Here is a 220,142-nt window from a genome sequence, read left to right as displayed (position 1 = left end):
GAGCAAGGCCCATGCCCGAATGGCCGTTTTCACCTGGATTGAAGGCTGGTACAACCCTCGGCGCCGACATAGCGGCCTGGGCTACCTCTCACCCCTGAACTTTGAAAGGAGCAACGAAGCCTTGTTTGATGTTGTCGACGAGGCCGTCGTGCATGTCGATACAACACCCAAAACGGTTTGAGAATCAAACCAGTATCCGTCCACGAAAGTGGGTCAACTCCAGTTCGATTGGTTTATTCGGTCTAGCTTCGCAACAAGGTCTTCTGTTCTCAAATGGGTATAGCGCTTCAGCATCTGCATAGATTTGTGGCCGCTGATAGCAGATACCTCTTGATCACTGAAACCATACTCAACAAGGCGGCTTACAGCCTCGTGGCGAAGATCGTGGAAGTGGAAGTTGTGGAACCCTTCCTTTGCCAGAATTTGGCGCCAAACACGATCATATTGCCACGGCCTCCGTTTGCCATCGCGGCCAGGCTCGCCGAAAAAGATAAGGCGCGTATCGTCAGGGCGCACGGGGTTAGAAATTGCCTCTAACATCACCTCGGTAGCCCGGCGACTGAGAGGTACGGTTCTTGATTCGCCGTTCTTAGTGTCAAGAAGCCTTGCGATGCGGCGCTCCATATCCACATGCTCCAGCTTTAATGAAGTTATTTCGGATCGACGCATGCCCGTCTCAATGGCCAATTCCACAATCCACTTCAACATGGGATTACTGTGCGCGGCCACTGCAGCTAGCAGTCTTGCCTCTTCACCATCATCCAAGCGCCGGTCACGGGCCGCACCTGGTGCGGGTTTACGAACCAGGCGCACCGGGTTGTAAACGAGTCCTACGCCCCATTCACGCATAGCCACGGTGTACAAATGGCCCAGCAGCGCCAAGTCAAGCCGCACTGTGTTGGCGGCCTTGCCGTCGACCAAACGCTGATCACGAAACTTGGCCACTAGGTCGGGTGACACAGCGCTCATGGAATACGCACCAAAAAACTTCTTCAGAGCGGCAGTATGTGATCGCTCACCGAGCTGGGTGCAATGCTTCTTGGTCGGTGTAACTTCGGTTGCGTAACGCTCCAGCGCCTGGGCCAAGGTCATGCGATCAGCGGACTGTCGGCGGATGTACAGGCCGCGCACCATTTCGTCCTCAGTCGTTCGCGCCCAGTCGTCAGCGTCCCGTTTGACGCGAAAAGTCTTGATGGTGGGAGGAAAGCCACGCTTGCGGATGATGGCTTTCCAGGTGCCAGAGGGGGTTTTGATAATGCTTGCCATGAGGTGCCTTCGGTTCACTGTACCGAAACTGTTACCTCAGGGGCTATGGTGAATAGCCTTGCCTACAACAGCGCAAGCCGTAAGCTGTTGATTCCATTAGAAATTAAATGGTAGGGCGTGAGTGACTTGAACACTCGACCAAAGGATTATGAGTCCTCTGCTCTAACCAACTGAGCTAACGCCCCGAGCCAACAATTGTATGTGCTTACTTGCGGTGGCTTAGGGCATTGGTCACCAGTTTCGATGTGATGTCCACGATCTGGATCATCCTGTCATAAGGCATTCTTGTGGGCCCAATGACGCCAAGTGTCCCGACGACCTGACCATCGACTTCATACGGAGCAGTGACCACCGAAAGCTCTTCGAATGGCACTATGTGGCTCTCTCCTCCTATGAAAATTCGAACTCCATCGGCCCGATTGGACACATCGAGCAGCCGCAGTATTTGCGTTTTCTGCTCAAAAAGGTCAAAGGCCCGCCGGAGATTCCCCATGTCATTGGAAAAATCGCTTACAGCAAGCAGATTGCGCTCACCAGAGATCACCACATCATCCTGCGACTGCGCCATAGCTTCTGATCCAACGTTGACCGCAGCCTGCATCAGTGACCCGATTTCCTCCCGAAGCTGATCTACCTCGGTTTTCAAGCGTTCACGCACTTGCTCCATGTCCATTCCGGAGTAGTGAATGTTCAGGAAGTTTGCAGCCTCCGCCAAGTGGGACTGTGAATGGTCCACATCCGTAAAGATCACCCGATTCTGCACATCTCCTTCCGGCGAAACGATGATGACCAACAGCCTTTTTTCAGACAATCTTAAAAATTCGATATGCCTGAATACCGAAGCACGCCGAGGCGTCATGACTACGCCTACAAACTGTGAGAGGCTTGACAGCAGGTGCGCAGCGTTTGCAATCACTTTCTGTGGTTGCTCAGCGGCAAGCTGCGGGGAATAAAGCTGCTCTCGCTGCACCGTCAACATGGTGTCTACAAACAGGCGATAACCCTTTGCAGTAGGGATTCGTCCAGCAGAAGTGTGAGGACTGGCGATCAGCCCAATCTCTTCCAAGTCCGCCATCACGTTGCGTATGGTGGCAGGGGAAAGATCGAGACCTGACGCGCGTGAAAGCGTACGCGAGCCGACAGGTTGCCCATCGGCGATATAGCGCTCTACGAGCGCCTTGAGCAACAACTTGGCACGGTCATCCAGCATTGAATCATTTTAATGATCTAATTTCCTAATGAAGCTCAGGTTCAAACGGGTTGCTCTTTTTGGCAAATATCAGCCACACATCTCGAGCGTCGTCTCGGAAGGCTCACGCAATGCCGTGCGCGAGGTTGCACAGTTCCTTGCGGATGAAGGCTGTGAACTCGTCCTGGAACAGGATACCGCCAAGAACACTGGTATCTCTGACTACCCGATGATGGAAGTAGAGCAAATCGGGGAGGAGTGCGACCTGGGTATGGTGATCGGAGGAGACGGCACCATGCTCGGGGTGGGCCGGCAGCTAGCCCCCCACCGAACGCCGCTGATCGGCATCAATCAAGGCCGGCTCGGCTTCATCACCGATATTCCTTTGGATGAGCACGCCTCTGCATTGAAACCTATGCTCCATGGGGAATATGAAGAGGATCTCAGACCCCTGATGCATGCCTGTGTGATGCGGCAAGACATATGCGTCTTTGAGGCACTGGCGCTCAACGATGTGGTGGTGAATCGCGGCTCTACTTCTGGAATGGTTGAACTACGAGTGGAAGTGGGCGGGCATTTCGTGTCCAACCAGCGGGCGGACGGGCTCATCATTGCGTCTCCCACCGGATCTACTGCCTATGCGCTGTCAGCCGGAGGCCCCATGTTGCACCCGGCGATCCCAGGATGGGTCATGGTTCCAATCGCACCTCACACACTCTCCAACCGCCCCATCGTGCTACCAGACACCGAGGTTGTAGTCACGGTCGTTGGAGGCCGTGACGTGAGCGCAAATTTTGATATGCAGTCGCTTGCGGCGCTGCAGCATGGAGATCGGATCGTCGTGCGACGATCGCAACACTGTGTGCGCTTCTTGCACCCTCGTGGCTGGAATTACTTTGCGACCTTGCGCAAAAAACTACGCTGGAACGAAGGAGGCTCATAGATGGCGCTGAAACGGATCGCATTGCGCGATTTCGTGATCGTGGACAGGTTGGAGTTGGATCTGCAAAAAGGATTTACCGTTCTAACGGGAGAGACTGGCGCAGGGAAATCAATTCTGATCGACGCATTGCAGATGCTTCTCGGCGCGAGAGCAGATTCAGGAGTCATCCGTGAAGGGGCAGAGCACACGGATATTTGTGCAGAATTTGATTGCCCGTTCAGTTTGACGAGTTGGTTGGAAGATGCCGGCATTCCGCAAGAAGACGGGCTGCTCCTTCGCCGCACCATTGATCGGCAAGGAAAAAGCCGGGCATGGATGAATGGCATTCCAGCGACGGCAACACAGATGCGAACTGTCGGAGGGCACTTGTTGGACATCCACGGTCAACACGCCTGGCAAAGTCTGATGCGTCAAGAAGCGGTCCGAAGCCTTTTGGATGCTTATGGAGGCGTCGACACCGCAACGTTGGAGCCTCTTTGGAGCCGCTGGCGGGATGACCGCAAGGCATTGGCCCAAGCAGAGGCTACCCAACACACGCTTCAGCAGGAGCGCGAGCGACTGCAGTGGCAAATTAACGAGGTCCAGAAGCTTGGACCCGGGCCCAATGAATGGGATGAGCTGAACACGCAGCACAGTCGCATCTCCCACGCACAAGCACTGCTAGACAGTGCCCAGAAAGCCCTGACAACGCTTGAAAGCGAAGATTCTGGCGCACTGGGTCAGCTGAGTCTTGCATGCCATCTATTGCAAGCGCAGCAACACCTGGACCCCGAGTTTCAATCTGTGGCGGAAGTACTTCAATCGTGTCTGGATCAAGCTGCTGACGCAGCGCACTCTTTGCAAAGCTATCTTCGGCACATTGAATTGGATCCCGATCGGCTGCTGGAATTGGACTCTCGCATGGCGCTGTGGGTTTCGTTGTCGCGCAAATACAAGCGCGCACCCGAAGATTTGGCGATGTTGCTGCAAGGGTGGAGGACAGAACTGGCAAAGCTGGATACAGCTGCAGATTTGGAATCCCTGGGCGAAGCAGAACGTGCAAGCGCCGCGGCCTATTCAAAAGCAGCGCTGGTTGTATCACGCAAGCGCGCCAAGTCAGCGCCGCTGCTTGCCCAATCGATCACTCAAGCCATGCAAGGACTTGGCATGGTCGGCGGACGATTTGAAGTACTTTTAGAAACGACACAAGAACCTGGCATGCATGGAGTCGACAGTGTCTCTTTTCTGGTTGCGGGGCACCCCGGTGCGACGCCTCGACCAGTGGGAAAGGTCGCTTCAGGCGGAGAGTTGTCACGCATCTCGTTGGCGATCTCGGTTACCACCAGTCAGCTAGGACAAGCTCCTACTCTGATTTTTGATGAGGTTGATTCAGGAGTGGGAGGCTCTGTGGCCGAAACCGTCGGGAGACTGATGCAACAATTAGGTCGCGACCGGCAAGTGCTGGCGGTCACTCACCTTCCGCAGGTCGCTGCCTGCGCAGACCATCACCTGATCGTGGCGAAGACGACTCAAGGCGACAACACCACCAGCCATGTGGTCGCGGCCAAGGGAGACAAACGGGTGGCAGAGATGGCACGGATGCTCGGCGGCGAACGTCAATCGCGTGCGACCATGGCACACGCTCGGGAAATGCTCAACGGCAGCAAATCCCTGCTTGGCAAGGCATAAGTCATGGCACTCGAAGTCGTATTGATCACAGGCATGGCGGGATCCGGAAAATCCGTGGCTTTGCATGCATTGGAAGATGCAGGCTACTACTGTGTCGACAACCTTCCCCCTGAATTGCTCGCAGCATTTGTAGCCCTTGAGCACCAGCATCACGGAAACCGAATTGCCATTGCCATGGACGTTCGCAGCGCGACAGCCTTGCCACTGGTGCCTCAGCAGTTGCAACGGTTGCGGAGCGAAGGGGTGGTGGTCCATTCGTTATTCTTGGACGCCACCACCGATACTTTGATAAGAAGATTTTCGGAAACCCGGCGGCGGCACCCACTCTCCAGGGACGAATGGACAGAAGGCCAGCGTGCCTTGCTGCAAACCATCGAACTTGAAAGAGAGTTGCTAGCCGAGTTGCGTGAGCAATCCCATGTCATTGACACCAGCGCCATCCGAGCCGCCCAATTGCAGGGGTACGTTAAAAGCCTCATGCCAGCTTTGCCAGGCCAACTGACGCTCGTCTTTCAATCCTTTGCATTCAAGCGCGGGGTACCTGTGGACGCGGACTACGTCTTTGACGTGCGCATGCTGCCAAATCCTCATTACGAACCTGCTTTGAAAGCGCTGACAGGCAAGGATCAGCCCGTTATCGATTATTTCCAGCGGCAAGCGGATGTAGAACTCATGCGACAACACATCGCCCAGTTTCTATCGCATTGGCTGGAACCTCTAGCGCTCAATCACCGAAGTTATGTCACCGTTGCCATTGGCTGTACGGGTGGGCAGCACCGCTCAGTTTATCTGGTCGAAAAACTGGCATCGCATTTCAGCCAGCGCTGGACAACACTGCGGCGCCATCGAGAGCTGGACGGGTTGTGAACCATACCCGTTCCGAGACGAGGTCCTGACTGTTCACGACAAACCCTTCAACAATTTTCGAATGGGGGTTGGCAAACCTAGATGCTCCAATTCGGCGGGTTTGAACCACGCCCCTTCTATCGGCGCGTCCCATTCCTTTCTCCAACAGATCTGAACCGGGTGCAGATGCAGATCGCGATGAGTCAGAACATGGAGAAAGGCGTCAGCATCCTGAAATGTGACGGGCCACGATTTCACTCGCTCCTGTAATTCCGCACGCTCGGTGAAAACAGGCAAACAGTGCAAGCCGGCCCAGATTCCGGTTGAGGGCCGCTGCTCCAAAAAAACGCGTCCATCCTCATTCCGAAGCAGCATCAACCACCACGATTCTGCGCGGCGCAAAAGTTTACGGGTGCGCACGGGATAGCGTTCAGGATCACCATCGCGACGTGCCTTGCATTGCAGACTCAGCGGGCAGACCATGCAAGCTGGCTTTTTGGGCGTGCACAAACTCGCACCAAGATCCATCAATCCCTGTGTGTAGCGAGGCATTGCATTGTGAAGATCGCTTTTCGGCAGCAAGCCTTGAGCACGATCCCACAAAAGACGTTCGTTTTTAGAAATCGCCAAGTCTTCGGAAAATCCAAGGACACGTGTCAGCACCCGGCGAACATTCGCATCCAATATAGGCACACGCTCGGAGAAGCAAAAAGAAGTGATCGCGCCTGCCGTTGACCTGCCGATTCCCGGCAGTTGCGAGAGAGCTTCAGCTGTCGGAGGAAAGTAGCCTCCATGTATCTCGACAATCTGCTGCGCACAGCGGTGGAGGTTTCGCGCACGGCTGTAGTATCCGAGCCCGCTCCAAAGAGCCAGAACCTCGCCCTCTGAAGCCGACGCAAGCGACTGCACGTTTGGAAACTTTTCGAGAAATCGCTCGTAATAGCCTAGAACCGTGACCACCTGGGTTTGCTGCAGCATGATCTCTGACAACCAAACCCGATAGGGATCGCGAGTTTGCTGCCAAGGCAAGTGATTCCGACCATGCACTGCCTGCCACCGAACTACGTCGGTGGCAATATCCAACGTTTCACTCATGCCAAGGCGGCTTGCTGGCTAGCCTGTACTTCTTCAGACCGGCGAACTCCAGCGAGCTGCTCGGTCATTGCGTTGAGGCGAGTTTCCATGTGAATCAAGTCTTGCTCAGCCATTTCAATCTCTGCAATGCGCTCGACTAATCCACTCGCCGCTTGTTGAATCCGGTCTACGGCTTCTATGCGCCGAGCAAAACTTCGCTTGCGCTCCCTTAGCTGGGCGTCCAACTGGGCGGTTGCGGACTTGCTCCACAACTCCAGATCATTAGCAATCGATTCGAACACCGTCCGAAGCCGCATACCCAGTGCCCGCACCAATCTTTGGGCGAACTCCGGCTGCGCTAACTTGAGCGCATTGCCCATACTTAAATACTGCAGATGGCGCTGTTCTATTTGCGCAATCTCCTGCATGAACGGTTCCAGTTGAGGGGTCGGCGGCACCTGCAATGAGAATCCAAAATCTGTATTCAGTTGACGAAACGTGCCCCCCAGCATGGCGTGAATTTCAGTGCCCGAGAACTGGGCCTTATCCACGATGCCTCGCAGCCGTTCAAAAGTGTCTGCGTAAATTTTACGAACTCCCAATTTCAAGCCCTTTTGCTGCAACGCATCGGTCAAGTAGCTCAGTTCGGTCTTGAGTGAGCGCGCACCCAACTCATGGAAAATATCGCGCAGCAATTTCAAATGCACCGCTCGCACCGCCTGAATCTTGGCGGTGCTCATTTCAAACTCCTTTTGCTCCTGCTCGATCCGGGTTCGCATGGAGTCGATGACCGATGCATTCTTGCCCCGCAAGCTTCGCAACTCCAACATCTGATCATCCAAATCGCGGCGGCGGATATTGATGACCCGGGAGGTCTCCATTCGCAGGCTCGCGATACCCGCTCCGACGGCCGAACGGAGAATGGATTGGCGCTTTCCCATCACGCCCTGTGCCAGCGCTTCTTCAAGAATTGGCAAACCACTTCGCTCCAACAGCAAGTCGTCGCATTGAATTTTTGCGATCAATCCTTTTTGCGCAGAAACCAGCATGACGTTATCTTGCGAAATGCCCAGCATGTCGGCAGACGTCAAACGCTGGCGCTCAAGTTGTTCCTGAACCTGCTCTGGCGAATTGAGCGTGTCCCACAGTGTGTCGATTTTATTGAGAACGACCAACCGGGCATCAGCGCTTTCAGCCGGCGCAGTCAAATGCTCACGCCAGATCGACAGGTCAGAGCGGGTCACACCGGTATCAGCTCCCAGAATAAAGACCACTGCATGCGCCTGTGGAATCAGATTGATGGTGAGCTCAGGCTCTGCACCTACTGCGTTCAACCCAGGAGTGTCGAGAATCACCAACCCTTGTTTCAACAAAGGATGCGGAATATTGATGATGGCGTGCCGCCACATCGGGACTTCTACGAGTCCGGAAGCATCCAGAACAGGATTTTCTTGCGGCAGATCGTCATGCCAAAACCCGAGCGCTCTCGCTTCTTCTAATGTGACGCGTCGGACTTCCGCCACCTTTTCAAGTGAGTGGGCCAATTGCGCAGCGTCACTGATATCTAGTGGAATCTGAACCCATCGTTCAGGTTTGAGACGCCACTCGGCCAGACCTTGTACATGGAGCCGGGTGTCGATGGGCAATAACCGCAAGCTGACAGGCATGACGGGGTCATAACCCAACTCGGTGGGACACATCGTCGTTCGGCCGGCACTGGCAGGCATGATGCGGCGGCCATAGTCCGCAAAGAAAATGGCATTGATCAGCTCGGACTTACCGCGGGAAAATTCCGCAACGAAGGCCACCATGACTTTGTCGCTGCGAACCTGACTCTCCAGCCGCTGCAGCTTTTCGCCGACAGCAGCGTCCATTAGAGAGTGCGACGTCATCCAATCGGCCAACTGCTTCAGTTGAAGCGCAAATGCGCGGCGCCACGCACCATGCTGGTCGAACTGCTCGTTAAAAGAAGGTCCCACTTTGCTCCCGAATGTCGCTGCACCCCCACGGGCGAGGGCCTGCACAAAATATAGCACCCTACGAACTCATCGAAGCCTGTCACGGGCGGGGGCTTCACCCCTAACTCATCCCTTCTGACAACGCATGCAATAGTAAGTGCTTCGTTGGCCCTGCCGAATCATGCGGATGATTGAGCCACAAGTGCTACATGCTTCGTCCTGCCGTCCATAAACATGGGCCTCCAACTGGAAATGGCCCTCACTGCCATCGGCGCTCGCAAAGTCACGCAGCGTGCTGCCTCCACGTTCTACAGCCCTTGTCAGCACTTGCCGAATCGCTGCATGCAACCGTCGCACACGCTCCAAACCAATGGTTGATGATTTCGCCGTGGGTCGAATTCCCGCCAGGAAAAGCACTTCGGATGCGTAGATGTTTCCAACGCCCACTACTACTTTTCCACCGAGAAGGACCTGTTTTACTGGTGAACGGCTGGCACGCAGGCCCGCGAAAAGGCCGTCGACCGTGAATAGATCTGAAAGAGGCTCGACACCCAGGGTGCTGAGCAGCTTTCTGGCCACGGGATCGTCTTCGCCTTCTGCCCATACCACCGCCCCGAATCGCCGGGGATCACGCAAGCGCAAAGTGCCACCGGTCGTCCTCATTTCAAAGTGATCGTGCAGCCCAATAGCGCCAAGATCATGGCCCAAGCGCAAGCTCCCCGACATGCCGAGGTGCACCAGAAGCAATCCGCTATCCAAATCCAACAAGAGGTACTTACCTCGGCGCCGCACCTGGATGATGGTGCGGCCAATCAAGCGTTCCGGTGGATAGCCGAGAGGCCACCTCAACGGCTTGCCCAGCGCAACGGATTCGATCACTGCCCCTGACAGACCTTTCGCGATGCTGAGTCGCGTGACTTCCACTTCCGGCAACTCAGGCATGCCTGCACGCTCCACAAAGACCTCGGACCATGGATTATTATGGGTCGATGGCGCAATTACATCGAATCTGGACCGTTACCCTGGCGTGCATCATGGTGATGGGAGCTCTCTCCGCACAGGCGCAAAACACGCCGCCCAATCCGCAAGCGGACTCCCGGGAGTCTCAGGAATCCTCCAGCGATGCCACTGCGGCATTGGATGCCGAACTGTTTTACGAAATTCTGTTGGGGGAAATCAGCACCACAGGGGGCGACCCCGGGACGGGCTACTCGCTCATGCTCGAGGCAGCCCGGCGCAGTGGCGACGGTCAGCTCTACCGTCGAGCCATTGAGATTGCGTTGCAATCCCGCTCGGCTGAATATGCACTCGCGGCCGCGAAGGCCTGGAAAGAGGCAAAGCCTCAATCACGAGAGGCCAATCGCTACGTACTGCAAATACTCATTGCACTTAATCGAACCGAAGAGACTTCGAATTTGCTCAAGCAAGAATTGGCGCAGTCACCCGCTCGCGACAGGGCGATGACGCTGCAGGCCATACCCCAGCTTTACGGGAGAGCGAGTAACAAGGCCATGGCAAGCAAAGTGGTCGAGCAGGCGCTGGCCGACCAACTCGTCAATCCAGCATCTGCACCCTTGGCTTGGATCACCGTGGGCCGAATGCGCCTGGCTGCTGGCGACAAAAAAGGCGGTTTGGAGGCCGTGCGCCAGGCGCAAACATTGGAAGCGCCTGCCGAAGCAGTGGCCCTGCTGGCCTTGCAGCTGCTCGAAGCCGGTGAGACGGAAGCCGAACCGTTGGTGGCACGCTATTTGGCCGGCATGCCCAAGCCGGAGATTCGAATGGCGTACGTCAGGGTTCTGCTGGATTCTCAACGCTATGCAGAAGCGTCCAAGCAGGCCGACTTGCTTACGCAAAGTACGCCGGACATGGTGGAAGCTTGGCTGATCCAGGCCACTTTGCATCTGCAGGCAAATCGTCTCGATGAAGCAAAGGCGTCGCTGCTTCAATTCCAAAAACTGCTTGAGTCTTTGCCCGAAAGCGATCCACGCCGGGCGGCGGCGACCAAGGCGTTTTTATTGCACGCGCAAATTGCAGAAAAGCACGGCAATCTGGCTGAGGCCGAAGAATGGCTGGGAAAGGTTGGAAACTCTGCCGAATTGCTGACGGTACAGAGCCGCAGAGCATCCCTGCTGGCCAAACAAGGCAAACTACCCGAGGCCATTGCACTCATTCGTGCCTTGCCAGCCAAGACCGCCCAGGATGAGCGAATGAAGTTGCTCGCCGAGGTCCAACTTCTGCGCGATGCACAACGCTACCGGGAGGCTTACGAAGCACAAGGCAAGGCGGCAGCACTGGCACCCCAGGACAACGAGTTGGCCTACGGCCAAGCCATGTTGGCCGAAAAAGCAGGCCTGTTGGACGAGATGGAAAAACTGCTGCGCGAGATCATTGCCCGCCAGCCAGACTATCACCATGCTTACAACGCCTTGGGGTACTCATTGGCAGAGCGAGATATTCGCCTGCCCGAAGCTAAGCAATTGATTGCGAAAGCTTTGGAATACGCTCCTGGAGATCCCTTCATCATGGACAGCCTGGGATGGGTGGAGTTTCGGCTCGGCAACCGAAAGGAAGCCGTACGCCTGCTGGGCGATGCATTCAAAGCCCAGCCCGATCCAGAAATTGCAGCCCACCTGGGAGAGGCGCTCTGGGCGATGGGAGAGCGTGATCGGGCAGCAGTGGTCTGGAAAGAAGGTTTGCGGCTGAACAAAGACAACGACACGCTGCGACAAACCCTTAAGCGTCTCGGAGCAAACCCTTGATACGACAAATGGCCACGGGCTATCGCCCTGCTTTCGTCAAGACTCACTGGTCCACATGGCGCGCCGTGCTGGCGATAGTGATGACACTTCTTGCGACCGGTTGCGCGCAGCAGGCTCGCGTAAGCCATCAGCAAAGTCCACAAGCGAATGCTTGGAGTGGCCGACTTTCACTCCAAGTCGATGACCCTGCTGCTCAGCCATTGAATGCAGGCTTTGAATTGAGAGGCCAGCCAGCGCAAGGTGAATTGACGCTGCTCAACCCCTTTGGCAATGTCATCGCCAAGCTGATTTGGTCTCCAGGCAGGGCCACATTGACCAACGGCAACGAAACGCGCGAGTCAGACTCATTGGACACACTGGTATTGCAACTCACAGGCAGCACAGTCCCTGTGACTGCCTTGTTCGGCTGGCTTCGCCAGGAGCCTGCAGTGGCCGAGGGATGGGACGCCGATCTGGAAGGAATGGACCGCGGCAGGCTAGTCGCTTATCGCCGCAGCCCACTGCCCCAGGCCACGCTGCGCATTGCACTGGACCGCTGACAGCATGCAATCGCTGCATGACGTGCCAGCGCCGGCCAAGCTCAATTTATTTCTTCACATCACTGGGCGACGGGCTGATGGCTATCACTTGCTGCAGTCGGTATTCATGCTCATTGATTGGTGCGACGTACTGCATTTCGAACGGCGCAGTGATGGGCAGGTCAGCCGGGAAGACCTGTCGCAAGCATTGCCGCCGCAAGACCTTTGTATTCAGGCCGCCACGGCATTGCAGAAGGCGACAGGATGCAACCTGGGAGCGCATATCAGCGTTGAAAAGTGCATACCAGCCCAAGCCGGCATGGGTGGAGGATCTTCGGATGCCGCATCCACCTTGCTGGCGCTCAACAGGCTTTGGGACCTGCACCTGACCCGAACCCAGCTGGAACAAATCGGACTGTCGCTTGGGGCCGACGTGCCCTTTTTTTTACGCGGCAGGAACGCTTGGGTCGAAGGAATTGGTGAGACAATACGCCCGCTTGAGAGAGAGCATGCACTGCCAAGAACACAATTCCTGGTAGTCAAACCAGAAGCGGGATTGGATACGAAATCGATTTTTTCGCACCCTTCTTTAAAACGCGATTCTGGCTATGCTACAATCTTAGGCTTTGCTGCAGCACACTACCGATTCGGAAGTAATGACTTGCAGCCGGTTGCTCAGGCACTGTGTCCCGAAGTGAGTCAGGCCCTCGATTGGCTTGAATCAAAAGGGTTGCAAGGACGAATGACTGGCTCTGGAAGTGCAGTGTTTGCGCAAATGCCACATGCGGTTAACTTGCAAGACGCCCCGGGCGCATGGCAAGTGAGGGCATGTGGAAATCTGATGATTCATCCTCTGGCAGGATGGGCTTCAGACGAAGATTTCGGTTGATTGCTTTCGGCAATTGACCTGTGTAGGGGAGTCGCCAAGCTGGTTAAGGCACCGGATTTTGATTCCGGCATGCGAAGGTTCGAATCCTTCTTCCCCTGCCAAATCCTTTCGCACACGGGCATTTTTTTAGACTGCTGGGTCGCTCATGCAAGCCAATCACCCCGACTTCATGGTTTTCACCGGCAACGCCAATCCTGGGATGGCGGCTGATATTGCCCGGCACCTCGGTACTACGCTCGGTGCAGTGGACGTAGGCCGTTTCTCTGACGGCGAAGTCACCGTCGAAATCAAGCAAAACGTTCGTGCCCGCGATGTATTCGTTGTGCAATCGACCTGCGCGCCGACCAACGAAAACCTCATGGAATTGCTGATCATGGTCGATGCGCTCAAGCGCGCTTCGGCTGAGCGCATCAGCGCGGTGATTCCCTACTTCGGGTATGCCCGACAAGACCGCCGTCCCCGCTCCAGCCGGGTGCCCATCTCCGCCAAGGTAGTGGCCAACATGCTGCAGGCCGTGGGCGTCGCCCGCGTGCTGACGATGGATCTGCATGCAGACCAGATCCAGGGCTTCTTCGACATTCCGGTGGACAACATCTACGCATCGCCCGTCCTGCTGGGTGATCTGCGCCAAAAGCAGTACGACGACCTGATCGTCGTGTCGCCTGACGTGGGCGGCGTGGTTCGTGCCCGCGCGCTGGCCAAGCAACTCAACTGCGATCTGGCCATCATCGACAAGCGCCGGCCCAAGGCCAACGTGTCGGAAGTGATGCATGTGATCGGTGAAATCGACGGCCGTAACTGCGTGATCATGGACGACATGATCGACACCGCCGGCACGCTCGTGAAGGCCGCCGAAGTGCTCAAGGAGCGTGGCGCCAAAAAGGTGTATGCCTATTGCACGCACCCTATTTTTTCGGGCCCGGCCATCGAACGCATCGCCAAAGGCTCCGCGCTCGACGAAGTGGTCGTGACCAACACCATCCCCTTGAGCGAAGCCGCCAAGGGATGCGCCAAGATTCGCCAACTCTCCGTGGCACCGCTGATCGCAGAAACGATCCAGCGCATTGCCAAGGGTGAGTCGGTGATGAGTCTGTTCTCGGACCAGGACAATCTTTTCTGATCTTATTCCGCCCTCGCGCGGATTGGATGCCAAGCCTCCTTCGGGAGGTTTGTTCGTTCGGGAACACAAGCAGACCCGCTGCCAGGTGGCACGTGTCTTTTTCAACAGGGTCTGAGCTGGTCGCGGCCGGCCCTTACAGGAGCTAACTATGAACTTCGTCGCTTTTGAGCGCGCCAAGCAAGGTACGGGTGCGAGCCGCCGTCTGCGCAACACGGGCAAGACGCCCGGCATCGTCTACGGCGGTGCAGCCGAGCCACAACTGATCGAGATCGACCACAACGCTCTGTGGCACGCCCTCAAGAAGGAAGCCTTCCACTCCAGCGTGCTGGACATGGAAGTCGCTGGCACCACCAGCAAAGTGCTGCTGCGTGACGTGCAATACCACCCCTACAAGCAACTCGTGCTGCACATCGATTTCCAGCGCGTGGATGCCAAGACCAAGCTGCACATGAAGGTGCCACTGCACTACAGCGGCGCTGAAGAATCCGACGCCGTGAAGGTGGACAAGTGCCTGGTGAACCCCGTCGTGAACGAACTCGATGTGTCGTGCATGCCTTCCGACCTGCCTGAATTCATCGCTGTGGACCTGTCCAAGCTGAAGAAGGGTTCTTCGCTGAACCTGAAGGACATCAAGCTGCCCCGCGGCGTGAGCGCTGTGATCCGTGGCGGCCAGAACAACCCCGTTCTGGTGTCGGTGACGAACCCTGTGGTCGAAGTGGAAGCGCCTGCTGCCGACGCAGCAGCGCCCGCCGCCGATGCCAAGGCCGGCAAGGGCAAGAAGAAGTAAGCAAGCAAGCAAACAGCACTGTCGTATTCCGACAAGCAAGGGGCAGGCAGCGTTGCCGCTCCTTGCGGGCCGCTTCGGCGGCCTGCTCCCAACGGCCCCTCATGCGGGCCGTTTTTCTTTGGCGCACACGGATAATCGCGGACACCATGATCAAACTGTTTGTGGGCCTGGGCAATCCAGGGCCCGATTACGACGCCACTCGCCACAACGCCGGATTCTGGTGGATCGATGCGCTCGCCCGTGAGCTCAAGACCACGCTGGTGCCCGACCGCAGCTATTACGGTCTGGTGGCCCGCACGAGCGTTCACGGGCAAAGCGTGTGGTTGCTGGAGCCCCAGACGTTCATGAACCTCTCGGGCAAATCGGTGGCAACGCTGGCGCGGTTTTTCAAGATCCAGCCGGATGAGATCCTGGTGGCGCATGACGAACTGGACATCGCTCCAGGCCAGGTGAAACTCAAGCGCGGCGGCAGCCATGCCGGCCACAACGGGTTGCGCGACATCCATGCGCAATTGGGGTCTGCGGACTACTGGCGCCTTCGCATCGGCATCGGCCACCCGGGCATCAAGGCGGAAGTGGCGAACTGGGTGCTCAAAAAGCCCTCCCCCGACCATCGCACGCTGATCGAAGACAGCATCGCCCATTCCCTGAAAGCCCATCCGGCCATGCTGGCAGGCGATATGGAAAAGGCCACGCTGCTGGTGCACACGACCAAGCCTCCACGGCCCAAGCCACCCCGACCCGAAGGCATTTAGCTATTATTTTTATAGCTAACAATGCTTACTGAATAAGCGCTGGTGGCATCCAGCGCCTGGACTATCCGGCCGAACCCTGTGCAGGCGCCTGCAGGCGTTCGTACTTCTGAAAGAGGGTTTCCCGGCTCTCGACGTGTTGCGGGTTGACCGGAATGCACGCCACGGGGCAGATCTGCACGCATTGCGGCTCATCGAAATGGCCCACGCATTCGGTGCACTTGGCGGGATCGATTTCGTAGATGGCCTCGCCCAGGTAGATGGCCTGATTGGGGCACTCGGGCTCGCACACATCGCAGTTGATGCACTCGTCGGTGATCATCAGCGCCATGGCTGTCTCCCTGCGAGGGCCTGGAGGATGCGGAGTGCGGAAGTCATCGGGCGATTATCCCTGCGGCGGCATGCCCCTGGCGCAGGCGGGGCGGCGATGTGCTGCGCGCCGATCACTTAGACGCCCCTCCCGCACGGCGGCGCCAAGCCATCGGCCCACCGAACACACGCGACAGGCACGGCGCCCGGGCGCTGGCCTTGGCCGGCCATTTGCCGCTATGCTGCCATTCACGCCGCCCTGCCCCTTCCGGCAGCCCGGACGCCCCTGGCGCCCTTCAGAACCACCCCATGGGACCCTTCCTCCTCAAACGATTGCTCACGCTCGTCGCCACGCTGGCCGGTGCGTCGGTGGTCGTGTTCGTGGTGCTGGAGATCCTGCCCGGCAATGCGGCGCAGATGCTGATGGGGCCGGATGCCTCGCCCGAGGCCGTGGCCGCCCTGGCGGCGAAGCTGGGGCTGGACCAGCCCGCACTGCAGCGCTACGGCCACTGGGTGGGCGGGCTGCTGACGGGTCAATTGGGCGACAGCTACGCCTACGGCACGCCGGTGCGGGACCTGGTACTGGAGCGGCTGGCGCTCACCGTGCCGCTGGCGCTGATGGCCATGGCCATCACCACCGTGCTGGCGCTGCTGGCGGGTGTGTACGCGGCATCGCGCCACAACCGCTGGGGCGATGTGGGCGTGATGGGGCTGGCGCAGATCGGCATCGCCATTCCGAATTTCTGGTTCGCCATTTTGCTGATCCTGCTGTTTTCGGTGAAGCTGCAGTGGTTCTCGGCGGGCGGATTTCCGGGCTGGACCGAGGAGAGCGGCGGCAGCCCGCTCGAGGCGCTCAAGGCACTGCTGCTGCCGGCAATTTCGCTGGCCGTGGTGCAGGCGGCGATCCTGGCGCGCATCACGCGTTCGTCGGTGCTGGAGGTGCTGCGCGAGGACTTCGTGCGCACGGCGCGCGCCAAGGGCCTGTCGCGGCGCGCGGCGCTCTGGGGCCACGTGCTGCGCAACGCGATGATTCCCGTGGTGACGGTGATGGGCCTGCAGTTCGCCAACCTGCTGGCGGGCACCATCGTGGTGGAGAACGTCTTCTACCTGCCGGGCCTGGGACGCTTGATCTTCCAGTCGATCGCCAACCGCGACCTGATCGTGGTGCGCAACTGCGTGATGCTGCTGGCGGCCATGGTGATCGTCGTGAACTTCGTCGTGGACATTCTTTATGCGGCCATCGATCCGCGCGTGAAAGCCAGCGACCTGTAATGCCCACACCCGCCACACCGTCCTCTCCTGCCATTGCTGCCGCCCCCGCCACCGCGCCCGGCACGGCGCCTTCGGGATGGGCGCGGGCGCTGCGCCACCGCAGCTTCGCCATCGGCGCGGTGCTGTCGCTGCTGCTGGTGCTGGCCGCCCTGGTGTCGTTCGCATGGACGCCCGGCTCGCCCTACGACATGGACATGGAGGCCAAGCTGCTGCCCCCGTCGGCCGCGCACTGGCTGGGCACCGACGCGTTCGGGCGCGACGTGGCTTCGCTGCTGCTGGTGGGTGCCCGCAATTCCATCCTGGTGGGAGTGATCGCGGTGGGCATCGGCCTCACCATCGGCACGGCCCTGGGGCTGCTGGCGGCGGCGCGGCGGGGCTGGGTGGAAGAACTCATCATGCGGATGGCCGACTTCACCTTCGCATTCCCGGCCATTCTCTCGGCCATCATGCTCACGGCCGTGTTCGGGGCGGGGGTGGTCAATTCGATCATCGCCATCGGCATCTTCAACATTCCCACGTTCGCGCGGGTCACGCGGGCATCGGCCAACGCGGTGTGGTCGCGCGAGTTCATTTTGGCGGCGCGCGCCTGCGGCAAGGGCCCCTGGCGCATCACGATCGAGCATGTGCTGCCCAACATTGCCGCGGTGCTGATCGTTCAGGCCACGATCCAGTTCGCGCTGGCGATCCTGGCCGAGGCCGCGCTGTCGTATCTGGGCCTGGGCACGCAGCCGCCGCAGCCTTCCTGGGGCCGCATGCTGAGCGAGGCGCAGACGTTGATGTTCCAGGCGCCGCTGCTGGCCGTGTGGCCGGGCGTGGCGATCGCGCTGGCGGTGCTGGGGCTGAACCTGCTGGGCGACGGCCTGCGCGATCTGCTCGACCCGCGCCTGGCGCGCCAGCGCTGACCGACATGGACCGCACCGTGACGCCCGCCATGCCCCTGCTCGAAGTCTCCGACCTGCACGTGCGGCTGCACACGCACCGCGGCCCGGCCGATGCGGTGCGCGGCGTCGGCTTCACGCTCGAACGCGGCGAAACACTGGGCCTGATCGGCGAATCGGGCTGCGGCAAATCGCTCACCGCGATGGCGCTGATGGGCCTGCTGCCGGACCGCGCCACGACCCGCGGCAGCATTCGCTTCGACGGTGCCGAGATGCTCGGCCAGAGCGAAGCAGCGCTGTGCCGCATTCGCGGGCGCCGGATCGGCATGGTGTTCCAGGAGCCGATGACGGCGCTCAACCCCGTGCACACCATCGGCCGGCAGGTGGCCGAGCCGCTGCGGCGGCACCTGGGGCTGTCCGCCGCCGCCGCACGCACGCAGGCCGTGGCGCTGCTGGAGCGCGTGGGCATTCCCCGTGCGGCGCAGCGATTCGATGCATTTCCGCACCAGTTCTCGGGCGGGCAGCGCCAGCGCATCACCATCGCGATGGCGCTGGCCTGCGGGCCGGACCTGCTGATCGCCGACGAGCCCACCACCGCGCTGGACGTGACGGTGCAGCAGCAGATCCTGGGGCTGATCGGCGAACTGGTGGCCGAGCGCGGCATGGCGTTGATCCTGATCTCGCACGACCTGGGCGTGATCGCGCAGAACGTGGACCGCATGCTGGTGATGTACGGCGGCACGGTGGTCGAGCGCGGCCCGACGGCGGCGGTGTTCTCGGCCATGGCCCACCCGTACACGCGGGGGCTGTTCGCGGCCCGGCCGCGGCTGAATGGGGCATCGGGGAGAGGCGCCGCTGGCACGCGCGTGCGCCTGCCGACCATTGCCGGCACCGTGCCGGAGCTGGTGGACCTGCCGCCGGGCTGCCCCTTCGCGGGCCGCTGCGGCTTCACGGTGCCGGCGTGCTACCCGGCCCTGCCGCCCGCCGTGCCGCTGGGCGACGACCATTCGGCCCGCTGCATTCGGCTGGGCGCGGTGGCCGCCGCAGCGCAGGAGAGCCGGGCATGATCCTGGGAAATACTATCAAAACCATAGCATCAAAGGCAATAAGTACTAGGGCATCGGACCAATTTGACACCGAGGAGCCTCCTCTGCTGCAGGCCACCGGCCTGGTGCGCGAATATGCCCTGCCGCGCGAGCGCCTGTGGTCGCCTCCGCCCACGGTGCGGGCACTCGACGGGGTGAGCTTGTCCATCGCGCCCGGCCGCAGCCTGGGCGTGGTGGGCGAATCCGGCTCGGGCAAATCGACGCTGGCGCGCCTGGTAATGGCGCTGGATGCGCCCACCTCCGGCAGCGTGCACCTGCTGGGGCGCGATCTGCACACGCTGCCCGCAGCCGAGTTGCGGGCAGCGCGCCGCGATTTCCAGATGGTTTTCCAGGACCCCTACGGCTCGCTCGACCCTCGCCAGACGGTCGCACGCATCGTGGCCGAGCCACTGCAGGCGCTGCATGCCACGCCGGATGCGGCGAAGGTGTCGCGCGCCGAACAGCGCGAGCGGGCCGGCGAGGCGCTCGCCCAGGTGGGCCTGCGCACGAGCGATCTGGACAAGTACCCGCACGAATTCTCGGGCGGGCAGCGCCAGCGCATCGCGATCGCCCGCGCCATCGTCACGCGGCCCCGCCTGGTGGTGGCCGACGAGCCGGTGAGCGCGCTCGATGTGTCGGTGCAGGCGCAGGTGCTGAACCTGCTGCAGGACCTGCAGGAAACCTTCGGCATCACCTACCTGCTCATCAGCCACGACCTGGCCGTGGTGAACCACCTGTGCGACGAAGTCGTGGTGCTCTACCAGGGCCGCATCGTGGAGCGTGGCACGCCCGAGGCACTGTTCAGCGAGGCCGAACACCCCTACACCCGCGCGCTGGTGGCCGCCGTGCCGCCCATCGCGCCCCGCCCGGCCCGTGCGGCGGCCGTCCCGCTGCGCGCCGATGGGCAGCGGGTGTAGTAAAAAGCCCCTTGGCCGCTGCCTGCCCGATGCCTTCCGGCCCGCCCCTGGTTTGTTCCTTTCGGAGAATCCGCCCATGCTGAACCGTCGCACCGTCCTCGCCACCGGCGCCCTGGCCACCGTGCCGCTCGCCACGTCCCTGCAGGCACTGGCCCAGGGCAAGAAGGACGCCGTCACCCTCGCCATGACGCTGGAGCCCCCGGGGCTGGACCCGACGGCCGGCGCGGCCTCGTCCATCGGCGAGATCACGCTGTACAACGTGTTCGAGCCGCTCACCAAGATCAATGCGGACGGCAGCGTCTCGCCGCTGCTGGCCGAAAGCTGGGAGGTCTCGCCCGACCTCAAGACCTACACCTTCAAGCTGCGTGCAGGCGTCAAGTTCCACAACGGCGCGCCATTCAACGCGGCGGCCGTGAAGTTCTCGTTCGACCGCGCGGCCGGCGAAAAGAGCACCAACAAGGACAAGCGCACCTTCGCCAACCTCACCACGCAGGCGGTGGACGACCTCACCGTCGTGGTGATCAACAAGGACATCGACCCCGACCTGCTCTTCGTGCTGGGCCAGGCCACCGCGGTGATCGTCGAGCCCGGCAGCGCCGATGCCAATGCGACCAAGCCCGTCGGCACCGGCCCCTACCGGCTCGAATCGTGGAGCAAGGGCGCCTCGGTCACGCTGGCGCGCTGGGACGGCTACCGCACGGCGAACGCCGTGCACATCCGCCGCGCGACCTTCCGCTTCATTTCGGACCCGGCCGCGCAGGTGGCGGCGCTGATGGCGGGCGATGTCGATGCGTTCCCGCGCGTCACGCCGCGCAGCGTGGCGCAGTTCAAGGCGAATCCGCGCTTCCAGGTGATCGTGAGCGGCTCGTGGGCCAAGACCATCCTGGCCATCAACCAGCAGAAAAAGCCGCTGGACGACGTGCGCGTGCGCCGCGCCATCGCCGCCGCCATCGACCGCAAGGCCGTCATCCAGGGGGCGGGCGATGGCCTGGGCGTGCCCATCGGCAGCCACTACGTACCGGGCGCTTTCGGCTACCTGGACACCACGGGCATCAACCCCTTCGACCCCGAAAAGGCGAAGAAACTGCTGGCCGAGGCGGGCGTGAAGACGCCGCTGGAGCTGACCATGACGCTGCCGCCCACGCCCTATGCGCGCCAGGGCGGCGAGGTCATCGCGGCGCAGCTGGCCAAGGTGGGCATCGTCGCCAAGCTGCAGAACGTGGAATGGGCGCAGTGGCTCAGCGGCACGTATGGCAACAAGAACTACGACCTGACCCTCATCTCGCACGTGGAGCCGTTCGACCTGGGCAACTTCGCCAAGCCCGATTACTACTGGGGCTACAACTCGCCCCAATTCAATGCGCTGTACGAGCAGATCAAGAACGCCGCCCGCCCCGCCGACCGTGCACGCCTGCTGGGCGATGCGCAGCGCCTGCTGGCCGAGGATTCCGTGCACGCCTTCCTATACCAGCCGCAGTGGGTGACCGTGGCCAACAAGAACCTGCGCGGCCTGTGGAAGGACATGCCGATCTTCGTGAACGACCTGTCGGCGCTGTCGTGGTCATGAGCGGATCGCCCATACCCGACGCCATGCCCGACGCCACGCCTGCGCTGCACGACCTGCCCGCCCACGCCCTGATCGACGCCTACCGCACCCACCGCCTGTCCCCGGTGGAGGTGACGCAGTCGGTGCTGGACCACATCGCGCGGTGGGAGCCCCACCTGTGCGCCACCTACCTGCTGCGCCCCGAAGCGGCGCTGGAGCAGGCCCGCGCGAGCGAGGCGCGCTGGCTGCGCGGTGCACCGCAGGGCCTGCTGGACGGCGTGCCCGCCACCATCAAGGAAAACATCGCCACCCAGGGCGATCCGACGCCGCTGGGCACGGCGGCCACGGTGCTCACGCCCGCAGCGGCGGATGCGCCGCCGGCCGCGCGCCTGCGCGAGGCCGGCGCCGTGATCGTCGCCAAGACCACCATGCCCGACTACGGCATGCTGTCGTCCGGCCTGTCGAGCTTCCATGCGCTGGCGCGCAACCCGTGGGATCTGTCCAAAGGGCCGGGCGGCTCCAGCGCGGGCGGCGGCGCGGCGGCGGCAGCGGGCTACGGGCCGCTGCACATCGGCACCGACATCGGCGGCTCGCTGCGCCTGCCCGCCAGCTGGTGCGGCATCTTCAGCCTCAAACCCAGCCTGGGCCGCATTCCCATCGATCCGCCCTACACCGGCCGCGCCGCCGGCCCGATGACGCGCACCGTGGCCGATGCCGCGCTGATGATGCAGGTGCTGAGCCAGCCCGATGTGCGCGACAGCATGGGCCTGCCGTTTCAGGACATCGCCTGGCACGATTTCGCCCGGGGGCCCGAGCGGCTGCGCGGCCTGCGCCTGGGACTGCTGCTGGATGCGGGCTGCGGCCTGCCGGTCGATCCCGAAGTGCGCGCCGCCATCGAGCAGGCCGCGCGGTGGTTCGAAGCGGCGGGCGCCCACGTCGAGCCGATGAACCCGTTCATGACGCAGGGCATGCTCGACGGCATGGACCATTTCTGGCGCATGCGCTCCCATACCGATCTGCAGACGCTGCCCGAAGCGCGGCGCGCGCAGGTGCTGCCCTACATCCGTGCCTGGGCCGACAGCGCTGCCGGGTTGTCGGGCACCGCCGTGTTCCACGCCAGCCAGCAGTTCCATGCGACGCGCGTGGTTGCGGTGCAGGCCTGCGGTGCGTTCGACTACGTGCTCTCGCCCGTGGCGCCCATGCCGGCCTTCGCGGCCGAGCTGCCATCGCCCACCAACGACCCGCTGCGCCCGCTGGAGCACATCGGCTTCACGGTGCCGTTCAACATGTCCGAGCAGCCGGCCGCGTCGGTGAACTGCGGATACACGGCCGCAGGGCTGCCGATCGGGCTGCAGATCGCCGGCCCGCGCTTTAACGACCTGGGCGTGCTGCAGGTGGCCCATGCCTTCGAACAGATCCGTGCGCCACAACGGCCCTGGCCCCAGCCCCCCGGGGCGTGAGGAAGGCGCCCTGTTTTCCTTCACCCTCACCCTTCGCTCTCCCGACACCACGGCCCGACCCCGCAAATGGACACCTTTCTCCTGGCGATTCTCATCGCCACCGGCACCTACGCCCTCAATGCCCGCCAGCAGCGCCGGCGCATCGCGCTGCTGGCGCGCCACCTGGCCAATTACCAGATCGAAAAGCTCATGGAGAACCTCACCGAGGGCTACCTGCGTGCACTGGGCGAGAGCGATCCGCAGCGGCGCGACCAGATCTGGAGCCTGCTGACCACCACCGAATCGCAGTTGACCGACCAGTTCAACCGCTTCACCGCCGAGTTCTCGCGCATGGACCCTGCCGTGACCCGCGTGAGCCGCATTCCGGTGGCCGTGCCCTTCGCGCACCAGTTGTTCGCCTCGGCCTCGTTCGACATGCGCAAGGCCCTGCTGGTGCATGCCCAGGGCATCGCCCGCGCCGTGCGCAACGAGATGGGCCGCGAGGCGCGCGACAAGGCATTCACGCTGTCGGCAGAACTGTTCCTGATGCAGCACACCTGCCACTGGTTCTGCAAATCGAAGACCGTGGCCTCCGCCCGCATGATGGCGCGCCACCAGACGCCCTACGACCAGCTCGTGGCCTCGGTGGCGCCCGAAACGCGCAAGGCGTATCTGGCCCTGGTCAACGGCTGAGCGCCCTGCACCCCCACAGCCGCTGATGTCCGTCCCGCCATCGCCTGCGCACCCGTCTCACGAGGCATCCACGGGCCTGGCGCCGCGCGCTGCCTGGGTGATGCTGCTGGCGCTGGTGTCGGGCTTTGCGCTCAGCCAGGCGTTCCGCACGATCACCGCGATCATCGCCACCGGCCTGCGCGCGGAGTTCGGCCTGTCGGCCGCGGCGCTGGGGGCGTTCGCCGGGGCATTCGCTTTCGCGTTCGGCACCATGCAGCTGTTCATGGGCATCGGCATCGATCTGTTCGGCGTGCGGCGCACGCTGCTGGCGGTGTTTCCGCTGGCGGTGGCGGGCGCCCTGCTGTCGGCCATGGCGCCCGGCTACGGCACCGTGCTGCTGGGCCAGATGCTGATCGGCGTGGGCTGCGCGCCGGCTTTTCTGGTGTGCACCGTGTTCATCGCGCGGCACTTTCCGGCCCACCGGTTCGCGGTGGTGTCGGGCGTGGCGATGGGCGTGGGCGGCCTGGGCATGCTGTTCACCGGCACGCCCCTGGCCTGGCTGGTGCAGCAGGCGTCCTGGCGCTGGGGCTTCGGCGTGCTGGCCGGCCTCGCCGCGCTGGCGTGGCTGCTGATCTTCTGGAAGGTGCGCGAGCCCCGGCGGCCCGGGGACGGCGCGCCGCGCGAATCCGTGGGCGCGGCCGTGCGCGGGTTCGGCGCGCTGTTCCTGCTGCCGCACACGGCGGGCATCGTGCTGCTGGCGCTGAACACCTATGCATCGTTCCTGGCGCTGCGCGGGCTGTGGCTGGGGCCGCTGCTGATCGAGCGGCACGGCTTCACGCTGGTGCAAAGCGGCAACGTGGCCGTGGTGGTGTCGCTGGTGTCGCTGTTCAGCCCCGCGCTGTTCGGCCGGCTCGACCCCGGCCCCACGCGGCGCCGCCGCTGGATCGCGGGCTTCACCATGGCGCTGGCGGTGCTGTTCCTGGCCATCGGCTTGCTGCACCAGGTGTGGCTGGACGTGGCCGGCGCCATCGGCGTGGGCCTGCTGTCGGGGTACATGGTGCTGCAGTACGCCGACGTGCGCGCTGCCTACCCCGCAGCGATGACAGGGCGCGCCATGGCCGTGTTCACCATGGCGATGTTTCTCGGCGTGGCGCTGATGCAGTGGCTCACCGGCGTGGCCGCGGCCATGGCGGCGGCGCACGGCGTGGAACCGTACACGGCCGTGATGCTGACGATCGCCGCGCTGCTGGCCGCCGGCGTGCTGGCCTTCCTGCGGCTGCCCGCGCCCTCCCACGCCTGAACCGGTGCGCAGCGCAGCCGCGATGAGGCATATCAGCAAAATCGGCCTCCAGCGCAATTAACACTAGGGCATGTAGCTATCAATTACATAGCAACTACAAAGAGCTGGTGCTGGACCCATCGCCCCGGTACAGCCAGGGCACGTCGAGCAGGCGCTCGCCCAGCAGCCGCAGCGACGCATCGCGCGCCCAGCGCACCGGGCCGGTGGCGTGGAAGATCCGGCCGTTGCGCGTGGAACGCGCCTGCACGCGGGCGTTGCGTTGCCAGCGGTTGAGGGCGTAGCGGCGCAGCCGCAGCGGCACATCGAGGTCGTGCATGGCCAGCGCGCGCTGCAGCTCGGCGGCATCTTCGATCGCCATGCCGGCGCCTTGTGCCAGGTAGGGCCGCATCGGATGGGCCGCATCGCCCAGCAGCGCCACCCGGCCGCGCGCCATGTCGTCGGCGCTGCGCACGGGAGGCCGGTCGCACAGCGGCCACAGCCGCCATCCGCCGCCCGCGTCGGCAACGCCCCGCACCGCCTGCTGCAGCGCGGAGCACGTGCCGCGCAGCGCAGATTCGAGGCCCGTGGCATTGGCTGCGTGGTCCCAGCCTTCCAGGTCCTGGGGTGCCGGGCCCTGCACGATCACCACCAGGTTCTGCAATTCGCCGCGGCGCACGGGGTACTGCACGGCATGCAGCCGGGGGCCCAGCCAGGCGGTCACCTGGCGGGTGCGCAGGACATCGGGCAAGGCTTGTTGCGGCACCAGCGCGCGGTAGGCGAGATGGCCCGTCACGCGCGGCGGCACCGGCCCGAGCAGGCTGCTGCGCGTGCGGCTCCACAGGCCGTCGGCACCGATGAGCGCGTCGCCCTCCACTTCCTTGCCCCGGCTGGTGCGCACGGTGACGACGCCCTCGGCGTCGGTGAAGCGGTCGATGCCGTGGGCGAGCGAAATCTGCGTGTCGGTGTATTTGCCGACGGCCGCCAGCAGCAGCCCGTGCAGATCGGCGCGGTGGATGGTGGCGTAGGCCGCGCCATAGCGCTCGACCGCGGTGGACCCCAGGGGCAGCACGGCCAGTTCGGCGCCGCTCAGTGCACTGCGCACCTGCAGCCGCCCGGGAAACGCCGCCACCGACTGCAGCCGGTGCTGAAGGCCCCAGGCCTGCAGGCGGCGCACGACGTTGGGGCCCAGTTGCACGCCGGCCCCCACCTCGCTGAACGCCTCGGCGCGCTCGTACAGGCGCACGTCGCACCCCGCGCGGGAGGCACCCAATGCCGCCGCCAACCCGCCGATGCCGCCGCCGGCGACCAACACCTGTTGTTTCTGCATGCGGCGATTGTGCCCGCCGCGCCGTGGCGGCCATTCAGTCAGATCAAGGAACGACCCTGCGGCCGGACGGCAGGGTAGTGGCCGGTCAGCAGCGGCGCAGCGCTCTCAAAGCGCGGGCCGTACCGCGCGCTCCAGCACCGTGACAGGTGCGGGGCGCCCGAAGAGATACCCCTGGAACGCATGGCAGCCATGGCGCTGCAGGAACTGCAGCTGCCCGGTGGTTTCCACGCCCTCGGCCACCACATGCAGGTCCAGGCTTTGCGCCAGGGCGAGGATGGTGCGCACGATGGCGGCGTCGTTGGGATCGGTGAGCACGTCGCGCACGAAGCCCTGGTCGATCTTGAGCTGGTTGATCGGCAGGCGCTTGAGGTAGCTGAGCGACGAGTAGCCGGTCCCGAAATCGTCCAGCGAGAAACCCACGCCCTGCGCACGCAGCAGTTCCATGCGGGTGATCACGTCTTCCACATCGGTCAGCAGCAGGCTTTCGGTCAGCTCGATCTTGAAGAGCCGTGGCTGCGCCCCGCTCTCGCGCAGCGCGTGCAGCACCTGGTGCACGAAATCAGGTTGGCGGAACTGGCGCACGCTCACATTCACCGACAGCACGAGCTGCGCGGTGGCCGCGCTCCGGCTCCAGGCCACCAGTTGCTCGCAGCCGCGTTCCAGCACCCACTGCCCCAGTTGCACGATGAGCCCGCTCTGCTCGGCCACCGGAATGAACTCGGCGGGCGACACGATGCCGCGCTGCGGGTGCCGCCAGCGCACCAGCGCTTCGGCCCCGAGCATCTGCCCGCGCCGGTCCACGATGGGCTGGTAATGCAGCACCAACTCGCCTGCCTGCAGGCCGCGGCGCAGTTCGGCCTCCAGCGCGGCCCGCGCACTGACGGCGACCTGCATTTGGGGATCGAAGAACCGCACGGCGTTGCGGCCGGCCGCCTTGGCCTGGTACATCGCCATGTCGGCATGCTTGAGCAGGTCGTCCACGCTGCCGGCGGCTTCACCGAAGAGCGTGAGGCCGATGCTGGGCGTGCTGTGGTGGCTGATGCCATCGAGCAGATACGGCAGGCTCAACGCGCTGCCGATCTTGCGGGCCAGTTGCGAGGCATCCGCGCTGGCAGCCCACGACTCGGCGGGCAGCCCTTCGGCAAGCACCACGAACTCGTCGCCGCCGAAGCGCGCGACGGTATCGGTCTGGCGCACGCAGGCCTGCAACCGCTGCGCCACCTGCACGAGCAGCCGGTCGCCCATGTCGTGGCCCAGCGTGTCGTTCAGGTCCTTGAAGTTGTCCAGGTCGATGAACAGCAGCACGCCGTGCCGCCGCGTGCGGCCGACGGAGACGGTCGCGCGGTAGAGCCGGTCGATCAGCATGCGGCGGTTGGGCAGGCCCGTGAGCGCGTCGAAAAAGGCGAGCCGCTCGATCTCGGCCTCGACCTGCTTGCGGTCCGAGATGCTGCGGCCCACGCCCCGGTAGCCCTGGAAGCTGCCGGCATCGTCGAACACCGGCACGCCGCTGATCGACACCCAGTAGGCCGCGCCGTCCGGCGACAGCCGCTGCAATTCGAGGTCGCGAAACGGCTCGCGCGCATCGAGCAGGCGGCGGTGCGCCTCCCAGTCTTCCGTGGCCATGTTGAGGGCGCCGATCTCCCAGCGGGTGCGCCCCACCACCTCGCCCGGGGCCATGGTCTGCGTGCTGCGCCCGCCCACGAAATGGATGAACCGGTACGAGGTGTCCTGCTCCCAATACCAGTCGGACGACAGATCGCTCAGGCTGCGAAAACGCGCCTCGCTCACCCGCAGTTCCGCCTGCGTGCGGACGTGCTCGGTCACGTCGGTGAAAGTGCGCACCATGCCTCCGTCGGGCAGGGGCGTGGTGTGGACCTCCAGCGTGCGGCCGCTGCGCGTTCGGCGCCAGTACACATCGGGCGGCGGCAATTCGCCACCGCTTTGCACATAGGCCTGGCCCTGCCGGTCGACGAGCCCGGCGCCTTCGCCGAAATCGCCGCGCTCCGTCTGCACGCGCTTGACCTGCATCGGCGTGGGCCGCGCGTCGAACAGGGCGCGCGGCAGGTCCAGCAGCTCCAGCAGGCGGTCGTTGTAGACGGTGATGCGGCCATCGGCGCCCACGGTGTACAGGCCCTGGCTCATGCTGGCCAGCGTGGTCTGCAGCAAGGCCCTCTGCGCCCGCAGCTCTTCGGCCCACGGCAGCGTGGACGCGATGGCGGCGGCGGCATCGGGAAGGGAAGATGGGGCGGCAAAGGATCGGTCCAGCAGCGCAGCGAGGCGCTGCGCCAGTTCCGGAAGGTGGGCGTTGCCAGCGGCGCGCAGCACGTAGTCCCCGGCGCCGTGCCGCAGTGCGCGGGCGGCCAGGGCTTCTTGCGCGGGCTCCAGGCAGAGCATCAGCGGCTGGAGGCGGGCCTGCGCGGTCCAGCCAGGCAGCGACGTGGCGTCGCGGGGCACGCACAGCACCAGAGCGTGGCCGTCGAAAGCGCCGAAGGGCGGTGTGGGACTTTCAGGCACATCCAGCACGTCCAGCACATCCCAATCGGGCCGGTGGCGCGCCAGCCATTCGCGCTCTGCGGGCGCACTCGACGCATGGGCATCGATCCAGCCGATGCGGGCACGGCCCACGCCGGTCGGCAGCGGCAAGGCTGCCGCCGGAGCCAACGGCCGAGCGGGCACCGCGCTCATGCCGCAGTGACCTCGGCGGCGGACTCAGGCAGATCGCCGGGCAGTTGCTGGTCGCGCTCGAACTGCGCCACGATGCTCGGCCGCCCGAACAGGTAGCCCTGAAAGCCTTCGCAACCGTGCAGTTTCAGGAAGGTCAGCTGGCCCGCGGTTTCCACGCCCTCGGCGACCACCTGCAGATCGAGGCTCTTGGCCAGCGCGAGGATGGTGCGCACGATGGCCGCGTCGTTGGGATCGGTGAGCACATCGCGCACGAAGCTCTGGTCGATCTTCACCTGGTCCAGCGGCAGGCGCTTCAAATAGCTGAGCGACGAATAGCCGGTGCCGAAGTCGTCCAGCGAAAAGCCCACGCCCTGCTTTTTGAGCTGGGCCATGCGCTGGATGGCGTCTTCGATGTCGCCCAGCAGAAGGCTTTCCGTCAATTCGAGCTTGAGCCGCTGCGGGTTGGCGCCGGTGCGCTGCAGGGTTTCCAGCACCTCGGCCGCGAAGGCCGGCTGCCGGAACTGCCGCGCGCTCACGTTGACGGCGATGGTCAGGCGTTCGGTCTCGGGATGCCGCGCCCATCGCACGAGTTGCTGGCAGGCCGATTCCAGCACGAAGCGGCCCAGCGGCAGGATGAGGCCGGTCTGCTCGGCCAGCGGAATGAAGTCGGCGGGGCTGATCATGCCGCGCTCGGGGTGGCGCCAACGCACGAGGGCCTCGGCCCCGCACAGCTGCGTGCGGTGGTCCACGATGGGCTGGTAATGCACGGCCAGCTCCTGCCGCGCCAGGCCCTGGCGCAGATCGGCTTCGAGGTGCGAACGCGCATGCACCTGGGCCTGCATCTCGGGATCGAAGAAGCGCTGCGTGTTGCGGCCTTCCGCCTTGGCCTGGTACATGGCCAGATCGGCGCGCTTGAGCAGTTCGTCCACGCTGCGGGTCTGGTCGCCGAACAGCGTGATGCCGATGCTCGGCGTGCTGTAGTGCTGCTGCGTGCCCAGCATGAAAGGCTGGTTGAGCTGCTGCAGCAGCTTGTCGGCCACGTGCTCGGCCTGGGTGGCCGCTTCGGTCAGGTCGACATCGAGGTTCTCCAGCATGACCACGAACTCATCGCCGCCGAAGCGCGCGACGGTGTCTGTCGCTCGCACGCAGGACACCAGGCGCGTGGCCACCTGCGCCAGCAACTGGTCGCCCATGTCGTGGCCCAGCGTGTCGTTCAAATCCTTGAAGTTGTCCAGGTCGATGAACAGCAGCGCACCCAACTGGCCGCTGCGCTGGCAGGCCGCGCTGGCGCGCTGCAGGCGGTCCAGCAGCAGCCGGCGGTTGGGCAGGCCGGTGAGCGCATCGAAGAACGCCAGCAACTCGATCTGCTGCTCGGCCTTTTTGCGGTCGGTGATGTCGCGGCACACGCCCAGCAGCCCGGTGACGTGGCCGTGCAGATCGCGGATGGGCGTCTTGATGGTTTCGAAATACCCCTCGTACCCGTCTTCCTTGAAGGTGAGCGTTTCTTCATACACGAGGGGCTGCCATGCGGCCATGGCCCGCTGGTCGAGCTGGCGCACGCGCTGCGCCTCCACTGCCGGCATGAGTTCGTCGTCGGACAGGCCGATGATGTCGCGCTCGCGCCGCCCGATGAAGCGTTCGAACACGGGGTTGCACGACAGATAGCAGCCGTTGGCATCCTTGAGGAACACCACGTCGGGAATCGCGCTCACCAGGCTGGCCAGCCGGGTGCGCTGCTGTGTGAGTTCGAGCGCCATGCGCTTTTGCTCGGTCAGGTCGAAGGCGAACACCACCACGGCCACGGTGCGGCCATCGGCCGAGATTTCTGGCACCAGCGTGGTGTGCCAGAACTGGGCGCCATGGCTCTTGGGAATGCGGTGCTCGAACACCACGGTCTCACCCCGCAGCGCGCGGTCGAAATGCGGCTGGATGGGCTTCATCAGATCGTCGGGCAGCACATCCGCGATGCGCTGGCCTTGCAGCTCCTCGACGGTGCGCCGCAGCCAGTGCGCCTGGGAGGGGTTGATATAGACGATGCGCAGGTCGCGGTCCAGGCGCGAGACGCCGCCCGGCAGATGGCTCAGCAGGCTGGCCAACTGCACTTCGTGCGCACGGCTCAGGTCCTGCGCTTCGCGCTGCTCGGTGACGTCGGTGAGCACGCCGTCCCAGATCACGCGGCCCTTGTCCAGCGGGCGCGGGGTGGAGCTCATCCGCATCCAGCGCCACTGCCCATCCGCGCGCCGCATGCGGACGACGGCTTCGCCGACTTCCATCGCGCGGTAGGAGGCCTCGTCGGACGCTGCGCAGGCCAGCCGGTCCTCGGGCGCCATCTGCTCGAAGAACAGCGTGGCGTCCTTCACCACGTCTTCGGCGGGAATGCCGTTCAGGCGCTCGATGGCGTCGCCCATGTGCACGAAATGCCATCGGCCGTCCGCTTCGCGCACCCGCTGGTACAGCACGCTGTCGGGCAGGTTACGGCCCAGCAGCTGCAGCCGGCCTTCGCTCTCGCGCAGGCGGGCCTCGGCCTCCCGCACCCGGGAAAACGGCATGCGAATGCCGGCGATGAACACGGCCTGGAACATCAGCGCATAACCCAGCACCCGCAGCGCATGGGCGAAGGTGTCCACGAACAGCGGATGCAGCGGATAGATCAGCATGGAAAATTCAGCCGCCGCCAGCGCCGTGGCCGCGCTGGCCATGATGCGCCGGCGCCCCTTGCCCCGCCCGGCCGGCGCATTGCGGTCCAACCGGTACATCGACCACGCGGCAAACGCCAGGATGGCGCCCAGCAGCCCGTTCGCCACCATCGTGACCGGATCGTCATGGGCCAGGGCAAGCTGCTCGGGCAGGCCGCTGGAAGCGGACCACACCAATACCAGAGACACCCCCGCGGACCCGACCGCCCAGGCCCGGCCCGGGCCACGCGCAGACACCCTCAGGGCGAACAGCAGCAAAGTCAGCGCTTCGGCCGCACGGGCCAGCCAACCGAAATAGGCAGAGACGTCCTCTCGCGCCAGGAAACCCATGTTCTCCATCTGGTGGAGCAAGACCGAGTGCAGGAAATTGCAGACCGCCGCCGTGGCCAGCCCGGCCACCAGCACGTTGGCGCGGCCCTGCTGGCTGTCGTCGAGCATGTGCAGCGACACCGCCACGGCCAGCAGGCCGATCAGCACCACCACCATGTCGAGAAAAGGCTCCAGGCCATGCAGCCCTTGCAACCCCGGCCCCAGCAGCTGGACCACGGGCACCAGCAGCAACGCCAACACCGCCACCACCAGCATGAGCGTGACTGCGGGCGCTTCCGACAAAAGCGCCCGCACGATGGCTCGTGTGACCGGGCGTTGGGATGGGAACGTCATGGCGGCGGGGTACCTCTGCGCGACTTACCTGAACATATCGTCACAAGTGTATCGGGCCGCCGCTCCGGTGTCCGCATGACCCCTTGCTCAAGCGCTCAACAGTTGACGCAGCACGTACGGAAGAATGCCGCCAGCGCGGTAATAGTCCACCTCGATCGGCGTATCGATGCGCAGCGTGACGGTGACCTGCTGGCGTGAGCCGTCGGCCCGTTGGATCGTCAAAAGCGCATCGCTTTGCGGTGTCAGTGCCGGGTCGGGAACCACGTCGATGGTCTCCTTGCCGGTCAGCCCCAATGATTCCCAGGAGTCGCCCGACTTGAACTGCAGCGGCAGAACGCCCATGCCCACCAGGTTGGAGCGATGGATGCGCTCGAAGCTCTTGGCCACCACGGCCTTGATGCCCAGCAATTGCGTGCCCTTGGCGGCCCAGTCGCGGCTGGAGCCCGTGCCATATTCCTCGCCCGCGAAGATCACGGTGGGCGTGTCTTCGGCGATGTACTTCATGGCAGCATCGAAGATGAACATCTTCGTGCCCTGCAGCGGCCCGTCGTTCTGGAACAAGGTCACCCCGCCCTCTTCGCGCGATCCGTCCGCAGTGGCGGGAATCATCAGGTTCTTGATGCGCACGTTGGCGAAGGTGCCGCGCATCATCACGTCGTGGTTGCCACGGCGCGCGCCATAGCTGTTGAAGTCCTGCTTCATCACGCCGTTGTGCAGCAGCCACTGCCCTGCCGGCGAAGTCTCCTTGATGGAGCCAGCGGGCGAAATGTGGTCGGTGGTGATCGAGTCGCCGAAAAGCGCCATGATCCGCGCGCCCACCACCGCCTCGGATACCTTGGAACCATCGGCACCGTCGGGCCGCGCCTGCGCTTGCAAGGTGAACTTCGCGAAGAACGGCGGCTCGGCGATGTAGGTGCTGGCGGGCCAGTTGTAGGTATCGCCCGTCACGCCCTTGATGTTGTTCCACAGCGCGCCTGGATCGGTCTTGACCTTGCCGTAGTTGTCGCGGAACGCCTTGCCGTTCATGGCGAAGCGCATCAGCGCGTTGATTTCATCGCTGGTCGGCCAGATGTCGCCCAGGTACACGTCGCGCCCGCCTTTGCCCTTGCCCACGGGCTGCGTCATCAGATCGCGCATCACCGTCCCGGCGATGGCGTAGGCCACGACCAGCGGCGGGCTGGCCAGGAAGTTGGCCTTGATGTTGGGGTGGATGCGCGCCTCGAAATTGCGGTTGCCCGACAGCACGGCGGCACAGACCAGATCGTTGCTGGTGATGGCCTCGTTCAGTTCGGGCGCCAGATCGCCGGCGTTGCCGATGCAGGTCGTACACCCGTAGCCGGCCAGCGCGAACCCCAGCTTTTCAAGGTACGGCAGCAAGCCGGTTTCCGTCAGGTATTCGGTCACGATGCGCGAGCCCGGAGCGAGCGAGGTCTTGATGTGCGGCTGCACCTTCAGTCCGGCCTCCACCGCTTTCTTGGCCAGCAGCCCGGCCGCCAGCAGCACGCTCGGATTGGACGTGTTGGTGCAGCTGGTGATGGCCGCAATCAGCACATCGCCGTTGCCGATGGTGGGGTCCGACCCCTTGGAAGGCAGGCGCACGACCGCGTCCGCATGGGTGACGGCCAGGGGCGGTTTGTTGTGCTCCATCTCGACCAGAAAGCGCGGGCCGCCTGCCGGTGCGGGTTTTTCCGCCGGCACGGCCTCGCTCACGCTTTCGTCACCCCGGTGTATGTGGTGACGCGTGTGCAGCAGTTCGGCGGGGCGGTTGAAGCCGTTTTCTCCTGCCGGCTTGCTGAACAGCGTGACGAAATCGCTGCTGACCTTGCCCAGTTCGATGCGGTCCTGCGGGCGCTTGGGACCAGCCAGGCTGGGCGTGACGTCGCCCAGGTTCAAGCGCACCACCTTGGAATAGTCGATCTCGCCCGCCAAGGGCACGCCGAACAGGCCCTGTGCGCGGAAGTAGGCTTCGAAGAACTCGATCTCACCCTGCGTGCGCCCGGTGCCCCTGAAGTATTCGATCGTCTTTTCATCGACGGGAAAGAAACCCATCGTCGCGCCATATTCGGGCGCCATGTTGCCGATGGTGGCGCGATCGGGCAGCGAAAGCGTGCGGGTGCCTTCCCCGAAGAATTCCACGAACTTCCCCACCACCTTGTGCTGGCGCAGGATCTCGGTCACCGTCAATACCAGGTCGGTGGCGGTGACACCTTCGCGCAACTGGCCGGTCAGCTCGAACCCCACCACGTCCGGGGTGAGGAAGTAAACCGGCTGGCCCAGCATGGCCGCTTCGGCCTCGATGCCGCCCACGCCCCAACCCACCACGCCGATGCCGTTGATCATCGTCGTATGGCTATCGGTCCCGACCAGCGTATCGGGGTAGTACACGTCGCCGTCGCCCTTGTGCACGCCACGCGCCAGATATTCCAGGTTGACCTGGTGGACGATGCCGAACCCTGGCGGCACCACGCCGAAGGTGTCGAAGGCCTGCATGCCCCATTTCATGAATTCGTAGCGCTCGCGGTTGCGCTGGAACTCGAGCTTCATGTTCAGGTCCAGCGCTTTTTTCGTGCCGTAGTAATCGACCATGATCGAGTGGTCGACCACGAGATCCACCGGAACCAGCGGCTCGATTTTCTTGGGCTTCTTGCCCAGGCGCTGGGCCACGCTGCGCATCGCCGCCAAGTCGGCCAGCAAAGGCACGCCCGTGAAATCCTGCAGCACCACACGAGACACGACGAAGGGAATCTCGTCCTTGCGATCCGCCACGGGCTGCCACCGCGACAACTGCTCCACATGTTCCGCCGCGACCTTTCTGCCATCGCAATTGCGCAAAACCGACTCCAAAACGATGCGGATCGAAACCGGCAGGCGCTTCACCGTCGGGAATTGCTTGGCAAGGGCCGGAAGCGAATAGAACTTTCCACTTTTGCCGGACCCGGTCGTCAAACTCTTCAGGGTGGATGCGAAAGCGTGGCGGAGAACTGGGGGTGACATCGAGGCCATGTAGTGCGACTCCTGTGGGGACGAGAGCGCCTATTCTGGCAGTCCTACCCATCGATGCAATCGTGGGGTAATCAATGGCGAAGCGCGCTGACATCGAATGATGCGTCTGCAGAAAACACCAACCGCTGCGAGCGCTGCCGTCCTACAGGGTGGGAATACTTTTGCAGCTGGTGCAAAACATATTCATTAGTGCCAAAACCACCAACAAAATACCACCCTGTGGAATTTTGATTTTTATTCGCGATTTGGTTCGGGAACTTTCCCAGGAATCCTACTCAGCCATAGCCATCGCTAATCAACCCGGATTGCCGATTCTCCAAAGAGAGATGCAATGGCGGCGATATGCAAGGCACTGAAAAGGCATTCCACTTCATGTCCGCGTTTGTGAAGTATTTATGGCTATGAAAACAGCCCGCCAAAGCGGGCTGTGATTGCCGATCAGTGAACGGCATCGGGCTCAGGCAACGCATCGGGCGTGCCTGCTCCGAGGAATGAGCAATGCGCGAATTAAATCGCGAATTGCTCGCGGTCTTGGTTTTGAATCCACTTAGGCGCCTTGCCACGGCCCGTCCATGTCTGGCCGGTGGCAGGATCGCGGTATTTGGGAGCGACCTTGACGCCAGCGCTAGCGCTGCGAGCGCGTCCTGCGGGAAACACATCCTGGGCGGTCAAACCATACTCGGCCACCAGATTGCGAACCTGATTGATGGCGTCAGACAATTCACGGCGGCGCGCTTCGCTAATTTGCTGCTCAAGTTCTTCACGTTGTTTCAGCAGGTCTTTGTAGCTAGTGCTCATGGTAGTGATGTAGTGATTAATATCGAAGGCTGCATTATAGGGAGCTTTTAATATCGTGCAGGAAAAAATAGAAAATCAATCCCCCATCCATTGAATCGCCGAATTTTTGCATTTCATGGAACTCTGCCACAAGGACCATCTCGAAGAGCGCGCTTGAACCAGGAAGGGCTCGCTGCGCCTTTTCATTACCTTGCGCCGATGGCGGCGCGTCACAATGCGGGTTTACACACATTGGGACGGCGATGGCGCTCTACTGCATCGGGGATATTCAAGGCTGCGACACTGCATTGCAGAGCCTGCTCGACCACATTGGTTTCTCGCCCAGCCGGGATACGGTTTATCTATTGGGCGATCTGGTGAACCGGGGGCCCGCCTCTGCCGCCGTGCTGCGCCGTTGCATGCAGGCGGGAGACAGCCTGCGGAGTTTACTGGGCAATCACGATCTGCATTTATTGGCCGCCGCCCACGGCGCACGCAAATCCTCCCGCCGCGACACGCTGGAGCAGGTTCTAAAAGCACCAGACAGTGAGCGGTTGCTCGAATGGCTCAGGCAGCAGCCGCTCGCCCGTGCGCATGTGCATGCTGGCGAGACCCTGCTCATGGTGCATGCTGGCGTTTTGCCGTCGTGGTCGATCGAGGATGCGCTGGCCTATGCGGGCGAAGTGCAAGATGTCTTGCAGGGACCGCAGCTGCGGGATTTTCTCCACGCGATGTATGGCAATACGCCCGATCGTTGGGATAACTCACTGACCGGAACGAACCGCTTGCGCGTCATCGTCAATGCGCTGACTCGACTGCGTTTTTGCACGCCCGCGGGGGTCATGGACTTCGAAAGCAGCGAAAGTGCCAATTCAGCGCCAGCGGGCTTGGTCCCGTGGTTCGACGCCCCGCAACGGAAAACCCAGGACACGCTGGTGACGTTCGGGCATTGGTCCACCTTGGGCTGGATGAACCGACCGGACCTGCTGGGGCTGGACACGGGGTGCGTCTGGGGAGGCTGCCTCAGCGCGGTCAGGTTCGGCAGCACGCTCTCCGAGCGAGAGCACTGCCACGTTCAGTGCGAGGAAGCGCAACAACCCGGTGCCTGAGCAGCTGGACCATGGCCAACAGACAGTGCGCACGGCACGGCGCACGACTCTGTTCTGTCATCCCCTTATCATTCAAGCTAGGTCATCCTGGCCTGAAGACGCCTCTCACTGGGATGAAGTTTCTGACTGTTCCTCGGCCTTGAACAGGGCAGCCACCTTGCGTTTGGGCTTGATGTTGGCAGAGATACCGCTGCGCGCCGGTTGGGCCTTGGCCGCCGACTCCCAATGCGGTGCGGCATCGATTGCCGGGACTTCGTACGGTTTGTCGAAGAAAGGGTCGCGGGCAACCGGGGCGGTGCGGTAGCTGCTGCGGGGCTCGCGGGAATCGCCGCTGCGCTCGCGGCGAGGGGCTTCGCGCTGGCCATCCTCGCGCCAGGCCCTTTGCCCATCGTTGATGCGGCCGCGGGGACGGTCTTCCTCGTACTCCAGGGCTTCGAGATCGATCTTCTTCTTGATGAGCTTTTCGATGTCCGCCACCAGGCGCGCATCGCTGTTGGACACCAGTGTGACGGCCAAGCCGGAAGCGCCCGCGCGACCCGTACGACCGATGCGGTGCACGTAATCTTCGGCATTGAACGGCACGTCGAAATTGAATACGGCCGGAACGTCCTTGATGTCCAGGCCCCGGGCAGCGACATCGGTGCACACCAGCAGATCGACCTCGCCTTGCTTGAAGGCATCGAGCGCTTTCAGGCGTTCGTCCTGGCTCTTGTCGCCGTGCAGTGCAGCAGTCTTGAGGCCCTCGCGCTCGAGGCTTCGCGCCAGGCGGGCGCAGCCCAGCTTGCTGTTCACGAAGATGAAGGCTTGCTTGAGTCCGCGTGTCTTGAGAACCTGATGGATGGCGCGGCGCTTGTCGTCGTCATTGGCGCTGTAGAAACGCTGCTCCACCGTGGACGCGGTTTCGTTGGGGCGCGCCACTTCGATGGTGATGGGGTCTTGCAAATAGCTGCCGGCCAGCCGCTTGATCTCGGGGGAGAACGTGGCGCTGAACAGCAGCGTGGTGCGCTGCTTCGGCAGATAGGACAGGATGCGCTGCAGGTCTGGCAAAAAGCCGATGTCCAGCATGCGGTCGGCTTCGTCCAGCACCACATATTCGACCTGGTTGAGCACGGCATTCTTGGCTTCGATGTGGTCCAGAAGCCGTCCGGGCGTGGCGACCAACACCTCGACGCCTTTTTTCAACTCCAGCGTCTGCGGCTTCATGTCCATGCCGCCGAACACCACCATGCTGCGCAGCTTCGTGTACTTGGCGTACATGGCGACCTGCTGGGCCACCTGATCGGCCAATTCGCGAGTGGGCAGCAGCACCAGCGCACGCACCGGGTGGCGCGCCGGAGAGGTCGAACTGTTTTCGTGCTTGAGCAGGCGCTGCAGCAAAGGCAGCGAGAACGCGGCGGTTTTTCCGGTGCCCGTCTGGGCGGCGCCCATCACGTCTTTGCCGGTCAGGACGACCGGGATGGCCTGCTCCTGAATGGGAGTCATGGACTCGTAGCCCATTTCGGCCACAGCGCGTGCCAGCGGTTCAGCCAGCGATAAATTGGAGAAAGAACTTGTCATTTAGCCCGCTATTGTCGCACCAGGGGCTGCAATGGGCGTTTTTTCGGGTAGGCGTTTAGCCGTGGCGACAGCCTTGCTATTCAATCGATAGCACACGATGCTGATGGAGCATGCGCTGCATGCATCACCGCACGGCTGAGCCAGCACGGCCGATTGCTGCATGCGCGCTACAGACTGCGCGACGAGAACGTGTCGCAAGCCTTCACATTACCGTTTTCCAGCCCCGTGTGGAACCACCGCTGGCGCTGGGCACTGGTGCCGTGGGTGAAGCTGTCCGGCACCACGGCGCCGCCTCCCGCGCGCTGCAAGGCATCGTCCCCGATCTTGGCGGCGGCATTCATGGCTTCTTCGACATCGCCCTGCTCCAGAATCTGCCGGGCGTTCTGCGCGTGGTGTGCCCAGACCCCGGCAAAGCAGTCGGCCTGCAGTTCCAGGCGCACCGACAACTGGTTGTATTGCACCTTGCTGACGCGGCCGCGCATCTCGTCGACCTTGGCGCTGATGCCCATCAGGTTCTGAACGTGATGGCCCACCTCGTGGGCGATCACATAGGCCTGCGCAAAATCTCCGGGCGCACCCAGGCGGTTCTTGAGGGTTTCATAAAAACCCAGGTCGATGTACACCTTGCGGTCGCCAGGGCAATAAAACGGGCCCATGGCAGCTTGGCCCGTGCCGCAGGCCGTCGGCGTGGAGCCGCGGAACAGCACGAGCTTCGGGTCCTGGTAGGCGCTGCCGCTCTGGCGGAAGATGCCCGTCCAGACATCTTCGGTGTCGGCCAGCACGGTAGAGACGAAGCGCGCCATCTTGTCATCCGCAGGCGGCCGATGCGCCGGCGCCTGCTGAACCTGGGCGGGAGGGCCTCCACCGCCACTGAGCAATCCCAAAATGGTCAGGGGATTGATGCCGAAGATCCAGCCGCCCAACAGCGCGACCACGATGGTCCCGATCCCGATGCTGCGCCCCCCGAACACCGGCATGCCGCCGCCTCCGCCGCCATCGCGGCGGTCCTCGACGTTGTCCGATTCGCGATTGCCTTCCCACTTCATACGATTCTCCTGCGTGCCGCCATGGGCACGACGCGCCGGATATTACGCCCGCGCCGCAAACACGGCGCATGCCGCGCGCTGCCGGTGCGGCTCAAGGCTGCTGCTCGCCAAAAGCGGGAGCATCCGCAGCGGCGTAGGTCATGGCAGGCGATGCCTGCAGGCCCCGGGCCACCCAGCTGGACTGGCGCTCTGCCGCATGCTGCACCTGCACCTGCCCCTGCACCACCCAGCCCAATGCGGCGAGCTGCCCTACGATCACGACGGCACCGATGACGATGGGCCAGGGGCGCCGTGGTGCGGGGTGGCTAACGGGAGGATGAAAATCGTCGTGCATGCAAAGCCTCTTGATGGGAATGAGATCGATGCTACCCATGGCAATGCCGCCTAAAACCCGGCGAACAACGTGCAAAAGCGTAGGACGGTGGCGGTGGGGCGGCGTAGGGCTCGAGCGTTCAGGCCAGGCCCCGTGTACCGGCACTCAGTGGGGCAACAGCCACCCGGACCGGGCTCCAGCGCCTGACACCGATCAAGTCAGCGGGTGCACCAGTGCATGCTGGCGGCTGCGGGTTCTGCGTCTTCGAAGTATTCGGAGAGCTCTTGAACCAGGGCCTGCAGCGCGCAACCCGGCAGGGTGCGGGCTCGCTCGATCTGCTGCAGCGCGTAGCTGCGGTCCCCCAGCATCATGGCGGCACTGATGCAATGGCCCCGAGCGGCCATTTGCAGCAGAAACGCGTCAAGCGTTTCAGCGGGCCAGTAACGGGACAATCCCCCCGAGCCGTGCAGCACCCGCGAAAGGCCCGTGCGCTCGGCCTGAAAAGACGAAACAGCGTGATGGGTAGCGGGCATGGTGGACTCCTCTGAAAGCGTTCTGCGCAATGTTTACAGCATCCAACCAGATGCAACACAGAACCTTGGGCGAATGGTAAGGAGCCCTCCGAGACGAGGCTTGCAGCGAAAAAGCCGACGCGGTGTAGGACGCAGCCGCCCTGCAAACAGACCCGTCAGGCCCTGGGCAGGGTCACGCCGCTTTGGCCCTGGTACTTTCCGCCCCGGTCCTTGTAACTCACGTCACAAACTTCGTCGCTTTCGAAGAAAAGCACTTGCGCGCAGCCCTCGCCGGCATAGATGCGGGCCGGCAGCGGCGTCGTGTTGCTGAACTCAAGGGTGACATAGCCTTCCCATTCGGGTTCGAAAGGGGTCACGTTCACGATGATTCCGCAGCGGGCATACGTGCTCTTGCCCAGGCAGATGGTCAGCACATTGCGGGGAATGCGGAAGTACTCGACAGTGCGCGCCAGAGCGAAGCTGTTGGGAGGAATGATGCAGCTGTCGCCCTCGAAGTCGACAAAACTCTTTTCGTCGAAGTTCTTCGGGTCCACCACGGTGCTGTGGATATTCGTGAACACCTTGAATTCCGGCGCGCATCGAATGTCGTAGCCGTAGCTGCTGGTGCCGTAGCTGATGATCTTGCGGCCCTCGGCCTCGCGGACCTGATTGGGCTCGAAGGGCTCGATCATGCCGGTCTGCTCCGCCATGCGGCGAATCCACTTGTCGCTTTTGATGCTCATTGCTCAACTCCTGCTGGGCCGCCATTGTAGAGAGGACGCGCGCGGCAGCACACTATATTTTTCATAGCTGCCCACGCTTTACCAACGTGCGCCGGAGGCCTATTTGGCTTGTGAAATCACGGTGCGTTCGATGACGCGGTCGTCCCCCAGCACGATCAAGGCGAAGAGCAACTCATCCAGATTGGCCGCGTGTGCGGTCTTGCGGGCCAGGAGCGGCGTCGCGCCCGGGTCAAGCACCACGAAGTCTGCTTCGCAACCCGGTTGCAGATTGCCGATCACGCCCGTCAGGCCCAGGGCCTGCGCTGCGCCCGCCGTGTGCTGCCACCACAACGCCTGCGGCGACAGCGACAGGCCGGGCTTGGTCTGCCCTTCCCGCCCCACGTAGTAGGCGGCGAGCATGGTGTGAAAGGGGCTGAAGCTCGTGCCGCCGCCCACGTCGCTCGCCAGCCCGTAGCGAAAGCCGACCCGGTCGGCCCCCGCATAGTCGAAGAAACCGCTGCCTAAAAAAAGGTTGCTGGTGGGACTGACGGCGGCCACGGCCCCGGTGTCGCGCATCAGGGCGCGGTCGGCATCGTCGAAATGGATGCAGTGGGCGTACACGGCACGCTCACGCATCAGGCCGAAATCGTCGTACACCGCCAGATAGCTGCGGGCCGCAGGGAACAGTTCGCGGGCCCAGCGGATTTCGTCCTTGTTCTCGGCCACATGCGACTGGACCCAGACGTCGGGGTAGCGGGCGGCCAATTCGCCCGCGCCGCGTAACTGGGCCTCGGTGCAACTGGGCGCGAAGCGCGGCGTGATGGCGTAACCCAGCCGGTCCTTGCCGTGCCAGCGGCCGATCAGCGCCTCGGTGTCCAGCAGCGACTGCCGGGTTTCGTCGCGCACGCCGTCGGGTGAGTGGCGATCCTGCAGCACTTTTCCGGCGATCAGGCGCAACCCGCGCGCCTGGGCCTCGTTCATCAGCGCGTCCACCGATGCGGGGTGCGAGGTAGCGAAGGTGAGCGCCGTGGTCACGCCGTTGCGCAGCAGCTCGTCCAGAAACACGATCGCCACACCTGCGGCATAGGCCGGATCCGCGAAGCGCGATTCGTGGGGAAAGGTGTAGTTCTCAAGCCAGGGCAGCAGGCCGTCGGCAGGCGAGCCGATCACGTCGGTCTGCGGGAAGTGCATATGCATGTCGATGAACCCTGGCGCGATGATGCGGCCGGACCAATGCACCACCGGCCATTGCGCGTACTCGGGCGCCAGCGCATGCCAGGCACCGGCGGCCTGTACAAGCTGGCGCCCCTGGGCATCGGGACCGACGGCGAGCAGGCCGTCTTCTTCATACAAGGCCGAATGGTCATCCGCGAAACGCAGCAGGCCGGAGCGATAGATTTGCATGGCGGCAGCTTACCGCCGTGCCGCCCGCTTTTCATGCGCCGCAGCGCATGGACTGCATACGGTTGGCGCTACACCGCAAGCCGCTCCAGCTGCAGCGTGTGTGGGAGCCTCCCCGCTGGCGGACCGGAGGGCATCCGGCCCAGTTGGCCCGCGATGCATTGGGCGTGCAGCGCCAGCCGCTCGATGGCGGACACATAGAACAGCGAGCCCTGCGTCAATGCGCCGATGGCAAACAGCCCCGGCTGGCCGGCCACCTGCAGGTTCTGCACATCGACCGCGATTCCCCCGAATTCATGCTGGCGAATCAAGCCCCGGTCGATCAGATTTTCAAGCAGCGGCGAATCGATTCGTGCCAGATTGCCTGCCACGCCGGTCGCATCCAGAATGCCGTCGAGTTCCAGCGCTCCGTCTGCGATTTCTACGCGAAACCCCGGCCGCCCTGCACCCGGTTGGGTGGCCCGGTAACCGGAATGGACCGTCAGGCGACCGCTTTCGAGCAATGCCTGCACCTTGCGCGCATTGTCCAGCGGCATGGGATGCCGGTAGCTCATCCACAAGCCTTGGTATTTGCGGAAAAAGCGGCGTTTCTGGTCGGGCCGCAGGGCGGCCCAGCAGCGGTCGATATCCTCTTTGGTGGCGTCCAACTGCCATTGCCAGTCCCGCACGGACTGAGCCGCCGCGATTTCGCGGCCGATCCGCAAGAGCGGATCACGAATCGTCATGAGCCCCGGGTATTCGCGCTCGTAGGGCCCGCTCTGGCGGAACCAACGCAGGAAGCCGCGCAGCGTGTCGCCGGCATAGCGTGGCCCTGGGCGAACCGGAGGCACGGCGGGCACGGCACCGCGAACCAGCGGCAACTGGCCGGAGTGGGAGTACATGTGAATGCGCTCCACACCGAGCCGGCCCAGCAGCAGCGCCATGTCGATGGCCGTGAGCTTGGTGCCCAGAATGCCGATGCGTGCGTTGCGCGGCAGCTCTGCCTTGATGGCATTCAGGTCGTGATAGGGATTGGCGTGGTAATGCGCAGCGCCCGGGAACGGCGACCTTTTCTTCAAATGCCCCATCGCCAGCACGACCTGGTCCACTGGCCAGGCGTGGTGCGCAGTGGCCACATGGAAACCGCTGGTACCGCATTCAATGTCGGTCACCGTCTGCGCAATGCGCACGAGCTTCACGCCGCGCGCGGCGAGCGCGTCTTCGGCCTGCCGGGCGACGTTCTGCAGATAGGCGCCCATGAGCGACCGGCGCACGTAAGAGCCCTGCCCGCCCGGCGGCGCGTTGCCGGTGCATTCCAGCCAGCGATCAAAGCCGTCGGGCTGGCCGGAATCGACGCTCAGCAGGGACGACGCCATGTTGAGAAGGAACTCACCATCGTTGGTGTCTTGTCCGTAGGGCAGGCCTGGACCGAACCCGCCGGCCTCGTCGAAAAGCAGTACCTCGGAGATACCGGCGCGGTGGCTTGCACGGCTGAGCGCCTGCATGACGAGGGTGCCGCTGCAGCCGCCCCCGATGATCGCGATCCTAGCCATGGTCGTAGGTCTCCCTGCTGGCGGCCCGGGCAGACGCCGGGCGTGGACGCTGCGGATGCCATGCCCGCCGCATCACTCGCGCTCCACCGCAGTGGCCAGCACTGGCATGCGAACGCCCATGGCCGAGGGGGTATGGGACGGAGCACCATGCTTGGCGAAATGCTGGCGCAGCAGCATGTCCGCGCGCAGCGAGGGGGCTGCGGTCTGCAGCAACGCCACCAGCTCGACCAGAGAGGCTGGAGCGCCTTCCAGATACCGGCGGATGGAGTGGCCATCGTGCAGCCGCGCCGGATCCTCCCGCAGAACCACCCCCGCCAGGCGGAGCAACAGCTTCTTTTGTTCGCCCTTGCGCAGGGTCCAGTGGGCTTCGGTATAGCGGAACGCCTCGTCATCGCGATGCGGGATCAGGGGCGCCAGGCTCCAGGTGCCGCTGGCACTGCCGCAGAGGTAATCCGGCGTCGTCGTGCCCGCCACGCTGCGCACGTCGTTCAGCGCCGTGACATCGACGATGGGCGTGCCCAGGACGGACAGGTTCACATCGCAGGCCGACGCGAACGACAGAGCGACAGCGCGGTTGAAAATTTCTTCCTGCTCCTGCACCGAATACCCCAGCCGCTTTAGGTCTGCCCGCGCGGCATTGTCGATTTGCTGGATCGTCGCGATGCCCGAGCTGTGTGCCAGAAAATGCAGCCGCGCCAAGTCTTCGATGCCCTGAAACGACAGCCGATCCGCCGGGCGACCATCGCGGTTCAGCAGCCGGCCCGCCGCGTCGCGTTCCACCAGGCCTGCAGCGTTCCAGGCCAAGGCCTGCGGCTGAGCGACCAGCCGGGGCAGCACCACGCGCTCGTAGATGAGGCGTGACGAATGGCTGACCACCTGCGGATGCACCTGCGTATTCAACGTGAACCGGTTGTGCAGCATGCTGGATTCGATCAGCACCGTGCCGCAGGCGTCGATGCCGGCATGGGCGATGCCCAGCACTTCAGCAGCCGACTGCGTGCGCTCCAGGAACCGCGCGAAGGTGGCCGTTAGTCCGGTGGAGAGCTTCAGGCCCTCGGGGTAATGCGTGGTGGGCGTGCTGGGCAGGACGACCCACGCCCCGCGAGCCACGGCGGCCTGCACCGCCGCAATCTCCATGTCGGGCGGAATCGCCAGGGGCCCGCTGCGGGGCGCGTCGCGGTAGATGCGGATGCCCGCGCTCTTGGCCTCGGCTTCAGAGTCCTTGTCCGCCCGCAACGCCACCGTCCGCTCGTGGATGGCCTCGAACAACACGGCCATGGCGGCGCTGTAGCCCGCATGGCGGCGCACCGCGGTATGCACGATGTCGGTCCGGTCCTCGGTGTAGCGGCACGGAATGGATGTGAGGAACTCCAGAAACCGCAGCTCCTGACCTTTGAACTGCGCGGGACGCACCTGATAGGCATGTGGCGGCAGACCCGCTTCGATGGCCATCGCTTGCAGCGCCGCATCCCACAGTCCGCCGGGCCGCTGTTGCTCTACCAGTAGTTCACGCACGAAGTTCAGCGCCTGCAGCGGATAGACGTATCGGAAGGCTCCTGCCCCTTCGGCGGGATAGCGGTCCCGTTCTTCCACGAAAAAGCGCGCGTACAGACCGTGATCGCGCAACGCGGCCAGTGCGAGGTCGCCCGCCGCCTCGACCTGCCGATCCGCCGGCAGACGGGCTGCATCGGCTTGCAGCGCCGCCAGAAACCGCGACTCCCGCGCCGCATAGCCGGGCTGCAACTGTGCCAGAGCAGCGAGCACCGAGCCGGCCATCGCTCTCGGACGCGCCAAGGGTTCCGTGGCCGCGAGCGGCTGCAGCCGCGTGATCGCCTCCTGCAGCAGTGCGACGTCCGGATGGGGCATGTCCAGCGCCACGCGCGCTTCCTCGGCGGTCAGCACGGTGGCACCCAGGGCCTGCAGTTGCTCTCGCACATAGCGCACCTGTTCTGCCGTGGTGCCGCGGCGCCAGCCGCCGGCCATTTCCGCATCGGGTACGTTCAACGCGTCTTCCAGGCCCACGCGGACGCCATCGAGGCCGAGAGCCACTGCCAGGCGTGCCAGCAGCACGATCATCGGGCCGGGCACGAGGGCAGACACCTTGGCCCCCGGACATTCGCTGCGGATGCGGTCCACCACCGGCCGCAACGATTGCACGGCCCGGGCCAGGGCATGCTCGAAGGCCTCCGCAGAACCTTCGGCCAACAGGCGCAGGATGTCCTTGCGCTCGGCTACAGGCAACAGGGAGTCGTCCGCCACTCCGCCCTCCGGCAGGCGCCGGTGCTGGTCCACCCCCACCACCAGCATGAACATGACAGGCGTGCCCACAGACCGCAGGTCGGCCTGATACGCGCCCAGCGCACTGCCCAAGATGGCGCTGTTGAACACTTCGACCTCCGGCCGCACCTTCCATTGCCGGCAGTGCGCGGTCTGCGCCGCCAGGAAGGCCGGCGGGTTTTCGTAGCCACCGCCCGCCTGGAAGATCACCGGCCCCGGGCTGAAGGACCCCATCTCCGGCACGCGTTGCTGCGCGCCGTAAGCCCGCAGGTGCACCCGGCGTACAGGGCTTTCGAAATCGGCGGCACCGCCCCGCACGCTGGTGGACAGGTTGAGGATGGCCGCAGGCGCCAGCTGGTGCAGCCGCGGCACGATGGCCGCGTACTGCGCCTCGTCGATGTGGTTGGCCTGCCGCCCCAGACGCACCGGGCTGGCCACGCCAGGCACCTGCAGCGTCTGCTGGCCGCTGCAGTCCCGCGTGTGCAGATGCACGATGGCGGCGCCTTCGCGCACCGCCGCCACGCTGTGCGCGACGATGGCTTCCGGCGTGATCGGCAGATGCGGCGATGCCGTGCGTCCGGGGTTCCAGCGGCCTTCGCCGCACTCCACCCAGCCGCGCCCGCGCAGCATTTCCAGCACCTGCGGCGCCTCGCTCTCCAGCGCGGCCACCAGCGCAGGCGGCAGGTAGCTCTCGATGCGGTTCTCGCGCCATTCCAGATCGCCGCAGCCGGCCGCTGTCCAGCCCTGGGCGGTCAGCGTCAGCACCAGTTCGCGCGCAGTCTTCACCGAGGCGATGCAGCGCAGGACAGCGCCCGGCAGATGGCGGCGCACATCGGCGTCGCCAGCGCGGCGTTCCTGAACGGATGGCGCACTCATATCACTCATATCACTGGCAGTCACCGAAGCTTCCAGGCCGTCGCTCAACGCCAGGCCACCGGCGGGCACCGGCTCCCAGCCATCGGCATCCAGATGGGCGGCCAGGCCATTGCCCTGCGCCTGTGCGGCGTCGATGGCGTGGCCGGGCAGAAACTTCGGCGCTTCGGCCAGGGCGTGCTGTGGAACGGCGCCCACTGGCGCAGCCGTGATGAATATTCGCATCAACCTTCCCCTTTTTTTGTGGATTCGCCGGGGGCGCCACTCTGACAGGGCACCCCAAGCGACGCGCGCCGGGCTGGCACGTCGGTCGCATTACAGCAACGGCCGTGCGGCAGCGACACTACCCATTCGGGTAGTTGCCAGGCCGCTGCGGATGTGAAGCCATGCCACGAAAAAACGGCAACGGCCCGGCGCCGGCATCACCGCCGCCGCCAGGCCGCTGGGGGGATCGAAAAGCGCGCGCCGCGCGCTATGCCGTGCTCGACGCCTGCGCGGCAGCCTGCTGGGCGCAGACCTCGCGCAGCGCGGCCACGAACAGCGATTGCTCTTCGTAGCGCGCCCCTTCGACCCGCTGGAACAGCGTGATCGGCGGCAGCGTCCAGCCGAACCGATGGGCGACGATGCCCACGCCAGCGATGCGCGCCAGTTCCTCGGCGATGTCCGCGGGCACGATGGACACCGCTTTTTCATTGGCGGCGATCAATTCGCCGATGAGCTTGGACGACAGGCTTTCGACGAAAGGCGCAGGCGGTGCAACCCCTGCACGCAAGAAAAAATCGGTGATCTGCTCGCGCATGGGCGTCTGGCGCGCGCCAAGAATCCACTCCAGCCGGGCCAGCTCCTGCCAGGCCAGAGGTTGGCGCCCGAGCCGCGCGGCCAGGCGGCGGTGGGTGATGAGGCGCGGCTCCTGGTGGTACAGCACCTCGTGCTCCACGCCCTGCATGTCCAGCACCGCGGAGGCCCGGCCGATCACGCAGTCCAGCTCGTGCTGGCGCAGGCGCTCCAGCAGGCGGTCGCTGGTGCCTTCGTGGACCGTGACCGTCACCTGCAGGCCTTGCGGGCGTGTGCGGCCGATGGCAGCGGCCAGCAACCGCCCCGACACGAAAGGGATCACGCCTACCTGCAGGTGCGCTGCACGGCCCAGGCCCACGGCCTCGATATCGCGCACCCAGTGGCCCAGGTCTTCCAGCATGGCCCTGGCTCGGGCGATGACCATGTCGCCCAAGGCAGTGGGTGCCATGCCCCGTGCCGAGCGTTGGAACAGCGCGCCGCCGAACATGGCCTCCAGCTCGGCCAGCGCATGCGTGACGGCCGGCTGGCTGGTCGCCATGTGGTGCGCTACACGGGTGAGCGAGCCGTGCTCGGCAATCATGCGCAGCAGCACCAGGTGGCGCATCTTGAGCCGCGAGGCGAGCCGGGCTTCCATGTCGGACAGGATCATGGGTACGTCCTCCGGTATATCGAATTACTTATGGGGCAATACTAATTTAGAAAGATTGGTTCATGAGACTTCGCCACAATCCTGGCCCATCGGCGGCGGTCCTTCTTGCAGGCCCGGCGCCTTCCGAGAATGAACACATGGGGGAGAGGCGCGCAATGGAGACGATCTACTGGGTGGTGGGCATCGGGGCCGTGGTGGCCGGGTTCGTGCAGGGCCTTTCGGGCTTTGCGTTCGGCATGGTGGCCATGTCGTTCTGGGCATGGACGCTGGAGCCGCGCCTGGCGGCGACGCTGGCGGTGTTCGGTGCGCTCACCGGCCAGATCGTCGCGGCGGTGTCGGTGCGGCGCGGGTTTGACGTGCGCACGCTCGCTCCGTTCGTGCTGGGGGGATTGTTGGGCATTCCGCTCGGCGTGGCGCTGCTGCCGCGCCTGGACATGGTCTGGTTCAAGACGCTGCTGGGCGCGCTGCTGGTGCTTTGGTGCCCGGCCATGCTGATGGCCAAGCGCCTGCCCCGCATTCAAAAAGGCGGGCGCCTGGCCGATGGCATCGTGGGGATGGCCGGCGGCGTGATGGGCGGCATCGGCGGCTTCACCGGCACGCTGCCCACGCTGTGGTGCACCCTGCGCGGCTACGAAAAGGACCAGCAGCGCGCGGTGATCCAGAACTTCAACCTGTCGATGCTGATGGTCACCATGGCCACGTACCTGGGCACCGGCGTGGTCACGCGCGACATGCTGCCGTTCTTCGCGATCGTGGCGCCGGCCATGCTGGTTCCCACGCTGCTCGGCACGCGGCTGTACATCGGGCTGAGCGATGTGGCCTTCCGGCAGATCGTGCTGGGCCTGCTCACCGCATCGGGCGCGGCACTGCTGGCCTCGTCGCTGCCGCTGCTGGCGGCACGCCACCTGTAGCGGCAAAGGGAAAGGGTCTCGAGAATCAGCGCTGCACGCCCTCGACCAGCCAGTTCATCTGCAGAATCTGCGCGTCGGTCAGCGTCCGGCCCGCAGGGATGACCTCGCGGCCGGCGTTGTCGCGCACGGGCGCTGCCCCCGCGCGGAACGGGTGAAAGCGACCCTGGGCGATATCGTCCTGCCGCGCCAGCACCTCGGCCTTCACGGCGGGAGGCACCTTGGGGCCGAAGCCTTCGACGCGGATCATGCCTTCGCGCACGCCGCCCCAGAGGTTGCCGCTTTTCCATGTGCCATCGGCCACGGCGCGCACCCGCTGGGTGTAGTAGCCGCCCCACTGGTGCGTGACGGCGAGGACCTGCGCGTCCGGCCCGGTGCGGCGCATGTCGGAGTGGTAGCCGATGGCGAGCTTGCCGCGCTCCTGCGCCGCCGCCATCACCGCCGTGGACCCGGTGTGGAACGCCACCACGTCCACGTTCTGATTGAAGAGCGCCATGGCCGCGTCGCGCTCCTTGGGCGGGTCGAACCACACGTCCAGCCAAACGAGCTTGACGGTCGCCTTCGGGTTCACCGAACGCATTCCCAGCGTGAATGCGTTGATGCCCTGCAGCACTTCGGGAATCGGGAACCCCGCCACATAGCCGGCCACGTTGGTGCGCGTCATGCGCCCGGCTGCGATGCCGGCAAGGTAGCGGCCTTCGTAGTAGCGCGCGTTGGCCGTGGCCACATTGGGCGCGGTCTGGTAGCCGGTGATGGATTCGAACTTCACGCCGGGGTAGTCCCGCGCGACCCGCAGCGTGGGCTCCATGTAGCCGAAGCTGGGGGTGAAGATGATCTGGTGGCCCGTGGCGGCCAGATCGCGGATCACGCGCTCGGCGTCCGCGCCCTCGGGCACGTTCTCGACGAACGTGGTGCGCACGCCTTGGCCCAGGGCGGCCTCGACGGCCTTGCGGCCCTCGTCGTGCTGCCGCGTCCAGCCCGCTTCGGTGATGGGCGAGACATAGACGAAGCCGGCCTTGACCACGGCCGGGGATGCGGTCTGGTCGGCTTGACCGGCTTGGCGGTTCTGGGAATGGGCGTGCGAAAGCAAACAGCAAGCGGCCACGAGCGTGGCAGCGAGGTTTTTGTACATGGTGGTCCTCTACATGGTCCCGGGGATGAAAACGCGAAAGGCGGCCGGGACAGCCGCCTTTCGGGGAGCGAGATTGTAGTCAGGCCTGCCGGTTCGCAGGCCCGAGGGGCCATGCCGCCATGTCCACGTCACGCACCCCGTCTTCAGGTTTTGAATGAAAAGTGCTGCCAGCGCAATCAATACGCCGGCATGCAGCTATATATTTGATAGCAACCGAATTTTCACGGCCCGCGATACGCCAAGGGATGGCCGCCGCGGGCGAGCCTCAGGCGAAACCCGCCGCAAGCACCCCGCGCGCTTCGCGCACGAACTCCGACTCCCCCGCCTGCCTGTGCCAGCTTCACTTGCTGCTTGCCATGCAGGTTCTGGAACCAGGCGGTCTTGTTCTCGGCCGGCGGGCGTTGATTGGGCTGCGGTGATCTCCAGGGCAATTTGCCAGGGTCCACGGGTGCGATGGCACGGGCAGCCGGGTACCGCTGGAAGTAGGCGTGCAGAGCCGCCAACGTGGCCGCCCCAGGTGCCTGTCGCCAGGCACGAATCAATTCGCGCAGTTCGCCGGCACGCTTTTCCAACTCCCCCTGCGCCTGATCGTGGCGGGCCAGTATCTCTGCGCTCACGCCCTGCGCCTGCAGAGGCTGGCGCATCGAGGCAAAGTCGGCCAACACCGCATCGGTGTCGGCATCGATCGCCGCCAAGAGTGCACTGATCTGCACTTGATCGGATTCTTTGGCTTGGTCTGCGGTCAGCTCGGCTTTTGCCGCGTAGGCCTTGGCGCGGCCAAGTCTGGCTGTTTGGTCAGGCTGCCGACTGGTACGCGCTTTGGCTTCTTTGAGCAGCTCATGCACCCGGGTCAGGTTGCGACTGGTGCGCTCGGTCGCCATCGCGCCGGTGCCTACCAAAATTCAAAGAATAATCATTTCACTCATTCTTGGAAGAAATAAATCGCTCATAAATAAGCAACACCAACCATACCAGAGCGCTTAGAAAAACTTGCAAATGAACATTTGCGACAAAAGACACAACAAGCCATATAAGAAAAATCGCCAATATTATAGCGAAACATCTTTTTGCAGTAGGGGTCATAAAATCAAGAGAGAACAACATTGAGATAGCTAAACAAAACAAATAGCACTGCACCAACAATTGGGCCACCCCATATCGCCGCTAGTCCTGCAGACATTTCTCCGTGGGCTAAATTGGCCAAAAAAGCCCTAAAATCATTTTTATCCAGCTGCATAGCAAGAATAAGCTGCAACACGCCAAGAAGCACAAGTAAAACCGCGGTCAAATAGCTAGCAAACAACAAGAAAAAGGGAAGCAATACAAAATACAAACCAACAGCCAACAAAAGTCCCCCTATTACCAATGCAATCCACCCTCCATTAGCCCCGCCCTCAATCGTATATGCCCCCGCGCCTGTCGTCGGATCAATCGCGGTATACCCAGCCCCAGTCCACCCGCTCTGCGTAATCGGGCTTTCGTGAATAGTCACCTCATACCCCGCGTCCAGCGACTGCTGCACCCGGCTCTGCGTGTCATAGCTGTGCGCCGATAGCGCCATGTTCACGATATTGGGGTTGTCGTTGTAAACCTTCTGCGTGATGGTGTAAATCTTCTGCCCCTGCGATGCCGCAATCCCCAGGGCCTTCACTGCCGATATCCCCTGCGGGCAGTCCTGTAGGCCGGCCGTTGGATTAGGGTTCCCCTGAAGATTGCATTTCTGCGGGTCATTGAAGAACCGCTCGGGCACCGCATGTTCCAGCGCGCTCATGTACTGGCCCCGTAGCCGGTTGTAGGCCACCCACTTCCTGTCGTCGTTGTCCTTGGCCCAGCCGACGCTCCGGATGTGCCCGATATCGATGTTCACCCCAGGGAACGTCACCTTCCTCACCACGCCCCAGCTATAGGTCGGCTGGGCTACGGCATGGAACAACCCATAAGACAGGCCCGGGTTTTCAACCATTCCGGCCTGGTTCTGGCTCAGGCGGTTATGGCTCTCCGCCGCTGCAAACCAGCTCCAGATCACTGCAGTGAGCAGGTCCCCACTGATTTGCTCTCCGCTCAGGTTCTGCAGGTTGTTGGCTTGCAGCTGGGTTTTGGTGTTCTCCAGCCTTGCCTTGAGGCTGTCCAGTTGCCGGGCGCTGATGCCCCCTGCGCTGATGCCGATGGCCGTGGCCTGGCCCGCCACATGGCTTTGGTCCGGCGTCAGGTCCCACTGCGTGGGGTCGTACAACTGGGTGAAGCCGCCCTGTCCTTGCAGATCGGATCCCAGGGTGACCACGCCTGTGCCTTGTGCCACCACTTGCCCATCCAGGGTCATTTGCGGCTTCAGCTTGACGAGGTAGCCCGGCAGGCTGCTGGGCAGTTGGTCTGCACGCATGGGGCTGCCGTCCGCATTGGGCTTGGGCAGAAAGCTGGCGATCAGCTCTGCCGTGGCCTGATCGGCGGGCGCGTAGCTCAAGGTCAGGCGTTTGCCTGCCAGCCGGCTGGTGGGGGCCGTGTAGCTGAGCAGTTCGTTACCCCAGCTGTCGCTCAAGCGGTAGGTGAACTGGTGCTGCAGGCCGTTTGGAACCGCAGCGCTCTGCTGGCCTGCCTGAATGATCGCCAGCGGGGTGATACCGCTCAGCACGCTGTGCACGGTCTGCGCAATGATCTTCCTGCCGATGACGTCGCCCACGGTGGCATTGGGTTTTTGGGTGTCGATGTGGGTCTTCAGCCGGCTCTGGTAGGTGTCCAGCTGCGCTTGGATGGCCGCCTGGTTGAGGTTCTGCACCCAGCCCTCTTGTTCGTTGATGGTGGCACCGCCTTGGGCGGCATTCAGCAGCGCCTGTGCGTCCAGTGGCACTGCGGCCTGCAGGTCCATGCCCGCCGCATAGGCGTATTGCTTGACGCTGGCATCCAGCGCCACCCAGGCATTCAGCGCTCCATTGGGATGGTTGTGCTGGTCCGCCGTCGCATTCCTGGCACCCCGCCCAGGCGCCCAGTTCACATAGGCCTGCACCCATGCGTGCTCCAAGCGGATGCTCTGGACCGTCCCGCCCTGGACGCTGCCCCGCGCTGCAATGCCGCCCTGGTTCATCAGTTGCAGAACGGTCTGTGCGTTGGTTGCTCCGCCCACCCAGTTCATGGCCTGCACGGCAGGGATTTCCACCGTGCCGAATTGATAGCGTGCAGGAATGCCCGCCGCGCGCAGGAGCGCGATCTGCAGGCTGGCGATGTCGATCGCATTGCCGCGCTGTTTGTCCAGGGTGTCCTGCGCGCTCTGAATGGCCCCCCAGGTCGGGACCCATTCGATGGTGTTGCGCACCCAGTTCTGAATGGCAACGGGGTTGTTGCCCAGTTCCTGGGCTTTGGCGCGGACGGCGGCCGTGAGGGTGACTTCCGGTGTTTCCGCCAGATCCTCAGGGGTCGGCGCTTGTCCGGGTTCGGGGGGGATGGTGAACTGTAAGCCGATGCCGTTTCCCCCGCCCGCCTGTGCCAGCTTCACTTGCTGCTTGCCATGCAGGTTCTGGAACCAGGCGGTCTTGTTCTCGGCCGGCGGGCGTTGATTGGGCTGCGGTGATCTCCAGGGCAATTTGCCAGGGTCCACGGGTGCGATGGCACGGGCAGCCGGGTACCGCTGGAAGTAGGCGTGCAGAGCCGCCAACGTGGCCGCCCCAGGTGCCTGTCGCCAGGCACGAATCAATTCGCGCAGTTCGCCGGCACGCTTTTCCAACTCCCCCTGCGCCTGATCGTGGCGGGCCAGTATCTCTGCGCTCACGCCCTGCGCCTGCAGAGGCTGGCGCATCGAGGCAAAGTCGGCCAACACCGCATCGGTGTCGGCATCGATCGCCGCCAAGAGTGCACTGATCTGCACTTGATCGGATTCTTTGGCTTGGTCTGCGGTCAGCTCGGCTTTTGCCGCGTAGGCCTTGGCGCGGCCAAGTCTGGCTGTTTGGTCAGGCTGCCGACTGGTACGCGCTTTGGCTTCTTTGAGCAGCTCGTGCACCCGGGTCAGGTTGCGGCTGGTGCGCTCGGTCGCCAGCGCGCCGACCGGCTGCCCCGCACGCGCCTGCTCCAGCTTGGCCTGCTCAATGCGCTGCTGCCATTGGGCCAGCCGCTGCATTTGCTGCTGGGCGGCTGCGGGGACAGCGGCAGGACCTTCCCGGGCCAGCACGCTCAAGGGTTGGAGCGCCAAGGCCAGTTGCGCCGCCATCACGATGCGGGCCACAGGGCGCAGCCAACGATGCCACGCGACTCGGGTGTTATGGGGGGCACGCAGGCTCGGAGTCATGTCGTTCATTGTTCGCTTTGAAGGGGAGCACGCGGGGGCATGCGGCGCCGCGCGATGCCATGCGCCGCTGCGGGCATCAGGAAAAGCAGCGCGATCAGCCATTGCCAATCGAGCGGCACCGGCTGGATTTCGACAGGCGGCTGCCCGCCTGGGGCCATGAGCGTGAGGGTGGTTTGTGCCAGGGGTTGCTCGTTCCCTGCCATCTCGATGGTGGCGGCCACCGGCAGCACGCTGCCTGCGGTGCCTGACGCGACCCAGTTCCAGCGGTACTGGCCACCTGCACCCACGGGCAATTGCACGCCCGTTTGGGTGAAGACAGCGATGGGGGTGCCGCTGGTGGGGTCCAGCACCCGCACGCGCACGGTGCCTCCCGCAATGGCCGAGTTGCCGTTGTTGACCAGACTCAGTTGCAGCGCCGAAGAAGCGCCGACGACGACAGCGGCAGGGGCCGCCGTGAGTTGGCCCATGATGCCTACGCCACTTTGCAAGGCGTCCTGAACCACGAAGCTGGTGGTGCTGGACGCCAGTTCGACATCTGCAAGGCCCGCCCGAACAGTCGACTTGGCGCCCATCGCCATTCGGTTGCTTTTGTAGTTGGCCGAGCCGAAGAGCTGGATGCGCACCTGGTAGGTGCCTGGCACCAGGCTACCGGCCTGGAGGTAGTAGCCGTACTTGCGCTGGCTGCGCGGGCTGGCCTGGGCGATGTCTTCGGTATGGACGAGCACGACCTGCCCGTCGGGCGCGATGACCTGCGTGATTGCGCGCAGGTTTTCCTGCAGCAAATTGGCACTGAGATTGGCAACCCGCGAATCGATGAACACGGTGTGCGCAACGCTGTAGCGGCTGCGGTCCGTACTTGCGCGGGCACTGTTGAGGCTGTTGTCTGCAGCCCCCGCCCCTGCACCCGCTTTGACGGAGAAGGAGGCGCCTGCACTGCCATACACCAGGCCTTGCAGCGTAACGAGTTCCGCCCGCACCTGGTAGTCACCGGCGAGCACGGCCGCCGTCGACCAAAGTGCCCGCACCTGATCGCTGGTCGCAGGTTGCAACTGAGCGGCCATTCCCAGCGGCAGCATGTCCACGGACTTGCCGGCCGCATCCAGCACCGTCAACCGTACGAGGGCGTCGCGGACAAAACTTCCCGCGTTGTGTACCGTCGCTGTGAAGTTGGCGGTGTCCGCTTCCGCGTAGATCGGTTTGTCAGTGGTCACCGCGATGAGCAAATTGGTGGCGATGGAGCCCAGGTCGGCCGCTGCCACGTTGTTGCCGCGATCGAAGTCCGAGAGGGTGTGCCCGCCCGTGCCGTCGTCGTCGGCAACGATCCACACGGTGCCCATAGCGCTGAGTTGGGCCAGCGGCCGAGTGGGGACGATCGCCAAATCTTCGTAGGCGCCCATTGGCAACACGCTTTGCGTGACGCCTTGAGCCACCAGGGCTTGCGCCGCCGGCTGGCCCAGGGCGGGGTCGGTGCTGTAGATGGCCACCGGGGTGCCTGCGGGCACTTTGTAGGAACCGGCATTGCCCACCCGCACGATGATCTGCGAGAGCGGCTGCGCTCCTTTGTCCACCACGCGCACGTAGCTGGCCGTGATGTCGGCGACGGCCCGGGGGTCCGCATCCATGCGCCGGTTCAGCCGGAAGGTGTTGTGGCTCTTCCAACTGGGCTCGGGGTCGCGGGGAACGCTCAGGTCATCGTTGATGTTGTTGATGTTGTAGGCGTGCTGGTTCCAGAGGCTGCGCGTGGGCACCCATGCGTTGTTGACGTCTTCAAAAGCCCGAACGCCGTGAAAACGTTCCGTCGCATTGATGAGCCAACCGAAGTCGTTGGCCACGACCAGCATGTCCGAGTGTCCATCCGCATCGACATCGACGACCACCGGATACTCCAGCGTGGTGTCCGACGTGTTGGGCTGCTCCCACAGCACTTCGCCTGTCGGCCCCTTGAAGACGCGCAGCTTGATTTCATCGGCATAGAGCACTTCGGCCACACCGTCGCCGTCGAAATCGAAAACGGTCGAACCCGTGATCTGCGAAGACCAGTCCTGCGACGCCTTGCTCCACAGCAGCGACCCGTCGCCCCGGAACACGGAATACGCGTTGGAGCCCGCCACACCGATTTCCGGGATGCCGTCGCCATCCATGTCGGCAATGGTGGGTGGGCCGCCTGTTCCTCCGCCAGGCAGAGCAGTCGTCCACCGGACCTGGCCGTCCGCACCGATGAGCGAGAGTTGGCCCGAATGGACGATGGCAATGGAAGGCTGCTGGCTTGCGTCGAAAGAGGCTACAGCCGTGTATCCGTCCATGGGGGCCTGCCACACCAGCGCCCCCTCTGCGGAATAAAGCGAGCCTCCGAAAATCACGTTGGCATTGCCGTGCCCCTGGATGTCGGCCGCAACGGGGATGGAAAAGCCCCCGTTTCGTTCGTAGGACGTACCGACATAAGGACCATTGGCACGCCACTTGGTGGTGCCGTCGAAGTTCAGGACAGTGAGACCGAAAATGACTTCCGGCTTTCCGTCTCGGTCGATGTCCGCTACATATGGCGCTCCCCACGGGGGAGAACCGGAACTGGCAACGGCCACCTCGGAAACCCACCACCGCTCGCCGGTGTGGCGAAAGGCCACGACGCGGTAGTCCCGCGTGATGGCGATGATTTCCGGCTTGCCGTCACCATCGAGATCCGCCAACGCCAGATTGGCAATCGCGGAAATGGAGTCGTCACGGATGGACAGCAGGTGCGCGCCGGTCTTGCCATCGACCACGCGGATCGTCGCTGCGTTGTTGTACCCCTGCGAGGCCGTGAATGATGTGAACGCCACCGCAGGCATGTCCTGCTCGTCCAGGCGTCCATCGCCGTTGGTATCGACGATGCGCCCGACAACGGGCGCCATCATGACCTGGTTGTAATCCGGGTACGGCGAGTTGCTCCCATCCCAGTGCCACTTGAGCTTGGGCGAGAACGCTGCGGCCGAGGGAGTGAACAGCACATCCTGCGCGCTGGACCGCACGTTGTTGAGCTTGTTGCCCTCAGGGATGGACCCTGCGGGATCAACGATGACATGGATCGGTGCATCCCGGAAAGGCAGCATGCCCGCCACCGCGATTTCCAGTGTTTGGGATTGTCCCGAAGCCAGCGCCGCAGAAAGCGTTGCCTGGCCGAGCACAGCGTCCGTGCCAGGGTTGTATTCGCCGTTGCCGTCCATGTCCAGGAAGGCAAGCACTGGAACGTTCGCCGGGGCCGGTTGTGCGCCTGCGTTGCGTATCTGCACCTGCAGCGCACCGAGGACGCGCAGCGTCTGCGGGTCGGTCTGCAGGGTGTGGCGCCTGACGGCTTGCACCTGCAGGTCCACGGCCAGCGCTGCCGTTTGCGGGGGGCGCAAGCGCAGTTGTCCCAGGTCGCTACTCTGCGCAGGCTGCAGCAAATAGCTGGCTGTGACGCCTTCATAGCCAGCGGCAGTGACGGTGAGCTGCACGCTGGACCCGTCCAAACCGCCGAGTTCGAATCGGCCATCGGTGTGGCTTGCAAGGGTGCGCACGATGCCGGTGCTGGTCGTGGCGGACAGTTGTGCCGCTGCAATGGGCTGGTTGTTGCGAGCGTCCACAACGATGCCGCTGAGGCTGGCACTGTTGGCCTCTGGAGGACTTTGGTTGCCTGCGTAGAGTCTGGGGGAATACTGAACCGCTGTGTTGCTTTGTGAACTGCAGGAGAGCCGGGTGTTGGCATCGGCAGAGCTGTAACCGGCCTGACTGACGCTGATGCGTGCATCGCCCGAAACCAGACCGGCCAGCACATATGCACCATCGGCGTTTGTGAGTGTCGTGCCGGTATTAGCGCCGCTCAGAGCGACGATGGCGCCGGCAACGGGCGATGCGTCGGCGGCGTTGGTGACGTGGCCGGTGATGCGGCAATCGGTGGTGCCGCCCGAACCTCCAGGCGGGCTGGCCACCAGGCCGGGCGAGAAGTCCAAGGTCTGCCCAGCCAATGCGTTCGCCTGGCCAGAGGCGTCGTAATAACCATTTTTGGATGCGATGACGCTGACGTTGCCGGGTGCGACATTGCTGATCAGATAACGGCCTGCCGCGTCGGTGGTGGCGCTCAGCGATTGGGCCGGTACCGTGACGGTCACTGCACTCAAGGGAACGCCGCTGGAACTGTCTTTGATGCTCCCGCTGATGACTGCGGTGCTGCTGCTGCCAGACACCAGCATCTGCAGGATACCCAGGTCCGTCACAAGGCCTGCGCGCAACGTTACGGATGTTTGGACGGTGCTGTAGCTTGGGGCACTGCCGGTCAGGGTGTAGGCGCCAGGGGTCAGTCCTGTCAGAAGAATCCGGCCAGAATCGTCGCTCAATCCAAGGATACCGCTGCTTCCCGGACCTGTGAACTGTACTGCGGGGATAGGTCTGCCATTGCGGGCGTCCACGAACTGCACACGCAGCGCAGACTGGACGGGATTGATGGCAGGACGCTCCGTCAATACGAGAGCGCGCAGGGCCAGCGCCGTGGCCCAGGGGTCATTGCTCCCCCAAGCCCCGCTGGGCTCCTGCGCTGCCAGTAGCCAGTCCCTTACGGAGGGGCCCATGGCCGGCAGAGCACCGCTGTAAGGGTGGACGGCTTCGTAAACGAGTGCGGTTAAGCCAGCATCGGATCTCCAATGCCCGCCAGGGTCGGCTTGACCCAACAGGTAAGTGGCCGCTTTGTCGGCAATGGCTGCTGCGATAGCGGAACGTTGACGGTGTTCTAGAAGGCCACGCAACACGAGGGCCGTGCTCAATAAATCACTACTGCCACCCACGGTAAAGCTGCCATTGGTAGCCTGTTGCCTCAATAGCCAAGCCAGGGTGGGCTCGGCCTGACTCGCGCTCCACGGCGTGGCCAAGGCTTGCAGGGCCCAGCCCGTATCTAACGTATTTGTACCGCTGAGGCTGTCGTATGTGGCGAATCCGCCGGAGGCTGCACGCCGACCTTGAAGCTCAGGGGTCCTAGGAATCTGGGTTTGCTGCTGCTGCAGCCACTGAGTGCATGCCAGCACTTCCGTCGCAGTCTCGGCCAATGGCACTGCATCCAACGCGGCCGTCAGCGAGGCAGCCCTGGATGTATCTGAAAATTCCAGCAGCGTACGGGCAGCTTCACACTGACTTTGTAATGCGGTAGCGGAACCGGAAGCACTTGCCAACTGGCCCGTCGTCTGAACCTGATTCTGAAGCCATGCCACGCCACTGGCAGCGCCCGCCCAGGAGAAACCTGTACACGCCCAAATTACTGAGAAGTCAGTAACTTGGGGAACATTGATCGCCTCGAAAACCGCATGAATGCTGGCTTTCTTGTCTTGGCGTGCTCGGCAAGTTACCGTCTTATGAGTAAAGCCAAGCACACCCAATACCGCACGGCCCTGGCCGTCCGGTTGATTCCCGTCGTACGCATTTGAGATCCTTTAGTCTCTCTCCATGCGCATGAAAAGCGTCGTCGGCCGAATCTGAGCTGACTACCGCCCCTAACCGCAGATGCAGAGTCGTTGCAATTTTTTATTGCCGCGGATACTAGCGATAACGATTGAAATCATCTGTGACAAATTGTTTTTAGCCTATCAAATCTGCCAGCAGGGTAGCTTTTCACTAATGGATGAAACGGTATCTTCAACGCAATTGCAGCAATCAATGACACACAGCTATTTTTTAATAGCAATCCCTATGAACTCGGTTTCCTAGCCAAAACCCGCCGCGAGCACCCCGCGCGCTTCGCGCACGAACTCCGACTCCCCGGCCCGCGGCGGCAGCAGATAAAAGCCCGCCTGCGGCAAGGCCGGCAAGCCGTGGGGCGCGGGCAGCATCCGCACGCCGGCGCACAGTGCCGAAGCATTGAGGCATGCCACGCCCAGGCCCGCCGCCAGCGCCGACTGCAGCCCCGCCACGCCCGAGGCCAGCAGCGCGATGCTGTAGGGCACGCGGCGGCGCTGCAGCAAGGCCACGGTGAACTGGTGCAGCGAGCAGCTGTCGGGCAAGGCCAGCAGGCGCAGCGGCTCGCCCCGCGCGCGGGACAGGCCGGGCGCGGCCATCCAGTGCAGCGCCTCCTGCCGCAGCAACGAGGCCTTGGCGGCAGGGTGTGCACGGGCCGCGCCGACTGCCGCGCGCGTGGCAGGCAAGGCCATGGTCACCGCCACATCGAATTCACCGCCGGTATAGCCCGCTTCGACCAGGCCGCTTTTCTGCACGGTGACCTGCAGCCGCACCAGCGGGTACTGCGCTTCCATGCGCGCCAGAAGGCCGGCCAGTTCGGCGGGGCGAAAGTAATCGGTGATGCCCAGGCGCAGCGTGCCCTGCAGCGCCACGCCATGCAGATCGCGCCAGGCCTCTTCGCTGAGCGCGAGCAGCTTGCGCGCATGGCCCAGCAGCCGTTCGCCGGCCGCCGTGGGCTGCACACCGGCCTTGGAGCGCAGCAGCAAGGACTGCCCGGCCTGCTCCTCCAGCTTGCGCAGTTGCTCGCTGACGGCGGACTGCGACAGAAACACCCGGGGTGCGCCGGCCGTGAGGCTGCCGGCGTCGATCACGGCGGCGAAGGTGCGAAGCTGGTCGAGGGGGAAGGTGTTCATGGCGGCCGATCCATCCACCGGGTAAACCGATGGATGGTATCCGTATATCCCGCTTTTCAAAAGGATGAAGCCCGCCAAGAATCAAGGCATTCGCAACCCACCACCGAGGAACGCACCATGCCCCACACCGTCATCCACCTCTGCGGCCCCGCCGATGCCGCCCTCGCCCGCCGCGCGACCGATGCGGTCGCCGAGATCACCCAGCGCGTGCTGGGCAAGGCGCTGCCCGTCATCGCCACCACGGTGCAATTCATCCCCGCCGAGCAGTGGTTCATCGGCGGCGCGTCATTGGCGGAACTGGGCCAGAGCACATTCCACCTGGACATCAGCATCACCGATGAAACCAACACCAAGGCCGAGAAGGCGCGCTACCTGCGCGAGGTCCACGCGGCGTTCTCCGACCTGTTGCCGCGCCTGCACGAGGTGAGCTACATCCACCTGATCGATGCCCGTGCCGCGGCATACGGCTACGGCGGGCGCAGCCAGGAATGGCGGCACCAGCAGGCCGGCGTGTAGCGCCCTGGCGCCGGCCGATGGCGCTCAGCGCATCGGGATGACGAACACCCGGCGGCGCGGCTCGCAGCCCGGTCCGTCGTAGGGCGTGCTGTCGCGATCCCAGCCGGGGCCCGGCGAAACCTGGGCGCAGACGCGTTTGCCATCGACCTTGCTGCGCCAGAAGTACCAGGGCGCCGGCGCCGACCAGGCCGCGCCGGCAAGGCATGCGGCCGCCACGAACGCAGCGCAGCCGTGCAGCGCAAGGGCCCCGAACTGGCGGGCGGAGCGGCGGTCGGGCAACGAAGTCATGGCGATCAGAAAAGGTCGAAGCGGGGTTGGAAGGGGCTTTGGCTGCATTGTGGCCCCGCCGCCTTCCAGCACGTTCACCGGGCCGCTGCGGGCGCGCCCGCAGCGCGTTCGGGCCAGGGCGCCGAGACAATCCAGCCCTCCAGCGGGTCCAGGCCCGGCGGCAGCCCATACAGCACGTCGCCTTGCTGGTGGCGCTGCAGCGCCCAGGCAGCCTGCACCAGGCACAGCACGGCGTCCAGCCGGTCGCCGCTGGCGTCGTCCACCAGCGCGTCGCGCTGCGCGTGCGTGAGCTTGAGGCGCAGTCCCAGCCGGGTGGCGCCGTTCTCCAGCGCGGTGACCAGGTCCTTGCGGGCGATGAGGCGATCGGGCGTCTGCTTGGCACGGTCGTCGCTCTTGTAGCTGCGCCGGGCCAGGATCTCGCGGGCCAGCAGGCCGGGATAGGCCTCCAGCGCCACGCGGCCCGGATCGCCATCGTGCAGGCCGGGCAGGTGCACGCCGGCATCCAGCAGCAGCGGAACGCCCGCGTGCAGCATGTAGGCGACGGGTGGGTTGACCCATTTCATCGACGGGCTGGAGCCCGCCGAGCCGTCGGTGGCGCGGTGCGCGAACTTCGCCCCCACCGGCCGCGCGTCGCAGAACGCCGCGAAGGTGTCGCGGATCTGCGCGCGGCTCAGGCTGCGGTAGTGGTGAATGCTGGCCTGCCAAGTGAGCGGCCAGTTCAGGTGCGACAGCAGTTCGCGCGGCAGCCCGAACGGCAGGTCGAAGCCGCCCACCCAGGCGCGCGGCCCGGCCAGCCATTGGCCGAAGCCGGCCAGCGTGTCGAAGCGCTCCAGCCCCGTCAGCACGACGCGCGATCCGGCCAACTGGCCGGTGGCGAGCACGATGGGCTTGGCCCGGCTCGGGCTGCTCGAAAAGTCGCAGCCGATCAGCATCGGCAGCACTGGCGCCACCGTTGGCGGCAGCAGGGCATTCGGCGTGTTCATGCCGAAGCTAGCCCAGCGCGAGAGCGGTCACGCCCGCAGCGATCAGCGCGGCGCCCGCGATGCGCGCCGCGCGGTCGCCCTCGCCCAGCAGGTGCCCGCCGATGAGCGCGGCGAACAGCATCGACACCTCGCGCGCCGGTGCCACGTGCGACAGTGGCGCCTCCTGCATGGCGTAGAGCACCAGCACGTAGGCAACCGGGCTCACCAGCGCCACCAGCAGGGCGAACCGCCATTGCACGCGCCACAGCACCCGCGCGGCCGGCAGATCGCGCAGCACGAAGGGCGCCAGCATGGCCACGCGCACGAAGTTGCCCATGTCGTCCACCAGGATCGGCGACATGCGAAGCACCTTGACCGCATAGCCGTCCACCACGGTGTAGCTGGCGATGAAGGCACCGGTGAGCACGCCGTAGCGCATGCCCGCGTGCAACCTGTGCCGCGCCGCCGGATCGTGCGCGGCGCGCAGCAGCGCCGGGCCGCCCGCGATCAGGAAAACCCTGCCCACCACGCCCGCGATGCCCAAGCCCCCCAGCCAGGAAATCCGCTCGCCCAGGAAGGTGATCGCGACGAACGAGGACAGCAGCGGGCCCGAGCCACCAGCCCAGCGGCGCCCAAAGCACCATCATCAGCACCGAGGTGAAGCAGGCGAAGCGTGAATCGCCGCCGGCCTTCTTGGCCGCGATGTTCCAGCAGGCATGGATGAGGCCGGCCAACAGGATGAGCGCGAAAGCGTTGAGGGTCACGGCGCCGAAAGAAGCAGGAAGGAACGAACGAAGAAAGAACGGATGGGACGGCCCGAATGCAAGAGGCCGCAGCGCATGGTGCCTGCGGCCTCGGGGCGCGGAACGGGCGAGAAAGGGACGAGGGCGGCGCTGGCGATGCTAGGCGCGGCCGATGATGGACGCAGTCGCCATCAGCTCTTCCAGCAGCGCGAACGACACGCGGCCCGACACCGAATACGGGTCGAGCTCGGGCTTTTCGGAGTATTTGAGCAAGATCGAATGGTTGACCCGGGTGAGGTTGACCTGGCCCATGGTCCAGCCGCCGAAGCGCCGCTCCTGGATTTCCTCGAAGTGCAGCAGCTCCACATCCTTGTGGCGCGGGTCTTTCTGGATGTGGCCGTAGAGGTCGCTCACGGCGGAGCGGCCGCCTTCGATCGCCTGCAGGAACACGCCCCCGCCGTAGCAGAGCACGCCGGTGATGCCGCAGGTCGGGTTGTGCTGGCGCGACTGGCTGAGGATGGCTTCGATCGCATCGGGAGACGGGTCCACGGCACGGCTGGCATAAAGCAGGCGAACGAGCATGTCAGTTCCTTCCGGGAATGAGCGACAGGAATTCGCGGCGCAGCGCGGGGTCCTTGAGGAACACGCCGCGCATCACGGAGTTGAGCATCTTGCTGTCCATATCGCGCACACCGCGCCAGGACATGCAGAAGTGGCTGGCCTCCATCACGATCGCCAGGCCGTCGGGCTGGGTCTTTTCCATGATGAGGTCGGCCAGCTGCACCACGGCCTCTTCCTGGATCTGGGGGCGGCCCATGACCCAGTCCACCAGCCGCGCGTATTTCGACAGGCCGATGACGTTGGTGTGCTCGTTGGGCAGCACGCCGATCCAGATCTTGCCCATCACGGGGCAGAAGTGGTGGCTGCAGGCGCTGCGCACGGTGATCGGGCCGACGATCATCAGCTCGTTCAGGTGCTCGGCGTTCGGAAACTCGGTGATCGCCGGCTGCTGCGCGTAGCGGCCCTTGAAGACCTCGTTGAGGTACATCTTGGCGACGCGCCGCGCGGTGTTCTGGGTGTTGTGGTCGGTGGCGGTGTCGATGACCAGGCTGTCGAGCACGCCCTGCATCTTGGCTTCGACCTCGTCGAGCAGCTGCTCCAGCTCGCCGGGTTCGATGAACTCGGCGATGTTGTCGTTCGCATTGAAGCGCTTGCGTGCCGCGGCCAGCCGTTCGCGGATTTTGGTGGAAACGGGCGTGCCCTCTTCGGGCGGCGCGTCGTTCGAGTCGGCGGCGAGTTGTCTGAACATGGGCGGCATCGTACCAGCGAATGCCCGCCCTGGCTTGCTGAGTGTTTTTGGCCTCCAGCACATATTCCCCTAGGGAGCATAGCTATCAAAACAATAGCAACACCCCGAAGCTGCGCCAGCTCAGTAGCGGTTGCCGGTCACCCAGAGCGCGGCCCGCATGGTGGCGAACGCGATGCGGTCCAGCGCGCGCTGGCGCCAGGGGCGCTCGGCATAGGCGCGCGGGTCCATGCGCTGGCCGGCGTGCTCCATGGCATGCACCAGGCGTTCGCGCAGGTCGGCGGCGAAGCCCGCGTCCTCGATCACCACGTTGGCCTCGCGCGCCAGCAAGAGCGACAGCGGATCGAGGTTGGACGAGCCCACCGTGGCCCAGGGGTGTTCGCCCAGTGCATCCACCACAGCCACCTTGGCGTGCAGGAAGCTGGGCGAGTATTCGTGGATCTCCACGCCGGCCTTGAGCAGCGCGCCGTACACGGGCCGGGCCGCGTGGTACTGCATGAAATATTCGTAGCGGCCCTGCAGCAGCAGGCGCACGCGCACGCCGCGGCGCGCGGCCAGCACCAGCGCGCGGCGCAGCTTGCCGCCGGGCACGAAATACGCGTTGGCGATGATGATCTCGTGCCGCGCATTGCCGATGGCGCGGCGGTAGGCGCGCTCGATGCGGCTGCGGTTGCGCAGGTTGTCGCGCAGCAGCAGCGCCGCGCGCATGCCGAGGCCTGCCTCGGCCGTGCGTTGCTGCGCGCGCCGTGCGCTGCTGGCGGCCCGAAGATCGCGCAGCGCATCGGCCAGGCGGTAGCGGCGCGCATCGCGCACGGCTTTCAGGCGCCACCAGATCTGCTCCATGGCCTCGTTGGCCTGCTCCACCAGCCGCCCCTCGACCCGCACCGCGAAGTCGAAGCGCGGCGCCTCCAGAACGCCGTGGTTGGGGTCGTGCAGGTCGTCCAGCACGTTGATGCCGCCGCAATACAGCACGCAGCCATCGACCACGCAGAGCTTGCGGTGCAGGCGGCGCCAGCGGCGCGGCAGCAGCAGGCCCAGCCGCCCGACCGGCGAATACACCTGCATCTGCACCCCAGCGGCCTCGAAGCGCTCGGGCCAGGGGCCGGGCAGCGAGCCGGTACCCACGCCGTCCACCACCAGGTGCACGCGAACGCCGCGTTCCGCCGCGCGCACCAGGGCCTCGGCAATGACGGCACCAGTGCCGGTGCAGTCGAAGATGTAGGTCTCGAACTGGATGTCGGACAGCGCGGCATCCATGTCCTCCACCAGCGCGGCGAACAGTTCTTGCGATCCCTGCAGCAGGCGAACGCGGTGGTCTCCCCCCAGCCCGGCGGATTGCGACATGGTCAGCGCCCCCCGCAGTTCACAGGCGGAACTCGGCGATCAGCGGCAGGTGGTCCGACATGCGCCACCAGATGCGCCCGCGCGGCACGTGCAGCCCCAGCGGCGTGAGCCCGCGCACGTACACGTGGTCGAGCTGCACCATGGGCAGGCGCGCCGGGTAGGTGAAGGTGCGGGGCGCCTCTTCGTACTCGTACAGCCCGCAGGCCGCCAGCGCCCGCTTGACCTGCAGGCCCCAGTCGTTGAAGTCGCCGGCCACCACCAGCGGCTCGTCCGGCGGAACCTCCCGGGCGATGAAGCGCTGCAGCTGCGCCACCTGGCGCACGCGGCTGCCGGGAATGAGCCCCAGGTGCACCACGATGGCATGCACGCGGCGGCCGTGGATTTCGACCTCGACATGCAGCAGGCCGCGCTGCTCGAAGCGGTGGTCGGAGATGTCCTCGTGCTGGTGGCCGATCACCGGCCAGCGCGTGAGCAGCGCGTTGCCGTGCTCCCCATGGCGGGTGACGGCATTGGTGCGGTACACGGCTTCGTAGCCCTGCGGCGCCAAAAACTCGGCCTGCGGCATGTCGGGCCAGCGCTGGAAGTATTGCTGCTCGCGGCGGTGCATCTTGCGCACCTCTTGCAGGCACACGATGTCGGCGTCGAGTTGCTCCACCGCGTGGCCCAGGTTGTGGATCTCCAGGCGGCGGGCGGGGCCGAGGCCCTGCACCCCTTTATGGATGTTGTACGTGGCAACGCGCAGGATGTCGGAAGATTCCATGGCGCGATTGTGTCGCAGGCGCGCGTCGCTTCGGTGGCAGCGGGGCGAAGGGGGTGCTTTTCCCCACTCGCGCGAACGGGCCGCAGCCTACACTGTGCTCTTTGTTACATACGGAACGCGCGCCGCACGCCATGGCCACCGCCAAAGAACCAGACTCCACGGAACCCCAGGCGCTGGTGATCGACAGCAACGCGACCTCGCGCAGCATTCTGGTGGCGCAATTGCGCGAATACGGCATCCAGCGCGTCGTGCAGTGCAGCCGGGTGCAGGACGCGCGCAGCCGCCTGGAGCACACCGTGTTCGACTACGTGCTGTGCGAGCAGTATTTCGCCGAATCCGGACAGTCGGGCCAGACGCTGCTGGACGATCTGCGGCGCGCCCAGATGCTGCCGTTTTCCACCGTGTTCTTCATGGTCACCGCCGAGGCGTCTTACGCCGCGGTGGCCGAGGCGGCCGAATCCGCGCTGGACGGCTACCTGCTCAAACCGTTCACGCCCAGCGCGCTGTTCGAGCGGCTGGGCTCGGCGCGCCTGCGCAAGACCCACCTGCGCCCCATCTTCGACGCCATCGGGCGGGAGGACTTCGAGGCGGCCGCGCAGCTGTGCGTGGAGCGATTCGAGGCGCGCAAGCCTTACTGGCTGTATGCCGCTCGCATCGGCACCGAGCTGCTGCTGCGCCTGGCCCGCCACGACGAGGCCCGCACGCTGTTCGAGGCCGTGATCGAGGCGCGCGCCCTGCCCTGGGCCAAGCTCGGTGTGGCGCGGGCGCAGATCGAATCCGGCCAGGCGCCGCGGGCCATCACCACCTTGCAGGGGCTGATCGGCGAAGACGCTTCGTTCGCCGACGCCTACGACGTGCTCGGGCGCGCGCAGGTCGAAATGGGCCACTTCGAAGACGCCATGGCCACCTACCGCACGGCCAGCAGCCTCACGCCCGACTCGGTGGTGCGCCAGCAAAAGCTCGGCATGATGGCCCACTACATGGGCGACCGCGAAACGGCGGCCAAGGCCCTTTCACGGGCGGCCGTGCTGGGCATCGACTCCAAGCTCTTCGACTACCAGTCGCTCGTGCTGCTGGCGTTTTCGCATTTCGCGGGCAACGACCGCAAGGGGCTGGAGCGCTGCATGGCCGACTTCGCGCGCATCATGGAGCGCCATGGCGACAGCCGGCGGGTGCAGCGCTTCAGCGAGATCGTGCGCACGCTGCAGCAGATGCAGCAGCGCCAGTTCGCGCAGGCCGTGGCCGAGGTGCGGTCGATGGTGCGCGAGATCGGCAGCGGCGATTTCGACTACGAGGCCGCCTGCAACCTGAGCAGCCTGCTCGCCGTGCTGGCCGCCACGTCCATCGATCTCAGCGAAGGCACGGCCTGGGTGACCGCCATCGGCATGCGCTACGCCAACACGCGCGGGTTGTGCGAACTGATGGCCAATGCCTGCCAGGCCTACCCCGACTATTCGGACATCGTGCGCGGCTGCCTGCCGCAGATCAACAAGACCGCCGAGAACGCGGTGGCGTTGAGCCTGGCGGGCGACCCCGGCGGCGCCGTGGCCCAGTTGCTCGACTGCGTCGACACCACGCTCAACACCAAGCTGCTCGACATGGCGCAGCAGATGCTGACCCGGCATGCCGGCCGGTTCGACGACGCGGCGGGCCGGCAGGAAGCCATCGATGCGCTGCGCACCCGCTGCGGCACCACCACCCCGCGCGCGGTGCTGGGCCAGGCCACCGAACGCAAGCCGGGCGAACTGGTGCTGCGCGTTTCCAGCGCCGCCACCGCGCCCGCTGCGTCCGGCGCGTCCACCGCACCGGGCACGCCGCCCTCCACGTCATCCTCGCCTTTCCCGTCGGCCGCCGAACCGGCCGATCTGGCCGCGGTGCTGCGCCTGCGGCCGATGTAGCAGCGCCCGTTCAGGCGGGTGGCGCGAACCGGGGCAGCATCAGGCACGCCTCGGCATTGGACGGCGAAAAGCACGCGAGCGCAGCATCGCGCCACGGCAGCCATCGCCAGGCCACGTGCTCGCGCGGGCTCAGCACCACCGGCGTGCGCGCCGGCACGCACAAGCCGAACAGGCGCTCGCGGTTGCGCACCACGCCCGGGGCGTAGCGGTGCAGCCATTGCGGCCAGATGTCATAGACGTTTTCCAGCGCCCAATCGGTCAGCACGCAGCCGGGGGCACGGGCATCGATGCCCGTTTCCTCGAAGACTTCGCGCACCGCCGCGTCTTCGAAAGGCTCTTCGGGCCAGTCCTTGCTGCCGGTGACCGATTGCCAGTGGTCGCCGCCGCCCGCGCGGTGGATCAGCAGCACCTCCAGCGCCGGGGTGTGGATCACCACCAGCACCGACTCGGGGATCTTGAAAGCACCGGGCAAGCCGGTCACGCCGCGGCCGCCAGCAGGGCCTGCAGCGATTGCGGGGGCGCATCCGCCAGCGCGCCGGCCGCACAGTGCTGCAGCCACTGCGGCGAGATGCGGCACAGCATGGTCCGGCCGGCCGGCTGGCCGAGGGCCGCCGCAGTGACCACCGGCACGACCGCATCGACCAGCGACACCGCGCCGGCCGCCGAGCCCACGCTGACCGGTTGCAGCGTGCCGCGATCCAGCTCCAGGATGGCGCCGAGCGCATCGACCCGCAGCGCGAATTCCTGCACCCGCCCATCGTCCAGCGTGGCACGCACCACCACGATCTGCCGGTTGGGGTCGCCCCCGCGCGCGGCCGGCAAAGGCGCTCCCCCCTGGGCTGGCGCGATCACGCTGCGCAGGTCCACCACCGGGCACACCCGCTGGCCGATCTGCGCCAGGCCGATGAATGGCGCGCGCAAGCCCCCCGCGTGCAGCACCATGGCATCGGGCGCGGCCTCCACCACCGAGGCGGCCTCCAGCCCGAACCACTGCGCCCCCATGCGGAAAGAAGCCAGCTGCACGCTGTGCGACGCATCGGCCCGGCCGCCGGGCTGCGTGGACAGGGCCGGCGCCAGCGGCACGGCCGCGTGGTGCCGGCACACGTGGCGCAGCACCGTGCAGCCCAGGCCATGGTCGTAGCCGTCCTGTGCGCGGAACTCGCGGTAGCCCTGGCCACGCGCGAACCCCAGCGCATACAGGTCGTGTCCGAACACCGCCATGCGAGAGTCCGAAGGGCCCGGCGCCACCTGCGGCGAAGCAGCCACCGCCGCCACCGCCGCATCGCCCGCGGCGCAGACCACCGCCCCTTGCGCATCCACGAAAGCCAGTACGTCCTGCGGGCCCGCGCCCACGGCGCAGTCGGCGAGGATGGAAGACAGCTGCTCCGCCGCATCCCACACGATGGCGATGCCGCCCAGCACCGGCCCGCCAGCGCCGCGGCTGCCCCGGTCGGAACGTCCTTCAGCGCGCGCTTCAAAGCGCGCTTCAACGTGCGCGCCGCCCCTCACCGCTGCGGCATAGACGAAGGTCGGCCCTTGGCCGTAGAACCGGCTCGGCCCGTAGCGGCTCACCACATAGCCCTGGCTGCCCTGCAGGCGCAGGCAGCGGCCCACCCATTCCTCGTCGAGCTGCGCCCCCATGTGCCCGGCCTGATCGGGCCGCGACACGGCCACCACGCGGCCCTCGCGGTCGAACAGCACCAGGCTGGCATACACGGTGTAGAGGCGGTTGATCTCCTGCAGCACCGCCGTGGCCTGCGCGCAGGCGCGCGTGCCGGCCTGCAGGGTGAGGGCGAACTGTGGCGTCAGCGCCCACCAGCGGCAATCGTTGGCGCGCTCGTACAGGTTGCGGTCCAGGATCTGCATCGCCAGCGAAGCGCGGCCGCGCGCATCGCTCAGCAGCGAACGTATGACGACGCCGTACAGGTCCTGCAGCGCACTGGCAAATGCCGAAGCCGTCTTCCGGGCGGTCGCGCCGATCTCGGACAACAGCGTCTTTGCGAACTGCAGCTCGCGCGGCGCCGCCGAATCGCCGCCCAGTTGGTGCAGGTCCAGAAGGCCGTTCCACACCGACCGTTCGAGCGCCGACTGGATGGCCGCCGAGCGGCCGGGAATGTCGCGCAGCTCCTGCGACAGCACGTCGGCATGGCCGGCCAGCTCGACGGGAAAGGCATCGGCCGGGTCTTGCGCGGCCTCGTCGAAGGCCACGTCCAGCGGCAGCAGCGCCAGGCCTCGCCAGCCGGGACCGGCATAGCCCTGGAACCCCTGCGTTTCGCGAACGGCCATCAGGCAGCGCCGGCTGGCGTGGCTGATGGGCTGCACGCCCGCCATGGCCGCTTGCGGCAGCCTCCAGCCCGACGGCAGCTGCAGCGAGTCGCTGGAAAGGAGCACGCGGCCTTCGGCGTCCACCAGCGCCAGCACCGCGTCGCCACCCTGCCCCGGCTGCGCGCCCCCGCCCTGCACCGATTCGAAGATGGCCGGCATCTCGTCGGCCAGCTTGAATTGCAGGCACAGCACGCCCACCGCTTGCCCCCCGGAATCCACCCGCTGGGCGTACACGAGCGTCTTGCCCGCCTCGCCGGTGAATCCATGCACCGCGTGATGCTCGGCATAGGGCGCGTGGCTTTGCAGCACCGATTGCAAGAAGGCGCGGTCTGCCTGCGCCTGCGGCGGCGATGCCAGCGGGTCCACGGCCTGCAGTTGCGCACACAGCCGGCCAGCAGTGTCGAACAGGAAGATGTTGCCGTACACCGTGTATTTGTCGGCGTACTCGCGCAGGCGGGCTTCGATGGCGGGACGGGTCTCAGGCGAGGGATCGCCCAGGAAGGCGGCCACGCCCACGTCGGTGGCGAAGAAACCGATGTCGGCCGTGCGCTCGAAAAGATTGCGCACCAGCACGTCGATGCACACCTGGGCGCGCGCCGCGATGTCGGCGATGCGGTTTTTGAGGGCCTCGCCCGCCAGGCCGCGCAGCAGGTCGGCCGACAGCGCGGCGAAGTCCCTGCGGGCCTGCGCCAGATCGGCCCCGGAAGACGCCTTGGCCGACAGCAGGGACAGGGAAGACAGCAGGGACAGATGGTCCCATGCGTTCTCGACCAGTCTCAACTCTTGCCGCTGATGCTGCGCCGCCGGCATGTAGCGCAGCCACTGCTCGGGGAAGGCCGTGAAGGGAGACGCGTGAGACACAGGAAGTCCTTTTGCCTGGGCAATGGCCCAGATTGTGATGCATGCCCCGAGGGCGCCGCGCACCGTCGGCATGGGGGTTTGCCCTCTGCCGCGCAGGCTGGCGGGCAGGATCTGGCCGTGTCGGCAAACCCTCCGCAGCGCGCGGTGCGATGCGCCTTGCCGTGAGCACGATGCATGCCACGTGCATTCGTTCGCCATCCAGAGCCTCGACGCCCCGCATTCCGGCCACGGCCGGATGATGCCCCCTCGCCGCCAAAACGCTGCCATGCCACTGCGCCGCCGCGCTCGGTCAGCGGCTCGGTCAGCGGCTCGGTCAGCCGCCCGCAGCCTTGCGCGCCGTCGCCACGGGCGGTGGCATTTCCTTGGCCTGCAGCGCGCGCACCTGCGTGACCAGTTGGTTGTGCGCATCGAGGAACGCCGCCGCGATCACCTTGCCCTCGTTGGTATTGCTCCAGCCGGCGCCCGCTGCGCCGCCGAGCTTGCCGAACACCAGCCCGCCCACGCCCAGATCGGTGGAGCGCGCCGCGCCGGTGGCGGCCGCCACCTGTTCCGTGGTTTCGTTATCCGACAGCAGCAGCGCGGTCTGGGCTTCCTTGAACTTGACTTGCTCCACCAGGCCGGCCAGGCCCGCAATGTCGCGCAGCACGGGAATCATGGCGATCACGCCGGACAGCCCGCGCCCCGCGTCCTGCTCGCTGAAGGTCAGGCTGGGCGTAAGCGTGTACTGCGCTTCGTAGCCCCGGCCCTTTTGCACGGTGGAGTTCTTGCGCAGCACGCCCGCGTCTTTCAGGTCCTGCTCCTGCACCGTGCCGCGCAGGCCCGCCGAGCGGTCCACGACGCGAAAGCACCCGCTCTGCTGGGCCAGCAGCTTGACCAGCGGCACCGGCGAGGCGGGCAGCTGGTAGCCCGATCCCATGATGTAGCCGTTCGGGTTCTCGGCCAGTGCCAGCGTGGCCACGGGCGCATCGCACCGCACCAGTTCACGCGCCGCGTTCTTCGCGCCTTCCGGCCCGGCCGAGCCCGAGACGACCGAGCCGCCCTGCCCTAGTTCGGTCTTCTTTTCGCCGCAGCCGGCCAGCGCGGCCACGAGGGCCAGGGCCAGCCCAGTCATTGCACGGGTTTGCATAAACGCCTCTTCCAAAAGAAAAACAAAAAAGCGGCAGGAACATGGCGCTCCTGCCGCTTCGAGTGGGACGGATTCAACGAACCCCGCTCATCCGGATCAGACGGCCTTGACGGCGTCCGGGTTGCGCAGACGGATGTGCAGCTCGCGCAGCTGCTTTTCGTCCACAGGGCCGGGTGCCTGCGTCAGCAGATCCTGGGCGCGCTGGGTCTTGGGGAAGGCGATCACGTCGCGGATCGACTCGGCGCCGGTCATCAGCGTGACGATGCGGTCCAGGCCGAATGCCAGGCCGCCGTGCGGAGGGGCGCCGTATTGCAGGGCATCCAGCAGGTAGCCGAACTTGTTGCGCGCTTCCTCGGGCGTGATCTTGAGGGCGTCGAACACCTTCTGCTGCACGTCGGCCCGGTGGATACGGACGGAGCCGCCACCCATTTCCCAGCCGTTGAGCACCATGTCGTAGCCCTTGGAGATGCATTTTTCGGGCGCGGTGACCATCCAGTCCTCGTGGCCGTCCTTCGGTGCGGTGAACGGGTGGTGCACGGCGGTGTAGCGCTGCGACTCCTCGTCGAACTCGAACATCGGAAAGTCCACCACCCACAGCGGCGCCCAGCGGCTTTCGAACAGGCCGTTCTTCTTGCCGAACCCGCTGTGGCCGATCTTGATGCGCAGTGCGCCGATGGCGTCGTTGACGACCTTTTCCTTGTCGGCGCCGAAGAACAGCAGGTCGCCGTCCTGCGCGCCCGTACGCTTCAGGATCTCGGCGATGGCCGCGTCGTGGATGTTCTTCACGATGGGCGACTGCAGGCCATCGCGGCCCTTGGCCAGTTCGTTGACCTTGATGTAGGCCAGGCCCTTGGCGCCGTAGATCTTCACGAACTCGGTGTAGCCGTCGATCTCGCCGCGCGACAGGCCGCCGGTCTCACGCGCGCCGCCCGGCACGCGCAGGGCCACCACGCGGCCGCCCTTCATGTTGGCAGCGCCGGAGAACACCTTGAAGTCCACATCCTTCATCACTTCGGTCAGCTCGGTGAATTCGAGCTTCACGCGCAGATCGGGCTTGTCGGAGCCGAAACGGAAGGCCGCTTCCTGGTACGTCATGACCGGGAAATCGCCCAGGTCCACGCCGATGGTGTTCTGGAACACCGTCTTGATCATGCCCTGGAAGATGTCGCGGATCTCTTCTTCCGTGAGGAACGAGGTCTCGATATCGATCTGGGTGAATTCGGGCTGGCGGTCGGCGCGCAGGTCTTCGTCGCGGAAGCACTTGGTGATCTGGTAGTAGCGGTCGAAGCCCGCCACCATCAGCATCTGCTTGTACAACTGGGGCGACTGGGGCAGCGCGAAGAACTGGCCATCGTGCACGCGGCTGGGGACCAGGTAGTCGCGCGCGCCTTCGGGCGTGGACTTGCCCAGCATGGGGGTTTCGATGTCGATGAAACCGTTGGCATCGAGGAACTTGCGCACTTCCATCGACACGCGGTAGCGCAGCATCAGGTTGCGCTGCATGTAAGGGCGACGCAGGTCCAGCACGCGGTGCGTGAGGCGGGTGGTTTCCGAGAGGTTTTCCTCGTCGATCTGGAAGGGCGGCGTGACCGAGGGGTTGAGCACGTTCAGCTCATGGCACAGCACTTCGATCTTGCCGCTCTTGAGGTTGTCGTTGGTCGTGCCTTCGGGGCGCTCGCGCACCAGCCCCTTGACCTGCACGCAGAACTCGCTGCGCACGCCCTCGGCGGTCTTGAACATCTCGGCGCGATCGGGGTCGCACACCACTTGCACGTAGCCTTCGCGGTCGCGCAGGTCGATGAAGATCACGCCGCCATGGTCGCGGCGGCGGTTGACCCAGCCCGACAGGGTGACGGTTTGGCCCAGGAGGGCTTCGGTGACGAGACCGCAGTAGTGGGAACGCATGGCCATTGGGAGTCTTCCTGCGCCCTCGTGGAGCGCGACAAGGGTTTTTCGCGCGCCCGCGCCAAGCGGACGTGCGAAGAGGGTGTTTATCGGGAGTCGGGCGGCGTGAGATCCGGGGGCGCGACCACCCCCATGGAGACGATGTACTTGAGCGCCGCATCGACGCTCATTTCGAGTTCGATGCAGTCGCTCTTGCGCAGGATCACGAAATAGCCGCCCGTCGGATTGGGGGTGGTGGGGACATACACGCTGACGTACTCGTCACGCAGGTACGCCGCCACCTCGCCGCTGGGGGTGCCGGTGATGAACGCCACCGTCCATACGCCCTCGCGCGGCCACTGCACCAGCACGGCGGTGCGAAAGGCGTTGCCGCCTTCGGAAAAGAGCGTATCGGACACCTGCTTGACGCTGGAGTAGATCGAGCGCACCACCGGGATGCGGCTCACCAGGGCATCGCCCCACTCCACCAGCTTGCGCCCCGCGAAATTGCTGGTGAGCGCGCCCACGGCCAGCAGGATGCCCAGCGTGAGCAGCACGCCGAAGCCGGGAATGTGAAAGCCCAGCAGCTTGTCGGGTTGCCAGGCGCCCGGCAGGATCTGCAGGGTCTGGTCGAGCGTGCTCACGATCCAGTTCAGCACCCAGGCCGTGATGACGCCGGGAACGATGACCAGAAGGCCGGTGAACAGCCATTTGCGCAAAGCGGACATCCGGGGCCGTTCAGTTCTTCTTGGTGTCGGAACTGCTGGCGGCCGGTGCGGGCGCAGGCGCGGGAGCCGCGGCTTCCTTCTTGGGAGCGCCGTCGCCGCCGGGTGCCGCCGCAGGCGCGGCGCCATCGGAGGCCGCCGCATCGGGCTTGGCGCTGCCAGCGCCGCTGTTGCCGCCCCGGAAATCGGTCACGTACCAGCCGGAGCCCTTGAGCTGAAATCCGGCGGCGGTCACTTGCTTGGAAAAGGCCTCGGCCCCGCAGGCCGGGCACACCGTGAGCGGCGCGTCGGACATTTTTTGCAGCACATCCTTGGCGTGGCCGCAGGAACCGCATTTATAGGCGTAGATAGGCATCTTGGAGCGTGTGCGATGGAAAGTGCAAAACCTTCAATTATAGGCACCGTGCCCGAGGCCCCTCACGCCTGCTCCACCCCTGCCACCGGGTGGTGCGAAGCGCGCACGTTGCGCAGCCCCTGGGGCGCCAGCGAGCCGACCAGCATGCCCGCGGTGGCGGCCAGAACGCCCGCCAGTTGCGGCGGAAACACGGCGCCCACGGGCGTGGCCAGGAACACGAGCCAGGTGGACAGGCCCGCGGCGATCGCCAGGAGGGCGCCATGCGTCGTCGCGCGCTTCCAGTACAGGCCGAAGACCAGCGGCACGAAGGCCCCCACCAGCGGCACCTGGTACGCGCCCGACACCAGTTCGTAGATCGACGTGCCCTGCATGTGGATCGAATAGGCCAGCACGAAGGCGCTGAACACGAGCGTGCTGATGCGCATGGTGCGCAGGCGGTCGCGGTCGGTGCCGTTCGGGCGGAACTGGCGCCAGATGTTCTCGGTGAAGGTGACGCTGGGCGCCAGCAGCGTGGCCGACGCGGTGGACTTCAAGGCCGACAGCAGCGCACCAAAAAAGAACACCTGCATGATGAACGGCATCTTCTGCAGCACCAGGGTGGGGAGCACCTTCTGCGGATCGTCCTTGAGCAGTTCCGCCGTTTCGGCCGGCATGATGATCAGCGCGCTGGCCACCAGGAACATGGGCACGAAGGCGAAGAGGATGTAGCAGATGCCCCCGATCACCGGGCCGCGCGTGGCGGCCTTGATGTTGTTGGCCGACATGACCCGCTGGAACACGTCCTGCTGCGGAATGGAGCCGAACATCATCGTGATGCCCGCCGCGATGAAGAAGAGGATGTCGTGCAGCTTGGGCTCGGGCAGGAAGCGGAACAGGTCGCGGCTGCTGGCCAGCTCGATCACCTTGCCGGCCCCGCCCGCCATGTTGCCCGCGAACACCGCGATGATGGCCAGGCCGCCGACCAGGATGATCATCTGGATGAAGTCCGTCACCGCGACCGACCACATGCCGCCGAACAGCGTGTAGGCAAGGATGGAGATCACGCCGATGGTCATGCCCATCGGAATGCCGATGGCCCCGCCGGACAGCAGGTTGAACACCAGCCCCAGCGCCGTGACCTGGGCCGACACCCACCCCAGGTAACTCAGCATGATGATGAGCGAGCACACGACCTCGACCACCCGCCCGTAGCGCTCGCGGTAGTAGTCGCTGATGGTCAGCAGCGTCATGCGGTACAGCCGCGCCGCGAAGAACAGGCCCACCAGGATCAGGCAGAAGCCCGCGCCGAACGGGTCTTCCACCACGTTGCCCAGCCCGCCTTCGATGAACTTGGCCGGAATGCCCAGCACCGTCTCGGAGCCGAACCACGTGGCGAAGGTGGTCGTCACGATCATGTACAGCGGCAGATGCCGCCCGGCGATGGCGAAGTCGGCCGAATTCTTCACCCGCCGCGCTGCCAGCAGGCCGATGGCGATGGTGATCAGCAGATAGACAATGACCAGGGTCAACAGCACGGCATGCTCCTCGTATGTCGCGTAGGGAGGGGTGTAGGGGGAAAAGCGGGCAGGGAAAGGCTAGAACAGCCGCACGCGGATCAGCAGCTGCATCGCCAGCAGCCCCAATACAAATCCCATGCCACCGTAGATCAGGCTCTGCAGCAGGCGGTTGGTGCGCTTTTGCGCCGCCAGCAGTTCCAGCAGCTCGCGGCGGTGGTCGTGCGGCCGTTCGCGCAGATAGCCGTGCAGCAGGCGCGGCAGTTCGGGCAGCATCTTGGCGAAGCGCGGCGCCTCGGCGCGCAGCTCGCGCCACAGGCGCTGCGGGCCCATCTGGTCGAGCATCCACTTTTCCAGGAACGGCTTGGCCGTGCTCCACAGGTCCAGGTCGGGGTCGAGCTGGCGCCCCAGGCCCTCGATGTTGAGCAGCGTCTTTTGCAGCAGCACGAGCTGCGGCTGGATCTCGACCTGGAAGCGCCGCGACGTCTGGAACAGCCGCATCAGCACCATGCCGAGCGAAATCTCCTTGAGCGGCCGGTCGAAGTACGGCTCGCACACGGTGCGGATCGCCGCCTCCAGCTCGTTCACGCGCGTGGTGGGGGGCACCCAGCCGCTTTCGATGTGCAGTTCGGCCACGCGCTTGTAGTCGCGGCGGAAGAACGCCGTGAAGTTCTGCGCGAGGTATTCCTTGTCGAACTCGGTCAGCGTGCCGACGATGCCGAAGTCCAGCGAAATATATCGCCCGAAGGTTTCGGGCTCCAGGCTCACCTGGATGTTGCCCGGATGCATGTCGGCATGAAAGAAGCCGTCGCGGAACACCTGGGTGAAGAAGATCGTGACCCCGTCGCGCGCCAGCTTGGGAATGTCCACCCCCGCAGCGCGCAGGCGTTCGATCTGGTTGATGGGCACGCCCTTCATGCGTTCCATCACCAGCACCTCTGCGTGGCAGAAGTCCCAGAGGATCTCGGGGATCAGCACCAGTTCGAGCCCCTGCATGTTGCGGCGCAGCTGCGCGGCGTTGGCGGCTTCGCGCACCAGATCCAACTCGTCGTGCAGGTAGTTGTCGAACTCGGCCACCACCTGGCGAGGCTTGAGCCGCTTGCCGTCGGCCGACAGGCTTTCCACCCAGCCGGCCATGAGGCGCATGAGGCCCAGGTCGTTCTCGATCACCGGCAGCATGCCCGGGCGCAGCACCTTGACCGCCACCTCGCGCTCCACGCCCTTGCGGTCGCGCACGACCGCGAAGTGCACCTGGGCGATGGAGGCGCTGGCAATGGGCACCCGGTCGAACGAAACGAACACCTCGGCCAGCGGACGGCGAAAGGCACGCTCGATGGTGGCCACGGCCACATCGGGATCGAAGGGCGGCACGCGGTCCTGCAGGCGCGCCAGCTCGTCGGCGATGTCAGGGGGCATCAGGTCGCGCCGGGTGGACAGCACCTGGCCGAACTTCACGAAGATCGGGCCCAGCCGCTCCAGCGCCTCGCGCAGGCGCTGCCCGCGGGGCGCGTCCAGGTTGCGGCCGACCGACACGATGCGTGCCACCAGGCGCAGCCAGGGTTTTTGAAAGCTCGTCAGGACCAGTTCATCCAGCCCGTAGCGCAGCACCACCCAGACGATGGTGATGCCGCGAAAGAAACGCCTCATGGTGCGAATCGGTCGGTGCCACCGGCCTGGCCGGCCGACGAAGCCCGGCGGGCGCCGACGAACTGGCGCAGCGCCTGTGCCGCGCGCCGCGCGGCCGAACCCACCGCATGGGCCGGCGCATCGCCGATCACGCGGGCCAGGTCTTCCTCGACGTCCCAGCGCACATGGTCCACCAGCCAGTTGATCTCGGCCGCCAGCTGCACGTCGCCTTCGATGCGGATGCCGGGCTTGTCGCCCCGCAGCGCGGTCTGCGCGAGGGACAGGGGCGAGGTCTCGGTCACCTCCAGGCGCAGGTCCGGCACCAGGGTTTCAGGCGCCAGATCAAGGAGCCCCGCCGGCGTGATCTGCAAGGCCATCGAATACACCCGCCACTGCACGCGGGCCACGCGCCCCTTCTGGCGCACGAGGCGGTCCATGGCCTCGGGCTCCTGCATGAGCACATGGTTGAGGAAGAGCACCATGCGGTGCTGCACCTCGTGCACCAGCCACTGCGGTGGCTGCGGACCTGCGGCGATGCGCTCGAAAAGCCCATCCAGGAATGAAAAAGGGGACTGTGTTGCCATAGTCCCCGATTATTCCCCGAACTGGGCGCGGCACCGAGGGCTTTACCCCCGCGCCCGCCGCGCCATTGCGGCCCGGCCTTATTGCAAGGCCTGCACGCCGGCCACCAGCCAGCCGCTGCCACCGGTCTTGGGCTTGGTCATGTTCCACACTTCGCGGAACGGGCTCGGGCCTGCCGACAGCTCCTCGCGGATCATTCCGGAGAACTCCACGCTGGCCATGTAGCCGTCGCCCAGGTCTTCGATGCCCAGCAGCTGGGCTTCCAGCATGACCACATCGGTGTGGTTGGGCTGGCTGGCGCCGCGCAGCGATTCGCGCTCGCTCAGCTGGGTGCGGATTTCCTCCACCATGCTGTCGGTCATCATCGAGCGCAGTGCGGGAATGTCCGAACGGTCCCAGGCGCCTTGCAGCGTGATGAAGTTGCGCTTGGCTGCGTTCAGGAAGCCTTCGGTGTCGAAGCCCTCGGGCACGCCCCAGTTCTGCGAGCCGGCTAGCGCCGAGCCGATCACCACGCCCGAGCCGCCGCCGCTTTGGCGGGAGGCATCGAACGCCATGCTGCTGCGCTCGAACGGCCGGGCAGAGGCGTCGTTGCCGACGTTCTGCGGGCTGTACTGGCGCGGCATCTGCGCTTCGGCGGGCGAAGCGGCCCCGGCACCGGCACCAGCGCCCTGGAAGGCGAACGGCGAGTTGCCCGCGCCGCCGCCTTCAGCCGGCTTGCGCGAACGCATGAACATGCGGAACGCGGCGAACGCGCCGAGCGCCAGCAGCGCGATCAGCAGGAACTGCCCGAAGCCCGCGCCCAGGCCCAGCGAGTGCGCCAGCCAGGCCAGACCCAGGCCTGCGGCCAGGCCGCCGAGCATCGCGCCCCAAGGCTTCTTGGCGGCGGCGGCCGGAGCCGCTGCCGGCGCGGCGGCGCCGGGCTTGGCGGCGGCAGCGCTGTTGACGTTCTGCGCCGGTGCGCCGGGAGCGGCAGGCGGCGGCGCGGCGGACTCGCGCTGCGTCACGTTGCTCGACTGCTTGCCGACGGACTTGGCGCCACCCATGCGGCGGGCATCCGCGTCGGCATGCACCATCACCATCATGGCGACCAGCGCCATGGACCAGATCTTCATCATGTCATCTCCAATTTATTGATCGGTGCCCGCTGCCAGCGAACACGCAAGAAGGCTCAGCACTTGATTCCAACATGCAAAGCGACGATTCCCCCCGTCATGTTGTGATAGTCCACATGCCCAAAGCCATTTTTCTGCATGAGGGTTTTGAGTTCTTCCTGGCCCGGATGCATGCGGATCGACTCGGCGAGATAGCGGTAGCTGGCATCGTCGCCCGCCACCATCCGGCCCAGCCGGGGCAGCACCTTGAACGAGTACCAGTCGTAGGCCTTTTCCAGGGGCTTCGCCACCTTGGAAAATTCCAGCACGAGCAGGCGGCCGCGCGGCTTGAGCACGCGGCACATCTCAGCGAGCGCCTGGTCCTTGTGGGTCATGTTTCGCAGGCCGAAGGCGACGCTCACCGCGTCGAAGTGGCCGTCGGGAAAGGGCAGTTGCTCGGCGTCGCAGACCAGCGTGGGCAGCACCACGCCAGCGTCGATGAGGCGGTCGCGCCCCACGCGCAGCATGGCTTCGTTGATGTCGGTGTGCACCACCTGGCCCGATGCGCCGACCTTCTTGGCGAAGGCCCGCGACAGGTCACCCGTGCCACCCGCGATGTCCAGCACGCGGTTGCCTTCGCGCAGGTTGGCAACCATGACCGTGTAGGCCTTCCATGCGCGGTGCAGGCCACCGGACATGAGGTCGTTCATGACGTCGTACTTGGATGCGACGGAGTCGAAAACGCCGCGCACGCGGCGCGCCTTTTCTGCCTCGTCGACCGACTGGAATCCGAAATGCGTGGTGCTCATTCCGCGATGCTAGGGGCGCGCGCCCCGCTCGTACAGCGACAACCCCGCGCCTGCATGGGGCATCTGTCGCAATTTGGACGCTCGGCCCGCGCAGAGCGGGCCCGTCGCCGTCAGTGCGCGCAGCCTCCAGAACCGTGCGAATGGCCGCCACCGCCGCGCTTGGGCGGCATCGGCGTGTCGCGGTCGGCGCCCGCCTCGGCCAGGCGGCGCAGGTAGTCGGCCCACAGCGCGTCCTGGCGCTGGCCGAGTTCATACAGGTAGTCCCACGAGAAGATGCCCGTGTCGTGGCCATCCGAGAACGTGGGCTTGACCGCGTAATTGCCCACCGGCTCCAGCCCCGTGAGCGTGACGTGGCGCTGGCCGGTCTGCAGCACCTCCTGCCCCGGCCCGTGGCCCTGCACTTCGGCGGAGGGCGAATACACGCGCATCAACTCGAACGCGATGCGGAAGGCCGCGCCGTCCGAGAACACCACCTCCAGCACGCGCGATGCCTCGTGCACCGTGATCGACTGCGGCGTGGGTGCGCCGGCTTTCAAACCTGCCATGGAAATCCTCTGTGCGTTTTTTGCGTTGCGCCCGCTGCGGGCGGCCCGATGGAACCAGCGCGGGATTGTCCCACCGCGCCCTGGCCGGGCCGGCAGCAATCCCCGCGCGGCCTGAAGGCCCGTGGCGTCAAGCCAGCTGCGCCAGCCGCCCGGCCATCGCCGCCTCGGCCGCGGCCAGGCGGGCGGCCACTTCGGCCTCGCGCTCGGGTGCGCGGTCGCGCTGCGCCGGGGCCCACACGGCGCCGGGGAAGTGGCTGTCCCATGCAAAACGCGCGATCACATGCCAGTGCAGGTGCGGCACCATGTTGCCGAGCGCGGCCAGGTTGATCTTGTCGGGCTGCAGGTGGACGCGCAGTGCGGCCTCCACCGCGGCCACCGCCTCCATGCAATGCACGCGGTCTGCCGCAGCGAGATCGGTGAACTCCGCCGCATGCGCCGACCACACCACGCGGTAGAAAGCCGGAAAGCCGGCTTCCTCGGCGCGGATCACCCGCAGCTTCTGGCCGCGCCACACCAGCGCGCCGCCCTCGCCATCGCACAGCGGGCAGTTCGGCGTGGTGGACGCAGCAGGCCCATGGGCCGCCATCAGACCAGGACCCGCTCGATGCCGCCCGCGTTGGCGCGCTGCACGTACTCGGGCATCCAGTTGTCGCCCAGGATCTCGCGCGCCATCTCGACGACGATGTAGTCGGCTTCCAGCAGGCCGTTGTTCAGGTCGTCCTGGTAGCGGTTCAGGCCCTGCAGGCAGCTGGGGCAGCTGGTCAATATCTTCACGTTCTCCGTCGGGGCGACGGCGCCGCTGGCGCGCAGCGCGGCCTCGCCCTTGCGGATCTCCTCTTCCTTGCGAAAGCGCACCTGGGTGGAGATGTCGGGCCGCGTCACGCCCAGCGTGCCGGACTCGCCGCAGCAGCGTTCGCTCTTGGTGACCTGCGGGCCGACCAGCGCCTTCACGGTCTTGACCGAATCCTGCAGCTTCATCGGGTTGTGGCAGGGCTCGTGGTACAGGTAAGCGCCCTTGCCCTGCAGCGTCACGCCCTTTTCCAGCAGGTATTCATGGATGTCGATGATGCGGCTGCCCGGGAAGATCTTGCCGAAGTCGTAGCCCTGCAGCTGGTCGTAGCAGGTGCCGCAGCTCACCACCACGGTCTTGATATCGAGGTAGTTGAGCGTGTTGGCCACGCGGTGAAAGAGCACCCGGTTGTCGGTGATCATCTTCTCGGCCTTGTCGAACTGGCCGCTGCCGCGCTGCGGGTAGCCGCAGCACAGGTAGCCCGGCGGCAGCACGGTCTGCACGCCCGCGTGCCAGAGCATGGCCTGCGTGGCCAGGCCCACCTGGCTGAACAGGCGCTCCGATCCGCAGCCGGGGAAATAGAACACCGCCTCCGTCTCGGCCGTGGTCGTGGCCGGGTTGCGGATGATGGGCACGTAGTCCTTGTTTTCGATGTCCAGCAGAGCACGCGCCGTCTTCTTGGGCAGACCGCCCGGCAGCTTCTTGTTGATGAAGTGCACCACCTGCTCCTTCACCGGCGCGGTGCCGACCGTGGCCGGCGGGCGCGCGGTCTGGCGGCGGCCCACCTTGCGCAGCAGGTCCACGGCGATGCGCTGGGCCTTGAAGCCCACGCCGACCATGGCGCTGCGCATCAGCTTGATGGTGTCGGGGTTGGTGGCGTTGAGCATGGCCATCGCCAGCGCGTTGCCCGGGCGGAAGGTCTTCTTGCCCATCTTGCGCAGCAGGTTGCGCATGTTCATGGTCACGTCGCCGAAGTCGATCTTGACCGGGCACGGCGTGTAGCACTTGTGGCACACGGTGCAGTGGTCGGCCACGTCCTCGAACTCCTGCCAGTGCTTGATCGACACGCCCCGGCGCGTCTGCTCTTCATACAGGAAGGCCTCCACCAGCAGCGAGGTGGCGAGGATCTTGTTGCGCGGGCTGTACAGCAGGCTGGCGCGCGGCACGTGGGTGGCGCACACGGGCTTGCACTTGCCGCAGCGCAGGCAGTCCTTGACCGAATCGGCAATGGCGCCGATGTCGCTCTGCTGCATGATCAGCGACTCGTGCCCCATCAGGCCGAAGCTCGGCGTGTAGGCGTTGGTCAGGTCGGCATACATCAGCGAGTTGCGAGCCGAACCGGGCTCCCGCGCAATATCCACTAGGGCACATTGCTCCTGATTTCGTAGCAACTTGCCTTTGTTGAAGCGCCCCTCGGGGTCCACGCGCTGCTTGTAGTCGGCGAACGGCTGCAGCTCGTCGTCGGTCAGGAACTCCAGCTTGGTGATGCCGATGCCGTGCTCGCCCGAGATCACGCCGTCCAGGTGGCGGGCCAGCACCATGATGCGGGCCACGGCTTCGTGCGCCGTCTGCAGCATGTCGTAGTCGTCGCTGTTGACGGGGATGTTGGTGTGCACGTTGCCATCGCCGGCATGCATGTGCAACGCCACCCACACGCGGCCCTTGAGCACGCGCTGATGGATGGCGGCCGTCTCGTCCATGATGGGTTTGAACGCCGCCCCGGCGAAGATCTTGGACAGCGGCTCGCGCAGCTGGGTCTTCCAGCTCGCCCGCAGCGTATGGTCCTGCAGTTGCGGGAACAGCGTCTGCACATCGCGCAGCCAGCCCGTCCACAGCGCGCGCACCTCGCCCACCAGCGCCACGGCCTGGCCCACGCGGTCTTCCAGCAGTTCGGCGGAGGGAATCTCGTGCGCGTCGTCCTGGCGGCCCAGCGGCAGGTTGCCGCGCAGGAAGAAATCTTCCAGCGCATCGCACAGCTTGAGCTTGTTGCGCAGCGACAGCTCGATGTTGATGCGCTCGATGCCGTCGGTGTACTCGGCCATGCGCGGCAGCGGAATCACCACGTCTTCATTGATCTTGAAGGCGTTGGTATGGCGGCTGATGGCCGCCGTGCGCTTGCGGTCCAGCCAGAACTTCTTGCGCGCTTCGGGGCTGATGGCGATGAAGCCTTCGCCCGAGCGCGAATTGGCCAGGCGCACGACCTCGCTGGTCACCCGCGCCACGTCGTCGGCGTTGTCGCCCGCGATGTCGCCGAACAGCACCATCTTGGGCAGCCCGCCGCCGTGCCGCTTGCTCTTGGTGGCGTAGCCCACGGCCTTCAGATAGCGGTCGTCCAGGTGTTCCAGGCCCGCCAGCAGCACGCCGCTGCGCTGCTGCTCGGCGAACATGAAGTCCTTGATCTCCACGATGCTGGGCACCGCGTCCTTGGCGTTGCCGAAGAATTCCAGGCACACGGTGCGCGTGTGCTCGGGCATGCGGTGCACCACCCAGCGCGCGCTGGTGATGAGGCCGTCGCAGCCCTCTTTCTGGATGCCGGGCAGGCCCGACAGGAACTTGTCGGTCACGTCCTTGCCCAGGCCCTCCTTGCGGAAGGTCTTGCCGGCGATGTCCAGCCGCTCGGTGCGGATCGGCGTCTTGCCGTCGGCCTCGAAATACTGCAGCTCGAAGCTCGCCACCTCGGCGTCGTGGATCTTGCCCATGTTGTGGTTCACACGGGTCACTTCCAGCCACTGGGCATCGGGCGTCACCATGCGCCAACTGGCGAGGTTGTCGAGCGCGGTGCCCCACAGCACGGCCTTCTTGCCGCCGGCGTTCATGGCGATGTTGCCGCCGATGCACGAGGCCTCGGCACTGGTCGGGTCCACGGCGAACACGTAGCCCGCGCGCTCGGCCGCATCGGCCACGCGCTGGGTGACTACGCCGGCCTCGGTCCACACGGTGGCGACCTCGCGGTCCATGCCCGGCAGGCGGCGCATTTCCACCTCGGTCATGGCTTCGAGCTTTTCGGTGTTGATGACCGCGCTGCGCCAGGTGAGCGGAATCGCGCCGCCGGTGTAGCCGGTGCCGCCGCCGCGCGGAATGATGGTCAGCTCCAGGTCGATGCAGGCCTTCACCAGCGCGGCCATCTCGGCCTCGGTGTCGGGGGTGAGCACCACGAACGGGTATTCGACGCGCCAGTCGGTCGCATCGGTCACGTGGGACACGCGCGAGAGCCCGTCGAACTTGATGTTGTCCTTGGCGGTGTGCCGGCCCAGGCGCTTTTGCACCTGGCGGCGCAGCTGGGCGGCCTCCACGAACGTGGCGTCGAACTCGGCGATGGCGCGGCGGGCGGCGTCCACCAACTGGCCCACGAGCTGGTCGCGGCTGGAATCGTCGGCCGGCGTGCGGCGCTTGCCGATCTCGGCCAGGCGGTGCTCCAGCGCATCGACCAGCAGCTTGCGCCGGTCGGGGTTGTCCAGCAGGTCGTCCTGCAGATAGGGGTTGCGCTGCACGACCCAGATGTCGCCCAGCACTTCGTAGAGCATGCGGGCCGAGCGGCCGGTGCGGCGCTCGCGGCGCAATTGGTCGAGCACGTCCCAGGAGGGAGACCCGAGCAGCCGGATGACGATTTCCCGGTCCGAGAACGAGGTGTAGTTGTAGGGAATCTCTCGCAGGCGGGCGGGCTCGGCGGCCTGCGCCTGCAGGGCAGCCAGCGCTATGGGAACGTTCATGGGGTCAACCTGGGTCGGGCGCGTGGGGCGCCCCTGTGCCTCGGGGCCGCGATTTTATGCCAGGGCCCAGGGCGGCCCGGGGCGTTCTCGGGCACCACCGAAGGCCAGGGCGCCGCACAAGCCGCATTTGCTACTATTTTCATAGCAATATCCCGGCATATTGATTGCGCTGGAGGCCTTTTTGGCTCTGACCAAAAAGACCGGCCGGCCGTACCCGAAGCCGCCAGCCGGCAGGGACCTCAGAACAGCACGCGGCTGCGGATCGTGCCCGGCACCTGGGCCAGCTTGTCCTGCGCCAGGTCGGACGACTGGGCGTCGATGTCGATCACCACGTAGCCCACCTTCTCGTTGGTCTGCAGGTACTGGGCCGCGATGTTGATCTGGTTGTCCGAGAAGATCCGGTTGATCTGCGACAGCACGCCCGGCACGTTCTGGTGGATGTGCAGCAGCCGGTGCTTGCCCGGGTGGGCGGGCAGCGCCACCTCGGGAAAGTTGACCGACGAGATCGAGGTGCCGTTGTCGCTGTACTTGACCAGCTTTTCGGCCACTTCCAGCCCGATGTTGGCCTGCGCCTCCATGGTGGAGCCGCCGATGTGCGGCGTGAGGATCACGTTGTCCAGCCCGCGCAGCGGCGACAGGAACTCGTCCTTGTTCGTGCGCGGCTCGACCGGGAACACGTCGATGGCGGCGCCCAGCAGCTTCTTGGCCTTGAGCGCCTCGGCCAGCGGCTCGATCTCCACCACCGTGCCGCGCGCGGCGTTGATGAGGATGCCGCCCGGCTTCATCGCCGCGATCTCGGCCGCGCCGATCATCCATTGCGTGGAAGGCAGCTCGGGCACGTGCAGGCTCACGATGTCGGCCTGCCCCAGCAGCGCGTGCAGCGAAGGCGCCTGGCGCGCATTGCCCAGCGGCAGCTTGTTGACCACGTCGTGAAAGATCACGTGCATGCCCAGGCCCTCGGCCAGCACCGACAGCTGCGTGCCGATGGAGCCGTAGCCCACGATGCCCAGCGTCTTGCCGCGGATTTCGTAGGCGTTGTCGGCCGACTTGAGCCAGCCGCCGCGGTGCGCCACCGCGTTCTTTTCGGGAATGCCGCGCAGCAGCAGGATGGCCTCAGCCAGCACCAGCTCGGCCACCGAGCGGGTGTTGGAATACGGTGCGTTGAACACGGCGATGCCGCGCTCGCGGGCGGCGTTCAGATCCACCTGGTTGGTGCCGATGCAAAAGCACCCCACGGCCACCAGCTTGTGCGCATGGGCGAAGACCTCGGCCGTCAGCTGCGTGCGCGAGCGGATGCCCACGAAGTGCGCGTCGGCGATCTTGCGCTTGAGTTCATCGTCGGGCAGCGCCCCGGAGAGGGCCTCGATCTGGGTGTAGCCCGCGCCGCGCAGCACGTCGATCGCGGAAGGGTGGATGCCCTCGAGCAACAGGAACTTGATCTTGCTTTTGTCCAGAGATGTTTTGGCCATGGAAAGGTCCGGGAGGATCGGGAAACGAAGAATCGGATGGGGCGGGACGTCAGCCCCGACCGGAGGCCCCAGAACGGGGACACAGATCATTGTGCACTGCACAAAACCCTGCTGGCATCTCCGCGATTCGCCAAGCTGGTGCGGCGGATGAGTCGCCAAGGCGACTCGGCCTGTCACGGATTGGTCACGAAATTGCCATTTTTCACGCCCGTTTAGGCGCGATTGCGGGCCCGCCGGCGCGACGGGTTTCCCCGCTTGATCGCCATGCGGGCCTATGCGACAACGACACATTCGTGTCACGACATGCGTCCTACCATCGGCGCTTCGTGCATTTCGTACCGATTCGAGGAGTTTTCATGCAATTCAAGCATTTGGCGGCGGCGGCTGCCATTGCCGCGTCCTTCTGCGCCACGGCGCAGGCCCAGACCGAGATCCAGTGGTGGCATTCGATGACTGCGGTCAACGGCGAATGGGTGAACGACCTGGCCAAGCAGTTCAACGAAAGCCAGAAGGACTACAAGATCGTGCCGACCTACAAGGGCACGTACGACGAATCCATGACGGCCTCCATCGCCGCCTTCCGCGCCGGCAACGCGCCGCACATCCTGCAAGTGTTCGAAGTGGGCACCGCCACGATGATGGCCAGCAAGGGCGCCATCGTGCCCGTGGGCAAGGTCATGCAGGACGCGGGCGCCCAGTTCGACCCGGCGGCCTACATTCCCGCCGTGGCGGGCTACTACACGGCCCCCAACGGCCAGATGCTGAGCTTCCCGTTCAACAGCTCCACCACCATCTTCTACTTCAACAAGGACGCCTTCAAGGCGGCCGGCCTGCCCACCGACAAGGCGCCCACCACCTGGCCCGAAGTGGTCAACGCGGCGGCCAAGCTCAAGGCATCGGGCCACAAGTGCCCGTTCACCACGGCCTGGCAGAACTGGACGCAGGTCGAGAGCTTCTCGGCCTGGCACAACGTGGAGTTCGCCAGCAAGTCCAACGGCCTGCAGGGCCTGGACGCGCGCCTGAAGGTGGATTCGCCACTGCACGTGCGCCACATCGAAAACCTGGCCAACATGGCCAAGCAGGGCCTGTTCGTCTACAAGGGCCGCGGCAACGTGCCTGAGGCGAGCTTCGTGTCGGGCGAGTGCGCCATGATCAACACGTCTTCGGGCTTCTACGGCAACGTGGCCAAGAACGCCAAGTTCGCCTACGGCCTGGCACCCCTGCCCTACTACCCCGACGTTCAGGGCGCTCCGCAGAACACCGTGATCGGCGGCGCGAGCCTGTGGGTCATGGCTGGCAAGAAGCCTGCCGAATACAAGGGCGTGGCCGAATTCTTCAAGTTCATCTCCACGCCGGAAGTGCAGTCCGCCAGCCACAAGCGCACCGGCTACCTGCCCGTCACCAAGGCCGCGTACGAGCTGACCGAAAAGTCGGGCTTCTACCAGCAGAACCCCGGCACCGACGTGGCCGTGACGCAGATGATCCGCAAGGTCACCGACAAGAGCCGCGGCATCCGCCTGGGCAACTACGTGCAGATCCGCGCGATCGAGGACGAAGAGCTCGAACAGGTGTGGGCCGGCAAGAAGACCGCCAAGGAAGCGCTGGACACGATCGTCAAGCGCGGCAACGAACAGCTGGAGCGTTTCCAGAAGGCGAACAAGTCGTAGTCGTTTTAAACTGAACGTTTCGCCAACCGTAAAAAGCAGAGGGGTCAACCCTCTGCTTTTTGCTTTGGGAAGCGCCTATTTCTCTCAACCTTCCGCCCCATGGAAAAACGCGTCCGCTTCAAATCTGCATGGCTGCCCTGGGTGCTCATCGCACCGCAGATGGCCATCATCCTGGTCTTCTTTTTCTGGCCGGCCAGCCAGGCGCTGGTGCAATCCATGCAGTTGCAGGACGCCTTCGGCACCTCCACCGAATGGGTGGGGCTGGAAAACTTCAAGCAGTTGTTCAGCGACGGCAGCTATGTCGAGTCGTTCAAGACCACCGCGATGTTCTCCGTGCTGGTGGCGGGCATCGGCATCACGCTGTCGCTGATGCTCGCGGTCTTCGCCGACCGGGTGGTGAAAGCCGCCATGTTCTACAAGACCATGCTGATCCTGCCCTACGCCGTGGCGCCTGCCGTGGCCGCCGTGCTGTGGGTCTTCATGTTCTCGCCGTCGCTGGGCGTGGTGGCCTATGGCCTGGAGAAAGTCGGCATGCACTGGAACCACCTGCTCGATTCGGGCCAGGCCATGACGCTGATCGTGATGGCCTCGGTGTGGAAGCAGATCTCCTACAACTTCCTGTTCTTCCTGGCCGGGCTGCAGTCGATTCCGAAGTCGCTCATCGAAGCCGCGGCCATCGACGGTGCCGGCCCATGGCGCCGTTTCTGGACGGTGCAGTTCCCGCTGCTGTCGCCCACCACCTTCTTCCTGCTGGTGATCAACGTGGTGTACGCGTTCTTCGACACCTTCGCCATCGTCGATGCGGCCACGCAGGGCGGCCCCGGCAAGGACACGGCGATCCTCGTTTACAAGGTTTATTACGACGGCTTCAAGGCCATGGACCTGGGCGGCTCGGCCGCGCAGTCGGTGGTGCTGATGCTGATCGTCGTCGCGCTCACGGTGGTGCAGTTCCGCTACGTCGAGAAGAAAGTCCAATACTGATGATGCCGTCCGGAGCACCCCACCATGGTTGAACGCAGCCCCACCCTCGGCATCCTCGCGCATGCCATCATGATCCTCGGCGTCGTGATCGTCGCCTTTCCGCTCTACCTGGCCTTCGTGGCCTCCACGCACACCGCGCAGGAAATCGTGCAGGCGCCCATGCCGCTGCTGCCCGGCACGCACCTGTGGGACACCTACAAGGCCGCGCTGTTCGGCCGCGACGCGGGTGCGGGCTCCACGGCCCCGGTCGCCCGAATGATGTGGGTCAGCCTGGTGTCGGCGCTGGTCATCACGTTCGGCAAGATCGCGATCTCGCTGCTGTCGGCGTTCGCCATCGTGTACTTCCGCTTTCCCTTCAAGGGCCTGTGCTTCTGGCTGATCTTCATCACGCTGATGCTGCCCGTGGAAGTGCGCATCGGCCCCACCTACCAGGTGGTGTCGGACCTCGGCATGCTCAACAGCTACGCCGGCCTGACCGTGCCGCTGATCGCCTCGGCGACGGCCACGTTCCTGTTCCGCCAGTTCTTCCTCACGGTGCCGGACGAGCTGGTGGAGGCCGCGCGCATGGACGGCGCCGGGCCCATGCGGTTCTTCAAGGACGTGCTGATTCCACTGTCCAAGACGTCGATCGCCGCCCTGTTCGTGATCCAGTTCATCTACGGCTGGAACCAGTACCTGTGGCCGCTGCTGGCGACCACCAGCGAAGACATGTACCCCGTGGTGATCGGCATCAAACGCATGATCGCCGGCGGCGACGGGCAGAACGAATGGAACATCGTCATGGCGACGGCCATCCTGGCCATGCTGCCGCCCGCCGTGGTCGTCATGCTCATGCAAAAGTGGTTCGTCAGGGGCCTCGTGGACACCGAGAAATAACGACCACGATCAACGATCAAGACCACCGATCGATCCGACAAGCATCCCCAAAAGATATGGCATCCCTCTCGCTTCGCAACGTCATCAAGCGCTACGGCGCAGGCCCCAAGGCCAACCAGGTCATCCACGGCGTGAACGCCGAAATCCAGGATGGCGAATTCATCGTGATCGTCGGCCCCTCGGGCTGCGGCAAATCCACGCTGCTGCGCATGGTCGCGGGCCTGGAAGAGATCAGCGGCGGCGAGATCGCCATCGGCCCGCGCGTGGTGAACGACCTCGAACCCGCCGAGCGCGACATCGCCATGGTGTTCCAGAACTACGCGCTGTACCCGCACATGACGGTGTACGACAACATGGCCTACGGCCTGAAGATCGCCAAGGTGCCCAAGGACGAGATCAAGACGCGCGTGGACAAGGCCGCCAAGATCCTCGAGTTGGGCCATCTGCTGGAGCGCAAGCCGCGCGAGTTGTCCGGCGGCCAGCGCCAGCGCGTGGCCATGGGCCGCGCCATCGTGCGGCAGCCGCAGGTCTTTTTGTTCGACGAGCCGCTGTCCAACCTGGACGCCAAGCTGCGCGCGCAGACCCGCCTGGAAATCCAGAAGCTGCACCGGAACTTAAGCATCACCAGCCTGTTCGTCACCCACGACCAGGTCGAGGCCATGACGCTCGCCCAGCGCATGATCGTGATGAACGGCGGCGTGATGGAGCAGTTCGGCACGCCCGAAGAGGTCTATCACACGCCCGCGTCCACCTTCGTGGCCAGCTTCATCGGCTCGCCGCCCATGAACCTGCTGAAGAACGCCCCCGGTGGCAAGGACGGCGCCATTCTCGGCGTGCGCCCGGAGCATCTGGACATCGGCGACGACGGCTGGGCCGTGCAGGTCGAGACGGTCGAACTGCTGGGCGCCGAGCGCCTGGTCTATGCCCGCATGAACGATGAATCGCTCATCGTGCGCGTGGAAGAAGGCACGCACTCGCCGCAGCCCGGCGACACCATCCACATCGCGCCGCGCATGGCGCGCCTGCACTGGTTCGACGCCGCCACCGGCAAGCGGATGTGACGTGACGTGCGCCGCCAGCGACACTGCACCCGCAGCGGGGCCCGTGCTGGCGACGGTGCCCGTGCTGGCGTCGCTCGACCTGGACGAGAGCGCCGCCTTCTACGCCGACCGCCTGGGCTTCACGCCCCGGCTGCGCACCGGGGACTACCTCATCGTCGAGCGCGACGGCTGCGAACTGCATTTCTGGCACTGCGCCGAGCGCCACATCGCCGAGAAAACCTCCTGCTACGTGCGTGGCGATGCGCGCGAGCTGTATGTGATCGACCCGCACGGCAACCTGCTCAAGTTCGGGGAAAGCACATGAAGCACGGCGCCTGAACGCAGCGCTCCCCATCGACCGCCTCACTGACATGACCTCATCCTCTCCCGCCGTTTTCGCCGCCGACTGGCCCTATCCCCGCTGGATCGCCCACCGCGGCGCGGGCAAGCTGGCGCCCGAGAACACGCTGGCCGCCTTCCGCCTGGGGGCGCACCACGGCTACCGCATGTTCGAATGCGACGCCAAGCTCAGCGCCGACGGCGTTCCCTTTTTGCTGCACGACGCCACGCTGGAGCGCACCACGACTGGCACCGGCACGGCTGGCGAGCAGCCCTGGAGCGACCTGTCGCGCCTGGATGCGGGCGCCTGGCACTCGCGCGCCCACGCGGGCGAGCCCCTGCCCACCCTGGAGAGCGTGGCGCGCTATTGCCGGGCCAACGGCCACCTGCTGAACATCGAGATCAAACCCACGCCCGGCACCGAGGAAGAAACCGGCCGCGTCGTGGCCTCGCACGCCGCCCGCCTGTGGCTGAATGCCGCCGTGCCGCCGCTGCTGACCTCGTTCCAGGTGCGCGCCCTGTCCGGCGCGCGCGATGCAGCGCCCCTGCTGCCGCGCGGCCTGCTGCTGGACACGCTCACCCCCGGCTGGCTGGACACCGCGCAGCAACTCGGCTGCGTGGCGGTGGTCTGCAACCACGCCCTGTGGACGGCCGAAACCGTGGCCCAGGTGCACGGCGCCGGCCTGCGCGCACTGAGCTACACGGTGAACGACGAATGGGCCGCGCAGCGCCTGATCGACCTGGGCACCGACGGCGTCATCACCGACCGGGTGGACCTGTTCAGCCCCGCGCAGTGATACGCTTTCGGGTTCTCGTCAGCACGGACCCGCCCTTGCCTCCTTCCTTTTCACGCATCCCGCCCGGCCTGCGCACCGGACTCTCCGCTCTCTTGCTCCTGGCCTGCCTGCTCATGGGCCTGGCAGCCGCCCACCCCGCCTCGGCCCAGGACCGCGCCGGGGCGGCCGCTCCCGCTTCATCCGCCAGCGCCACCGCCGCCGCGCCGCGCGCGGGCGACCCGGCCCCCCCGTCGGTGGACGACCTGCGCAAGCAGCTCGATGCCGTTCCGAAGAAGCTCGATCCCGACGACGACGGCCGCAAGCGGGTCAACGAGGTCTATGCCATCGGCACCGCGGCCGAGCAGCTCGTCGCGCAGCGCACCGAAGCGCTGGCCGATCTCGACACCCGCCTGGCCGGCCTCGGCCCCGCGCCGGAAAAAGGAGCCCCCGCCGATGCCCCCGATGTCGCCCAGCAGCGAGCGGCGCTCGCCAAGCAGCGGGCCGTGGTCGATGCCGACCTGAAACTCGCGCGCCTGATCGTCGTCGATGCGGACCAGCGCAGCGCCGACCTCGTGCGCCAGCGCCGCCAGCAGTTCCAGGACGCGCTGACGGCCCGCATCGACTCCCCGCTCGGCCCCACCTATTGGCGCGCCCTGCGCAACGCCTGGCCCTCGGACACCGCCCGCCTGTCGATGCTGGCGATCGAAGCGCGCCAGGCCCTGGAGCGGGCGATGGAGCCCGCCCGGCGAGCCACGTTCCTGGGCAGCCTGGCCGGCGCGCTGCTGCTGGCCGTGCTGGGCAACTGGGTGGCCAAGCGCGTACTGGTGCGCGTGGCACCGACCCGGTTGCCATCGGGGCGCCTGCGGCGGTCGCTGCTGGCTGCGGTGTCGGTCGTGGTACACGTACTGCTCATCGGGCTGGCCGCGCAACTGGCGCTCAGCGGCGTCGATGTGGGCGACAACCTGGGCGAGCGGCTGCACGGCCTGGGCAGCACCGCCGTGCGGCTGGCGATCTTCGCGTCGTTCGCCATCGGCCTGGGGCACGCGCTGCTGTCGCGCCGGCGCAGTTCGTGGCGGCTGCCCTCGCTGTCCGACGACCTGGCCCGGCGCCTCAGCCCCTACCCGTGGTGGATCGCCATCGTGGCCTCCACCAGCGGGCTGGTCACCGAGATCAACACCGCCGTGGGCGCCAGCCTCGCGGCCGAGGTGACCACGCAGGCCGTCACGGCGCTGCTCGTGGCGCTCATCGCCATCGCCTGCCTGCGGCATCTGCATTCGCCGCCCGTCGCCAACAAGGACGATGCTGCCAGCGGCGAAAAGCACCATGCGGCAGACAGCGCTGCGGCCGCTGCGCCCCGCCCGCTGTGGGTGGGCTTGCTCGTCGCCTGCGCGGGCTTTGCGTCGGTGGCGACGCTGGTGCTGGTCGCCCTGGGCTTCGTGGCCCTGGCCAGCACGCTCGCGCGGCAGATGGTCTGGAGCGCGATCGTCTTCGCCACCGCCTACCTGCTCTACCAGTTGGCGGACGACGTGTGCGAAGCGGTGATCTCGTCCAAGGGCAGCTTCGGGCGCCGCCTGCACTCGGGCATGGGCATCGACGCGAGCGTGCTCGACCAGGCGGCCGTGCTGGGCTCGGGCGTGCTGCGCGTGGTGCTGTTCTTCTACATGGTGATCGCGCTGATGGCCCCTTTCGGCACCGACCCCGGCGAGGTCTTCCGGCGCGGCAGCAGCCTCAACAACGGGCTGCAGGTGGGCAACTTCGCGTTCGCGCCCCAGGCCCTTTTGACCGCGCTGGCCGTGGTCGCCGCGGGGTTCGTGGGCATCCGCGTGCTCAAGCGCTGGCTGCGCGACCGCTACTTTCCCAACACGACCCTGGAGCCCGGCATGCGCAGCTCCATCGTCACGCTGCTGGGCTATGTGGGCACCGTGCTGGTGGTGGCGGCCGCGCTGGCGGCCCTGGGCATCAGCGTGGAGCGCATCGCCTGGGTGGCGAGCGCGCTGTCGGTGGGGATCGGCTTCGGGCTGCAGGCCATCGTGCAGAACTTCATCTCGGGCCTGATCCTGCTGGCCGAGCGCCCGGTGAAGGTCGGCGACTGGGTGGTGCTGGGCGACACCGAGGGCGACGTGCGCCGCGTGAACGTGCGCGCCACCGAGATCCAGCTGGGCGACCGGTCCACGGTGATCGTGCCCAACTCGGAATTCATCACCAAGACCGTGCGCAACATGACGCTGACCGGCGCACCCGGCCGCGTGCTGCTGCGCCTGCCCGCCCCGCTCGATACCGACGCGCAGCGCATGCGCGAGGTGATCCTGCAGGCCTTCCACGCGCACGAGGGCATCATGGACGAGCCCGAGCCCATCGTGCAGCTGGAAGGCATCCTGAACGGCACGCTCACCTTCCTGGCCATCGGCTACGTGAGCAACCCGCGCAATGCGGGTGGCGTCAAAAGCGACCTGCTGTTCACCATCCTGGACAATCTGCGCGGCGCGGGCCTGGCGCTGTCGCCGCCAGCGACCACGTCGCTCGCCTACCCCACGCCGACCTCGCCCACCGTGGCGGTGCCGCAGCCGCAGGGCAGCAACGGCCCTGCCACCACGGTGGTCTGACCCAGCCGCGGAGACAACGCTGCCGGGGCTCCAGGGCCTTTGGAGACTGTGGGACTGCGGGACTGGCATGACCGACGGATCGGATTGCTATTAAATAAATAGCAATATCCCCTAGTCGATCATGCGCTGGAGGCCTGTTTGGCTTGAAGCCCTTTTTTCAATCCAGCTTGGCGCCGGACTGCTTCACCGCGGTGGCCCATCGCGGCATTTCGGCCGCCAGGAACGCCGCGAACGCATCCGCGCCCAGGTAGGCCGGATCGGCGCCCTGCGACACCATGCGGTCGCGCACCTCGGGCGACTGCAGCACCTGGCCGAAGGCATCGCTCAGCTTGGCGACCACGTCCTTGGGCGTGCCGGCCGGGGCCAGGAAGCCGTAGAAGCCCACCACCTCGAAGCCCTTGAGCCCGCTCTCGATGGCCGTGGGAACGTCCGGCATGGCCGGATTGCGCTGCCGGCTGGTCACGGCCAGCGCGCGCACCTTGCCTTGCTTGTGGTACGAGGCCGCCTGCGGAATGCTTTCGGCCATGAACTGCACCTGGCCGGCCATCAGGTCGGTGAAGGCCGGGGCGCTGCCGCGGTACGGGATGTGCACCATGAAGAGGCCGGTGGCCGTCTTGAACATCTCCGGCACCAGGTGGCTGATGCCGCCGTTGCCCGCCGAGCCGAAGTTGACTTGGCCGGGCTTGCCGCGCGCGTACTGGATGAATTCGGGCAGCGTCTGCACCGGCAGCTTGGGGTTGACCAGCAGCGCCAGCGGCTGCATGGCCGTGCGCGCGATGGGCGTGAAATCCTTCAGCGTCTGGTACGGCAGCCGGCTGTACAGCGCGGGGTTGATCACCATCACGCCGGTGTTGGCCAGCATCAGCGTGTGGCCGTCGGGCGCCGCCTTCATCACGTCCTGCGCGCCCACCGTGCCGCCAGCACCGGATTTGTAGTCCACCAGCACCGGCTGGCCCAGCACGGCCTGCAATTTATCGGTGAGCAGGCGCGCATGCTGATCGAGCGGACCGCCGGCAGGAAACCCCACCACGATGCGGATGGGCTTGGACGGAAAGCCCTGGGCCAGGGTGGCCACGGACAGGCACGCCAGGGCGGCGGCAGCCAGACAGTTGCGCAGGCGCATTCGAAGGTCTCCTTTTGGTTTTTCGAAAGGCCGCAGCTTAGAACCAGCCCTCCTTGCTTCTTTTCTGCGGCGTCTCGCTGCTGATGTGCTTCACCCCCGGCCCCGCCGTGCTGCTGGCGGTATCGAACTCGGTGGACGTGGGGGCGCGGCGAACGGCGTTCAGCTCGCTCGGCAGTTCGCTCGGCATCTTCGCGGTGTCGGGGCTGGCGATGATCGGCATGGGGACCATCCTCAGCATGTCGGCGAACGCGTTCCTCGCGATGAAAGTGGCGGGCGCGATGTACCTGATCTGGCTGGGCGTCAAGCGCTGGCGCAGCAAGGACGCGCTCATCGGCAGCGATGCGGGCCAGGCGCCCATCGAGCGGCGCGAGCGCAAGAACTGGCAACTGGTGGCGCAGGGGCTGGGCGTGTCGCTGACGAACCCCAAGGCGATCCTGTTCTTCTCGGCGCTGTTTCCGCAGTTCGTCGTACCGGGCGAGCCCCTGTTCACGCAGTACCTGCTGCTCACGACCACGTTCGCCGTCTGCGCGCTGATCTCGCACGCTTTCTATGTGGTGCTGATTTCGCGGGTCAAGGGGCACATCGTGGCGCGCGCCAAGCTGTTCAACCGCATCGTGGGCGGCACCTTCATCGCGCTGGGCCTGGGCCTGCTGAAGACGCGGCACAAGCTGGGCTGATCCGGGCTGATCGGGCTGGCCGCGCTGCCGGCCCGGACGGCCAGGTGCTCCCAAACCCGAAACGCAGGCTTTTCAGCGCCAGCCGCGCAGCAGGAGCCACTGGGTGGTGGCGCAACCGAGGGCCAGCGCCGCGTAGGTCAGCATCTTTCCGTCGCGTCCCCACCACGCCAGCCCCGCCGCGAGGATGACGCAGCCCACCGCGAAATTGAGCGCCACCTGGGCCGCCATGCCGCGCGTGGCAGCCCGCTTTCGCAGGAAGATCCTGCAGCCGCCCACCAGCAGCAGCGCCACGGCCAACGCGGGCAGCACGAAATTCAGCAGATGGTTGACGGCGGACAAAGCATCCATGGACATGACCCAGATCAAGACTATTACGAGCATAGCCCCCGGCATGGGGCGGGCAATTTTATAATCGCGGCTTATGGCAGTCTGGGCCCTTGGCATCAACCACACGACCGCGCCGCTCGATCTGCGCGGTCGTTTTGCGTTCGCGCTCGATCAGATCGCGCCCACGCTCCAGGGTTTGCGCCAATCGCTGGGCGGCACGAGCCGCCACCCGAGCGTCGAAACGGCCATCATTTCCACCTGCAACCGTACCGAAATCTACTGCGCTGGCGGCGAGCCTGCGCTGGACCACACGCTGGGCTGGCTGGCCGAAAGCGGCGGCGTGAGCCCCGCGCTCCTGCGCTCGCACTCCTATTCGCTGGAAGACGGCCTCGTGGCACGGCACGCCTTCCGCGTGGCCAGCGGGCTCGACTCCATGGTGCTGGGCGAGGCGCAGATCCTCGGTCAGATGAAAGACGCCGTGCGCGCCGCCGAAACCGCCGGCGCCCTGGGCACCACGCTCAACCAGCTCTTTCAGCGCAGCTTCGCCGTCGCCAAGGAAGTGCGCACCAGCACCGAGATCGGCGCCCACAGCATCAGCATGGCCGCCGCCGCCGTGCGGCTGGCGGGCCAGTTGTTCGAGGACCTGTCCGAAATCCGCGTGCTGTTCGTGGGCGCGGGCGAGATGATCGAGCTGGCCGCCACCCATTTCGCCGCCAAGAACCCCAAGGCCATCGCCGTGGCCAACCGCACGCTGGAGCGCGGCGAAAAACTCGCCACGCGCTTCGGCGGCGAGGTCATGCGCCTGGCCGACCTGCCCGACCGCCTGCACGAATTCGACGCGGTGGTGAGCTGCACCGCCAGCAGCCTGCCCATCATCGGCCTGGGCGCCGTGGAGCGCGCCCTGAAAAAGCGGCGCCACCGCCCCATGTTCATGGTCGATCTGGCCGTGCCGCGCGACATCGAACCCGAGGTCAAGGCGCTGGAAGACATCTACCTCTACACCGTGGACGATCTGGCCGGCGTGGTGCAGACCGCCCAGGCCCACCGCCAGGCCGCCGTGGCGCAGGCCGAGGCCATCATCGACGCGGGCGTGCAGAGCTTCATGCACTGGATGGAGCTGCGCAGCCCGGGCATTGGAAGCTCCGGCGGCGTGGTGCCGCTGATCCAGCAGCTCAACGCCCAGACCGACGAATGGCGCGCGCTGGAGATCGCCCGCGCCAAGAAGCTCCTGGCCAAGGGCGAAGACATGGATGCGGTGCTGGAGGCGCTGTCTCGCGGACTCACGCAGAAGATGCTGCACGGCACCCTGGCCGAACTGCGGGCCGGCGACGCCGAAACCCGCGCCCAGACGGCGCAGACCGTCTCACGCCTGTTCCTGCGCTCGCAAAGCAAAACCGGCCTGTAGCGACGCGGCTGCGCGGCCTTCGGGCCAAACAGGCTTCCAGCGCTTGATCCATGAGCGCAAGCAGCTACAAAAACCGTAGCAAACCAATTTCCCCCGACGATGAAGCCCTTTCTCAGAACCCAGCTGGAGCGCTATGCCCAGCGCCTCGAAGAACTCGACTTTCTGCTCTCGCGCGAGGACATCATGTCCGACATGGCCCAGTACCGGACCATCTCGCGCGAGCACGCCGAAGTCACGCAGATCGCAGGCCGCTACGTCCGCCACCAGCAGCGCGAGGCCGACCTGGCTGGCGCCCGGGAAATGCTCGCCGACCCCGATATGGCCGAGATGGCGCAGGAAGAAGTCGCCGCCGCCGAGGCCGAGCTGACGCAGCTGGAAGACGAACTCCAGCGCCTGCTGCTGCCCAAGGACCCCGACGACGCCCGCAATGCCTTCGTCGAAATCCGCGCGGGCACGGGCGGCGACGAATCCGCCCTGTTCGCCGGCGACCTGGCGCGCATGTACACGCGCTACGCCGCCAACGTGGGCTGGAAGGTCGAAATCATGAGCGCCAACGAGAACGAGATCGGCGGCTACAAGGAAGTCGTGCTGCGCGTGGAGGCCGGGGCTGGTAACGGCCCCTCCGGGTCCGGCGCCTACGGTGCGCTGCGCTTCGAATCCGGCGGCCACCGCGTGCAGCGCGTGCCCGCCACCGAGACGCAGGGCCGCATCCACACCAGCGCCTGCACCGTGGCGGTGATGCCTGAGCCCGACGAGCACCAGGCCATCACGCTCAACCCCGCCGACCTGCGCATCGACACCTTCCGCGCCAGCGGCGCCGGCGGCCAGCACATCAACAAGACCGACTCGGCCGTGCGCGTGGTCCACCTGCCCACGGGCATCGTGGCCGAATGCCAGGACGGCCGCAGCCAGCACAGCAACAAGGCCAAGGCGCTGCAGGTGCTGCAAGCCCGCATCCAGGAAAAGGAGCGCAGCGAGCGCGCCGCCAAGGAAGCCGCGCTGCGCAAGGGGCTGATCGGCAGCGGCGACCGCAGCGACCGCATCCGCACCTACAACTTTCCGCAAGGCCGGTTCACCGACCACCGCATCAACCTGACGCTCTACAAACTGCTGGCCATCATGGAAGGCGACCTCGGCGACGTGCTGGACGCCCTGCGCCATGCCCGCGAAGCCGAGCAACTGGCCGACCTGGAAACATCGGCCTGAGCGCGCCCTGGCGAACACGACCGGCCCCGCAGCCAGATTGAACGCCGAATCGCCCCGTCGCCGGCGTCTTCATTGCCTGCACTGCTATTGATTTCATAGTGACCACTTCCCCGACACTGGCCCAGGCACTGGCCCAGGCACTGGCGCAGGCCCATACCCTGGGGCTGGCGCGCATCGACGCCCAGTTATTGCTGCTGCACGCAATCGGCCGTCCCGACGCCGGTCGCGCCTGGCTGCTGGCGCACGACACCGATGCGTTGCCCGATTCCGCACAGACCGCCTTCCTGGCGCTGTGCCAGCGCCGCGCGGCGGGCGAGCCGGTGGCCTACCTCACGGGCCGCAAGGAGTTTTATGGGCTGGCGCTGGAGGTCGATGCCCGGGTGCTCGACCCGCGCCCCGACACCGAAACGCTGGTGGACTGGGCGCTGCAGGTACTGCAGCCCATCGCCGCTCCCCGCGTCGCGGATCTCGGCACCGGCAGCGGAGCCATCGCCCTCGCGCTGCAAAGCCAGCGGCCCGAGGCGCAGGTGCTGGCAGTCGATGCCAGCCACGAAGCGCTGGAGGTGGCCCGCGCGAATGCCCAACGGCTGGGTCTGCCCGTGCGCTTTGCACAGGGCGACTGGCTGTCCGGGCTGGCGGAAGGCGCGTTGTTCGAGGCCATCGTCTCCAATCCGCCCTACATCGCTGCCGACGATCCGCATTTGGCCGCCCTCACCCACGAACCGCTGCACGCCCTGGCCAGCGGCGCCGACGGCCTGGACGATCTTCGCACCATAACGGGGCAAGCCCTCCCCCATCTGGTGCCAGGCGGCTGGCTGCTGCTGGAGCACGGCTGGAACCAGGCCGAGTCGGTGCTGGCGCTGCTGAGCGCAGCCGGCTTCGCCGAAGTGCAAAGCCGCACCGATCTGGCCGGCCACGCCCGCTGCACCGGCGGCCGCCGGCCGGTCGCTGGATGAACGCTCGCGCGGCATTGGAAAGCGCCGCACCGTCCCCATGTGAGCGGGAGCGCTGCCGCCAGGGCCTTGACGCGGATGACCGCAGCCTGCCAAAGCCTTCGCCGACAGTGAAATAATCACGCCTTGCCGCCGATCCACGGCCATTTCCAGGAGCAACCCATGAGCGACACCCAGCAACGCATCGACGCCCTCGTCAAATCCAACGACATCCTGCTGTTCATGAAGGGCAGCGCGAGTTTTCCGATGTGCGGCTTCTCCGGCCGCGCCATCCAGCTCCTGAAGGCCTGCGGCGTGGACCCCAAGAGCGTGGCGACCGTGAACGTGCTGGACGACCCGGAAATCCGCCAGGGCATCAAGGAATACAGCAGCTGGCCCACCATTCCCCAGCTCTACGTGAAGGGCGAGTTCATCGGCGGCTCGGACATCATGATGGAGATGTACGAGTCGGGCGAGCTCAAGCAGGTGCTGGGCGCGCAGGGCGAATGACCCGGCAGCCCGCACATGCGGGACTTGCCTGACCGAAAGCCGCCTTTTGGCGGCTTTTTGCATGGGCGCAACAAGGCCGGGTTGACGGGGTTTTTCCGCCGTTGAGGGTGGGCATGTTGTGTGCTTGAATGGATGCGTGACTTCCCTCAAACAGGAGCGCGCCATGACGACACACAGCCTTGTTCCGCAAACGCCGGCCCTGAGCATGCCGGTCGCCCAGATGCGCAACGTGTTCCACCCCAACGACGTCGAGCGCAAGCTCACGCGGCTGCAGGACAGTGGAAGCCAGCGCGAATACGAGAATCTGCGCTCGGTGTATGAACGCATGCTGGAACGCGGCCCCGAGCGCTTCCAGGTCAAGCCCGCCGGCGTGCCGGACATGGCACACCTCTACGACCAGTTGCCCAACTTCACCGACGTGCTCGACGACGTGAAGCGCCATGTGGCCCTGGCGCAGGACAGCCGCGACGGGCTCGAAGTCACGCCCATGCTGCTGCTGGGGCCGCCGGGCATCGGCAAGACCCATTTCGCGCGGCACCTGGCCGAGTTGCTCGGCACCGGCATGAACCTGGTGCCCATGAGTTCGATGACCGCCGGCTGGCTGCTGTCGGGCTCGTCGTCGCAATGGAAGGGCGCACGGCCCGGCAAGGTGTTCGAGGCGCTGGTAGAGGGCGAATACGCCAACCCCGTCATCGTCGTGGACGAGATCGACAAGGCCGCCAGCGATGCGCAGTACGACCCGCTCGGGGCGCTGTACGGCCTGCTGGAGCACGACACGGCGCAGAGCTTCACCGACGAGTTCGCCGAGGTCGCCATCGATGCGAGCCAGGTCATCTGGATCACCACGGCCAATGACGAGCGAGGCATTCCCGACCCCATCCTCAACCGCATGAACGTGTTCGAGGTGCAAGCACCGACGCCGGAGCAGGCCCGCGCAATCGCTCGCATCCTGTACCAGGGCATCCGCAACGGCCACGACTGGGGCCGCATGCTCGACCCCGAGCCGCAGTCCGACGTGCTGGACCAGCTCGCGCAGATGCCACCGCGCGAAATGCGCCGTGCCCTGATGACCGGCTTCGGCAATGCGCGCCTGCAGCGCCGGGGCACGGTGGAGGCGAGCGACCTGCCGCGCGGCGGCGCCGGAAAATCGCGCATCGGCTTCCTGCAGTAGCGCACCGCCTCGCCCACCTGCCCGCCCCGTTTCGGGCGGAACGGGGGGCGTGACGGGGAAGCTACACTCGGCACGCTGGCGCACGGCACGATCATGGCGGCGCCTGACGTCCCATGACCCTCTCCCAAAGCCTCTTTGTCATCGGCCTCCTCATCGTGGCCAGCGCGTTCTTCTCCATCGCGGAAATCTCCCTGGCGGCTTCGCGCCGCCTGCGCCTGCGCCAGATGGCCGACGAGGGCGACAACCGTGCCGACCGCGTCATGCGCATGCAGGAGCAGCCGGGCGACTATTTCACCGTCGTGCAGGTCGGGCAAAACGCCGTCGCCATCCTGGGCGGCATCGTGGGTGAAGGCGCGCTCAGCCCCCATTTCACCGAACTGTTCGCCTACTGGCTGAGCAACCCGCGGGCGGAGACGGCGGGCTTCCTCGCGTCGTTCACCATCATCACCTCGCTGTTCATCCTGCTGGCCGACCTGTTCCCGAAGCGGCTGGGCATGGCGAACCCGGAGCGCCTGGCACTGCGCGTTTCGGCGCCCATGAAACTGCTCATGACGGTGCTGCGGCCCGTCGTCTGGCTGTACAGCCGCGGCGCCGACCTGCTGTTCCGCGTGCTCGGTCTCTCGTCGCTGCGGGACGACCGCGTGACCTCCGACGACATCCTGGCCATGATGGAAGCCGGCGCCCGCGCGGGCGTGCTGGCCGCGCGCGAGCAGCAGGTGATCGAAAACGTGTTCGAACTGGACACGCGCATGGTGGGCAGCGCCATGTCGCAGCGCGACCGCATCGCGTACTTTCTGCGCGACGACCCCGACACCGTGATCCGTGCCCGAATCGCCGAAGAGCCTTTCTCGACCTATCCCGTGTGCGATGGCGACATCGACCACGTCGTGGGCTACGTGGACGCCAAGGATCTTTTCCAGCGCGTGCTGAACAACCAGCCCATCTCGTTGGCCGACGAAGGCCTGGTGCGCAAGGTGCTCATCGTGCCGGACCGGCTCTCGCTGTCGGAGGTGCTGGAGCAGTTCCGGCAGGTCCATGAAGACTTCGCGGTCATCGTGAACGAATACAGCCTGGTGGTGGGTGTCGTCACCTTGAACGACGTCATGAGCACGGTGATGGGCGACCTCGTGGTCGGCCCGGCCGACGAGGACCAGATCGTGCGTCGCGACGAGAATTCGTGGCTCATCGACGGCGTCACTCCGGTCGAAGATGTGCTGCGTGCCCTGAATCTGGACGAATTGCCCCACGCCGAAGAGTACGAAACGCTGGCCGGCTTTCTCATGGTGATGCTGCGGCGCGTGCCGCGCCGCACCGACAGCGTGAACTGGGGCGGCTACAAGTTCGAAGTGCTGGACGTGGACAGCTACCGCATCGACCAGGTGATGGTCTCGCGGCTGCAGGATGCGAACGGCGTTGCCATCGCACCCAGCAGCACCGCCTGAAGGGTCACGCCTGCTTCGCCTCCAGATCGCCGCCAGCCAAGCGGCTGGCAAGCGCTGGGTCAGGCAGCTGCGGTCGTGATGCGATCCTGGAAAATCCAGTTTCGCTGCGCCGCGAACACCGCATCGGGGTATTGCGGCCGGCCACGGCTGCCGTTGTACCGCCCCAGCGTCATGAACAGATCGCCTCGCTCACGGTCCAGGTAGTGGCGCAGGATCACACAGCCGAAGCGAAGGTTGGTCTGCATGTGAAACAGCTTGCCCGGATCGCCGTCCCCGATCACCCGCGTCCAGAACGGCATCACCTGCATGTACCCGCGCGCGCCCACGCTGGACACGGCGAACTTGCGGAATGCGCTTTCGACCTGCACCAGGCCGAGCACCAGCGACACGTCCAGGCCTGCCCGCTTGGACTCGTACCAGACGGTCTGCAGGAAATCCCGGCGTACTTCCCATTCCGGCTTGCGGCGGCGCAGCCGATCGCTCATGGTGCCGAGCCAGCGCAGGTACAGCAACCTGGCTTCGGTCGTACCGAACTGGGGCTCGGGCGGCGCCTGATTCAAAACGGCGGAGCTCAGCGCAGTGCGCACTGAATCGATCAGCGGCTCCTCCAGTTGTCCCCCCGCGTGCGCGGCCTGCGGAGCAGCCAGCCAGGCGGCAGGCCCCGCGGACAAGGACACCAGGCAGGCGCGGCGCGAAACGGCCCCGGCCCCTCCTTGCATGGCGCTCATGGCGTCAGCCGGCCCTTGACGTGCGCCAGAATCTCGGCCGTTGCGACTTTCGTGGCCGCAGTGTCGCGGCGGTGCTGGTATTCCAGTTGCCCTTCCTTGAGGCCACGGTCGGAAATCACCACGCGGTGCGGCACGCCGATCAGCTCCCAATCGGCGAACATCGCGCCCGGGCGCTCGCCGCGGTCGTCCAGCAGCACGTCCACCCCGGCCGCCAGCAGATCGCCGTAGAGCTGCTCGGCCGCGGCCTTGACCTCTGCGCTGCGATCCATGCCGATCGGGCACACCACCACCGTGAAAGGAGCGATCGCATCGGGCCAAATGATGCCGCGATCATCATGGTTCTGTTCGATGGCGGCGGCTGGCAAGCGGGTGATGCCGATGCCGTAGCAGCCCATCTCGAAGAAGGCGGGCTTGCCGTCCTCGCCCAGGAAGGTGGCGTTCATGGCTTTGCTGTACTTGGTGCCGAGGTAGAACACATGGCCGACTTCGATGCCGCGCTCGATGGCGAGTTCCCCTTGGCCATCCGGCGAGCGGTCGCCCGCCACGACATTGCGCAAATCCGCCACCAATTCGGGCTCGGGCAGATCGCGCCCCCAGTTCACGCCCGTCATGTGGAAATCAACGGCATTGGCCCCGCAGATCCAGTCGGCCATCACGGCCACTTCGCGGTCCACCACCAGTTTCACCGGTTTTTGCAGCTGCAGCGGGCCCAGATACCCAGGCTTGCAGCCGAAATGGTCTTCGATCTCCCCCACCGTGGCAAAGCGGAAACCCGCCAGACCCGGCACCTTGGACACCTTGATCTCGTTCATGTCGTGGTCACCGCGCAGCAGCAGCAGCCAGACCTGCGTCTTGACGATCTCGCCCGCTTCGTTGGTCTCGTCGGTGGCAAGCACCAGGGATTTCACGGTGGTCTGCAGCGCCACGCCCAACAGCTGTGCCACATCCGCGCAGGTGCTCTTGCCGGGCGTGGGCGTCTTGGCCAAGGCCATGGTCGCTGCTGGACGCGGACCAGTCGGTGCCAGCGCCTCGGCTTTTTCCATGTTCGCAGCGTAATCGCTCCGGGGACAGTAGACGATCGCATCCTCGCCCGTGGCGGCGATGACCTGGAATTCTTCGCTCAGGTCGCCACCGATCGCGCCGCTGTCCGCAGCCACGGCACGGTAGGTCAGGCCGAAGCGGTCGAAGATGCGGCGGTAGGCCTGAGCCATCACTTGGTAGCTGGCCTTGGCCGCGTCTTGGTCACGGTCGAAGGAGTACGCATCCTTCATGGTGAATTCACGACCGCGCATCAGTCCGAATCGCGGACGGCGCTCATCCCGGAACTTGGTCTGAATCTGGTACAGGTTCTTGGGCAGCTGCTTGTAGCTGCGCAGCTCTTGGCGTGCGATGTCAGTGACCACTTCTTCGCTGGTCGGCTGAATCACGAAGTCGCGCCCGTGCCGGTCCTGAATACGCAACAGTTCAGGGCCCATCTTGTCGAAACGGCCGGTTTCCTGCCAGAACTCCGCAGGCTGGACGACCGGCATGGCCACCTCCACGGCGCCAGCGCGGTTCATTTCCTCACGAACGATGGCCTCCACCTTGCGGATGACGCGCAACCCCATGGGCATGTAGTTGTAAATGCCCGCGCCCAGTTTCTTGATGAGGCCGGCCCGGGTCATCAGCTTGTGGCTGACCACTTCCGCATCTGCCGGGGCTTCCTTGAGGGTGGATACGAAAAATTGGGACGCTTTCATTGGGGGGATTTCATGCAATTGCGCCCGGTCTGCTTGCTGCGCACAAGGCGCCGTGCATAATGGTCACAGTTTAAAAAATTGGGGTTAGATTATGCTTGACCGGGACGGCTTTCGGCCGAACGTCGGCATCATCCTGCTCAACCAGAAAAACCAGGTATTCTGGGGCAAGCGCATCCGTACCCACAGCTGGCAGTTCCCGCAGGGCGGCATCGACCGGGGGGAAACTCCCGAGCAGGCAATGTACCGCGAACTGCACGAAGAAGTGGGATTGCAGCCGGGCCATGTGCGCGTGGTTGCCCGTACCAGGGACTGGTTGCGCTATGAGGTGCCTGACCGGTACATCCGCCGCGATGCACGCGGACACTATAAGGGCCAGAAGCAAATCTGGTACCTGCTGCAGTTGCTGGGGCACGACTGGGACTTGAACCTGCGCGCCACCAATCATCCTGAATTCGACGCATGGCGCTGGAATGACTATTGGGTTCCGCTGGACGTGGTGGTGGAGTTCAAGCGCGGCGTGTATGAAATGGCGCTGACCGAACTGGCTCGCTTTCTGCCACGCCATGAGCAGCGCAATCGCTACCTGCGCAGCGGCATGCGCTCCCGAGAAGGCGAAGGTCTTCCAAGCGGCATGCCGATGCACCGTGCAGGCTCGCTACTGGTCAGCCCGTGCATGGAAATGCCCCCTGGCGCCAGCTTCGACCCTGACCCTCAAAAGAGCAAGTCACCGTCAGCGCCGGCCGAGCAAGCCGCTGGAATCCAGCTTTCTCCCGTTCAGTTGTCGCCTAAGTTGGTTTGAGGTTTGCTGCTTTTCCTCTGGAGAGGCAGCAAACATCTTCGAACAGCGCCACACATCAGTAGGCCAGAGCTGCAAGAACCATGTTGTCACGGTGCACCATTTCCGGCTCCGCAACATAACCCAGCAGACGCTCGAACTCCGTGGAAGGCTTGCGGCACAGCAACCGCGCCTCTGCACTTGAATAGTTGGCCAGGCCGCGAGCCACCTCCACGCCGGCCTCATCACGCACGGCGATGACATCGCCCCGTGAAAAATCTCCCTCCACCGCGACCATGCCGATCGGCAAAAGACTCTTGCCCTCCGCCCGCAATTTGGCGGCCGCTCCAGTATCCACGGTCACGGAGCCTCTGAGCTGCAAATGGTCCGCCATCCACTGCTTGCGCGCCTGCTTCTTCTGCGTCTGTGCCACCAGAAGGGTGCCGATCGCCTCCCCTTGTGTCAGCCGTACCAGCACGTCGGTCTCCCGCCCCCAGGCTATGACGGTCGAAGCGCCTGAACCCGCAGCCCGCTTGGCAGCAATGATCTTGGTGATCATGCCGCCCCGGCCAATGCTGGAACCCACGCCGCCCGCCATGGCCTCCAGGGAAAGATCACCTGCCTGGGCCTCGTGCACGAATTGCGCGTCGGGGTTACGCCGGGGGTCTGCCGTGTAGAGTCCCTTTTGATCCGTCAAGATGATCAAGGCATCCGCCTCAATGAGGTTCGCCACTAACGCGCCCAAGGTATCGTTGTCGCCAAACTTGATTTCGTCAGTGACCACCGTGTCGTTTTCGTTGATCACCGGCACCACACCCATGCGCAGGAGCGTGAGCAAGGTAGATCGGGCATTCAGATACCGCTCCCGATCGGCGAGGTCAGCGTGGGTCAGCAACACTTGCGCACTGCCCAGCCCCTGCTCTCGCAACTTGGTTTCGTACATCTGCGCGAGCCCCATCTGCCCGACCGCAGCCGCCGCTTGAAGTTCGTGTATTTCATGAGGACGAGTCGCCCAGCCCAATCGTTTCATGCCTTCCGCGATCGCGCCGCTGGAAACCATGACCACCTCGCGCCGAGCGCCCGATTCGCCACGCGCCAGCGCAGCCAACTGGCGGCTCCATTCTCCAATCGCCGCCTCATCCAAACCACGCCCTTCGTTTGTCACGAGGCTGGAGCCCACTTTGACAACAATGCGGCGTGCATCACGCAATATGCTGGAAACCATATGAAGGATAGTGACTGCTAGCGCACATCAGGCATGCGCGAGCAGCTATTAGATGAAGAGCATTAGCGAGGCGGAATCTTTACTCTGGCTGATCGCTGACAAACCGTGGATCCACTTCCTCGGGCACCTGCTCCGCTTTTTGCTGCGCTTGCACGTGCTTGAAAATGGCGTGGATCAAGGATTCGCAACCTTCGCGCGTCAATGCTGAAATCTCAAAGACGGGCCCCTTCCACTTGAATCGCTTCACGAAGTCTTTCACACGGGCTTCGCGCTCTTCCGTTGGAACCATGTCGAGCTTGTTCAGCACCAGCCACCGCGGCCTTTCATAAAGCCCCATGTCATATTTTTTGAGTTCGCCCACGATGGCCTTGGCCTGTGCGACAGGATCCACCGCCTCATCGAACGGCGCGACATCAATGACATGCAGCAGAAGTCGAGTGCGCTGCAAATGGCGCAAGAACTGGTGCCCGAGCCCAGCCCCCTCGGAAGCACCTTCGATCAGCCCAGGAATGTCTGCGACAACGAAGCTTTGCTCCGGACCGACACGAACCACTCCCAAATTTGGGTGGAGCGTCGTGAACGGGTAGTCTGCGATCTTCGGACGTGCATTGGAAATGGCAGCGATCAGCGTGGATTTGCCAGCATTGGGCATTCCCAACAGACCCACATCGGCAAGCACCTTCAGTTCCAGTTTCAGGCTCTTTCTCTCACCAGGCCATCCAGGCGTTTTTTGCCGCGGCGCACGGTTGATAGCGCTCTTGAAGCGCATGTTGCCGAATCCGCCATCGCCTCCCTTGGCAATCGTGATCACCTCGCCCGGCACCAACAATTCGTAGAGCACCTCGCCCGTTTCCGAGTCGCTGATGATGGTGCCCACCGGCATCTTGAGCGTGATGTCGTCGCCAGCGGCGCCGAACATGTCAGAACCCATGCCGTGTTCTCCACGGCGGGCTTCATACCGCCGCGAATACCTGAAATCGACCAGCGTATTCAGATTTGGATCGGCCACAGCAAAGACGTGCCCGCCCCTGCCGCCGTCCCCACCGTTGGGTCCGCCGAACTCCTTGTATTTTTCATGCCGGAACGACACACAACCATTGCCGCCGTCTCCGGCAGAAATGTCGATAAAGGCTTCGTCGACAAACTTCATGGGTATCCAGTTTACAAAACAGAGTCGAGAAAGTACGCGGCATGGCCATCCGCGGCAAGCACTTCCAAAACGACAAAGCCCCGACAGATCGGGGCTTCGAAAGCATCTAAGGACGGGCTTTAGGCCGGCGTCACATTGACCGTGTGCTTGGACAGTGCGCCCTTGGTGCCGAATGACACGTGGCCCTCGACCAGCGCGAACAATGTGTGGTCTTTGCCAACACCAACGTTCGTACCGGGATGAAAGCGCGTGCCGCGCTGACGGACGATGATCGAGCCTGCACTGATCAATTCGCCACCGAAAGCCTTCACACCGAGCATCTTGGGCTTGGAATCACGCCCGTTTCGCGTAGAGCCGCCGCCTTTTTTCTGTGCCATGACATCAGCTCCTTTTAACCGGCAATCGCACCGATTTGCAGTTCAGTGAACTGCTGACGATGGCCTTGGCGTTTCTGATAGTGCTTACGACGGCGCATCTTGAAGATGTGAACCTTGTCGTGCTTGCCGTGCGCCACGACAGTCGCCGTGACGGTTGCGCCGGACACCAGGGGTGTACCAACCTTGATTTCAGCGCCGTTGCCGACAGCCAAAACTTGGTCGATCACAATTTCCTGGCCTACGTCCGCAGCAATCTGTTCTACTTTAATTTTTTCGCCGGAAGCAACGCGATACTGCTTGCCGCCGGTTTTTATGACCGCGTACATGTAAACCTCTTTTGAATGAGTTCCGTGGACGAATTTCCACAGAGCCTGCGACTATAGCACGGGTGCTTTTTTTAGCCAAGTTGCCAGAATTCCGCCTCGTGACGATTTCACGGACTTTAAGCCCCCAGAAAAAGGAATGGCCACCAGCCTGGGACAAAGCGATTCCTATAATCCGCTTTTCGTCGCTGCACACGATCATCTTGTCCACAACCACCTCCAGCACTTCAGCAACCCTTGCTCTGATCGCCGACGATATGCACGAGGTGGACAAAGTCATCGCCGCCCGGCTCAACTCGTCCGTCTCTCTTGTTGGAGACATCGCGCGTTACATCATTTCCGCTGGCGGCAAGCGCTTGCGGCCAGCGCTACTGCTGCTGATGTGTGGATCGCTGGGATACAAAGGCTTCCAGCGTTTTAACTTGGCCGCAGTGGTGGAGTTCATCCATACCGCAACTTTGCTGCACGACGACGTTGTCGACGAGTCCACTCTGCGGCGAGGACGCGCTACAGCCAATGAAAACTTCGGGAATCCCGCCAGTGTGTTGGTTGGCGACTTTTTGCACTCTCGCGCCTTCCAGATGATGGTTGATGCGGATGACATGCGCGTGATGCAGATCCTTTCTGAAGCCACCAATGTGATCGCAGAAGGTGAAGTCCAGCAACTCATGAACACCCATGACGCCACGCTGGACGAGCAAGGCTACCTTGAGGTCATCCGATCGAAAACGGCCAAGCTTTTTGAAGCAAGTGCACGTCTGGCCGCCATTCTTTCCCGCAGTTCACCAGAATTGGAGCGAGTCTGCGCGGACTATGGCCAAGCACTTGGAACCGCTTTTCAAGTCATTGATGACGTGCTGGACTACGACGGCGATTCGACCGAGATGGGGAAAAATCTTGGCGACGATCTTCGCGAAGGGAAGGTGACTTTGCCTCTGATCATTGCCATGCAGCGCGGCACCTCTGAGCAACGGTTACTGATCGAAAGCGCGATCCAAACGGGGGCTGTAGAAGAACTGCCAGCCATCGTAGAGATCGTCAAAAGCACTGGCGCACTTGAAGCAACGCGAAGTGCTGCTGCACTCCAGGCGCAGCAGGCAATTACTGCAGCCCAGCAATTGCCACCCAATCACTATACAGACGGCTTGCTACAATTAGCCTCGCAGCTACTGGAGAGGCGACTTTAATTACCGCTCCATTCGGGGTGTAGCTTAGCCTGGTAGAGCGCTACGTTCGGGACGTAGAGGCCGGAGGTTCGAATCCTCTCACCCCGACCACTTCAGCGTACAGCTTCGTGGTTTAGGCGCACTCCCTCGACTTGAGCCATGGCCTGAACACTTCAGCAATGTTAGGATGGTTTCCTTTCCATCCACATGATGCTGCTGGTTACATGGCCGTTGATATCGCACCCAAAGAAGGCGCCGCAATTGCCTTGCCCGGCTTAGGCCGAGCATTGATGTCAGCCGGCAAGCTGAGTCAAAAGTCAGCGGAAGACATTTTCCGCAAATCACAAATCAGCAAGACCAGTTTCATTGCTGAGTTGACAGGGTCTGGAGCGGTTTCAGCGGCAGAGCTTGCTCATACTGTCTCTGCCGTGTTTGGCGCACCTCTGCTGGATTTGGAGGCAATCGATCCTCTTCGCATTCCTAAAGACCTGCTTGACCCGAAGATTTGTCAAGCCTATCGCGTTGTAGCGCTCAGCAAGCGCAACAATCGGTTGATTGTCGCCACGGCAGACCCTACTGATCAGGAAGCTGCGGAAAAGATCAAGTTTACAACCCAGATGGGGGTTGACTGGATTATTGCGGAATACGACAAGCTGTTGAAACTCGTCGAAGCCAATACCAAGTCGGTTGGCGAATCGATGGAGAGTCTTTCGGGCGGCGGCGATTTCGAATTTGATGACGTTAAGGTAGAAGAAGCGCCGGACAACTCAGACGCAGGCGCCAATGAAGTTGAAGACGCGCCAATTGTCAAGTTTCTTCATAAAATGCTTTTGGATGCATTTAATATGCGCGCCTCCGATTTGCATTTCGAACCCTACGAACACCAATACCGAGTCCGATTCCGCATCGACGGAGAATTGAGGGAGATCGCCTCCCCGCCGATAGCCATCAAAGATAAGCTGGCATCGCGCATCAAGGTTATCTCGAGACTCGACATTTCGGAAAAACGCGTTCCACAAGATGGGCGAATGAAGCTCAAAGTCGGACCTGATCGTGTCATTGACTTTCGGGTTAGCACATTACCGACTCTCTTCGGCGAAAAGATCGTTATCCGGATTTTGGACCCGAGCAGTGCCAAATTGGGCATTGATGCCCTTGGATACGAGCCTGAGGAAAAAGAACGCCTCATGCATGCAATCGGGCGCCCATACGGCATGATATTGGTAACAGGGCCGACGGGATCAGGGAAAACCGTTTCTCTATACACCTGCCTCAACCTGCTTAATAAGGCAGGCGTAAATATTGCAACCGCTGAAGACCCTTCTGAAATCAACCTGCCGGGTGTTAATCAGGTCAATGTCAATGAAAAGGCTGGGCTGACTTTTGCCACTGCACTGAAATCATTCCTGCGCCAAGATCCTGACATCATCATGGTCGGTGAAATCCGCGACCTTGAAACGGCAGATATTTCCATCAAAGCCGCCCAGACGGGTCACTTGGTTCTTTCCACACTGCACACCAACGATGCTCCGACGACGCTGACCCGAATGCGCAACATGGGTATCGCGCCCTTCAATATAGCGTCTAGCGTAATTTTGATCACTGCTCAGCGCTTGGCCCGCAGGTTGTGCCCAATTTGCAAAGCCCCCGCAGACATTCCACATGAAACACTGCTTGAAGCGGGCTACAAGGACGATGACATCGACGGTACATGGGTGACATACAGGCCGGTGGGCTGCTCAGCTTGCAACAATGGCTATAAGGGGCGGCTGGGCATTTATCAAGTGATGCCGATTTCAGAAGAAATTCAACGCATTATTTTGAGAGATGGCAGTGCGCTTGAAATTGCAAAGCAGGCAAAGGCGGAAGGTGTACGCTCCTTGCGCGACGCGGGCCTTCACAAGGCCAAGATGGGACTGACTTCTTTAGAAGAAGTATTGGCCGTTACAAACGAATAAGTGAGTCGCGAGGAATACTATGGCAACCGCCGCATCGAGGGATATCAAGGACTTCGTCTTCGAGTGGGAGGGCAAAGACAGAAGTGGCAAGATTATTCGTGGAGAAGTTCGCGCTGCTGGTGAAAATCAAGTCCAAGCCACATTGCGCAGGCAAGGTGTATTGCCAACCAAGATTAAAAAAAGGCGCATGCGCTCGGGCAAGAAGATCAAGCCCAAAGATATTGCATTGTTCACCCGTCAGATGGCCACCATGATGAAGGCAGGTGTCCCGCTGCTGCAATCCTTCGACATTGTTGGTCGTGGCAACACAAATGCTAGCGTGACGAAACTGCTCAATGATATTCGAAGTGATGTTGAAACGGGAACATCGCTTAACGCTGCATTCCGCAAATATCCCATGTATTTTGACAGCCTCTACTGCAATCTAGTGGAAGCTGGAGAAGCAGCCGGTATTTTGGAAGCCCTGTTAGATCGATTGGCCATGTATATGGAAAAAACTGAGGCCATCAAATCGAAAATAAAATCTGCGTTGATGTACCCTATTTCAGTGATAATCGTTGCCTTTGTAGTGGTGACGGTAATCATGATTTTTGTAATTCCAGCATTTAAAGAAGTTTTTACATCCTTTGGAGCCGAACTACCTGCACCGACCCTTATTGTTATGGGAATTAGCGAGGTATTTGTAAAGTGGTGGTGGTTGATTTTTGGAGTATTGGGCGGGGGTTTTTACTTTTTTATGCAGGCGTGGCGACGCAGTGAAAAGATGCAGATATTTATGGATCGATTGTTATTGCGCATTCCTGTTTTTGGAAGCCTAATCGACAAATCCTGTGTAGCCCGTTGGACACGCACTTTGTCCACGATGTTTGCAGCAGGTGTTCCGCTTGTCGAAGCACTAGACTCTGTCGGAGGAGCTTCTGGCAATTCCGTCTATTCCATGGCCACGGAAAAGATCCAGCAGGAAGTATCCACCGGGACCAGTCTGACTGCGGCAATGGGCAATGCCAATGTGTTTCCGTCAATGGTGATTCAAATGTGCGCCATTGGTGAAGAATCTGGTTCGATCGATCACATGCTGGGCAAGGCTGCTGACTTTTACGAAGCCGAAGTCGATGAAATGGTCGCAGGGCTTTCCAGCCTGATGGAACCCATCATCATCGTGTTTTTGGGAACTCTGATCGGTGGCATCGTGGTTTCGATGTATTTGCCAATCTTCAAGCTGGGCCAAGTGGTGTGATGGAACTAGGGGTATGGGGAAACGCGGCTCTCCTAGGCCTCTTGGGCCTGCTGATCGGCAGTTTCCTGAATGTAGTGATCCATCGCTTGCCCAAGATGATGGAGCGCCAATGGGCAGCCGAGTGCGCGGATTTTGTAGCGCAGACAGAAAACAATAGTGCGGCATTGGAGGGGCCTACGGAGACGGTCGCGAGAGCCGTCGAATCGTTCAACTTGTGGGCCCCACCATCACGCTGTCCATCATGCGGGCATGCCGTCCGATGGCATGAAAACATCCCAGTCCTGAGCTATTTGTGGCTCCGAGGCCGATGTTCTGCGTGCAAGTCACGGATCAGTCCCCGATACCCTTTGGTCGAGTTGGCTACGGGCTGTCTTTTTTTCTTCTGCGGCTGGCATTGGGGATTGACTCTCACGACTGCAGCATGGTGCGGCTTTTCAGCCGCCTTGATGGCTTTGGCCTTCATCGATTGGGACACCACGCTGTTGCCTGACTACATTACGTTGCCGTTGCTCTGGGCAGGCTTGATTGCCTCGGCATTGCAATGGACGGCCGTGCCACTGTTCGTATCGGTCATGGGTGCCGTGGCAGGTTATCTTTCACTTTGGACGGTTTACTGGGCTTTCAAACTCGTCACAGGTAAAGAGGGCATGGGGCACGGCGACTTCAAGCTGTTTGCCGCGCTGGGTGCATGGTTCGGTTGGCCGGCTTTGGTGCCCATCATCCTCATCGCATCGGTGATTGGGGCCTTTGTTGGCATCGGCATGAAATTCGCTAGCCAATTGCGTGAAGGCGGATACATCCCCTTCGGTCCTTTCTTGGTCGGCTCGGGCCTTGCCGCGATGGTATTTGGACCAGAAGCCATTCTGCAAGGATTGCTGCGCAGCCTCGGGCTTTGAACATGGAGCCGAAACGGCAAACAGCCCTCCGCTTGGGATTGACCGGGGGCGTCGGCAGTGGAAAGAGCACGGTCGCTCAGATGTTGGTGGCCCAAGGTGCTGTACTGATCGACGCTGATCACCTTTCGCGCCAGGCGACGACACCGCTCGGAATTGCCATCGGCCCAATCCGTCAGGCCTTCGGAGACGAACTCATTGACGAGCATGGAGCAATGCACCGCGAGCGGATGCGAGAGCTGGTGTTCAACGACCCACTGGCACGCCAACGGCTGGAAGGCATCATTCATCCCTTGGTGAGCCAGGCAGCACAGGCAATGGCTTTGCATGCAGCCCAGAATGGCGCTGCCATCGTCGTCTTCGACATTCCCCTCCTGATCGAGTCGGGGCACTGGGTGAAGCAACTCGACCGGATTCTGGTCGTCGATTGCTCGACAGAAACACAGATTCAACGCGTTCAGCAGCGTAATGGCTTGCCGCGCGCCACGGTAGAAGGCATTCTGGCAGCCCAGGCATCGCGCAAGGATCGCCGGGAGGCGGCAGACATCGTGCTGCACAACGATGGAGTCACCCTGCAAGGGCTCCAATCGGCAGTGCTGCAGATCGCCCAGCGGTTCGGGCTATGATTCGCGGCATACCGGACGCGCGAAGCTGGCAGCGCCAGCCGTGTGCCCCAGGAACCCTGCAGCGTGATCCTTTACGAATATCCCTTCAACGAACGACTAAGAACCTATTTGCGGCTTGAGCAGCTGTTTCGCCGCTTGGGGGAGTTGATTCCGCGCCACCATCCGCTGGACCATCACTATGCTTTGGTGACGGTCTTCGAAATCATGGATGTCGCAGCGCGCGCTGATTTGAAATCGGATGTGCTCAAGGACCTGGAAAAGCACAAGCACCAGCTAGATGGCTACCGGGGCAATCCGTCGATTTCAGAAGCCGTGCTGGATGGAATCATTGCGCAATTGGATCGCTGCTTCGCAGGGCTGAATGCGCAGACCGGCAAGGCAGGCCAAGCACTGGCAGAGAACGATTGGCTGATGAGCATCCGCAGCCGGGTCGGTATCCCTGGAGGCACTTGCGGTTTCGATCTGCCCGCGTACTACGCGTGGCAACACCATTCACCAGAAAAGCGGCAACATGATCTGGAGTCCTGGGCGACCACGCTGGCACCGCTGGCAGAGTCCCTCTATGTGCTTCTCAAGCTGCTGCGTGATTCGGGAGTGCCGCAAAAGGTGGCGGCGGATCACGGGCAGTTCCAGCAAACCTTGCCCCAAGGCCGTACTTTTCAGCTACTGCGCCTGCGCATTGATCCTTCGCTGGATCTCATTCCGGAAATCAGCGGTAACCGTCTGATCGTCTCGGTGCGGTTGATGCGCCAGCATGCCGACGGAAAATTGCACGCGGCCAATGAAGACGCCGCTTTCGAACTGACACTGTGCGCTTGAACGCCTCCCGACCATGAGCCGTTCCCTGCCACAGTCTCCCGACCTGCCCGGGGCCAAATATGTAACGTGTCCCGCCTGCCGGGGCAAAAGTCTGTACAGCCCGGCCAATCCCTTCCGTCCATTTTGCAGCGAGCGCTGCAAACAGATCGACTTGGGCGCCTGGGCGAGCGAAGAGTTTCGCGTCCCGACCGAGGCGCCACAGGAAGAACTGGAATCCTCCGAAAGACTCCCGCACCTCCCTCAACTTCCTCCGGGTTCTTGGGAAAAATAGCCTCCCGCGCTTATTCCATAAGCGCAAGCAGCTATTATTTTTATAGCAACCCAAGAGCTGCGGGATTGAAAACTTCGCCTCGCTCTTGGGCCAGCCATTCGAGCACGGGATACGCACCCGGAAGCACCGGGGCGACTTGCAATGGCCACTGCTGCCAAGCCATGGTCTGGCCTTCGCGCATTTCAAAGTCGCCCTGCCAATCCCATACCTTGCACCAGTGCAACCGAACCAGGGCGTGGGGATAGTCGTGCTCCGTCACCTTCCACACGGACGCGGCGTCGATGGTCACTCCAAGTTCCTCGATCAGTTCACGGCGCAAGGCTTGCTCTACGGTTTCGCCGGCCTCCAGCTTGCCGCCGGGAAATTCCCAGTAGCCGGCATAAGGCTTGCCTGGGGGACGGGTGGACAGCAGCATGGCACCATCCGCCCGCAGCAAAATGCCGACAGCCACTTCGGTATGCGCTCTGGCTTGGATTTCTGCCGCCACATCAACCATGCTGCCGCCCCGCATAGTCGCGCGCAAACTGATAAGCCACCCGGCCGCTGCGCGAGCCCCGCTCCAGCGCCCACACCAACGCCTGTGGACGTGCTGATGCAATCTCGCTCTCGCCAACGCCCAGCGACGACAGCCATTGCGCGACGATGGCCAGATATTCATCCTGGCTGAACGGATAGAAGCTGACCCACAAGCCAAACCGCTCCGACAGCGAAATTTTTTCTTCCACTACCTCGCCGGGGTGCACTTCGCCATCTTCCGTATGGGTGTACGAAAGGTTTTCCTTGAGGTACTCGGGCAACAGGTGCCGGCGATTGCTGGTGGCATACACCAGAACGTTCGGTGTGGAGGCGGCCACCGATCCGTCCAGGATCGACTTGAGCGCCTTGTACCCCGGCTCTCCCTCTTCGAAACTCAAGTCGTCGCAATAGACGATGAATTTCTCAGGCCGGTCAGCCACGACCTCAACGATGTCAGGCAGGTCCGTCAAGTCCGCCTTGTCTACTTCGATGAGGCGCAGGCCCTTCGGCGCATAGGTGTTCAGACAGGCCTTGATGAGCGATGACTTTCCGGTACCACGGGCTCCGGTCAGCAGCACGTTGTTGGCCGGGCGGCCTTCAACGAACTGCTCGGTATTGCGCTGAATCTTTTCCTTCTGTGCGTCGATTTCCTTCAGATCGTCCAGCCCCATGCCAGCCACGTGGCGCACTGGCTCCAGCGTGCCATGGCCACCGCTGCGCCTGCGATAGCGCCATGCGATGGAGGAAGACCAATCCGGTGCAGACAAGGTCTGAGGCAGCACGGCTTCGATGCGGGAGATCAATTGCTCCGCCCGCAGCATCAGATGTTCGAAAGCTTGATTCATAGGGTTCGTGGCGGGCAGCGGCATCAGGACCGGTAATCGGCGTTGATCGTCACGTACTCATGGCTGAAGTCGCAGGTCCACACGGTGTCTGCAGCATCGCCACGGCCCAGTCCCACGCGGACGGTGATCTCACTTTGTTTCATGACACGCTGGCCATCTTCCTCACGATAGCTGGGGTTGCGCCCGCCTTGGGTCACCACATGAACGTCATCCAGATGCAGTTCGATGAGGGTCTGGTCCAGATCGCCAATGCCCGCATAGCCCACAGCCGCCAAAATGCGGCCCAGGTTCGGATCGCTGGCAAAAAACGCCGTTTTGACGAGCGGCGAGTGGGCGATCGCATACGCCACCAGCCGGCATTCCTCAGCCGTCTTGCCAGCCTCGACACGCACGGTAATGAATTTGGTGGCACCCTCCCCGTCGCGCACGATGGCCTGCGCGAGCTTTTGAGCGACCTCCAGCATCGCGGCCTTGAGCGTTTGCCCTTCTGCGCTGTCCATCGACACGATCGGCACATGGTTGGCCTGCTGGGTGGCGATGGCCACGAACGAGTCGTTGGTGGACGTGTCGCCATCGATCGTGACCCGATTGAACGAGCGGTCCGCCAGTTCGCGCAGCAGTGGCTGCAGCAGTGCGGGCTCGATACGCGCGTCGGTTGCCAAAAAACCCAGCATGGTGGCCATGTTGGGGCGGATCATGCCCGCGCCCTTGCTAATGCCCGTTACCGTCACGGTGGTGCCGCCGATTTCCACCTGGCGGCTGAACGCCTTGGGCAAGGTGTCGGTGGTCATGATGCCTTCGGCAGCCTGCGCCCAATGGCCAGACTGTGCGTCTGCAATGGCGGCAGGCAGCCCCGCCTCGATCCGTTCCACCGGCAGCGGTTCCATGATCACGCCGGTGGAAAAAGGAAGCACCTGCGATGGCGCCAGCCCCAGCAGGCCGGCTGCAGCCTGGCAGGTGGTGCGTGCCCGCGCCAGCCCTTCCGCTCCCGTGCCGGCATTCGCGTTGCCCGTATTGATCACGATGGCGCGGATGGCCTGGCCGCCGGCCAGGTGTTCCCGGCACACCTGCACCGGTGCTGCGCAGAAGCGGTTTTGCGTGAACACGCCAGCCACCGTGGCGCCTTCGTCGATCAGCAGCACGGTGAGGTCGCGGCGGTTGGCCTTGCGCACCCCGGCCATCGCCACACCCAGGCGTACGCCAGGCACAGGGTGCAGGTCTGCAGGATTCGGCGCGATCAGATTCACGGGCATGGCAATGGGTCTCGGCTGGTGAAGGAGGAAATAGGAAAGGAAGGAAAAACTGGAAAAACGATGATTCTAGGGGGCCGCCTTGGGCCCCGACTGCACCGCATTCCCGTCGGGCAGATGGATCAAACCCGTGTGGAAATCGTATTCGAACACTTCGCCGTAGCGCCCCCACTCGATGACCGTTCTCAGCACGCGTTCTGCCTCGGCGGCATCCAAGCTTTCGTGCAGCAGGCGCAAAAAGGGCTTTTCCGGCAGCTGGCCGGCAGGGTCTTGCTCCAGGCTGTGCCGCATGTGGGCCGCCAGAGGCACGTGGGCCAGCAATTGCTGGCCGAACAGGGGCTGACGCACGGTGTTGGGCGCTTGCACGTAACGTTGGCCGAGCGCGGTGAGGTGCAGGTCTCCATCGGCCAGTTGCGCAAAGCCCAGCAGAGCCAGCGCCTGGGCCAGAACCAGCAACTCGTCGTCGGCCAGCCCTGCCTCTTCAGCGATGCGTGGCAGGTCGGCGCGGCCGTTGAAAGGCGCTTCGGACAGGCGCTCCAGCAACCCCTCCATGCGTCCCACGTCGGCGGCCGGCAGTTGGTCGGCAAGATGCATGCGGGCCGGCTCGGCCGTGGGCCGCCCTGTACCGGGCTGGCGCGCCGTCATGAGGCCATAGACCTCATCGATGAGGGCGCGTACCTCCAGGCTGTCAGGATGGCGGGGGCGGGGCAAGCGAATGGGCAGCTCGGCGCGTACCCGGCCCGGATTGCTGGCGAACACCAGAACCCGGTCGGCCATGAGCACTGCCTCCTCGATGTTGTGCGACACGATGAGCATCGCTCTCGTGGGCATGTTGCCGCGGCCCCAGAGTTCGAGGATGTCATCGCGCAGCCGCTCGCCCGTGAGCACGTCGAGTGCCGAAAACGCCTCGTCCATCAGCAGCACTTCTGGTTCGACCACAAGAGCGCGCGCAATGCCGACCCGCTGGCGCATGCCACCGGACAACTCGCGGGGCAACGCCCCTTCGAACCCCGAAAGCCCGATCAGCTCGATCGCGGCGCTGGCCCGGCGCGACCGCTCGGCGGGCGGGACGCCCCGGGCCTCCAGGCCAAGCTCCACGTTCTGCTGAACGGTCAGCCAAGGAAACAGCGCAAACGATTGAAACACCATGGCAATGCCGCGTGCCGGGCCATACAGCGGCTGCCCGCGATAGCGCACGTCGCCGCTGTCCACCGGAACGAGACCGGCCAGGATGCGCAGCAGCGTGGACTTGCCTGAACCCGATTGGCCGAGCAGCGCGACGATCTCGCCGTCCTGCAGCACGAGATCCACGCCCTCCAACACCGACCGTGCGGTGCCGTCGCTGGAGCGAAAGGATTTACCGACCTGAATCAGTTCTGCGATGGGGGACCCGGATGACATTTCCATTCTTTCCTTCCAAGCCTCAGGAATGCATGCGGTTTTCCGCCATTGCATAAAGGCGCCGCCACACGAAGTGGTTCATGCCCATGACGAACACGCACATCACTCCGATGCCCAGCGCGATGCGCGGGAAGTCGCCGATGGCGGTCATGTGGGCGATATAGCTGCCCAGTCCATCGGCCTGCAGCGTGGTGTCGCCCCATGTCACGTACTCGGCCACGATGCTGGCATTCCATGAGCCACCGCTGGCCGTGATGGCGCCGGTGACGAAGCTGGGAAACACCGCCGGCAGCAGATAGCGCCGCCAGCGCAACCAGCCCGTCAGCCCCAGATTCTGCGCGGCGTAACGCAACTCGGAAGGCACGCTGGAAGCTCCGGCGATGACGTTGAAGAGCAGATACCACTGCGTGCCCAACACCATCAGCGGCGCAAGCCAGAGGTTCGGATCGAGGTGCCAGCGGACGATCAGCACCACGGCCAGCGGGAACATCAGGTTGGCCGGAAACGCCGCCAGGAACTGCGCTACCGCCTGCAGCCGGCCTGCCCAGCGAGGATTCATACCGATCCAGACACCCACCGGCACCCAGACCAACGCGGCCAGCAGGATCAGCACCACCACACGCACGAGCGTGTAAGTCCCCAGCACGAAGACGTGCCCTACCTCGCCCCAGCCGACTTCGCTGTGAATGAAGCGAACGAGCCAGATCACCGCCAGCATGACGGCCGCAGCCAGTGCAGCGTCCCCTGCGCGAGTGAGCGCCGGATGGGGCATCGACGGCCGTGCACGGATCGAGGTGCCATCATGGCGCCGCCGCAACCGCGTGAGCGACCACTCCAGCGGCACCACGAATACCGCCGCCACCCGCTTGAGTTGCGCCGTGCGCCGCATCCAGGACAACAGCCAGGAGGTGGGCTGTGCCTCGCTGCCGCCTTCTTCGAAGCGGAACTTGTCCGCCCAAGCGATCAGGGGGCGGAAGAACAATTGGTCATACAGAACGATGCCTACCAGCATGCCCAAGATGGCCCAGCCGATGGCACCCAGGTCGCGCGCCTCGATGGCCAAGGCGATGTAAGAACCCACACCCGGCAGCTTGATGTCTTGGTGCGACACCGAGATGGCTTCGGAAGCCACCACGAAAAACCAGCCGCCCGACATCGACATCATCATGTTCCACAACAGGCCCGGCATGGCAAAGGGAAGCTCCAGCCGCCAAAACCGCTGCCAGCCCGAAAGCTGGAACACGGCGGCGGCTTCGCGAAGCTCGGCCGGCACCGTGCGCATGGACTGGTACAGGCTGAATGCCATGTTCCAGGCTTGGGACGTGAAGATGGCAAAAATAGCGGCGCATTCGACGCCGAACAGATTGCCCGGGAACAGCGCGATGAACCCCGTCACCGTGATCGATAAAAAGCCGAGGATGGGGATGGACTGAAGAATGTCCAGAAGCGGCACCATCACCCGCTCCGCCGCGCGGTACTTGGCGGCAAGGGCGGCAAAGATGCAGGCAAACACCAGCGAGGCACCCAGCGCAATGAACATGCGAAGCGTGGTGCGCAGCAGGTAATACGGCAGCATCCAGGGGTCCAGCGACAGCGCAAGCACATCGCCGACCTGATAGGGGCGAGCCATCTGCGAACCGCCCCAGGCAAGCGCGAACAGCACCGCCAGCACCAGCGGAAGCAAGGCCCAGTCCCATCGGTTGCCGCCGGCCTCTACCACCTGCCGCGGGAAAAACCGCTTGTCGATCATCCTTGCGCCCTTCTCCCTGTGACGCGAGCCAGCCTAGCGTGTTTTCATGACGGGTCCAAGACGCAGCCCTGGCCTGCCACGCCATGCCTGCCCTGCAGGCAAAGCGCATGATTTCCGCCCCGCATTCTTTGCGCAACGGCAAGGACCTGTCAGTCGAGCCGGCCGTGGCAGCTTTTGTACTTCTTTCCGCTGCCGCATGGGCAAGGATCGTTGCGGCCCACGCGGGGCACGTCGCCGGTGGAAGCATCTGCAGCCATGGCGGCTTCGGAGCGGACCTCGACCTCGCCGGTTTCGGTGGGCGCGGTGTAGGTCACGTTGGCGATGTTCTCGGCGCGGCTCTCCAGCGCCTCGGCGGCTTCGTCGAGTTGTGCCGGGGACTGCACCTGCACCGTCATCAAAATCTTGGTGACTTCGTTCTTGACCTGGTCGATGAGTTGGCGGAACAGCTCGAACGCCTCGCGCTTGTATTCCTGCTTGGGCTGCTTTTGCGCATAGCCGCGCAAATGGATGCCTTGGCGCAGATAGTCGAGCGCTGCCAGATGATCACGCCAGTTGGAATCGAAGCTCTGCAGCAGCACGGCACGTTCGAACTGGTTGAAGTTCTCCTGCCCCACCAGGCCGACCTTGGCCTGGAATGCAGCCTTACCGGCAGTGAGCACTTTTTCCAGGATTTCTTCGTCCGTGATCGCGTGCGCACTATCGACCTCTTGCTTCAACGGCAACTGGATCTGCCACTCTTCCGCCAGAGATTTCTCCAGCGCCTGCAGGTCCCACTGCTCTTCTACCGATTCGGCCGGCACGTATTGGCGCACCAGATCGGTCAAGCAGTCTTCCTGCATATTGGCGATCAGGCCCGACAGATCGGTCGCGTCCAGGATCTCGTTGCGCTGCTGGTAGATCACCTTGCGCTGGTCGTTGGAAACGTCGTCGTACTCCAGCAACTGCTTGCGGACGTCAAAATTGCGGGCTTCGACCTTGCGCTGCGCCGATTCGATGCTGCGCGTGACGATGCCGGCTTCGATGGCCTCGCCGTCGGGCATCTTGAGCCGGTCCATGATCGCCTTCACGCGGTCGCCCGCGAAGATGCGCATCAGCGAATCGTCCAGGCTCAGATAGAACCGCGAAGAGCCAGGATCGCCCTGGCGGCCCGAACGGCCACGCAGCTGGTTGTCGATGCGGCGCGATTCGTGGCGTTCTGTGGCAATGATGCGCAGGCCGCCCAGTTCCTTGATTTTTTCGTGATCGCGCGTCCACTGCGCACGCACTTCTGCCAGGCGGCTTTCCTTGGTGGCAGCGTCAAGCGACTCGTCGTTTTCGATGGCCGCCAGCGCTTTTTCGATGTTGCCGCCCAGCACGATGTCAGTGCCGCGGCCAGCCATGTTGGTGGCGATGGTGATCATTCCCGCGCGGCCCGCCTGCGCGACGATGTCGGCCTCGCGGGCATGCTGCTTGGCGTTCAGCACCTGGTGCGGCAAGCCTTCTTTTTGCAGCAGCTGGTCGATGATTTCCGAGTTCTCGATCGACGTGGTGCCCACGAGCACCGGTTGGCCGCGCTCATGGCACTCGCGAATGTCCTTGATCGCCGCTTCGTACTTCTCGCGCGTTGTCTTGTAGACCCGGTCGAGCTGGTCATCGCGCTTGCTGGGGCGGTTGGGCGGAATCACCACGGTTTCAAGGCCGTAGATCTCCTGGAATTCGTACGCTTCGGTGTCGGCCGTTCCGGTCATGCCCGCCAGCTTCTTGTACAGGCGGAAATAGTTCTGGAACGTGATGGACGCGAGCGTCTGATTCTCGGCCTGGATGCCGACGCCTTCCTTGGCCTCGACAGCCTGGTGCAGCCCTTCGCTCCAACGGCGGCCCGACATCAGGCGGCCCGTGAATTCATCGACGATGACGATCTCGCCATCCTGCACCACATAGTGCTGATCGCGGTGGTACAGATGATTGGCACGCAGCGCCGCATACAGGTGGTGCATGAGCGTGATGTTGGCGGGATCGTAGAGCGAGGCGCCTTCAGCGATCAGCCCGCGGCTGGCCAGCACGCGCTCAGCCGTCTCGTGGCCTTGCTCGGTCAGGAACACCTGATGCGTCTTCTCGTCGAGCGTGAAATCACCCGGCTTGGTCACCCCTTCGCCAGTGCGAGGGTCGGCCTCGCCTTCTTGCCGCACCAGCAGCGGCACGACCTCGTTCATGGCGATGTACATCGCGGTATGGTCTTCAGCCTGGCCGCTGATGATCAGCGGCGTACGGGCCTCGTCGATCAGGATGGAGTCCACCTCGTCGACGATGGCGAAGTTCAGCCCGCGCTGCACCCGGTCGCGCGACTCGTAGACCATGTTGTCGCGCAGGTAATCGAACCCGTACTCGTTGTTGGTGCCGTACGTGATGTCCGCCTGATAGGCGGCCTGCTTTTCCTCACGCGGCGCTTGCGGCAGGTTGATGCCGACGGTCAGGCCGAGGAAGGTGTACAGGCGCCCCATCCACTGCGCATCGCGGTTGGCGAGGTAATCGTTCACCGTCACCACATGCACACCATCGCCCGACAAGGCATTGAGGTACACCGGCAGCGTGGCGGTCAGCGTCTTGCCCTCGCCCGTGCGCATTTCAGAAATCTTGCCGTAATGCAGCGCCATGCCGCCCAGCAGCTGGACGTCGAAATGCCGCATCTTCATGATCCGCTTGGAGCCTTCGCGCACCACGGCGAACGCCTCTGGCAGCAGGTCATCCAGCGATTCGCCCTTGGAGACGCGTTCCTTGAACTCGGCGGTCTTGGCGCGCAGCGCCTCGTCACTCAGCTTTTCGTAGTCGGGCTCCATCGCATTGATGCGGGCCACCGTCTTGCGGTATTGCTTGAGGAGCCGGTCATTGCGGCTGCCGAATAGTTTGGTGAGGAAATTGGTGGCCATGCGAGCAGGACCGCGCTCCGTGCCCGAAGGCGCAAGGCGCGACCAGAATCCCTAAAGAAGAAGTGAGTTCAGGTGGGGCTGCGTTCTCGGGTTGCAAGTTGTGCAACCGTCGGCGGCAGTTCCGGACCGCAGATTTTACCTGCGCGGGGTGAGGGACTGGGCATCGGCCTTCTGGAGCGGTCCGGCACTCGCCAGCCGGGTCGATGGCGCCTGGGCGCCGGCCATGAGAAATTTCTGCGGATCTTGTGGCACGCCTTGCACGAGAACCTCGAAGTGCAGGTGCGGGCCCGTGGAGCGGCCTGTGGTGCCCACCTCGGCAATCTTCTGGCCACGGCGCACCAGATCCCCGCGCTTGACCAAGGTTTTCGAAGCATGTGCGTAGCGTGTGACCAACTGGTTTCCGTGGTCCACCTCGATCATGTTGCCGTAGGCGGGGTGGTATTCCTGCGCGACGACCACGCCGCCGGCGGCGGCCAGAATGGCCGTGCCGGTGTCCGCCTGAAAATCGAGCCCGGTGTGCAGCGCCGAATGGCCAGTGATGGGATCGATGCGCCAGCCGAACGCCGAACCGGGCAGCTTGCCCAGCACCGGGGCTTGGGTGGGCACCATGTGCTTTCGGATGTGCTGGTCGAAAAGCCGTGACTCGACCACCGTCATCAAGTCCACGCGGCGGTCGGTGAGCTGGGCCAGATCGTCCAGCGTGCGCTGCAGCTCCTGCATGTCCATCGGATGGCCCGAAACCAGCGCCCCACCCTGCCCCGGCGGGCGCGACAACTCAGACGCCGGCATGCCCGCCAGCCCCAGCACACGCTCGCCCAGGGATTCCAGTTGCATGACCCGCGCCTGCATCTCGCCGACCTTGCGCGCCATGGCGTCGAGATTGGCCCGCATGAAACGATCGCGCTCTTCCATCTCGTCTTTGGCCACCAGTTTGACCAGCGAACCGATGACGGGCCAGCCTTCGCGTGCGCCTTTCAGGAAAACCCAGTGATACAGCATGGCCGCCACCAGCATGATGGTGAACGACACCAGCAGGCCTGCCGCCATGAGCCGTGTCCCCGTCAGGTGTATGGCCCGGCTTCGCGCCAGCCGGGCGTCCGTGATAATCAAGTGCACTACATTTCTCCGCGCCGCGCGGCGCATTGCCATGAACCGCCGTCACCAAGCCGTCACCCTGCTTCAAGCCACGGAGAAATCCCCCACGTTGGCCAAGCTGGCGGCGCTGACACGCGAATCCACGGAGCGGCTCAAGGCCGTCGAGCTACTGATCCCAGCCACATTGCGGCCCGCCATTCAGGCAGGCCCGATCGAAGGCCCGACGTGGTGCCTGCTGGTGCGCAGCAACGCAGCGGCAGCCAAAGTGCGTCAGTTGCTGCCTGCCTTGCAGGCGCATTTGCGCAGTCGGGGGTGGGAGGTTAACTCCATTCGCCTCAAAATCCAAACCTGAAACCCGCAAGGGAAGGCGTGGCAAAGGGAGTCAAAAAAAGATGGTGCCGATTGTCGGAATCGAACTGACGACCTACCGCTTACAAGGCGGGTGCTCTACCAACTGAGCTAAATCGGCGAAGGATGCATTCTAGCCGCGCGAAAGGCGGTGAAGCGGCCAAAAACGCTATTTGATGCGTTTGAGCGAAGGCCGCCCGCCACCACCCGGCGATGCTGGCCGAGGTGGCGTGCCACCATCGTCCGGCGGCGAATCGGTCGAGACGAGTTGCACCACCCGCTCGTCCGGGCCTGCGGAAGGCTCGGTTTCTGCGGGCGAAGCCGCCGCGGAAAGCACCGTGGACGACAGCACTCCACCTTCGCTGGGCTCCAGCACGTCCACCGGCGGGGGAAACGCCATGCCCTGACCATTCTCGCGCGCGTAGATGGCGATCACGCGGCCCACAGGGACCATGATGTCGCGCGGCTTGCCGCCGAAGCGGGCCTTGAATTCGATGAAATCATTGCCCAGCTGCAACGCACTGGTGGCGTCGTAGCTGATGTTCAGCACGATCTCGCCATCCTTTACATACTCGCGCGGCACCTGGACCGATTCGTCCACCCGCACCGCCACGTAAGGCGTCAGCCCGTTGTCGGTGCACCACTCGTACAAGGCCCGAATGAGATAAGGGCGAGTGGAGGTGGAATCCTGGGCATTCATCATGGTGGCGTGCGAGAAGGAAGATCGCGCAATTACTTGCGCATGACTTTTTCGGAAGGCGTCAGCGCTTCGATGTACGCAGGACGCGAGAAGATGCGCTCAGCATACTTGAGCAGCGGCGCGGCGTTCTTGCTCAGGTCGATGCCATAGTAGTCCAGGCGCCAAAGCAGCGGCGCAATGGCCACGTCCAGCATCGAGAAATTCTCGCCCAGCATGTACTTGTTCTTGAGGAACACGGGAGCCAGCTGCGTGAGGCGGTCACGGATATGGGCGCGGGCCTTCTCCAGTGCCTTTTCGTTGCCCTTGGTCGCGCGCGATTCGAGGATGTTCACGTGAATGAACAGTTCCTTTTCGAAGTTCAGCAGGAACAGGCGCACACGGGCACGGTCCACCGGGTCGCCGGGCATCAGTTGCGGATGCGGGAAGCGCTCGTCGATGTATTCGTTGATGATGTTCGATTCGTACAGGATCAGATCGCGTTCGACCAGGATCGGCACCTGTCCGTAGGGGTTCATCACGCTGATGTCTTCGGGCTTGTTGTACAGGTCCACATCGCGGATTTCGAAGTCCATTCCCTTCTCGAACAGAACGAAACGGCAGCGATGGGAGAAGGGGCAGGTCGTACCCGAATAAAGCACCATCATGGTGAGAGACTCCTAAAAATCAAAAAGAGTGGGCGCAGGATGCGACCACTCTGTAAACCTGAGCAGCGCCAGTCCGGCGCCGCAGGCGGTAGGTGCGATTACTTGATGTCTTTCCAGAAAGCCGCGTTCAGCCTCCAGGCAATCACCGTGAATACACCGAGGAAAATCAAAACCCAGACGCCGACGCGCAACCGGGTATTTTGCGCCGGCTCGCCCATCCACTGCAGATAATTGACGAGATCACCCACGGCTTGGTCGTACTGGAGGGGGCTCATTGTGCCCGGACTCACTTGCGTCCAGCCTTTAAAGACCTCCGTCTTGTGACCATGGCTTTCCTGCTCCTCGAACACCGGGCGGCGATCGCCCTGCAGTTGCCAGAGCACATGCGGCATGCCGACACTCGGGAAGGCGAGATTATTCCACCCCGTGGCCTTGGTCTCGTCGCGGTAGAAAGTGCGCAGGAAGGTATAGAGGTAATCAGCACCCGTTCCGCCCTGGCCGGCACGCGAGCGGGCGATCACCGTGAGGTCGGGCGGATTGGCGCCGAACCAGTCCTTGGCCTGGCGCGGGTCGATGGTGGACTTCATGGTCTCGCCCACCTTTTCGGTGGTGAACAGCAGGTTGTCCTTGATCTGCTGGTCGGTGAGGCCGATGTCCTTGAGCCGGTTGAAACGCATGAACGCGGCCGAATGGCAGCTCAGGCAATAGTTGACGAAGAGCTTGGCACCGTTTTGCAGCGAAGCCGTGTCATTGGTCTGGACGGGCGCCTTGTCCCAGGCGATGCCGCCTTCGGCAGCTTGTGCGCCCGTGGCGATGCCGAGGGCCGCGATCAGCGTGAAGATGATTTTTTTCATGAATGCGTCTCCCGCTCAATGCGCCGTGAAAACCACGCGATCCGGCACGGGCTTGGGTTCGCCGAGCCGGCTCCACCAGGGCATGAGCAAGAAGAATCCGAAATAGAACAGCGTCCCCACTTGCGACACGCGCTCGCCTAGCGGCGACGGCGGCTGCACGCCCAGATAGGCCAGTGCGACGAAGTTGATCACGAAGATGCCGTATAGGTACTTGTGCCAGCTGGGACGGTAGCGGATCGACTTGACCGGGCTCATGTCCAGCCATGGCAGGAAGAACAGGATGATGACCGCCCCGCCCATCACGACCACGCCCCAGAACTTGGCGTCGATCGACAGCATGAGCGCGATGGCCGCCGCCGCGATGGCCACCACCGCCACCTTGACGAAACTCGGCAGGCGGCCCTTGACCACGCCGAAGCCGGCAGCGAGCACCACGCAGGCAATCAGGGCGTACATCATCTCGCTGGTGATGGCGCGCAGCATGGAATAAAACGGCGTGAAGTACCAGACGGGCGCGATGTGCGCGGGTGTCTTGAGCGGATCGGCCGGAATGAAATTGTTGTACTCGAGGAAGTAGCCACCGAACTCGGGCGCGAAGAACACCACGGCCGAGAAGATGAACAGGAAGACGCACACCCCGAAGATGTCATGCACCGTGTAGTAGGGGTGGAACGGAATGCCATCGAGCGGATGGCCCTTTTCGTCCCGGGGGGCGTTCGGGCCCTTGATTTCGACGCCGTCAGGGTTGTTGGAGCCCACGTCGTGCAGCGCCAGCAAATGCGCCACCACCAGGCCCAGCAGCACCAGCGGCACGGCGATGACGTGGAAGCTGAAGAAGCGGTTCAGCGTGGCATCGCCCACCACGTAGTCGCCGCGGATCAGCAGCGCCAGATCAGGGCCGATGAAGGGGATGGCCGCGAACAGGTTCACGATCACCTGCGCGCCCCAATACGACATCTGGCCCCAGGGCAGCAGGTAGCCCATGAAGGCTTCGGCCATCAGCGCCAGGAAGATGGCGCAGCCGAAGATCCACACCAGTTCGCGTGGCTTGCGGTACGAGCCGTAAAGCAGCCCGCGGAACATGTGCAGGTACACCACGACGAAGAAGGCCGAGGCACCCGTCGAGTGCATGTAGCGGATGAGCCAGCCCCACGGCACGTCGCGCATGATGTACTCGACCGACTCGAACGCCTTGGCAGCGTCGGGTTTGTAGTGCATCACCAGGAAGATGCCGGTGACGATCTGGATCACCAGCACCAGGAGCGCCAGCGAGCCGAAGATGTACCAGAAGTTGAAGTTCTTCGGAGCGTAGTACTCCGACATGTGAACGCGGTAGGCATCGAACGCGGTCGGAAACCGGTTCTCGAACCAGTTGGTGACTTTGGCGCCGGCGGAGGCGTTGGGGGAGATGTCCTTGAATTGGTGGGCCATGTCGTGTTCCCTCATGCCTTCTTGTCTTCACCGATCAGGAGCTTGGTCTCCGACAGGTACATGTGGGGGGGCACTTCCAGGTTGTCCGGCGCGGGCTTGTTCTTGAACACCCGGCCGGCCATGTCGAACGTGGAGCCATGGCAAGGGCACAGGAAACCACCCTTCCAGTCGTTGGGCAGCGAGGGCTGCGCGCCAGGCACGAACTTGTCCGAGGGCGAGCAGCCCAGGTGGGTGCAGATACCCACGGCCACCAGGATTTCAGGCTTGATGGAACGCGCCTCGTTGCGGGCGTATTCAGGGGTGAGTTCGCTTTGCTTGCGCTCCGACTTCGGATCGGCCAATTGCGCGTCGAGCGAGGGCAGCGCCGCCAGTTGCTCCGGCGTGCGCTTGATGATCCACACGGGCTTGCCGCGCCATTCGACCGTGACCTTTTCGCCCGGCTTGAGATCGGAAATATCCACTTCGACCGCGGCGCCTGCCGCCTTCGCCTTTTCGGAAGGCTGGAACGTGCTCACGAACGGTACGGCAGTCGCTACGCCGCCCACGGCACCAGCGCAGCCAGACGCAATGAGCCACGTCCTCTTGCTGGAGTCGATTGGAGTTTCACTCATGGGTGTCCTCGTTGTACTTCGCTGGTGGGGTCAATCGCGGAATTGTAGCGGAGTGAAAATGGGTATTCCTAGGCGTTAACACCCTTAAACCTGGGCAATACTGGCAGGGTTTTCAGCTATATCAAGGAGGGTCGAAATGGGCATTGCACAAGAATTCCGAGAGTTCGCGATCAAGGGAAATGTGGTGGATCTGGCGGTCGGCGTGATCATCGGCGGCGCGTTCGGCAAGATCGTGGACTCGGTCGTCAGCGACCTGATCATGCCGGTGGTGGGGCTGGTGTTCGGCAGGCTGGATTTTTCCAACCTGTTCGTGGTGCTGGGCACCGTGCCCCCGGGCGTTCCGCAGACCCTGGATGCGCTCAAGAAGGCCGGAGTCCCCGTGCTGGCCTACGGCAACTTCATCACCGTGGCGGTCAATTTCCTGATTCTGGCTTTCATCATCTTCATGATGGTCAAGCAGATCAACCGCCTGAAGCGCAAGGCACCGCCGCCGGCACCCGCACCAGTGGCCACGCCGGAAGACATCGTGCTGCTGCGCGAGATCCGCGACAGCCTCAAGCGCTGACAGGCAGCGGGAACCGTAACCGTAACCGGAGCCAGAAGCCAGGAGCGGGCTGCGGCGGCCGCTGCCGCCCCGTCCGAGCGACGGCTCAGTGGGCGGCGGCCAGCCGGCGCGCCATGCGCACGGCTTCGATCAGGCTCGCAGCGTCGGCCACGCCCTGCCCCGCGATGTCGAACGCCGTGCCGTGATCGGGGCTGGTGCGGACCAGCGGCAGTCCGAGCGTCACGTTCACGCCCTTGTCCACGCCCAGGTATTTGACGGGGATCAAGCCCTGGTCGTGGTACATCGCCAGCACCGCGTCGAACTCTCCGGGGCGCTGCGGCATGCTGCGCGCCCGCATGAAGATGGTGTCGGGCGCGTAGGGGCCATGCGCGTCCACGCCCTGCTGGCGGGCAGCCGCGATGGCAGGCGCGATCACCTGCCTCTCCTCAAGGCCGAACAGGCCGCCCTCGCCTGCATGCGGGTTCAACCCCGCCACGCCGATGCGCGGTGCGCGGCCCAGGCTGCGCAGCAAGGCTTGGTGGGTGATGCGCAGCGTGTCCAGCACATTGGCAGGGGTGACGGCGTCGATGGCTTCGCGCAGCGAGACATGGATGCTCACCAGCACGGTGCGCAGCTCGTCGCTGGCCAGCATCATTCGCACCGGCATGTCTGCGAGCGGCACGCCGGCATGGCGCGCGGCCTCGGCCTGCAGCAACTCGGTGTGGCCCGGAAAATCGACGCCCGCCGCGCTGAGGGCTTCCTTGTGCAGCGGCGCGGTGACCAGCGCGGCAATTTCGCCGCGCAATGCCGCCCGTGCAGCCCACACCACGCAGTCGGCGGCGGCACGGCCCGCTGGAGCGCTCACCTCGCCGAAAGGCAACGGCCCCGGCAGCCCTGGCAGGCCCAGCACCGGCATGCAGCGCGGCGGCACGCCGGCCACCTCGGCCGGCGTTGCGATGGTGGCCACCGGCAGCAGCGGCTCCCCCGGCCGCGCGATGCAGCGCACGGCACGGCGCAGCGTGGCCAGGTCGCCCACCACGAAGCAGCCGCGCAATTCTTGGGGCGCATCACGGAACGCCTTGGCGACGATTTCGGGGCCGATGCCTGCGGGGTCGCCCTGGGTGATCGCCAGGGGAGGCAGCAGCGAAGCAGTAGCGACCGAGGGCATAAAAGGGCTCCAGCGCAATAAAATCAACGGCGTATTGCTATAAATTTAATAGCAATCGAACGCGCAGGCATCGCACTGCAACGCCTTACCCGAGCACGCCCGAGGTCAGGCGCACCACGCGGTCGCAGCGCGCGGCGAGCGATTCGTCGTGGGTCACCATGACGAAGGCCGTGCCTTTGTCTCGCGCCAGTTGCAGCATGAGCTGGAAGACGCCGTCGGCCGTACTGCGGTCGAGGTTGCCGGTGGGCTCGTCGGCCAGCACGCAGGCAGGCCGCGTGACCAGCGCCCGAGCGATCGCCACCCGCTGGCGCTCGCCACCGGACAGTTCGGCGGGCCGGTGCTGCACCCGCCCGCCCAGGCCCACGGCCGTGAGCATTTCGACCGCCTGCGCCACGCAATCGGCATACGGCATGCGGCGGATGCGCAGCGGCATGGCGACGTTGTCCTGCGCGCTGAACTCCGGCAGCAGGTGGTGGAATTGGTAGATGAAACCGAGGTGCGCGTTGCGCAGCTGCCCCTGGCGCTGGGCCGACAGCGTGTCGAACGCCTCGCCCTTCAGCTGCACGCGGCCGGCGGTGGGCGCATCCAGCCCGCCCAACAGATGCAGCAGCGTGCTCTTGCCCGAGCCCGAGGCGCCGACGATGGCCAGCGTTTCGCCCGCGTGCACGTCCAGGTCCACCCCTTGCAGCACGGTGACGTCGAGCCGTCCCTCGGTGAATCGCTTGGTCAGGCCCCGGGCCTGCAGCACCACGGGGCCACGGCCCAGGCGGGCCGAAGCGCTCCGGGTTTCGAGCACCGGCGTGCCCGTGGCGGCCCCGCCCTGTGCGAAACCATGGGGCAGCGTGCCGGGCGTGGACGAATCATTCATAGCGCAAGGCCTCCGCGGGGTTCACGCGGCTCGCGCGCCAGCTCGGATACAGCGTGGCCAGAAAGGCCAGCACCAGGGAAATGATGCCGATCGGCAGGATGTCGCTGCTTTGCGGCTCGCTCGGCATCTTGCTGATCAGGTAGATGTCTTTGGGCAGGAAACTGGCGTTCAGCGCGCGCTCGATGGCCGGCACGATCACGTCGATGTTCGTGGCGATGCCCAGGCCGAGCAGCAGGCCGGCCAGCGTGCCGATCACGCCCACCATGGCGCCCTGCACCACGAAGATGCCCATGATGCTGCCGGGGCTCGCGCCCAGCGTGCGCAGGATGGCGATGTCGGCGCGTTTGTCGGTCACCGTCATCACCAGCGTGGACACCAGGTTGAAGGCCGCCACCGCCACGATCAGCGTGAGGATGATGAACATCATGCGTTTTTCGAGCTGCACGGCGGCAAACCAGGTGCGGTTTTGCTGCGTCCAGTCGCGGATCAGCAGGTCACCGCTGAGCGAGTGCGCCAGTTCCTGCGCCACCTGGGGCGCACGGTGCAGGTCCTTGAGCTTGAGCCGGATGCCGGTGGGGCCTTCCAGCCGGAAGATGCGCTCGGCGTCCTCGTGGTGCAGCAGCACCAGCGCCGAGTCGTATTCGTAGTGGCCCGAACTGAACGTGCCCGCCACCGTCATCTGCTTCAAGCGGGGCACCACGCCGGCAGGCGTCACCTGTCCGCCGGGCGCGATCAGCGTGACCGCATCGCCCAGCCGCACGCCCAGGGCGCGGGCCAGTTCGCTGCCCAGCACCACGCGGAACTCGCCCGGCACCAGGGCCTTGAGGGCCTCCACGTTTTCCGCGGCCAGGTCGGTCACGTCGGCTTCGCGCAGCGGATCGATCCCGCGCACCAGCGTGCCCTTCATGTCCTCGCCGCGCGCCAGCAGGGCCTGCGCCGCCACGAAAGGCGCGGCGCCGACCACCTCGGGATTGGCCTTCGCCTCGGCCAGCGTGCGCGGCATGTCCACCAGCGCAGCGCCGTGCGGCGCGAAGATCTCGATGTGCGAGACCACGCTGAGCATGCGGTCGCGCACTTCTTTTTGAAAGCCGTTCATCACCGACAGCACGATGATGAGGGCCGCCACGCCGAGCGCGATGCCCAGCATGGAGACGCCCGAGATGAACGAGATGAAGCCATTGCGCCGGGTGGCGCGCCCGGCCCGGGTGTAGCGCCAGCCCAGGGCCAGTTCGTAGGGAATTTGCATGGTGTGGTGGAAGGCCCGCTGCCGCTCTGGAAATGTCGGCCACTGGGCGGCGCCGATTGTGGCATCCCGGACAATAGGCCCATGTCGGACACCCCCCATTTGCTCATTCCGTTTGCCGCCAGCCCCTCCGACGGATGCCAGCACGCCTTGCAGGACCTCGCCCTGCCCCACCTCGACCGGCTGCTTTCCCGCCTGCCGCCCCCCGTCACCGACGCTGGCGACGAGACCGATTTCATCCCCCCACACGAGCGCGCCCTGGCACGCCACCTCGGTCTGCCCGCCACCAACAGCACCGCCCCCTGGGCCGCCTGGCACCAGCGGCAGGCGAGCGACGGCGGCGGTGACGGAGCAGCCCGCGCCTTCGTCGCCCCGTGCGAGTGGCGCGTGACCACCGAACACGTCACCGTCGGCGACCCGGACGCGCTGGGCCTGGACGAGGCCGCATCGCGCGAACTGCTGGCCATCGTGGCGCCCTGGTTCGCGGAGGACGGAATCGAGCTCGCCTACGAGCGGCCCACGCGCTGGCTGGCGCGCGGCGCCGTGTTCGAAGGGCTCGCCACCGCTTCGCTCGACCGGGTGATCCAGCGCGACGTGCGGGCCTGGATGCCCGACGCCGCGAAGGCCCGCGTGCTGCACCGCCTGCAAAGCGAAATGCAGATGCTGCTCTACACCCATGCCTTCAACGACGCCCGCGCAGCGCGCGGGCTGGGGCCTGTCAATTCCTTCTGGGTGCACGGCACGGGCTCCCTGCCCCCTTCCGTTTCCGCCGCCGCGCCGGCCCCCGCGCCTGAAATCGAAATCCCCCTGACCCTGCGTGACGCGGCCCTGGCCGAGGACTGGCGCGCCTGGCGAGCCGCCTGGCAGGCGCTGGACAGCGGTCCGGTCGCCCGCCTGGCCGACCGAGTCGCCGCCGGCGGTGCGGCCCAGCTCATCCTGTGCGGCGAGCGCAATGCCCTCGCCTGGCGCACGGGCCCCCGCGGCTTCGCGCAGAGGCTTCAGAGCCTTTTCAGGCCCCAGCGCTTTAAAGACGCCGGCACATTGCTATGAAAATAGTAGCAAGAGACATTCCCCCCCGCGCTGCCTGGGCACTGGAGCAAGCCGGCGTTCATCCCCTGCTGGCGCGGCTGTATGCCGCCCGCGGCGTGTGCGCCAAGGACGAACTGGACGACGGCCTGGCCCTGCTGCTTGCCCCCGACACCCTGCACGGCACGCGCGAGGCTGCGGTGCTGCTGGCCGACGCCATCGCGCAGGACCGCCGCCTCGTCGTCGTGGCCGACTACGACTGCGATGGCGCCACCGCCTGCGCCGTGGCGGTGCGCGGCCTGCGGCGGCTGGGCGCGCGGCAGGTGGACTATCTGGTGCCCGACCGCGTGGCCGACGGCTACGGCCTCACCCCCAGCATCGCCCGCCGCGTGCATGAGCGGGGTGCCGACATGCTCATCACCGTGGACAACGGCATCGCCAGCGTGGACGGCGTGGCCGAGGCCAAGGCGCTGGGGCTGCAGGTGCTCGTCACCGACCACCACCTGCCCGGCCCCACGCTGCCGCTGGCCGATGCCATGGTCAACCCCAACCAGCCCGGCTGCACGTTCGAGAGCAAATCCATCGCCGGCGTGGGCGTCATGTTCTATGTGCTGATGGCGCTGCGCGCCGAATTGCGCCAGCGCGGCGTGTTCGACAAGGCCAGCCAGCCCAAGCTGGAGCCGCTGCTGCCGCTCGTTGCCCTGGGCACCGTGGCCGACGTGGTGCGCCTCGATAGCAACAACCGCCGCCTGGTCGCCCAAGGTTTGCGCCGCATCCGCGCGGGCGCCATGCCGGCGGGCATCGCCGCGCTGTTCGACGCCGCGGGCCGCAAGGCCGCCGTGGCGACCACGTTCGACTTCGGCTTCGCCCTCGGGCCACGCATCAACGCCGCAGGGCGGCTGGCCGACATGACCCTCGGCATCGAATGCCTGCTGACCGACGACCCCGGCCGCGCCGCAGAGCTGGCCCGCACGCTCGATGCCATCAACCGCGAACGCCGCGAGATCGAAGGCGGCATGCGCGAGCAGGCGCTGCTCATGGCCGAGAGCCTGTTCGAGGAAGGCGCCGAGCCCCCGCCCGCCATCAGCGTGTTCGACCCCGACTTCCATGAAGGCGTGGTCGGCATCGTCGCCTCGCGCATCAAGGACAAGCTGCACCGCCCCACGTTCGTCTTCGCCGCCAGCGCCGCGCCGGGCAAGGGGCATGAACTCAAGGGCTCGGGGCGGTCCATTCCCGGCTTTCACCTGCGCGATGCGCTGGACCTCGTGGCCAAGCGGCACCCGGGCACGCTGCTCAAGTTCGGTGGCCATGCCATGGCGGCCGGCTGCACGGTGGCCGAGGAGCACTTCGCCACCTTCGAGCGCGCCTTCGCACAGGTGGCCCAGGAGTGGCTGGACGCCGCCACGCTCACCCGCAGGCTCGACACCGACGGCCCCCTGGCCCCGGAATACTGCCGCGCGGACATGGTGGACACCCTGCACCGCGAGGTCTGGGGCCAGGGCTTCGCGCCTCCCACGTTCAGCGAAGAGGTCGAGGTGCTGTCGCAGCGCCTGGTGGGCGAGAACAAGCACCACCTGTCGCTCAAGTTGCTCCACCAGGGCAACCCGGTGGACGGCATCTGGTTCGGGCACACCGAGCCGTTGCCTTCGCGCGTGCTGCTGGCGTTTCGGCTGGATGTGAATGAATGGAAGGGAGAGCGGAGAGTGCAGTTTCTGGTGGAGGGCGCGCAGTTGTGAGAAAGCCCTGACCAGGTCGAAGCGCAGCCCTGCGGGCGCAGTCGCTGCCGGGGCCTTTCATTTAAAAAAGACCCCATGCCGGCGGATTGATTGCCTGGTTAGCTATTGATTTCGTAGCAAACGGCCCCTGCGGCCTTGGCGACCCGGGCGCCGGCCGCAGGGGCTTGCGGCAGGCTTTGCACGTGGCCCCGCTGTCCGGATCTTCAGAACGTTTCCCAATCGTCTTCCGAGCCCGATGCCGGCCGCGCCGCAGCCGCACGAGGGGCCGCAGTGCTGGCGATACGGGGCGCGCTTGCGGGTGCGGCAGGCGCCTTGGACGCAGCCGCCGCGGCTTGTCGGGCGGAGGCCGCAGCGCTCGTGCGGAGGGCCGACGATGCGAGCGCTGCTGGAGCAGCAGTCTTTCGGGCGGTTGCCGGCGCTGCGGCAGAGCGGTTCAGCGCCGCGGCAGGCGCTGGACGCGGCGCGGTGGCCCGCACCGGTGACGCCATCGGGGCCCTTGCCACGGCCACCGTCCCGACGTTGAACACCGACACCACCTGCGACAGGCGCTGCGCCTGATCGCGCATGGCGCTCGCTGCGGCACTCGACTGCTCGACCAGGGCCGCGTTTTGCTGCGTCATCTGGTCCAGGTTGCTCACGGCCTGGTTCACCTGCGCGATGCCATCGCGCTGCTCGGTGGATGGGGCGGTGATCTCGCCGATCAGGTCGGACACGCGGCGCACGCTGCCCACGATTTCTTCCATGCTCTGGCCGGCCTGCGCCACTTGCTGCGAGCCCGATTCGACGTTCTGCACCGAGGTATCGATGAGCAGCTTGATTTCCTTGGCGGCCTCGGCCGAGCGCTGCGCCAGGCTGCGCACTTCGCTGGCCACCACGGCGAAGCCCCGGCCCTGCTCACCGGCCCGTGCGGCCTCGACGGCCGCGTTCAGCGCCAGGATGTTGGTCTGAAAGGCAATGCTGTCGATGACGCCGATGATGTCCCCGATCTTGCGCGAGCTGTCGGTGATCTGCTGCATGCTCGTGACCACCTGGCCCACCACTTCGCCGCCCCGGCCGGCGGCCTGCGCGGCCGTGGATGCCAACTGGTTGGCCTGCCGTGCGGTCTCGGCCGACTGGGTGACGGTGGCGGTCAGCTCTTCCATGCTGGCTGCGGTTTCTTCGAGGTTGGCGGCCGTCTGCTCGGTGCGGGCCGAGAGGTCCTGGTTGCCCGTGGCGATTTCGCTGGGGGCCGACGAAACCGATTCCACCCCCGAGCGCACCTCGGCCACCACGCCGCGCAAGCGCGCTGCCATGGCGGACAGCGAGCGCAGCAGGTGGCCCAGCTCATCCCTGCGTTCGTCAAGCACCTCCACGGTCAGATCGCCCTCGGCGATGGCGTCGGCCAAACCCAACGCGCGGTCCAGCGGCAACGTGATGGATCGCACCGTAAGGCGTGCGAGAAACACACCCAGCAGCACCACCAGCGCAGCGATGCCGGCGCCGACCCAATGTGCCCGTTCCCGCTGGCGCCGCCCCTCGGGCCAGCTGGGTCATGCCTTTCCAGCGCAATGCCAGCGAGATGCGGTCTTCGTTGGCCTGCACGTTGGCAGTGGTTTCTGCATCGACGCGGGCCGTGTAGTTGACCAGGGCATAGACCAGCACGAGCATGCTGCCCATGAGGCCGGGGATGATGAGCCACAGCTTGCGGCTGACGGAGAGGTTCTGGAAATTCAGGGGATGCGAAGGAGGAAATGAAGCGCATGAGCGCACGGCAATGGGGTCTAAAGCGCCGCCTTTCCCGTGCGCGCACTCTTTTTTACATTTTTCCCATCCCCGGGGTATGGCGCAGTGGGGTTTTCCGTAGCTATCTCCATATTGCGACACAGGTACGGCCTACCAGTCCTAGAATCGCCACGTGTCCATACTTCTCAACGCCGACCTGCACTGCCACTCCGTGGTTTCCGATGGCACGCTCACGCCGGAAGAGCTCGCGGCCCGCGCGCATGCCAACGGAGTGGAGCTCTGGGCCTTGACCGACCACGACGAAATCGGTGGACAACACCGCGCCATGGCCGCAGCCGCCTCGCACGGCTTACCTTACCTCACGGGGGTGGAGATCTCGGTCACCTTTGCCGACACCACCGTGCACATCGTCGGCCTGGGGTTTGATCCGGACGACGCGCAGCTCAACCATGGCCTGGCAGCCACCCGCGGCGGGCGCGGCGAACGCGCGATGGAGATGTCCCGCCAATTGGCGCAGGTCGGCATTCGCGGCGCCTACGAAGGCGCGCTGCGTTACGTGGGCAACCCCGAGTTGATCTCCCGCACGCACTTTGCGCGCTTTCTGGTCGAAACCGGCGCGTGCCGCGATACCTCCGAGGTGTTCCGCAAATACCTCACCGAAGGCAAGCCCGGCTATGTGCCGCACCGCTGGGCCGCGCTTGGCGATGCGGTCCGCTGGATCAGCGAGGCCGGCGGCATGGCCGTCATCGCCCATCCGGCACGCTACAGGTTCAGCGCGAATGCGGAGTACGCGCTGTTCACCGAATTCATCCAGCACGGCGGCCGCGGTGTGGAAGTGGTGACCGGCAGCCATTCGGTGGCCGAATATGGCGTGTACGCCGGCATGGCCACCGAATTCAAGCTCGCGGCATCCCGGGGCAGCGACTTTCACAGCCCGGACGAGTCGCACACCGATCTGGGCGCCCTGCCCGCGCTGCCAGGCGCCTTGACGCCCATCTGGGAATTGCTGGCGGACCGCATCCATACCGCCGCCTGAGGACCAGCCAGTGGCCCAGTATTTCGAAGTCCATCCCGACAATCCGCAGCCCAGGCTGCTCAAGCAAGGCGCTGCGCTGCTCAAGCAAGGCGCCGTGTTGGCGGTGCCGACCGATTCCAGCTATGCGCTCGTGTGCCAGCTCGACGACAAGACCGCTGTGGACCGCCTGCGCCGCATCCGCCAGGTGGACGACAAACACCACCTCACCCTGCTGTGCCGGGACCTCTCCGAGCTGGCCAACTACGCCCGCGTGGACAACCGCCAGTACCGCCTGCTCAAGCTGGCCACGCCTGGCCCCTATACCTTCATCCTGGATGCCACCAAGGAAGTGCCGCGCCGCGTGAGCCATCCGCAGCGCAAGACCATCGGCTTGCGCGTGCCGGACCGAAAAGGCCTGCAATTGCTGCTGGAGCTGCATGGCGCGCCGCTCCTTGCCACGACTTTCATCGCGCCGGGCGAGACCCTGCCGTTGAACGACCCGCGCGAGATCCGCGAGCGCTACGAGCACCAGATCGATGCCGTCGTCGATGCAGGCGCCTGCCCGCTGGAGCCCACCACCGTGGTGGACCTGACCGACATGTACAACGGCGGCGAGCCCCGCGTGGTGCGCGAAGGCCGCGGGAGCCTGGACGCACTGGGGCTTTGACGGAGAAGCGAGCTGCTGCCGAGTTCAGGTGTCAGGTGTCAGGCGTTCAGGCGCCGCACCGACGTGCCGACGAGTGCACCAGATGGCGCATCGTCATCGTCCAACTTGAAGGCGCCCACCGCGCGCTGCAGGTCGTTCGCACGTTCCGACAACGCCGACGCCGCGCGCGCGGCCGCCTCCACCATGGCCGCGTTCTGCTGCGTGGCGCCGTCCATGTGCGCCACGGCCTGGTTCACATGGGCAATGCCGTCGCTTTGCTCATGCAAAGCGTGCGAAATCTCTCCGAGCAAAGCGGTGACCTGGCCCACGTCGTGCACGATCTCCTGCATCGTCTTGCCCGCCTGCCCCACCAGCCCGGTGCCGTTTTGCACCTGTTGCACCGACTCCTGAATCAGCGTCTTGATCTCGCGCGCCGCCACGGCGCTGCGCTGGGCCAGGCTCCGCACTTCGGAGGCCACCACCGCAAAGCCACGGCCTTGCTCGCCGGCCCTGGCGGCCTCGACCGCAGCGTTCAGTGCCAGGATGTTGGTCTGAAAGGCGATGCCCTCGATCACCTGGATGATGTCCACGATCTTGTGCGAACTGCCGCTGATGGCCTGCATGGTCTGTACCACCTCGCCCACCACCGCCCCACCGCGCTCTGCCGTGGCGGAGGCCGCCACCGCCAGCCCGCTGGCAGAACGCGCCCGGTCGGCGTTCTGGCGCACGGTGGAAGTGAGCTGCTCCATGCTTGCGGCCGTTTCGGTGAGGGACGACACCTGCTCTTGCGTACGGCGCGATAAATCGGAATTGCCCGTATCGATATCACCGGCGCACAGGGTGATCGCATCGGTGGACTGCTTGATGCGCGACACCAGTTCGGTCAACGTGTCTTCCATCGTGCCAAGTGCGCCCAGCAACCGCCCGAAATCGCCTTGCAGATCGGAACTGAACTCCTTGCTCAAGTCCCCGGCGGCCACGGTTTCGGCAATGACGATGGCCTGGGCAAGCGGACTCACGATGCCCTGGCGCAGCATCAAAAATGCGGCGATGGCCACGGCGAACACCGCCCCACCCAATGCCAAAAGCCACATGCGCACATCGTCGAGCTGTGCCTGGGCGCCCTGAATGGCCTGCACCAAAGACTGCCGCTGTGCATCGGGCAACCCACCGGCCAATTGCAACGCCGCACGGTGCGAATCCTGTGCGCGGCCGATATCGGACAAGCCCACCAACACCAGCAAGGCCATCAGCGCGGCCAGGGCGCCGAACGCCAACACCAGCCGCGTACCAATCCTCAGTGTGTCCAAGCCCATGATCGAATGTCTCCTACTCGGCCTGTTGTATTTGGTTATCGCAGGCAGCCACCGATGCCTGGCGGTCGGCACAGGCTACGTTTTGCAACATGCCGCACCATGCTATCAACGATCGTGCAGCGCGCCCTCCGTAGTTGCGCTTATGCCCTTGAAAGAGCATCGGGCCAGCGTCTGAGACAATCGCGCCGTGGACTTCTCCAACCTCATCCAAACCGTACTCATCTACGCACTGCCGGTGCTTTTCGCCATCACGGTGCACGAAGCCGCTCACGGCTACGCCGCGCGCCACTTCGGCGACCAGACCGCGTTCATGATGGGCCGCATCACGCTCAACCCGCTCAAGCACATCGACCCGGTCGGCACCATCCTGATGCCGCTGCTGTTGTACTTTGCGACCTCAGGGGCCTTTCTCTTCGGCTATGCCAAGCCGGTTCCGGTGAACTTCGGCAACCTGCGCAATCCCAAGCGCGACATGATCTGGGTCGCGCTGGCAGGGCCTGCCACCAACTTCTTGCAGGCCATCCTCTGGGCTGTCCTTCTCATCGCGCTGGTCGGCTTCGGCGTTGAGGAGCGCTTCTTCATGGAGATGGCGCGCGCCGGCATGCTGGTGAACCTCGTCATGTGGGCCTTCAACCTCTTTCCGCTGCCGCCGCTCGACGGCGGACGCATCCTCGTCGGTTTACTGCCCTGGAAGCAGGCGCAAATGGTGTCGCGCATCGAGCCCTACGGTTTCTTCATCGTGCTGGCGCTGGTCGTCGCCGGCGTGGTGGGCGCAATCTGGCTGCGCCCGCTCATGTCGCTGGGCTACTCCGCCATCAACCTGTTGCTCACGCCGTTGATGGCGCTGGTGCGCTGACCGCCCCCCCGGCAGCGTCGCAGTCGCCACGGCTGGCCCAAAAGCCTGCGTTCATCCCATTTTTGTTTTCTGCGGATTTTGCTTTCATGACCACCACGCGCTTTCTCACCGGCATCACCACCACGGGCACGCCGCACCTGGGCAACTTCGTCGGGTCCATCCGCCCCTCCGTGGCCGCCAGCCTTCGGCCCGGCGTACAGAGTTTTTATTTTCTGGCCGACTACCACGCACTCATCAAGTGCGAAGACCCCGTACGCATCCAGCGGTCCACCCTCGAAATCGCAGCCAGCTGGCTCGCTGCGGGGCTGAACCCCGAGCACGTGACCTTCTACCGGCAGTCCGACATTCCGGAAATCCCAGAACTCAATTGGCTGCTGAGCTGCGTGACCGGCAAAGGCGTGCTCAACCGTGCCCATGCGTACAAAGCTTCGCAGGACAAGAACACCGCAGCCGGCCGCGACGCCGATGACGGCGTGACCGCCGGCCTCTTCATGTACCCCGTGCTCATGGGCGCCGACATCCTGATGTTCAAGGCCCACAAGGTGCCCGTGGGGCGCGATCAGGTACAGCACATCGAAATGGCGCGCGACATGGCGGCCAGCTTCAACCACTTGTACGGCGAACACTTCGTGCTGCCGGAAGCCGCCATCGACGAACACGTGGCCACCCTGCCCGGCCTCGATGGCCGCAAGATGAGCAAGAGCTACGACAACACCATTCCGCTGTTTTCGTCACGCGAGCAATTGCGCAAGCTCATCGGCGGCATCCTGACCGACTCCCGCGCGCCCGGAGAGCCCAAGGACACCGAGGGCTCGGCCCTGTTCCAGATCTACCAGGCCTTCGCCACCGAAGCCGAAACGGCTGCGCTGCGCCAGCAATATGCCGAAGGCATCGCCTGGGGCGACGCCAAACAAGTGCTGTTCGAACGCGTGGACCAGGTCATCGCCCCCATGCGTGCACGCTACGAAGCGCTCATGGCCGACCCATCGCAGATCGAAGACATCCTGCTGGCCGGTGCCGACCGCGCACGGGCCATCGCCACGCCCTTCACCCGCGAATTGCGCACTGCGGTAGGCCTGCGCAGCTTGCGTACGGCAGGTTCTGCGGCAGCGCCTGCGCCAACGAAACCCGCCAAGGCAGCGCTGCCGTCGTTCAAGCAATACCGCGAGGCGGACGGCAAGTTTTATTTCAAGCTCGTGGCTGCGGATGGCCGGGTGCTGCTGCAAAGCATCGGATTCGATGCTCCCCGCGATGCGGGCCAGGCGATTGGGCGGCTGCAAAAGGAAGCAGGGGCGCTGCAGGCGTTGAAGGCTTGCCTGCTGCCACAGGAAGGGGTCGAGGACCGTGAAGTAAACGACGCGTTGCAGGCCTTGACTGCTGCTGCGGCAGAGTAATTGACCGCGAGGCGAGAGAAACAGCCAAGGCGTTTGTCATGGACACCAAATCACTCACGGAAACCAGCAAGTTTCTCAGTTACGTTCTGCGGCATGAGCCCGAGGCCATCGGGCTGGCGCTGGATCGCGAGGGCTGGGCCTCCATCGACGCGCTGATCGCGGCGGCAGCATCGCACGGTCGAGTGCTGGACCGCGCATTGATCGAGCAGGTTGTCATTTCCAGCGATAAAAAACGGTTTGCGATCTCGGAGGATGGCTCCGGCATCCGCGCCGTACAAGGGCACTCCACGCCAACCGTCTCGATCAGCATGCAGGAAAAGGCGCCGCCAGCTGTTCTGTACCACGGCACTGCAACCCGGTTTCTGGAGTCGATCCGCCAGCAAGGACTGCTGCCGGGTTCGCGGCACCACGTGCATCTTTCAGAGGATGTGCAGACGGCGATCGGTGTGGGCCAGCGATACGGGCAGCCTGTGGTGCTATCCATCGAGGCGGCCACCATGCACGGCAAAGGACAGCGGTTCTACCAAGCCGAGAATGGCGTCTGGCTCACGGCGAATGTGCCGGCCGAGTTCATTTCCTTTACCCCGGCAAGCCACGGCGAACGCTGATCCTCAACGCATAACCACGCGCTCTTATTCCTGGAGCGCCATCCCACTCGTGTGACGCCACCTCCGTCATTCCAGTGACTGTGGATATATCGGAACTCCTGGCCTGCCGGTTCATGGCGTCGTAGCCGTACTCCGTGGTGCTGGTGTGGATCACCTGCTGCTCTTGACGGCCCACGTTCCCCGGCTGCGTGTTCGGGTCTTTGCGGATGGTGTTGATCACGTGCGTCTTGACCTGAGAGCGGTTGCCCGCCAGGTCGTACGTGATGCGCACGTCCGCACGCCCGTCGAACACCGCACGCAGCCGGTTCTGCGCGTCGTACACCAGGTGGTTGTCCTGGTACACGACGTTGTCCAGCACCCCGGAGGACAGCAGCGTCTTTTGTGCCATCTTCTCGGCCACCCGGTTGCCCGCCAGGTCGTAGGCGTAGCTGGTGGTCTGGCCCAGGTAGTTGTCCCGGATCTCGATCAGTTGCCCCGCGCCGTCGTAGCGGTAGTCCAGGCTCTTGCCCGCACCATTGCCTTCGTGCGTGAGGCGGCCCGCCCGGTTGTAGCTGTACTGGAAGTCCACCGCGGCGCCGCCGGTCTTGCCGTCCGTGCGCCCGATCAGGCGCCCGAAGGCGTCGTAGGTCCACGCCTGGCTCATGCCGGCCGCGTCCGTCTGGCCCACCTTGTGGCCCACCGCGTCGTAGCGGTAGCGCATCTGGTAGGCCAGCGGTGCTGCCGGGGCGTCGATGCCCGGTTTCCTGGTGAGGTCCGTGACCTTGACCGTCTCCTGCCCGCTCAGCACCACGTTGCCCGCACGGTCGTAGCGGTAGCGCGTGGCTTCGTTATTGCCGTTGACCACCCGCACCTTGCGCCCCGCTTCGTCGTACTGGTTGGTCTCCAGCACGGTCTGCGTGATGCCCGGGTTGATCTGCGTGCCATCGGCGCCGCCGACTTCGTAGCGCGTGATGCCCTGCGCCAGCGAGGTCTGCGTGAGCCGCGAGAGCTTGTCGTAGGCGTAGTTCGTCACCACCGTGCGGCTGTCCGTCACCCGCTCGGCCGAGGTCACCTTGTCCCCGAAGGCGTTGTACGCGCTGTCGATCCGCCCGCCGTCCGCGTGCCGCTCCTGCACCACGTTGCCCGCCAGGTCCCGCACCTGCGCGTTCAGGTTGCCGTTGGCATCGCGCAGGCCCACCTGCCGGCCCAGCGCGTCGTAGTAGATCTTCGTGCTCGCCCACGATTGCGCGAAGTTCATGTCCTCGTGCAGCCGGCTCTGCTCCACCACCTGGTTGTTGGCGTCATAGCGCAGCGTGGTCGTGCGCACCAGCTTGCCCACGCCCGTCCATTGCGTCTCGTCGATCGCCACCACGTTGCCCCACCGGTCATACTCCCGCGCCGTCACCGGAAGGCCGGACAGGTTGCCCTGCGCCGCCGTCTGCGCGCGCAGTTGCGGCACGTAGGCCGGGGTGGTGTCCGACATCGTCACCTGGCCGTTCACTCCCGTGTTGGGCACGGTGACCACCACGTCCGTGCGGGCGATATAAGCCTTCTGGCTACCGGTCGCGGGGTGTTCGATCTCGATGCGGATGGTGTAAGCGGTCCCCGCGTTCAGCCCGTCCAGCACGAAGCCCTGCAGCGCTGCGCTACCGGCGAACTGCGAGCGCCCGTCGCCCTGGCGAAACAGGTACGGTGCTGGCGTGCCACCGGGAATTCCCGGCGAGGCCGAGACTTTGACCCGCACGCCCGCCTCCTGCTGCGGCCATTGCAGCACGGCATGGTCGACTCCGTCGATGACCGCTCGCCCCATGCCCACACCGCCCACGGTCTGCGTGGCCGCCGTCACGGTACGCAGCATGAAGGTGGAGGTGATCTCGTATTCGTTGGACGTGGTGAGGAAGTCTTCCAGGCTGCGCCCACCCACCGCGTTGCCGTTGTAGACCGAGTACAGCGGCGTGGTCCCATCCACCGGCACGCTGGAGATGTAGCCGTCGTTCTGGTATGCGTTCTGGTACCACGTGCCCGGGTTGAAGTGAAAGTTCGGATCGTTCTGGGGGTCCGCGTAGATGGGCAGGTAGCTGCCCACATCCGCCGGGTTGGCCGTGAGCCGGAACACGATGTCGCCGCCGTAGATGTATTGGTACAGCCGCTGGTTGGAGCCCGTGGGAGACGTCTGCACGTAGCCCAGGATGCCTTCCTTGACCAGCGTGGGGGGTGATCCCGCCGCCGCGTCCCGCGCGATCATGCCTTAATTGCTATTATTTTAATAGCAATTAAGGCATGATCTCCTAGGGCATGAGGGCGATTTGATAACCCAGGGGCTTTGTTGCACAAACCGCCCCTTTGCGCTGGTAGCTTGGACGCATGAGTGAACCCCGGCAGCCAAAGACCCGCTACAAGACCACCAATTGGACTGAGTACAACGCAGCACTCAAAGCGCGTGGATCGCTCACGATCTGGCTGGACAAAGACATGCAGTGGTATGCATCCACCAGTGGCAAGCGGGGTCGCCATCACACGTTCACTGACGCAGCCATTCAGTTTTGCCTGAGCATCAAGTGCCTGTTTGGCTTGGCACTGCGCCAGAGCCTGGGGCTGATTCAAAGCCTGCTGGAGTTGGCCAAGCTCAATTGGCGGGTTCCCGACTTCAGCACCTTAAGCCGCCGCCAGAGAACACTGCAAGTGCAACTGCCTTACCGGCGCAGCAGCACAGCGCTGGATTTGCTGGTGGACAGCACGGGCATCAAATTCCTGGGCGAAGGGGAATGGAAGTGCAAGAAACACGGGGCTGAATACCGACGGCAGTGGCGCAAGGTGCACTTGGGCATTGATGCCAGCACGCTGGAGATACGGGCCATTGAAGTCACAGACAACAGCGTGGGCGAGGCGCCCATGCTGCCCGGACTGCTGGCGCAGATACCGCCGGATGAACCGATAGCCAGTGTGAGTACCGACGGTGCCTATGACACCAAAGACTGCCATGCGGCGATAGCGCAAAGAGGCGCGCAGGCGGTAATACCCCCGCGCAAGAACGGCAAGCCTTGGAAGGAAACCAGGCAAGGGGCGGCAGTGCGCAACGAAGCGCTACGGGCGTGCAAAAGGCTGGGGCGCGGGATTTGGAAGCAATGCAGCGGCTACCACCGCCGAAGCCTGGTGGAGACCAAGATGCACTGCTTCAAAAGGCTGGGCGAGCGGGTGATGGCCAGAACGTTTGAGCGCCAGGTGGTGGAGTTGCATGTGCGGGTGGCTTTGCTCAACCGCTTCACGCAGCTTGGGTGCCCGACAACGGTGCCTGTGTCGGTGCCCGCTGTGGCGTAGCTGCGTCCGGGGTTTGGGGTTATCTCGGCCTGAATGGAGTTTGTGCAACAAAGCCGCTCCAATCGATACCTGATCCACGGACGCGAACGCGCTCCGTGGCGCTGCAAAAGGGGCTTTTCAGCCCCTTTTTCTATGGCCCTTCCGCAGCGGATTTTGCGGGCGAGGCATTTTGCGAGGGCTCAACCGAAGAGGCATCGGACCCGCTGGGGTGTTCGTGGACGGGCGGGAGCCGGTTGGAGAAGTCCGGCGCCGATGCCGAGACCAGTTTCAGCGACGCAGCGTACTGAAGCCTTTCTTGCAGCCTCTGCTCCATCGTTTGCTCCAACTGCTGCGACAGGCCTCGCTGGCGCTTCTGGATGTCGTAGCGCTCGCGCCGTTGCGCCTTGATTTCGGCGTGGGAACGGGTGTCCTCTGGCGGGGCGGGCAGCAACGCGATGTCGATCTCTTTCAGCATCACCTCGAACGGTATTCGTTCGTACTGCATGGCCTCCAGCTTGACCAGTTCCTGGCGGGACTCGCCGCTTTCCAGGTCCATGGACTGGCTGCGCCGATTGCTGCGGCGCGCCAGCAGCGAACTCAGCGCATCCGGAATGCGCACGGAACTGGATCGGCCCGCAGCGCGACCTTGCGGCTCGGACTTTTCGGACGATGACGCTGCTCGGCCAGCAGCGTTTTGGGCCGGCGAGCGGCCCAGCTTTTTCAAATAATCCATGAATGACCTCCTGATCCGGGCATCTTTCCGCGCGGGTTCAAGCACGTGGGGCCCGCCCCCCGAAGCGACGCGCGCCGGCCCGAAAACGGTCGGGTCAACCGCGCATGGCCTCTGCGGCCGAGCCCATCAGGCCGCCTTTGCCACACCCCGTTCCGCCCCTTGCAACAGCGCTGGCGCCTCTGTAGGACAACGGCGGCAAAGCGGCTTTGCAGGCGGGTGAACCCCCATGCACGGGCTAGCATGGCCCGAAGAAAATACCCATGACCATGCCCCCAGAGAACCCGCCTTCTTCCCCTGCCCCGCTGCCGAGCGCACCGCCTGTGCCTGCGGCTTCAGCGCCCGCACGGCGGCGTTCCAGAGCCCCCCTGGCCGCGGTGGCGGGCTTGGTCATCATCCTGCTGCTCGTCATGGCATTCATGGCCTGGTTCGACTGGAACCGGGCCAAGCCCTGGATCAACCAGCAGGTCAGCGAGGCCACGGGCCGGCGGTTTGCCATCGAGGGCGATCTGACGGCCCATTGGCACTGGCCGCAGCCGGCCGAGACGGGCTGGCGCCGCTGGGTGCCCGGGGTCACGGTGCAGGCGGATCGGCTGGTGATGGACAACCGCTCGGACTTCGGCCGATTCGGCGCGCTGGACGTGCAGACGGACGATGCCTCGACGGCGACCGTGCAGGCCCGTGCCGCGCAGGCACCGGCATCCGGCGCATCGGCCCCCGTGGCGACGCCCGCGCCCGAAAGCGGCGAAAGCACGGTCCCGGCGGCCGGCTACCCCATGGCGACGCTGGGAAGCGTGAGTGCATCGCTGCACCTTCTGCCGCTTCTGTCTCGCCACGTGTCCATCGACACGCTGCAGCTGACCGTGCCCGACGTGGCGCTGGCACGCAAGGCCGACGGCAGCAACAACTGGACCTTCGACCGCCCCGCCAAGGACGGCGAGCCCGCAAAGCCCAACCCATGGAGCGTGAGCGTGGGCCGGATCGTGGTGCGCGACGGCCAACTGGCCTATGCCGACGCCGTGAAAGACCTGGCCTTCACCGCCCAGCTCGCGACCATCGACACGCCCGCCGGGCAGAAAGCCAGTCCGTACGGCGTGAAGTTCGAGGTGCGCGGGCGTTACGCCAAGGCTCGCATCCAGGGCCGCGGCGAAGCGGGACACGTGATGGACCTGCGCGAGAAGGTCGTCGATTACCCCCTGCGGTTCAAGGCCCGCGCCGGCACCGTGGAAGCCGAGGTGGAGGGCATCCTGTCCAACCCGGCCGCGCTGTCGGGCATGGACCTGAAGGTGATGCTCAAAGCCGACAGCATGGCCGACCTGTACGACCTGACGGGCCTCGTGCTGCCGAACACGCCGCCGTTTCGCACGCGCGGCCGGCTGGTGGGCAGCCTGGCGCCCGAGAACGCGGTGTGGGAATACCGCGATTTCGACGGTACGGTGGGCGAAAGCGATCTGCACGGCAGCCTGACCTATGGCTCCGCCAAGCCACGGCCCCGCCTGAAAGGCACGATGACTTCCAGAAAGCTGCGCCTGGCCGATCTGGGCCCGGTGCTGGGCGCCCCCACGGGCGAAGGCAAGGCCGAGAAAGGCACGTCGAAACGGCCGGGCAAGGTGCTGCCGGATGTGGCCTTCGCCACCGACCGCTGGAATGCGATGGACCTGGACCTGACCTTCAGCGGCCAGCAGATCATTCGCGACGAAAGCCTGCCGATCGAGAACCTGCGCCTCCACGCGGTGCTGGACAACGCCATGCTGACGCTCTCGCCCCTGCAGTTCGGCGTGGCGCAGGGCAAGATCGATTCCACGGTGGTGCTGGACAGCCGGGCTAAACCGCTGAAGGCGCAGTTGCGCGGCAATATCGAAGGGCTGCGGCTGTCGGGCCTGTTTCCCAAGGTCGAGCTGATGGAAAAGAGCTTCGGCCGGCTCGATGGCGCGGTGGCCCTGAACGGCAGCGGCCAGTCGGTGGCCAGCATGCTGGGCGGTGCCAGCGGCGAGGCGCGGCTGTACATCCGCGATGGCCGCTTCAGCAAGCAGATGCTGGACCTGGCGGCGCTCAACGTGGGCAGCGTGGTCGTCTCCAAGCTCTTCGGCGACGACAAGGAAGTGCAGCTGCGCTGCGCCGTGGCCGACTTTTCGGTGAAGGACGGCATCGCGCAGACGCGCTCCGTGAAGCTGAGCACCAACGAGGCCACGGTGGAAGCCACCGGCACGGCCGACCTGGGGCGCGAGCACCTTGACCTGCGCATCAAGCCCGAATCGCTGCAGTGGAAGTTTTTCTCGCTGCGCACGCCGCTGTATGTGCGCGGGCCCTTCGCCGAACCGAAGGTCGGCCTGGAAGCGGGCCCTCTGCTGCTGCGGGCAGGCGCTGCCGTGGCCGCAGCGGTGGTCGCACCGGTGGCGCTGGCCCTGGCGCCCATCACGGTGCCGGCCGCAGACGACGACGAGAACTGCGCCGTGCTGCTGGCCCGCGCAGGAGACAAGGTGCAGGGCGGCGCTGCCGGCGCCGCACCCAAGCCCCCGGCGTCGTCACACACACCGGCGCCAGCCCCCGCACGTTGATCTTCAGGCGGTGCTTGCTATTGATTCAATAGCTTCCACCCCTTGATTCCCCTGCGCTGGAGCCACTTTTTACCTCGAATCGCCCGGGGCTACGCCCGCGCCTCAATGGAAATCCCGGCTGCCGTCCAGCGCCTGCGCCAGGCGGCCGAGCAGCGGGGTCATGTCCTTGCAGCGCTGGGCGACCAGATGGCGCACCGCGCCGCTCTGTCCCGGCGGCGTTCCCGGCGGGCTCGGGCTGGACTGCCACAGGCCCTCCACCGCCAGCAGGCGCGATCGCAGCAGGGCATTGCGCCAGGTTTCCACCAGCGATGGCCAGACGATGACGTTGACGGGCCCGGTCTCGTCTTCCAGCGTGATGAACATCGTGCCCTTGGCCGACCCCGGCCGCTGCCGGACGGTGACGATGCCGCAGGCACGCACGCACCGCCCGCTGGGCATGTCGCGCAGCGCCAGGGCGGTGAGCAGCCACCAGCGATCCAGCCGGCCGCGCAGCAGGGCGAGCGGATGGCGGCGCAGCGTGAGGCCGGTGGCGGCGTAGTCGAACAAAATCTCTTCGCCCTCGGGCGCTTCGGCCAGGGCCAGCGGAACCTCGTTCACCGCAGCGTCTTGCAGCAGCGCCGGCGCGCGCCATTGCGCGGCGGCGTCCCAGGCCTGCTGGCGCCGGTGGCCGGACAAAGAGCGCAGCGCATCGGCCGCCGCCAGGGCCTGCAGCGCGGGCCGGTCCAGCCGGGCGCGCAAGGCCAGGTCTTCGGTGCTTTCGAATGCCTGGGCGGCGCGCGCCTTGACCAGCCGCCCGGCGGCGGCCCCTGCCAGCCCCGCCACCAGCCGCAGCCCCAGGCGCACGGCGGGCTGCGGGCTGCGGGCCGGCCACACCGCGCACGGGCTGGGGTTCGCCTTCCAGGGTCGATTCCCAGTCGCTGTGCACCACGTCGATGGGCAGCACGCGGATGCCGTGGCGCACGGCGTCCTGCACCAGTTGCGAGGGCGTGTAGAACCCCATGGGCTGAGCGTTGAGCAGCGCCGCCAGAAAGCACGCGGGTTCGTGGCGTTTGAACCAGCATGGCGAAGCTGTAGGCATGGCTTTCGGGAAAGCCGTATTCGCCGAAGCCCTCGATCTGCTTGAAGATGCGCACGGCGAAATCCTCGCTGTAGCCGTTGTCTGCCATGCCCTGCATGAACGGCTCTTTGAAGCGGTGCACGCCGCCCGTGCGCTTCCATGGCGCCATGGAGCGGCGCAGCCCATCGGCCATTCCAGGTCGTCCTTGTCCCACTGGATGATCGAGCGGCCGTCCATGCTGGCGGGCTCCACGGGCACCAGCCGGGTGAGCTTGCCTTCGGTCAGCACGAAGCCGCCCACGTGCTGGCTCAGGTGGCGCGGAAAACCCTTCAGATCGCGCGCCAGCTTGAGCCACAGCTCGGCGATGTGCGGCGCCAGCGGCACGCCCACGGCGTCCGCCAGTTCCTGCAATCGGTCGGTGGCGATCGTCTCGTCGAACCAGTGGTGGTCCTTGGCGAAGGCGTCGATGAGGGCGGGCGCCACGCCCAGCGCCTTGCCCACGTCGCGCAGCGCGCTGCGCGTGCGATAGCTGATGACCACCGCCGTGATCGCCGCCCGCTCGCGGCCGTACTTGGTGTAGATGTACTGGATGACGTCTTCGCGCCGGTCGTACTCGAAGTCCACGTCGATGTCGGGCGGCTCGTCGCGCTCCTTGCTGATGAAGCGCTCGAACAGCAGCTTCGTCTTGCCGGGATCGACCGCCGTGATGCCCAGGCAGAAGCACACCGCCGAATTGGCGGCGGAGCCATGGCCCTGGCACAGGATGCCCTGGCTGCGGGCGTAGCGAACGATGTCGTGCACGGTGAGAAAGTACATCTCGTACCGGCAATGCGCGATGGGTTCGAGTTCTGTGGCGATCTGCCTGCACACGGCCTCAGGCACGCCCGTCGGGTAGCGGCCTTGGGCGCCCTGCTCGGTGTACCAGGCCAGGGCTTCGCCCGGGGTCATGCCGTCCGGCACGGTTTCTTTCGGATAGCGGTAGCGGATCTCGTCCAGGCTGAACTTGCAGCGCGACGCGACGGTGAGCGTGGCCGCCAGCAGCACGGGCGGGTAGATGGCGGCCAGGCGCATGCGGGCGCGCAGGTGGCGCTCGGCGTTGGGCTGCAGCGCAAAGCCGCAGTCCGCCACGGGCCGCCCCAGCCGCACGGCCGTGACCACGTCCTGCAGGCGCTTGCGGCCACGCACGTGCATGTGCACATCGCCCGCGGCGACGAGCGGCAGGCCCAGCGCATCGCCCACCTGCTCCAGCGTGGTCAGCCACAGGCCGTCATCGGGGGCCAGGGACTGCTCCACCGCCAGCCAGGGGGCAATGCCCAAAGCACTGAATAGCCTTTGCGCCCTAGAAAAACATGCCTTGACAGCTATCAAATCAGTAGCAACGAGCTGATCGCGGCGCGGCGCCAGCAGCACCTCGCAGCCACGCAGCAGCGCGAAGTCGGTGCCGGCGTGCAGGCGGTATTCGCCCTTGGGCGCAGCCTGCCGCGCCGCGGTGATGAACTCGCACAGGTTGCCCCAGCCTTCGGCATCGCGCGCCAGCGCCACGAGGCGCAGGTCGCCCCAGGCGAACTCGCTGCCCACGATGAGGGACAGGCCGCATTTCTTGGCCTCGGTGTGCGCCCGCACCACGCCGGCCACCGAGCATTCGTCGGTGATCGCCAGCGCCGTGTAGCCCAGTTCAGCCGCGCGCTGCACCAGTTCGGCGGGGTGCGACGCGCCGCGCTGAAAGCTGAAGTTGGTCAGGCAATGCAGCTCGGCATAGTCCGGCAAGGCGTGGGCGGGGTGGGCGCTGCTCATCCGAAGACCCCGTGCAGGAACCAGTCGTGCCGGCCCGCCTCGCGCGGGCCGGCCCATTGCCGAAAGATCCAGACCGTGCCCACGGTGTCGTTGTGGGCCACGAAGTAGTCGCGCCGCTCCAGATGCTGCGATGCGTCCCACCAGCCGCCGTCGAAGCGGTGGGGGCCGGCCAGCAGCGTCAACGGGCCGTGCCACGCCGGGCGGCTGCCCTGCAGGGCCAGGCGCTGGGGCGGGCGCACCAGCCAGCCTGGCCACAGCGCGGCGTCCGCCGCCACAGCACCAGCCCCTTTCACATCCCCGTTCACAGCCCCGGGCCGCGCGTGGCCGGGGCCGCCGCCCGCAGCCGGCTCCCAGCGCAGCATGCATTCCGGCCGGTGGTCGGCCTGCAGCACGGCCACCTGCACCTGCTGCGCCCCCAGCCGGGCCGAGACCCGTTCCACCCACTGGTGCCAGGGCTCGCCCTGGTCCTGGCGCGCATCGTCGGGGCTGGGCGGCAGCAGGCTGGCGCTGGCCTGGGCATAGGGCACGGTTTCGGTGCTGCTCAGGGTGATGTGGTTCACCGGTGCGGCCAGGCGCTGGCGGCCCAGGTGTTCGGCCAGCAGGCGGCGAAGATGGACCAGGTCCTGCGTGGGCTCGGCCGTGCGCACGGCCAGGGTCTGTTGAGGTGGCAGGTCCACGCCGTCGATGCGGCGCAGGTCGTGCCGCCAGGCCAGTTCCAGCGACAGCACGCCCTGCTGGCGCGCCTGCAGCCAGCCGTGCAGAACCCCCAGCAGCCGGTTGGCGGACCACAGCAAGGTATTGGCCGACGTGGCCGGCGCAGGCAACTCGGCCGACAGCGAGAAACTTTCGGGCAGTTCGATCCAGGGCAAGGGATGCGGCACATCGCCCCAGGCCTGATCCAGCGCCTGCAGCACGCCGGCCCCGAACCGGCGCGCCACGCCAGCGCGCGGCAAACCCCGCAGCGCGCCCAGCGTGCGGCAGCCCATGCGCTCCAGGCTGGCGGCATGCGGGCGCAGGGGCAGGTCGTGCGGCACCCGCCGCGGGGGGCGAGCCCGGGCCTGAGACTGGGCCAGCCGGAGCAAGGCCAGCGCTTCGAAGGCCGTGGCGCCCTGGGCCAGTGGCTGCGGGCCGGCGGGTGTCGGCAGATCGTCCGGCCCGGCGTCTTCGCCGAACACCGGCCGATGCTGCTCCAGCAGCGCCAGCAGCCGGGCGCGGCCACCCCACAGCCGCTCGGTGCTGGAGACCTCCAGCAGCAATGCCTCGTCGACCAATGCCGCCCGCGGCGTGAAGCGCAGCGCCCACCAGCCCGCCGAAGCGGCCGGGGCGCCGGGCGGCAGCTCATCCAGCGACGATGGCACGGCGATCCAATGCATGGACCGGCTCCTGAAAGGCCACGACAGCCTGCGGCAGGCTCTGCACCGGCTGCACCGGCTCCAGTGCACGCTGCGCTGGGGGCGCCGATACCGCTGGCGGCAAGGCATCCGACGGAAAGCGGCGCGCCTTCAACGCCCGCACGGCCGCGAGCACGGCGAACAGCGCAGGCCCATGCGCGCAGACCGGCACCGGGTGCATCAACGGCGGGCCGCGCCGCTTGGTCACATGCACTTGCAGCGTGCCGGGCGCCCTGCCCTGCACCACCCACAGCCGCAGCGGCGCGGGCGAGGCTTGCTGGCGATGGTTCTGGGGGCGAAACACCCACAGCAGCGCGGCCTGCTGGGCCGCGGCCAGTTGCAGCCGGCGCAGCGCCTCGGGCGGCGCCAGGGGCAGCCAGGCCAGCACGGCCAGCACATCGCGGCAGCGCAGGGCCTGTTCGCTGGCCCATGCGGCCGACTTGTCGTGTGGCGAGGGCAAGGGGCGCACGCGGCACAGCCGGTCCGCCGGCAGGCCCGCGGCCTGCAGCGCGGGCGCGAAGGGCTCGCCCGGTGGCGCCACCAGCACCACCCGCCCGCCCCGCTGCGCCGCGGCCTGGGCCAGCGCCGGCAGCACCAGCGGCCATTCGGCACCGCCCTGCGCGGGCTGCATCACTTCGGTCATCGATCCCAGCGGCCACCCGCCGCCGGGCAGCGCGGCATCCAGCAGCGCGTGGCCCGAGGACTGCACGCGGCCGCTCTGGGCCGTCAGCGCATCGCCCTGCCACACCCCGGGCAGTTCCAGCCGGGCAGCCCCCTCCCGCCGGGCGGCGGCACCGGACGAAGGCGTTGAAAGGGCGAGGTGCGGCATGGGTGGGCTCGGAGGCTGGAATCGAATGACTGTTTAAATATACAGTATTCAAAACCATTCGGATCATGCCCATCCATGGATACCGCTCCATGAAAAAAGCCTGCGGGCACGAAGGCCGGCAGGCTTTGGGAGAGGCGGCGCCTCTCGGTTCACCGCTTGCGGATTTGGATCTACTTCTTGTAGTTGGCCAGGCCTTCGATGATTTCCTGGTGGGCGGCATCGATGCCTTCCCAGCCCAGCACCTTGACCCACTTGCCTTCTTCCAGGTCCTTGTAGTGCTCGAAGAAGTGGCTGATGGCCTTCAGGCGCATCGGGTTCACGTCGTCCACCGTCTTCCAGTTTTCGTACATCTTGAGGACCTTGGTGGTGGGCACGGCCAGCACCTTGCCATCGACGCCCGCTTCGTCTTCCATCTTCAGGATGCCGAGCGCGCGGCAGGGCACGACCACGCCGGGCAACAGGGGGTAAGGGGTGATCACGAGCACGTCCACCGGGTCACCGTCGCCGCTCAGCGTTTGCGGCACGTAGCCGTAGTTGGAGGGGTAGTACATGGCCGTGGTCATGAACCGGTCCACGAAGATGGCGCCCGATTCCTTGTCCACTTCGTACTTGATGGGGTCCGAGTCCATGGGGATCTCGATGACCACATTGAAGGTTTCAGGGGTGTTCTTGCCGGGTGTGACGTTGTTGAGGGACATGGATCTCTGAAGGTTGAGGAGGTGATGGGAGTGGCGCGATTTTAGGCGCACGTCCGGCGGTGCTTGCCCGCCCGGGCCCTTGGCAGTAAATTGCCTCCGTTGGCCAATCGTCTCCTGTCTGCATGAAGGCACGCAGGCTCCGGGGCACGAGGAAGCAACGCAGCGGAAGCACCACCGATGCGTTGTGTTTCCTTTCCGTGCAATCGACACCCGAGGAGAAAGAGCATGGCGAACCCGGCAGCGTTGAACCCTCCCCTGATCCTGGCCCTGATCTGCGGATTGATCGCAGTGGCCTACGGCCTCTGGGCCCGCCACTGGATCCTGTCCAAAGACCCGGGCAACCCCCGCATGCAAGAGATCGCCGGTGCCATCCAGGCCGGCGCGGCCGCCTACCTGGCGCGCCAGTACCGCACCATCGCCATCGTCGGCGTGGTGCTGGCCGTGCTCATCGGCCTGTTCCTCGATGCCATGACGGCCGGCGGCTTCGTGGCCGGCGCCGTGCTGTCGGGCGCCTGCGGCTTCATCGGCATGAACGTGTCGGTGCGCGCCAACGTGCGCACCGCCCAGGCAGCCACGCAGGGCATGGGCCCGGCGCTGGACGTGGCGTTTCGCGGCGGGGCCATCACCGGCATGCTGGTGGTGGGCCTGGGGCTTTTGGGGGTGACCGGCTTTTGCTGGCTGCTGGTGGGGCGCGGGCAGTTCACGTCCACGGCCGATCTGGCGGCGCTGCTCAACCCGCTGATCGGCTTTGCCTTCGGCTCGTCGCTGATCTCGATCTTCGCGCGGCTGGGCGGCGGCATCTTCACCAAGGGCGCGGACGTGGGGGCCGACCTGGTGGGCAAGGTGGAGGCCGGCATTCCCGAGGACGACCCGCGCAACCCCGCCGTGATCGCCGACAACGTGGGCGACAACGTGGGCGACTGCGCCGGCATGGCCGCCGATCTGTTCGAGACCTACGCCGTGACGCTGATCGCCGCCATGGTGCTGGGCGCGCTCATGGTCACCGCCGCGCCCGTGGCCGCGGTGACCTACCCGCTGGCGCTGGGGGCGGTGTCGATCATCGCGTCCATCGTGGGCTGCTTTTTCGTGAAAGCCTCGCCCGGCATGAAGAACGTCATGCCCGCGCTGTACAAGGGCCTGGCGATCGCGGGCGTGATCTCGCTCATCGCGTTCTGGTTCGTCACCGCCTGGCTGGTGCCGGACAACGCCATCGCCGCCAGCGGCAGCCAGATGCGGCTCTTCGGCGCCTGCGCGACGGGCCTGGTGCTCACGGCCGCGCTGGTGTGGATCACCGAGTTCTATACCGGCACGCAGTATTCGCCGGTGCGCCACATCGCGCAGGCCTCCACCACGGGGCACGGCACCAACATCATCGCGGGGCTGGGCGTGTCGATGCGCTCGACCGCCTGGCCGGTGCTGTGCGTGTGCCTGGCCATCCTGGTGTCGTATGCGCTCGCGGGCCTGTACGGCGTGGCGGTGGCGGCCACGGCCATGCTCAGCATGGCGGGCATCGTCGTGGCGCTGGATGCCTACGGTCCCATCACCGACAACGCGGGCGGCATCGCCGAGATGGCCGAAATGCCCGCCAGCGTGCGCGAGATCACCGACCCGCTCGATGCCGTGGGCAACACCACCAAGGCCGTCACCAAGGGCTACGCCATCGGCTCGGCCGGCCTGGCCGCGCTGGTGCTGTTCGCCGACTACACCCACAAGCTCTCGGCCTATGGCCAGGTCATCCGCTTCGACCTGTCCGACCCGATGGTGATCGTGGGCCTGTTCATCGGCGGGCTCATCCCCTACCTGTTCGGGGCCATGGCGATGGAGGCCGTGGGCCGCGCGGCAGGCGCGGTGGTGGTCGAGGTGCGCCGCCAGTTCAACACCATCCCCGGCATCATGGAAGGCACGGCCAAGCCCGAGTACGGCAAGGCGGTGGACATGCTGACCACCGCCGCCATCAAGGAGATGGTGATCCCCAGCCTGCTGCCGGTGGTGGTGCCCATCGCCGTGGGCCTGCTGCTGGGGCCGCGGGCGCTGGGCGGGCTGCTGATGGGCACCATCGTGACCGGCCTGTTCGTGGCCATCAGCATGTGCACCGGCGGCGGCGCCTGGGACAACGCCAAGAAATACATCGAAGACGGCCACCACGGCGGCAAGGGCAGCGAGGCGCACAAGGCCGCCGTCACCGGCGACACCGTGGGCGACCCCTACAAGGACACGGCCGGCCCGGCGGTGAACCCGCTCATCAAGATCATCAACATCGTGGCGCTGCTGATCGTGCCGCTGGTGGTGCGGTTTCATGGGGGGTGAGCCCCCGGCTCGGGCAATGGTGACAAGGCCAATCGACGAACCGCGAGGAGATCACGACATTGCTTTACTCATAAGTCAGTAACTTAGAGGACACTCTCTTGCGCAGTGCGGCCATCGGTGCTTTCATTGACGGCATGAAACGAGACGGACGCACCCTGGCCCACAATGTGTTGGAAGAAATGCGCATGCTGGCCGACAGGCCGCCCGCGCAGCCTCACACCCGTGCAGGAGCGCCAGGTTTTTCGCTGGGTCAACGGCAAAAACCCACGTCGGGCTTTCGCGCTGATGCCGTGCATGGCAAGACCTGGGGAGCCAAGGGCCAGACCCCGGTCGTGGAGCGCCCGGGCCAGCGCCAGTCGATCTCGGCGGCCTCAGCCGTCAACTCCAAAGGGGCGTTCTGGTTTGAGACCTACCAGGGAGCGCTTACAGGCGAGTTGTTCGTGCAACTGCTCAAGAACATGATGGCCGAGCGTGAGAAACCCGTGCACTTGGTCGTCGATGGCTTGCCGGCTCACAAGAAAGCCCTCGTCAAGCAATACGTGGCAAGCACGGCAGGCGCATTGACGTTGCACTTCCTGCCCGGCTATGCGCCAGACCTCAATCCAGATGAGCTGGTATGGAGCCACGCCAAGCGCACAGGGGTGGCGCGCAGTCCATTGCGAAAGGGAGACAAGCTCAAGGAGCGTGTGGATGCGCAGTTGCAGTCGGTGGCTGAAGATCCTGCACTCATCAGGTCATTCTTCAGACACCCATCTGTCGCCTATATTTCTGACTTTTGAGTAAACAGTGTGCAGAGATTGCGCACTCGAACAGCCACCCGCTTTACCGCGTTGCCCCCGTAGCACGCGAAAACTCCATGACCCAGTTGGTCTCCCAGGTCAATCCGCCATCGTTCGAGAAAGCTTGCTCCCAGCGAGGGCTGCCAGTCGCCAAATTCTTCTTTCTCCACTGAAACCGCACATGGACAGGTTGGCCTTCGAACGTGTCCGTGCCGATGAACACGCCCTGGTCCGTGCCTGAAAAGCCCCCGACCACGGGAGGCCGCAGCAGGTCGGTTGCAGAGTCCAGACCGCCCGTGACGTTGTCCAGCCAGTAGATGCTCCAGCGCCGGGTTTGCGGATTGAACAGGCGCAGCGCCATGCCGATATATCCGGCGCTCCATGTGGTGGGGATGAAGTCGTCGCAGTTGCCGATGCCACCGGGCAACGGCTGCACCGTGCCTCTTGCGTCGAAGGTCTCCCAATCGGTACACCCCGCCATGCGCTTTGAGAGACGGGTGTTGCGGATGCGCCAGGAGCCCATCAGGAAATCGAAATCGCCGGCATCGCCGGTGCATGGAATCGCTTGCGGAGTATTCATGGCTTGCTCTGAAACATCGTCGGTCATGCGTGCAGGGCGGAGCGCGCCGTCGGCCGAAGCCGGTGGGCTTCAGGGGCTTTCGCCAGCCAGGGCGCGAGAATGGCCGCCGCATCGCGCTCCCAAGCCTTGCCGTTGGCAAAGGTGTCGAAAGCGGCCGTTTCGTCGAACAACGCCATCCCCAGCAGCACCGACTCGCCTTGCCGCACAGGCAGGAGCGGAAAGGTGTTGGGGCTCGCATCGCTGACGTACCAGGCCGTATGGCGGGAGCCTCCCGCACGCAGCATGGGATCCATGCGCGATCGACAGCAGTCCAGCAGCGAGGGCGTTGCTGGCTCCCGCAGGTAGAACACGTTGACAAAAACCAGCCCAGGGGCCAAGCCAGTGGCGCCCGGGGCTGCGCGCATCGAAGGGAGATCAGCGGCGGCTCCGATCCATGCCGGACGCAGCAGCAGCACGTTGTCCGAATCCACCATGGTGGCATTGGCCGCGTCGCGGTGCGCGGCCCACACCGGCCCGCCGTAGAAGGCCGTGAGCGCCCGCTGGCGTGCGGGCATGTCGGCAAAGCCGCGCAGCCAGACGAAGAGGTCAGGCCGGTCCTGATCGATGAACTGTCCGATCACGCGCATGCCTTCGCGCTACTGGGTTTCCAGGAATTCACGGTCGAACAAGTCCGTGAGTACCTCGAGCTGGCCTGGTTGCAGTGTGTATTGGCGAAATTCGACGATGGAGCAATCGGCCGCTGATGGAGCGGATGAAATGGCAGTGGCAGTGGCATTGGCATTGGCATTGGGCGGCATGCAGGTGGCCTTTCAATCGAAGAGGTCGTGGGAGAAAGATGCCTGCAGTCTGCAGCGGCATACCTGCCAAGGTGTGGCAGGTATTCATTGCATACTGCCTGTGCTACAGGGCTTTTTCTTCACGACACCCTCCTACCCCATGCGCGCCAGCCGCCTGCTATCCATCCAGATGCTGCTCGAGACCCAGGGGCGCATGAGTGCGCAAGCCCTGGCAGATGCACTGGAAGTCTCCGTACGCACGCTGTACCGCGACGTGGACCAGCTCACTGCCGCTGGCGTGCCCATCTATGCCGAGCGTGGGCGCCACGGCGGGTTTGCGCTGCTGCCAGGCTGGAAGACCACGCTCACCGGGCTTACCCCGTCCGAGGCGCAGGCCGTGTTTCTGAGCGGGCTGTCCGGCCCTGCCGGCGATCTGGGCCTGGGGGAGGATGTGGCGGGCGCCCGCCTCAAATTGCTCACGGCGCTGCCAGCCCCCTGGCGCGAGGACGCGCAGCGCATAAGCGCGCGCCTGCACCTCGACCCGGTGGACTGGTACCGAGAGAGCGAGCCCACACCGCACCTGAGCACGGTGGCAGCAGCCGTCTGGAGTGGTCGGCAGTTGGCCTTGCGCTACGAGAGCTGGGCCGACACGGTGGAGCGTACGGTGGGGCCCCTCGGCTTGGTGCTCAAGGCAGGGGTCTGGTACCTGGTGGCCTTGCCCATCGGCCATGGCGCGAAGGATGGAGGGCCACGCACCTATCGCATATCCAGCATTCGAGCGGCTGAGGCCCTGGGCACGTCGGTGCGGCGCCCCGCCCGTTTCGATCTGCCGGCTTACTGGACACAGTCCATCCGCCGTTTCGAATCGAGCCTTTACACGGGAGAAGCCGCCCTGTTGGCCACGCCTGCGGGCCTCAAGGGCCTGAGCGCGCTCAGCGCTGCCGTTGCACGGGCAGTGGCCACAGCGGCTCCTTCGCGCCGCAAGGATGGCCGGAGGGCGGTCACGATTCCCATCGAGTCGGTGGACCATGCCTGCGGCCAGCTCATGCGCCAATCGCCCGAAGTCGAGGTGCTGCGGCCGGCCGCGCTGAGGCGCGCACTGATGGAGCGCATCGAAGCCACGGCGCGGCTGTACCGGTTGCGTTGACGCGGCACGGGTTTTGCAGGCCACTGCCATCCCGCAGGCACAGACATGCGCCGCGGCCATTCACGCCATCGATCACCCGTTGGTCGATCGGTCAATCGATCGATCAGGCAACCGCTCTCACTGGCGGCTGCGCAGCGTTCGGCTCAGCAGCACGACCGGCACCAACCCGACGGCCACCAAGGCCAGCGACGGCAATGCCGCCTCGCCCAGGCGTTCATCGCGGGCCAGCTGATAGGCGACCACGGCAAGGGTGTCGCTGTTGAAGGGCCGCAGCACCATGGTGGCGGGCAGTTCCTTCATCACGTCCACGAAGACCAGCAGTGCCGCCGCGGCCGTGGAGCGCTTGAGCAGCGGCCAGTGCACGCGGGCCAGCAGGCCGGCGCCGCCTGCGCCCAGCATGCGGGCGGAGTCGTCCAGGCTGGCGGGAATGCGGGCATAACCGCTCTGCATGGATTGCAGCGCTACCGCACAGAAGCGAACGAGGTAAGCCCACACTATGCCCACCGCCGTGGCGGTGATGATCGATGGCAAGCCCCACTGCGGCGCAGCGGCCTGCAGCCACCCGACGGGCAGCAGCAGGCCGACGACGATCACCGCGCCGGGCACGGCATATCCCAGGCTGGCCAACTGGGCCACGCCCCGCGTGAGGGGGCCGGCACGCCGACGCACGGCAAAGGCCAGCACCAGGGCGATGGCCACGGCCAGCACGGCGGTGATGCCACCCAGGCGCACGCTGTTGCCGGCCCATTCCAGAAAGCGGGACCAAGGCAGCACGGACCAGTCGGCCGCCAGCGGACGCAGCATGAACGCCATTGGCGCCACAAAGCCGAAGATCACCGGCAGCAGGCACACCGCCCAGGCGGCCACGCCGCGCAGGCCTTGCAGCCGCTGCGGCTGCGCCTCGGCGGAGCCGGCCCGCCCCACGCCACCCGCGGCAAAGCGCATGCGCCGCTGTGCGCGCTGCTCCAATTGCAACAGCAGCATGACCAGCACGAGCAGGATGGTGGCCAGCTGCGCTGCGGCAAGGCGGTTGTCCATCGACAGCCATGCCTTGTAGATGCCCGTGGTGAACGTTTGAATGCCGAAGTAACTCACCACGCCGAAGTCCGCCAGGGTTTCCATCAGGACCAGTGCCACGCCAGCGGCGACGGCAGGGCGCGCCAGGGGCAGCGCCACGGTGCGTACCCGCCGCGCCAAGGGTGCCCCGAGCAGCCGCGCGGCCTCCATGAGGTGGGCTGCGCGCTCACCCAGGGCCGTGCGCGCGAGCAGGTACACGTAGGGATACAGCGAGAAGATGAAGACCCACACGGCCCCGCCCAGGCTGCGCACTTCGGGCAGCAGCCGGCCTTGCAAGCCATAGGTTTCCCGCAGCCACACTTGAAGGGGGCCGCTGAACTGCAGAAAGTCGGTGTAGGCATAGGCGGTCACATAGGCCGGCATGGCCAGCGGCAGCAACAGCAGCCATTCCAGGGTGCGCCGCCCCCTGAAGTCGAACAACGTGACAGCGGCCGCCGTGGCCGTTCCCACCACCGCGGCACCGATGGCCACGGCCAGGCCCAGCCAGACCGTGGTGGCGAAGTAGCCCGGCAACACGGTGGCCGCCATTTCGCGAAGGATGGCCCCGGCCTCGGCGCCCCCCACCGTGCCGGGCAGCCACGACGCGAGCACTGCCAGCACCGGCAATGTCAGCGCGGCGGCCAGCAACAGCAAGGGAAGGGATCGCAGGGCAGAAAGCAAGCGGGGCAACGGACGGCCTTGGGGATGGAAAGGGGGGAAAACCGAGGGAAAGCCGGGCGCACGAAGCGGAGAGTCCCATCGGCAAAGGAATGCGAGGTGCGAGAAATGGCCTTTCGGCACAGCCGCGCAATGCAAATGCGAATTCTACGCATTGCCGCCTTCTAGAATCGCGGCCATGTTCCTTGAAGTCTCCCAACTGGAAGTGCGCTACGCCGGCCGCGCGCAAGCCGCTGTGCGCAGCGTCAGCCTCGGCCTGGCCGCGGGTGAGATCGGCGTGCTCATCGGGCCGTCGGGCTGCGGCAAGACCACGCTGCTGCGCGCCGTGGCCGGCCTGGAGCCCGTGGCGGCCGGCGAGATCCGGCTGAGCGGGGCGCTGGTGGGCGGCGCGAACCGCAGCGTGCCACCGGAGCAGCGGCGCATCGGCATGGTGTTTCAGGACTACGCCCTCTTCCCCCACCTATCCGTGGGCCGCAACGTGGCGTTCGGCATTCACCGCCTGCCGCGTGCCGAGCAGGCGGCGCGCGTGGACGAGGTACTGCGGCTTGTCGGGCTGGAAGGCAGCGCGGCGCGCTTTCCGCACGAGCTGTCCGGCGGGCAGCAGCAGCGCGTGGCTCTGGCCCGGGCCCTGGCGCCGCGACCCCAGCTGATGCTGCTGGACGAGCCGTTTTCCAACCTGGACGTGGACCTGCGAGAGCGCCTGGCGCATGAGGTGCGGGGCATTTTGAAAGCTGCCGGCGCCACCGCGTTGTTCGTCACGCATGACCAGCTGGAAGCCTTCGCCATCGGCGACCGCATCGGGGTGATGGAGAGTGGCCAACTGCACCAGTGGGACGATGCCTATGCGCTCTACCACCGCCCTGCGACGCGATTCGTGGCCGACTTCATCGGCCACGGCGTGTTCGCGCCGGCCACGCTGGAGCAGCGCGGCGACAACGTGGTGGCCCGCACCCCGCTGGGCGACCTCACCGACATCGCCGAATGTCCGTTGCCGACGAGCTACCCCGGCGGTGAATGCGATGTGCTGCTTCGCGCAGACGACGTGGTGCACGACGATGCGTCGCCCGTGCAGGCACGCATCGTTCGCAAATCGTTCCGGGGTTCGGAGTTTCTGTACACGCTGCAACTGCAGGGCGGCCTGACCGTGATGGCCCACGTGCCGAGCCACCACGACCACGCCGTGGGCGAGTGGATCGGCATTCGCCCGCAGGTGGACCACGTGGTGGCGTTTCCGCGGGCCTGAGCCGCGGATCGGACGGTCCATCGGCACGCTGGCAGGCATCGACCGCAGGCAGCGATGCCGGTGTGGCAGTGCCCTGCCCCCGCTATGACAGGAAAAAGGCGATGAAAACCGGCGCCAGGATGGTCAGAATGAACCCGCTGACCAGGGCCAGCGGAATCGCATCCGGGTGGCAGGCTTGCTTGACGATCGGCAGCGTGGAGTCCAGGGCCGTCGCGCCGGCGCTGCCGATGCCGATGCCGATGCCGATGCCGATGCCGATGCCGATGCCGATGCCGATGGCCGGGTGATAACGGCCGATGGCGTACAGCGCGACGATGGCGATCAACTCCCGAAACAGATCGACCATCAGCGCCATGGTCCCGTAAGTCTGGCCGAGGTACTGGCCCACCATCACGCTCGACAGCGTGAACCAGCCGAACCCGCTGGAAAGCGCCAAGGCGACCTTGAGGCTTTCGCCTGTCGCCCACGAAGACACCACAGCGCCCACGAGCGATCCGATCACCACCAGCACCGGCACCGAAAGAACTGCCCATGAAAACCAGCGGGCGTTGAGCTTCACGGTTGCCAGATCGATGCCGACCAACACGATCAATGCCAGCAAGATGGCGGAACTGGACGGCAACCAGAGGGCGCCGGCCCAGTAGGTTTCGTTGACGAAAAAGAGAACGCTGCCCAGGGCCACCATCGACAGGGCGATGCAGCATTCTTTCAACGGTGGCCAGACCGTGCGAAACCCCAGTTTGCGGGCCGTGTTTTCAGCGCTGCTGCTCGCACGGCTTTGTTGCACAGCAAGAACGGCAAGCCGTGGAAAGAGACTCTGATGGGAGCGGCGGTGCGCAACGAAGCCCTGCGGGCCTGCCAGAGGCTGGGGGGGAGCCTCTGCAAGAAGTGCAGCGGCTACCACCGAAGAAGCCTGGTGGAGACCAAGATGCATTGCTTCAAGCGCCTGGGAGAGCGGGTAATGGCACGCACGTTCGAGCGTCAGGTCACAGAAGTTGCACGTGCGGGTGGCGCTGCTCAACCGCTTCACGCAGCTGGGGCGTCCGACCACGGTGGCTGTGCCTGCCATGGCATAGCTGCGTCTGGGGTTGGGGTCATCTCGCCTCGCTCCCGACTTGTGCAAAAAAGCCCCGTGAAGGCCTTGAGTGAAAGGGTGGGAATGTCTCAGCCCAGTTGTGCGGAACGCATCAAACGCCTGCTGGACCAGGGCGTGATCGAAAAATTCCCGATCCAGATATCACCCAAAGCCATTGGCTTTCCGATCGCGGCCATCGTGCGGGTGCGCCCATTGCCCGGGGAGATGTTCCGGGTCGAGCAGGTGATTCGGGATATCGATGCGATCGTGCAGTGCGACAAGGTCACGGGCGACGACGCGTTTTTCTGCCGGCTGTATCTGCGCGATATCGAGGAACTGGACCACTGCCTGGGCAAGATCGCCCCCTACGCAACGACGAGCACGTCCATCGTGAAATCGACGCAGATCGCCAACCGGCTGCTGCCGCTGCAGGAGCCGGCCCGCGCCTGTTAGCGGGCCAAAGGGCTCGGGCCGGTGGACGGGCCGATTCAGGTGCGGCGCAGCCCGTCCACGGTGGCCCGCAGATCGTCCGCCCAGGCGCGGCGATCGCGGCCCTGCGCATGCTGTAGCGGGCCGTAGTGCACGACCGCCACCAGGCCATCCGCCATCACGGTGCGCCAGAGCGAGCCGAGCAGCGTGTCGTCGCCGACATAGTTGGGCGCAGTGGTGGGTGCGCCGGTGGCCCGCTCGATGAAGCGCAGGCCCACGGGTTGCACGGGCGCATTGGCCACCACGGCGGCCTGCAGCAGGTTGGCGTGAAACGGCAGCAGTTCGCGGCCATCGGCCGTGGTGCCTTCGGGAAACACGGCCAGCACCTCGTGCCGCGCGAGAGCCTCCTGCATGAGGCGGACCATGCGAAGCGCGTCCCGGCGCGAGCTGCGCTCCAGGTAGAGCGTGCCGGCGGCCGTGGCCAGCGTGCCCACCAAAGGCCAGCCCTTGATGTCCGACTTGGAGATGAAGCGGCAATGGCGCGCGGCGTGCATGACCGTGATGTCGAGCCACGACAGGTGGTTGGCCACCAGCAGCACAGGGCCTTCGGGTGCAGGCTCGCCCCGCACTTCGAGGGTGATGCCGGCATGCACCAGCATCTGCCGCGACCACGCCTGCACGCGCGCATGCTGCTCTTGCTCGGGCATGCGGGGAAAGCGCAGCGCCACGGTGCCCAGCCCGGTGACGAGGTGCGCCAGCACGCGCGCCAGGCGCCACACGGCGCGGGCCTGGCGCCTCATGCCGCAGGCCCGACGGCGGTCGGCGTGCTGCTCACACGGCGCCGCGTTCGAACGCGACCTGCCCGCCCACCAGCGTGCAGCGCACGCGGCCGGGCAGTTCATAGCCGGAAAACGGCGTGTGCTTTCCCTGGCTGCGAAGCGCGCCGGCCTCGACGGTCCAGGCCGCCTTGGGGTCGAGCACGCAAAGATCGGCCACGCCGCCTTCCACGATCTGCCCGACGCTGGCCTGCAGCGTGCCCAAGGCGCTGCCCAACACCCGGGCCGGTTCGGCAGTCACCGTTCCCAGTGCGCGCACCAGGGGCACGCCATGGTCGGCGGACCATTTGAGGGCGATGCCCAGCAGCAGTTCGAGCCCCGTCGCGCCGGGTTCGGCCTCGGCGAACGGCAGGGTCTTGGCGTCTTCATCGACGGGGGTGTGGTCCGAGACGAGCGCATCGATGGTGCCGTCCGCCAGCGCGGCCAGCAGCGCATCCCGGTCGCGTTGCTGGCGCAGCGGGGGCGACAGGCGGGCGCGGCTGTCGAAAAAGCCGATGTCGGTGTCGGTCAGCAGCAGCGAGTTGATGCTCACGTCGCAGGTGACCTGGAGGCCCTCGGCCTTGGCGCGGCGTATCAGCTCCACCCCGGCAGCGCTGCTGATGCGGCACAGGTGCACGCGCGCGCCGGTGGTCTTGAGCAGCTCGAAGATGGTGTGCAGTGCGATGGTCTCGGCCGCCACGGGCACGCCGGACAGTCCCAGCCGCGTGGCCAGCGGGCCGCTGGCCACCACGCCGCGGCCCAGGTGCAGTTCCTGGGGGCGCAGCCAAACGGTGTAGCCGAAGGTGGCGGCGTACTGCAGCGCGCGCTGCGTGACCTGGGTGCTGGCCAGCGGCACGTCGGCCTGGCTGAAGCCCACGCAACCGGACTCGGTCAGCTCGGCCATTTCGGTCAGCACTTCGCCGGCCAGGCCGCGCGTGAGCGCGCCCAGCGGGAACAGGCGCGCCTGGTGCAGCTTCTCGGCGCGGAACTTGAGCATTTCCACCAGCCCAGGCTCGTCCAGCACGGGGTCGGTGTCGGGCGGGCACACGAGGCTGGTCACCCCACCGGCCACGGCAGCGGCCATTTCGGATTCGAGCATGCCTTCGTGCTCGTGGCCCGGCTCGCGCAGCCGCGCCGCCAGGTCCACCAGTCCGGGCAGCACGATGCAGCCGGTGGCGTCGATCACGCGGTTGGGCGTGAAATCCCGCGGGGCGCGCTGCACGGCGATGACACGCCCGGCGGCCAGGGCCACGTCGCCGGTCTGGTCGAGGCCGCTGGCCGGATCGATCACGCGGCCGTTCTGGATCAGTATCTTCATGGTCTTGAGCAAAAAAGGCCGCCAGCGCAAATAACACTAGGGCATATAGCTATAAATTTCATAGCAATCGATCCCGCCTCATGCTTCGTTCCCGGCGACGATCGACATCACCGCCATGCGCACCGCGATGCCGAAGGTGACCTGCGGCAGGATCACGCTCTGCTTGCCGTCCACCACGGCGGAGTCGATCTCCACCCCGCGATTGATGGGGCCCGGGTGCATCACGATGGCATCGGGCTTGGCCAGTTGAAGCTTTTCGGGCGTGAGGCCGAAGCTCTTGAAGTATTCCTGGCTGGACGGCAGCAGGGCGCCGCTCATGCGCTCGTTCTGCAGGCGCAGCATGATGACCACGTCGGCGTCCTTGATGCCCTCTTCCAGCGTGTGGCACACGCGCACGCCCATCTGGGCCATGTCGGCCGGCACCAGGGTGCGCGGGCCCACGACGCGCACTTCGGCGCAGCCGAGCGTGGTGAGGCCGTGGATGTCCGAGCGCGCCACGCGCGAATGCAGCACGTCGCCCACGATGGCCACCGTGAGGTTGCTGAAGTCCTTCTTGTAGTGGCGGATGGTGTACATGTCCAGCAGCCCCTGCGTGGGGTGGGCATGCCGGCCGTCGCCCGCATTGATCACATGGACGTGCGGGGCCACGTGCTGCGCGATGAGGTAGGGCGCACCCGATTCGCTGTGCCGCACCACGAACAGGTCGGCGGCCATGGCCGACAGGTTGGCGATGGTGTCCAGCAGCGACTCGCCCTTGGCTGCAGAGCTGCGTGCGATGTCCAGGTTGATCACGTCGGCCGACAGGCGCTTGGCGGCGATCTCGAAGGTGGTGCGCGTGCGCGTGCTGTTCTCGAAGAACAGGTTGAACACGCTCTTGCCGCGCAGCAGCGGCACCTTCTTGACCTCGCGGTCGTTCACCGACACGAAGTTGGCGGCCGTGTCGAGGATGTGCGTGACGATGCTCTTGGGCAGGCCCTCGATCGACAGCAGGTGGATCAGCTCGCCGTTGGCGTTCAGTTGGGGGTTGCGCTTGTACAGCACCGTCAGGCCTCTTGGACTTGGAAGTGGAAGGTGCCGGCCTCGGTGCGGGCCAGCGCCAGCGATTGCGTGTCCGGCAGCGCCACGCGGGCGGCCGCGAACTCGGCCTGCACGGGCAGTTCGCGCCCGCCGCGGTCCACCAGCACGGCCAGCCGCACGCTGGCAGGGCGGCCGTAGTCGAACAATTCGTTGAGCACCGCGCGGATGGTGCGGCCGGTGTAGAGCACGTCGTCCAGCAGCAGGATGTCGGCGCCGTTCACGTCGAACGGCAGCGCCGTCTGGGCGCTCACCGCCATGCCGCGCTGCGAGAAATCGTCGCGGTGCATGGCGGACGACAGCACGCCGGCCTCGCCGGGCAGGCCCAGGTCCTTTTGCAGCCGCTCGGCCAGCCAGGCGCCGCCAGAGGCGATGCCCGCCAGCTGGGTATTGGCCGTGCGCAGGCTGAGCACGCCGCGCAGCAGCTCGCGGTACAGCGCTTCGGCGTCGAGCGCGAGGGTGCCTGGGGTGGGCGATGAAGACGTCGCAGACGTGGCACTCATGAAAGATTCCTCAAAAACTGCTCCAGGATGATGCAGGCCGAAGCGGCATCGGCATCGCGGGCGCCGCTCGAATGCGCCTCGGTGGTGCTGTAGCGCTCGTCCACCTCGAACACCTGCAGGCCGAAGCGCCCGCGCAACTGGCGCGCGAACTTGAGCGCGCGGGCCGTGTTCTCGTGGCTTGCACCGTCGGGGTGGTAGGGCACGCCGATCACCAGCGCATCGGGCTGCCATTCGCGGATGCGGTCGGCCACCTGCGCGAAGCGGGCATCGCCCTCGGCGCGGATGGTGGCCTGCGGCGTCGCGGTGCGCAGCAGCCGCGAGCCCACGGCGACGCCCGTGCGCTTGAGCCCGAAATCGAGCGCGAGAAAGCTCTGGAAATGCGCGGGGACGGCCTGCGGGGCGGTGGGTGCGGCAGCGGCGGGAGAACCGCTCATGCATGCCCCGCGTCGGGCGATAGCATCCAGGACTGCAATCCCAGCAGGCCCAGCGCGCGGTCGTAGCGCTCGCCCACCGGGGTGTCGAAGATCACCGACAGATCGGCACCCACGGTCAGCCAGCTGTTTTCGGCCAGTTCGGATTCGAGCTGCCCTTCGCCCCAGGACGAGTAGCCCAGGGTGACCAGCACGCGGCGCGGCCCTGCGCCGGTGGACAGGGCTTCGAGCACGTCTTTCGAAGTGGTCATTTCGAGCCCGCCCGGAATGGCCATGGTGGAGGCATAGGCCGACTCGTCGCTATCGAAGCTGGCAGCGGCGAACATGGGTTCGTGCAGCACGAACCCGCGCTCGGTCTGCACCGGGCCGCCCTGGTAGACGGGCTCCCCGGAGAGGTCCTCTCGGCGCAGCGACAGGTCGACCTTGTCGAAGAGGCCCTTGAGGCTGATTTCGGAGGGTTTGTTGATGATCAACCCGAGGGCACCCCGTTCGCTGTGTTCGCACAGGTACACGACGCTGCGGGCAAACGACGCGTCTTCCAGCCCTGGCATGGCGATCAAGAAATGGTGCGTCAGGTTCATGGGCGCAGAATCGGCAGGCATTTGCCAATTTTAGCGACGATCATGGAGCACACCTTTTCATCGGGCCTTGTCTGGTTCCGCCGCGACCTGCGCAGCAACGACCATGCGGCCCTGTACAACGCCCTGCGCCAATGCGCCCAGGTGCATTGCGCCTTCGTCTTCGACCGGGAAATTCTCGACGCCCTGCCCCGCGCCGACCGGCGCGTGGAGTTCATTCGCGAGTCGCTGGTGGCGCTGGACGAGGCGCTGCGAGAACTCTCTGGCAGCGCCCATGGCGGACTCATCGTGCGCCACGCGGTGGCCCATCAGGACATTCCTGCGCTGGCGAAAGAGCTGGGCGTGCAGGCCGTCTTCGCCAACCACGACGACGAACCGCTGGCGCTCGAACGCGATGCGCGCGTGCGCGGGGCACTGGACGGCATGGGCATGCGCCTGCTCACCTTCAAGGACCACAGCATCTTCGAGCGCGCCGAGGTGCTGACCCAGGCCGGCACGCCCTACACCGTGTTCACGCCCTACAAAAATGCCTGGCTGCGCAAGGCCGACGATTTCTACCTGAGCTCCTACCGCGTCGAGCGCCATGCGGCCCAGCTCGCTCCCCGGCCCACGGGCATGCGAGGCGCCGTGCCGTCGCTGCAGGCAATCGGCTTCAAGCCGACCGGCCTGGAAGCCCTGGGCTTGCCCACCGGCATGCGGGGTGCGCAGACGCTGTTCGAAGACTTCCTCGGCCGCATCGACCGCTACGGCGAGGCCCGCGATTTTCCGGCCGTGAAAGGCCCCAGCTACCTCAGCATGCACCTGCGCTTCGGCACCCTGTCGCCACGCGTGGCAGCCCGCGCCGCGCACGAACGCAGCCGTCAGGGCAGCGCCGGGGCCGCCACCTGGTTGGGAGAACTGATCTGGCGCGACTTCTATTTCCAGATCCTGGCGCACCACCCCCACGTCGCTGGCGCCAGCTTCAAGCCTGCCTACGATGCGATCCAATGGGAGACCGGCGCCGAGGCCGAGGCGCTTTTTGCAGCCTGGTGCGAAGGGCGGACCGGCTACCCGCTGGTGGATGCCGCCATGGCGCAGATCAACCAGTCGGGCTACATGCACAACCGCCTGCGCATGGTCGTGGCGAGCTTTCTCACCAAGGACCTGGGCATCGATTGGCGCTGGGGTGAGCGCTACTTCGCAGAGAAGCTGAACGACTTCGACCTCTCCGCCAACAACGGCGGCTGGCAATGGGCCAGTTCCAGCGGGTGCGATGCCCAGCCCTACTTTCGCATCTTCAATCCGGTGAGCCAGAGCGAAAAGTTCGATAGCGAGGGCAAATTCATCCGCCGGTATCTGCCGCAACTGGCCGGATTGCAAGGCAAGGCCCTGCATGCGCCTTGGAAGGCGGCGCCGCTGGAGCTGCAGGCGGCCGGCGTGGTGCTGGGCAAGGACTACCCCCGCCCGGTGGTGGACCACGACGAAGCGCGGCAACGCACGCTGGCCCGGTACGCGGTCGTGAAGGCGGGGTAAGCAGCAGGCAAGAATCCGCCGCCAAGGCCGCGGATTCTCAAAACCTACCAGCCGCCGCAAGAAAAAGGGCCGCTCGAAAGCGGCCCTCGGAAGCAGCGGCAGCCGGCCGATCAGGCGACGGCGGCCTCCGCCGCAGCCCTGGCGTAGTGCTGCACCAGGCTCAGCAGTTCTTCGTCGGAATACGGCTTGCCCAGGTAGTGGTTCACGCCCAGTTCCGCCGCATGCTCACGGTGCTTTTGCGCGATGCGCGAGGTGATCATGATGATCGGCAGATCGCGCAGCCGTGCATCGGCGCGGATGTTGCGGGCCAGATCGAAACCGTCCATGCGCGGCATTTCGATGTCGGACAGCACGACGGTCGGGCGCTCTTCCTGCAGCCGCTCCAGGGCCTGCAGGCCATCGGCGGCCAGCACGACGCGATAGCCTTCGCGCTGCAGCAGCCGCTGCGTGACGCGGCGCACCGTGATCGAGTCGTCCACCACGAGCACCAGCGGCACCTGGCTGGCGGCCGACAGGGCGGGCGGGGCCGCCTTGCGCTCTCCGTCGCCAGATGCCTGCGCATCGGCCGCACCGGCCGGCGCGGCAATCGCTGCCAGCTGCGCCCGGACCTGCTCGCCATACACCGTGGACAAAGCCACCGGGTTGTAGATGAGCACCACGGCGCCGGAGGCCAGTACCGACATGCCGGCAAGACCAGGCAGGCGAGACAGCTGCGGCCCGAGGTTCTTCACCACTACTTCCTGGTTGCCCAGCACTTCGTCCACGTGGATGGCGATGCGCTGCGAGGCGCTTCGCAGCACGACCACCGGACGGGTCTTGCCCGAGGTCTCGCTGCTGCGCTGCGACGATTGCAGCAACGCACCGGCCCAGAAGAACGGCAGCGCTTCCACGCCGTCCTCGAAGGCGCCTTGCTGGTACGCACCCTCCAGCTCGCTGGCGGTGGTGCGGCGCACGATCTCCACCAAGTTGGCAGGCACGCCGATGGTGAGGTCGCCCGCACGCAGCATCACCACCTGCGTCACGGCCGTGGTGAGCGGCAGCACCATGCGAAAGGACGTGCCCTGCCCCGCGGTGGTGTGTGTCTCGATCCGGCCGCCCAGTGCGTTCACTTCAGCGCGGACCACGTCCATGCCGATGCCGCGACCGGCCAGGCCCGTGATCTCGCTCGCCGTCGAGAAGCCGGGCGTGAAGATCAGATTGGCGGCTTCGGCCGTGCTCAGCGCGGCGTCGGGAGCGATCAGCCCCTGGTCCACGGCCTTCGCCCGGATGCGGTCGATGTTCAGGCCCGCACCGTCGTCTCGGAACTCCACCGAAACGTCGTTGCCTTCCTGGTGCAGGTCCACCGTGATGGTTCCCGACGCCGGCTTGCCGGCCGCCGTGCGGTCCTCGGGGGCCTCGATGCCGTGGGCGACGCAATTGCGAAGCAAATGTTCGAACGCAGGGGTCATGCGGTCCAGCACCCCCCGGTCCATCTCGATCGAGCCGCCGGAAATGTCCAGCTTGATCTGCTTGCCGGTTTCCTTGGAGGCCTGGCGCACCACGGCATACAGGCGCTCGGAGATGCCTTCGAACTCCACCATGCGGGTGCGAAGCAGATCGCGCTGCAGTTCGCGGGCTTGCCGCCCTTGCGAGATCAGATCGTCTTCGGCGCCTTCCATGGACCGCTGCAGATTGCGCTGCACGGTGGCCACGTCGTTCACCGATTCGGCCATCATGCGGGTCAGTTCCTGCACGCGCGTGAAGCGGTCGAACTCCAGCGGATCGAAGCCCGCGGCGGAATCCTTGGACAGCGCCAAACGGGATTGCATCTGCGATTCGGCCTGGACCTCGATGTCGCGCAGTTGCTGGCGCAGCCGCTCCAGGTTGCCCGAGAGGTCGCTCAGCGAACTCTTCATCTGGCCCATGCGCACGTCCAGGCGCGAACGGGCAATCATCACTTCGCCGGCCTGGTTGACCAGGCGGTCCAGCAACTGGGCACGCACGCGCACCGATTGGCTCGACACCGGGCGCACCGCCGTGAGCTGCGATGCCGCAGGCAGGCGCACTGCGGGCAGCGTCTGCAGTACCGGTGCCTCGGGAGCGCCGGACTTCGCCGATACGGGCTGCACATCCTGCCGTTCGGAACCCGGCACAGGCGCCACGGCCACGGGTTCGGCCAAGCCTTGCGAGCCGATGGTGCGCAGCGCGTCGAAGCTGGCTTGCAGGCCGTCGAAGCTGGCCAGCAGCGGCTCGATCAACTCGGCCTTGGGTTCTTCGATGTCGATCTGCTCCACCGCCGATTCCAGGCGGTGGGCCATCTCGCCCAGTCGCATGGCACCGGCCAGGCGGGAACTTCCCTTGAGCGTGTGCAGGGCGCGGAGCAATTCGCTGCGCGCGCCCAGGTTGTCGGGGCGTGCCGCCCACTGGCGCAACGCGGCGCCCAGCTGCGGCAGCAGTTCGATGGCCTCTTCCTCGAAGATGGGGAAGAGGTCGGGATCGATCACGTCCAGCGCGTCGATGTCGTCGTCGATATCGGAAGACAGCGACACCGCATGGGCAATGGCCGCATCGATGTCGTCGTCGTGCTGGCTCGATACCACGACCGACAAGGCGGGCGCCACGTAGCCGCGGGCCACCGGAGCGGGTGCCTCGGCTTGTGGCTCATCGACTGGAGCATCGGGCATTGCGACGTCCGGCACAGCAGCGTCGGGCACAGCCGCTTCCGCAGGCTCCACCGTTTCGGCCACGGGGGCTTCGTCGAACGACTCGGCAGGAACGTCTTCGTCCGAAGGCGCCTCGGCCATGGAATCGCCGTCGCTGCCCAGCGCAGCCAATCCGCTGCCGACTTCGGTCTGCAGAATTTCCCGCAGTTCGGCCAGCACCTGCTGGTTCGGTTCCTTGAGGAAGCCGGCGGCGAACTGGTGCAGCAGACGGCGAATGTCGTCGGCCGCCGCCAGGAAGACACGGGCCTGGTCCGCGGAGCCTTCGCCACGCAGTTGAACGTGCTGAAGCGCATGCTCCAGGGCGCGCGCCATTTCAGACAGCGCCTGGAAGCCGACCGTCGCCGAACTGCCGGCCAGCGAATGCGCCAGGGCCACCGCCGTGTCCGGCAAAGGCTCGTGCAGTTCCAGTGCCCATTCCTGCAGGCAGGTAGCCAGACGGCGCGACCACTCGTCGGCCTCGTTGAGGTAAACGTTGTACAGCGGGATGCCGATGCGCAAGGTCTCGATGACCTTGACCGCCTCGTCCTGCGCCGCCGAATCGGCCTCGGGCAGGTCGATGCCATCTTCCATGGCCTCCACCACCTGGATGACCTCGGGAACCGGTGCGGGCTCGACCACGGGCTGCAGTTCGGCCGCGAAATCTTCAAGGCTGCCATCGGCGGCATCGAGCAATTCGGCTTCGGCGCCTGAATCCACATCGGCCACCTGGGCCTGCTCCTCTTGCGCACCGGACTCGAGCGCGGGCAGGTCCAGTGGCGAGGATTCCGCCGTCAGTTCCGCCAGGCTTTCGATCGCGAGCTCGCCCGGCAAGTCCATCGCCAGGTCTGCCAGTTCGGCTTGCGACAACTCGGACAAGGTCGCAGGTTCGGCCGTTTCGATCAGCAGCACCTCGTCGAGCGAAGGCAGCGGCACGTCCTGGGCCGCTTCCGGCACGGAGGTGGGGGCCGCAGCGGCGGGCTGCTCCTGCGCCAGTGCGTCGGCGAACACCGAGAAGTCGATGTCTTCGGCCATTTCGGGCACAGCGGCTTCGACCGGTGCCGATGGCGCTTCGAGGGTGCCGAGGTCCGGCATTTCCGTATCGGCAAAGTCCAGCAGCGGCGGCTCGTCTTCGAGCAGCAGGTCGAATTCATGCGCCGGTACCGATGCCACCGCGGCGTCGGGCACCTCGGCAGCAGGAAGGGCCTGGAGCGGCTCCTCGACGGGGATTTCGAGCTCAGGCAGCGGCTCCGAAAAGGCTTCTTCGGGTGCGACAGGCGCCATCCCGGCTTCGGTCCGGGTTTCGGTTTCGGTCTCGGCCGCAATGTCGGCATCGGCCGCAACGGCGCCCGCCGAAGGCAGTGCCAGCGGCAGGAAGACGCCCGTGTCGCGCATGGCTTGCGCCGACGCGTTGAACGCCTTGGGTTGCCAGGCCGATGCATCGCCCGCGGCAATGTCGTCGGCCCATGCGCCGAAAGCGCGCAAGGCTTCGCCCGACAGCTGCAAAAGCGCTGGCGGCATGGGCTTTTGCTCGGCCAGCCAGGCATTCAGCACCTGTTCCATCGACCAGGCGGCTTCGCCGAACGCATCCAGGCCCACCATGCGCGAACTGCCCTTGAGCGTATGGAACGCGCGCCGCAGCGTGGTTTGCTCGCTCAGGTCGGAGGGCTTGGCCGTCAGGGCATCGACCGCGGCCAAGCCGTTGGCGACCACTTCACGCGCCTCTTCCAGGAAGATGTCGAGCAGTTCCTCTTCGTCGTCCTGGTCGGAAGCGACGGCAGATGCCGAGACCGCTGCCGCAACCGCAACGCCCGCGGATGCCGGCGCTACCGCTTCGGCAGGCGGCGTTTCCGCCAACGGGGCCAGGGTGAAGGATGGTAGATCGAGGGATTCTTCCAGCGCCGGGGCCAGCCCTCCGAGAGATTCCTGCACCACCTTGGGCGCCGGCTCCACGCGGGGAACGATTTCGGGGGCGACGACCGGACCGCGCTCTTCGACCTTGGCGACCAGTTCTTCGGGCGCATCGGAGGCACGGCCGCGGGTGCGGCCCATCAGGATGCGCAGTTCGCCCAGCTCTTCGTCATAGACGAACAGCTTGCGGGCCATCGTGCGCTGATAGCTCAGCATGTCGATCAAAAAGCCCAGGGCGCCCAGGCTGCTGCCGAGCTTCTCGAACACCTGCTGGCGTTCGGCTTCCGGCACCTGGTTGATCAGCAGGCGCTCGACGGTATCGCGCATGCGCAGCACGGCCAGCGACGCCTGGTCGAGGCCCAACACCGACAGCACGCCACGCATCTGCGCAAGGCGGCTCGGCAAGGGCGCCAGCGTGGACAGATCGTCGGGGCTGCGGAAATACTGGTCCATGGCCTTTTCGGCCTCGCCCAGCGTGGAGCGGAGTTCGTCCACCACGCTGCCCATGGTCTGGTGGTCGCTGACGCGGCGGTACAGCTCCTCCATCCAGGGCTCCAGGGGCGCGGATTCGCCGCCAGCGGTCACGTTGTCCAGGCGTTGTGCCAAGCGCGCCGCACGGTCGGTCATGTATTCGTGCGCGGAGTCCAGTTCTTCGAACGTGGCCTGCAGGTACAGCACGGCCGTGGCGACTTCCATCGCCAGCGCGGGCGAAGGGGGCTCGCCGGAGCGGGTCGTCACTTCCACGGCACGGGTCAGGGCCTGTGCGAGGCTGTCGCTGCCAGGGTGCAGCTTGGCCAGCGAGTCGCACACCAGGCTGAACTGGTCCGTGGCGGGCTTGAGCTTGTTGCGGTCGCCCCCTGCCAGGGCCGACCAGGTTTCGGTGGCAGCGGCCATGCGCTTGCGTGCCTGGGCCAGCAGTGCGGGGTCGAACAGGCCGAAACGCGGGGTTTCGTAGTCGACGGCCTTGAAACGGTCCAGACCGAACGCCTGGCGCACGGCCTGCAGCGCCGAGCCATCGCCCGCCGCTTCGTCGGATGCGAGCGGCTTGGCCTGCGAGCAAAAGAACAGCAGGTCCTGCACGAGCCGGTCGGCGATGGTCGGGTCGCCCTTGGCCAGGGTCGCGTATTGCATGAGCACGCGAGAGGCCACGCGCTTCACGTACAGATCGGGGTTCAGCCGGCCTTGTGCCAGCGCTTCGAAGAAACCGGCGCAGATCTTCCAGAAGGCGCGCGATTGGCGGTCGGCCTGCGATGCCACGAAGGCCAGGCAGATGTCCCGCAGGTCCCCGGCGGCAGCCAGATCGCCCGTCTTCACGATGCGCAGCACGGCCGAATCGAGCCGCGCGCGGGCCTCGGGGCCATAGTTGAGCGGAGGCACCGACACGGCGAAGTCGGGCTCGCGGAAACGCCGCTCGACCGGCCACAGATCGGCCGGGTGCACGCGCTCGGCGCCCGCCAGCGCCTGGGCGTCGCGGTATTGAGGGAACAGTGCCACGGGAGAGACGGCCTTGCCGGCCAGCACGCTCTCCAGGTATTCGATCAACGCGAAGCTGGCACGCTCGATCACGCCGGCGGCTTCGTCGCTGCACAGCTCGGGGCGATGCACGAACTTCTGCACGGCCGACTCCATGGCGCGCAGCACCAGCGCGGGCGGGCCCATGCCCACCATTTCGAGGGCACCGCTGGCCTGGTGCAGTTGCTGCCGTGCGATGCGCAGCGTGCCCGCATCAAGCGCCGCCAGATCGGATTCGCGCGCCAGTTCGGCATCGCGCACGAAGCGGCGCATCGCCTTGACGGCGCCGTCGAGGGACTTGCGCAACTCATCGAGCACCCAAGCAAGAGGACCCAGGTCCTGCTCACCCTGGGTCCAGTCTGCGGCGGGTGCGTTTGCGGCGTCAGTAGATGACATGGATTCGTCCCCGGCTCCACGAGCCAGTTCGTTGATGGGTCCGCGCGTCAGGCGATCTTGAAACGTGCAACCGACTGGCGCAGTTCTTCAGCCATGTGCGACAGCTCCCGCACCTGCTGCGCCGTCGTGCGGGTGCCTTCACCAGTCTGCTCGGTCACCGCAAAAATGTGCTGGATGTTGTCGGCCACTTCGTTGGCCAGTTCGGCTTCGCGGGACGTGGACGACGAAATCTGCTCGATCAGGTCCGCCAGGCGGCGCGACACGCGGTCGATCTCGGTCAAAGCCGTACCGGCGCTGTCGGACAGTCGGGCCCCTTCCACCACACCCTGCGTGGAACGCTCCATAGCGGCCACGGCATCCTGGGTGTCGGTCTGAATGGCCTTCACCAGCGCGGAAATCTGGCGCGTCGCATCGGCGGAGCGTTCAGCCAGCCGCTGCACTTCTTCCGCCACCACCGAGAAGCCGCGACCGGCTTCACCGGCGGAGGCGGCCTGGATGGCCGCGTTCAGCGCCAGCACGTTCGTCTGCTCGGTAATGTCGGAAATCAGCTCGGTGATTTCACCGATCTCCTGGGACGATTCGCCCAGCCGCTTGATCCGCTTGGACGTGTCCTGGATCTGGTCGCGGATGGAGTTCATACCGCCGATGGCGTTCTGCACGGCTTGCAGACCCGAGTCGGCGGCTTGCAGCGATTGGCGCGCCACCGAAGCCGATTCCTGCGCTTGCGTGGACACTTCGTTGATTCGGCTCGCCATGTCGAGCACCGAGCGGCCGGTTTCGCGAATTTCGCGCAGCTGTTCGGTCGAAGCGGCCAGCAGTTCGGTCGAGGTGCTGTCCACCTGGGACGTCGTCTGGGCCACGCGGGTCGCCGTGTTCTGCACGCTGCCCACCAGTTGGCGCAACTCTTCCACCGTGTAGTTCACCGAGTCGGCGATGGCGCCCGTGATGTCTTCGGTCACGGTGGCTTCCTGCGTCAAGTCGCCTTCAGCGACCGATTGCAGTTCGTTCATCAAACGCAAAATGGCGGCCTGGTTGGCGTCGTTCACGCGCTTGGCTTCCTGCTCCTGGCGGCGGGCGTCCTTTTGCTGCGATTCGGCAGAGGACTGGCGCGAGCGGCTGTCCATCAGCTGGACGCGCGAAATGCCGATACCGCACAACAGCACGAACAGACCCGCGACGACCAGCGCAGCGAACTGCCCGGCACCCAGGCCCGTCTGGGACGACAGCTTGCTCTGCAGGCCTTCCAGTTGGCGGCGCAGCGGTTCGCTGTCGGCAATGATGGCGGACTGCGCTTCACGGGCCGACACCAGACCTTGCAGGTTGCCCAGAATGGCGCTGGCCTGCGAACGGGTCTGCTCATAGAGCTTGATCAGGCTTTCCAGTTGCTCGCGGGTCTGGGCATCCTTGGTCGCGGCCAGACGGAGATCGGCGCTGCCGTCCAGCATGCCCTGGGCGATTTCCTTGAACGAGTTCAAGTCCTTGCCCAGCAGGAACACCGCCTCGGGGCTCACGCCTTCGGTGGTCTGGAATTCGTTGGCGGACTTGCCGATGCGCTGGGTCAGCATCACCAGCTGGCCGGCTGCGGAGATTTCAGCGGCGGGCGCGTTCTGTTGCAGCTTGAGCGACGAAATCGTCTCGGCGATTTCCAGCAGGTCGGACGACTGGCGGTTGATGGTGCGAAGCGCGTCGCCCACCTGCGTCAGGATCTTCTGCTGGCCCATCACCACGCTGGCGTTGCGCTCGGCGCGCTCCATCAGGGGCGTCACGGCTTCCAGGTCGGGCTTGAATTGCTCGCCCAGGGCTTGCACGTTGCGCTCGTTGTCGCCGCTGTTCAGGGCGCGCACGTCGCGCGCCAGGGAGCCCGAGCTTTCCATCACGTCAGGGAAGGCCTGCGGGCTGCCCACCAGCGCCTGGGAGACGGACTTGGCAAGGCGCTGCGACTGCATCAGCGACTGGCCGGTGGCCGCCAGCTGCTGCGCCGAACGGTCGGCCTGCTGGAGCACCCAGCCGGCGATCACCGCCAGCACGATCACGCCGATGGCCAGCAGCATCAGCAGGCGGCGCTGGTGGCTCGCGGCCGTGGCGCGGCCCAGCAGCGGCAGCGAGATCAGGTCCTCGTCGGCCAACTCGCCTTCGGAGAACTGCGAAATCGCGGCGGGGTCGCCCTGCACGCTGTTCATGGCGTCGGCCTGGTAGGAGTCGCGCAGCGAGGACGCGTCGGCCGTCAACGGATCCAGCCCGGCATCCCCTCCCGAAAGCCCCAGGTTGGCGTCCGGCTCAGCGGGCTTGCGGTTGAACATTTTTGCAAATGGGTTGACGACGGACATGGTGCGGCCTTACAGAAAAACTCAAGCACTGATGCTGAGGAATGCGGGGTGTTGGGACAGGGCTTGCAAGTTGAGCTCCTGCCATTGGACTCCCTGGGAGTCCAGATACAAGGTGCCGTAGAACGGCGGCGCGTCTTCGGCGGGCGGCTCGGAGGAAACGAAGGCTTCCGTGCCGCGCAGGCCGGCCAGCCGGTCCACGAGCAGAGCGGCATTCACGTCGAGCACCGCATTGAAAGCCAGCAGGCTGGCGTCGGCCAGCGTCTGTTCGGTGCGGGTGGAGGGCAGGCCCAGCAAGCCCGCCAGATCGACCACGCCGATCAGGGAGCCGCGCAGATTGGCGACCCCGAGGAACCAAGCGTGGGTATAGGGGACGGACTGCACGCCCGCCCAGGGAAAGATCTCTCCCGACTGACCCAGCGGCAGCAGGAAACGGCGCCCCGCCGACTCGACGGCCAGCCAGGACGACACGGACACACCCTCGCCCCGAGCCGCCTGCAGCCGGGCGGCAAGGCGGGTCTGGAGCTCTCTCAGCGCTTCACGGTTGGCCATGGACGGTGCGGCCGCTTTTAGTTCAGTGCGTCGATCTTGGCTTGCAGCTCGGCAGGATCCACCGGCTTGGTGATGTAGCCGCGAGCGCCCTGGCGCATGCCCCACACCCGGTCGGTTTCCTGGTTCTTGCTGGTGCACATGATGATCGGCACATCGGCGAACTGGGGATCGCGGGTGATGGCGCGGGTGAGCTGAAAGCCGTTCTGGCCAGGCATCACGACGTCCATGAGGATCAGGTCGGGCTTTTCTTCGGCCAGACGGCGGAAGGCTTCCTCGGCGTTTTCCGCGGTCCGCACCTGCATGCCCTTTTTCTGCAGCAAGTCGGTCAGGAACATCAACTCGGTCTTCGAGTCGTCAACGACCAGTACTTTCTGGATAGGCATTACATCGCTCCTTGTTGGGCATTACCGAACTGCTGTACGGCCTTCAGCAGCTGGTCTTTGGTAAATGGTTTGGTGAGATATTCCTGGCAGCCCACCATGCGTCCGCGCGCCTTGTCGAAAACGCCGTCCTTGGAGGAAAGCATGACGACGGGCGTGTCGGCGAAGCGCGCATTGCGCTTGATGATGGCGCAGGTCTGGTAACCGTCCAGCTTGGGCATCAGGATGTCGCAGAAGATCAGCTGGGGCTGGTAATCGTTGACCTTGGCCAAGGCATCGAAGCCGTCGTCCGCGAGCAGCACTTCGTGGCCGCCCTGCTTGAGGAAGATTTCTGCGCTGCGGCGGATGGTGTTGCTGTCATCCACGACGAGCACCTTGAAGGATGCGCCTGTTGTAGTCAATTTCGTCACCGCTCCTGAAGGGGAAAGAACAACGCTGGCAGGAGCCGCGCCTCAGATCTGGACCATTTCGAAGTCTTCTTTGCGTGCACCACACTCCGGACAGGTCCAATTCATGGGCACTTGATCCCAGGGCGTATTGGGCGATATTCCGTCCTCAGGAGAACCCGCGGCCTCGTCATATATCCAACCGCAAATCAAGCACATCCAGGTTTTAGGGTCCGTCACAGCTTAAATGGCCTTCACATAGAATGCAACGATTGTATCCAAGCATCTCAACGGGAAGGCAGTTTCCGTGCCAACCGTTACGCTGGTGCGGCGCCATGACCACAGATTCCCCCCTCCCTCCCGAACTTCCCTCCACGCCCGATGAGGCCTCCGAAGACGCGGCCACGCCGGCCTGCGTCATGGTGTTCAACGCCAACGACCCGAGCGGTGCCGGCGGGCTGACGGCCGACATCGTCACCATCGCCTCCGTCGGCGGGCACCCCATCGCGATCGCCACGGGCGCCTACGTCCGCGACACGGCCGAGATCTTCGATCACTACGCCTTCGACGACGAAGCGGTGGCCGAGCAGGCCCGTACCGTGCTGGAAGACCTCACCGTACAGGCCATCAAGGTGGGGTTCGTGGGCAGCCCCGAGAACCTCAGCGCCATCGCCTCGGTCGCCTCCGACTACGACGATGTGCCCCTCATCGCGTACATGCCCAACCTGTCCTGGTGGCGGGAAGACCTCATCGACCAGTACCTCGACGCGTTTCAGGAACTGCTTTTGCCCCAGGCTTCGCTGTTGGTTGGAAACCACAGCACGCTGTGCCGATGGCTGCTGCCGGACTGGACCGGCAGCAAGAGGCCGTCCGCGCGGGACCTCGCCATGGCGGCGTCCGAGCTCGGAGTTCCCTACTTACTTGTAACAGGCATCCCCGCGCCGGAGCAGTTCGTGGAGAACGTTCTGGCGTCCCCGCAGACCGTGCTGGGCAGCGGCAAGTTCGAGCTGTTCGAAGCCACGTTCGCCGGCGCGGGCGACACGCTTTCGGCCGCCCTGGCGGCGCTGGTGGCCAGCGGCAATGACCTGGGCGAGGCGACGAGCGAGGCGCTGGCCTACCTGGACCGCTGCCTGGATGCGGGTTTTCGCCCCGGCATGGGCCACATCCTTCCCGACCGCATGTTCTGGGCGCAGCCCGACGACGACGAGGAAGACGACGAGCCCCTGACCGACCCCACCGCCACCGACGGCTTCGTGATGCCACCCCATGACACCCAGCACTGACCTCAATCTCTCCCTGTTCGAACGCGCCAAGGCGCTCATTCCCGGCGGCGTCAACTCGCCCGTGCGGGCCTTCAAGGCCGTGGGCGGCACGCCGCGCTTCGTGCAGCGCGCCCAGGGCGCCTATTTCTGGGACGCCAACGGCCAGCGCTTCATCGACTACATCGGCTCCTGGGGGCCGATGATCCTGGGACACGGCCACCCGGCCGTGCTGGAGGCGGTGCAGAAGGCCGCACTGGACGGCTTCAGCTTCGGCGCCCCGACCGAGCGCGAGGTCGAACTGGCCGAAGCCATCATCGGCCACGTGCCTTCGATGGAGATGATCCGCCTTGTCAGCTCGGGCACCGAGGCCGGCATGAGCGCCATCCGACTGGCGCGCGGCGCCACGGGGCGCAGCAAGATCATCAAGTTCAACGGCTGCTACCACGGCCATGCCGACGCGCTGCTGGTCAAGGCCGGCTCGGGCCTGGCCACCTTCGGCCACGCCACGAGCGCGGGCGTGCCGGCCGAGGTGGTGCAGCACACCCTGGTGCTGGAATACAACGACATCGCGCAACTGGAAGAGGCCTTCGCACTGCATGGCAGCGACCTGGCCTGCCTGATGATCGAGCCGATCGCCGGCAACATGAACTTCGTGCGCGCCAGCGTGCCGTTCATGCAGCGCTGCCGCGAGCTGTGCACCCGATACGGCGCGCTGCTGGTGTTCGATGAAGTCATGACGGGTTTCCGCGTGGCGCTCGGGAGCGCGCAGAGCCTGTACGCCCGGAGCATTCCCGGCTTCAAGCCCGACCTCACGGTGCTGGGCAAGGTGATCGGCGGCGGCATGCCGCTGGCGGCTTTCGGCGGGCCGCGCGCCATCATGGAGCACCTGGCACCGCTGGGCCCGGTCTATCAGGCGGGCACCCTGTCGGGAAATCCGGTGGCCACGGCCTGCGGGCTGGCCACGCTGCGCGAGATCGGCCGGCCGGGCTTCTACGAAGCCCTGGGCGCGCGCACCCGCTCGCTGATCGAAGGGCTGGCGCAGGCCGCGCAGGCGGAAGGCGTGCCCTTCAGCGCCGATTGCGAAGGCGGCATGTTCGGCTTCTTCCTGCTGTCCGAATTGCCGCAGAACTACCCGACGGTGATGGGCACGGACGGCACGCGCTTCAACACGCTGTTCCATGGCTTGCTGGACCGCGGCGTTTACATCGCGCCCGCCCTGTATGAAGCCGGCTTCGTGAGCAGCGCCCACACGGCGCAGGACATCGAGGAAACCGTGGCTGCGGCGCGCGCCGTCTTTCGCACGCTCGCCGCCGGATAACACCCGCCACGACCCGCCACCACAGGCCCCTACCTGGATTGCCGATGGGCGCCGCTCGGCGCTTCGGGTCGCCGCAGGTGGCTTCGCGCCGCCGCACAGTGACGCCGAGGGCAGGCGCACAGTGTTTGCGAAGCCACGCATGTTGCGTGGCATTTCAACGGTGGCTCGTTCCGCCGAGATCGCGAGCACGCATGAGTCCCATCGACCTCCTGTCTTCCTTCAGTGCCTGGAGCACGCACCGCAAGCAGGTGCAGTCCGGGTCGTCAAATGCCCCCACCTCGGGCGCCGACAGCCAGCCCTTGCAAAAGGCCATCGAAGCCCTGCTGCAGGGCTTCCTGGAAAAGCTGCTGAAAGACCTGACCGCGCAGCTCAAGCAGTCCGACAACGGCGGTAGCGGTAGCGGTGGCGGCAGATCGCCATCGGCCGCACCGTCTCCGGTGTCTTCCTCGCCCTCTTCGTCCCCTTCGCCGTCATCCCCGTCGCCTGCGCCAGCGACGGCGCCATCACCATCGCAAGTGCCGGCACCGTCTGCGCCCACTCCGGCAGCGCCGGCCCCGGCGCAAGCCCCCGGCCCCACGCAGGCTCCACCGCCGCCGGCCCCTGAGCCCGCCCCCGCGCCCCCCACGGCGGAGCACCCGGCACCGCCCGCGACGTCGCCCACCCCGCCGCCGCGCACGGGCAGCGCCGCGCCCACGCAGACCCCGGCACCGGCACCGGCCACGGATTCGCCATCACCCACGGGCGTGACGAAACCTCCGGCGAACATGAAGGTCGGCGCGCCCACCGGCGTGGTGGAAGTGAACAAGCCCATCGTGGTGGCTGCCGGCACCACGTTCGACGGCAAAGGCCAGCTGTTCCAGGCCGGCCCGGGCATGAACGGTGGCGGCACGGCGGAAACCCAGCTGCCCATGTTCATCCTCGAGCCCGGTGCCTCGATCAAGAACCTGCAGTTCAAAGGCGGCGACGGCATCCACCTGATGGGTGACGCCAAGCTGGACAACGTGCACGGCCTGCAGACCGGCGACGATTTCGTGACGGTGAACGGCGCCGGAAACCGCGCGTCCGATGCACAGCGGGCGGGCTTCTCGTCCAAGGACGTGCCGAGCGGCCCGGCGAAGGTGGAGATCACCAACTCGTCGTTCCAGAACGGCCACGACAAGGCCATCCAGATCAATGGCGACGTCGATCTGAAGCTGAAGGGCATCTACGCCGACAACATCGGACAGCTGGCGGTCACCCGCGGCGGCTATCCGATCACGGCGAATGTGGAGCTGTCCGATGCGACGCTGCAGAACCTCAAGTCCTTCACGTTCCGCTTCGACTCCAAGCAGTCCACCGTCAACATCGCCAACACCGACGTGGATGGCGGCAAGACGCCGGTGAACGTGATGGCGGGCGATCCCAGCAAGATCAAGGGCGCAGACAGCGTGCGCCAGTCCGTCCAGACGGTCGGCTGATCGAGACGGCGCCACCACGGCGAAGGCCCTGCCGGCGCAGGAAGGCAGGGGTCTGCCTTTCCCGCGCCGGCAGGGCCTTCGCGTTGGTGGGCGCCTCAGCCGCTCAATGGCGGAAGTGGCGCACGCCGCTGAACACCATGGCCACGCCGCGCTCGTCGGCCGCGTCGATCACTTCCTGGTCGCGCATGCTGCCGCCGGGCTGGATGACGCAGGTCGCGCCTGCATCCACCACCACGTCCAGGCCGTCGCGGAAGGGGAAGAACGCGTCGCTCGCCACCACCGTGCCGGCCAGCGACAGGTTGGCGTGCTGGGCCTTGATGCTGGCGATGCGCGCCGAGTCCAGGCGGCTCATCTGGCCCGCGCCCACGCCCATCGTCATGCCGCCCTTGCAGAACACGATGGCGTTGCTCTTGACGTACTTGGCGACCTTCCAGGCGAACAGCAGGTCTTCCATCTCTTCCAGCGTGGGCTGCTTTTGCGTGACGACCTTGATGTCGATCATCGACAGCTCATGGTTGTCGGCCGATTGCAGCAGCATGCCGGAGCCGATGCGCTTGGCATCCATCGCATTGCGGCCGCGGTGCCAGGGGGTGTTGCCGCCCAGCGCGTATTCCGCCGCATCCAGCGCGGGCGGCAGCGCGATCTTGAGCAGCCGCACGTTGGCCTTGGCCTTGAAGACCTCCAGCGCTTCGGCGGTGAAGTCGGGCGCCATCAGCACTTCGACGAACTGCTTGGCGATCTGCTGGGCCGCCGCGCCGTCCACCGGGCGGTTGCAGGCGATGATGCCGCCGAACGCGCTGGTGGGATCGGTCTGGAACGCCTTGCCGTAGGCGCTCAGGGCATCGAGCCCCACCGCCACGCCGCACGGGTTGGCGTGCTTGACGATCACGCAGGCGGGCACGTCGAAGCCCTTGACGCATTCCCATGCGGCGTCGGCGTCGGCGATGTTGTTGTACGAGAGTTCCTTGCCCTGCAGCTGCACGCCGGTGACGATGGAGCCGGGCGCGGGGTACAGGTCGCGGTACAGCGCGGCCTGCTGATGGCCGTTCTCGCCGTAGCGCAGGTCCTGCACCTTGGTGAAGATGCCGTTGCTCTGGCCGGGGAAGGCGGCGCGCGCGGGCACGTAGTCTTCGGCCAGCTTCTCGGCCTCGAACGTGACGGAAGAAAGGTAGTCGCTGATGGCGCCGTCGTACTGCGCGATGCGGTTGAACGCCGCCACCGACAGGCCGAAGCGCAGGGCGTCCGACAGCTTGCCCGACGCCTTCAGCTCGCCCAGCACGCTGTCGTACTGCGACGCGTCGGTCACCACGCCCACGTCCTTCCAGTTCTTGGCGGCGCTGCGCACCATGGCAGGCCCGCCGATGTCGATGTTCTCGATCGCGTCGGCCAGCGTGCAGCCGGGCTTGGCCACGGTGGCTTCGAAGGGATAGAGGTTCACCACCAGCAGATCGATGGTGTCGATGCCGTGCGCGGCCAGCGCGGCCATGTGCTCGGGCAGTTCGCGGCGGGCCAGCAGGCCGCCGTGTACCTTGGGATGCAGCGTCTTCACGCGGCCGTCCAGCATTTCGGGGAACTGCGTGACCTCGGCCACTTCGGTCACGGGCAGGCCGGCCTTGGCCAGCAGCTGGGCGGTGCCGCCGGTGGACAGCAGCCGGATGCCCAGCGCATGCAGGGCCTGGGCGAATTCAACGATGCCGGTCTTGTCGGAGACGGAAAGAAGTGCGTTCATGGGGAGGTGGGGTTTGGATGAAATCGGGCCACAGCGCAATATTCACTAGGGCAGTGCGCTATTAAAAATATAGCAACAGACCATCAGAGCAGCTTGTGCTCCACCAGCTTCTTGCGCAGCGTATTGCGGTTCAGCCCCAGCCATTCGGCGGCGCGGGACTGGTTGTTTTCGGCGTGGCTCATGACCACCTCCAGCAGGGGCTTTTCGACCACGCGCACGAGCATCTCGTACATGCCGTCCGGCGTCTCGCCTCCCAAGTCGCGAAAGTAGCCCTGCAGGCTCTCCCGCACGCACTCTTCGATGTGTTTCTTGCTCATGCCGCCAGGCCTTCCTGCTCTTCGCTGGGGTCTGCGTCCGCCGGGTAGGCGACGGGGGGCAACCGGTCCATCTGCTGCGCGATCGCATCCAGATAGCGGGCCACCGCGTGCCACTGTTCGGAGCAGTCCTCGATGGTGTTGATGTGTTGTCTGAAAGCTTCGCCGCCGGGCAGCGCCCGCAGGTACCAGGCGATGTGCTTGCGCGCGCTGCGCAGCCCGGTGGACTCGCCGTACAGGCGGTAGTGGTCCTGCAGATGGTCCAGCAGCAGGCGCCGCACCTCGGCCACCAGCGGCGGCGCCAGGTGCTCGCCCGTGGCGAGGTAGTGCGCGATCTCGCGAAAGATCCAGGGCCGGCCCTGCGCGGCCCGCCCGATCATCACCGCATCGGCGCCCGTGGCGGCCAGCACGGCCTTCGCCTTCTCGGGCGAGGTGATGTCGCCGTTGGCCACCACCGGCACCCGCACCGCGGCCTTCACGGCGGCGATGGTGTCGTATTCGGCGTGGCCGCGGTAGCCCTGCTCGCGCGTGCGTCCATGCACGGTGAGCATCTGGATGCCCACGCTCTCGAAGACCCGGGCCAGGGCGACCGCGTTCCTATGGTCCTGGCTCCAGCCGGTGCGCATCTTGAGCGTGACCGGCACGTTGCGCGGCGCGCAGGCATCGACCACGGCCTGAGCGATCTCGATGGCCAGCGGCTCGTTCTGCATCAGGGCGGAACCCGCCCATTTGTTGCAGACCTTCTTGGCCGGGCAGCCCATGTTGATGTCGATGATCTGGGCGCCCCGGTCCACGTTGTAGAGGGCGGCCTCGGCCATCATCGCGGCATCGGTGCCGGCGATCTGCACGGCGATCGGACCGGGTTCGCCTTCGTGGTTGGCGCGGCGCGAGGTCTTGAGGCTGTTCCACAGGTCCTTGCGCGAGGTGACCATCTCGCTCACCGCGTAGCCAGCCCCCAGCGCCTTGCACAGCTGGCGGAACGGCCGGTCCGTCACGCCCGCCATCGGGGCGACGAACAGGCGGTTCGCCAGGGGAATGTGGCCGATGTGCATGGGAAGGGAGCGGGACGGGGGTGGCAGCGCGTGCTGAAAAAGGAGGCAGGATTGTAGCTGCTCAAAATTTCAGCAAATGAAAAGTCCGTTCGGCACCGCCGGATCCTCCGTCGGCGGCCGGCCACGCCGGCGCGCATCGCCCGCGGGCACCTCGGGGGCGATGCCGATCCGAGGCCAGCGCTTTTCCGGAGACTCGCGCACGTGCAGCCGGGCCACCGCATAGGGCCACTGCTCGCTCAGCACGCCGTCGGCCACCGGCCAGACGATGTAGAACGGCCCCGGGCCCGACGCCTTGCCCGGCAGCGCGGGCCAGGGCGCGCCCGCCGGCTCGACCGCCAGCCAGGCCTGGCCCCGCCCCGGGCGCAGCACCAGCGCGCCGGGCAACTGGGCGACGAAGCCATCGAGCGCGACCGCCTCCAGCACGTCGCCGGCCGCAAGGCCCAGGCCGTTCAGCACGGCGGCCAGGGGCACGGCCCGATAGCGCATGGGCCGGTGGTAGGCCACGTCGGCCGGCACGTCGATGTCGCGCACCTCGGGGTGGCGCAGCAGCGTTTCGGTATCGACCTGCCGGGCGCCGCCCGGGCCTTCCAGGTGCAGGACCGCGGCCGACGACGCACCGGGCCACCAGCAGGCCAGGCCGAGCGCGCCCAAGGCCAAGCCCCGGCGCACGGCCAGGACGGAAACATCGAACCATTGCATGGCGGAAAACCTCCTCTTGTATGCGTGTGCAGCGGCGGGATCGCAGCGGAGCCCAAGCGCCTGTCCGACAGCGAAGGCCCGCAAGCCTCCCATACACTGCGCCCCAGTCATGGAAATCTGGATGAACCACCTCATGGACCTGCTGGCGCTGCCCCAGTACGGCCTCAGCACCGTCTTCCTGGTGTCGTTCATCTCCGCCACCTTGCTTCCGCTGGGCTCCGAGCCCGCGGTGTTCGGCCTCATCAAGCTCAATCCCGAACTCTTCTGGCCCGCCGTGCTGGTGGCCACCGCCGGCAACACGCTGGGCGGCGCGTTGAGCTGGTGGATGGGCTACGGGGCGCACAAGGCCGTGGACCGCGCGCGGGGCGAGCACTCCAACCCCCGGGCGCTGGCCTGGCTGCAGCGCTTCGGCGCCAAAGCCTGCCTATTGAGCTGGCTGCCCATCGTGGGCGACCCCCTGTGCGCCGTGGCTGGCTGGCTCAAGCTGCCCTTCTGGCAGTGCGTGGCCTACATGGCGGTGGGAAAGTTCGGGCGCTACCTGACCATGACGGCGGGCCTTCTCTATCTGTGGCCCGACGCGGGGCGGTGAACTCATTTGCTATTTAATTGATAGCAATACCCCCTAGGGGAATATGCGCTGGAGGCCTATTTGGCCAATGCCCCATGCGGCGCACAGGGCGGCGACTGTTGTGCCTCACGGCCGAAGACACGGTCCTGTGGCATATACGCCCCGGCCTGAGCCCCGGCCTGACGGTCAGCCCTTTTCCGCAGGCTCAGGCAGTTTGGCCGCTTCGGGCTCGATGGGTGCCGGTTTCGAAGCCACCGAATCGTCCGTGGGCTCGGCGTTGTCGCGCAACACGCCGTTGACCTCGGCCCCGAAGATCAGCGTCGTGGCGCTGATGTACAGAAACACCAGCGTGGCCACCACCCCTGCAAAACTACCATACACAAGCGCCAGCTTGCCCGCGCTGCGCAGCGTGTAAGACAGCGTGGCGGCGGCCCCCACCCACATGCCAGCGCCCACGATGGCGCCCGGCACCACCGTGCGCAGCCGTTGGCGAAGATCGGGCAGCCAGCCGTAGAGCAGTGCATACAGCACGGTCAGCACCACGAACGCCGTGCCGTAGCGCACGCTGTTGCGCAGCCAGGGCACCTCTTCGCCCACGCCCACGTTGTTCTCCAGAAGCTGCCACACGTAAGGCATGACGATGATCGAACTGAAGGCCGCGAGGATTCCCCCGCCCACCACCACCGTGAACACGGTCACCTTGATGCGCGCCTTCCAGAACGGCAGGCCGCGCTCGATGCCGTAGGAAAGGTTCAACGCCGTTCGCACCGCCTGCATGCCCGACGAAGCGGTCCACAGCGTGACGAGAAAGCCGATCGCGAGCAACGCCTGGTTGCGCTGCGCGAGTACCTGCTCGATGACGGGCTGCATCGCATCGCGCACGACCTGGGGCGCGTACTCCATCACCCGCTGGGCCAGCGCCGCCGCGTCCCCGGGCTCGCCCACATAGGCCGCCGTGGCCGACAGCAGGATCAGCAGCGGAAACATCGCCAGCACCGAAGAAAACGCCATGCTCCCGGCCTGGTTCGCGCTTTGGTGAAGGACGTAGTTGCGGATCGCCAGCGCAATGACGGGCAGGCCCGGAATGGTCCAGGCCACTTGCCGCACGCGGTGCAGGACGGTCTTCAGTGCCATGCGTTTGTCCAACTCTGCATCCTTTTTTCGTTCTGCCGATCGACCGGCGCTGGTGTGAAACCGACCCATCGACACGGGAGCGCCAGGATGCCCAGCGGGCTCGGGCCCGCACCCGCACCCGCACCCGCACCCGCTGACTGTCGCTCAAGCCACGCGGGCCTTCTGTAGGACTCGAAGAGCACCCGCAGCCACACAGGGCGTACCGGCGTACACGCATCGCGGCGCATCGGCCAATGGCCCCTCGACATTCCGACCAACGGAAAGATAGACTGCCTGCGGTCGCATTCGGTCAAGTCCGGGCGACCGCATTCATTTCAATCATTACAACGGAGGAATTTCATGAAGCGATTTTTGTGGGGCCTGGGAATGGCCCTGGCGCTGATGGCACCGGGCGTGCAGGCGCATGGGAGCACGGAAACAGACGGCCGATGGAGCCGGCTGGTCACTACGGGCGAGGGGCCTTCCGTGCGTTCGACGCCCGCCGTGGCGCCGGTCCTCGGGTCCATCTACCTGTTCGGCGGGGTCAAGGACGATTTCGCCAGTGGCGAGAACACGTTCTACGACGACCTGTACCGCTTCGACCCCCGCCTTGCCCGGTGGACACCGCTGTCGCCCTCCGGCGCCAAGCCACCGGCCCGGGCCTTCGCCGCGAGTGCCGCCGTGCCGGCGCGGCACTGGATGCTGGTGTTCGGCGGCGCCAACTACAGCGCCGACCTTTCTTCCCTGACGTTCTTCGACGACCTGTGGGCCTACAGCGCCCTGTTGAACCGCTGGACCCAGTTGCAGCCAGGCAATCCGGGGCCTTCGGCCCGATCGCGCCCCGCCCTGTGGGTGGACGGCGAGAAGGTCTATGTGTTCGGCGGCATCCAGACCGACTTCCACACCTTGAACGACCTGTGGGCCTTCGACCTGCGCACCAATCTGTGGACCCAGATCATTGCCAACGGCGACGCGAACTCGCCGACCTCGCGCCATGAAGCGGCAGTGGCCGGGCGCGCATGGGACGGGCAATTGACGCTGTACGGCGGGCAATTCAGCGACAGCGACGGCTTCGTCTCGTTGAACGACACCTGGCGCTTCGACCTCGCCACCCGCCAGTGGCAGAACATCACGCCCGCCGAAGCCGACAAAAACGTCGATGCGCCCCGCCACCAGGGATCGACCGTGCAGATCGGCCACGCCCTGCTGATGGCCGGGGGCGACCTGCCGGGGGGAAGTTCCGGCTGCGGCGCCGCGTTTCCGCAGAACGCCACGTCCGAGCTGTGGCGCTTCGACCTGCACGACCGCACGTGGCGCCTGCTGGCCCCGGGCGGCGATGCCTTCCCGGCGCTCAAGCGCACCAACGCGGCCGCGGTGGGCGGGGTGATGTATGTGTTCTCGGGCTTTGGCTTCTCGTGCCAGAACGATGAGGGCGGGCAGGTTTGGAATCCTGACGTTTACGCGTTCCGGCCCCGCTGATCGATGTCGCCCGTGGGCTGCGTCAGGCAGCCTTCGGGCGCTGGTCTGGGCGCGCAGACATGGAACAGGATTCGATGGGTAGTCGTCTCTCTGCTCTGATGCTTGATGTCCCCAGACGGGCCATGGAAATCCATCGGTTCAAGGTGAGCGCCGACGAGCAGACGGACGCTGTAATCGACCCAGAGCGTGCACTGGTCAAGTCAACTTGAAGGTCGACTATGCAGTGTTTGCTGTCGCTCGTGGCTACGTTCATGGCAGGTTGCTACTGGCCACAAGCAGCCCCAGAGCGGCTGCTTCGGAGTGGCAGATGCAGCAGAACTGTTGGCACAATGGAAAAGCAACCGAATCCAATTTGTCCAAGCTGTTTCCGGTACTGCCGCTCGCCGAAGAAGTCCTTGTGACGATTAGTCCACTGACTTGGCAAAGCACGCCGTCTAAGCGCGGGGGCGTTTGCCCCGCCGCAAACTTTGGGCCGTGCTACTAGATACTTGATGGCGTTGTGGCAAACAAAGTAGAACCAGATCAAGGGAGATCAACCGTATGTCACACACCGTCAATTGGCTTCATCTGTCCGATTTTCATTTCGGTCTCCACCCTTTTGAACAGGCTTTCTCTGCCAAGAAGATCGTGGAACACCTCAAGGAGGCGCAAGTCAAAGGGCTTACTCCAGATTTCATATTTATCACTGGTGATATTGCCAATTCTGGGAAGAAGACAGAGTACGAGCAATTTGTCGAGCACCTTATCTCGCCGATCATCGACCTACTCGGAAGTGATTTCCTGGATAAAATTTTTACCGTCCCCGGCAATCACGATCTCAATCGGCACGTCAACGAAGAATTCAGCAAGGAAAAATTCGTCAGACCGGAATCGCGCTCTTTCAATCCGGACCAAGGATCTGCTTTGCGTCGTGAAATGTTGGTTAAGAGATTTGAAGATTTCTTCGAGCACAATTTTTGTCAGAGTTCGGAAGACATCAAGTCCGACCGTGGTGCTGTTGTATCAGAACGAACCATCGGTTCTGTAAAGGTCGGGATCGTTGGGTTGAATACCGCTTGGCTCTGTGACGGAGAAAAGGACAAGGAAGCCCTGACTCCTGGCGTTGCAATTTTGAGAGATGCCTTGGAAGGGATTTCAGACTGCGCTATTAATTTCGTTCTTGGGCATCATCCGCTCGATTGGATGTATCCTCCCCACAGGCAACCAATTGAATCGCTATTAGGTGCCAAGCAGGCCATCTATTTGCATGGCCACATGCACACAGAATCTTTTTCAAACACGCTGACTGGCGCCGGCGAATACCTCGCCGTGCAATCGGGGGCTGGGTGGCAGAGCCCGGAAGGCGGTAAGTGGAGAAATGGCTTTATGTGGGGGGCTGCAGATCTTCATTATGGATTGATTCGGTTCCAGCCATTCAGCTGGAGCTTTCCAAATCAGTGCTGGACGCTGGATGGCGCTCGTTTCCACGAGAATTACAGAGACGGAGACTGGTGGGTAATCGAGGCACCTCGCGCGCATACAAGGCCAAATTACGCACCGAAGCAAAAAAGTCAGCCCCTTATAGGTTGGGAGATCAAAGATCTAACCAACCTAGAGAGAAGTACAGAAAAGCTGAAAGAGGATGAGTCGATCGCATATTTCGATGGCGCGACGCCAACTTGGTCTATCGCGCTGTCCGAATCCATTCCGCGGCGAGAAATTGTAGGCAAGGTGTCGAACAACTTTCGCCCTGACGCAGCAACACCATATGTTTGCGTGCTATTGGGTGCTGGCTGCGAAGGCAAAACAACTGCTCTGTTGCAGTCGGGCCTAGAAATACTGCGCGCAAACAGAGCTAAGAAGATCCTATCTAGAACAAATCACACGCGTCCGTTCAGTGGCGTTGAGTTGATGGAGACCTTCCGCAGTCACGACAACTGGCTGGTTGTTATTGACGAGGCAGATCAGGTCGCGAAGGAAGTCCTACGCTTCATTGACGTTGGCTTCGATGGCTACGCAGGGCGGATCGACTTCCTACTGGCGAGTAGAGATTCGGATTGGCAGTCCTCAGGAGCAAAGTGGCTGCCTTGGACGTTCAAAGCCAAGTTCAAAGAAGAAGTCCTCAAAGACCTGAGCGTCAGAGACGCGGACCTGATCGTCAAGTCTTGGGCTAGGTTCGGAACTAAAGGCCTCGGCGAAGAACTTGCGCTGCTTCCGGAAAATGAGCGTGCAGACAAGCTGCGCTATTACGCGAAGAAGGAATCGAAGGGGAATTCCGACGCTTTTTTTGGTGCGCTTCTGATGTCCCGCCACGGCAATGATTTGCTAGATCATGCGCAGTCAATGCTTGAGCGGCTTGCGGAGGTTGAGTTGCCAAGTGGCCGGACGTTAAAGGACGTGCTTGGCTTTATCGCAGCAATGCACGTCGAAAGTTTCGACAAGCTCAGTTTCGCGGCGCTCGCGGGACTTTTGGAATTATCTATCCCGAAATTACAAAGCGAGGTACTAAGACAGCTCGGTAAAGAAGCTGCTGCCACCAGCACCTCGACGAGCATTTTCACCCGGCACAAGCATATTGCCGCGGCACTCATTGAGGTGCTCGAAACCAAATTCAACGAAGACATTTCTCACTACTACATTGACCTCGCAATATCGGAGGTACAGCGTTCAAAGACTGAACAAGTCATTGATCTAGCGTTTTGGCGATTTGAAATAGCCGAAAGGTTGTTTCTTTCAGGAAAGAAGCGACTTGCGATAGACGTCGCCTGCAAAGTCTACGAGACTGATAAATCTTTCCACCTGCTCACCAAGCTAGCATCCCTTTATCGCCGACAAGGCAATGCGGATGAAGCCGTCAGGCGATTTAGGAGTTTTGATTCCAAACCAAGCCATCGCGGTTTCTATTTTGAATGGGGCGTTTGCGAAGGTATTGAGCGCAATAGGACGGAGAACGCCTTACTCGCAGGCTATGCGTTGAGTGATCAATCCGAGACCGGCTCGCTTACGGTCGAAAATGCGCGAATGTACCTTAGCGGGCTCTCCGAGTGCTGCGACAAGCTTCATATTGCGTTTGCAGATCGCATATTTAGCGATACTGAATCTGCTTGTAATTCATTATTAACGATTCTGAAAAAGAACGGTAAGACCAATAAGTCCGAAAATGAAGATATAATATCCATCTTTGCCAAAGATGTGGCGAAGCGCCGGAAAAAGCTATACGGAAGAGTGGAGGCGATCTCCATCATTAGCCATATGATTCCAAAACTTGTTCCATATGGCATCGCTCTGGAAGTATTGCAAATTGTTGATGCGGATTCGATGTCATTTATGTCGCTCGATCGAATCGCTCGAAACATTGAATTGCTGCAGTAAGCGCTTTCTCAAGTGTGAACGGGAGCAGTATTTGACTCAGTGACCTCGATCTTCTCGTCGTACCCATTTGCGGCCAACTCTCTTATAGGAGGAGGTGGCTTTCGTCGACGATGGCAATATGTGAGTTCTGCGCTAGCGAGATGACTTTACGAGTCTTCGAGGGTCAACTAGGGAATCTCTGCACGAATGCCTGAGCGATGTGCTTTGAGCAAGCCTGAAGCCCGGACAATGCGAACATGAAGCAAAGCAGCCTGGGCCTGAACAACGCCATCAAGCGCACGCGCAAGCGCGAGTTCCTTGATGCCATGGAACTGGTGGTTCCCTGGGCTGAACTGGTTTCGCTGATAGAGCCCTATGCACCCGAGAGTGGACGCCGGGGTCAGCAGCCCTTTGCAGTACAGACCCTGCTGCGCATCCACTTCATGCAGCAATGGTTCAAGCTCAGCGACCCGGCCATGGAAGAAGCGCTGCACGACGTGCCAGCCTTTCGGGACTTTGCAGGCCTGTCCCACTGGGACGAGCACATCCCCAGCGAATCGAGCATCCTGCGCTTTAGACACCTGCTGGAGCGCCACAAGCTGGCCGATCAGATCCTGGCCACGGTCAATGCGCTGCTGCAGGCCAAAGGGCTGCAGCTCAAAGCAGGCACGGTGGTGGATGCCACGCTGATTGCTGCACCTACGTCCACCAAGAACCAAAGCGGCGAGCGCGACCCTGAGATGCACCAGTCCAAGAAGGGCAATCAATGGTACTTTGGCATGAAGGCCCACATTGCAGTGGATGCCGACTCAGGCCTGGTGCATACGGTGCGAGGCACCAGTGGCAATGTCGGTGATGTGATCGAGGCCAACAGCCTGCTGCACGGTCAGGAGACAGATGCCTTTGGCGATGCGGGTTACCAAGGGGTGGATAAGCGGCCGGATGCCAAACAAACCGTGCGCTGGCATGTAGCCATGCGTGCAGGATTGCGCCGCGCTTTGGACAAGGACAAGCCCATGGATGCGCTGATCGATCAGCTCGAGCGCACCAAGGCCAGCATCCGGGCCAAAGTTGAGCATCCGTTCAGAGTGCTCAAGCAGCAGTTTGGGTACGTGAAGGTGCGCTACCGAGGGCTCAAGAAGAACACGGCGCAGATCGTCACGCTGTTTGCGCTGTCAAACCTGTGGATGGCAAGGCACAAGTTGCTCGCTTGTACGGGACAGGTGCGCCTTCAAGGGGCGTAACGCCCCAAGAAATCGGGCAATTGCCCTCGCGCAGTGCCTGTGGTGCGCACTGCACACCCGCAATTGCTCAACGTCAGTGCCGTTTTGGTTGCGCCATTGCTGTGGCACAGCCAGAGGCGATTCGTGAAGAGTTTCCCTAGGCTTCGGCTGCTCTCATCGAACATTTCCCTTCTGAATCCGACTGGCCGCCGCGTCATTCCACTGCGGGCCTGTTAGCTGCAATGTTGAGTGACAGCTCTCGGAAGGTAAATTGGCCTCGAGGTCCGCTCAGGGTCTGGAATTGCCCTTGGATGATCACGGCAGTGAGCGGCAGCAACCAGCCTGAAGCGGCTCATGCATCTCTCCACACATCAAGCTGTAGGCTTGGCCGCGCTCAATCCTTGAAGCACACCCCCAGATTGCCCAGCTTTTTTGCATACGAGTCCCTGCGTTTTGCTGCCTTTGCAGCGGTTTCGGAGGCGGCTTGGACCGCCTTGGGGCCCTTAGCCGCAGCCGCTTTGATCAATGCGAACTTGTGAGCGGCATCTGCCTCGGCCCGCTTGAAAGTGGCGATGAGTTCAGCATGGGCAACGGATGGATTCACAGGTACTCCATATCGATCAGCGGCGTCACCCTTCAATTTGGACGTCGGTGCGAAGCAAGGCGGTTCTCAATTCGCGATTAGCAGGTTTTGAAACATCCACCTTTTGAGCAGCCAGGTCGAACGGTGAGCATGGCTTGATGCTGGTGGGCAGTATCTTTTTTGCTGGATTCTTGGCGGGGTACGTGCCCTGGCCCGGACACATGCGAACGGAGAACCCGAATTCTTCGAGTGCGCCTTTCGCATGCAACTCCGCTAATTGTTGAAACGTTACGAAGGTCGAACGTTTAACGTCTTTGAATCCTGGCCGACTGACGTCACGAACGATCTCGAATTTACCCAGCGAATCTCGCTGTGTATCGGTAAACGGATGGAGCAAGAAAGTCTGACGAACCCCATTTTTGGACACCAGAGTGTGCTCGACGGCTATATCGGTTAACAGCATTTTTCCCCGCCCGTCAAGCTGCAGTTGCACAGCACATCATTCGCCATCCCACCCAAAGTCGCAGATCGTGTTTTCACGCCACGCCAATGGGAACCAATCGCTTTGGGACTAAAACTGCCTGCCAATGGGGGATTGGGTAAAAGCCCGAAATCAGCCTGAAACTGCCGTTCCGCCGAAAGAGAGCATGCCGGCCGATAGATGTCTGCTGCGAGACGCTTATCGCGAGCGTTCAGGTCAACGGACTGGCCGAACTCCACCAATGCAATATGCATCTGCGGCAAAGCTCTATCCAAGAAGCGCTATTTCGCTCTTGTTGAAATCAAGGAATCGAGAGAGCCACTAGACCGGCCTGCATTTTTTCCGAGCGCTGGCCGACGCCCGCAAACGTCGGCCAAGCTTAAAAAACCGACGCGTGCCGGTTCAAACGTTGAACAGGAAGTTCATCACATCGCCATCCTTTACGACGTATTCCTTGCCTTCCGCGCGCATCTTGCCCGCGTCCTTGGCGCCCTGCTCGCCCTTGAAGGCGATGAAGTCTTCGAAGGCGATCGTCTGGGCACGGATGAAGCCGCGCTCGAAGTCGCCGTGGATCACGCCCGCGGCCTGGGGAGCGGTGTCGCCCACGTGGATGGTCCAGGCGCGCACTTCCTTCACGCCCGCCGTGAAGTAGGTCTGCAGGCCCAGCAGGTTGAAGCCGGCGCGGATCAGGCGGTTCAGGCCGGGTTCGGCCTGGCCCATCTCGGCCAGGAACATGTCGCGGTCCTCGTCGCTCATCTCAGACATTTCGGCTTCCATCTTGGCGCAGATGGCCACGACGGGTGCGTTCTGGGCGGCGGCGTATTCCTTCAAGCGCTCCAGCAGCGGGTTGTTCTCGAAGCCGTCATCGCTCACGTTGCCCACGAACATGGCGGGCTTGGCGGTGATGAGGCAAAAGGGCTTCAGCAGCGGGGCGTCTTCCTTGCTCAGGGCCACGGTGCGTGCGGGCTTGCCCTGGTCCAGCGCGGCCTGGATGGGCGTGAGGATGGACACCAGCTTGGCGGCTTCCTTGTCGTTGCCCGACTTGGCGGCCTTGCTGTAGCGGTTGAGCGCCTTTTCCACCGTGGCGAGGTCGGCCAGGCACAGCTCGGTCTGGATGACTTCGATGTCGGAGATCGGGTCCACGCGGCCAGCCACGTGGATGACGTTGTCGTCCTCGAAGCAGCGCACCACGTTCACGATGGCGTCGGTTTCGCGGATGTGCGCGAGGAACTGGTTGCCCAGGCCTTCGCCCTGGCTGGCGCCGGCCACGAGGCCCGCGATGTCCACGAACTCGACGATGGCCGGCACGATGCGCTCGGGCGTGATGATGTCGGCGAGCTGCTGCAGGCGGGGATCGGGCACTTCCACCACGCCCGTGTTGGGCTCGATGGTGCAGAACGGATAGTTCTCGGCGGCGATGCCGGCCTTGGTCAGCGCGTTGAAGAGGGTGGACTTGCCCACATTGGGCAGGCCCACGATGCCGCATTTCAGGCTCATGGCAGGGCTTTCAGGTGTTCGGAAGACAAACCCGCGATTTTACGGCGTGGGCCGCAGGTTGAAGATTCATGCCCCGCAAGCCCCGACCGGCAGGCCCGATTCATTCGAAGCGCAGGTCGGCCGCGATGGGCTGCCCGACCCTCAGCACGCGGCCGGCGCCCTGGCGCACGATGGCGTTCATGCCGAAGGTGACGGCGCCGCCCAGCCGCCGATCGTGGCGGTAGGTGCGCAGCATGGTGCTCACCTCGGGGCTGCTCGCGGCGGTCGCGGGGTCGATGTCCGGAATGGGGCAGCGCGCACAGGGCTTGGTGGGCTGCAGGTGCACCTCTTCACCCTCCCCGGTGCCGATGTAGAGCCGATCGATGCGGTCCTCGTCATGGGCATGCAGGCCGCCGACCACGATGTTGGGGCGAAAGCGCTCCATGCCCACCGCAGCCTGCCCGGCGGCCAGCAAGCGCTCGTTCAGCCCGTCGAGCGATGCCTCGCTGGTCAGCAGCAGCGGAAAGCCGTCGGAGAACAGATTGGGCACCTCGAGGCCGTCGCTCCACTTCGGGCTGGACAGCCGGCGGTGCTCGGGGTCGAACCGCACCATGCGGCAGGGCTGGCCCAGAAAGTCGGTGAACCACTGGGCCGCGAGCGGGCCCATGTCCCAGGCGGGCACCGTGTCGTCCCAGACCTGCACGGTGGCGGGCCCCTCGACCTGGTTGATCGCCACGTGCAATGCCAGCATGCCCGGCGCGCGCAGCACCATTTCGTGCACCTTGAGCTGGGGCCGCACCAGGGCCATGCGGGGCAGCGCGCGCTGCGTGAGAAATTGCCCATCGGCATCGACGACCATCCAGGCGCGGTCCAGGTCGAGGCCGGTGTCGGTCAGCAGCGCCTCGCGCACTGCGATGCCGGCGCAGGATTTGACGGGGTGGACGAACAGGCGGGTGATGGTGCCGGCAAGGTCGTGGTCGGGGCGGAAGGTCACGGGGAAAAGGCTCCAGGGGCACGGGCGCGAAACCCGTCGGTGAAAGCGGGATTGTGCCCGGCCGCCCCGCCTCGGCCGGCTCCTACAATGCCCGGCATGGCGCAAACCTTTGATGTATGTATCCGTGGCGCTGGCGTCGTGGGCCGCACCCTCGCCCTGCTGCTGGCGCGCGAGCGGCTCCGCGTGGCGCTCGTCGGCACCCATTCTTCCCTGTCGGCCGACGTGCGCGCCTATGCGCTGAACGCCGCATCGCGCGGGCTGCTCGAATCCGTGCGAAGCTGGCCCGATGCCGGCCACGCCACTGCGGTGCGGCAGATGCAGGTGCATGGCGACCAGGGCGGCGAAGTGACGTTCGATGCGGCCCGCCAGGGCACCGAGGCCCTGGCCTGGATCGTGGACGTGCCCGCGCTGGAAGCCCGGCTGGCAGACGCCCTGCGGTTCCAGCCCCAGGCCGAGTGGGTGGAGGCCCCCGTGCCCGCCGCGCTCACCGTGGTGTGCGAGGGCCGCGCCAGCCGCACGCGCGAGGAATTCGGGGTGAATTTTTCCACCATGCCTTATGGCCAGCACGCGGTCGCCACCCGGTTGCAGTGCGAGCGGCCCCACGGCCAGGTGGCGCGCCAGTGGTTCTTGCCGGACGGCATTCTGGCTTTTCTGCCGCTGGGCGGTCCCGAAGGGAACTCCGTCGCGGTCGTCTGGTCAGTCTCGCAGGACCAGGCGCAGCGCCTGACCGCCATCGACCCCACCGAATTCGAGCAACAGATCCAGCAAGCCAGCCAGGACACCCTCGGCGCCGTGCAATTGAGCGCGGACCGCATGGCCTGGCCCCTGCAGCAGGCCCGGGCGGACCGCTGGTGCGGCCCGATGTCACCGCAGGGTGGCGCCACGGCCGCCGCGCGCAGCTGGGTGTTGGCCGGCGATGCGGCGCACAACGTGCACCCGCTGGCCGGCCAGGGACTGAACCTGGGGCTGGGCGACGCGCAGGCGCTGGCCCGCGTGCTGAACGGGCGGGATTACTGGCGCGGCGTGGGCGACCTGCGGTTGCTGCGCCAATACGAACGCGAGCGCAAGGCGGCCCTGCTGCCCATGGGCTGGACGATGGACGGGCTGCAGCAGCTTTTCTCGCGCAATGAAGGGCCTTTGACGGCCCTGCGCAACTGGGGCATGAAGGGCTTCGAGCACAGCGGCCCGCTCAAGGACTGGGTCACGCGCCAGGCCATGGGCCGGGTCTAGGGGGATGGACCGAAGGGCCGCAAGGCAAGACGCTGGCGATGATGGCCGCGACGGATCGAACAACGAATTGAAGAACGAAAGAATCGCCATGAAACTGCTTTCCTCCGTGCTGGCCGGCGCCGCGCTCACCCTTTCGCTGGGCGCATTCGCCCAGGAAACGGTCATCCGCAAGTCGCTGTCGGAACGCATTCCCCAACTGGAGAAGATCGACGAGGTGCGCAGCACGCCCATGCAGGGCCTGTACGAGGTGCGCATCGGCACCGACCTGTTCTACACCGACGCCAAGGGCAACTACCTGATCCAGGGCGAACTGATCGACACCAAGGCCCGCCGCAACCTGACCGAAGACCGCATCAACAAGCTCACGGCGGTGGACTTCGACGCGCTGCCGTTCAAGGATGCCTTCACCATCGTGCGCGGCAACGGCAAGCGCAAGATCGCGGTGTTCGAGGACCCGAACTGCGGCTATTGCAAGCGTTTCGAAAAAGACCTGCAGAACGTGGACAACGTGACCGTGTACATGTTCCTGTACCCCATCCTGAGCCCGGACTCGGCCGAGAAATCACGCAACATCTGGTGCGCCAAGGACCGCGTGGTCGCCTGGCAGGACCAGATGGTCCGCGACAAGGCCGCCCCATCCGCCAGCTGCGACACCGCGGCCGTGCAGCGCAACCTGGCCTTCGGCAAGAAGCACAAGATCACCGGCACCCCGACGATCATCTTCGCCGACGGTTCCCGCGTGCCGGGAGCGATCAACGCGCAAGAGGTCGAAAAGCGCATGACCGACGCCGGCGGCTCCGGCAACTGAGCCCTCTGCCCGCGCGGCGGCTGCCGCCGCGCAACGGATTTTTTCTCTGACCGGCCCGGCGGCGCGGTGCATGCGCTGCCCCCGGCCGCCCACCGACCCACAGCGCCCGCACCATGCCCGTCCTTCGCAACGCTTCACCCGCCGTCCACTACCGCGTCGAACCCGCCCAGCCGCACGCCCACCTTTTCAGCGTGACGCTGACGGTGGCCAGGCCCGAGGCGCAGCAGCAGCTGTCGCTGCCGGTGTGGATTCCCGGCAGCTACCTCGTGCGGGAATTCGCCAAGAACCTGCAGAACCTGCGCGCCCAGCAGGACGGCAAGGACGTGCCGCTCGCCCAGTTGGACAAATGCCGCTGGGAAGCCCGATGCCGCAAGACCCAGCCACTGGTGCTGACCTACGAGGTCTGCGCCTACGACACGTCGGTGCGCACCGCCTTCCTCGATGCCACGCGCGGCTTTTTCAATGGCACCAGCGTGTGCCTGCGCGTTCACGGCCAGGAGGACGCCCGCCACGACCTCGAAGTGGTGAACACGCCCGCCGTGGCGCGCTGGTCGGTCGCCACCGGGCTCACCGCCGAGAAAACCACGCGCGCCGGCTTCGGCACTTACACCGCCGAGCATTACGACGAACTGGTGGATTGCCCCGTGGAGATGGGGCCGTTCTGGAGCATCCGCTTCACGGCGTGCGGCGTGCCGCACCGGCTGGTGGTGTCGGGCGCTGCACCTTCGTTCGATGGCAACCGGCTGGTCGCCGACATTCGCCGCATCTGCGAGGAAGGCATCCGCTTTTGGCACGGCAGCGGCAAGCCGCCCTACCAGAACTATCTCTTCTTGCTGAACGTGGTGGACGACGGCTACGGGGGCCTGGAGCACCGCAACTCCACCGCACTGATCTGCGGGCGGCGCGACCTGCCCCGCATCGGCCAGGCCCGGGCGCCCGAGGGCTACAACACGCTGCTCGGGCTGGTGAGCCACGAGCACTTCCATACCTGGAACGTCAAGCGGCTGCGCCCTGCGGAGTTCGCGCGCTACGACTACACCCAGGAGAACTACACCCGGCTGCTGTGGTTCTTCGAAGGCTTCACCAGCTACTACGACGACCTGCTGCTGCGCCGCGCCGGCCTGATCGACAACGCCACGTACCTGCGGCTGCTCACCAAGACCATCAACCAGGTGCTGCAGACGCCCGGCCGCCGGGTGCAGTCGGTGGCGCAGGCCAGCTTCGATGCGTGGGTCAAGTACTACCGCCAGGACGAGAACACGCCCAACAGCACGGTGAGCTACTACACCAAGGGCTCGCTGGTGGCCCTGTGCCTGGACCTCGCACTGCGCCGTGAAGGCCAGACCACGCTGGACGACGTGATGCGCGGCCTGTGGGAGCGCTGCGCCGCCGGCCCGATGTCCGAGGCCGATCTGCTCGGCACCCTGCAGGCGCTGGCGGGCCGCTCGTTCGCGGACGAGGTCGCCCAGTGGGCGCACGGCACCGACGACCTGCCCCTGGCCGAACTGCTGGCGGCCAACGGCGTCACCCTGCAGGACGAACCCGCGCAACTGGCCCAGCGCCTGGGCGTGCGGGTGGCGGAAGGCACGGGCCTGCAGATCAAGGTGGTGCTGCGTGGCGGGCTGGCCGAGCAAGCCGGCTTCGCCGCGGGCGACGAATGGGTGGGCGTGGAGGTGCAGGGCGAAGCCTGGCGCGTGCAGCGGCTGGACGACGTGCCGCTGTATGCCGGCGTCGAGCCCCACGTGACCGCGCTGGTCGCCCGCGACCGCAAGCTGCTCAAGCTGGCGCTGGAGCTACCGAACCCCGGGCGCACGGGCGCTGGACAGGAGATCGACACCGTGGGCCTGTCGGTGGCCGATGCGGCCCTGGCGAACCGCTGGCTGGACGGCACCACGGCCCAGCCGGAACGGTAAAAGCCCGGGCGCGGGCCCGGAAGGCCGTGGGTATAGTCTGCCGATCACCAACGATCAACGGAGACACCCCTTGGCCTACGAAGTCATCGAGGTCCGCACCGAGGCGGACAAAGTCGGCATCATCACGCTGAACCGGCCCAAGCAACTGAACGCGCTGAACGATCAGCTCATGAACGAACTGGGGGAGGCGCTGCAGGCCTTCGATGCGGACGAGAAGATTGGCTGCGTCATCATCACCGGCAGCGAAAAGGCCTTTGCCGCGGGCGCGGACATCGGCGCCATGGCCAGCTACAGCTTCGCCGATGCCTACAAGGGCGACTACATCACGCGCAACTGGGAGCGCATCCGCTCCATCCGCAAGCCGGTGATCGCCGCCGTGAGCGGCTTCGCCCTGGGCGGCGGCTGCGAGCTGGCGATGATGTGCGACTTCATCATCGCGGCCGACAACGCCAGGTTCGGCCAGCCCGAAATCAAGCTGGGCGTGATCCCAGGTGCTGGCGGCACGCAGCGCCTGCCGCGCGCAGTGGGCAAATCCAAGGCCATGGACATGGCCCTCACCGGCCGCATGATGGACGCCGCCGAAGCCGAGCGCGCCGGGCTGGTCAGCCGCGTGGTGCCATTCCCGCAGCTCATGGACGAAGCCCTGGGCGCGGCGCTGCAGATCAGCGACTTCTCGCAGATCGCCGTGATGGCGGCCAAGGAGTCGGTCAACCGCGCGTTCGAGAGCGGGCTCTCGGACGGCGTGATGTTCGAGCGCCGCCTGTTCCACGCCCTGTTCGCCACCAGCGACCAAAAGGAAGGCATGGACGCCTTCGTGAACAAGCGCAAGGCGAGCTTCACCCACCAGTGAGGCGCCCTGCGCCGCAGCCCCGCTACGGGGGCTGCGGCACTGCCCTGTCGCTGCCGCTGCCGCTGTTTTTCAGCGGCTTTTTTTCGTCCGCGCCGGGGCCTTGGCCGGCACCGGCAAGCCGGCCTGCCAATGCGCGGGGTCGGCGAATCGCTCCACCAGAAAATCCAGCATCGCACGCAGCGCAGGCGGCACCTGCCGGCGCGAGGCATACACGCCGTGCACACCCAGCGCGCGCGGCGCATGGCCCGGCAGCAGCGCCGTGAGCCGCCCCTGCGCGATGAGCGGCGCGGCGGAGTAGATCGGCTGCAGCGGTGAGGCGGTCCATTTTGATTCGAAGGCTGCGCGATGTGAACGACTCCGCCTTCGATTTTCGGTCGCATCAGGGCTGACAGCCCGGCACTGAGCGCGATGACAAACGCAGTCGAACGTGCGCATTCGCGCGGCGGACAGGTCTTTCGTTTCCGACCGTCGGATTCGATTGCGGTACACCATCATTCAATGCCGTCTCCAAAAATCTCCGCAGTGCAAGACCCGCGGAATATCTCAACGTGAACCGCGATGACCATCAAGAATGAACGCCTCCTGGCTGCCCTGTTGCCATGGGTGCGAAATACCGCCGAAGCCTTCACTACAACTTCGAAATCATCCGCGAGCTCACTGCGGAGCCCCGCCTCCCCCCTTGCGCCACGCGCCAAGAGAGGCACCCCACAGGCCCCACGCCAAGCCACATTGGCGGGACCTGAAAACGCAGGGTCCTCGCCAGGAGGCGGCAAAACTGACCGCAATACAGCGACGCTAGCCGCGAAATATGCGATGGGCTTGGCCGGCGTGGCTGTTTTGTACAAAAGCACTGACGATTTCTTTTTATCGACCAGCACACTGCTCGACGGCAAAGGGGGCTTCACGAGCAACGCGCGACTCGACAAGGCTTATGCGCAGGCCAAAACCTACTATCAGGAATACCACCGCACCGACGCTGACGCGGGCGGCGACCGAAACCCCATGCCATGGATCAGGACTTGCGGGAGCAACCAGTTCGCGACCATGACCGACTACCGAGCCGCCACCAAGGTCCATCTCGAGGCGCTGGCGGATCACTCTCAGGCACGGCAATCGCTGATCAAAAATTTCGATTGCCTCAAGGGGCACTTGGTGAAGCCAGCCTCGGTGGATCGCTACCAGCCGCGCCATGTGCCCGAGAACGTCGATCTCACCAAAAGCCAGGCTTATGCGAGCAAAGGGAAGTACGCACTGGTCGGAGTGCCCAACGAGGAAACCGGCGCCACTGGCTATGTCTCGCGCTCCATCACGCAGCCTTTCGTGAACAAAGGACTCCCGCACTACCAGGCTGCCACGCAAGCACGGGGACTTTCGCTTCGAGAATGCATGGACTCCCTGGAGATGCTGCTACAGCAGGAGGGTGAGGCCGGGCCGGAAAATGGCGGGCTGGGCGCAAAGGCCCAACTGGCGGCCGGACAGGCCCTTTTGAATTTCCGGCAGGTTTATGCGCACGAAGAGCACTGGGGCCACGCCGAAAACGTGATCATGTCGCTGCTGAAAGAGCAGGAATTGCTGCTCCCCAGCGAAACGGAAAAGCTCGATGCCAGCCTGATGTTCGAGAACCCGTCGAAAAGCATTCTCAAAAGAAACACCGGTGTCCTCGGGCCGCTACTGCACCGATTTGAAACGGCCATGCACGCGTGGCGGCTGCGGGATGATCCGCAGGCACTCGCGGACCTGCGGCCCCTGGCGCAATCGAAGAACATCGAGAACCTGGCGATTGCCCATTTCAAGCTGAACGAGCAGGGCAACGGCTTCGAGGACTGCTCCGGGTTGGGCGATTCGTTCACATGCGCCAACGCAGTGGCGTGCATCAACCACGCTCGGCTGATGAGCGACGAGCCACGCCTGTCCAAGGACGAACTGGTGGCTTTGGTGGCCTGCTTCAACGCGGTGTACGACGACGCCAGCGGAAGCCGGCATACCCTGCATGAGATAGCGAGGGGATGCTTCGCCGGGGCGGGCTATACCATCGAGGAAGCGGACGATTTCTACAAAAGCGTCTGCCAGGACGCCGCCCAGGCCTTCTATGGCGGCAAGCAACGGGTCGCTGCCTCCAGGCCCTGACCACCACGCCGCCCAGCCACTGCCCGGTAGGGCGCAGGTCAGCCGGGAAAGACCGGCTCGCCCAGGTTGAGCATCAGCCGGTTGGCCCACGCGAAGATCGCCACGGCATGCACCGTGTCGAGAATCTCCAGGTCCGACAGGCCCGCCGCGCGCAGCGGCCGCACCTGCGCCGCGCCGAACGCGCCGGGGGCGTGCGTGAGGTCGATGCTGGCCTGCACGATGGCCTGCTCGCGCGCCGTGGTGCCCGCGCCCTGCGGCTCGGTGAAGACCTGCACGATCACGTCGTTGCGCTTGGCCAGTTGCTCGAACCGCTGCGCGTGCACCGAGGCGCAGTACACGCAGCCGTTCACGCGCGAGACCACCGCGCTGGCGAGTTCGCGCTCGGCGCGCGACAGGCCGCCGGGCGCATACATGATCGCGTTGAAGACGATGGAGCGCTCCTCCAGAATGCGCGGCTGGTGCACCAGCACGCGGTAGTAGTCGCTCGTCTTGGCCTTGGGGTGGCTGTCCTCCAGCACCGCCAGCTGCGCGGGCGTGGCCTGTGCCAGGTCCAGCACGGGCAGCCAGGCTTTCCAATCCAGCGTTTCGCTGGTGTAGCCGTTCACGCGGATGGGCTCGCCAGGCTTGGGCAGGTTGGCCGGGTGCACGAAGGGCGCGGCGGCCGGGGCCGGCTCGCCGGCGGCGGCGGGCGACGCAGCGGGCGAGCCAAGCGCCGCCAGCGCCTGCAGCCCCGCCACCACGCGCACCTGGTAGGCCACGAAGGCGATGAGCTGCGCCAGCGCCACCACGGCCGGCGTGCTCAAGCCCGCCGCGGGCAACTGCAGCAGCGCCGCGCGGTCGCCCTCCACCGGCCGTGCGGCCAGCAGATCGGCGAAGCGCAGGATGGCCTGCAGGCGTGCGTCGTCCGCGTTCGCCGAGCCCGACACCACTGCGTCTCGCTGCGCGGGCGTCAGGTCGGGCAGGCTCTGCAGGCGCGCCGTGTAGTGCGCCACCAGGGCCGCGCTGCCGGCTCGGGCGGCGACGGCCAGCGCGGCGAGCAGGCGCTCGGCCAGGGAGAGGCCTTCCAGCGCGGGATCGAACAGGCTGTCGTAGCTGCCCTGCGTGGCGGCCACCACCTTGTCGCGCTGGTGGCGCACGGCATGCACCGGATCGCCGGCGGTCAGCGGCACGAGGGTGTCCACCAGGTCGAGGGGGTGGGAAAGGGAAAGGGAAGAATCGGTCATGGTCGGCTCCGGTGGGGCGGCACGGCGGCCGCCAGGGATCTCAGTGTTTCAGGGCTCCAGCGCATATTCTTCTAGGGCAGCGTGCTTCAAAAACAATAGCACTTGCCGCCAGGAGTCCTCATCGGCCCATGCGTTGGGTGCGGGTGCGCCGCCGCCCGTGCTGCGCCGGCCGGAGACCGGATGGGCGTACACGGTCTGCGTGCTCGGCAGGTAGGGAAACAAGATCGAATGCCCGGCGCCGGCGTAGTCGTGCTGCGCCACCGGGTCCGGGTGGGCGTGGGCAGCGAGGCGTTCCGCGACCATGCGGCCATAGAGCGACGACGGCCACGAGCCATCGTCTTCGGCGGTGAGCAGCAGCACCAGTTTCCACCACCGGCAGCACGCCGGCGCGGGTGTGAAAGCGCGTGCGCAGGTCGCGCACTTCCAGCGTGGGGGCGCCGGGGAAAGCTGCGGCGCCCATCATTTCTGCAGCCTCGGGGTTGAGCACGTCGCGCAACTGGTCGCCCACGAGGTTGATCGCGACGCTGGTGAACAGCAGCGCCAGGCCGGGAAAGAAGCTGACCCAGTATTCGTTGGACAGCAGGTACTGGTAGCCGTTGGAGATCAACAGGCCCAGCGACGGCTCGGTGATCGGCACGCCCAGGCCCAGGCACGGCCAGCGCAGCGGCTGCGGTGCGCGAGCGCAGAAAGTCCGCCGCCACGCGGTACCAGATCGAGCGGTCGTCGAAGCTCCGCGCCACGGGGGCGCCGGGCGAAGCGGTCACAGGCTGCGTCATGCCGCGCCCTCCACCCGCGCACGCGGGTCCAGCAGGCGGTAGAGCACGTCCACCACCAGATTGAGCGTCACGAAAATCACCACCACCACCATCAGGTAGGCCACCACCACGGGGCGGTCCAGGCTGTTGATGCTGTCCAGGATCAGCTTGCCCGCACCGGGCCACGCGAAGATGCTCTCCGTCACCACGGCATAGGCGATGGTCGAGCCCAGCTCCAGGCCCAGCACCGTAACGAGCGGGATCAGTGTGTTGCGCAGCACGTGCATGACCATCACGCGCGACGGCGACAGGCCCTTGGCCCGCGCGAACTTCACGAAGTCCTGCGGCAGCACCTCGCGCACGCCGGCCCGCGTGAGCCGCAGCACCAGCGAGATCTTGAACAGCGCCAGGTTGAAGGCCGGCAGCGCCAGGTGCTGCAGCCCGTCGAGGGTGAGGAACGACCACGGCACGCCGAACAACTCGCGCGTGGCGCCACGGCCGCTGGCGGGCATCCATCCCAACTGCACGCTGAACACCATGATGAGCATCAGCGCCACCCAGAACGCCGGCAGCGAAAAGCCCGCGATGCTGACCGCCATGAGCGCCTTGGACACGGGGCTGTCCGGCCGCATGCCGGCGTACAGCCCCAGCGGCACGCCCAGCACCACCGCCAGCACCAGCGCGGCCATGGCCAGCTCCAGCGTGGCGGGCAGGCGCTGCAGGATCAGGCGCACGGCGTCTTCCTGGTAGACGAAACTCTTGCCCAGGCTGCCGTGCAGCGCCCCATCGATGAAGGCCAGGTACTGGCGCCACAGCGGCTGATCGAGCCCCAGCCGCGCGATGGCGGCCAGGCGCTCCTGCTGGTTCATGTCGTCGCCGATCAGGATGTCCACCGGGTTGCCGATGGCGTGCAGGCCCACGAAGACGATCACCGTCATGGCCAGCACCACGAGCAGTGCCTGCCCCAGCCGGCGCAGCAGCCAGCCCGTCATGGCCGCAGGGCCGCGGGCAGCCGCGAGCGCTTCAAGGCAAAAAGGCCTGCAGTGCAATATCCACTAGGGCATATAGCTATTATTTTCATAGCAATTATCGCTTGACCTCCGGGGCGCTTTGGGTCATGGCGGGGACGGTGGCGGGATCAGCCGGCGCGGCGCCTTCGGGCGCATAAGCCGGAAACGCCGCCGGCGTCCATTCGTCGCCGTCCAGCTCGGGCTCTTCGTAGCGCTGCATGGCCGCGTAGTGCAGCGCGGCATCGTCGGCCAGCAGCCGGGCGGCCAGGCCCCGCGCCAGGCGCTGGGCGCCATCGCTGATCTGCGGAATATCCCCCGCTCCCGCGCCCTGCGAAAGGGCGCCGCCGTCGTTGAAGCAGTGCATGCGGTCCAGGCCCGGGCAGGCGCCGGGCGTCTTTTCCTGAAATTCGAACAGCGGCCCCAGGTCGGGCGAGGCGGACAGCTCGGCGTCGCTCTCGCCGGCTGGCGGCACGAAGCGGTCCTGCCACAGCCGCACGGCCGGCGCGAACGCGGCGAACTCCGGACGCAGCGCCCAGTCGGTGCGAAAGCCGGTGCAGAAAATCACGAAGTCGGCGGCCAGCGGGCCCTTGGCGGTCTCCAGGCGCAGCGCGCCGTCGGGCCGCACGGACGCGCTGTGCACGCCGGCCCCCAGGTGAAAGTGCGCGTTGGCGTGGCGCGACACGCGCAGGGTGCTGCCGTGCGGCGGCGGCACCTGTTGCACGTTCAGGTAATGGCGAAAGCGCCATTTCCATTCGTCCGGCAGCGACCAAAAGCCGTGCGCCATGCCGGGGTTGCCGGCGCCCTTGCCCTTGTTCACGCGGGGCAGTTCGGCGCGGCGCACCAGCAGGTCCACGCGCGCGGCGCCGGCCTCCAGCGCGGTGGCGGCCGAGTCCATGGCCGAGGCCCCGCCGCCCACACATCGGCCGAATGCGCCCAGCGCCCCGCCGGCAGCGCGCGCGCCCAGTCGGGCACCCAGGGGCCGCCCAGCCCGTCGCGGCCCGTGGCCAGCACCGCATGGCGGGCCAGCACGTGGTAGGGCGCGCCGCCGTCGGCATCGTCGGCCAGGTCGATCCGCACCAGGCCATCGGCGCGCGGGTGCACGGCCAGCACGCGCTGGCGGTTGCGCACGTCCAGGCCCAGCACGCGGCGGTACCAGCGCAGGTACTCCATCCACTGCAGGCGCGGAATCTTGTCGAGCGCGGCCCAGGCGGCCAGGCCGAACTGCGACTCGAACCAGGCGCGGAAGGTGAGCGCCGACAGGCCCAGCGCGGGCCCGGTCAGTTCCTTGGGCGAGCGCAGCGTCTCCATGCGCGCCGTGGTCGCCCAGGGGCCCTCGAAGCCCTCCGGCGCGCGGTCGAACAGCGGGGCCTGCACGCCCATGTGCGCCAGCGAAGCGCCCAGCGCCAGCCCGGCCATGCCGCCGCCGCCGATGGCCACGTCCAGCACCGGCTCGCCCGCCTCGGTCCGGCGCGGCGGCACCCAGCGCCGCGCGGGCAGGCCCAGCCATTGCAGGTCCTGGCGCAGGCGCGCCTCCAGGGCGGCGAGCCCGGCGGGCGCGGGCGCAGGCGCCAGGATGGGGGTGGGGATGGAATCGGCGGGGACAGTCGTCATTCGGAAACCTCGGAAGCAGTGGGGCCGGCATCGCCGCCATAGAGCGCCTGCAGCAGCGCGGCGTGGGCCTGCGGGGCGTGCTGCACGAAGCCCGGCAACGTCCGGGCCGCCTGCAGCAGCGCATCCGCCACGGCCTGCACCTGCGGCGTGACGGGCTGCGCCTGGGGCGTGATGACCCCGAAGAAAAAGGGAATGTCGGTGTCCAGCGGACGCACGGCCACGCCGTCGCAGGGCAGGCCCAGCGCGGTCAGCAACTCCAGCACGGCCACGCCGAGGCCGGCGCGCACGGCGGCCTGGGCGTTGACCGAAGAATTGGTCTCGATGGCATCGCGACGCGCCAGCCCCGGCCGGCCGACCTGGGCCAGCGCCCGGTCGATGCGGCCGCGCAAGCGAAACGGATTGCTCAAGTCGATGAGGCGGCGTTCGGCCAGGGCCGCCAGCGGCACGACGGGTTCGGCGGCGAGCGGGTCGTCCTGCGGCAGCACGGCCATGCAGGCGGTCTGAACGATCCAGTGCACCTGCAGCCCGCGGTGCTCCAGCGGCAGGCTGGTGGCGCCCAGTTGCACCGCGCCCGTCAGCACGGCATGCACCACTCTTCGGGCGAGGTGCTGCGCAACTGGATGGCAGCGCTGCCGGTGTGTGGCTCGGCCAGCCGCAGCGCCTGCGGCAGCAGCCCCACGGCCAGCGCCGACGTGGCGGCCAGCCGCAGCGGACGGGCCTCGCCGCGCGCGATTTCGGCGGCGCGCTCGCGGATCTGCCGCAGGCCGCCGAGCGCGCGCTCCACGTCCTCGTACAGCAGAAAGCCCTGCTCGGTCGGCGTGACGCGCGGGCCGCCCCGGGTGAAGAGCGCATAGCCGATCTCGGCCTCCAGCTCTTGCAGGCAGCGGCTCATGGACGGCTGCGAACGGTCCAGCAGCCGGGCGGCCGCGGTCACGCTACCAGTGGACATCACGGCGGCGAAGGCTTCGAGTTGGCGCAATTCCATGGGGTTTTATTTCATGCGTTTCACGAAATCACGAACCCCTTGCATGCCAAATACAAATACTTTGACCACCTATGCAAATGCCGAAGGGGCGCAAGCGCGGGCTTGACGCGAACCTTCGGCAGCGATGCGCCGGCCGGGCGACCGGCAGCGAGGGGGGATCTACCTCAGGATTTCAGGGCCTCGCTGACCGACGCGGCCAGCGGCGTCGTCGGGCGACCGATCAGCGCGCTGAGTTGGCGCCCGCTGTCAAACAACGCGCCGCGAGCGGCCCCGGCATCGCTATCCGCCAGCATTTCCGCCACCGGCGCGGGCAATCCCACGGTCACCAACAAGTCGCGGTATGCGGCTTCGGGCATGTCCTGGTACACCAACGGCTTGCCTGCCTGGCGCGCCACTTCAGCGGCCAGTTCGGCCCGGGTATAGGCATCGTCGCCAGCCAGTTCATAGACCTTGCCGGCAGGGCTGTCTTTGGCGGCCAGCACGGCAGCGGCCGCAGCGGCGTAATCCGCCCGCGCTGCGGAGGCGAACCGCCCCTCGCCCGCGCCGCCCACCAGCACGCCGCGTCCCAGCGCATCGGCAATGCCCATCAGATTGTTTTCGGTGTACCAGCCGTTGCGCAGCAGCACGAAAGGCACACCCGATTCCTTGAGCAGCGCCTCGGTCGCCAGATGTTCCTTCGCCAAGCCCAGTGGAGACACATCGGCATGCAGCAGGCTGGTGTAGGCGATCAGCTGCACCTTGGCGCGCGCCGCGGCACGGATCACGTTGCCGTGTTGCGCGAGCCGGCTGCCGATTTCGCTGGAAGAAATCAACAGCACCCGATCGATGCCCTGCAGTGCGGCATCCCACGAGGCCGCGTCGTCGTAGTCCGCCTGGCGCAGTTCGACGCCTGCGGGCAGCCCGGCCGCGCTTTTCTCGACATTGCGCACCGAGGCCACGATCTGCGATGCGGGCACCTGTGTGAGCAACTGCTGAATGACAAGGCGGCCGAGTTGGCCGCTGGCGCCGGTGACGAGCAGGCGGGGGGAAGGGGTGGACATGCGAGAAACCTCTTGGTAACGATTGGAGAGGAGGTCTATATTAGGAACCGCCACCACTTCCACAAGAAGGCAGTTTTTCATGCCCTGGTTACCTGAAGCTCACCTCCCTGCCCCGGCCACACCCGAGACCCTCGAAGCCCTGGCCGCCACACAGGCCTGGATGCGCGAGCGCCCCGAAGGTCTGGACCTGGGGCAATGCCCGGTGCGCGACGTGCTGGACCACATCGGCGACAAATGGACCACGCTGATTCTGCTGACGCTCGCCCCCGCCCCCTTGCGCTTCGGCGCCCTGCAGCGCGCCGTGCCCGACATCTCCAAACGCATGCTGGCGCAGACGCTGCGGTCATTGGAGCGGGACGGCCTGCTGACGCGGCATGTCTTTCCCACCAAGCCGCCCAGCGTGGAGTACCGGCTATCGGCCTTGGGGCAATCGGTGATGACGCCGCTGTCGCATTTGCTGCACTGGGCGGAACAGCACCACGGGAGCATTCGCAGCGCGCGGGAGCGGTACGACGGCGAAGCGCTGGAGACACGCCCCCCTGTCATGGAAGAGGCGCGAGTGGCCTAGGTGTGAAGTTTCAATAGGTTGTATCCGGTGTTCATCCGGATTGGGTTTGAGAGACTGGAAGTCGCCAAACACCCAATCCGCTCAGGACACCCAACCAGATGAACAGCCATAAGCATGCCCGAC

General features: G+C 65.2%; 177 protein-coding genes, 4 tRNA genes and 9 pseudogenes. 77 read left to right on the top strand and 113 right to left on the bottom strand.

From position 1 onward, the window contains the following. A pseudogene (locus AVHM3334_RS00950) lies at positions 1–181 on the top strand (hypothetical protein); the annotation flags it as partial. 32 nt (positions 182–213) lie between these two features. On the opposite strand, the gene AVHM3334_RS00945 reads toward AVHM3334_RS00950, so the two are convergent. The 3 genes from AVHM3334_RS00945 to hrcA form a co-directional block, all read right to left on the bottom strand. Further along, positions 214–1,266, bottom strand: a complete 1,053-nt coding sequence (locus AVHM3334_RS00945) for a site-specific integrase (RefSeq protein WP_284408817.1) — start codon at positions 1,264–1,266, stop codon at positions 214–216. A gap of 108 nt (positions 1,267–1,374) precedes the next feature. Then, positions 1,375–1,451, bottom strand: a tRNA-Ile gene (locus AVHM3334_RS00940). 20 nt (positions 1,452–1,471) lie between these two features. After that, on the bottom strand, positions 1,472–2,476 hold the full coding sequence (gene hrcA, locus AVHM3334_RS00935; protein ID WP_284408816.1) for a heat-inducible transcriptional repressor HrcA: 1,005 nt from the start codon (positions 2,474–2,476) through the stop codon (positions 1,472–1,474). Positions 2,477–2,504: 28 nt separating this feature from the next. Between hrcA and AVHM3334_RS00930 the strand changes: the two genes are divergently transcribed. The 3 genes from AVHM3334_RS00930 to rapZ are packed head-to-tail and all read left to right on the top strand — an operon-like array spanning position 2,505 to position 5,933. Further along, positions 2,505–3,398 (top strand): NAD kinase, encoded by an 894-nt coding sequence (locus AVHM3334_RS00930; protein WP_284408814.1) that lies wholly within the window; start codon positions 2,505–2,507, stop codon positions 3,396–3,398. Continuing rightward, positions 3,399–5,066 (top strand): DNA repair protein RecN, encoded by a 1,668-nt coding sequence (gene recN / locus AVHM3334_RS00925; protein WP_284408813.1) that lies wholly within the window; start codon positions 3,399–3,401, stop codon positions 5,064–5,066. It begins immediately after the preceding gene. A gap of 3 nt (positions 5,067–5,069) precedes the next feature. Beyond that, positions 5,070–5,933: an RNase adapter RapZ gene (rapZ, locus tag AVHM3334_RS00920; RefSeq protein WP_284408812.1), complete on the top strand. Its 864-nt coding sequence runs from the start codon at positions 5,070–5,072 to the stop codon at positions 5,931–5,933. Positions 5,934–5,966: 33 nt separating this feature from the next. On the opposite strand, the gene mutY is transcribed toward rapZ, so the two are convergent. From mutY to mutM, 3 genes are all read right to left on the bottom strand, one after another. After that, positions 5,967–7,007: an A/G-specific adenine glycosylase gene (mutY, locus tag AVHM3334_RS00915; RefSeq protein WP_284408811.1), complete on the bottom strand. Its 1,041-nt coding sequence runs from the start codon at positions 7,005–7,007 to the stop codon at positions 5,967–5,969. Next, positions 7,004–8,965, bottom strand: coding sequence for a dynamin family protein (locus AVHM3334_RS00910; RefSeq protein WP_284408810.1), 1,962 nt, complete (start codon positions 8,963–8,965; stop codon positions 7,004–7,006). Before AVHM3334_RS00910 ends, mutY begins: the two co-directional genes overlap by 4 nt. Positions 8,966–9,070: 105 nt before the next feature. Then, a complete protein-coding gene (gene mutM / locus AVHM3334_RS00905) occupies positions 9,071–9,886 on the bottom strand; it encodes a bifunctional DNA-formamidopyrimidine glycosylase/DNA-(apurinic or apyrimidinic site) lyase (RefSeq protein WP_284408809.1) in 816 nt (271 codons plus the stop codon). Positions 9,887–9,915: 29 nt separating this feature from the next. Between mutM and AVHM3334_RS00900 the strand changes: the two genes are divergently transcribed. The 7 genes from AVHM3334_RS00900 (at position 9,916) to pth (ending at position 15,772) form a co-directional block, all read left to right on the top strand. Continuing rightward, a complete protein-coding gene (locus AVHM3334_RS00900; RefSeq protein ID WP_284408808.1) occupies positions 9,916–11,703 on the top strand; it encodes a tetratricopeptide repeat protein in 1,788 nt (595 codons plus the stop codon). 8 nt (positions 11,704–11,711) lie between these two features. Then, positions 11,712–12,242, top strand: a complete 531-nt coding sequence (locus AVHM3334_RS00895) for a lipoprotein insertase outer membrane protein LolB (RefSeq protein WP_284408807.1) — start codon at positions 11,712–11,714, stop codon at positions 12,240–12,242. A 4-nt stretch (positions 12,243–12,246) separates the two neighbouring features. Next, positions 12,247–13,110, top strand: coding sequence for a 4-(cytidine 5'-diphospho)-2-C-methyl-D-erythritol kinase (gene ispE / locus AVHM3334_RS00890; protein WP_284408806.1), 864 nt, complete (start codon positions 12,247–12,249; stop codon positions 13,108–13,110). 24 nt (positions 13,111–13,134) lie between these two features. Beyond that, positions 13,135–13,211 (top strand) — tRNA-Gln (locus tag AVHM3334_RS00885). Between the two features lie 44 nt (positions 13,212–13,255). Next, positions 13,256–14,230 (top strand): ribose-phosphate pyrophosphokinase, encoded by a 975-nt coding sequence (locus AVHM3334_RS00880; RefSeq protein WP_092741181.1) that lies wholly within the window; start codon positions 13,256–13,258, stop codon positions 14,228–14,230. 148 nt (positions 14,231–14,378) lie between these two features. Then, positions 14,379–15,017, top strand: a complete 639-nt coding sequence (locus AVHM3334_RS00875) for a 50S ribosomal protein L25/general stress protein Ctc (RefSeq protein WP_284408805.1) — start codon at positions 14,379–14,381, stop codon at positions 15,015–15,017. Between the two features lie 146 nt (positions 15,018–15,163). Then, on the top strand, positions 15,164–15,772 hold the full coding sequence (pth, locus tag AVHM3334_RS00870; RefSeq protein WP_284408803.1) for an aminoacyl-tRNA hydrolase: 609 nt from the start codon (positions 15,164–15,166) through the stop codon (positions 15,770–15,772). 61 nt (positions 15,773–15,833) lie between these two features. On the opposite strand, the gene AVHM3334_RS00865 is transcribed toward pth, so the two are convergent. Further along, a complete protein-coding gene (locus tag AVHM3334_RS00865) occupies positions 15,834–16,100 on the bottom strand; it encodes a YfhL family 4Fe-4S dicluster ferredoxin (protein ID WP_284408802.1) in 267 nt (88 codons plus the stop codon). A gap of 287 nt (positions 16,101–16,387) precedes the next feature. Here AVHM3334_RS00865 and AVHM3334_RS00860 point away from each other — a divergent pair, with 287 nt between their 5' ends. The 8 genes from AVHM3334_RS00860 (at position 16,388) to AVHM3334_RS00825 (ending at position 25,187) form a co-directional block, all read left to right on the top strand. Then, positions 16,388–17,350, top strand: a complete 963-nt coding sequence (locus AVHM3334_RS00860) for an ABC transporter permease (RefSeq protein ID WP_284408801.1) — start codon at positions 16,388–16,390, stop codon at positions 17,348–17,350. After that, positions 17,350–18,252, top strand: coding sequence for an ABC transporter permease (locus AVHM3334_RS00855; RefSeq protein ID WP_284408800.1), 903 nt, complete (start codon positions 17,350–17,352; stop codon positions 18,250–18,252). The genes AVHM3334_RS00860 and AVHM3334_RS00855 overlap by 1 nt, the downstream gene beginning before the upstream one ends. 29 nt (positions 18,253–18,281) lie before the next feature. Next, positions 18,282–19,295, top strand: coding sequence for an ABC transporter ATP-binding protein (locus AVHM3334_RS00850; protein WP_284408831.1), 1,014 nt, complete (start codon positions 18,282–18,284; stop codon positions 19,293–19,295). Continuing rightward, positions 19,292–20,230: an ATP-binding cassette domain-containing protein gene (locus tag AVHM3334_RS00845; protein WP_284408799.1), complete on the top strand. Its 939-nt coding sequence runs from the start codon at positions 19,292–19,294 to the stop codon at positions 20,228–20,230. The genes AVHM3334_RS00850 and AVHM3334_RS00845 overlap by 4 nt, the downstream gene beginning before the upstream one ends. A 76-nt stretch (positions 20,231–20,306) precedes the next feature. Next, positions 20,307–21,797: an ABC transporter substrate-binding protein gene (locus AVHM3334_RS00840; protein ID WP_284408798.1), complete on the top strand. Its 1,491-nt coding sequence runs from the start codon at positions 20,307–20,309 to the stop codon at positions 21,795–21,797. 23 nt (positions 21,798–21,820) lie between these two features. After that, positions 21,821–23,236: an amidase gene (locus AVHM3334_RS00835; RefSeq protein ID WP_284408797.1), complete on the top strand. Its 1,416-nt coding sequence runs from the start codon at positions 21,821–21,823 to the stop codon at positions 23,234–23,236. 66 nt (positions 23,237–23,302) lie between these two features. Beyond that, on the top strand, positions 23,303–23,908 hold the full coding sequence (locus tag AVHM3334_RS00830) for a hypothetical protein (RefSeq protein WP_284408796.1): 606 nt from the start codon (positions 23,303–23,305) through the stop codon (positions 23,906–23,908). A gap of 25 nt (positions 23,909–23,933) precedes the next feature. Further along, the gene (locus AVHM3334_RS00825) at positions 23,934–25,187 is read left to right on the top strand and encodes an MFS transporter (RefSeq protein WP_284408794.1); all 1,254 of its coding nucleotides are present in this window, start codon (positions 23,934–23,936) and stop codon (positions 25,185–25,187) included. A gap of 94 nt (positions 25,188–25,281) precedes the next feature. Here the strand turns inward: AVHM3334_RS00825 and AVHM3334_RS00820 are convergent, their stop codons facing one another. The 5 genes from AVHM3334_RS00820 to AVHM3334_RS00800 all read right to left on the bottom strand — a co-directional run bounded on the left by AVHM3334_RS00820 (position 25,282) and on the right by AVHM3334_RS00800 (position 36,317). Further along, entirely contained in the window at positions 25,282–26,493 is a 1,212-nt protein-coding gene (locus AVHM3334_RS00820; RefSeq protein WP_284408793.1) for an FAD-dependent monooxygenase, read from the bottom strand. A 105-nt stretch (positions 26,494–26,598) separates the two neighbouring features. Further along, positions 26,599–29,178 carry a putative bifunctional diguanylate cyclase/phosphodiesterase gene (locus tag AVHM3334_RS00815; RefSeq protein ID WP_284408792.1) on the bottom strand — a complete coding sequence of 860 codons (2,580 nt, stop codon included), beginning with the start codon at positions 29,176–29,178 and terminating at the stop codon, positions 26,599–26,601. Continuing rightward, the gene (locus AVHM3334_RS00810) at positions 29,175–32,516 is read right to left on the bottom strand and encodes an EAL domain-containing protein (RefSeq protein WP_284408790.1); all 3,342 of its coding nucleotides are present in this window, start codon (positions 32,514–32,516) and stop codon (positions 29,175–29,177) included. Before AVHM3334_RS00810 ends, AVHM3334_RS00815 begins: the two co-directional genes overlap by 4 nt. A gap of 87 nt (positions 32,517–32,603) precedes the next feature. Then, positions 32,604–35,519: an aconitate hydratase gene (locus AVHM3334_RS00805; protein ID WP_284408788.1), complete on the bottom strand. Its 2,916-nt coding sequence runs from the start codon at positions 35,517–35,519 to the stop codon at positions 32,604–32,606. 507 nt (positions 35,520–36,026) lie between these two features. Next, positions 36,027–36,317: an H-NS histone family protein gene (locus AVHM3334_RS00800; protein ID WP_284408786.1), complete on the bottom strand. Its 291-nt coding sequence runs from the start codon at positions 36,315–36,317 to the stop codon at positions 36,027–36,029. Positions 36,318–36,559: 242 nt separating this feature from the next. On the opposite strand from AVHM3334_RS00800, the gene AVHM3334_RS00795 reads away from it, so the two are divergent. After that, positions 36,560–37,405, top strand: a complete 846-nt coding sequence (locus tag AVHM3334_RS00795; protein ID WP_284408784.1) for a symmetrical bis(5'-nucleosyl)-tetraphosphatase — start codon at positions 36,560–36,562, stop codon at positions 37,403–37,405. Between the two features lie 105 nt (positions 37,406–37,510). On the opposite strand, the gene AVHM3334_RS00790 is transcribed toward AVHM3334_RS00795, so the two are convergent. The 9 genes from AVHM3334_RS00790 to AVHM3334_RS00750 form a co-directional block, all read right to left on the bottom strand. After that, complete coding sequence (locus AVHM3334_RS00790; protein WP_284408783.1) at positions 37,511–38,962, bottom strand: DEAD/DEAH box helicase; 1,452 nt, start codon at positions 38,960–38,962, stop codon at positions 37,511–37,513. Between the two features lie 167 nt (positions 38,963–39,129). Continuing rightward, entirely contained in the window at positions 39,130–40,008 is an 879-nt protein-coding gene (gene ypfJ, locus AVHM3334_RS00785) for a KPN_02809 family neutral zinc metallopeptidase (RefSeq protein ID WP_284408782.1), read from the bottom strand. A 91-nt stretch (positions 40,009–40,099) separates the two neighbouring features. After that, a complete protein-coding gene (locus AVHM3334_RS00780) occupies positions 40,100–40,381 on the bottom strand; it encodes a hypothetical protein (protein WP_284408781.1) in 282 nt (93 codons plus the stop codon). A gap of 158 nt (positions 40,382–40,539) precedes the next feature. Then, the gene (locus tag AVHM3334_RS00775) at positions 40,540–40,854 is read right to left on the bottom strand and encodes a hypothetical protein (protein WP_284408779.1); all 315 of its coding nucleotides are present in this window, start codon (positions 40,852–40,854) and stop codon (positions 40,540–40,542) included. A 155-nt stretch (positions 40,855–41,009) separates the two neighbouring features. Further along, positions 41,010–41,576, bottom strand: a complete 567-nt coding sequence (gene dcd / locus AVHM3334_RS00770; RefSeq protein ID WP_284408778.1) for a dCTP deaminase — start codon at positions 41,574–41,576, stop codon at positions 41,010–41,012. A gap of 99 nt (positions 41,577–41,675) precedes the next feature. After that, positions 41,676–42,959, bottom strand: a complete 1,284-nt coding sequence (gene guaD / locus AVHM3334_RS00765) for a guanine deaminase (protein WP_284408777.1) — start codon at positions 42,957–42,959, stop codon at positions 41,676–41,678. A 68-nt stretch (positions 42,960–43,027) separates the two neighbouring features. Further along, the gene (locus tag AVHM3334_RS00760) at positions 43,028–44,488 is read right to left on the bottom strand and encodes an FAD/NAD(P)-binding protein (RefSeq protein ID WP_284408776.1); all 1,461 of its coding nucleotides are present in this window, start codon (positions 44,486–44,488) and stop codon (positions 43,028–43,030) included. 72 nt (positions 44,489–44,560) lie between these two features. After that, entirely contained in the window at positions 44,561–47,863 is a 3,303-nt protein-coding gene (locus tag AVHM3334_RS00755; RefSeq protein ID WP_284408775.1) for a 3-keto-5-aminohexanoate cleavage protein, read from the bottom strand. Between the two features lie 247 nt (positions 47,864–48,110). After that, positions 48,111–49,082 (bottom strand): LysR substrate-binding domain-containing protein, encoded by a 972-nt coding sequence (locus AVHM3334_RS00750; protein WP_284408774.1) that lies wholly within the window; start codon positions 49,080–49,082, stop codon positions 48,111–48,113. A gap of 155 nt (positions 49,083–49,237) precedes the next feature. Here AVHM3334_RS00750 and AVHM3334_RS00745 point away from each other — a divergent pair, with 155 nt between their 5' ends. Beyond that, a complete protein-coding gene (locus AVHM3334_RS00745) occupies positions 49,238–49,993 on the top strand; it encodes a sulfite exporter TauE/SafE family protein (protein ID WP_284408773.1) in 756 nt (251 codons plus the stop codon). 25 nt (positions 49,994–50,018) lie between these two features. Here AVHM3334_RS00745 and AVHM3334_RS00740 read toward each other — a convergent pair whose 3' ends face one another. From AVHM3334_RS00740 to AVHM3334_RS00720, 5 genes are all read right to left on the bottom strand, one after another. Further along, positions 50,019–51,122, bottom strand: coding sequence for a BMP family ABC transporter substrate-binding protein (locus AVHM3334_RS00740; RefSeq protein WP_284408772.1), 1,104 nt, complete (start codon positions 51,120–51,122; stop codon positions 50,019–50,021). Positions 51,123–51,343: 221 nt separating this feature from the next. Continuing rightward, positions 51,344–52,003: a hypothetical protein gene (locus AVHM3334_RS00735; RefSeq protein WP_284408771.1), complete on the bottom strand. Its 660-nt coding sequence runs from the start codon at positions 52,001–52,003 to the stop codon at positions 51,344–51,346. Positions 52,004–52,209: 206 nt separating this feature from the next. Beyond that, the gene (locus tag AVHM3334_RS00730) at positions 52,210–55,404 is read right to left on the bottom strand and encodes a transglutaminase-like domain-containing protein (protein WP_284408770.1); all 3,195 of its coding nucleotides are present in this window, start codon (positions 55,402–55,404) and stop codon (positions 52,210–52,212) included. After that, entirely contained in the window at positions 55,401–59,978 is a 4,578-nt protein-coding gene (locus AVHM3334_RS00725; RefSeq protein WP_284408769.1) for a carboxypeptidase regulatory-like domain-containing protein, read from the bottom strand. Before AVHM3334_RS00725 ends, AVHM3334_RS00730 begins: the two co-directional genes overlap by 4 nt. Before the next feature lie 1,122 nt (positions 59,979–61,100). After that, the gene (locus AVHM3334_RS00720) at positions 61,101–61,985 is read right to left on the bottom strand and encodes a LysR substrate-binding domain-containing protein (protein WP_284408768.1); all 885 of its coding nucleotides are present in this window, start codon (positions 61,983–61,985) and stop codon (positions 61,101–61,103) included. A gap of 117 nt (positions 61,986–62,102) precedes the next feature. Between AVHM3334_RS00720 and AVHM3334_RS00715 the strand changes: the two genes are divergently transcribed. Then, positions 62,103–62,501 carry a tautomerase family protein gene (locus AVHM3334_RS00715; RefSeq protein WP_284408767.1) on the top strand — a complete coding sequence of 133 codons (399 nt, stop codon included), beginning with the start codon at positions 62,103–62,105 and terminating at the stop codon, positions 62,499–62,501. A 24-nt stretch (positions 62,502–62,525) separates the two neighbouring features. Here the strand turns inward: AVHM3334_RS00715 and AVHM3334_RS00710 are convergent, their stop codons facing one another. From AVHM3334_RS00710 to AVHM3334_RS00680, 7 genes and pseudogenes are all read right to left on the bottom strand, one after another. Continuing rightward, positions 62,526–62,789, bottom strand: a complete 264-nt coding sequence (locus tag AVHM3334_RS00710) for a hypothetical protein (RefSeq protein WP_284408766.1) — start codon at positions 62,787–62,789, stop codon at positions 62,526–62,528. A 74-nt stretch (positions 62,790–62,863) separates the two neighbouring features. After that, positions 62,864–63,772, bottom strand: coding sequence for a DUF429 domain-containing protein (locus AVHM3334_RS00705; protein WP_284408764.1), 909 nt, complete (start codon positions 63,770–63,772; stop codon positions 62,864–62,866). A gap of 7 nt (positions 63,773–63,779) precedes the next feature. Beyond that, a pseudogene (locus AVHM3334_RS00700) lies at positions 63,780–64,515 on the bottom strand (EamA family transporter). A 138-nt stretch (positions 64,516–64,653) separates the two neighbouring features. Further along, a complete protein-coding gene (locus AVHM3334_RS00695; RefSeq protein ID WP_284408763.1) occupies positions 64,654–65,076 on the bottom strand; it encodes a BLUF domain-containing protein in 423 nt (140 codons plus the stop codon). Between the two features lies 1 nt (position 65,077). Beyond that, positions 65,078–65,803: a GTP cyclohydrolase I gene (folE, locus tag AVHM3334_RS00690; protein WP_284408762.1), complete on the bottom strand. Its 726-nt coding sequence runs from the start codon at positions 65,801–65,803 to the stop codon at positions 65,078–65,080. Positions 65,804–65,923: 120 nt separating this feature from the next. Next, positions 65,924–67,144, bottom strand: a complete 1,221-nt coding sequence (gene clsB, locus AVHM3334_RS00685; protein WP_284408761.1) for a cardiolipin synthase ClsB — start codon at positions 67,142–67,144, stop codon at positions 65,924–65,926. 19 nt (positions 67,145–67,163) lie between these two features. Then, complete coding sequence (locus tag AVHM3334_RS00680; protein WP_284408760.1) at positions 67,164–67,904, bottom strand: endonuclease/exonuclease/phosphatase family protein; 741 nt, start codon at positions 67,902–67,904, stop codon at positions 67,164–67,166. A gap of 131 nt (positions 67,905–68,035) precedes the next feature. Between AVHM3334_RS00680 and AVHM3334_RS00675 the strand changes: the two genes are divergently transcribed. Next, positions 68,036–69,802: a response regulator gene (locus AVHM3334_RS00675; RefSeq protein WP_284408758.1), complete on the top strand. Its 1,767-nt coding sequence runs from the start codon at positions 68,036–68,038 to the stop codon at positions 69,800–69,802. 10 nt (positions 69,803–69,812) lie between these two features. On the opposite strand, the gene nudB is transcribed toward AVHM3334_RS00675, so the two are convergent. From nudB to serA, 15 genes are all read right to left on the bottom strand, one after another. Then, positions 69,813–70,283: a dihydroneopterin triphosphate diphosphatase gene (gene nudB, locus AVHM3334_RS00670; protein ID WP_502869826.1), complete on the bottom strand. Its 471-nt coding sequence runs from the start codon at positions 70,281–70,283 to the stop codon at positions 69,813–69,815. After that, positions 70,280–72,988: a chemotaxis protein CheW gene (locus tag AVHM3334_RS00665; protein ID WP_284408757.1), complete on the bottom strand. Its 2,709-nt coding sequence runs from the start codon at positions 72,986–72,988 to the stop codon at positions 70,280–70,282. Before AVHM3334_RS00665 ends, nudB begins: the two co-directional genes overlap by 4 nt. 313 nt (positions 72,989–73,301) lie before the next feature. Beyond that, positions 73,302–74,114 (bottom strand): CsgG/HfaB family protein, encoded by an 813-nt coding sequence (locus AVHM3334_RS00660; protein ID WP_284408756.1) that lies wholly within the window; start codon positions 74,112–74,114, stop codon positions 73,302–73,304. Positions 74,115–74,210: 96 nt separating this feature from the next. Continuing rightward, positions 74,211–76,025: an aspartate--tRNA ligase gene (gene aspS / locus AVHM3334_RS00655; RefSeq protein WP_284408755.1), complete on the bottom strand. Its 1,815-nt coding sequence runs from the start codon at positions 76,023–76,025 to the stop codon at positions 74,211–74,213. A gap of 80 nt (positions 76,026–76,105) precedes the next feature. Further along, positions 76,106–76,726 (bottom strand): DUF502 domain-containing protein, encoded by a 621-nt coding sequence (locus AVHM3334_RS00650; RefSeq protein WP_272548894.1) that lies wholly within the window; start codon positions 76,724–76,726, stop codon positions 76,106–76,108. A gap of 10 nt (positions 76,727–76,736) precedes the next feature. Next, positions 76,737–77,078 (bottom strand): FmdB family zinc ribbon protein, encoded by a 342-nt coding sequence (locus AVHM3334_RS00645; protein WP_284408754.1) that lies wholly within the window; start codon positions 77,076–77,078, stop codon positions 76,737–76,739. Positions 77,079–77,140: 62 nt separating this feature from the next. After that, complete coding sequence (locus tag AVHM3334_RS00640) at positions 77,141–78,592, bottom strand: high affinity choline transporter 1 (protein ID WP_284408753.1); 1,452 nt, start codon at positions 78,590–78,592, stop codon at positions 77,141–77,143. Positions 78,593–78,652: 60 nt separating this feature from the next. Then, complete coding sequence (gene ubiB, locus AVHM3334_RS00635) at positions 78,653–80,218, bottom strand: ubiquinone biosynthesis regulatory protein kinase UbiB (protein ID WP_284408751.1); 1,566 nt, start codon at positions 80,216–80,218, stop codon at positions 78,653–78,655. Further along, positions 80,215–80,781, bottom strand: a complete 567-nt coding sequence (locus AVHM3334_RS00630; protein ID WP_284408750.1) for a hypothetical protein — start codon at positions 80,779–80,781, stop codon at positions 80,215–80,217. The genes ubiB and AVHM3334_RS00630 overlap by 4 nt, the downstream gene beginning before the upstream one ends. A gap of 78 nt (positions 80,782–80,859) precedes the next feature. Continuing rightward, positions 80,860–81,894, bottom strand: coding sequence for a Tim44 domain-containing protein (locus AVHM3334_RS00625; RefSeq protein WP_284408748.1), 1,035 nt, complete (start codon positions 81,892–81,894; stop codon positions 80,860–80,862). Positions 81,895–81,947: 53 nt separating this feature from the next. Then, on the bottom strand, positions 81,948–82,679 hold the full coding sequence (gene ubiE, locus AVHM3334_RS00620) for a bifunctional demethylmenaquinone methyltransferase/2-methoxy-6-polyprenyl-1,4-benzoquinol methylase UbiE (RefSeq protein ID WP_284408746.1): 732 nt from the start codon (positions 82,677–82,679) through the stop codon (positions 81,948–81,950). 110 nt (positions 82,680–82,789) lie between these two features. Next, complete coding sequence (locus AVHM3334_RS00615) at positions 82,790–83,224, bottom strand: gamma-butyrobetaine hydroxylase family protein (RefSeq protein ID WP_284408744.1); 435 nt, start codon at positions 83,222–83,224, stop codon at positions 82,790–82,792. Positions 83,225–83,351: 127 nt separating this feature from the next. After that, the gene (locus AVHM3334_RS00610) at positions 83,352–83,810 is read right to left on the bottom strand and encodes an HIT family protein (RefSeq protein ID WP_284408742.1); all 459 of its coding nucleotides are present in this window, start codon (positions 83,808–83,810) and stop codon (positions 83,352–83,354) included. Next, positions 83,810–87,724, bottom strand: coding sequence for a DUF3683 domain-containing protein (locus AVHM3334_RS00605; protein ID WP_284408740.1), 3,915 nt, complete (start codon positions 87,722–87,724; stop codon positions 83,810–83,812). Before AVHM3334_RS00605 ends, AVHM3334_RS00610 begins: the two co-directional genes overlap by 1 nt. A 239-nt stretch (positions 87,725–87,963) precedes the next feature. Next, positions 87,964–89,193: a phosphoglycerate dehydrogenase gene (gene serA / locus AVHM3334_RS00600; protein WP_284408739.1), complete on the bottom strand. Its 1,230-nt coding sequence runs from the start codon at positions 89,191–89,193 to the stop codon at positions 87,964–87,966. Between the two features lie 356 nt (positions 89,194–89,549). On the opposite strand from serA, the gene ugpB reads away from it, so the two are divergent. The 7 genes from ugpB (at position 89,550) to AVHM3334_RS00565 (ending at position 97,475) form a co-directional block, all read left to right on the top strand. Further along, positions 89,550–90,860 (top strand): sn-glycerol-3-phosphate ABC transporter substrate-binding protein UgpB, encoded by a 1,311-nt coding sequence (ugpB, locus tag AVHM3334_RS00595; protein WP_284408737.1) that lies wholly within the window; start codon positions 89,550–89,552, stop codon positions 90,858–90,860. 99 nt (positions 90,861–90,959) lie between these two features. Next, positions 90,960–91,841 carry a sn-glycerol-3-phosphate ABC transporter permease UgpA gene (gene ugpA / locus AVHM3334_RS00590; protein ID WP_284408735.1) on the top strand — a complete coding sequence of 294 codons (882 nt, stop codon included), beginning with the start codon at positions 90,960–90,962 and terminating at the stop codon, positions 91,839–91,841. A gap of 24 nt (positions 91,842–91,865) precedes the next feature. Next, positions 91,866–92,717, top strand: a complete 852-nt coding sequence (ugpE, locus tag AVHM3334_RS00585; protein WP_284408733.1) for a sn-glycerol-3-phosphate ABC transporter permease UgpE — start codon at positions 91,866–91,868, stop codon at positions 92,715–92,717. Between the two features lie 56 nt (positions 92,718–92,773). Continuing rightward, on the top strand, positions 92,774–93,778 hold the full coding sequence (locus AVHM3334_RS00580) for a sn-glycerol-3-phosphate import ATP-binding protein UgpC (RefSeq protein ID WP_284408732.1): 1,005 nt from the start codon (positions 92,774–92,776) through the stop codon (positions 93,776–93,778). 1 nt (position 93,779) lies between these two features. Then, positions 93,780–94,082, top strand: a complete 303-nt coding sequence (locus tag AVHM3334_RS00575; RefSeq protein WP_284408731.1) for a VOC family protein — start codon at positions 93,780–93,782, stop codon at positions 94,080–94,082. A gap of 46 nt (positions 94,083–94,128) precedes the next feature. Continuing rightward, positions 94,129–94,893 (top strand): glycerophosphodiester phosphodiesterase, encoded by a 765-nt coding sequence (gene ugpQ / locus AVHM3334_RS00570; RefSeq protein ID WP_284408730.1) that lies wholly within the window; start codon positions 94,129–94,131, stop codon positions 94,891–94,893. A gap of 113 nt (positions 94,894–95,006) precedes the next feature. Beyond that, positions 95,007–97,475, top strand: a complete 2,469-nt coding sequence (locus AVHM3334_RS00565) for a DUF3772 domain-containing protein (RefSeq protein ID WP_284408829.1) — start codon at positions 95,007–95,009, stop codon at positions 97,473–97,475. 157 nt (positions 97,476–97,632) lie between these two features. Here the strand turns inward: AVHM3334_RS00565 and AVHM3334_RS00560 are convergent, their stop codons facing one another. Beyond that, a complete protein-coding gene (locus tag AVHM3334_RS00560; RefSeq protein WP_284408728.1) occupies positions 97,633–98,598 on the bottom strand; it encodes a Bug family tripartite tricarboxylate transporter substrate binding protein in 966 nt (321 codons plus the stop codon). Between the two features lie 83 nt (positions 98,599–98,681). Between AVHM3334_RS00560 and AVHM3334_RS00555 the strand changes: the two genes are divergently transcribed. Then, positions 98,682–99,275: a LysE family translocator gene (locus AVHM3334_RS00555; protein ID WP_349816600.1), complete on the top strand. Its 594-nt coding sequence runs from the start codon at positions 98,682–98,684 to the stop codon at positions 99,273–99,275. A 72-nt stretch (positions 99,276–99,347) separates the two neighbouring features. Here AVHM3334_RS00555 and AVHM3334_RS00550 read toward each other — a convergent pair whose 3' ends face one another. Next, on the bottom strand, positions 99,348–99,623 hold the full coding sequence (locus tag AVHM3334_RS00550; RefSeq protein ID WP_284408828.1) for a hypothetical protein: 276 nt from the start codon (positions 99,621–99,623) through the stop codon (positions 99,348–99,350). A 73-nt stretch (positions 99,624–99,696) separates the two neighbouring features. Between AVHM3334_RS00550 and hemA the strand changes: the two genes are divergently transcribed. From hemA to paeA, 6 genes are all read left to right on the top strand, one after another. Then, a complete protein-coding gene (gene hemA / locus AVHM3334_RS00545) occupies positions 99,697–101,007 on the top strand; it encodes a glutamyl-tRNA reductase (protein WP_284408724.1) in 1,311 nt (436 codons plus the stop codon). A gap of 99 nt (positions 101,008–101,106) precedes the next feature. Next, entirely contained in the window at positions 101,107–102,213 is a 1,107-nt protein-coding gene (gene prfA, locus AVHM3334_RS00540; RefSeq protein ID WP_284408723.1) for a peptide chain release factor 1, read from the top strand. A gap of 95 nt (positions 102,214–102,308) precedes the next feature. Then, on the top strand, positions 102,309–103,169 hold the full coding sequence (gene prmC / locus AVHM3334_RS00535; protein ID WP_284408827.1) for a peptide chain release factor N(5)-glutamine methyltransferase: 861 nt from the start codon (positions 102,309–102,311) through the stop codon (positions 103,167–103,169). Between the two features lie 159 nt (positions 103,170–103,328). Then, the gene (gene grxD, locus AVHM3334_RS00530) at positions 103,329–103,655 is read left to right on the top strand and encodes a Grx4 family monothiol glutaredoxin (RefSeq protein WP_284408721.1); all 327 of its coding nucleotides are present in this window, start codon (positions 103,329–103,331) and stop codon (positions 103,653–103,655) included. Positions 103,656–103,818: 163 nt separating this feature from the next. Next, positions 103,819–104,826 carry an AAA family ATPase gene (locus tag AVHM3334_RS00525; protein ID WP_284408719.1) on the top strand — a complete coding sequence of 336 codons (1,008 nt, stop codon included), beginning with the start codon at positions 103,819–103,821 and terminating at the stop codon, positions 104,824–104,826. Positions 104,827–104,939: 113 nt separating this feature from the next. After that, positions 104,940–106,268 carry a polyamine export protein PaeA gene (gene paeA / locus AVHM3334_RS00520; RefSeq protein ID WP_284408717.1) on the top strand — a complete coding sequence of 443 codons (1,329 nt, stop codon included), beginning with the start codon at positions 104,940–104,942 and terminating at the stop codon, positions 106,266–106,268. A gap of 59 nt (positions 106,269–106,327) precedes the next feature. Here the strand turns inward: paeA and AVHM3334_RS00515 are convergent, their stop codons facing one another. Then, positions 106,328–106,996, bottom strand: coding sequence for a lytic transglycosylase domain-containing protein (locus AVHM3334_RS00515; RefSeq protein ID WP_284408715.1), 669 nt, complete (start codon positions 106,994–106,996; stop codon positions 106,328–106,330). Continuing rightward, entirely contained in the window at positions 106,993–108,735 is a 1,743-nt protein-coding gene (locus AVHM3334_RS00510; RefSeq protein WP_284408713.1) for a proline--tRNA ligase, read from the bottom strand. Before AVHM3334_RS00510 ends, AVHM3334_RS00515 begins: the two co-directional genes overlap by 4 nt. A 91-nt stretch (positions 108,736–108,826) precedes the next feature. On the opposite strand from AVHM3334_RS00510, the gene AVHM3334_RS00505 reads away from it, so the two are divergent. Next, a complete protein-coding gene (locus AVHM3334_RS00505; RefSeq protein ID WP_284408711.1) occupies positions 108,827–109,534 on the top strand; it encodes an RNA pyrophosphohydrolase in 708 nt (235 codons plus the stop codon). A gap of 55 nt (positions 109,535–109,589) precedes the next feature. Here the strand turns inward: AVHM3334_RS00505 and proB are convergent, their stop codons facing one another. From proB to rplU, 4 genes are all read right to left on the bottom strand, one after another. Continuing rightward, positions 109,590–110,735: a glutamate 5-kinase gene (proB, locus tag AVHM3334_RS00500; RefSeq protein ID WP_284408709.1), complete on the bottom strand. Its 1,146-nt coding sequence runs from the start codon at positions 110,733–110,735 to the stop codon at positions 109,590–109,592. 79 nt (positions 110,736–110,814) lie between these two features. Beyond that, positions 110,815–111,885 carry an Obg family GTPase CgtA gene (cgtA, locus tag AVHM3334_RS00495; RefSeq protein WP_284408707.1) on the bottom strand — a complete coding sequence of 357 codons (1,071 nt, stop codon included), beginning with the start codon at positions 111,883–111,885 and terminating at the stop codon, positions 110,815–110,817. A 119-nt stretch (positions 111,886–112,004) separates the two neighbouring features. Next, positions 112,005–112,262: a 50S ribosomal protein L27 gene (gene rpmA, locus AVHM3334_RS00490; RefSeq protein ID WP_092741305.1), complete on the bottom strand. Its 258-nt coding sequence runs from the start codon at positions 112,260–112,262 to the stop codon at positions 112,005–112,007. Between the two features lie 14 nt (positions 112,263–112,276). Then, complete coding sequence (gene rplU, locus AVHM3334_RS00485) at positions 112,277–112,588, bottom strand: 50S ribosomal protein L21 (protein ID WP_092741307.1); 312 nt, start codon at positions 112,586–112,588, stop codon at positions 112,277–112,279. Positions 112,589–112,842: 254 nt separating this feature from the next. Between rplU and AVHM3334_RS00480 the strand changes: the two genes are divergently transcribed. The 8 genes from AVHM3334_RS00480 (at position 112,843) to AVHM3334_RS00445 (ending at position 119,555) form a co-directional block, all read left to right on the top strand. Next, the gene (locus AVHM3334_RS00480) at positions 112,843–113,772 is read left to right on the top strand and encodes a polyprenyl synthetase family protein (RefSeq protein ID WP_502869827.1); all 930 of its coding nucleotides are present in this window, start codon (positions 112,843–112,845) and stop codon (positions 113,770–113,772) included. A gap of 13 nt (positions 113,773–113,785) precedes the next feature. Next, a tRNA-Pro gene (locus tag AVHM3334_RS00475) sits at positions 113,786–113,862 on the top strand. Positions 113,863–113,975: 113 nt separating this feature from the next. Further along, positions 113,976–115,709 carry a type IV-A pilus assembly ATPase PilB gene (gene pilB, locus AVHM3334_RS00470; protein WP_284408703.1) on the top strand — a complete coding sequence of 578 codons (1,734 nt, stop codon included), beginning with the start codon at positions 113,976–113,978 and terminating at the stop codon, positions 115,707–115,709. 19 nt (positions 115,710–115,728) lie between these two features. Beyond that, complete coding sequence (locus tag AVHM3334_RS00465; RefSeq protein WP_284408702.1) at positions 115,729–116,946, top strand: type II secretion system F family protein; 1,218 nt, start codon at positions 115,729–115,731, stop codon at positions 116,944–116,946. Then, the gene (locus tag AVHM3334_RS00460) at positions 116,946–117,842 is read left to right on the top strand and encodes a prepilin peptidase (RefSeq protein WP_284408700.1); all 897 of its coding nucleotides are present in this window, start codon (positions 116,946–116,948) and stop codon (positions 117,840–117,842) included. Before AVHM3334_RS00465 ends, AVHM3334_RS00460 begins: the two co-directional genes overlap by 1 nt. Before the next feature lie 2 nt (positions 117,843–117,844). Next, positions 117,845–118,465 (top strand): dephospho-CoA kinase, encoded by a 621-nt coding sequence (coaE, locus tag AVHM3334_RS00455; RefSeq protein ID WP_284408698.1) that lies wholly within the window; start codon positions 117,845–117,847, stop codon positions 118,463–118,465. Positions 118,466–118,528: 63 nt separating this feature from the next. Further along, the gene (zapD, locus tag AVHM3334_RS00450; protein ID WP_284408697.1) at positions 118,529–119,284 is read left to right on the top strand and encodes a cell division protein ZapD; all 756 of its coding nucleotides are present in this window, start codon (positions 118,529–118,531) and stop codon (positions 119,282–119,284) included. Between the two features lie 13 nt (positions 119,285–119,297). After that, a complete protein-coding gene (locus tag AVHM3334_RS00445) occupies positions 119,298–119,555 on the top strand; it encodes a DNA gyrase inhibitor YacG (protein WP_284408696.1) in 258 nt (85 codons plus the stop codon). Between the two features lie 40 nt (positions 119,556–119,595). On the opposite strand, the gene AVHM3334_RS00440 is transcribed toward AVHM3334_RS00445, so the two are convergent. The 7 genes from AVHM3334_RS00440 to AVHM3334_RS00410 all read right to left on the bottom strand — a co-directional run bounded on the left by AVHM3334_RS00440 (position 119,596) and on the right by AVHM3334_RS00410 (position 129,366). Then, positions 119,596–120,051: an NUDIX domain-containing protein gene (locus AVHM3334_RS00440; protein WP_284408692.1), complete on the bottom strand. Its 456-nt coding sequence runs from the start codon at positions 120,049–120,051 to the stop codon at positions 119,596–119,598. Further along, complete coding sequence (locus AVHM3334_RS00435; RefSeq protein ID WP_284408825.1) at positions 120,044–120,916, bottom strand: ATP-binding protein; 873 nt, start codon at positions 120,914–120,916, stop codon at positions 120,044–120,046. Before AVHM3334_RS00435 ends, AVHM3334_RS00440 begins: the two co-directional genes overlap by 8 nt. Positions 120,917–120,939: 23 nt before the next feature. Then, the gene (gene argJ / locus AVHM3334_RS00430) at positions 120,940–122,169 is read right to left on the bottom strand and encodes a bifunctional glutamate N-acetyltransferase/amino-acid acetyltransferase ArgJ (RefSeq protein ID WP_284408690.1); all 1,230 of its coding nucleotides are present in this window, start codon (positions 122,167–122,169) and stop codon (positions 120,940–120,942) included. Between the two features lie 66 nt (positions 122,170–122,235). Continuing rightward, a complete protein-coding gene (locus AVHM3334_RS00425; RefSeq protein ID WP_284408688.1) occupies positions 122,236–123,573 on the bottom strand; it encodes an ABC transporter ATP-binding protein in 1,338 nt (445 codons plus the stop codon). 16 nt (positions 123,574–123,589) lie between these two features. After that, positions 123,590–125,317: an ABC transporter permease gene (locus tag AVHM3334_RS00420; protein ID WP_284408686.1), complete on the bottom strand. Its 1,728-nt coding sequence runs from the start codon at positions 125,315–125,317 to the stop codon at positions 123,590–123,592. Positions 125,318–125,466: 149 nt separating this feature from the next. Further along, positions 125,467–128,223, bottom strand: a complete 2,757-nt coding sequence (gene secA, locus AVHM3334_RS00415) for a preprotein translocase subunit SecA (protein WP_284408685.1) — start codon at positions 128,221–128,223, stop codon at positions 125,467–125,469. A 135-nt stretch (positions 128,224–128,358) separates the two neighbouring features. Beyond that, complete coding sequence (locus tag AVHM3334_RS00410; RefSeq protein ID WP_284408824.1) at positions 128,359–129,366, bottom strand: M23 family metallopeptidase; 1,008 nt, start codon at positions 129,364–129,366, stop codon at positions 128,359–128,361. A gap of 4 nt (positions 129,367–129,370) precedes the next feature. Between AVHM3334_RS00410 and AVHM3334_RS00405 the strand changes: the two genes are divergently transcribed. Then, the gene (locus AVHM3334_RS00405) at positions 129,371–129,670 is read left to right on the top strand and encodes a hypothetical protein (protein ID WP_284408683.1); all 300 of its coding nucleotides are present in this window, start codon (positions 129,371–129,373) and stop codon (positions 129,668–129,670) included. A gap of 41 nt (positions 129,671–129,711) precedes the next feature. Here AVHM3334_RS00405 and AVHM3334_RS00400 read toward each other — a convergent pair. The 6 genes from AVHM3334_RS00400 to petA all read right to left on the bottom strand — a co-directional run bounded on the left by AVHM3334_RS00400 (position 129,712) and on the right by petA (position 133,906). Further along, positions 129,712–129,787 (bottom strand) — tRNA-Thr (locus AVHM3334_RS00400). Between the two features lie 48 nt (positions 129,788–129,835). Then, positions 129,836–130,366, bottom strand: coding sequence for a ClpXP protease specificity-enhancing factor (locus tag AVHM3334_RS00395; protein ID WP_284408823.1), 531 nt, complete (start codon positions 130,364–130,366; stop codon positions 129,836–129,838). 32 nt (positions 130,367–130,398) lie between these two features. After that, positions 130,399–131,010 carry a glutathione S-transferase N-terminal domain-containing protein gene (locus AVHM3334_RS00390; RefSeq protein ID WP_092741337.1) on the bottom strand — a complete coding sequence of 204 codons (612 nt, stop codon included), beginning with the start codon at positions 131,008–131,010 and terminating at the stop codon, positions 130,399–130,401. Positions 131,011–131,108: 98 nt separating this feature from the next. Next, entirely contained in the window at positions 131,109–131,864 is a 756-nt protein-coding gene (locus AVHM3334_RS00385) for a cytochrome c1 (protein WP_284408682.1), read from the bottom strand. Between the two features lie 15 nt (positions 131,865–131,879). Beyond that, positions 131,880–133,295 carry a cytochrome b gene (locus AVHM3334_RS00380; protein ID WP_284408681.1) on the bottom strand — a complete coding sequence of 472 codons (1,416 nt, stop codon included), beginning with the start codon at positions 133,293–133,295 and terminating at the stop codon, positions 131,880–131,882. 11 nt (positions 133,296–133,306) lie between these two features. Then, on the bottom strand, positions 133,307–133,906 hold the full coding sequence (gene petA, locus AVHM3334_RS00375) for a ubiquinol-cytochrome c reductase iron-sulfur subunit (RefSeq protein ID WP_092741343.1): 600 nt from the start codon (positions 133,904–133,906) through the stop codon (positions 133,307–133,309). Between the two features lie 136 nt (positions 133,907–134,042). Here petA and mscL point away from each other — a divergent pair, with 136 nt between their 5' ends. Next, positions 134,043–134,471, top strand: coding sequence for a large conductance mechanosensitive channel protein MscL (mscL, locus tag AVHM3334_RS00370; protein ID WP_284408679.1), 429 nt, complete (start codon positions 134,043–134,045; stop codon positions 134,469–134,471). 85 nt (positions 134,472–134,556) lie between these two features. On the opposite strand, the gene pdxA is transcribed toward mscL, so the two are convergent. The 3 genes from pdxA to AVHM3334_RS00355 form a co-directional block, all read right to left on the bottom strand. Then, complete coding sequence (gene pdxA, locus AVHM3334_RS00365; RefSeq protein ID WP_284408677.1) at positions 134,557–135,618, bottom strand: 4-hydroxythreonine-4-phosphate dehydrogenase PdxA; 1,062 nt, start codon at positions 135,616–135,618, stop codon at positions 134,557–134,559. Positions 135,619–135,703: 85 nt separating this feature from the next. Next, positions 135,704–136,384 carry a lipoprotein-releasing ABC transporter ATP-binding protein LolD gene (gene lolD / locus AVHM3334_RS00360; RefSeq protein ID WP_284408822.1) on the bottom strand — a complete coding sequence of 227 codons (681 nt, stop codon included), beginning with the start codon at positions 136,382–136,384 and terminating at the stop codon, positions 135,704–135,706. 94 nt (positions 136,385–136,478) lie between these two features. Continuing rightward, positions 136,479–137,732, bottom strand: a complete 1,254-nt coding sequence (locus tag AVHM3334_RS00355; protein WP_284408675.1) for a lipoprotein-releasing ABC transporter permease subunit — start codon at positions 137,730–137,732, stop codon at positions 136,479–136,481. An 81-nt stretch (positions 137,733–137,813) separates the two neighbouring features. On the opposite strand from AVHM3334_RS00355, the gene AVHM3334_RS00350 reads away from it, so the two are divergent. Further along, positions 137,814–138,779, top strand: coding sequence for a phosphoglycerate mutase (locus AVHM3334_RS00350; RefSeq protein WP_284408673.1), 966 nt, complete (start codon positions 137,814–137,816; stop codon positions 138,777–138,779). Further along, a complete protein-coding gene (gene recJ, locus AVHM3334_RS00345; RefSeq protein WP_284408671.1) occupies positions 138,776–140,491 on the top strand; it encodes a single-stranded-DNA-specific exonuclease RecJ in 1,716 nt (571 codons plus the stop codon). The genes AVHM3334_RS00350 and recJ overlap by 4 nt, the downstream gene beginning before the upstream one ends. Before the next feature lie 203 nt (positions 140,492–140,694). Here the strand turns inward: recJ and AVHM3334_RS00340 are convergent. Next, a pseudogene (locus AVHM3334_RS00340) lies at positions 140,695–142,204 on the bottom strand (methyl-accepting chemotaxis protein). A gap of 181 nt (positions 142,205–142,385) precedes the next feature. On the opposite strand from AVHM3334_RS00340, the gene AVHM3334_RS00335 reads away from it, so the two are divergent. Together AVHM3334_RS00335 and AVHM3334_RS00330 are read left to right on the top strand one after the other, a co-directional pair. Continuing rightward, complete coding sequence (locus tag AVHM3334_RS00335; protein WP_284408669.1) at positions 142,386–143,249, top strand: 3',5'-nucleoside bisphosphate phosphatase; 864 nt, start codon at positions 142,386–142,388, stop codon at positions 143,247–143,249. A gap of 10 nt (positions 143,250–143,259) precedes the next feature. Beyond that, positions 143,260–143,895, top strand: coding sequence for an L-threonylcarbamoyladenylate synthase (locus AVHM3334_RS00330; protein WP_284408668.1), 636 nt, complete (start codon positions 143,260–143,262; stop codon positions 143,893–143,895). A gap of 38 nt (positions 143,896–143,933) precedes the next feature. On the opposite strand, the gene AVHM3334_RS00325 is transcribed toward AVHM3334_RS00330, so the two are convergent. After that, positions 143,934–145,190 (bottom strand): methyl-accepting chemotaxis protein, encoded by a 1,257-nt coding sequence (locus tag AVHM3334_RS00325; protein WP_284408666.1) that lies wholly within the window; start codon positions 145,188–145,190, stop codon positions 143,934–143,936. Between the two features lie 187 nt (positions 145,191–145,377). Here AVHM3334_RS00325 and AVHM3334_RS00320 point away from each other — a divergent pair, with 187 nt between their 5' ends. The 3 genes from AVHM3334_RS00320 (at position 145,378) to AVHM3334_RS00310 (ending at position 148,048) form a co-directional block, all read left to right on the top strand. Continuing rightward, positions 145,378–146,046 (top strand): site-2 protease family protein, encoded by a 669-nt coding sequence (locus AVHM3334_RS00320; RefSeq protein WP_284408665.1) that lies wholly within the window; start codon positions 145,378–145,380, stop codon positions 146,044–146,046. Positions 146,047–146,132: 86 nt separating this feature from the next. After that, a complete protein-coding gene (locus AVHM3334_RS00315) occupies positions 146,133–147,440 on the top strand; it encodes a tryptophan--tRNA ligase (RefSeq protein ID WP_284408663.1) in 1,308 nt (435 codons plus the stop codon). A 38-nt stretch (positions 147,441–147,478) separates the two neighbouring features. Then, the gene (locus tag AVHM3334_RS00310; RefSeq protein WP_284408661.1) at positions 147,479–148,048 is read left to right on the top strand and encodes an RNA 2'-phosphotransferase; all 570 of its coding nucleotides are present in this window, start codon (positions 147,479–147,481) and stop codon (positions 148,046–148,048) included. On the opposite strand, the gene AVHM3334_RS00305 is transcribed toward AVHM3334_RS00310, so the two are convergent. Beyond that, positions 148,020–150,272, bottom strand: coding sequence for an RHS repeat domain-containing protein (locus AVHM3334_RS00305; protein WP_284408659.1), 2,253 nt, complete (start codon positions 150,270–150,272; stop codon positions 148,020–148,022). The genes AVHM3334_RS00310 and AVHM3334_RS00305 overlap by 29 nt on opposite strands. 119 nt (positions 150,273–150,391) lie before the next feature. On the opposite strand from AVHM3334_RS00305, the gene AVHM3334_RS00300 reads away from it, so the two are divergent. Then, positions 150,392–151,345 (top strand): IS5 family transposase, encoded by a 954-nt coding sequence (locus AVHM3334_RS00300; protein WP_284408656.1) that lies wholly within the window; start codon positions 150,392–150,394, stop codon positions 151,343–151,345. A 130-nt stretch (positions 151,346–151,475) separates the two neighbouring features. On the opposite strand, the gene AVHM3334_RS00295 is transcribed toward AVHM3334_RS00300, so the two are convergent. Next, a complete protein-coding gene (locus AVHM3334_RS00295) occupies positions 151,476–152,057 on the bottom strand; it encodes a hypothetical protein (protein ID WP_284408654.1) in 582 nt (193 codons plus the stop codon). A 260-nt stretch (positions 152,058–152,317) separates the two neighbouring features. Here AVHM3334_RS00295 and AVHM3334_RS00290 point away from each other — a divergent pair, with 260 nt between their 5' ends. Beyond that, complete coding sequence (locus AVHM3334_RS00290; RefSeq protein WP_284408653.1) at positions 152,318–154,612, top strand: AsmA family protein; 2,295 nt, start codon at positions 152,318–152,320, stop codon at positions 154,610–154,612. A gap of 102 nt (positions 154,613–154,714) precedes the next feature. Here the strand turns inward: AVHM3334_RS00290 and AVHM3334_RS00285 are convergent. The 4 genes and pseudogenes from AVHM3334_RS00285 to ppa all read right to left on the bottom strand — a co-directional run bounded on the left by AVHM3334_RS00285 (position 154,715) and on the right by ppa (position 160,381). Next, a pseudogene (locus tag AVHM3334_RS00285) lies at positions 154,715–157,463 on the bottom strand (helix-hairpin-helix domain-containing protein). Next, positions 157,460–158,836 (bottom strand): Y-family DNA polymerase, encoded by a 1,377-nt coding sequence (locus AVHM3334_RS00280; protein WP_284408652.1) that lies wholly within the window; start codon positions 158,834–158,836, stop codon positions 157,460–157,462. Before AVHM3334_RS00280 ends, AVHM3334_RS00285 begins: the two are co-directional and overlap by 4 nt. Then, positions 158,802–159,683, bottom strand: a complete 882-nt coding sequence (gene imuA / locus AVHM3334_RS00275; protein WP_284408650.1) for a translesion DNA synthesis-associated protein ImuA — start codon at positions 159,681–159,683, stop codon at positions 158,802–158,804. The genes AVHM3334_RS00280 and imuA overlap by 35 nt, the downstream gene beginning before the upstream one ends. A gap of 170 nt (positions 159,684–159,853) precedes the next feature. Further along, on the bottom strand, positions 159,854–160,381 hold the full coding sequence (gene ppa, locus AVHM3334_RS00270; protein WP_092739433.1) for an inorganic diphosphatase: 528 nt from the start codon (positions 160,379–160,381) through the stop codon (positions 159,854–159,856). 225 nt (positions 160,382–160,606) lie between these two features. Between ppa and AVHM3334_RS00265 the strand changes: the two genes are divergently transcribed. Next, positions 160,607–162,688: a sodium-translocating pyrophosphatase gene (locus tag AVHM3334_RS00265; RefSeq protein WP_284408646.1), complete on the top strand. Its 2,082-nt coding sequence runs from the start codon at positions 160,607–160,609 to the stop codon at positions 162,686–162,688. A gap of 269 nt (positions 162,689–162,957) precedes the next feature. Continuing rightward, positions 162,958–163,467 (top strand): annotated as a pseudogene (locus AVHM3334_RS00260) (IS630 family transposase); the annotation flags it as partial. 43 nt (positions 163,468–163,510) lie between these two features. On the opposite strand, the gene AVHM3334_RS00255 reads toward AVHM3334_RS00260, so the two are convergent. Together AVHM3334_RS00255 and AVHM3334_RS00250 are read right to left on the bottom strand one after the other, a co-directional pair. Beyond that, positions 163,511–164,047: a hypothetical protein gene (locus AVHM3334_RS00255; protein WP_284408644.1), complete on the bottom strand. Its 537-nt coding sequence runs from the start codon at positions 164,045–164,047 to the stop codon at positions 163,511–163,513. Positions 164,048–164,070: 23 nt separating this feature from the next. Beyond that, complete coding sequence (locus AVHM3334_RS00250) at positions 164,071–164,673, bottom strand: NIPSNAP family protein (RefSeq protein ID WP_284408642.1); 603 nt, start codon at positions 164,671–164,673, stop codon at positions 164,071–164,073. A 310-nt stretch (positions 164,674–164,983) separates the two neighbouring features. Here AVHM3334_RS00250 and AVHM3334_RS00245 point away from each other — a divergent pair, with 310 nt between their 5' ends. Then, on the top strand, positions 164,984–165,970 hold the full coding sequence (locus AVHM3334_RS00245; RefSeq protein WP_284408640.1) for a helix-turn-helix transcriptional regulator: 987 nt from the start codon (positions 164,984–164,986) through the stop codon (positions 165,968–165,970). A gap of 117 nt (positions 165,971–166,087) precedes the next feature. Here AVHM3334_RS00245 and AVHM3334_RS00240 read toward each other — a convergent pair whose 3' ends face one another. Next, a complete protein-coding gene (locus tag AVHM3334_RS00240) occupies positions 166,088–167,716 on the bottom strand; it encodes an ABC transporter permease (protein WP_284408638.1) in 1,629 nt (542 codons plus the stop codon). Positions 167,717–167,882: 166 nt separating this feature from the next. On the opposite strand from AVHM3334_RS00240, the gene AVHM3334_RS00235 reads away from it, so the two are divergent. Continuing rightward, a complete protein-coding gene (locus tag AVHM3334_RS00235; RefSeq protein ID WP_284408635.1) occupies positions 167,883–168,947 on the top strand; it encodes an ABC transporter ATP-binding protein in 1,065 nt (354 codons plus the stop codon). Positions 168,948–169,029: 82 nt separating this feature from the next. Here AVHM3334_RS00235 and AVHM3334_RS00230 read toward each other — a convergent pair whose 3' ends face one another. Beyond that, positions 169,030–169,632, bottom strand: a complete 603-nt coding sequence (locus AVHM3334_RS00230; RefSeq protein WP_284408821.1) for a LysO family transporter — start codon at positions 169,630–169,632, stop codon at positions 169,030–169,032. 105 nt (positions 169,633–169,737) lie between these two features. On the opposite strand from AVHM3334_RS00230, the pseudogene AVHM3334_RS00225 reads away from it, so the two are divergent. Beyond that, positions 169,738–170,023 (top strand): annotated as a pseudogene (locus AVHM3334_RS00225) (IS5/IS1182 family transposase); the annotation flags it as partial. Between the two features lie 41 nt (positions 170,024–170,064). Continuing rightward, entirely contained in the window at positions 170,065–170,475 is a 411-nt protein-coding gene (locus AVHM3334_RS00220; RefSeq protein ID WP_284408633.1) for an Lrp/AsnC family transcriptional regulator, read from the top strand. A gap of 35 nt (positions 170,476–170,510) precedes the next feature. Here AVHM3334_RS00220 and AVHM3334_RS00215 read toward each other — a convergent pair whose 3' ends face one another. The 6 genes from AVHM3334_RS00215 to AVHM3334_RS00190 form a co-directional block, all read right to left on the bottom strand. Beyond that, positions 170,511–171,251, bottom strand: a complete 741-nt coding sequence (locus tag AVHM3334_RS00215; RefSeq protein WP_284408631.1) for a lysophospholipid acyltransferase family protein — start codon at positions 171,249–171,251, stop codon at positions 170,511–170,513. 31 nt (positions 171,252–171,282) lie between these two features. Further along, positions 171,283–172,584 carry a dihydroorotase gene (locus AVHM3334_RS00210; RefSeq protein ID WP_284408629.1) on the bottom strand — a complete coding sequence of 434 codons (1,302 nt, stop codon included), beginning with the start codon at positions 172,582–172,584 and terminating at the stop codon, positions 171,283–171,285. Positions 172,585–172,662: 78 nt separating this feature from the next. After that, the gene (locus tag AVHM3334_RS00205; RefSeq protein ID WP_284408627.1) at positions 172,663–173,625 is read right to left on the bottom strand and encodes an aspartate carbamoyltransferase catalytic subunit; all 963 of its coding nucleotides are present in this window, start codon (positions 173,623–173,625) and stop codon (positions 172,663–172,665) included. 2 nt (positions 173,626–173,627) lie between these two features. Further along, a complete protein-coding gene (gene pyrR, locus AVHM3334_RS00200; protein WP_284408625.1) occupies positions 173,628–174,161 on the bottom strand; it encodes a bifunctional pyr operon transcriptional regulator/uracil phosphoribosyltransferase PyrR in 534 nt (177 codons plus the stop codon). Beyond that, complete coding sequence (ruvX, locus tag AVHM3334_RS00195; RefSeq protein WP_284408623.1) at positions 174,158–174,595, bottom strand: Holliday junction resolvase RuvX; 438 nt, start codon at positions 174,593–174,595, stop codon at positions 174,158–174,160. The genes pyrR and ruvX overlap by 4 nt, the downstream gene beginning before the upstream one ends. Then, entirely contained in the window at positions 174,592–175,194 is a 603-nt protein-coding gene (locus AVHM3334_RS00190; RefSeq protein WP_284408620.1) for a YqgE/AlgH family protein, read from the bottom strand. The genes ruvX and AVHM3334_RS00190 overlap by 4 nt, the downstream gene beginning before the upstream one ends. 21 nt (positions 175,195–175,215) lie before the next feature. Here AVHM3334_RS00190 and AVHM3334_RS00185 point away from each other — a divergent pair, with 21 nt between their 5' ends. Beyond that, positions 175,216–176,682 (top strand): cryptochrome/photolyase family protein, encoded by a 1,467-nt coding sequence (locus AVHM3334_RS00185; protein ID WP_284408618.1) that lies wholly within the window; start codon positions 175,216–175,218, stop codon positions 176,680–176,682. A 110-nt stretch (positions 176,683–176,792) separates the two neighbouring features. On the opposite strand, the gene AVHM3334_RS00180 is transcribed toward AVHM3334_RS00185, so the two are convergent. Genes AVHM3334_RS00180 through AVHM3334_RS00155 form a run of 6 tightly spaced genes read right to left on the bottom strand, consistent with a single transcriptional unit; the run spans position 176,793 to position 187,061 of the window. Next, positions 176,793–183,179: a hybrid sensor histidine kinase/response regulator gene (locus AVHM3334_RS00180; RefSeq protein WP_284408617.1), complete on the bottom strand. Its 6,387-nt coding sequence runs from the start codon at positions 183,177–183,179 to the stop codon at positions 176,793–176,795. Between the two features lie 47 nt (positions 183,180–183,226). After that, complete coding sequence (locus AVHM3334_RS00175; protein WP_284408615.1) at positions 183,227–185,506, bottom strand: methyl-accepting chemotaxis protein; 2,280 nt, start codon at positions 185,504–185,506, stop codon at positions 183,227–183,229. A gap of 21 nt (positions 185,507–185,527) precedes the next feature. After that, the gene (locus AVHM3334_RS00170; protein WP_284408614.1) at positions 185,528–186,055 is read right to left on the bottom strand and encodes a chemotaxis protein CheW; all 528 of its coding nucleotides are present in this window, start codon (positions 186,053–186,055) and stop codon (positions 185,528–185,530) included. Between the two features lie 17 nt (positions 186,056–186,072). Beyond that, positions 186,073–186,438, bottom strand: a complete 366-nt coding sequence (locus AVHM3334_RS00165; protein ID WP_092741674.1) for a response regulator — start codon at positions 186,436–186,438, stop codon at positions 186,073–186,075. Continuing rightward, positions 186,438–186,836 carry a response regulator gene (locus AVHM3334_RS00160; protein WP_092741676.1) on the bottom strand — a complete coding sequence of 133 codons (399 nt, stop codon included), beginning with the start codon at positions 186,834–186,836 and terminating at the stop codon, positions 186,438–186,440. The genes AVHM3334_RS00165 and AVHM3334_RS00160 overlap by 1 nt, the downstream gene beginning before the upstream one ends. A gap of 51 nt (positions 186,837–186,887) precedes the next feature. Further along, positions 186,888–187,061, bottom strand: a complete 174-nt coding sequence (locus AVHM3334_RS00155; RefSeq protein WP_092741678.1) for a rubredoxin — start codon at positions 187,059–187,061, stop codon at positions 186,888–186,890. A 95-nt stretch (positions 187,062–187,156) separates the two neighbouring features. Here AVHM3334_RS00155 and thiD point away from each other — a divergent pair, with 95 nt between their 5' ends. The 3 genes from thiD to AVHM3334_RS00140 all read left to right on the top strand — a co-directional run bounded on the left by thiD (position 187,157) and on the right by AVHM3334_RS00140 (position 190,858). Further along, complete coding sequence (gene thiD, locus AVHM3334_RS00150) at positions 187,157–188,104, top strand: bifunctional hydroxymethylpyrimidine kinase/phosphomethylpyrimidine kinase (RefSeq protein WP_284408611.1); 948 nt, start codon at positions 187,157–187,159, stop codon at positions 188,102–188,104. Further along, on the top strand, positions 188,088–189,401 hold the full coding sequence (gene hemL / locus AVHM3334_RS00145) for a glutamate-1-semialdehyde 2,1-aminomutase (RefSeq protein ID WP_284408609.1): 1,314 nt from the start codon (positions 188,088–188,090) through the stop codon (positions 189,399–189,401). The genes thiD and hemL overlap by 17 nt, the downstream gene beginning before the upstream one ends. A gap of 191 nt (positions 189,402–189,592) precedes the next feature. After that, positions 189,593–190,858, top strand: a complete 1,266-nt coding sequence (locus AVHM3334_RS00140) for a pectate lyase (protein WP_284408608.1) — start codon at positions 189,593–189,595, stop codon at positions 190,856–190,858. Between the two features lie 103 nt (positions 190,859–190,961). Here AVHM3334_RS00140 and purH read toward each other — a convergent pair whose 3' ends face one another. The 4 genes from purH to AVHM3334_RS00120 form a co-directional block, all read right to left on the bottom strand. After that, positions 190,962–192,587 (bottom strand): bifunctional phosphoribosylaminoimidazolecarboxamide formyltransferase/IMP cyclohydrolase, encoded by a 1,626-nt coding sequence (gene purH / locus AVHM3334_RS00135; RefSeq protein WP_284408607.1) that lies wholly within the window; start codon positions 192,585–192,587, stop codon positions 190,962–190,964. An 83-nt stretch (positions 192,588–192,670) separates the two neighbouring features. Beyond that, positions 192,671–192,904 carry a Fis family transcriptional regulator gene (locus AVHM3334_RS00130; RefSeq protein ID WP_092741688.1) on the bottom strand — a complete coding sequence of 78 codons (234 nt, stop codon included), beginning with the start codon at positions 192,902–192,904 and terminating at the stop codon, positions 192,671–192,673. Next, positions 192,901–193,953 (bottom strand): tRNA dihydrouridine synthase DusB, encoded by a 1,053-nt coding sequence (gene dusB / locus AVHM3334_RS00125; RefSeq protein ID WP_284408606.1) that lies wholly within the window; start codon positions 193,951–193,953, stop codon positions 192,901–192,903. The genes AVHM3334_RS00130 and dusB overlap by 4 nt, the downstream gene beginning before the upstream one ends. Positions 193,954–194,022: 69 nt before the next feature. Beyond that, entirely contained in the window at positions 194,023–194,652 is a 630-nt protein-coding gene (locus AVHM3334_RS00120) for a hypothetical protein (RefSeq protein WP_284408604.1), read from the bottom strand. 109 nt (positions 194,653–194,761) lie between these two features. Between AVHM3334_RS00120 and AVHM3334_RS00115 the strand changes: the two genes are divergently transcribed. Then, positions 194,762–195,241, top strand: coding sequence for a YqaA family protein (locus AVHM3334_RS00115; protein WP_502869825.1), 480 nt, complete (start codon positions 194,762–194,764; stop codon positions 195,239–195,241). A gap of 165 nt (positions 195,242–195,406) precedes the next feature. On the opposite strand, the gene AVHM3334_RS00110 is transcribed toward AVHM3334_RS00115, so the two are convergent. Further along, a complete protein-coding gene (locus tag AVHM3334_RS00110) occupies positions 195,407–196,354 on the bottom strand; it encodes a YihY/virulence factor BrkB family protein (RefSeq protein WP_284408600.1) in 948 nt (315 codons plus the stop codon). A gap of 339 nt (positions 196,355–196,693) precedes the next feature. Here AVHM3334_RS00110 and AVHM3334_RS00105 point away from each other — a divergent pair, with 339 nt between their 5' ends. The 3 genes from AVHM3334_RS00105 (at position 196,694) to AVHM3334_RS00095 (ending at position 202,386) form a co-directional block, all read left to right on the top strand. Next, entirely contained in the window at positions 196,694–197,812 is a 1,119-nt protein-coding gene (locus tag AVHM3334_RS00105; RefSeq protein ID WP_284408598.1) for a Kelch repeat-containing protein, read from the top strand. A gap of 540 nt (positions 197,813–198,352) precedes the next feature. Next, a complete protein-coding gene (locus tag AVHM3334_RS00100; RefSeq protein WP_284408596.1) occupies positions 198,353–201,163 on the top strand; it encodes a P-loop NTPase in 2,811 nt (936 codons plus the stop codon). Between the two features lie 236 nt (positions 201,164–201,399). Further along, positions 201,400–202,386 (top strand): IS5 family transposase, encoded by a 987-nt coding sequence (locus tag AVHM3334_RS00095; RefSeq protein ID WP_284408594.1) that lies wholly within the window; start codon positions 201,400–201,402, stop codon positions 202,384–202,386. Positions 202,387–202,759: 373 nt separating this feature from the next. Here the strand turns inward: AVHM3334_RS00095 and AVHM3334_RS00090 are convergent, their stop codons facing one another. The 4 genes from AVHM3334_RS00090 to AVHM3334_RS00075 all read right to left on the bottom strand — a co-directional run bounded on the left by AVHM3334_RS00090 (position 202,760) and on the right by AVHM3334_RS00075 (position 205,899). Then, positions 202,760–202,969, bottom strand: a complete 210-nt coding sequence (locus AVHM3334_RS00090; protein ID WP_284408592.1) for a hypothetical protein — start codon at positions 202,967–202,969, stop codon at positions 202,760–202,762. Between the two features lie 25 nt (positions 202,970–202,994). Continuing rightward, positions 202,995–203,441 carry a hypothetical protein gene (locus tag AVHM3334_RS00085; protein WP_284408590.1) on the bottom strand — a complete coding sequence of 149 codons (447 nt, stop codon included), beginning with the start codon at positions 203,439–203,441 and terminating at the stop codon, positions 202,995–202,997. A 390-nt stretch (positions 203,442–203,831) separates the two neighbouring features. Beyond that, positions 203,832–204,926, bottom strand: coding sequence for a redox-regulated ATPase YchF (gene ychF, locus AVHM3334_RS00080; RefSeq protein WP_284408589.1), 1,095 nt, complete (start codon positions 204,924–204,926; stop codon positions 203,832–203,834). A gap of 100 nt (positions 204,927–205,026) precedes the next feature. After that, positions 205,027–205,899 (bottom strand): MOSC domain-containing protein, encoded by an 873-nt coding sequence (locus AVHM3334_RS00075; protein WP_284408587.1) that lies wholly within the window; start codon positions 205,897–205,899, stop codon positions 205,027–205,029. A 96-nt stretch (positions 205,900–205,995) separates the two neighbouring features. On the opposite strand from AVHM3334_RS00075, the gene AVHM3334_RS00070 reads away from it, so the two are divergent. The 4 genes from AVHM3334_RS00070 (at position 205,996) to AVHM3334_RS00055 (ending at position 210,700) form a co-directional block, all read left to right on the top strand. After that, the gene (locus AVHM3334_RS00070; protein WP_284408586.1) at positions 205,996–207,129 is read left to right on the top strand and encodes an FAD-dependent monooxygenase; all 1,134 of its coding nucleotides are present in this window, start codon (positions 205,996–205,998) and stop codon (positions 207,127–207,129) included. An 88-nt stretch (positions 207,130–207,217) separates the two neighbouring features. After that, positions 207,218–207,937 (top strand): DsbC family protein, encoded by a 720-nt coding sequence (locus AVHM3334_RS00065; protein ID WP_284408584.1) that lies wholly within the window; start codon positions 207,218–207,220, stop codon positions 207,935–207,937. 113 nt (positions 207,938–208,050) lie between these two features. Next, positions 208,051–209,850, top strand: a complete 1,800-nt coding sequence (locus AVHM3334_RS00060) for a M61 family metallopeptidase (RefSeq protein ID WP_284408582.1) — start codon at positions 208,051–208,053, stop codon at positions 209,848–209,850. Between the two features lie 70 nt (positions 209,851–209,920). After that, positions 209,921–210,700 (top strand): enoyl-CoA hydratase, encoded by a 780-nt coding sequence (locus AVHM3334_RS00055; RefSeq protein WP_284408580.1) that lies wholly within the window; start codon positions 209,921–209,923, stop codon positions 210,698–210,700. 69 nt (positions 210,701–210,769) lie between these two features. Here the strand turns inward: AVHM3334_RS00055 and AVHM3334_RS24000 are convergent, their stop codons facing one another. Beyond that, positions 210,770–211,195 carry a hypothetical protein gene (locus tag AVHM3334_RS24000; protein ID WP_502869824.1) on the bottom strand — a complete coding sequence of 142 codons (426 nt, stop codon included), beginning with the start codon at positions 211,193–211,195 and terminating at the stop codon, positions 210,770–210,772. 63 nt (positions 211,196–211,258) lie between these two features. On the opposite strand from AVHM3334_RS24000, the gene xopAG reads away from it, so the two are divergent. Next, positions 211,259–212,827 (top strand): XopAG/AvrGf1 family type III secretion system effector, encoded by a 1,569-nt coding sequence (gene xopAG, locus AVHM3334_RS00045; RefSeq protein WP_284408579.1) that lies wholly within the window; start codon positions 211,259–211,261, stop codon positions 212,825–212,827. Positions 212,828–212,865: 38 nt separating this feature from the next. Here xopAG and AVHM3334_RS00040 read toward each other — a convergent pair whose 3' ends face one another. The 7 genes and pseudogenes from AVHM3334_RS00040 to AVHM3334_RS00010 all read right to left on the bottom strand — a co-directional run bounded on the left by AVHM3334_RS00040 (position 212,866) and on the right by AVHM3334_RS00010 (position 219,451). After that, complete coding sequence (locus AVHM3334_RS00040) at positions 212,866–214,050, bottom strand: CMD domain-containing protein (RefSeq protein WP_284408577.1); 1,185 nt, start codon at positions 214,048–214,050, stop codon at positions 212,866–212,868. Between the two features lie 48 nt (positions 214,051–214,098). Beyond that, positions 214,099–214,353 (bottom strand): acyl-CoA thioester hydrolase/BAAT C-terminal domain-containing protein, encoded by a 255-nt coding sequence (locus AVHM3334_RS00035; protein WP_284408820.1) that lies wholly within the window; start codon positions 214,351–214,353, stop codon positions 214,099–214,101. Between the two features lie 172 nt (positions 214,354–214,525). After that, a pseudogene (locus tag AVHM3334_RS00030) lies at positions 214,526–214,699 on the bottom strand (ABC transporter permease); the annotation flags it as partial. 123 nt (positions 214,700–214,822) lie between these two features. Beyond that, on the bottom strand, positions 214,823–215,797 hold the full coding sequence (locus AVHM3334_RS00025) for an ABC transporter permease (protein WP_284408575.1): 975 nt from the start codon (positions 215,795–215,797) through the stop codon (positions 214,823–214,825). A 94-nt stretch (positions 215,798–215,891) separates the two neighbouring features. Next, positions 215,892–217,426, bottom strand: a pseudogene (locus tag AVHM3334_RS00020) (FAD/NAD(P)-binding protein). Then, positions 217,423–218,411: pseudogene (locus AVHM3334_RS00015) on the bottom strand (LysR family transcriptional regulator). The pseudogenes AVHM3334_RS00020 and AVHM3334_RS00015 overlap by 4 nt, the downstream one beginning before the upstream one ends. 164 nt (positions 218,412–218,575) lie before the next feature. After that, positions 218,576–219,451: an SDR family oxidoreductase gene (locus tag AVHM3334_RS00010; RefSeq protein ID WP_284408573.1), complete on the bottom strand. Its 876-nt coding sequence runs from the start codon at positions 219,449–219,451 to the stop codon at positions 218,576–218,578. Between the two features lie 79 nt (positions 219,452–219,530). Between AVHM3334_RS00010 and AVHM3334_RS00005 the strand changes: the two genes are divergently transcribed. Next, the gene (locus AVHM3334_RS00005; protein WP_349816599.1) at positions 219,531–220,019 is read left to right on the top strand and encodes a winged helix-turn-helix transcriptional regulator; all 489 of its coding nucleotides are present in this window, start codon (positions 219,531–219,533) and stop codon (positions 220,017–220,019) included. The last annotated feature ends 123 nt before the right edge of the window (positions 220,020–220,142 follow it).

It is taken from the genome of Acidovorax sp. SUPP3334, from assembly GCF_030159055.1.
In the GTDB taxonomy this organism is placed as follows: Bacteria; Pseudomonadota; Gammaproteobacteria; order Burkholderiales; family Burkholderiaceae_C; genus Paracidovorax.
This window is presented reverse-complemented; position numbering and strand designations above follow the sequence as displayed.

Excerpts from the sequence above, each read along its gene's own strand:
- AVHM3334_RS00515 (WP_284408715.1), bottom strand. The coding sequence starts at position 106,996 with ATGAGCGCCATGCAAGGAGGGGCCGGGGCCGTTTCGCGCCGCGCCTGC.
- imuA (WP_284408650.1), bottom strand. The coding sequence starts at position 159,683 with ATGCCGCACCTCGCCCTTTCAACGCCTTCGTCCGGTGCCGCCGCCCGG.
- AVHM3334_RS00305 (WP_284408659.1), bottom strand. The coding sequence starts at position 150,272 with ATGATCGCGCGGGACGCGGCGGCGGGATCACCCCCCACGCTGGTCAAG.
- AVHM3334_RS00945 (WP_284408817.1), bottom strand. The coding sequence starts at position 1,266 with ATGGCAAGCATTATCAAAACCCCCTCTGGCACCTGGAAAGCCATCATC.
- AVHM3334_RS00215 (WP_284408631.1), bottom strand. The coding sequence starts at position 171,251 with ATGAGGCGCCAGGCCCGCGCCGTGTGGCGCCTGGCGCGCGTGCTGGCG.
- thiD (WP_284408611.1), top strand. The coding sequence starts at position 187,157 with ATGACCACAGATTCCCCCCTCCCTCCCGAACTTCCCTCCACGCCCGAT.
- AVHM3334_RS00760 (WP_284408776.1), bottom strand. The coding sequence starts at position 44,488 with ATGGCTAGGATCGCGATCATCGGGGGCGGCTGCAGCGGCACCCTCGTC.
- AVHM3334_RS00250 (WP_284408642.1), bottom strand. The coding sequence starts at position 164,673 with ATGCGCGTGATCGGACAGTTCATCGATCAGGACCGGCCTGACCTCTTC.
- paeA (WP_284408717.1), top strand. The coding sequence starts at position 104,940 with ATGACCCTCTCCCAAAGCCTCTTTGTCATCGGCCTCCTCATCGTGGCC.
- AVHM3334_RS00295 (WP_284408654.1), bottom strand. The coding sequence starts at position 152,057 with ATGGATTATTTGAAAAAGCTGGGCCGCTCGCCGGCCCAAAACGCTGCT.
- secA (WP_284408685.1), bottom strand. The coding sequence starts at position 128,223 with ATGGCCACCAATTTCCTCACCAAACTATTCGGCAGCCGCAATGACCGG.
- ugpB (WP_284408737.1), top strand. The coding sequence starts at position 89,550 with ATGCAATTCAAGCATTTGGCGGCGGCGGCTGCCATTGCCGCGTCCTTC.
- AVHM3334_RS00165 (WP_092741674.1), bottom strand. The coding sequence starts at position 186,438 with ATGCCTATCCAGAAAGTACTGGTCGTTGACGACTCGAAGACCGAGTTG.
- AVHM3334_RS00070 (WP_284408586.1), top strand. The coding sequence starts at position 205,996 with ATGGCGCAAACCTTTGATGTATGTATCCGTGGCGCTGGCGTCGTGGGC.
- ypfJ (WP_284408782.1), bottom strand. The coding sequence starts at position 40,008 with ATGAAGTGGGAAGGCAATCGCGAATCGGACAACGTCGAGGACCGCCGC.
- mutM (WP_284408809.1), bottom strand. The coding sequence starts at position 9,886 with ATGCCTGAGTTGCCGGAAGTGGAAGTCACGCGACTCAGCATCGCGAAA.
- AVHM3334_RS00750 (WP_284408774.1), bottom strand. The coding sequence starts at position 49,082 with ATGATCCTGTCCGACATGGAAGCCCGGCTCGCCTCGCGGCTCAAGATG.
- AVHM3334_RS00235 (WP_284408635.1), top strand. The coding sequence starts at position 167,883 with ATGTTCCTTGAAGTCTCCCAACTGGAAGTGCGCTACGCCGGCCGCGCG.
- serA (WP_284408739.1), bottom strand. The coding sequence starts at position 89,193 with ATGGCCAAAACATCTCTGGACAAAAGCAAGATCAAGTTCCTGTTGCTC.
- AVHM3334_RS00630 (WP_284408750.1), bottom strand. The coding sequence starts at position 80,781 with ATGGCAACACAGTCCCCTTTTTCATTCCTGGATGGGCTTTTCGAGCGC.
- AVHM3334_RS00840 (WP_284408798.1), top strand. The coding sequence starts at position 20,307 with ATGCTGAACCGTCGCACCGTCCTCGCCACCGGCGCCCTGGCCACCGTG.
- hemA (WP_284408724.1), top strand. The coding sequence starts at position 99,697 with ATGGCAGTCTGGGCCCTTGGCATCAACCACACGACCGCGCCGCTCGAT.
- AVHM3334_RS00610 (WP_284408742.1), bottom strand. The coding sequence starts at position 83,810 with ATGGCGGCCCATGGGCCTGCTGCGTCCACCACGCCGAACTGCCCGCTG.
- proB (WP_284408709.1), bottom strand. The coding sequence starts at position 110,735 with ATGGTTTCCAGCATATTGCGTGATGCACGCCGCATTGTTGTCAAAGTG.
- AVHM3334_RS00720 (WP_284408768.1), bottom strand. The coding sequence starts at position 61,985 with ATGAACACCTTCCCCCTCGACCAGCTTCGCACCTTCGCCGCCGTGATC.
- AVHM3334_RS00555 (WP_349816600.1), top strand. The coding sequence starts at position 98,682 with ATGTGCTTCACCCCCGGCCCCGCCGTGCTGCTGGCGGTATCGAACTCG.
- AVHM3334_RS00255 (WP_284408644.1), bottom strand. The coding sequence starts at position 164,047 with ATGAATACTCCGCAAGCGATTCCATGCACCGGCGATGCCGGCGATTTC.
- ubiE (WP_284408746.1), bottom strand. The coding sequence starts at position 82,679 with ATGAGCACCACGCATTTCGGATTCCAGTCGGTCGACGAGGCAGAAAAG.
- AVHM3334_RS00175 (WP_284408615.1), bottom strand. The coding sequence starts at position 185,506 with ATGTCCGTCGTCAACCCATTTGCAAAAATGTTCAACCGCAAGCCCGCT.
- AVHM3334_RS00210 (WP_284408629.1), bottom strand. The coding sequence starts at position 172,584 with ATGAAGATACTGATCCAGAACGGCCGCGTGATCGATCCGGCCAGCGGC.
- AVHM3334_RS00010 (WP_284408573.1), bottom strand. The coding sequence starts at position 219,451 with ATGTCCACCCCTTCCCCCCGCCTGCTCGTCACCGGCGCCAGCGGCCAA.
- rapZ (WP_284408812.1), top strand. The coding sequence starts at position 5,070 with ATGGCACTCGAAGTCGTATTGATCACAGGCATGGCGGGATCCGGAAAA.
- ruvX (WP_284408623.1), bottom strand. The coding sequence starts at position 174,595 with ATGAGCGGTTCTCCCGCCGCTGCCGCACCCACCGCCCCGCAGGCCGTC.
- AVHM3334_RS00615 (WP_284408744.1), bottom strand. The coding sequence starts at position 83,224 with ATGGCAGGTTTGAAAGCCGGCGCACCCACGCCGCAGTCGATCACGGTG.
- AVHM3334_RS00025 (WP_284408575.1), bottom strand. The coding sequence starts at position 215,797 with ATGACGGGCTGGCTGCTGCGCCGGCTGGGGCAGGCACTGCTCGTGGTG.
- AVHM3334_RS00460 (WP_284408700.1), top strand. The coding sequence starts at position 116,946 with ATGGAACTAGGGGTATGGGGAAACGCGGCTCTCCTAGGCCTCTTGGGC.
- AVHM3334_RS00755 (WP_284408775.1), bottom strand. The coding sequence starts at position 47,863 with ATGCGAATATTCATCACGGCTGCGCCAGTGGGCGCCGTTCCACAGCAC.
- AVHM3334_RS00675 (WP_284408758.1), top strand. The coding sequence starts at position 68,036 with ATGGCCACCGCCAAAGAACCAGACTCCACGGAACCCCAGGCGCTGGTG.
- AVHM3334_RS00525 (WP_284408719.1), top strand. The coding sequence starts at position 103,819 with ATGACGACACACAGCCTTGTTCCGCAAACGCCGGCCCTGAGCATGCCG.
- AVHM3334_RS00865 (WP_284408802.1), bottom strand. The coding sequence starts at position 16,100 with ATGGCGCTGATGATCACCGACGAGTGCATCAACTGCGATGTGTGCGAG.
- argJ (WP_284408690.1), bottom strand. The coding sequence starts at position 122,169 with ATGCCCGTGAATCTGATCGCGCCGAATCCTGCAGACCTGCACCCTGTG.
- pyrR (WP_284408625.1), bottom strand. The coding sequence starts at position 174,161 with ATGAGTGCCACGTCTGCGACGTCTTCATCGCCCACCCCAGGCACCCTC.
- AVHM3334_RS00035 (WP_284408820.1), bottom strand. The coding sequence starts at position 214,353 with ATGGTCGCGGAACGCCTCGCTGCCCACGCCCACCCGGACCCGGTGGCG.
- AVHM3334_RS00805 (WP_284408788.1), bottom strand. The coding sequence starts at position 35,519 with ATGGCCTCGATGTCACCCCCAGTTCTCCGCCACGCTTTCGCATCCACC.
- AVHM3334_RS00300 (WP_284408656.1), top strand. The coding sequence starts at position 150,392 with ATGAGTGAACCCCGGCAGCCAAAGACCCGCTACAAGACCACCAATTGG.
- pdxA (WP_284408677.1), bottom strand. The coding sequence starts at position 135,618 with ATGCCCTCGGTCGCTACTGCTTCGCTGCTGCCTCCCCTGGCGATCACC.
- AVHM3334_RS00930 (WP_284408814.1), top strand. The coding sequence starts at position 2,505 with ATGAAGCTCAGGTTCAAACGGGTTGCTCTTTTTGGCAAATATCAGCCA.
- AVHM3334_RS00065 (WP_284408584.1), top strand. The coding sequence starts at position 207,218 with ATGAAACTGCTTTCCTCCGTGCTGGCCGGCGCCGCGCTCACCCTTTCG.
- ubiB (WP_284408751.1), bottom strand. The coding sequence starts at position 80,218 with ATGAGGCGTTTCTTTCGCGGCATCACCATCGTCTGGGTGGTGCTGCGC.
- AVHM3334_RS00095 (WP_284408594.1), top strand. The coding sequence starts at position 201,400 with ATGAAGCAAAGCAGCCTGGGCCTGAACAACGCCATCAAGCGCACGCGC.
- AVHM3334_RS00480 (WP_502869827.1), top strand. The coding sequence starts at position 112,843 with ATGCACGAGGTGGACAAAGTCATCGCCGCCCGGCTCAACTCGTCCGTC.
- AVHM3334_RS00005 (WP_349816599.1), top strand. The coding sequence starts at position 219,531 with ATGCCCTGGTTACCTGAAGCTCACCTCCCTGCCCCGGCCACACCCGAG.
- recJ (WP_284408671.1), top strand. The coding sequence starts at position 138,776 with ATGAAAATAGTAGCAAGAGACATTCCCCCCCGCGCTGCCTGGGCACTG.
- prfA (WP_284408723.1), top strand. The coding sequence starts at position 101,107 with ATGAAGCCCTTTCTCAGAACCCAGCTGGAGCGCTATGCCCAGCGCCTC.
- purH (WP_284408607.1), bottom strand. The coding sequence starts at position 192,587 with ATGAACGCACTTCTTTCCGTCTCCGACAAGACCGGCATCGTTGAATTC.
- AVHM3334_RS00845 (WP_284408799.1), top strand. The coding sequence starts at position 19,292 with ATGATCCTGGGAAATACTATCAAAACCATAGCATCAAAGGCAATAAGT.
- AVHM3334_RS00180 (WP_284408617.1), bottom strand. The coding sequence starts at position 183,179 with ATGTCATCTACTGACGCCGCAAACGCACCCGCCGCAGACTGGACCCAG.
- AVHM3334_RS00420 (WP_284408686.1), bottom strand. The coding sequence starts at position 125,317 with ATGATCGACAAGCGGTTTTTCCCGCGGCAGGTGGTAGAGGCCGGCGGC.
- AVHM3334_RS00790 (WP_284408783.1), bottom strand. The coding sequence starts at position 38,962 with ATGACAAGTTCTTTCTCCAATTTATCGCTGGCTGAACCGCTGGCACGC.
- AVHM3334_RS00565 (WP_284408829.1), top strand. The coding sequence starts at position 95,007 with ATGGGCCTGGCAGCCGCCCACCCCGCCTCGGCCCAGGACCGCGCCGGG.
- AVHM3334_RS00580 (WP_284408732.1), top strand. The coding sequence starts at position 92,774 with ATGGCATCCCTCTCGCTTCGCAACGTCATCAAGCGCTACGGCGCAGGC.
- folE (WP_284408762.1), bottom strand. The coding sequence starts at position 65,803 with ATGTTCAGACAACTCGCCGCCGACTCGAACGACGCGCCGCCCGAAGAG.
- AVHM3334_RS00395 (WP_284408823.1), bottom strand. The coding sequence starts at position 130,366 with ATGAATGCCCAGGATTCCACCTCCACTCGCCCTTATCTCATTCGGGCC.
- AVHM3334_RS00105 (WP_284408598.1), top strand. The coding sequence starts at position 196,694 with ATGAAGCGATTTTTGTGGGGCCTGGGAATGGCCCTGGCGCTGATGGCA.
- cgtA (WP_284408707.1), bottom strand. The coding sequence starts at position 111,885 with ATGAAGTTTGTCGACGAAGCCTTTATCGACATTTCTGCCGGAGACGGC.
- AVHM3334_RS00445 (WP_284408696.1), top strand. The coding sequence starts at position 119,298 with ATGAGCCGTTCCCTGCCACAGTCTCCCGACCTGCCCGGGGCCAAATAT.
- AVHM3334_RS00385 (WP_284408682.1), bottom strand. The coding sequence starts at position 131,864 with ATGAAAAAAATCATCTTCACGCTGATCGCGGCCCTCGGCATCGCCACG.
- xopAG (WP_284408579.1), top strand. The coding sequence starts at position 211,259 with ATGACCATCAAGAATGAACGCCTCCTGGCTGCCCTGTTGCCATGGGTG.
- AVHM3334_RS00775 (WP_284408779.1), bottom strand. The coding sequence starts at position 40,854 with ATGCCCGCTACCCATCACGCTGTTTCGTCTTTTCAGGCCGAGCGCACG.
- AVHM3334_RS00650 (WP_272548894.1), bottom strand. The coding sequence starts at position 76,726 with ATGTCCGCTTTGCGCAAATGGCTGTTCACCGGCCTTCTGGTCATCGTT.
- AVHM3334_RS00140 (WP_284408608.1), top strand. The coding sequence starts at position 189,593 with ATGAGTCCCATCGACCTCCTGTCTTCCTTCAGTGCCTGGAGCACGCAC.
- ychF (WP_284408589.1), bottom strand. The coding sequence starts at position 204,926 with ATGAGCCTGAAATGCGGCATCGTGGGCCTGCCCAATGTGGGCAAGTCC.
- ugpQ (WP_284408730.1), top strand. The coding sequence starts at position 94,129 with ATGACCTCATCCTCTCCCGCCGTTTTCGCCGCCGACTGGCCCTATCCC.
- AVHM3334_RS00170 (WP_284408614.1), bottom strand. The coding sequence starts at position 186,055 with ATGGCCAACCGTGAAGCGCTGAGAGAGCTCCAGACCCGCCTTGCCGCC.
- AVHM3334_RS00705 (WP_284408764.1), bottom strand. The coding sequence starts at position 63,772 with ATGAACACGCCGAATGCCCTGCTGCCGCCAACGGTGGCGCCAGTGCTG.
- AVHM3334_RS00505 (WP_284408711.1), top strand. The coding sequence starts at position 108,827 with ATGCTTGACCGGGACGGCTTTCGGCCGAACGTCGGCATCATCCTGCTC.
- AVHM3334_RS00230 (WP_284408821.1), bottom strand. The coding sequence starts at position 169,632 with ATGGTGGCCCTGGGCAGCGTTCTCTTTTTCGTCAACGAAACCTACTGG.
- clsB (WP_284408761.1), bottom strand. The coding sequence starts at position 67,144 with ATGTCGCAATCCGCCGGGCTGGGGGGAGACCACCGCGTTCGCCTGCTG.
- hrcA (WP_284408816.1), bottom strand. The coding sequence starts at position 2,476 with ATGCTGGATGACCGTGCCAAGTTGTTGCTCAAGGCGCTCGTAGAGCGC.
- AVHM3334_RS00245 (WP_284408640.1), top strand. The coding sequence starts at position 164,984 with ATGCGCGCCAGCCGCCTGCTATCCATCCAGATGCTGCTCGAGACCCAG.
- AVHM3334_RS00280 (WP_284408652.1), bottom strand. The coding sequence starts at position 158,836 with ATGCATTGGATCGCCGTGCCATCGTCGCTGGATGAGCTGCCGCCCGGC.
- AVHM3334_RS00510 (WP_284408713.1), bottom strand. The coding sequence starts at position 108,735 with ATGAAAGCGTCCCAATTTTTCGTATCCACCCTCAAGGAAGCCCCGGCA.
- dcd (WP_284408778.1), bottom strand. The coding sequence starts at position 41,576 with ATGAGCATCAAAAGCGACAAGTGGATTCGCCGCATGGCGGAGCAGACC.
- AVHM3334_RS00350 (WP_284408673.1), top strand. The coding sequence starts at position 137,814 with ATGTCGGACACCCCCCATTTGCTCATTCCGTTTGCCGCCAGCCCCTCC.
- AVHM3334_RS00110 (WP_284408600.1), bottom strand. The coding sequence starts at position 196,354 with ATGGCACTGAAGACCGTCCTGCACCGCGTGCGGCAAGTGGCCTGGACC.
- ppa (WP_092739433.1), bottom strand. The coding sequence starts at position 160,381 with ATGTCCCTCAACAACGTCACACCCGGCAAGAACACCCCTGAAACCTTC.
- rplU (WP_092741307.1), bottom strand. The coding sequence starts at position 112,588 with ATGTACGCGGTCATAAAAACCGGCGGCAAGCAGTATCGCGTTGCTTCC.
- ispE (WP_284408806.1), top strand. The coding sequence starts at position 12,247 with ATGCAATCGCTGCATGACGTGCCAGCGCCGGCCAAGCTCAATTTATTT.
- AVHM3334_RS00710 (WP_284408766.1), bottom strand. The coding sequence starts at position 62,789 with ATGACTTCGTTGCCCGACCGCCGCTCCGCCCGCCAGTTCGGGGCCCTT.
- AVHM3334_RS00185 (WP_284408618.1), top strand. The coding sequence starts at position 175,216 with ATGGAGCACACCTTTTCATCGGGCCTTGTCTGGTTCCGCCGCGACCTG.
- AVHM3334_RS00265 (WP_284408646.1), top strand. The coding sequence starts at position 160,607 with ATGGCGAACCCGGCAGCGTTGAACCCTCCCCTGATCCTGGCCCTGATC.
- AVHM3334_RS00560 (WP_284408728.1), bottom strand. The coding sequence starts at position 98,598 with ATGCGCCTGCGCAACTGTCTGGCTGCCGCCGCCCTGGCGTGCCTGTCC.
- grxD (WP_284408721.1), top strand. The coding sequence starts at position 103,329 with ATGAGCGACACCCAGCAACGCATCGACGCCCTCGTCAAATCCAACGAC.
- AVHM3334_RS00060 (WP_284408582.1), top strand. The coding sequence starts at position 208,051 with ATGCCCGTCCTTCGCAACGCTTCACCCGCCGTCCACTACCGCGTCGAA.
- AVHM3334_RS00660 (WP_284408756.1), bottom strand. The coding sequence starts at position 74,114 with ATGCAAACCCGTGCAATGACTGGGCTGGCCCTGGCCCTCGTGGCCGCG.
- AVHM3334_RS00815 (WP_284408792.1), bottom strand. The coding sequence starts at position 29,178 with ATGAGCGCGGTGCCCGCTCGGCCGTTGGCTCCGGCGGCAGCCTTGCCG.
- AVHM3334_RS00120 (WP_284408604.1), bottom strand. The coding sequence starts at position 194,652 with ATGCAATGGTTCGATGTTTCCGTCCTGGCCGTGCGCCGGGGCTTGGCC.
- AVHM3334_RS00780 (WP_284408781.1), bottom strand. The coding sequence starts at position 40,381 with ATGGGTAGCATCGATCTCATTCCCATCAAGAGGCTTTGCATGCACGAC.
- AVHM3334_RS00435 (WP_284408825.1), bottom strand. The coding sequence starts at position 120,916 with ATGAATCAAGCTTTCGAACATCTGATGCTGCGGGCGGAGCAATTGATC.
- AVHM3334_RS24000 (WP_502869824.1), bottom strand. The coding sequence starts at position 211,195 with ATGATGGTGTACCGCAATCGAATCCGACGGTCGGAAACGAAAGACCTG.
- AVHM3334_RS00325 (WP_284408666.1), bottom strand. The coding sequence starts at position 145,190 with ATGGGCTTGGACACACTGAGGATTGGTACGCGGCTGGTGTTGGCGTTC.
- AVHM3334_RS00900 (WP_284408808.1), top strand. The coding sequence starts at position 9,916 with ATGGATTATTATGGGTCGATGGCGCAATTACATCGAATCTGGACCGTT.
- AVHM3334_RS00040 (WP_284408577.1), bottom strand. The coding sequence starts at position 214,050 with ATGACCGATTCTTCCCTTTCCCTTTCCCACCCCCTCGACCTGGTGGAC.
- AVHM3334_RS00550 (WP_284408828.1), bottom strand. The coding sequence starts at position 99,623 with ATGGATGCTTTGTCCGCCGTCAACCATCTGCTGAATTTCGTGCTGCCC.
- AVHM3334_RS00735 (WP_284408771.1), bottom strand. The coding sequence starts at position 52,003 with ATGGCGACCGAGCGCACCAGTCGCAACCTGACCCGGGTGCATGAGCTG.
- AVHM3334_RS00315 (WP_284408663.1), top strand. The coding sequence starts at position 146,133 with ATGACCACCACGCGCTTTCTCACCGGCATCACCACCACGGGCACGCCG.
- AVHM3334_RS00855 (WP_284408800.1), top strand. The coding sequence starts at position 17,350 with ATGCCCACACCCGCCACACCGTCCTCTCCTGCCATTGCTGCCGCCCCC.
- AVHM3334_RS00290 (WP_284408653.1), top strand. The coding sequence starts at position 152,318 with ATGACCATGCCCCCAGAGAACCCGCCTTCTTCCCCTGCCCCGCTGCCG.
- AVHM3334_RS00380 (WP_284408681.1), bottom strand. The coding sequence starts at position 133,295 with ATGGCCCACCAATTCAAGGACATCTCCCCCAACGCCTCCGCCGGCGCC.
- AVHM3334_RS00725 (WP_284408769.1), bottom strand. The coding sequence starts at position 59,978 with ATGGGCCCCTCCGTAAGGGACTGGCTACTGGCAGCGCAGGAGCCCAGC.
- AVHM3334_RS00425 (WP_284408688.1), bottom strand. The coding sequence starts at position 123,573 with ATGGAAATGTCATCCGGGTCCCCCATCGCAGAACTGATTCAGGTCGGT.
- AVHM3334_RS00835 (WP_284408797.1), top strand. The coding sequence starts at position 21,821 with ATGCCCGACGCCACGCCTGCGCTGCACGACCTGCCCGCCCACGCCCTG.
- AVHM3334_RS00465 (WP_284408702.1), top strand. The coding sequence starts at position 115,729 with ATGGCAACCGCCGCATCGAGGGATATCAAGGACTTCGTCTTCGAGTGG.
- AVHM3334_RS00895 (WP_284408807.1), top strand. The coding sequence starts at position 11,712 with ATGGCCACGGGCTATCGCCCTGCTTTCGTCAAGACTCACTGGTCCACA.
- AVHM3334_RS00880 (WP_092741181.1), top strand. The coding sequence starts at position 13,256 with ATGCAAGCCAATCACCCCGACTTCATGGTTTTCACCGGCAACGCCAAT.
- AVHM3334_RS00875 (WP_284408805.1), top strand. The coding sequence starts at position 14,379 with ATGAACTTCGTCGCTTTTGAGCGCGCCAAGCAAGGTACGGGTGCGAGC.
- AVHM3334_RS00795 (WP_284408784.1), top strand. The coding sequence starts at position 36,560 with ATGGCGCTCTACTGCATCGGGGATATTCAAGGCTGCGACACTGCATTG.
- pilB (WP_284408703.1), top strand. The coding sequence starts at position 113,976 with ATGGCCGTTGATATCGCACCCAAAGAAGGCGCCGCAATTGCCTTGCCC.
- AVHM3334_RS00745 (WP_284408773.1), top strand. The coding sequence starts at position 49,238 with ATGGAGACGATCTACTGGGTGGTGGGCATCGGGGCCGTGGTGGCCGGG.
- AVHM3334_RS00100 (WP_284408596.1), top strand. The coding sequence starts at position 198,353 with ATGTCACACACCGTCAATTGGCTTCATCTGTCCGATTTTCATTTCGGT.
- AVHM3334_RS00820 (WP_284408793.1), bottom strand. The coding sequence starts at position 26,493 with ATGCAGAAACAACAGGTGTTGGTCGCCGGCGGCGGCATCGGCGGGTTG.
- AVHM3334_RS00440 (WP_284408692.1), bottom strand. The coding sequence starts at position 120,051 with ATGGTTGATGTGGCGGCAGAAATCCAAGCCAGAGCGCATACCGAAGTG.
- AVHM3334_RS00390 (WP_092741337.1), bottom strand. The coding sequence starts at position 131,010 with ATGATGGTGCTTTATTCGGGTACGACCTGCCCCTTCTCCCATCGCTGC.
- AVHM3334_RS00740 (WP_284408772.1), bottom strand. The coding sequence starts at position 51,122 with ATGTACAAAAACCTCGCTGCCACGCTCGTGGCCGCTTGCTGTTTGCTT.
- AVHM3334_RS00130 (WP_092741688.1), bottom strand. The coding sequence starts at position 192,904 with ATGAGCAAGAAACACATCGAAGAGTGCGTGCGGGAGAGCCTGCAGGGC.
- AVHM3334_RS00625 (WP_284408748.1), bottom strand. The coding sequence starts at position 81,894 with ATGATGAAGATCTGGTCCATGGCGCTGGTCGCCATGATGGTGATGGTG.
- ugpA (WP_284408735.1), top strand. The coding sequence starts at position 90,960 with ATGGAAAAACGCGTCCGCTTCAAATCTGCATGGCTGCCCTGGGTGCTC.
- AVHM3334_RS00825 (WP_284408794.1), top strand. The coding sequence starts at position 23,934 with ATGTCCGTCCCGCCATCGCCTGCGCACCCGTCTCACGAGGCATCCACG.
- coaE (WP_284408698.1), top strand. The coding sequence starts at position 117,845 with ATGGAGCCGAAACGGCAAACAGCCCTCCGCTTGGGATTGACCGGGGGC.
- AVHM3334_RS00405 (WP_284408683.1), top strand. The coding sequence starts at position 129,371 with ATGAACCGCCGTCACCAAGCCGTCACCCTGCTTCAAGCCACGGAGAAA.
- AVHM3334_RS00190 (WP_284408620.1), bottom strand. The coding sequence starts at position 175,194 with ATGCCTGCCGATTCTGCGCCCATGAACCTGACGCACCATTTCTTGATC.
- aspS (WP_284408755.1), bottom strand. The coding sequence starts at position 76,025 with ATGGCCATGCGTTCCCACTACTGCGGTCTCGTCACCGAAGCCCTCCTG.
- AVHM3334_RS00645 (WP_284408754.1), bottom strand. The coding sequence starts at position 77,078 with ATGCCTATCTACGCCTATAAATGCGGTTCCTGCGGCCACGCCAAGGAT.
- AVHM3334_RS00695 (WP_284408763.1), bottom strand. The coding sequence starts at position 65,076 with ATGCTCGTTCGCCTGCTTTATGCCAGCCGTGCCGTGGACCCGTCTCCC.
- AVHM3334_RS00860 (WP_284408801.1), top strand. The coding sequence starts at position 16,388 with ATGGGACCCTTCCTCCTCAAACGATTGCTCACGCTCGTCGCCACGCTG.
- dusB (WP_284408606.1), bottom strand. The coding sequence starts at position 193,953 with ATGCACATCGGCCACATTCCCCTGGCGAACCGCCTGTTCGTCGCCCCG.
- AVHM3334_RS00355 (WP_284408675.1), bottom strand. The coding sequence starts at position 137,732 with ATGCAAATTCCCTACGAACTGGCCCTGGGCTGGCGCTACACCCGGGCC.
- AVHM3334_RS00115 (WP_502869825.1), top strand. The coding sequence starts at position 194,762 with ATGGAAATCTGGATGAACCACCTCATGGACCTGCTGGCGCTGCCCCAG.
- hemL (WP_284408609.1), top strand. The coding sequence starts at position 188,088 with ATGACACCCAGCACTGACCTCAATCTCTCCCTGTTCGAACGCGCCAAG.
- mutY (WP_284408811.1), bottom strand. The coding sequence starts at position 7,007 with ATGAGTGAAACGTTGGATATTGCCACCGACGTAGTTCGGTGGCAGGCA.
- ugpE (WP_284408733.1), top strand. The coding sequence starts at position 91,866 with ATGGTTGAACGCAGCCCCACCCTCGGCATCCTCGCGCATGCCATCATG.
- pth (WP_284408803.1), top strand. The coding sequence starts at position 15,164 with ATGATCAAACTGTTTGTGGGCCTGGGCAATCCAGGGCCCGATTACGAC.
- AVHM3334_RS00830 (WP_284408796.1), top strand. The coding sequence starts at position 23,303 with ATGGACACCTTTCTCCTGGCGATTCTCATCGCCACCGGCACCTACGCC.
- guaD (WP_284408777.1), bottom strand. The coding sequence starts at position 42,959 with ATGCAAATCTATCGCTCCGGCCTGCTGCGTTTCGCGGATGACCATTCG.
- AVHM3334_RS00605 (WP_284408740.1), bottom strand. The coding sequence starts at position 87,724 with ATGAACGTTCCCATAGCGCTGGCTGCCCTGCAGGCGCAGGCCGCCGAG.
- AVHM3334_RS00410 (WP_284408824.1), bottom strand. The coding sequence starts at position 129,366 with ATGCGCCGCGCGGCGCGGAGAAATGTAGTGCACTTGATTATCACGGAC.
- AVHM3334_RS00800 (WP_284408786.1), bottom strand. The coding sequence starts at position 36,317 with ATGAGCACTAGCTACAAAGACCTGCTGAAACAACGTGAAGAACTTGAG.
- recN (WP_284408813.1), top strand. The coding sequence starts at position 3,399 with ATGGCGCTGAAACGGATCGCATTGCGCGATTTCGTGATCGTGGACAGG.
- AVHM3334_RS00730 (WP_284408770.1), bottom strand. The coding sequence starts at position 55,404 with ATGAACGACATGACTCCGAGCCTGCGTGCCCCCCATAACACCCGAGTC.
- petA (WP_092741343.1), bottom strand. The coding sequence starts at position 133,906 with ATGAGTGAAACTCCAATCGACTCCAGCAAGAGGACGTGGCTCATTGCG.
- AVHM3334_RS00850 (WP_284408831.1), top strand. The coding sequence starts at position 18,282 with ATGCCCCTGCTCGAAGTCTCCGACCTGCACGTGCGGCTGCACACGCAC.
- AVHM3334_RS00715 (WP_284408767.1), top strand. The coding sequence starts at position 62,103 with ATGCCCCACACCGTCATCCACCTCTGCGGCCCCGCCGATGCCGCCCTC.
- AVHM3334_RS00810 (WP_284408790.1), bottom strand. The coding sequence starts at position 32,516 with ATGACGTTCCCATCCCAACGCCCGGTCACACGAGCCATCGTGCGGGCG.
- mscL (WP_284408679.1), top strand. The coding sequence starts at position 134,043 with ATGGGCATTGCACAAGAATTCCGAGAGTTCGCGATCAAGGGAAATGTG.
- rpmA (WP_092741305.1), bottom strand. The coding sequence starts at position 112,262 with ATGGCACAGAAAAAAGGCGGCGGCTCTACGCGAAACGGGCGTGATTCC.
- AVHM3334_RS00680 (WP_284408760.1), bottom strand. The coding sequence starts at position 67,904 with ATGGAATCTTCCGACATCCTGCGCGTTGCCACGTACAACATCCATAAA.
- AVHM3334_RS00310 (WP_284408661.1), top strand. The coding sequence starts at position 147,479 with ATGGACACCAAATCACTCACGGAAACCAGCAAGTTTCTCAGTTACGTT.